General features: G+C 74.2%; 183 protein-coding genes and 3 pseudogenes (1 of these 186 only partly in view). 84 read left to right on the top strand and 102 right to left on the bottom strand.

Features of this window, described 5'->3' with window-relative positions:
- From ACIQUT_RS10255 to ACIQUT_RS10225, 7 genes are all read right to left on the bottom strand, one after another.
- Window positions 1-2,874, bottom strand: partial view of a CDP-glycerol glycerophosphotransferase family protein gene (locus ACIQUT_RS10255; RefSeq protein ID WP_403561421.1) — the 5' portion only. Its footprint begins 711 nt before the window's first position; the window shows 2,874 of its 3,585 coding nt (coding positions 1-2,874); its start codon is at window positions 2,872-2,874; its stop codon lies off the left edge, out of view.
- A gap of 178 nt (window positions 2,875-3,052) precedes the next feature.
- Window positions 3,053-3,427 (bottom strand): hypothetical protein, encoded by a 375-nt coding sequence (locus ACIQUT_RS10250; RefSeq protein WP_385422812.1) that lies wholly within the window; start codon window positions 3,425-3,427, stop codon window positions 3,053-3,055.
- A gap of 92 nt (window positions 3,428-3,519) precedes the next feature.
- Entirely contained in the window at window positions 3,520-3,960 is a 441-nt protein-coding gene (locus tag ACIQUT_RS10245) for a roadblock/LC7 domain-containing protein (protein ID WP_403561674.1), read from the bottom strand.
- Between the two features lie 113 nt (window positions 3,961-4,073).
- Window positions 4,074-4,856 (bottom strand): transcriptional regulator, encoded by a 783-nt coding sequence (locus ACIQUT_RS10240; RefSeq protein ID WP_403561419.1) that lies wholly within the window; start codon window positions 4,854-4,856, stop codon window positions 4,074-4,076.
- Window positions 4,853-5,269 (bottom strand): hypothetical protein, encoded by a 417-nt coding sequence (locus ACIQUT_RS10235; protein ID WP_403561417.1) that lies wholly within the window; start codon window positions 5,267-5,269, stop codon window positions 4,853-4,855. Before ACIQUT_RS10235 ends, ACIQUT_RS10240 begins: the two co-directional genes overlap by 4 nt.
- A gap of 394 nt (window positions 5,270-5,663) precedes the next feature.
- Window positions 5,664-6,278, bottom strand: coding sequence for a DUF6461 domain-containing protein (locus tag ACIQUT_RS10230; protein ID WP_403561415.1), 615 nt, complete (start codon window positions 6,276-6,278; stop codon window positions 5,664-5,666).
- A gap of 55 nt (window positions 6,279-6,333) precedes the next feature.
- Window positions 6,334-6,897 carry a TetR/AcrR family transcriptional regulator gene (locus ACIQUT_RS10225; RefSeq protein WP_403561414.1) on the bottom strand — a complete coding sequence of 188 codons (564 nt, stop codon included), beginning with the start codon at window positions 6,895-6,897 and terminating at the stop codon, window positions 6,334-6,336.
- Between the two features lie 145 nt (window positions 6,898-7,042).
- Between ACIQUT_RS10225 and ACIQUT_RS10220 the strand changes: the two genes are divergently transcribed.
- Window positions 7,043-8,263, top strand: coding sequence for a PucR family transcriptional regulator (locus tag ACIQUT_RS10220; RefSeq protein ID WP_403561412.1), 1,221 nt, complete (start codon window positions 7,043-7,045; stop codon window positions 8,261-8,263).
- Between the two features lie 45 nt (window positions 8,264-8,308).
- Here ACIQUT_RS10220 and ACIQUT_RS10215 read toward each other — a convergent pair whose 3' ends face one another.
- The 4 genes from ACIQUT_RS10215 to ACIQUT_RS10200 form a co-directional block, all read right to left on the bottom strand.
- On the bottom strand, window positions 8,309-10,249 hold the full coding sequence (locus ACIQUT_RS10215) for an APC family permease (protein WP_403561410.1): 1,941 nt from the start codon (window positions 10,247-10,249) through the stop codon (window positions 8,309-8,311).
- Window positions 10,246-11,916 (bottom strand): helix-turn-helix domain-containing protein, encoded by a 1,671-nt coding sequence (locus ACIQUT_RS10210; protein WP_403561408.1) that lies wholly within the window; start codon window positions 11,914-11,916, stop codon window positions 10,246-10,248. The genes ACIQUT_RS10215 and ACIQUT_RS10210 overlap by 4 nt, the downstream gene beginning before the upstream one ends.
- 187 nt (window positions 11,917-12,103) lie before the next feature.
- Complete coding sequence (locus ACIQUT_RS10205; protein ID WP_403561407.1) at window positions 12,104-12,559, bottom strand: (2Fe-2S)-binding protein; 456 nt, start codon at window positions 12,557-12,559, stop codon at window positions 12,104-12,106.
- 23 nt (window positions 12,560-12,582) lie between these two features.
- Window positions 12,583-14,793 carry a molybdopterin cofactor-binding domain-containing protein gene (locus tag ACIQUT_RS10200; protein ID WP_403561405.1) on the bottom strand — a complete coding sequence of 737 codons (2,211 nt, stop codon included), beginning with the start codon at window positions 14,791-14,793 and terminating at the stop codon, window positions 12,583-12,585.
- Between the two features lie 320 nt (window positions 14,794-15,113).
- Here ACIQUT_RS10200 and ACIQUT_RS10195 point away from each other — a divergent pair, with 320 nt between their 5' ends.
- Both ACIQUT_RS10195 and ACIQUT_RS10190 read left to right on the top strand, forming a co-directional pair.
- A complete protein-coding gene (locus ACIQUT_RS10195) occupies window positions 15,114-15,362 on the top strand; it encodes an SCO4226 family nickel-binding protein (RefSeq protein ID WP_403561403.1) in 249 nt (82 codons plus the stop codon).
- Window positions 15,363-15,632: 270 nt separating this feature from the next.
- Window positions 15,633-17,063, top strand: coding sequence for a PP2C family protein-serine/threonine phosphatase (locus tag ACIQUT_RS10190; protein WP_403561401.1), 1,431 nt, complete (start codon window positions 15,633-15,635; stop codon window positions 17,061-17,063).
- A 204-nt stretch (window positions 17,064-17,267) separates the two neighbouring features.
- On the opposite strand, the gene ACIQUT_RS10185 is transcribed toward ACIQUT_RS10190, so the two are convergent.
- Complete coding sequence (locus tag ACIQUT_RS10185; RefSeq protein WP_403561399.1) at window positions 17,268-18,749, bottom strand: hypothetical protein; 1,482 nt, start codon at window positions 18,747-18,749, stop codon at window positions 17,268-17,270.
- Between the two features lie 228 nt (window positions 18,750-18,977).
- Here ACIQUT_RS10185 and ACIQUT_RS10180 point away from each other — a divergent pair, with 228 nt between their 5' ends.
- Both ACIQUT_RS10180 and kstD read left to right on the top strand, forming a co-directional pair.
- A complete protein-coding gene (locus ACIQUT_RS10180) occupies window positions 18,978-20,102 on the top strand; it encodes an aminoglycoside phosphotransferase family protein (protein WP_403561397.1) in 1,125 nt (374 codons plus the stop codon).
- Window positions 20,103-20,288: 186 nt separating this feature from the next.
- Window positions 20,289-22,088 (top strand): 3-oxosteroid 1-dehydrogenase, encoded by a 1,800-nt coding sequence (gene kstD / locus ACIQUT_RS10175; RefSeq protein WP_403561395.1) that lies wholly within the window; start codon window positions 20,289-20,291, stop codon window positions 22,086-22,088.
- A gap of 115 nt (window positions 22,089-22,203) precedes the next feature.
- On the opposite strand, the gene ACIQUT_RS10170 is transcribed toward kstD, so the two are convergent.
- The 7 genes from ACIQUT_RS10170 to ACIQUT_RS10140 form a co-directional block, all read right to left on the bottom strand.
- Window positions 22,204-22,704: a hypothetical protein gene (locus ACIQUT_RS10170; protein ID WP_403561394.1), complete on the bottom strand. Its 501-nt coding sequence runs from the start codon at window positions 22,702-22,704 to the stop codon at window positions 22,204-22,206.
- Window positions 22,705-22,764: 60 nt separating this feature from the next.
- Complete coding sequence (locus ACIQUT_RS10165) at window positions 22,765-23,598, bottom strand: maleylpyruvate isomerase family mycothiol-dependent enzyme (protein ID WP_403561392.1); 834 nt, start codon at window positions 23,596-23,598, stop codon at window positions 22,765-22,767.
- Window positions 23,599-23,836: 238 nt separating this feature from the next.
- Window positions 23,837-24,076, bottom strand: coding sequence for a DUF397 domain-containing protein (locus tag ACIQUT_RS10160; RefSeq protein ID WP_403561390.1), 240 nt, complete (start codon window positions 24,074-24,076; stop codon window positions 23,837-23,839).
- Between the two features lie 154 nt (window positions 24,077-24,230).
- Window positions 24,231-25,397, bottom strand: a complete 1,167-nt coding sequence (locus ACIQUT_RS10155) for a thiolase domain-containing protein (RefSeq protein ID WP_403561389.1) — start codon at window positions 25,395-25,397, stop codon at window positions 24,231-24,233.
- Window positions 25,394-26,467: a thiolase domain-containing protein gene (locus ACIQUT_RS10150; RefSeq protein ID WP_403561387.1), complete on the bottom strand. Its 1,074-nt coding sequence runs from the start codon at window positions 26,465-26,467 to the stop codon at window positions 25,394-25,396. The genes ACIQUT_RS10155 and ACIQUT_RS10150 overlap by 4 nt, the downstream gene beginning before the upstream one ends.
- Window positions 26,464-27,474 carry a Zn-ribbon domain-containing OB-fold protein gene (locus ACIQUT_RS10145; RefSeq protein ID WP_403561385.1) on the bottom strand — a complete coding sequence of 337 codons (1,011 nt, stop codon included), beginning with the start codon at window positions 27,472-27,474 and terminating at the stop codon, window positions 26,464-26,466. Before ACIQUT_RS10145 ends, ACIQUT_RS10150 begins: the two co-directional genes overlap by 4 nt.
- Window positions 27,475-27,599: 125 nt before the next feature.
- Window positions 27,600-28,400, bottom strand: coding sequence for a crotonase/enoyl-CoA hydratase family protein (locus ACIQUT_RS10140; protein WP_403561383.1), 801 nt, complete (start codon window positions 28,398-28,400; stop codon window positions 27,600-27,602).
- 184 nt (window positions 28,401-28,584) lie between these two features.
- Here ACIQUT_RS10140 and ACIQUT_RS10135 point away from each other — a divergent pair, with 184 nt between their 5' ends.
- From ACIQUT_RS10135 to ACIQUT_RS10125, 3 genes are all read left to right on the top strand, one after another.
- Window positions 28,585-30,243 carry an acyl-CoA synthetase gene (locus tag ACIQUT_RS10135; RefSeq protein WP_403561381.1) on the top strand — a complete coding sequence of 553 codons (1,659 nt, stop codon included), beginning with the start codon at window positions 28,585-28,587 and terminating at the stop codon, window positions 30,241-30,243.
- A 119-nt stretch (window positions 30,244-30,362) separates the two neighbouring features.
- Entirely contained in the window at window positions 30,363-31,691 is a 1,329-nt protein-coding gene (gene paaK / locus ACIQUT_RS10130) for a phenylacetate--CoA ligase PaaK (protein ID WP_403561379.1), read from the top strand.
- A 70-nt stretch (window positions 31,692-31,761) separates the two neighbouring features.
- Entirely contained in the window at window positions 31,762-32,583 is an 822-nt protein-coding gene (locus ACIQUT_RS10125) for a YhjD/YihY/BrkB family envelope integrity protein (RefSeq protein ID WP_403561377.1), read from the top strand.
- 36 nt (window positions 32,584-32,619) lie between these two features.
- On the opposite strand, the gene ACIQUT_RS10120 is transcribed toward ACIQUT_RS10125, so the two are convergent.
- The 7 genes and pseudogenes from ACIQUT_RS10120 to ACIQUT_RS10090 all read right to left on the bottom strand — a co-directional run bounded on the left by ACIQUT_RS10120 (window position 32,620) and on the right by ACIQUT_RS10090 (window position 40,168).
- Entirely contained in the window at window positions 32,620-33,063 is a 444-nt protein-coding gene (locus ACIQUT_RS10120; RefSeq protein WP_403561375.1) for a GNAT family N-acetyltransferase, read from the bottom strand.
- A 31-nt stretch (window positions 33,064-33,094) separates the two neighbouring features.
- Window positions 33,095-33,415 (bottom strand): annotated as a pseudogene (locus ACIQUT_RS10115) (acyl-CoA synthetase); the annotation flags it as partial.
- Between the two features lie 163 nt (window positions 33,416-33,578).
- Complete coding sequence (locus tag ACIQUT_RS10110; protein WP_403561373.1) at window positions 33,579-34,748, bottom strand: serine hydrolase domain-containing protein; 1,170 nt, start codon at window positions 34,746-34,748, stop codon at window positions 33,579-33,581.
- Between the two features lie 202 nt (window positions 34,749-34,950).
- Window positions 34,951-36,051 (bottom strand): calcium:proton antiporter, encoded by a 1,101-nt coding sequence (locus ACIQUT_RS10105; RefSeq protein WP_403561371.1) that lies wholly within the window; start codon window positions 36,049-36,051, stop codon window positions 34,951-34,953.
- Between the two features lie 242 nt (window positions 36,052-36,293).
- Window positions 36,294-37,238: a hypothetical protein gene (locus ACIQUT_RS10100; RefSeq protein ID WP_403561369.1), complete on the bottom strand. Its 945-nt coding sequence runs from the start codon at window positions 37,236-37,238 to the stop codon at window positions 36,294-36,296.
- Between the two features lie 189 nt (window positions 37,239-37,427).
- Window positions 37,428-38,990: an acyl-CoA synthetase gene (locus tag ACIQUT_RS10095; protein ID WP_403561672.1), complete on the bottom strand. Its 1,563-nt coding sequence runs from the start codon at window positions 38,988-38,990 to the stop codon at window positions 37,428-37,430.
- Between the two features lie 68 nt (window positions 38,991-39,058).
- The gene (locus ACIQUT_RS10090; RefSeq protein ID WP_403561367.1) at window positions 39,059-40,168 is read right to left on the bottom strand and encodes an NAD(P)H-dependent flavin oxidoreductase; all 1,110 of its coding nucleotides are present in this window, start codon (window positions 40,166-40,168) and stop codon (window positions 39,059-39,061) included.
- Window positions 40,169-40,312: 144 nt separating this feature from the next.
- Between ACIQUT_RS10090 and ACIQUT_RS10085 the strand changes: the two genes are divergently transcribed.
- Window positions 40,313-42,394, top strand: a complete 2,082-nt coding sequence (locus ACIQUT_RS10085; RefSeq protein ID WP_403561365.1) for a serine hydrolase — start codon at window positions 40,313-40,315, stop codon at window positions 42,392-42,394.
- Window positions 42,395-42,480: 86 nt separating this feature from the next.
- On the opposite strand, the gene ACIQUT_RS10080 is transcribed toward ACIQUT_RS10085, so the two are convergent.
- Window positions 42,481-48,327 (bottom strand): TIR domain-containing protein, encoded by a 5,847-nt coding sequence (locus ACIQUT_RS10080; protein ID WP_403561363.1) that lies wholly within the window; start codon window positions 48,325-48,327, stop codon window positions 42,481-42,483.
- A 146-nt stretch (window positions 48,328-48,473) separates the two neighbouring features.
- Here ACIQUT_RS10080 and ACIQUT_RS10075 point away from each other — a divergent pair, with 146 nt between their 5' ends.
- The gene (locus ACIQUT_RS10075) at window positions 48,474-49,661 is read left to right on the top strand and encodes an SLC13 family permease (RefSeq protein ID WP_403561361.1); all 1,188 of its coding nucleotides are present in this window, start codon (window positions 48,474-48,476) and stop codon (window positions 49,659-49,661) included.
- A gap of 19 nt (window positions 49,662-49,680) precedes the next feature.
- Here ACIQUT_RS10075 and ACIQUT_RS10070 read toward each other — a convergent pair whose 3' ends face one another.
- From ACIQUT_RS10070 to ACIQUT_RS10055, 4 genes are all read right to left on the bottom strand, one after another.
- Window positions 49,681-50,520 (bottom strand): inositol monophosphatase family protein, encoded by an 840-nt coding sequence (locus ACIQUT_RS10070; RefSeq protein WP_403561359.1) that lies wholly within the window; start codon window positions 50,518-50,520, stop codon window positions 49,681-49,683.
- Window positions 50,498-51,124 carry a hypothetical protein gene (locus ACIQUT_RS10065; protein ID WP_403561357.1) on the bottom strand — a complete coding sequence of 209 codons (627 nt, stop codon included), beginning with the start codon at window positions 51,122-51,124 and terminating at the stop codon, window positions 50,498-50,500. The genes ACIQUT_RS10070 and ACIQUT_RS10065 overlap by 23 nt, the downstream gene beginning before the upstream one ends.
- A gap of 19 nt (window positions 51,125-51,143) precedes the next feature.
- Window positions 51,144-52,088, bottom strand: coding sequence for a hypothetical protein (locus tag ACIQUT_RS10060; protein ID WP_403561355.1), 945 nt, complete (start codon window positions 52,086-52,088; stop codon window positions 51,144-51,146).
- Window positions 52,089-52,250: 162 nt separating this feature from the next.
- Window positions 52,251-52,628, bottom strand: a complete 378-nt coding sequence (locus ACIQUT_RS10055) for a VOC family protein (protein WP_403561353.1) — start codon at window positions 52,626-52,628, stop codon at window positions 52,251-52,253.
- 153 nt (window positions 52,629-52,781) lie between these two features.
- Between ACIQUT_RS10055 and ACIQUT_RS10050 the strand changes: the two genes are divergently transcribed.
- Complete coding sequence (locus ACIQUT_RS10050; protein WP_403561351.1) at window positions 52,782-53,243, top strand: nitroreductase family deazaflavin-dependent oxidoreductase; 462 nt, start codon at window positions 52,782-52,784, stop codon at window positions 53,241-53,243.
- Window positions 53,244-53,262: 19 nt separating this feature from the next.
- On the opposite strand, the gene ACIQUT_RS10045 is transcribed toward ACIQUT_RS10050, so the two are convergent.
- The 4 genes from ACIQUT_RS10045 to ACIQUT_RS10030 all read right to left on the bottom strand — a co-directional run bounded on the left by ACIQUT_RS10045 (window position 53,263) and on the right by ACIQUT_RS10030 (window position 59,934).
- A complete protein-coding gene (locus tag ACIQUT_RS10045) occupies window positions 53,263-54,918 on the bottom strand; it encodes a phytoene desaturase family protein (protein ID WP_403561349.1) in 1,656 nt (551 codons plus the stop codon).
- Complete coding sequence (locus ACIQUT_RS10040; protein WP_403561347.1) at window positions 54,915-57,059, bottom strand: tetratricopeptide repeat protein; 2,145 nt, start codon at window positions 57,057-57,059, stop codon at window positions 54,915-54,917. The genes ACIQUT_RS10045 and ACIQUT_RS10040 overlap by 4 nt, the downstream gene beginning before the upstream one ends.
- Before the next feature lie 33 nt (window positions 57,060-57,092).
- Complete coding sequence (locus ACIQUT_RS10035) at window positions 57,093-57,977, bottom strand: oxygenase MpaB family protein (protein WP_403561345.1); 885 nt, start codon at window positions 57,975-57,977, stop codon at window positions 57,093-57,095.
- Between the two features lie 175 nt (window positions 57,978-58,152).
- On the bottom strand, window positions 58,153-59,934 hold the full coding sequence (locus tag ACIQUT_RS10030) for a GAF domain-containing protein (RefSeq protein ID WP_403561343.1): 1,782 nt from the start codon (window positions 59,932-59,934) through the stop codon (window positions 58,153-58,155).
- A 304-nt stretch (window positions 59,935-60,238) separates the two neighbouring features.
- Here ACIQUT_RS10030 and ACIQUT_RS10025 point away from each other — a divergent pair, with 304 nt between their 5' ends.
- The 3 genes from ACIQUT_RS10025 (at window position 60,239) to ACIQUT_RS10015 (ending at window position 64,043) form a co-directional block, all read left to right on the top strand.
- Window positions 60,239-60,922 carry an HPP family protein gene (locus tag ACIQUT_RS10025; RefSeq protein WP_403561341.1) on the top strand — a complete coding sequence of 228 codons (684 nt, stop codon included), beginning with the start codon at window positions 60,239-60,241 and terminating at the stop codon, window positions 60,920-60,922.
- Window positions 60,923-61,169: 247 nt separating this feature from the next.
- Window positions 61,170-62,201, top strand: a complete 1,032-nt coding sequence (locus ACIQUT_RS10020) for an Acg family FMN-binding oxidoreductase (RefSeq protein ID WP_403561339.1) — start codon at window positions 61,170-61,172, stop codon at window positions 62,199-62,201.
- A gap of 126 nt (window positions 62,202-62,327) precedes the next feature.
- Entirely contained in the window at window positions 62,328-64,043 is a 1,716-nt protein-coding gene (locus tag ACIQUT_RS10015; RefSeq protein WP_403561337.1) for a GAF domain-containing protein, read from the top strand.
- Here the strand turns inward: ACIQUT_RS10015 and ACIQUT_RS10010 are convergent, their stop codons facing one another.
- Window positions 64,044-64,655: a pyridoxamine 5'-phosphate oxidase family protein gene (locus tag ACIQUT_RS10010; RefSeq protein ID WP_403561335.1), complete on the bottom strand. Its 612-nt coding sequence runs from the start codon at window positions 64,653-64,655 to the stop codon at window positions 64,044-64,046. It abuts the gene before it with no gap.
- Between the two features lie 116 nt (window positions 64,656-64,771).
- Entirely contained in the window at window positions 64,772-65,095 is a 324-nt protein-coding gene (locus tag ACIQUT_RS10005; protein ID WP_403561333.1) for an STAS domain-containing protein, read from the bottom strand.
- Window positions 65,096-65,371: 276 nt separating this feature from the next.
- Here ACIQUT_RS10005 and ACIQUT_RS10000 point away from each other — a divergent pair, with 276 nt between their 5' ends.
- Window positions 65,372-66,076, top strand: coding sequence for a response regulator (locus ACIQUT_RS10000; protein ID WP_403561331.1), 705 nt, complete (start codon window positions 65,372-65,374; stop codon window positions 66,074-66,076).
- 59 nt (window positions 66,077-66,135) lie between these two features.
- On the opposite strand, the gene ACIQUT_RS09995 is transcribed toward ACIQUT_RS10000, so the two are convergent.
- Window positions 66,136-67,035, bottom strand: coding sequence for a universal stress protein (locus ACIQUT_RS09995; protein ID WP_403561329.1), 900 nt, complete (start codon window positions 67,033-67,035; stop codon window positions 66,136-66,138).
- Window positions 67,036-67,356: 321 nt separating this feature from the next.
- Window positions 67,357-67,650: a hypothetical protein gene (locus ACIQUT_RS09990; protein ID WP_403561327.1), complete on the bottom strand. Its 294-nt coding sequence runs from the start codon at window positions 67,648-67,650 to the stop codon at window positions 67,357-67,359.
- Between the two features lie 225 nt (window positions 67,651-67,875).
- Here ACIQUT_RS09990 and ACIQUT_RS09985 point away from each other — a divergent pair, with 225 nt between their 5' ends.
- A complete protein-coding gene (locus ACIQUT_RS09985; RefSeq protein ID WP_403561325.1) occupies window positions 67,876-68,361 on the top strand; it encodes a CBS domain-containing protein in 486 nt (161 codons plus the stop codon).
- A gap of 87 nt (window positions 68,362-68,448) precedes the next feature.
- Here ACIQUT_RS09985 and ACIQUT_RS09980 read toward each other — a convergent pair whose 3' ends face one another.
- The 3 genes from ACIQUT_RS09980 to ACIQUT_RS09970 all read right to left on the bottom strand — a co-directional run bounded on the left by ACIQUT_RS09980 (window position 68,449) and on the right by ACIQUT_RS09970 (window position 71,395).
- Window positions 68,449-69,060, bottom strand: a complete 612-nt coding sequence (locus ACIQUT_RS09980) for a hypothetical protein (protein WP_403561324.1) — start codon at window positions 69,058-69,060, stop codon at window positions 68,449-68,451.
- 206 nt (window positions 69,061-69,266) lie between these two features.
- Window positions 69,267-70,976, bottom strand: coding sequence for a SulP family inorganic anion transporter (locus ACIQUT_RS09975; protein ID WP_403561322.1), 1,710 nt, complete (start codon window positions 70,974-70,976; stop codon window positions 69,267-69,269).
- A 110-nt stretch (window positions 70,977-71,086) separates the two neighbouring features.
- Window positions 71,087-71,395 (bottom strand): SHOCT domain-containing protein, encoded by a 309-nt coding sequence (locus ACIQUT_RS09970; RefSeq protein WP_403561320.1) that lies wholly within the window; start codon window positions 71,393-71,395, stop codon window positions 71,087-71,089.
- 203 nt (window positions 71,396-71,598) lie between these two features.
- Here ACIQUT_RS09970 and ACIQUT_RS09965 point away from each other — a divergent pair, with 203 nt between their 5' ends.
- From ACIQUT_RS09965 to ACIQUT_RS09955, 3 genes are all read left to right on the top strand, one after another.
- On the top strand, window positions 71,599-72,312 hold the full coding sequence (locus ACIQUT_RS09965) for a response regulator (RefSeq protein WP_403561318.1): 714 nt from the start codon (window positions 71,599-71,601) through the stop codon (window positions 72,310-72,312).
- A 217-nt stretch (window positions 72,313-72,529) separates the two neighbouring features.
- Window positions 72,530-73,195: a CBS domain-containing protein gene (locus ACIQUT_RS09960; RefSeq protein WP_403561317.1), complete on the top strand. Its 666-nt coding sequence runs from the start codon at window positions 72,530-72,532 to the stop codon at window positions 73,193-73,195.
- 33 nt (window positions 73,196-73,228) lie between these two features.
- Window positions 73,229-74,146 carry a universal stress protein gene (locus tag ACIQUT_RS09955; protein WP_403561315.1) on the top strand — a complete coding sequence of 306 codons (918 nt, stop codon included), beginning with the start codon at window positions 73,229-73,231 and terminating at the stop codon, window positions 74,144-74,146.
- 24 nt (window positions 74,147-74,170) lie between these two features.
- On the opposite strand, the gene ACIQUT_RS09950 is transcribed toward ACIQUT_RS09955, so the two are convergent.
- The 5 genes from ACIQUT_RS09950 to ACIQUT_RS09930 form a co-directional block, all read right to left on the bottom strand.
- Complete coding sequence (locus ACIQUT_RS09950) at window positions 74,171-74,620, bottom strand: universal stress protein (protein ID WP_403561313.1); 450 nt, start codon at window positions 74,618-74,620, stop codon at window positions 74,171-74,173.
- Window positions 74,621-74,703: 83 nt separating this feature from the next.
- The gene (locus ACIQUT_RS09945; RefSeq protein ID WP_403561311.1) at window positions 74,704-77,160 is read right to left on the bottom strand and encodes a glycoside hydrolase family 65 protein; all 2,457 of its coding nucleotides are present in this window, start codon (window positions 77,158-77,160) and stop codon (window positions 74,704-74,706) included.
- Window positions 77,157-77,924, bottom strand: a complete 768-nt coding sequence (locus tag ACIQUT_RS09940) for an HAD family hydrolase (protein ID WP_403561309.1) — start codon at window positions 77,922-77,924, stop codon at window positions 77,157-77,159. The genes ACIQUT_RS09945 and ACIQUT_RS09940 overlap by 4 nt, the downstream gene beginning before the upstream one ends.
- Window positions 77,924-78,607 (bottom strand): helix-turn-helix domain-containing protein, encoded by a 684-nt coding sequence (locus ACIQUT_RS09935; RefSeq protein ID WP_403561307.1) that lies wholly within the window; start codon window positions 78,605-78,607, stop codon window positions 77,924-77,926. Before ACIQUT_RS09935 ends, ACIQUT_RS09940 begins: the two co-directional genes overlap by 1 nt.
- A gap of 5 nt (window positions 78,608-78,612) precedes the next feature.
- Window positions 78,613-79,695 carry a zinc-dependent alcohol dehydrogenase family protein gene (locus tag ACIQUT_RS09930; protein WP_403561305.1) on the bottom strand — a complete coding sequence of 361 codons (1,083 nt, stop codon included), beginning with the start codon at window positions 79,693-79,695 and terminating at the stop codon, window positions 78,613-78,615.
- 255 nt (window positions 79,696-79,950) lie between these two features.
- Between ACIQUT_RS09930 and ACIQUT_RS09925 the strand changes: the two genes are divergently transcribed.
- The 3 genes from ACIQUT_RS09925 to ACIQUT_RS09915 all read left to right on the top strand — a co-directional run bounded on the left by ACIQUT_RS09925 (window position 79,951) and on the right by ACIQUT_RS09915 (window position 83,087).
- Window positions 79,951-81,405: an MBL fold metallo-hydrolase RNA specificity domain-containing protein gene (locus ACIQUT_RS09925; RefSeq protein WP_403561303.1), complete on the top strand. Its 1,455-nt coding sequence runs from the start codon at window positions 79,951-79,953 to the stop codon at window positions 81,403-81,405.
- A gap of 67 nt (window positions 81,406-81,472) precedes the next feature.
- A complete protein-coding gene (locus ACIQUT_RS09920; protein ID WP_403561301.1) occupies window positions 81,473-82,132 on the top strand; it encodes a CBS domain-containing protein in 660 nt (219 codons plus the stop codon).
- A 43-nt stretch (window positions 82,133-82,175) separates the two neighbouring features.
- A complete protein-coding gene (locus tag ACIQUT_RS09915; RefSeq protein ID WP_403561299.1) occupies window positions 82,176-83,087 on the top strand; it encodes an ADP-ribosylglycohydrolase family protein in 912 nt (303 codons plus the stop codon).
- A gap of 15 nt (window positions 83,088-83,102) precedes the next feature.
- Here the strand turns inward: ACIQUT_RS09915 and ACIQUT_RS09910 are convergent, their stop codons facing one another.
- Entirely contained in the window at window positions 83,103-84,392 is a 1,290-nt protein-coding gene (locus tag ACIQUT_RS09910) for an MFS transporter (RefSeq protein ID WP_403561297.1), read from the bottom strand.
- 50 nt (window positions 84,393-84,442) lie between these two features.
- Between ACIQUT_RS09910 and ACIQUT_RS09905 the strand changes: the two genes are divergently transcribed.
- The 12 genes from ACIQUT_RS09905 to ACIQUT_RS09850 all read left to right on the top strand — a co-directional run bounded on the left by ACIQUT_RS09905 (window position 84,443) and on the right by ACIQUT_RS09850 (window position 111,818).
- Window positions 84,443-86,110: an ACP S-malonyltransferase gene (locus tag ACIQUT_RS09905; protein ID WP_403561295.1), complete on the top strand. Its 1,668-nt coding sequence runs from the start codon at window positions 84,443-84,445 to the stop codon at window positions 86,108-86,110.
- Between the two features lie 130 nt (window positions 86,111-86,240).
- Window positions 86,241-87,140, top strand: a complete 900-nt coding sequence (locus ACIQUT_RS09900) for a 3-hydroxyacyl-CoA dehydrogenase family protein (protein WP_403561293.1) — start codon at window positions 86,241-86,243, stop codon at window positions 87,138-87,140.
- A gap of 10 nt (window positions 87,141-87,150) precedes the next feature.
- Entirely contained in the window at window positions 87,151-87,408 is a 258-nt protein-coding gene (locus ACIQUT_RS09895) for an acyl carrier protein (protein WP_403561292.1), read from the top strand.
- Between the two features lie 17 nt (window positions 87,409-87,425).
- Window positions 87,426-88,571 (top strand): acyl-CoA dehydrogenase family protein, encoded by a 1,146-nt coding sequence (locus tag ACIQUT_RS09890; protein WP_403561290.1) that lies wholly within the window; start codon window positions 87,426-87,428, stop codon window positions 88,569-88,571.
- Window positions 88,571-90,592, top strand: a complete 2,022-nt coding sequence (locus ACIQUT_RS09885) for an amino acid adenylation domain-containing protein (protein WP_403561288.1) — start codon at window positions 88,571-88,573, stop codon at window positions 90,590-90,592. Before ACIQUT_RS09890 ends, ACIQUT_RS09885 begins: the two co-directional genes overlap by 1 nt.
- 12 nt (window positions 90,593-90,604) lie before the next feature.
- Window positions 90,605-91,963, top strand: a complete 1,359-nt coding sequence (locus ACIQUT_RS09880; protein WP_403561286.1) for a class I adenylate-forming enzyme family protein — start codon at window positions 90,605-90,607, stop codon at window positions 91,961-91,963.
- Window positions 91,960-92,706 (top strand): SDR family NAD(P)-dependent oxidoreductase, encoded by a 747-nt coding sequence (locus tag ACIQUT_RS09875; RefSeq protein WP_403561284.1) that lies wholly within the window; start codon window positions 91,960-91,962, stop codon window positions 92,704-92,706. Before ACIQUT_RS09880 ends, ACIQUT_RS09875 begins: the two co-directional genes overlap by 4 nt.
- Window positions 92,707-92,762: 56 nt before the next feature.
- Entirely contained in the window at window positions 92,763-93,122 is a 360-nt protein-coding gene (locus tag ACIQUT_RS09870; protein WP_403561283.1) for an acyl carrier protein, read from the top strand.
- Entirely contained in the window at window positions 93,119-98,605 is a 5,487-nt protein-coding gene (locus ACIQUT_RS09865) for a type I polyketide synthase (RefSeq protein ID WP_403561281.1), read from the top strand. The genes ACIQUT_RS09870 and ACIQUT_RS09865 overlap by 4 nt, the downstream gene beginning before the upstream one ends.
- Before the next feature lie 7 nt (window positions 98,606-98,612).
- Complete coding sequence (locus tag ACIQUT_RS09860; RefSeq protein ID WP_403561279.1) at window positions 98,613-102,008, top strand: amino acid adenylation domain-containing protein; 3,396 nt, start codon at window positions 98,613-98,615, stop codon at window positions 102,006-102,008.
- Window positions 102,001-106,182, top strand: a complete 4,182-nt coding sequence (locus ACIQUT_RS09855) for an SDR family NAD(P)-dependent oxidoreductase (protein ID WP_403561277.1) — start codon at window positions 102,001-102,003, stop codon at window positions 106,180-106,182. Before ACIQUT_RS09860 ends, ACIQUT_RS09855 begins: the two co-directional genes overlap by 8 nt.
- Window positions 106,179-111,818 carry an aminotransferase class III-fold pyridoxal phosphate-dependent enzyme gene (locus ACIQUT_RS09850; RefSeq protein ID WP_403561275.1) on the top strand — a complete coding sequence of 1,880 codons (5,640 nt, stop codon included), beginning with the start codon at window positions 106,179-106,181 and terminating at the stop codon, window positions 111,816-111,818. Before ACIQUT_RS09855 ends, ACIQUT_RS09850 begins: the two co-directional genes overlap by 4 nt.
- Window positions 111,819-111,918: 100 nt before the next feature.
- Here the strand turns inward: ACIQUT_RS09850 and ACIQUT_RS09845 are convergent, their stop codons facing one another.
- The 6 genes from ACIQUT_RS09845 to ACIQUT_RS09820 all read right to left on the bottom strand — a co-directional run bounded on the left by ACIQUT_RS09845 (window position 111,919) and on the right by ACIQUT_RS09820 (window position 123,835).
- Window positions 111,919-113,031 (bottom strand): beta-methylarginine biosynthesis bifunctional aminotransferase, encoded by a 1,113-nt coding sequence (locus tag ACIQUT_RS09845; RefSeq protein WP_403561273.1) that lies wholly within the window; start codon window positions 113,029-113,031, stop codon window positions 111,919-111,921.
- Window positions 113,028-114,041 carry a 2-ketoarginine methyltransferase gene (locus ACIQUT_RS09840; RefSeq protein ID WP_403561271.1) on the bottom strand — a complete coding sequence of 338 codons (1,014 nt, stop codon included), beginning with the start codon at window positions 114,039-114,041 and terminating at the stop codon, window positions 113,028-113,030. Before ACIQUT_RS09840 ends, ACIQUT_RS09845 begins: the two co-directional genes overlap by 4 nt.
- The gene (locus ACIQUT_RS09835) at window positions 114,034-114,336 is read right to left on the bottom strand and encodes a hypothetical protein (RefSeq protein WP_403561270.1); all 303 of its coding nucleotides are present in this window, start codon (window positions 114,334-114,336) and stop codon (window positions 114,034-114,036) included. The genes ACIQUT_RS09840 and ACIQUT_RS09835 overlap by 8 nt, the downstream gene beginning before the upstream one ends.
- Window positions 114,337-114,345: 9 nt before the next feature.
- Complete coding sequence (locus ACIQUT_RS09830) at window positions 114,346-115,881, bottom strand: amino acid adenylation domain-containing protein (protein WP_403561268.1); 1,536 nt, start codon at window positions 115,879-115,881, stop codon at window positions 114,346-114,348.
- A 28-nt stretch (window positions 115,882-115,909) separates the two neighbouring features.
- The gene (locus ACIQUT_RS09825) at window positions 115,910-123,076 is read right to left on the bottom strand and encodes an amino acid adenylation domain-containing protein (RefSeq protein ID WP_403561266.1); all 7,167 of its coding nucleotides are present in this window, start codon (window positions 123,074-123,076) and stop codon (window positions 115,910-115,912) included.
- 213 nt (window positions 123,077-123,289) lie between these two features.
- Window positions 123,290-123,835 carry a recombinase family protein gene (locus tag ACIQUT_RS09820; RefSeq protein ID WP_403561261.1) on the bottom strand — a complete coding sequence of 182 codons (546 nt, stop codon included), beginning with the start codon at window positions 123,833-123,835 and terminating at the stop codon, window positions 123,290-123,292.
- Here ACIQUT_RS09820 and ACIQUT_RS09815 point away from each other — a divergent pair.
- Window positions 123,834-124,066, top strand: a pseudogene (locus ACIQUT_RS09815) (DUF4158 domain-containing protein); the annotation flags it as partial. The gene ACIQUT_RS09820 and the pseudogene ACIQUT_RS09815 sit on opposite strands and share 2 nt — an antisense overlap.
- Here the strand turns inward: ACIQUT_RS09815 and ACIQUT_RS09810 are convergent.
- Genes ACIQUT_RS09810 through ACIQUT_RS09800 form a run of 3 tightly spaced genes read right to left on the bottom strand, consistent with a single transcriptional unit; the run spans window position 124,012 to window position 126,719 of the window.
- A complete protein-coding gene (locus tag ACIQUT_RS09810) occupies window positions 124,012-125,295 on the bottom strand; it encodes a multidrug effflux MFS transporter (RefSeq protein ID WP_403561260.1) in 1,284 nt (427 codons plus the stop codon). The pseudogene ACIQUT_RS09815 and the gene ACIQUT_RS09810 sit on opposite strands and share 55 nt — an antisense overlap.
- Window positions 125,296-125,298: 3 nt before the next feature.
- The gene (locus ACIQUT_RS09805; protein ID WP_403561258.1) at window positions 125,299-125,943 is read right to left on the bottom strand and encodes an NAD(P)-dependent oxidoreductase; all 645 of its coding nucleotides are present in this window, start codon (window positions 125,941-125,943) and stop codon (window positions 125,299-125,301) included.
- A gap of 23 nt (window positions 125,944-125,966) precedes the next feature.
- Window positions 125,967-126,719, bottom strand: a complete 753-nt coding sequence (locus ACIQUT_RS09800; protein WP_403561256.1) for an MBL fold metallo-hydrolase — start codon at window positions 126,717-126,719, stop codon at window positions 125,967-125,969.
- Window positions 126,720-126,800: 81 nt separating this feature from the next.
- Here ACIQUT_RS09800 and ACIQUT_RS09795 point away from each other — a divergent pair, with 81 nt between their 5' ends.
- Both ACIQUT_RS09795 and ACIQUT_RS09790 read left to right on the top strand, forming a co-directional pair.
- Window positions 126,801-127,430, top strand: a complete 630-nt coding sequence (locus ACIQUT_RS09795) for a winged helix-turn-helix transcriptional regulator (RefSeq protein WP_403561254.1) — start codon at window positions 126,801-126,803, stop codon at window positions 127,428-127,430.
- A 319-nt stretch (window positions 127,431-127,749) separates the two neighbouring features.
- Window positions 127,750-128,289: a type IV pilus twitching motility protein PilT gene (locus ACIQUT_RS09790; protein WP_403561252.1), complete on the top strand. Its 540-nt coding sequence runs from the start codon at window positions 127,750-127,752 to the stop codon at window positions 128,287-128,289.
- 140 nt (window positions 128,290-128,429) lie between these two features.
- On the opposite strand, the gene ACIQUT_RS09785 is transcribed toward ACIQUT_RS09790, so the two are convergent.
- Complete coding sequence (locus tag ACIQUT_RS09785; protein ID WP_403561250.1) at window positions 128,430-129,620, bottom strand: acyl-CoA dehydrogenase family protein; 1,191 nt, start codon at window positions 129,618-129,620, stop codon at window positions 128,430-128,432.
- A 124-nt stretch (window positions 129,621-129,744) separates the two neighbouring features.
- Between ACIQUT_RS09785 and ACIQUT_RS09780 the strand changes: the two genes are divergently transcribed.
- Both ACIQUT_RS09780 and ACIQUT_RS09775 read left to right on the top strand, forming a co-directional pair.
- Window positions 129,745-130,242: a hypothetical protein gene (locus ACIQUT_RS09780; RefSeq protein WP_403561248.1), complete on the top strand. Its 498-nt coding sequence runs from the start codon at window positions 129,745-129,747 to the stop codon at window positions 130,240-130,242.
- Between the two features lie 94 nt (window positions 130,243-130,336).
- The gene (locus ACIQUT_RS09775) at window positions 130,337-131,155 is read left to right on the top strand and encodes a hypothetical protein (protein WP_403561246.1); all 819 of its coding nucleotides are present in this window, start codon (window positions 130,337-130,339) and stop codon (window positions 131,153-131,155) included.
- Window positions 131,156-131,234: 79 nt separating this feature from the next.
- Here ACIQUT_RS09775 and ACIQUT_RS09770 read toward each other — a convergent pair whose 3' ends face one another.
- Window positions 131,235-132,080, bottom strand: a complete 846-nt coding sequence (locus ACIQUT_RS09770; RefSeq protein ID WP_403561244.1) for a ketose-bisphosphate aldolase — start codon at window positions 132,078-132,080, stop codon at window positions 131,235-131,237.
- Window positions 132,077-132,988 carry an SIS domain-containing protein gene (locus ACIQUT_RS09765; RefSeq protein WP_403561243.1) on the bottom strand — a complete coding sequence of 304 codons (912 nt, stop codon included), beginning with the start codon at window positions 132,986-132,988 and terminating at the stop codon, window positions 132,077-132,079. The genes ACIQUT_RS09770 and ACIQUT_RS09765 overlap by 4 nt, the downstream gene beginning before the upstream one ends.
- Window positions 132,989-133,203: 215 nt before the next feature.
- Between ACIQUT_RS09765 and ACIQUT_RS09760 the strand changes: the two genes are divergently transcribed.
- Window positions 133,204-133,983: a DeoR/GlpR family DNA-binding transcription regulator gene (locus tag ACIQUT_RS09760; RefSeq protein ID WP_403561241.1), complete on the top strand. Its 780-nt coding sequence runs from the start codon at window positions 133,204-133,206 to the stop codon at window positions 133,981-133,983.
- Window positions 133,984-134,150: 167 nt separating this feature from the next.
- On the opposite strand, the gene ACIQUT_RS09755 is transcribed toward ACIQUT_RS09760, so the two are convergent.
- The 3 genes from ACIQUT_RS09755 to tdh all read right to left on the bottom strand — a co-directional run bounded on the left by ACIQUT_RS09755 (window position 134,151) and on the right by tdh (window position 137,506).
- On the bottom strand, window positions 134,151-135,065 hold the full coding sequence (locus tag ACIQUT_RS09755) for a LysR substrate-binding domain-containing protein (protein WP_403561240.1): 915 nt from the start codon (window positions 135,063-135,065) through the stop codon (window positions 134,151-134,153).
- A gap of 35 nt (window positions 135,066-135,100) precedes the next feature.
- The gene (locus tag ACIQUT_RS09750; protein WP_403561238.1) at window positions 135,101-136,309 is read right to left on the bottom strand and encodes a glycine C-acetyltransferase; all 1,209 of its coding nucleotides are present in this window, start codon (window positions 136,307-136,309) and stop codon (window positions 135,101-135,103) included.
- A gap of 168 nt (window positions 136,310-136,477) precedes the next feature.
- Window positions 136,478-137,506, bottom strand: a complete 1,029-nt coding sequence (tdh, locus tag ACIQUT_RS09745; protein ID WP_403561670.1) for an L-threonine 3-dehydrogenase — start codon at window positions 137,504-137,506, stop codon at window positions 136,478-136,480.
- A 226-nt stretch (window positions 137,507-137,732) separates the two neighbouring features.
- On the opposite strand from tdh, the gene ACIQUT_RS09740 reads away from it, so the two are divergent.
- Entirely contained in the window at window positions 137,733-138,644 is a 912-nt protein-coding gene (locus ACIQUT_RS09740; RefSeq protein WP_403561236.1) for an alpha/beta hydrolase fold domain-containing protein, read from the top strand.
- Between the two features lie 135 nt (window positions 138,645-138,779).
- Here the strand turns inward: ACIQUT_RS09740 and ACIQUT_RS09735 are convergent, their stop codons facing one another.
- The gene (locus tag ACIQUT_RS09735; protein WP_403561235.1) at window positions 138,780-139,505 is read right to left on the bottom strand and encodes a class I SAM-dependent methyltransferase; all 726 of its coding nucleotides are present in this window, start codon (window positions 139,503-139,505) and stop codon (window positions 138,780-138,782) included.
- Window positions 139,506-139,726: 221 nt separating this feature from the next.
- Here ACIQUT_RS09735 and ACIQUT_RS09730 point away from each other — a divergent pair, with 221 nt between their 5' ends.
- Complete coding sequence (locus ACIQUT_RS09730) at window positions 139,727-141,907, top strand: SpoIIE family protein phosphatase (protein ID WP_403561233.1); 2,181 nt, start codon at window positions 139,727-139,729, stop codon at window positions 141,905-141,907.
- A 58-nt stretch (window positions 141,908-141,965) separates the two neighbouring features.
- Here ACIQUT_RS09730 and ACIQUT_RS09725 read toward each other — a convergent pair whose 3' ends face one another.
- Together ACIQUT_RS09725 and ACIQUT_RS09720 are read right to left on the bottom strand one after the other, a co-directional pair.
- Window positions 141,966-143,777 carry a glycoside hydrolase family 15 protein gene (locus ACIQUT_RS09725; RefSeq protein WP_403561231.1) on the bottom strand — a complete coding sequence of 604 codons (1,812 nt, stop codon included), beginning with the start codon at window positions 143,775-143,777 and terminating at the stop codon, window positions 141,966-141,968.
- A 190-nt stretch (window positions 143,778-143,967) separates the two neighbouring features.
- Entirely contained in the window at window positions 143,968-144,519 is a 552-nt protein-coding gene (locus ACIQUT_RS09720; protein ID WP_403561229.1) for a DoxX family protein, read from the bottom strand.
- Window positions 144,520-144,641: 122 nt separating this feature from the next.
- Between ACIQUT_RS09720 and ACIQUT_RS09715 the strand changes: the two genes are divergently transcribed.
- The 3 genes from ACIQUT_RS09715 (at window position 144,642) to ACIQUT_RS09705 (ending at window position 146,835) form a co-directional block, all read left to right on the top strand.
- Window positions 144,642-145,103 carry a MarR family winged helix-turn-helix transcriptional regulator gene (locus tag ACIQUT_RS09715; RefSeq protein ID WP_403561227.1) on the top strand — a complete coding sequence of 154 codons (462 nt, stop codon included), beginning with the start codon at window positions 144,642-144,644 and terminating at the stop codon, window positions 145,101-145,103.
- A gap of 45 nt (window positions 145,104-145,148) precedes the next feature.
- Window positions 145,149-145,472: a YkvA family protein gene (locus ACIQUT_RS09710; protein ID WP_403561225.1), complete on the top strand. Its 324-nt coding sequence runs from the start codon at window positions 145,149-145,151 to the stop codon at window positions 145,470-145,472.
- Between the two features lie 109 nt (window positions 145,473-145,581).
- A complete protein-coding gene (locus ACIQUT_RS09705) occupies window positions 145,582-146,835 on the top strand; it encodes an SUKH-4 family immunity protein (RefSeq protein ID WP_403561223.1) in 1,254 nt (417 codons plus the stop codon).
- A gap of 61 nt (window positions 146,836-146,896) precedes the next feature.
- Here ACIQUT_RS09705 and ACIQUT_RS09700 read toward each other — a convergent pair whose 3' ends face one another.
- Window positions 146,897-147,541, bottom strand: a complete 645-nt coding sequence (locus tag ACIQUT_RS09700) for an alpha-ketoglutarate-dependent dioxygenase AlkB (RefSeq protein ID WP_403561221.1) — start codon at window positions 147,539-147,541, stop codon at window positions 146,897-146,899.
- Between the two features lie 180 nt (window positions 147,542-147,721).
- Between ACIQUT_RS09700 and dhaK the strand changes: the two genes are divergently transcribed.
- From dhaK to ACIQUT_RS09685, 3 genes are all read left to right on the top strand, one after another.
- Complete coding sequence (gene dhaK / locus ACIQUT_RS09695) at window positions 147,722-148,720, top strand: dihydroxyacetone kinase subunit DhaK (protein ID WP_403561219.1); 999 nt, start codon at window positions 147,722-147,724, stop codon at window positions 148,718-148,720.
- 103 nt (window positions 148,721-148,823) lie between these two features.
- Window positions 148,824-149,420 (top strand): dihydroxyacetone kinase subunit DhaL, encoded by a 597-nt coding sequence (dhaL, locus tag ACIQUT_RS09690; RefSeq protein ID WP_403561217.1) that lies wholly within the window; start codon window positions 148,824-148,826, stop codon window positions 149,418-149,420.
- Window positions 149,417-149,821: a PTS-dependent dihydroxyacetone kinase phosphotransferase subunit DhaM gene (locus ACIQUT_RS09685; protein ID WP_403561216.1), complete on the top strand. Its 405-nt coding sequence runs from the start codon at window positions 149,417-149,419 to the stop codon at window positions 149,819-149,821. Before dhaL ends, ACIQUT_RS09685 begins: the two co-directional genes overlap by 4 nt.
- A gap of 124 nt (window positions 149,822-149,945) precedes the next feature.
- On the opposite strand, the gene ACIQUT_RS09680 is transcribed toward ACIQUT_RS09685, so the two are convergent.
- Window positions 149,946-150,329 (bottom strand): RNA-binding S4 domain-containing protein, encoded by a 384-nt coding sequence (locus ACIQUT_RS09680; protein ID WP_403561214.1) that lies wholly within the window; start codon window positions 150,327-150,329, stop codon window positions 149,946-149,948.
- A gap of 134 nt (window positions 150,330-150,463) precedes the next feature.
- Between ACIQUT_RS09680 and ACIQUT_RS09675 the strand changes: the two genes are divergently transcribed.
- From ACIQUT_RS09675 to ACIQUT_RS09665, 3 genes are all read left to right on the top strand, one after another.
- Window positions 150,464-150,859: a molybdopterin-binding protein gene (locus ACIQUT_RS09675; protein ID WP_403561212.1), complete on the top strand. Its 396-nt coding sequence runs from the start codon at window positions 150,464-150,466 to the stop codon at window positions 150,857-150,859.
- A 219-nt stretch (window positions 150,860-151,078) separates the two neighbouring features.
- Window positions 151,079-151,903, top strand: a complete 825-nt coding sequence (modA, locus tag ACIQUT_RS09670) for a molybdate ABC transporter substrate-binding protein (protein ID WP_403561210.1) — start codon at window positions 151,079-151,081, stop codon at window positions 151,901-151,903.
- 225 nt (window positions 151,904-152,128) lie between these two features.
- A complete protein-coding gene (locus tag ACIQUT_RS09665) occupies window positions 152,129-154,147 on the top strand; it encodes an ABC transporter permease (protein WP_403561208.1) in 2,019 nt (672 codons plus the stop codon).
- Between the two features lie 12 nt (window positions 154,148-154,159).
- Here ACIQUT_RS09665 and ACIQUT_RS09660 read toward each other — a convergent pair whose 3' ends face one another.
- The 3 genes from ACIQUT_RS09660 to ACIQUT_RS09650 form a co-directional block, all read right to left on the bottom strand.
- A complete protein-coding gene (locus tag ACIQUT_RS09660; protein WP_403561206.1) occupies window positions 154,160-154,663 on the bottom strand; it encodes an FBP domain-containing protein in 504 nt (167 codons plus the stop codon).
- A gap of 34 nt (window positions 154,664-154,697) precedes the next feature.
- Complete coding sequence (locus ACIQUT_RS09655; RefSeq protein ID WP_403561204.1) at window positions 154,698-157,661, bottom strand: phosphodiester glycosidase family protein; 2,964 nt, start codon at window positions 157,659-157,661, stop codon at window positions 154,698-154,700.
- A 168-nt stretch (window positions 157,662-157,829) separates the two neighbouring features.
- A complete protein-coding gene (locus ACIQUT_RS09650) occupies window positions 157,830-159,911 on the bottom strand; it encodes a SpoIIE family protein phosphatase (RefSeq protein ID WP_403561202.1) in 2,082 nt (693 codons plus the stop codon).
- 62 nt (window positions 159,912-159,973) lie between these two features.
- On the opposite strand from ACIQUT_RS09650, the gene ACIQUT_RS09645 reads away from it, so the two are divergent.
- Window positions 159,974-160,504, top strand: a complete 531-nt coding sequence (locus tag ACIQUT_RS09645; protein WP_403561200.1) for an SRPBCC family protein — start codon at window positions 159,974-159,976, stop codon at window positions 160,502-160,504.
- Between the two features lie 58 nt (window positions 160,505-160,562).
- Here the strand turns inward: ACIQUT_RS09645 and ACIQUT_RS09640 are convergent, their stop codons facing one another.
- A complete protein-coding gene (locus ACIQUT_RS09640; RefSeq protein WP_403561198.1) occupies window positions 160,563-162,056 on the bottom strand; it encodes a DUF6777 domain-containing protein in 1,494 nt (497 codons plus the stop codon).
- Between the two features lie 202 nt (window positions 162,057-162,258).
- On the opposite strand from ACIQUT_RS09640, the gene ACIQUT_RS09635 reads away from it, so the two are divergent.
- A complete protein-coding gene (locus ACIQUT_RS09635; RefSeq protein WP_403561196.1) occupies window positions 162,259-163,548 on the top strand; it encodes a streptophobe family protein in 1,290 nt (429 codons plus the stop codon).
- Between the two features lie 63 nt (window positions 163,549-163,611).
- Here ACIQUT_RS09635 and ACIQUT_RS09630 read toward each other — a convergent pair whose 3' ends face one another.
- The 3 genes from ACIQUT_RS09630 to ACIQUT_RS09620 form a co-directional block, all read right to left on the bottom strand.
- A complete protein-coding gene (locus ACIQUT_RS09630; RefSeq protein WP_403561194.1) occupies window positions 163,612-164,319 on the bottom strand; it encodes a hypothetical protein in 708 nt (235 codons plus the stop codon).
- 11 nt (window positions 164,320-164,330) lie between these two features.
- On the bottom strand, window positions 164,331-166,757 hold the full coding sequence (locus tag ACIQUT_RS09625; RefSeq protein ID WP_403561192.1) for an FHA domain-containing protein: 2,427 nt from the start codon (window positions 166,755-166,757) through the stop codon (window positions 164,331-164,333).
- 118 nt (window positions 166,758-166,875) lie between these two features.
- Complete coding sequence (locus ACIQUT_RS09620; protein ID WP_403561190.1) at window positions 166,876-167,046, bottom strand: hypothetical protein; 171 nt, start codon at window positions 167,044-167,046, stop codon at window positions 166,876-166,878.
- A gap of 18 nt (window positions 167,047-167,064) precedes the next feature.
- Between ACIQUT_RS09620 and ACIQUT_RS09615 the strand changes: the two genes are divergently transcribed.
- From ACIQUT_RS09615 to ACIQUT_RS09595, 5 genes are all read left to right on the top strand, one after another.
- Complete coding sequence (locus tag ACIQUT_RS09615) at window positions 167,065-168,006, top strand: cation diffusion facilitator family transporter (protein ID WP_403561188.1); 942 nt, start codon at window positions 167,065-167,067, stop codon at window positions 168,004-168,006.
- A 75-nt stretch (window positions 168,007-168,081) separates the two neighbouring features.
- Window positions 168,082-168,582, top strand: a complete 501-nt coding sequence (locus ACIQUT_RS09610) for an NUDIX domain-containing protein (RefSeq protein ID WP_403561186.1) — start codon at window positions 168,082-168,084, stop codon at window positions 168,580-168,582.
- Between the two features lie 48 nt (window positions 168,583-168,630).
- Window positions 168,631-169,887, top strand: a complete 1,257-nt coding sequence (locus tag ACIQUT_RS09605) for a Tm-1-like ATP-binding domain-containing protein (RefSeq protein ID WP_403561184.1) — start codon at window positions 168,631-168,633, stop codon at window positions 169,885-169,887.
- Between the two features lie 114 nt (window positions 169,888-170,001).
- On the top strand, window positions 170,002-171,690 hold the full coding sequence (locus tag ACIQUT_RS09600; protein WP_403561182.1) for a serine/threonine-protein kinase: 1,689 nt from the start codon (window positions 170,002-170,004) through the stop codon (window positions 171,688-171,690).
- On the top strand, window positions 171,687-172,259 hold the full coding sequence (locus ACIQUT_RS09595; RefSeq protein ID WP_403561180.1) for a hypothetical protein: 573 nt from the start codon (window positions 171,687-171,689) through the stop codon (window positions 172,257-172,259). The genes ACIQUT_RS09600 and ACIQUT_RS09595 overlap by 4 nt, the downstream gene beginning before the upstream one ends.
- A 78-nt stretch (window positions 172,260-172,337) precedes the next feature.
- On the opposite strand, the gene ACIQUT_RS09590 is transcribed toward ACIQUT_RS09595, so the two are convergent.
- Window positions 172,338-172,655 (bottom strand): DUF6191 domain-containing protein, encoded by a 318-nt coding sequence (locus ACIQUT_RS09590; RefSeq protein ID WP_403561178.1) that lies wholly within the window; start codon window positions 172,653-172,655, stop codon window positions 172,338-172,340.
- A 157-nt stretch (window positions 172,656-172,812) separates the two neighbouring features.
- On the opposite strand from ACIQUT_RS09590, the gene ACIQUT_RS09585 reads away from it, so the two are divergent.
- Together ACIQUT_RS09585 and ACIQUT_RS09580 are read left to right on the top strand one after the other, a co-directional pair.
- On the top strand, window positions 172,813-174,303 hold the full coding sequence (locus tag ACIQUT_RS09585; RefSeq protein ID WP_403561176.1) for a hypothetical protein: 1,491 nt from the start codon (window positions 172,813-172,815) through the stop codon (window positions 174,301-174,303).
- A gap of 135 nt (window positions 174,304-174,438) precedes the next feature.
- A complete protein-coding gene (locus ACIQUT_RS09580; protein ID WP_403561174.1) occupies window positions 174,439-175,209 on the top strand; it encodes a trypsin-like serine peptidase in 771 nt (256 codons plus the stop codon).
- A gap of 144 nt (window positions 175,210-175,353) precedes the next feature.
- On the opposite strand, the pseudogene ACIQUT_RS09575 reads toward ACIQUT_RS09580, so the two are convergent.
- The 4 genes and pseudogenes from ACIQUT_RS09575 to ACIQUT_RS09560 all read right to left on the bottom strand — a co-directional run.
- A pseudogene (locus ACIQUT_RS09575) lies at window positions 175,354-175,824 on the bottom strand (NUDIX hydrolase); the annotation flags it as partial.
- A gap of 49 nt (window positions 175,825-175,873) precedes the next feature.
- Entirely contained in the window at window positions 175,874-177,490 is a 1,617-nt protein-coding gene (lnt, locus tag ACIQUT_RS09570) for an apolipoprotein N-acyltransferase (protein ID WP_403561172.1), read from the bottom strand.
- 150 nt (window positions 177,491-177,640) lie between these two features.
- Window positions 177,641-178,156, bottom strand: a complete 516-nt coding sequence (locus ACIQUT_RS09565; protein WP_403561170.1) for a hypothetical protein — start codon at window positions 178,154-178,156, stop codon at window positions 177,641-177,643.
- A 242-nt stretch (window positions 178,157-178,398) separates the two neighbouring features.
- A complete protein-coding gene (locus ACIQUT_RS09560; protein WP_403561168.1) occupies window positions 178,399-179,538 on the bottom strand; it encodes an FAD-dependent oxidoreductase in 1,140 nt (379 codons plus the stop codon).
- A 79-nt stretch (window positions 179,539-179,617) separates the two neighbouring features.
- Here ACIQUT_RS09560 and ACIQUT_RS09555 point away from each other — a divergent pair, with 79 nt between their 5' ends.
- Together ACIQUT_RS09555 and ACIQUT_RS09550 are read left to right on the top strand one after the other, a co-directional pair.
- The gene (locus ACIQUT_RS09555) at window positions 179,618-180,217 is read left to right on the top strand and encodes a TetR/AcrR family transcriptional regulator (RefSeq protein WP_403561166.1); all 600 of its coding nucleotides are present in this window, start codon (window positions 179,618-179,620) and stop codon (window positions 180,215-180,217) included.
- Between the two features lies 1 nt (window position 180,218).
- On the top strand, window positions 180,219-181,247 hold the full coding sequence (locus ACIQUT_RS09550; RefSeq protein ID WP_403561164.1) for an ADP-ribosylglycohydrolase family protein: 1,029 nt from the start codon (window positions 180,219-180,221) through the stop codon (window positions 181,245-181,247).
- Here the strand turns inward: ACIQUT_RS09550 and ACIQUT_RS09545 are convergent.
- The gene (locus ACIQUT_RS09545) at window positions 181,187-181,990 is read right to left on the bottom strand and encodes a glutamate racemase (protein ID WP_403561162.1); all 804 of its coding nucleotides are present in this window, start codon (window positions 181,988-181,990) and stop codon (window positions 181,187-181,189) included. The genes ACIQUT_RS09550 and ACIQUT_RS09545 overlap by 61 nt on opposite strands.
- A 192-nt stretch (window positions 181,991-182,182) precedes the next feature.
- Between ACIQUT_RS09545 and ACIQUT_RS09540 the strand changes: the two genes are divergently transcribed.
- The 5 genes from ACIQUT_RS09540 to ACIQUT_RS09520 all read left to right on the top strand — a co-directional run bounded on the left by ACIQUT_RS09540 (window position 182,183) and on the right by ACIQUT_RS09520 (window position 188,556).
- Window positions 182,183-183,355, top strand: a complete 1,173-nt coding sequence (locus ACIQUT_RS09540) for a glycosyltransferase (protein ID WP_403561160.1) — start codon at window positions 182,183-182,185, stop codon at window positions 183,353-183,355.
- Window positions 183,356-183,603: 248 nt separating this feature from the next.
- Window positions 183,604-184,134 (top strand): DUF6643 family protein, encoded by a 531-nt coding sequence (locus tag ACIQUT_RS09535; RefSeq protein WP_403561158.1) that lies wholly within the window; start codon window positions 183,604-183,606, stop codon window positions 184,132-184,134.
- 181 nt (window positions 184,135-184,315) lie between these two features.
- Window positions 184,316-185,140, top strand: a complete 825-nt coding sequence (locus ACIQUT_RS09530) for an MOSC domain-containing protein (protein ID WP_403561156.1) — start codon at window positions 184,316-184,318, stop codon at window positions 185,138-185,140.
- A gap of 192 nt (window positions 185,141-185,332) precedes the next feature.
- Entirely contained in the window at window positions 185,333-185,935 is a 603-nt protein-coding gene (locus ACIQUT_RS09525) for a hypothetical protein (protein ID WP_403561154.1), read from the top strand.
- Window positions 185,936-186,081: 146 nt separating this feature from the next.
- Window positions 186,082-188,556, top strand: a complete 2,475-nt coding sequence (locus ACIQUT_RS09520) for a right-handed parallel beta-helix repeat-containing protein (RefSeq protein WP_403561152.1) — start codon at window positions 186,082-186,084, stop codon at window positions 188,554-188,556.
- On the opposite strand, the gene ACIQUT_RS09515 is transcribed toward ACIQUT_RS09520, so the two are convergent.
- Together ACIQUT_RS09515 and ACIQUT_RS09510 are read right to left on the bottom strand one after the other, a co-directional pair.
- Window positions 188,507-191,053, bottom strand: coding sequence for a hypothetical protein (locus ACIQUT_RS09515; protein WP_403561668.1), 2,547 nt, complete (start codon window positions 191,051-191,053; stop codon window positions 188,507-188,509). The genes ACIQUT_RS09520 and ACIQUT_RS09515 overlap by 50 nt on opposite strands.
- A 365-nt stretch (window positions 191,054-191,418) precedes the next feature.
- A complete protein-coding gene (locus tag ACIQUT_RS09510; protein ID WP_403561151.1) occupies window positions 191,419-192,555 on the bottom strand; it encodes a PLP-dependent cysteine synthase family protein in 1,137 nt (378 codons plus the stop codon).
- A gap of 197 nt (window positions 192,556-192,752) precedes the next feature.
- Between ACIQUT_RS09510 and ACIQUT_RS09505 the strand changes: the two genes are divergently transcribed.
- Window positions 192,753-193,463 carry an ATP-binding protein gene (locus tag ACIQUT_RS09505; protein WP_403561149.1) on the top strand — a complete coding sequence of 237 codons (711 nt, stop codon included), beginning with the start codon at window positions 192,753-192,755 and terminating at the stop codon, window positions 193,461-193,463.
- Between the two features lie 182 nt (window positions 193,464-193,645).
- Here the strand turns inward: ACIQUT_RS09505 and ACIQUT_RS09500 are convergent, their stop codons facing one another.
- Both ACIQUT_RS09500 and ACIQUT_RS09495 read right to left on the bottom strand, forming a co-directional pair.
- The gene (locus ACIQUT_RS09500) at window positions 193,646-194,917 is read right to left on the bottom strand and encodes an ROK family protein (RefSeq protein ID WP_403561147.1); all 1,272 of its coding nucleotides are present in this window, start codon (window positions 194,915-194,917) and stop codon (window positions 193,646-193,648) included.
- 98 nt (window positions 194,918-195,015) lie between these two features.
- On the bottom strand, window positions 195,016-195,717 hold the full coding sequence (locus ACIQUT_RS09495) for an alpha-ketoglutarate-dependent dioxygenase AlkB family protein (protein ID WP_403561145.1): 702 nt from the start codon (window positions 195,715-195,717) through the stop codon (window positions 195,016-195,018).
- Between the two features lie 37 nt (window positions 195,718-195,754).
- Here ACIQUT_RS09495 and ACIQUT_RS09490 point away from each other — a divergent pair, with 37 nt between their 5' ends.
- The 3 genes from ACIQUT_RS09490 (at window position 195,755) to ACIQUT_RS09480 (ending at window position 197,478) form a co-directional block, all read left to right on the top strand.
- A complete protein-coding gene (locus tag ACIQUT_RS09490; RefSeq protein ID WP_403561143.1) occupies window positions 195,755-196,495 on the top strand; it encodes a maleylpyruvate isomerase family mycothiol-dependent enzyme in 741 nt (246 codons plus the stop codon).
- Between the two features lie 80 nt (window positions 196,496-196,575).
- Window positions 196,576-196,839, top strand: coding sequence for a DUF6332 family protein (locus tag ACIQUT_RS09485; protein ID WP_403561141.1), 264 nt, complete (start codon window positions 196,576-196,578; stop codon window positions 196,837-196,839).
- Window positions 196,840-196,875: 36 nt separating this feature from the next.
- Window positions 196,876-197,478, top strand: coding sequence for an SMI1/KNR4 family protein (locus tag ACIQUT_RS09480; protein ID WP_403561139.1), 603 nt, complete (start codon window positions 196,876-196,878; stop codon window positions 197,476-197,478).
- Window positions 197,479-197,536: 58 nt separating this feature from the next.
- Here the strand turns inward: ACIQUT_RS09480 and ACIQUT_RS09475 are convergent, their stop codons facing one another.
- The gene (locus tag ACIQUT_RS09475; protein WP_403561137.1) at window positions 197,537-198,235 is read right to left on the bottom strand and encodes a TetR/AcrR family transcriptional regulator; all 699 of its coding nucleotides are present in this window, start codon (window positions 198,233-198,235) and stop codon (window positions 197,537-197,539) included.
- A 130-nt stretch (window positions 198,236-198,365) separates the two neighbouring features.
- On the opposite strand from ACIQUT_RS09475, the gene ACIQUT_RS09470 reads away from it, so the two are divergent.
- Window positions 198,366-198,827, top strand: a complete 462-nt coding sequence (locus tag ACIQUT_RS09470; protein ID WP_403561135.1) for a nitroreductase/quinone reductase family protein — start codon at window positions 198,366-198,368, stop codon at window positions 198,825-198,827.
- Between the two features lie 86 nt (window positions 198,828-198,913).
- On the opposite strand, the gene ACIQUT_RS09465 is transcribed toward ACIQUT_RS09470, so the two are convergent.
- Together ACIQUT_RS09465 and ACIQUT_RS09460 are read right to left on the bottom strand one after the other, a co-directional pair.
- Window positions 198,914-199,225 (bottom strand): hypothetical protein, encoded by a 312-nt coding sequence (locus ACIQUT_RS09465; protein WP_403561133.1) that lies wholly within the window; start codon window positions 199,223-199,225, stop codon window positions 198,914-198,916.
- Window positions 199,226-200,251: 1,026 nt separating this feature from the next.
- Window positions 200,252-201,478, bottom strand: a complete 1,227-nt coding sequence (locus ACIQUT_RS09460) for a geranylgeranyl reductase family protein (RefSeq protein ID WP_403561666.1) — start codon at window positions 201,476-201,478, stop codon at window positions 200,252-200,254.
- 266 nt (window positions 201,479-201,744) lie between these two features.
- Between ACIQUT_RS09460 and ACIQUT_RS09455 the strand changes: the two genes are divergently transcribed.
- The gene (locus ACIQUT_RS09455; RefSeq protein WP_403561132.1) at window positions 201,745-203,109 is read left to right on the top strand and encodes a dipeptidase; all 1,365 of its coding nucleotides are present in this window, start codon (window positions 201,745-201,747) and stop codon (window positions 203,107-203,109) included.
- Between the two features lie 107 nt (window positions 203,110-203,216).
- Complete coding sequence (locus ACIQUT_RS09450; protein WP_403561130.1) at window positions 203,217-203,921, top strand: MBL fold metallo-hydrolase; 705 nt, start codon at window positions 203,217-203,219, stop codon at window positions 203,919-203,921.
- A gap of 229 nt (window positions 203,922-204,150) precedes the next feature.
- Here the strand turns inward: ACIQUT_RS09450 and ACIQUT_RS09445 are convergent, their stop codons facing one another.
- Window positions 204,151-204,459, bottom strand: coding sequence for a hypothetical protein (locus ACIQUT_RS09445; protein ID WP_403561128.1), 309 nt, complete (start codon window positions 204,457-204,459; stop codon window positions 204,151-204,153).
- A gap of 67 nt (window positions 204,460-204,526) precedes the next feature.
- Here ACIQUT_RS09445 and ACIQUT_RS09440 point away from each other — a divergent pair, with 67 nt between their 5' ends.
- Complete coding sequence (locus ACIQUT_RS09440) at window positions 204,527-205,102, top strand: tetratricopeptide repeat protein (RefSeq protein WP_403561126.1); 576 nt, start codon at window positions 204,527-204,529, stop codon at window positions 205,100-205,102.
- 189 nt (window positions 205,103-205,291) lie between these two features.
- Here ACIQUT_RS09440 and ACIQUT_RS09435 read toward each other — a convergent pair whose 3' ends face one another.
- Window positions 205,292-206,332, bottom strand: a complete 1,041-nt coding sequence (locus ACIQUT_RS09435) for an NUDIX domain-containing protein (RefSeq protein WP_403561124.1) — start codon at window positions 206,330-206,332, stop codon at window positions 205,292-205,294.
- A 263-nt stretch (window positions 206,333-206,595) separates the two neighbouring features.
- Between ACIQUT_RS09435 and ACIQUT_RS09430 the strand changes: the two genes are divergently transcribed.
- The gene (locus ACIQUT_RS09430) at window positions 206,596-207,588 is read left to right on the top strand and encodes a LacI family DNA-binding transcriptional regulator (protein ID WP_403561665.1); all 993 of its coding nucleotides are present in this window, start codon (window positions 206,596-206,598) and stop codon (window positions 207,586-207,588) included.
- 3 nt (window positions 207,589-207,591) lie between these two features.
- On the opposite strand, the gene ACIQUT_RS09425 is transcribed toward ACIQUT_RS09430, so the two are convergent.
- Window positions 207,592-207,798 (bottom strand): hypothetical protein, encoded by a 207-nt coding sequence (locus tag ACIQUT_RS09425; RefSeq protein WP_403561122.1) that lies wholly within the window; start codon window positions 207,796-207,798, stop codon window positions 207,592-207,594.
- Between the two features lie 199 nt (window positions 207,799-207,997).
- On the opposite strand from ACIQUT_RS09425, the gene ACIQUT_RS09420 reads away from it, so the two are divergent.
- A complete protein-coding gene (locus ACIQUT_RS09420) occupies window positions 207,998-210,562 on the top strand; it encodes a WD40 repeat domain-containing protein (protein WP_403561120.1) in 2,565 nt (854 codons plus the stop codon).
- Between the two features lie 110 nt (window positions 210,563-210,672).
- Here the strand turns inward: ACIQUT_RS09420 and ACIQUT_RS09415 are convergent, their stop codons facing one another.
- The 5 genes from ACIQUT_RS09415 to ACIQUT_RS09395 all read right to left on the bottom strand — a co-directional run bounded on the left by ACIQUT_RS09415 (window position 210,673) and on the right by ACIQUT_RS09395 (window position 215,467).
- Complete coding sequence (locus ACIQUT_RS09415) at window positions 210,673-211,971, bottom strand: DUF6986 family protein (RefSeq protein WP_403561118.1); 1,299 nt, start codon at window positions 211,969-211,971, stop codon at window positions 210,673-210,675.
- A 229-nt stretch (window positions 211,972-212,200) separates the two neighbouring features.
- A complete protein-coding gene (locus ACIQUT_RS09410; protein WP_403561116.1) occupies window positions 212,201-213,175 on the bottom strand; it encodes an electron transfer flavoprotein subunit alpha/FixB family protein in 975 nt (324 codons plus the stop codon).
- Between the two features lie 62 nt (window positions 213,176-213,237).
- Window positions 213,238-214,023 (bottom strand): electron transfer flavoprotein subunit beta/FixA family protein, encoded by a 786-nt coding sequence (locus tag ACIQUT_RS09405; RefSeq protein WP_403561114.1) that lies wholly within the window; start codon window positions 214,021-214,023, stop codon window positions 213,238-213,240.
- Window positions 214,024-214,226: 203 nt separating this feature from the next.
- Window positions 214,227-214,850, bottom strand: a complete 624-nt coding sequence (locus ACIQUT_RS09400; protein WP_403561112.1) for a flavin reductase family protein — start codon at window positions 214,848-214,850, stop codon at window positions 214,227-214,229.
- A gap of 257 nt (window positions 214,851-215,107) precedes the next feature.
- Complete coding sequence (locus ACIQUT_RS09395; protein WP_403561110.1) at window positions 215,108-215,467, bottom strand: thioredoxin family protein; 360 nt, start codon at window positions 215,465-215,467, stop codon at window positions 215,108-215,110.
- Window positions 215,468-215,729: 262 nt separating this feature from the next.
- Here ACIQUT_RS09395 and ACIQUT_RS09390 point away from each other — a divergent pair, with 262 nt between their 5' ends.
- Complete coding sequence (locus ACIQUT_RS09390; RefSeq protein ID WP_403561108.1) at window positions 215,730-216,452, top strand: lysophospholipid acyltransferase family protein; 723 nt, start codon at window positions 215,730-215,732, stop codon at window positions 216,450-216,452.
- Between the two features lie 129 nt (window positions 216,453-216,581).
- On the opposite strand, the gene ACIQUT_RS09385 is transcribed toward ACIQUT_RS09390, so the two are convergent.
- On the bottom strand, window positions 216,582-217,208 hold the full coding sequence (locus ACIQUT_RS09385) for a CGNR zinc finger domain-containing protein (RefSeq protein WP_403561106.1): 627 nt from the start codon (window positions 217,206-217,208) through the stop codon (window positions 216,582-216,584).
- 126 nt (window positions 217,209-217,334) lie between these two features.
- On the opposite strand from ACIQUT_RS09385, the gene ACIQUT_RS09380 reads away from it, so the two are divergent.
- A complete protein-coding gene (locus tag ACIQUT_RS09380; RefSeq protein WP_403561105.1) occupies window positions 217,335-218,630 on the top strand; it encodes an MFS transporter in 1,296 nt (431 codons plus the stop codon).
- Between the two features lie 134 nt (window positions 218,631-218,764).
- On the opposite strand, the gene ACIQUT_RS09375 is transcribed toward ACIQUT_RS09380, so the two are convergent.
- From ACIQUT_RS09375 to ACIQUT_RS09365, 3 genes are read right to left on the bottom strand one after another with little or no spacing between them, the layout of a single operon-like run.
- Window positions 218,765-219,844, bottom strand: a complete 1,080-nt coding sequence (locus tag ACIQUT_RS09375) for a threonine aldolase family protein (protein WP_403561103.1) — start codon at window positions 219,842-219,844, stop codon at window positions 218,765-218,767.
- Window positions 219,823-220,590 (bottom strand): SDR family NAD(P)-dependent oxidoreductase, encoded by a 768-nt coding sequence (locus ACIQUT_RS09370; RefSeq protein WP_403561101.1) that lies wholly within the window; start codon window positions 220,588-220,590, stop codon window positions 219,823-219,825. Before ACIQUT_RS09370 ends, ACIQUT_RS09375 begins: the two co-directional genes overlap by 22 nt.
- A 26-nt stretch (window positions 220,591-220,616) precedes the next feature.
- Entirely contained in the window at window positions 220,617-222,023 is a 1,407-nt protein-coding gene (locus ACIQUT_RS09365) for a DUF6421 family protein (RefSeq protein ID WP_403561099.1), read from the bottom strand.
- Between the two features lie 383 nt (window positions 222,024-222,406).
- Here ACIQUT_RS09365 and ACIQUT_RS09360 point away from each other — a divergent pair, with 383 nt between their 5' ends.
- Complete coding sequence (locus tag ACIQUT_RS09360; RefSeq protein ID WP_403561097.1) at window positions 222,407-223,099, top strand: glycerophosphodiester phosphodiesterase; 693 nt, start codon at window positions 222,407-222,409, stop codon at window positions 223,097-223,099.
- A 57-nt stretch (window positions 223,100-223,156) separates the two neighbouring features.
- On the opposite strand, the gene ACIQUT_RS09355 is transcribed toward ACIQUT_RS09360, so the two are convergent.
- Window positions 223,157-223,699: a GNAT family N-acetyltransferase gene (locus ACIQUT_RS09355; protein ID WP_403561096.1), complete on the bottom strand. Its 543-nt coding sequence runs from the start codon at window positions 223,697-223,699 to the stop codon at window positions 223,157-223,159.
- Between the two features lie 154 nt (window positions 223,700-223,853).
- Between ACIQUT_RS09355 and ACIQUT_RS09350 the strand changes: the two genes are divergently transcribed.
- The 4 genes from ACIQUT_RS09350 to ACIQUT_RS09335 all read left to right on the top strand — a co-directional run bounded on the left by ACIQUT_RS09350 (window position 223,854) and on the right by ACIQUT_RS09335 (window position 227,005).
- Complete coding sequence (locus tag ACIQUT_RS09350) at window positions 223,854-224,456, top strand: DUF5134 domain-containing protein (RefSeq protein WP_403561094.1); 603 nt, start codon at window positions 223,854-223,856, stop codon at window positions 224,454-224,456.
- Between the two features lie 124 nt (window positions 224,457-224,580).
- The gene (locus tag ACIQUT_RS09345) at window positions 224,581-225,519 is read left to right on the top strand and encodes a M56 family metallopeptidase (RefSeq protein WP_403561092.1); all 939 of its coding nucleotides are present in this window, start codon (window positions 224,581-224,583) and stop codon (window positions 225,517-225,519) included.
- Window positions 225,520-225,622: 103 nt separating this feature from the next.
- A complete protein-coding gene (locus ACIQUT_RS09340; RefSeq protein ID WP_403561090.1) occupies window positions 225,623-226,270 on the top strand; it encodes a phosphatase PAP2 family protein in 648 nt (215 codons plus the stop codon).
- A gap of 102 nt (window positions 226,271-226,372) precedes the next feature.
- Complete coding sequence (locus tag ACIQUT_RS09335) at window positions 226,373-227,005, top strand: TetR/AcrR family transcriptional regulator (RefSeq protein WP_403561088.1); 633 nt, start codon at window positions 226,373-226,375, stop codon at window positions 227,003-227,005.
- A 37-nt stretch (window positions 227,006-227,042) separates the two neighbouring features.
- Here the strand turns inward: ACIQUT_RS09335 and ACIQUT_RS09330 are convergent, their stop codons facing one another.
- A complete protein-coding gene (locus tag ACIQUT_RS09330; protein ID WP_403561086.1) occupies window positions 227,043-228,668 on the bottom strand; it encodes an MFS transporter in 1,626 nt (541 codons plus the stop codon).
- Window positions 228,669-228,713 lie beyond the last annotated feature (45 nt).

Below are 228,713 nucleotides of genomic sequence, written 5' to 3'. Positions count from 1 at the left end.
GGAGGCGAGCAGCGACCACTGGGCGCTGTCGTGCTCCAGGCCGTCCAGGACATCGGGGCTGGTGTAGTAGTCGTGGATGAAGTCGTGGCCGATCTCCTTGATCGGCGTTCCGTGCCAGGTCTGGACGACGACCTGGCCGGCACGGCGCCGGAAGCGGCGCGCCACGCTGTCGTTCAGCACGTAGTAGCGGGCACGGGCCAGGGCGTCCCAGGCCTCGACGCTGTCGTACTCCACGGCGCGGGCGGTCGGCGGGACCTCGGCGCGGCCGTCGCGGACCAGCCAGAGGTGCTCCAGCTTCTCGCCGCGGCGCACCAGTTCCTCGTGGATGGCGCGCGGCGCGTCGCCGGCCGCCTGCCCCTGGAAGGTGTCGTAGACGACGATGTCCTTGAGGGGCAGGGCGCGGCGCGCCGGGTACGTCTCGTCGCGCAGGACGCGCTGGGCGTACCGGGAGCGGTCGTGCGGGGTGAGCATCTCGTCCGCGACGAGCGCCATCCGGTCGTAGAAGCGGGCTTCGATCCGGATCCGGCGGCCGTACACGGTGAGGCCGACGGGGCCGGCCTGGAGGGCGCCGGCGGCGAACTGGACCGGGGCGCCGCGCTCGACGCCGAGCAGGCCCGCGGTGGTGCCGGCCTCGGAGACCGGGCGCAGCGTCGGCCACCAGCGGCCGTGGGGCAGGGTGGCGCGGCCGGCGTAGGACTCGGGCAGGACGGGCTCGAAGACGGCCTCGAACCGGTCGCCGTCACGGGTGAGGGGGTAGCTGAACTCGGTGCCGTACGCGTTGTGGAAGACCAGCTCGTACGGCTCGTCCACGGGTGCGGTGAAGCGGCCGCGCACGGTGAAGGCGCCGTCCTGCGCGGAGACCTCGTCGATCAGCGGCGGGGAGGGCTGCACGGAGAGGGTCAGGTGACCGCTGTTGCCGCGCTTGGCGAAGACGGTGCGGCCGGTGTCGCCGCCGGGCAGCGGGAGGACCAGGCCGGTGAAGCCTCCGCGCTCGTCGTGTACGAGGCGGTGCTCCTTGCCGTCGGTGCCGGTGACGGCCAGGCTCCACGGCTCGGGGGACCACTCGCCGGGCGCGACCTCGGCGTCCGGTACGGCGGCCAGGTCGGCCAGCGGCACGCGCACGGTGAACGGGACCCGGCCGGCGCCGGTGGCCGCGGCGGTCTCCAGGGGGAAGGTGAGGACGGTGCCGCTGGAGACGTGCTCGGCGCGCAGGGTCGCGCCGGAGCCCCCGAGCTCGGCGGCGATCTCGCCGGCGATCTCGACGGAGTCGTCGCCGCCGGGGCGGACGTCGAGGGCGCGGGCCCGGACGACCTCGACCTGGATGGTCAGGGAGCCCTGGGCGTTGGGCACGATGCGGACGTCCGGGGCCACCCAGTGGGCGGGCGGGTTCTGGCCGCTGTCGGCCTCACCGCCCTTGAGGCGGGCGCGGTGGAGGCCGCCGGCGCCGGTGACGGCGATGGAGGTGGTCCATATGCCGTCGCGCCAGGTGCCGCCGGACTGGAAGACGCTCGGGTCGACGACGGCGGTGAAGCCGGCCCAGTCGGCGTGGCGCAGGGCGAGGTGCGCGACGTTCACGGTGGCCATCGGGGAGGCGACCGTGCGGGTGTTCACGACGGTGCGGCGGCGCTTGCCGCCCTCGCGGAAGACCAGCACCTTGCGGGAGGCGAGGCGGTTCTCGGCGCCGAGGTGGCCGGGGACGGCGTAGCCGCGCAGCAGCAGCTTGCCCTCCCTCCAGACGGCCTGCTCCAGGCGGCTGACGACGCGGAGCTCGCGGGAGCCGAGGGTGAGGAGCTTGGCGGGGACCGGCGGACGGCCCTGCAGGAACGGGTAGTCGGCCTGCGGGCGCGCCAGGCCCTTCGCCGGGACGCTGTAGGAGTAGTTGCGCTGGTGGTCCGTGAGGGCGATGAAGTCCTCGACGCGGCCCTCGCTGGCGAGGTACGCCTTGAGCCGGTCGGCGACGGTGAGGCCGGACCAGGGGGCGGTGCCGATCTCGCGGACGAGGCCGCCGACCTCCTTGACGAAGGCGGCGCGGAACTCGGGGCCGCCCTCGCCGACGTACTTGTAGATGAGCGGGAGCTCCTCGCTCAGCACGTTGTGGTCGTAGTCACGCAGGTAGCGGAGGTACTTGGCGCCCTGCTTGCCCTGGAGGGCCTCGCGGACCAGGCGGATGGAGGTGACGCGGTCGATGACGGAGACCGGGTCGGTGGAGCGCTGGGTGATGGAGCGCTCGCCGGTCTCGCGGACGCGCCAGTGGTAGACGCACTCGCTGAGGATGTCGACGCTGGACGCGAAGTAGTGCGCCGGGATGCTGACGGGCGCGTCCTCGTAGAGGATGCCCTCCGGGTACTGGAAGTCGTGCTCGTCCCAGAAGCTGCGGCGGTAGACCTTGTTCCAGGCGGTGCGGTCGGTGACGAGCTCCGGGAACTTGGAGATGTGGGTCTTCAGCCGCGTCTTCGCGAAGGCGGCCCGGTGACCCCAGGACTGCTGCATGCCGACGGAGCGGAAACGCTGGACGTTGCCGCCGGCGAAGTCGGATCCGGTCTCGTCGAGGGCGGCGATCAGGCGCTCGTACGCGTAGTCCGGCATGGTGTCGTCACTGTCGACGAAGGCCAGGTACTCGGTGCCCTCGGTGAGGTGCCGGGCACCCACGTTGCGGGCGGCGCCGAGGCCGGCATTCTGCTGCAGGACGACCCGGAACCGCTTGTCCCGCGCGGCGAAGGCCTTGGCGATGGCGGCGCTGTTGTCCGTGGAACCGTCGTCGACCAGGACACATTCGAAGTCGGCGAAGGTCTGTGCGGCGATGGACTCCAGGCACTCGTCGAGGTAGAGCTCGACGTTGTAGACAGGGACGACGATGCTCAGGCGCGGGGGCATGGGTGGCGGGTTCTCCAGCGAATCAAACTCTTTGGATGATCAGAGGTTGAGAGCATCCTACTCGGTTACAGGATGATAAAGTCCCCCCATCCTGGACATTTGCCATCGTCGACCGGGACGGACGGCAAAGATTTCAGCCGCCCGCCACCTCGGCGTCGATGTTCGACCGAACGTTCGCTCAGACTTCGAGCTCACTCTCGATCTTCTTGAGCTGGTGCCGGGCCATCGCGAGGTTGGCCCGGCCGCGGTCGAGCGCGAGGTAGAGGAAGAAGCCCTTGCTCCCGCGTCCCTTCAGCAGCCGGATCAGGTGGTACTGGCTGCCGAGGGTGATCAGGATGTCCTCGATCTCCTCCTTGAGTCCGAGCATGTCCATGGTGCGGACCTTGGCGCGCACCACGTCGGTGTTGCCCGCCGCGGCCACGCTGAGGTCGAGTTCCTTGCCGCCGCCGATGGTGCCGAGGGCCATGCCGCTGTCGTAGTCGACGAGGGCGGCGCCCAGGGCTCCGTCGATGACGGTGGTGGCTTCCTTGAGTGCGGTCTCCACACTGGCCATGATCCGGTTCCTTCCTTGTGTACGGGTTGCGCACGCGTCTGACGTGCGGTTCGCGGTCGTTCGGTTCTGCGGGTTCGGGTGTCTCGGGCGCCTCAGGCGGACGGGGACGGCGGCAGGGCCGGCGGCAGGGCCGGCCGCGCGGGTCCGCGGCGCCCGAGGACGCCGTCGATCAGCTCGGCGATGCGCAGGCTGGAGCGGCGGGCTTCGAGGTGGAGCCGGCCCACGTTGACGCGGGGCTCCGCGATCAGGGTGAGGACGGCGGCGTCGCCGGCGGCGTAGGTCGCCACGTAGCCGTGCTCGCCGCGGACGAGCAGCTCGCGGAAGCCGCCCTGGCCGGTGCTGTCGCTGAGCCGCTGGGCCACCCCGAGGGCGGCCGCGGTCAGGGCGGCGACGGCCTCGACCTCGATGGCGGCGCTGTCCTGGGCGAGGACCAGGCCGTCGGAGCTTCCCGCGAGGGCGCCGCTGAGCTGGGGGACCCGGGCCCGCAGCCGGCGGAGCTCGGCGAGTATCTCGGCTTCGGCCTCCGCGGGCATCATCGCCGTGCTCATGTCGGATTGCCTCCTTTCGGGCTGCCTCAGTTCGGAGCGGTCGGCGCGCTCGGAGCGGTCTGCGCGCTCGGCGCGCAGTGCCGGTCGCAGCGGGAGCCTCACAGGCTTGCCTCCAGTGCGTCGCGTAACCGGCGGAGCAGCGCCACGTCCGGGGATTGGGTCTGGGTCATCCAGTCGGGCAGGGTCGTCACGACGGGCGCCCGGGTCGGCGGGTGCGGGGTCTCCACGAGGCCCGCGGCCGCGAGGCGCCGCACGTCGAGCAGGGTGTGGAAGGCGGGCCGACCCAGGAACCAGGCCAGGTCCGCGGGGGTCCGGACGCCGTCCGAGTGGGCCAGCAGGAGCCGCTGGCGGGCCGTGACGGTCTGGCCGGGCGCGGCCGCGCGGGGCACCACGGGGGCGGTGTCCAGCTGCGGGTAGGGCCAGACCGCGTCGAGGAGTTCCCGGCGGCGCTGGGTCTCGCGCTCGACCGCGGCGGCCGGGACGGAGCGGACGGAGCCGATCCAGTGGGTGGCCCCGCGGCGGAACCGGGAGGGCCCGCTGCCCGGGGAGAGGGCGAAGAAGGCGGCGTCGAAGATCGCGGCGAGGTGGCAGATCTCCAGTTCGCCGCCGGCGAGGCCCCCGCTGTCCACGAGGAAGCGGGCGACCTGGCCGTGGGCGCCGGCCCGGTCGACGGCCTCGCGCCAGCGCTCCGGGGCGAGGGCGCCGCCGGTGGTGAGCAGGACGTCGAGGCCGGGGGTGGCCGGGCTCTCGGCGTGGACGACGCGGCCGTCCTGCAGGAAGAGCGTGCCGCGGTCGCGGAGCAGGGCGCCGGTGGCGCGCTCGGCGGCGAGTCGGGTGAGGAGGGGGGAGACAGCGGCGGCGGCTGTCGCTAAGGCGGTCATCTGAGTACCAGCCCCTCTGCGAGGGCCCTGAGTCGGTGGCGGGCGAGGGCCAGGTTGCCCTCGGTGCGGTCCAGCCAGAGGTGGAGGAAGACGCTGCTGTCGAAGCTGGTCTCGACGAAGCGGATCACGTGGTAGCCGGCCCGGGTCGTGACGATCACGTCCTCCACGGGCGGGCCGTCGGCTCCGAGGGCGGCGGCCTGGACCATCGCCGACGGGGCGGGCTGGGCGAAGGACTCGTACTCGGCGGCAGCCCTGGCCAGCTCCGCCGTCTCGGCGGCGGTGGTCTCGTGGTCGCCGACGGGCGACTCGCCGGCGGTGCCGAGGGCCAGTCCGCTGCTCCAGTCGACCAGGGCGGCCCCGCGCGCACCGGGCAGGGTCATGGCTTCGAGCAGGCATTCGTCGATCCCGGGCACGCGGGCTCCCCTCCCGACCGGATGTGCGAGGTGACGTCGTACGGCGCGACAGGGTCGTACGGCGCGACAGGGAGGAACCTACTCGCGTTCAGCGGCCCGGAAGGGCCATCTGGCATTTTCCGCGGGAACATGCACGGAAGAGCGCGACACCTTGGCCGGAACCCTTCGACTTCTGATCGGGATTGTTGATCACGGCCCGAACGCCGGGACCGGAGAGCCACGGGGGCGGCGGGGGATTCGAGCGCCCGACGCGAACGCGCATGGCCCGTCCGGGTGACCGCGACCGCCGCCGACCGACCCGACAGCGGTCCCGACTTGCATGTCACAGCACTTGCATGTCACTGCGCACACGCCACCGCACACACATCACTGCGTGTCCGTCACTGCGTGTGCGTCACTGCGTACACGTCACGAATGCCGGGAGCGGGGCGTCCTCGATCAGGCGGCGCGGCAGGGACAGGCCGAAGCGGCGCTCCAGCACCGCGAGGGTGCGCCGGTCCCGGTCGGCGCAGGGCTCGTCCTCGCGCCGGTCGTGGGAGCCGCCGTCGGCGGTGAGGATGCCGGCGGCGACGAGTTCGGGGAGCAGGTAGTCCGGCCGGTGGCCGCCGCGCCAGACCTCCTCGCCGAGGCCGAAGCAGCAGACCACCTCGCCGTCGCGGGCGTACGAGAACAGCTTGGGCGGATGGTCGGGCTGGGGGTCGAGGTGGAGGGCCTCCACCCCGCAGCGGGAGACCTCGGCCAGCCGTTCGGCGCCGGCCGGCACGCCGTGCTCGACGGCGAAGGACCAGCCGCCCCACCGGCCGACCCGGGCCACGCCGTCGCCGTCCACGGTCTCGGCGACCATGCTCCAGGCGTCGGCGGCGCCCAGCGGACCCGGCCGGATGCCGGGCAGCGCGCCCAGGCGCCGGGCGAGCTCCTCGGGGGCGATGCCCCGGGCGAAGGTGAGGCCGGCGTACCAGCCGTCCCAGTCGGCGAGCCACCGTATGGCGCCGCCTCGGTCCCCGGTCATGTCCACGGTCGTTCCTCCGCGCATCGTGCCGGCACTCCCCCGAACGGCACAATAGTCACTGTGCGGGGGATTCCGGGAGGAGTCGCTCGACCATCGAGTCGATGACACCCGCCATCGGATAGGCCTCCAGCATGGTGGGCACGGTCAGGTCGTCCACGATCAGCCCCAGCATCGCGAGGTAGAGCAGCAGTACGCCCTGCCGGTCCCCGGGCAGGCCCGCGTCCAGGTGCCAGGCGATGTTCGCCTCCAGCTCCGCGGCCTGGAACGCGGCCATCTCCGCCTGGAGCTCGGGGCGCCGGATACCTTCCAGGCGCAGCTCCAGCATCGCGATGTGCACGCTGCGCTCGCGCCGCATCCGCTCCAGCAGCAGCATGAGCAGCACCCTGGCGTCCAGTGGTGTGGGCAGGTCTGCCGGGTCGGGGGCGAGCCGCTCCCGGGTGCGGTGCAGGATCTGCCCGAGCAGCTGGGTCCGGTTGGCGAAGTAGTTCGAGGCGGTCCCGGTCGGCACGCCCGCCTCCGCGTCGACCGCCCGCAGGGTCAGGCCGCGCGAGCCCTCGCGCGCCAGGACTTCGATGGCGGCGTCGAGCAGCGCGGTGCGGCGCTCGGGATTGTGGCGCATGGGCGGTTCCTGACGGTGTGTGGGTGTGTGGGTGTGCTGATCACTGCACCGTGGCCACTCCACTCGCAGTGATTCGGACACGCTAGCGGACACGACGGATCCCGGCCCTCCCCACCGGTGCCCCTCACGTGTCACTCTGCCCCCCATGGAGCGGATCATCGAGGAGATTCGAGAGGAACTGTCCCGCCGGGTCGCCGTGACGGCGGACCGGCTCGCCGACCGGACGCTGGCCGAGGACCCCGCGTACGCCGCCCTGCTCGGCCGGGCCGAGCTGCGCGAGCGGATCCACCACAACCTGGCGCAGTCGGTCGAGGGGCTGGTCCGCAGCGCGCGCGGGCTGCCGGTGGAGCTCGGCGACGCCCGGGCCACCGGCACGCTCCGCGCCGAGCAGGGCCTGCCGCTCGCCTCGCTGCTGCACACCTATCGGCGGGGCGGCCGGCTGCTGTGGCACACCCTCACCGAGGCGGTGACCGCGCACGATCCGGCCGCGCTCCCCCGGCTGCTGCCGCTCGCCTCGGTGCTGTGGGACGTGGTGGACCAGTTGACGGACGCGGTGGCCGAGGCGTACCGCCGTACGGAGGCCGCGCGCTTCGACCGCGACCGGGAGCGCCGCGCGTCCCTGCTGGACGCCCTGCTCGACGGCGGGGGCCCGGCGGACGGCCCGGCGGCGTCGGAGGCCGCGGCCCAGCTGGGGCTGCCCGAGCGGGGCCGGTTCGCGGTGGTGGTGATCGGCTCGGGCGGCTCCGGGGGGCGCGGTGCCGAGCCGGCGGCGACGGGGCCGCGGGTGCTGTGGCGGGTCCGCGCCGACGGGGAGACCGGTCTGGTGGAGCTGGGCCGCCATCCGCTGGAGTCCGTACGGGACCTGCTGGCCCCGCTCGGGGTGCGGGCCGGGGTCAGCCCGGTCGTGGAGGCCCCGGGGGATCTGGCGCGGGCCCGGTGGCTGGCCGCGCTCGCGCTGCGCACCGCGCCCGCGTCGGCCGGGCCGCACACGGCGCTGCTGGACGAGCGGCTGCCGATGGCGCTCGTGGCCTCGCAGGCCGAACTGGCGTGCCGGCTGCGGCAGGTGGTGCTCGGCCCGGTGCTGGCGCTGCCCGCGGAGGACTGCCGCGTCCTGCTGACCACGCTGGGCACCTGGCTGGCCTGCCGGGGCTCGACGACGCAGGCCTCGCTGGTGCTGTACTGCCACCGCAACACCGTCTCCAACCGGCTGCGGCGCCTGGAGCACCTCACCGGCCGCTCGCTGTCCGATCCGGCGCACGTGGTGGAGCTGGCCCTGGCCCATGCGGCGGTCCTGCAGCGCACGGACGGCGGCCCCGCCCCCGCGCCGAAGCCCGCCGCCGTGCGGCCGCCCCACCGCCCCGCCTGACCGCCCGGCCGCGCGGGGCGGTGCGGGGCAGGGGCAGGGGGTGGTTCAGGGGCCGGGCCGGGACGCCTGCCGCGGCCGGGCCGAGGCGAGGAGGTAGGGGACGTCGATCACGGCGACGCCCGGGGTGAACAGTAGACGGGCCTTCAGGCGCAGGGCGTTCTGGTTGTGCAGGGGCTGCTCCCACCAGTGGCCCACCACGAACTCGGGGATGACGACGGAGAGCATGTCCGTGCCCTCCGCGGCGGCCAGTTCCTGGACGTGCGCGAGGACCGGCGCGATCACCTCGCGGTACGGGGAGTGCAGGATCTTCAGCGGCACGCCGGGGTCGTGGCGCGCCCATGCCTCGCGCAGCCGGCGGGCCTCGTCCTCGTCGGCGGCGACCGTGACGGCGGTCAGGGTGTCCGGGTGCAGGCCCTGTGCGTAGCCGAGGGCCTGCAGGGTCGGGGCGTGCACGGCGGAGACCAGGACCAGGACGTGGTGGCGGGCGGGCTTGTGCGGCCGGGCTTCCGCGGCGACGGCGACCTGGACGGCGACCCGGTCGTAGTGGCGGCGGACCGCTTTCATGCCGAGGAAGAGCAGCGGCATCGCGATGACGACCAGCCAGGCGCCGTGGGTGAACTTCGTGACGAGGACGATGACCAGGACGAGGCCGGTCAGGGCCGCGCCGACGGCGTTGATGGCGAGCCGCCGGTGGATGTGGACCCGCTGCCGCCGCGGGGTGGCCGGTGAGGCGAGCTCGCGCCGCCAGTGCCGGACCATGCCCGCCTGGGAGAGGGTGAAGGAGACGAAGACGCCGATGATGTAGAGCTGGATGAGGCGGGTCAGCTGGGCGTCGAAGGCGACGATCAGGGCGATCGCGGTGAGCGCGAGCAGGACGATGCCGTTGGAGTAGACGAGCCGGTCGCCGCGGTTGAAGAGCTGGCGGGGCGCGTACCGGTCCCGGGCCAGGATCGAGGCGAGCATGGGGAAGCCGTTGAAGGCGGTGTTGGCAGCGAGGATCAGCACGCCGGCGGTGGCGGCCTGGAGCAGGTAGAAGAGGAGGTGCCAGTCGCCGAAGGTGGCGCGGCCGATCTGGGCGAGCGCGGTGGACATCGGGGTGCCGGGGGGAAGGCCCAGTTCCGTCGGGTCGGCGGCGACGTGGACCCGGTAGGCCATGGCGAGGGCGGTGATCCCGAGGAACATGGTGACCGACAGGGCGCCCATCGCGGCCAGTGTGGTGGCGGCGTTGCGGCTCTTGGGCTTGCGGAAGGCGGGGACGCCGTTGCTGATCGCCTCGACGCCGGTCAGTGCCGTGCAGCCGGAGGCGAAGGCGCGCATCGCGAGGAGGACGACGCCCAGGCCGGTGAAGGTGCCGACGGCGGTGATCGGCAGGTCGGCGGATTCGGCGCGGATGGTGTCGCCGCTCGCGAGCCGGACCGCGGCGACGGCGAACATGAGGTAGATGACGGCGACGAAGCCGTAGGTGGGAACGGCGAAGACCCGCCCGGACTCCCGGACGCCGCGCAGGTTCATCACCGTCAGCAGCACCACGAACCCGACCGAGAGGGCCACTTCGTGGTCGCTGAGGGCGGGGAGCGCCGAGGTGATGGCGTCCACGCCGGAGACCACGGAGACGGCGACGGTCAGCACGTAGTCGACGAGCAGCGCGGCGGCGGCGGTGAGGGCGGCGCCCTGGCCGAGGTTCTCCGAGCTGACGACGTAGGCCCCGCCGCCGCCCGGGTAGGCGTGGCAGGTCTGCCGGTACGAGGCGACGACCACGATGAGGAGGAAGGCGATGGCCGCGGCCGCGTACCAGGCGAGGTGGAGCAGGGCGACACCGCCGAGGGCGAGGATGAGCAGGATCTCCTCGGTGGCGTAGGCCACGGAGGAGAGCGGGTCGCTGCAGAAGATCGGGAGGGCGAGCCGTTTGGGCAGCAGGGTCTCGCCCAGTCGTGCGGTGTCGAGCGGCTCACCCACCAGCACGCGCTTCGGATTGATTCGCCTCATTCAGGCATGATCATGCATTTTTCGAGGCATTTGCCCTCTTTCCGGGGTGGTGTTGGGCCGTGTTCTGCCGGGAGTCCGGCCAGTTCGGCGGCCCGGTCGGCCAGCCACAGGTCGTAGCGGGCACTCGGCGACTGGAGCAGGGAGCGCTGGAGCAGGCCCTCGATCCGGGTGAGCCGCTTGCGGGTGCCGGGCACGGAGATGCCGAGGGCGCCGGCCGTCGCGGCGAGCCGGGCGTCGTGGCGCAGCCAGACCCGTACGGTCTCAAGGGCGCCCGGCGGGGCGTCGGCCCCGGTCAGCGGTGCCAGCTGGGCGCGCGACCAGGCCGCCAGGTGCGGGTGGCGCAGTACGGCGTCCAGGCCGGGCGCGGCTCCGGCCGCGGGCGAGCACCCGGGCGCGGCTCCGGCCGCGGGCGGGTGCCCGGCGGGGGCCGGCGCCGGGGTCCGGGGCGGGCAGGCGCCGCCGGGGGTGAGCCGCAGCGCCAGCGAGAGCGCGGCCTGCTCCGGGAGCCGCGCGAGGTCCATGCCGAGGACGGACTCGACCAGGCGCAGCCGGCCCGCCAGGGTGTTGCGGTGGATCTTCAGCAGCCGGGTCGCGCGCGAGGAGAAGCTCAGCCAGGCGTGGGCGGTGGCCCGCAGCTCCTGCGCGCCCGGGTCCTGGGGCCGCCGGGGCGCGTACGCGTGCAGCGGCGCGAGGAGGGACTCGGCCCAGCCGGTCCCGGCCTCGCGGGCGGCCAGTTCCGGTTCGGGGGCGGGGCCGAAGCGGGCGTGGTGCCCGGCGCGGCCGCGGGCGACGGCCAGCGCGTGGAAGGCCTGGGTGTAGGCGGCCGGGGCCTCCCGCAGCGGCAGCTGCCCGCTGACCCCGACCACGCAGTCCGGGACCGCCGCGACCAGCGCCTCGGCCAGCGGGTCGGGCGCGGCGGAGGGGGCCGGCGGGCCGGTGGGGACGAAGGCGATCAGGTGGCGTGCGTACACCGGGCAGTGCACGATCCACGCCCGGCCGTCCGTCAGGTCCCGGCACACCCGGGTGACCTCGGCCCGCTGCGCCGCCCGGGATTCGACGACGTACATGCGCATCGGGTCGGGCAGGGACGGGGACAGGGTTTCGGCGATCTGGTGGGCAGTGGAGAGCCGGCCGGCCATCAGCAGGTGCAGGACGGCCTCGCGGGCCCGTGCCTCGGCGAGGTCGGCCCGCTCCGCGCGCCGCTCGGCCTCTTCGGCGCGCAGGACGAGCGCCAGCGGCACGGCCGCGTCCGCGAGCAGGGCCGGTGCGGCCGGGTCGTACGGCCGTTCCACCTGGGCGGCCAGGACGCGGCCGCGGCCGAGCGCGAACAGCAGCACGGCGGAGCCGTCGCCGTCCAGGACGGCCGACCGGACGCCACGGGCGGCGAGTTCCGCCGCGCCGCGCCGGGCGGGTTCCGGTGCGGTGCGGGACGCGTCGGGCGCGGCCGCCGTCCCGGGGTCCAGTACGCCGGTCCAGCCGCCGAGCCGGCCTGCGAGCCACTGCAGCAGTGCGGCCGAGCCGCCGGAGTGGGCGAGCCGGTGCACCTTGAGGACGTCCTCGGAGCGTGAGCCGGAGCGGGCGGGTTCGGCTGCCGCGGTCCGGGCGGGAACGGACGGCGGGGTCGGTGCGGGAACGGACGGCGGGGTCGGTGCGGGAGGGGTGGCCAATGCCGGGCTCCGTTCGGTGCGGGTGGCGCCGCCGCATTCAACCACCCGCCGCAGACTGTGCGCTCTGATACCGGTCTCGCCCGGTCACTGTGCGCTGCGGCTCCTGCGAACCGGTCGGCGTCCGCCTAGATTTGGCCGCGAGCGGACGGCCCCGGGAACGACGGGGGTGTCACCGGGGCCCTCTCGCTCACATGCGGGCGGCCGCGCTGCGGATGGCCTCGCGGATGCGGAAGTAGGTGCCGCAGCGGCAGATGTTGGCGATGGCGTCGATGTCGTCGTCCGTGGGCGAGGAGGTGCGCCGGAGCAGGGCGACGGCGGCCATGATCTGGCCGGGCTGGCAGAAGCCGCACTGGGAGACGTCCTGTTCGAGCCAGGCCTCCTGCACAGGGTGCAGTTCGTCGCCGTTCGCCAGTCCTTCGATGGTGGTCACCGACCGGCCCGCGCAGGCCTTGACGGGCACGACGCACGGGCGGACGTCCTCGCCGTCGAGGTGGCTGGTGCAGGCCTTGCAGACGTCCACGCCGCAGCCGTACTTGGGGCCGCGGACACCGAGCATGTCGCGCAGCACCCACAGCAGGGGCAGGTCGTCGGGCGCGTCGACGGTGACGCTCCGCCCGTTGACGGTGAAGGTGTGCAAGGGCACGGCGGGGCTCCTGAACTGCCGGGTCAGCGGGGGTAGGGGGTGAAGTCGACGTCGAAGTCGAGCGGGAAGCTGCGGGGGGTTTTCCCGGTGGCCCGGGCCCAGGCGTTGGCGATGGCGCCCACGGCGGCGGGCACGCCGAGCTCGCCGGCGCCGCCGGGCTCGTCCCCGGTCGCCGGCATCACGATGACGCGCACGTCGCGCGGGGTGTCGCGCTGCCGGGCCCAGTGGAACTGGCTGTAACTGCCTTCCAGCGGAAGCCCCTTGTCCAGGTGCAGTCCGGCCCGCAGGGTGGTCGAGACGGCGTCGGTGAGCCCGCCGATCATCTGGGCCTCCAGGCCGCGCGGGTTGACGGGCAGGCCCACGTCGACCGCGATGACGGCCTTGGTGACCCGGACGTGCTCCGGGTCGCGCGCGTCGATCTCGACGAGGCAGGCCGTACGGGACTTGTACTCCTCGTGGAAGGCGATGCCCTGGGCGCAGCCCGCGGGCATCGGCCGGCCCCACTGCCCTTCCGTGGCCGCCGTGTCGAGGACCGCGCGCTGGGCGTCGGCCTTGAGGAAGGTGCGGCGGAACCGGTACGGGTCCCGCCCGGTCCGCGCGGCGAGTTCGTCGACGACGATCTCCTCGGCGCCGCGGGTGTTGGCGGAGTACACCGAGCGCCAGGAGCCGGTCGGGATGCCGGTGGGCACCTCGGTGAGGGTCTGGGTGGTGAGGCCGAAGTGGTAGGGGGACTTCACGGTGGTGTGGAACAGGGTCTGCGCCAGGGTGGCGTTGCCGATGCCGGACGGGAGGCTCGCGGCGGTGGCGGTGACGATCTCGCCGAGGCCGTGCCGGAAGTCGGTCTCGGCGGCGGCGACCCGGTGCTGGAAGCCGAGGACCTCGCCGAGTGCGTACGTGGCGCGGATGCGGTGGTGGGTGGCGGGGCGCATCCGGCCGTGCCGGGTGTCGTCGACGCGGGTCCACATGAGGCGGACGGGCCGGCGGCAGGCCTTCGAGACGCGGGCGGCCTCCAGGGCGGCGTCGGAGAAGAGGCGCCGGCCGAAGGAGCCGCCGGCCTGGACGACGTGGACGGTGACCCTGCCGACCGGCAGGCCCAGTTCGGCGGCGATGGTCTGGCGGGCGACGATCGGGGACTTGAGCCCGGACCAGATCTCGGCGCGGTCGTCACGCACGTCGGCGACGGCGCAGTTGGTCTCCATCGGCGCGTGGCTGACGAAGGCGAAGTCGAACTCGGCGTCCACGTACGGGGTGAGCAGGGGCGGGACCGGCGGCGGGGGGACGGCGGCGCGCAGCTTGGCCCGGACGTCGGCGTCCGAGAGGTGGTCGGCGGGGCCGGGGCCCCAGGAGACCTGGAGGGCGGCCTTGGCGTCGATGGCCTGGCCGAAGGTCTCGGCGACGACGGCGACGCCGGTCGGGATGGTGACCACGTCGAGGACGCCGGGCATGGTGCGGACGGCGGCGAGGTTGGCGACGGAGCGGACGGTGCCGCCGAGGGTCGGCGGGCGGCGCACGACGCAGGGCTTGGCGCCGGGCACGTCGAGGTCGAGGGTGTAGCGCTGGGCGCCGGTGACCATGGCGCGGGCGTCGATGCGGCCGGTGGGCCGGCCGACGAGGGTGTGCTGCCCGGTCTTCTTCGGGGTGGCGCCGAGTACGACGAGGGCCGGGTCGGCGGCGGCAGCGGAGAGGCTGCCGTAGTAGGCGGTGCGGCCGTCGAGGGCGTGTACGGAGCCGTTCGCGGTGGTCAGGGAGGTGGCGGGGAGGTTCCAGCGGCGGGCCGCGGCGGCGACGAGGCGGGCGCGGGCGGTGGCGGCGGTGCGGCGGACCGGCCCGTACAGCGAGCGGATGGAGTTGGAGCTGCCGGTGAGCTGGTTGAACAGCAACTCGGGACGGGCGTCGTCGAGTTCCACGCGGACGGCGGCGAGCGGCGCGTCGAGCTCTTCCGCGACGAGCATGGCCACGGCGGTGGTCAGGCCCTGGCCGACCTCCTCGCGGGGCAGCCGGAAGCGGACGGTCCCGTCGGTTTCGACGGTGAGGACGAGCAGGGCGGCCGTGGGGGCGCCGGCCAGGATGAACAGGTCGCCGAGGTCCACGAGATCGGCCGGGGCGGGCAGGGTCGGGATCACAGCGTGGGCGGGCTGCGGGGCGAGGGCGTCGGCGCCGGCCCGGGTGACGAGGGCGAGGGTGGGCGCCGCGACCAGGTGGGTGAGGAAGGAGCGGCGGCTACGCCCGGTCATGTCGCTGTCCCCCGATGCTGCGGGCCCGTTCGCACGGCCTCTACCGTCACTTCCGGCTGGTTACCGCCACGTAGGGTAGCGGCCGTCCCACGGGGTGGGAAGCGGAACGACGGGGGGAGCACGCGGGAGGGGGTCCTTCGTTCGGGGGGTGCCCCGTCGGGGCGCGGCAGGGCGCCGCGTACGAGTCCCGGCGCCCGAACGGGCCGTCCCTCGACCGTGCGCTCGACCGCCGGCGCCCCGGCAGGACTGTTTCCGGCCACGGGCGGACGATGGAGGGAGAGAACCCCACAGGAAGAGAACCCCACAGGAGGTGTGTGGCGATGGCGAAGTTCATGGACGTCCACCACGACATGAAGGGCATCACGCGGGAGCAGCTGCTGGCCGCCCACAATGCCGACCTGGCGATCGAGAAGGACGAGCGCGTGCACTTCGAGCGCGCCTGGGCCGACCCGAAGTCGGGCACGGTGTACTGCCTGTCCGAGGCACCCTCGGCCGAGGCGGTCCAGCGGATCCACGAGCGCAGCGGCCACCCGGCCAGTGAGATCCACCCGGTTCCGCTCATGGTGTGACGGCCGGGATCACCCCGGGACGCACGCGGACGGGGGCGATGACGGGCCGACCCGAGATCGCCGGCCGGAACCCCGACGGGTACCGCGAACGGAATCATGACCGGAATCGTTCGCACGGCCAGGAGACCGGCCGCGAGGCCCTTGGCATATGCCGGAAGCAAGACCTTGGCGGATGTTGCCAAACGCCTTACAGGTTCTTGCGGCCTGTGCCAGAGTCGTCGTAGGCCCACCCTTCATACCTGGCCGCGTCGCGCCTGTATCGGAGTCCCCATGCCGTCCCACCTGTTCGCGGACCGTCCCGCGCAGCCGCCCGAGCCCGGGTCGGTGGACGCACTGATCTCGCAGGCCCGGCGGCTGCGCGGCGGTGTGGACGCCGTGCGCCGCGACACCGTCGTCGATGACGACGACGTCCAGGGCCGCTGGCAGCGGGCGCTGTGCGACCTCGCCGTGCACCACCTCGACGACCTGCGCGAGCAGCTGGACCAGCTCAAGGAGGGGCTGCCGCCCGCCCCCGCCCTCCAGGAGCTTCCGGAAGCGGGGCCGGAGGCCGACGCCGGCACCGCCCCGCAGACCCGCGTCGGCAGCGCCGAGTGGAACCTGCTGACCGACGAGGTCGCCTGGTCCGAGGAGCTGTTCCAGATCTTCGGCCGCTCCCCCGAGGCGGGCCCGCTCCCCCTCGACGAGCTGGGGTCCACCCTGTTCTCCGAGGACCAGCCGCTGCTGACCGCGATGGTGACGGCCTGCCTGGTCGACGGCAAGCCGATCGACGGGGAGTTCCGCATCGTCCGGTCCGACGGCCGGGTCCGTACCCTGCACATGAGAGGCGAGCCGGTGCTCGACTCCGACGGCTGCACCGCCTCCATGTGGGCCGTGCTCCGGGACGTGAGTGAGCTGCGCCGAAGCCAGCGCGCCGTCCGCGAGTCCCGTGACTCGCTGCAGCGCCGGCGGGAGATCGCGCAGACCGAACACCGGCTGGCGGTCGAGCTGCAGGAAGCCGTGCTCCCCCCGTGGCGCGGCTCCCTGCGGTTCCCGCACGGCAACACCGGCGCGCTCGACGTCGCCGCGCACTACCTCCCGTCCACGGGCATCACCCCGATCGGTGGCGACTGGTACGACGCCCTCGAACTGGCCGACGGCTGCTCGCTGCTGACCGTGGGGGACCTGACCGGCCACGGGGTGACGGCCACGTCCGGCATGGCGATGATGCTCGGCGCGCTGCGCGGCATGGCCATGGCCGGAATCGAGCCGGGCCCGCTGATGGGCTGGCTCAACCAACTGCTGGAGGCCTCCGCGCAGCCCGCGCTCGGGTCAGCCGTCTGCTGCCGCTACGACCCCGCCCGCCGGACGCTCTCCTGGGCCCAGTCCGGGCACCCGGCCCCGCTCCTGTTCCGCGGCGGCGCCGGCCGCGCCCTGGTCCCGCCGGAGGGCGTGCTCCTGGGCGCGACCTCCGGGGCGGCGTACGGGCAGGCCGAGGAGCGGCTGGAGGCCGGTGACGTCCTGGTCCTGCACACGGACGGACTCGCCTCCGGCGGCACCGGCGCGGTCCGGCCGGACGACGGCACCGAGCGGCTGCTGGCACTGGCACCGCGGATCACTGCGGCACGGTCGGCGCAGGACTGTCTGCGGATGGTGGTGGAAGAGTTCGGCGAGAGCGACCGCGAGGACGACGCCTGTGTCCTCGTCGCGCGGGTCGCGGACTGACGGACCGCAGACGACCGTGGGACGTCGCGGCCGCGCCGAACGGCGCGGCCTTCCCCGTCTTCGCGGGCCTGTGGAGGCGAACGGGGATGCGGAAGCGGAACCGGATGCACATACGGATGCGTATGCGGATGCGTATGCAGGGGTGGATGCGGCTGCTGGTTCCGGTGCGGGCGGGGATGCGGATGCGGTGGGCCGGCTCAAGGTCTAGACGGTCTGCTGCACGGGGCTGTTGGGCAGGGCGAACTTGATCTCGGCCCGCAGGTCCTCGATGCGCGCGTAGCCCGCGTACTCGGCCGTGAGCCGGTACATCTCGCGCAGCCGGTCCCACGTCCGGTGCGAGGAGGTCTCGTTCATGGAGACCAGGGCCAGCCGCGCGTACCGGTCGGCCTGTTCCGGGTCGTCGGCGAGGAAACAGGCGGAGGCCATCGAGATGTAGTCGAAGATCTGCGAGCGCTGGTGGCCGCCGGGCCGCAGCCGCAGCGCCTCCTTGGCGTGCTGCTGGGCGATGGGGGCGGCGGCGGGGTCGTGGTCGGCGAGGGTGCGGTAGGCCAGGGCCTGCATGCCGTGCAGGTCCGCCTCGTCGAAGTGCTGCATCCACGAGGGCGGGGGCACGTCGCCCTTGTCCGACACGAACAGCTCCTCGGCCTCGCCGAGCGTGCGGCGCATGGCCTGGCCCTTGCCCAGGGCGGCCTGCGCCCAGGCCTCGATGGTGTGCAGCATGGCGCGGGTGCGCGGCAGGGTCTGTTCGCCGGAACCGGACTGTGCCAGCTTCATCAGGTCCAGGGCCTCGTTGGGGCGGCCCAGGTGGACCATCTGGCGGGCGGCGCGGGACAGCGCCTCCCCGGCGCGCGGCCGGTCGCCGCCCTCGCGGGCCGCGTGCGCGGCGATGACGAAGTACTTCTGCGCGGTGGGTTCGAGGCCGACGTCGTGGGACATCCAGCCCGCCAGGACCGCCAGGTTGGCCGCCACCCCCCACAGCCGCCGCTGGAGGTGGTCGGGGTGGTGGTAGGCCAGCATGCCGCCGACCTCGTTCAACTGCCCGACCACGGCCTTGCGCTGCAGGCCCCCGCCTCTGGAGGCGTCCCAGGCGCGGAAGACCTCCACGGAGCGCTCCAGGGCCTCGATCTCCTCGGAGCCGATGGGGGCGGCCTCGTAGCGGTCGAAGGCGACCGGATCGGCCTGGAAGGATTCGCCGAAGCGCTGTGTGTTCTTGACGGCGCGCGGGTCGGTGTGGAGCCAGTCGTACATGGCGTTGGTGAGGGCGGAGCCGGCGGTGAGCGCCACTCCCGCGCCCATCAGACCGCGACGGTTGAGCATGAGGTCCATTCCCGTGAATTCGGTGAGGACCGCGGCTGTGCGTTCGGGCGCCCAGGGCATGCCGTCGGGGTTCTCCTGCACCCCGTCCGGCTGCCGTTTGGAGGTGCGCCGCTGCCGTACGAACCCGAGGTCCTCGATGGTCACGACACGACCGAGCCGCTCGGTGAACAGGGCCGCCAGTACGGTGGGCACCGGTTCGCGGGGGGTCTCCCCCATGTCGATCCAGCGCCGCACGCGCGAGGTGTCGGTGGCCAGCTGGTGGTGGCCCATGGCCGCCGCCTGCCGGTTGACCATCCTCGCCAGCTCACCCTTCGACCAGCCGGCCAGGCCGAACAGGTCGCTCAGTCGGGTGTTTGGTCCTTTGCTCACGTCAAGCCCCCAGGTTCTCGGCTGATTTGACACTAGCCCTCCGTCAGGTGCCCCACGACTATTCGCCAGGCTTCGCCAGGGCACGCTTCGTGGTCCGCCACCCGTCGCCCGGTGTCAGGTAGGAATGCGCCTCCCCGACCCGGTCACCGGCGGAACTCCCCAGGGTGAAGTACGGGATCGGCGGGGCGGCGTACGCAACTCGTCGGCGCACGAAGGGAACCGCAAGCCATGTACGCAGCAACGTCCTCCGTGTCCGCGCCGGTCCGGCCGCACCGCACGCTCCAGGCGGGCGGCGGCTCGTATCTCGACCCCGGCCGTCCCGCGGCACCGGTGCCGGGCGTCCTCCGGGCACGGCGCATGCCGGGGGCCGCCGCGCAGCCTCCCAGCGGAAGAATCGACCTGTCCGGGCCGCAGGGTGCGCAGCTGCGCACCGCGCTCGCCTCGGTGCAGCGGATCTGTCCGGAGTTCGCGCCGGTGCAGGTGCTGCGGCGCAGCGGCCGGTCGGTCCTGCTGGTCGGGACGACGGGCCGGGCGACGGCCGTGGCGAAGGTTTTACTGGACCACTCGCCGGAATGGCGGGAGCGGTACCGGCACGAAATAGCGTCGTACCGGGCGTTCGTCCGACACCGCCCGCCGGTCCGGGTGCCGCGGCTGATCGCCGCGGACCCCGAGAACTGCACGCTGGTGGTCGAGCGGATGGCGGGCCGGGTCGCGGCATTGCAGCGGCACCCCGTGGAGGCCCCGCCGCGGGCCGACCTGCGGATCGCGCTGGGAGCGGTGTGCCGGGTGAACCAGTGGCGGCCGCCGACGGAGCTGTTCGGGGACCCGCTGAACTACCCGCAGCGGATCGCGCGGTACCACGAGCTGGGGCTGCTCACCGACCGGGACCTGGGTGACCTGCAGAAGCTGCTGCACGGCCTCAAACTGGCGGGCGTGCAGCGGCAGTTCAACCACGGCGACGCGCTCCTGTCGAACCTGCTGCTGTCCCCCGCCGGGCCGGTGCTGCTCGACTGGGAGCACGCGGGCTGGTACCTGCCCGGCTACGACCTGGCCACGCTGTGGACGGTCCTGGGCGACGCCCCGGCCGCGCGCAGCCAGATCAGCCGGCTCGCGCAGGCGGCCGGACCGGCCGCGCGGGACGCCTTCCTGGTCAACCTGATGCTGGTGCTGACCCGGGAGATCCGGATGTCCGAGACGGCGGTCCAGCGGTCGATGGCGGCGGCCGCCCCGGCGCAGCCCCTGCCGGCGGGCGCCCTGTCCTCCGGCGAGGAGCAGCGGCTGCTGCTGCGCCGCCTGCACGACGACTGCGGCATGGCCCGCAGGGCGGTACGCGCGGCGGTCGGGACCCGCTGACCCCGGGCGGTCCCGCACCCCGTACGAAAATCCCGTGGCGCACACAACCGGTGTGCGTACCACGGGATTTCGTGCGTCCGGGCTCGCGCGTGGCTTGACTTCCCGTGCTCCCGCGCACAGTTTTCTGATACGGCATCAGGTTCGGTGTCCCCGTGTCCCGTGTCCCTCTCCTGCTGGAGCCTGCCCATGACTGCGAGCGCCTCCCCCTCCCCCGCCCCGGTTTCCCGGACGCGGCCCTCCCGCCGGTCGGTCCTCGCCGGAGCCGGGGCCGGGGTCGCGGCCGCCGTGCTGCCGGCCGCCGCGGCCCGGGCCGACGGCTCCGGCCAGGGGGCTCCGCCGGTCGAGTACGACGTCGTGGTGGTCGGCTCCGGGGCCGCCGGGATGACCGCGGCGCTCACGGCCGCCCGGCGGGGCCTGAGCGTGCTCGTGGTCGAGAAGGCGCCCGTGTTCGGCGGCTCGGCGGCCCGGTCCGGGGCTGGGATCTGGCTGCCGAACAACTCGGTGATCCTGGGCGCCGGCGTGCCCGACACGCCGGAGAAGGCGGCGGCGTACCTGGCCGCGGTGGTCGGGCCGGAGGTGCCGGCGGACCGGCAGGCGGCGTTCCTGGCGCACGGACCGCGGATGCTGGACTTCGTCATGGCCAACAGCCCGCTGCGGTTCCGGTACATGGACGGGTACAGCGACTACTACCCGAACCTCCCGGGCGGGCTGCCGAACGGCCGTTCCATCGAGCCCGACCAGCTCGACGGCAACGTGCTGGGCACCGAACTCGCCCGGCTGAACCCGGCGTACCTGCCGGTCCCGGCCGGGATGGTGGTGTTCAGCCAGGACTACAAGTGGCTGACCCTCGCCGCCGTCAACGCCAGGGGGACGGCGGTGTCCGCCGCATGCCTGGCGCGCGGCACGGCGGCGGCGCTGCGCGGGGAGAAACCGCTGACCATGGGCCAGGCCCTGGCGGCCGGGCTGCGGGCCGGCCTGCTGACGGCGGGGGTTCCGGTGTGGCTCGGCAGCCCGCTGGTGGACCTGGTGCAGGAGGGCGGGGCGGTCACGGGCGTCGTGGTGGAGAGGGAGGGCGTACGGGGTGTGGTGCGCGCCCGCAAGGGGGTCGTGATCGGCTCGGGCGGCTTCGAGCACAACGCGCAGATGCGGGCGCAGTACCAGCAGCAGCCGATCGGCACGCAGTGGTCGGTGGGCGCCAGGGAGAACACCGGCGACGGCATCCGGGCCGGCGAGCGGGCCGGGGCTGCCCTGGCGCTGATGGAGGACGCCTGGTGGGGGCCGACGGTCCCGCTGCCGGGGGAGCCGTACTTCTGCCTGGCCGAGCGCACCCTTCCCGGCGGGCTGATCGTGAACGGGGCGGGCGTCCGCTTCGTCAACGAGGCGGCCCCGTACAGCGACGTGGTGCACGTGATGTACGAGAAGGACCGGGGCGCGCCCGGCTCCCACATCCCCGCCTGGCTGATCGTGGATCAGAACTACCGCAACAGGTACCTGTTCAAGGACGTCCTGCCGGCGATGCCGCTCCCGGAGTCCTGGTACGGGGCGGGCGCGGTCCGGAAGGCCTGGACGTGGGACGCGCTCGCCGGGCGGATCGGGGTGCCGGCGGCGGCGCTGCGGGCGACGCTCAACCGGTTCAACGCGCAGGCATGGAACGGGTCCGACGGCGACTTCCACCGCGGGGACACGGCGTACGACCACTACTACACGGACCCCGGCGTGTACCCGAACTCCTGCCTGGCGCCGGTGTGGGTGCCGCCGTTCTACGCCTTCCGGATCGTGCCGGGCGACCTCGGGACCAAGGGCGGCATCGTCACGGACGCGCGGGCCCGGGCGCTGCGGCCGGACGGCTCGGTGATCCGGGGTCTGTGGGCGGCGGGCAACGCGAGCGCGGCGGTGATGGGGCACAGCTACGCGGGCGCGGGATCGACGATCGGCCCCGCGATGGCCTTCGGCTACATCGCGGCGAACGACATCGCGGACGCCTGAGCGCTCCGCGGGAGGTGCCGCGGTGGTCCGGCGGCCGTCTGCGGCCCGGTTGAGGCTGCTCGCGCAGTTCCCCGCGCCCCTTCGGGGCGCTCCCGCACCGCCGCCGGCCCCGCCGTCAGCCCTGCTGGAAGAGCTCGGCGGGGAGCGGCTTGAGCAGGGCGTACAGGTCGTCGCTGATGGGCCGGTCCCAGCTGGCGATGGTGACCAGCACGTTGTCGCTGCGGTCGAACTGGACGCAGCTGATCCGGCCCTCGGAGAGCTTGACCTTCCGGACGATGAGGAGGTTGTCGCCCTGCATCACGGGGCAGTCCTCGATCCCGGTGACATGGACGTCCTCGTCGTTCTCCAGGGCGTCGAGGAGCTGGGCCACCTCGAAGGGGACCTGGCCCTCGCCGAGGTCCCGGGCCGGGGAGCCCTCGGGCAGGTTGCCGATGATCATTGCGGGGCCGCGTCCGCCGAACAGGTCGTAGCGGAGAAAGACGCCCTGGCAGCTGCCGTCGGGCGCGGGGAGCAGCCCGGCCCCGAGATTGCCCGGCCAGTCCCCCGGGTCCATGGCCAGGACGTCGAAGTCCGGGCCGGCGGGTGTGGCGGCGCGGTTGCGGCGGAGGAAGGACATGCGGCCATGGTACGTGGCCGGTCGCGGTTTCCGGATCCCGGGGCGGGCAGTGGCGGGCTCCTACAGGGGCGGGACGAGGGTGAACCAGCGCGCGAGGAGCTCTTCGTCTCCGGTGACCGCCAGATCGTCCGCCGGGATCCGCCGCCAGAGGAAGAGCATGAGGTCGGAGGCGGTGCCGGCGGCCTCGACGTGCGCCGGGCCGGTGGCGTCGCGCTCCACCCGGACGAGGTCCCCGGAGAACGTCACCGTCCAGGATCCGGGACCGTCCGTACGGCGGAACCGGTAGCACTCCCCCGCGCCGGGCGGGGCGGCGGCCACGGCGCGCCGGAAGGGGGCCATGACCTCGAAGGTCTGCGGGACGGCGTCGGCCGCCACGGCCGCGTCGACGGGGCCGGGGGTTCCGGTGGCGCCCTCCGCGTCCCAGCGGTGGATCGCGAGCTCGATGGTCTGCATCCGGAGCCAGAACCCGCTGGTGTGCCCGCTGCGGTCGGCGGACCAGGTCCACACGGGCTCCTCGGGTCCCAGCTCGTGGAAGAAGTCCGCCAGCTGCCGCGCGCCCTGCCCGAACCAGTCCGTCACCTCCGGCGGCAGCGGCCCGCGGTTCGGCGCCCGCTCCGGGAGCGGCCAGGCGGCCCGGGCCGCCGGGTCCTCGGGGAGCCCGAAGAGGGAGGGGTCGGTGGGGTCGGGCGGCTCGGTGAGGCGGTCGCGCAGGATGCGTCCGACGAAGCGGTGGACGACGCCCAGATGGCCGAGGAGGTCGGAGGCCGACCAGCCGGGGCAGGAGGGCACGAGGGGCAGGGGGCCGTCGCCGGCTTCGGCGACGGCGCGGCCGATGGCCTTCTCGAAGGCCAGGGTTTCGTTGCGGAGGTGGGACAGGCGCTCGCTGTGGTCCATGCGGCGACTCTGCCCGTCGCACGGGCGTGCGTACCGGATTGCGCTGCGGGCGTACGCGGACGTAGGCGTACGTAGGCGGACGTAGGCGTACGTAGGCGTACGTAGGCGTACGTCCGCGGTCGTGCACGGTCGTGCGTGGTTGCGCGCCCCCCGGCTGCCTGCGTCCGGGCGCGCCGAAGCCGCCGGGCGTTGCGGATGCACGGTCCGGCGGCGTCGGCGGATTGCCGGGGTGGTCGGGTCAGGTGAGGTCGAACTCGCCGCCCCGGGCGCCGAGGACGAACCGGCGCCACTCGTCCGGCGCAAAGATCAGCGACGGGCTCTCGGGGCGCTCGCTGTTGCGCATCGCGATGAAGCCCTCGACGAAGGCGATCTGGACGTCGCCCGCTCCCCGGCTGCTGGACTGCCAGTCCGCCTGGGTGAGGTCCAGGTCGGGCTTGCCCCAGCCGGAGGACGGCTGCGAAATGATGGTGTCTGCCACGTGCGTGCTCCTCCCGGTACGTCGTCCGGGGCCAGGGTAGCCATCGCGGCGCGTGTCGCACAGGCCACGGTGCGTCACTTGCGACCGGTACGTCGCGGGGCGCGGCCTGTTCCCGGTGCCTGTTCCTGTCCCGAGCCCGGCCGGCAGGCGGCGGTCAGGAGTCCGGGGCTGCGGATCCCACGAGCCACATCGCGAAGAACTGCGCCCCGCCGCCGTACGCGTGTCCCAGCGCCCGCCGGGCTCCGGGCACCTGGTGCTCCCCGGCCCGGCCGCGGACCTGCAGGGCCGCCTCGGCGAAGCGGATCATGCCGGAGGCGCCGATCGGGTTGGTGGACAGGACGCCCCCGGAGGGGTTCACGGGGAGGTCCCCGTCGAGCTCGGTCACCCCTGCCTCGGTGAGCTTCCAGCCCTCGCCCTCCTGCGCGAAGCCCAGGTTCTCCAGCCACATCGGCTCGTACCAGGAAAAGGGCACGTACATCTCCACGGCGTCGATCTCGCGGCGCGGGTCGGTGATGCCCGCCTGCCGGTACACGTCGGCCGCGCAGTCCTTGCCCGCCTGCGGCGACACGAAGTCCTTCCCGGCGAAGAGGGTCGGCTCGCTGCGCATCGCGCCGCCGTGCAGCCAGGCGGGCGGGTGCGGGGAACGGGCCGCGCCCGCCCGGTCGGTGAGGACCATGGCGCAGGCGCCGTCCGAGGAGGGGCAGGTCTCGGAGTAGCGGATCGGGTCCCACAGCATGGGTGAGGCCTGGACCTTCTCCAGGGTGATGCCGTGCTCGTGGAGGTGTGCGTACGGGTTCTTCAGCGCATTGCGGCGGTCTTTGTAGGCGACGAGCGAGCCGACGGTGTCGGGCGCGCCGGTGCGCCGCATGTACGCGCGCACGTGCGGGGCGAAGAAGCCGCCCGCGCCGGCCAGCAGCGGCTGCTGGAAGGGGACGGGCAGCGAAAGGCCCCACATGGCGTTGGATTCGGACTGCTTCTCGAAGGCCAGGGTGAGCACGGTGCGGTGGACGCGGGCGGCGACCAGGTTGGCGGCGACCAGGGCCGTGGACCCGCCGACCGAGCCGGCGGTGTGGACGCGCAGCATGGGTTTGCCGGTGGCGCCGAGGGCGTCCGCGAGGTACAGCTCGGGCATCATCACGCCCTCGAAGAAGTCGGGGGCCTTGCCGATGACGACCGCGTCGATGTCCGCCCAGGCCAGTCCGGCGTCGGCGAGGGCGCGGACCGCGGCCTCGCGGACGAGGCCGGCGAGGGACACGTCGCGGCGGGCGGCGACGTGCTTGGTCTGGCCGATGCCGACGACGGCCACGGGCTCCTTGCTCATGTGCGGTCCCCTTCCAGGACGGCGACCAGGTTCTGCTGCAGGCAGGGGCCGGAGGTGGCGTGGGCGACGGCCCGGTCGGACTCGCCCCGGTGGATCCGGGCGGCGGCCTCGCCGATCCGGATCAGGCCGGCGGCCATGAGCGGGTTGGCGGCGAGCGCCCCGCCCGAGGGGTTGACGGCCACGGCGCCGTCGTCGCCGATGCCGAGGGCCTTGCGCAGGACGACTTCCTGGGAGGAGAAGGGGGCGTGCAGTTCGGCCGTGTCCACGGGGCTGTCGAAGAAGCCGGCGTGCCGGGCCGCGGTCCGGGTGGACGGGGAGTCGGTCAGGTCGCGCAGGCCCAGGCCGTGGGCCTCGATGCGGTGGTCGATGCCGGTGATCCAGGCCGGGCGGGCGCACAGCCGCCGCGCGGTGTCGCCGGCGGCCAGCACGACCGCGGCCGCGCCGTCGCCGATGGGCGGGCAGTCGCCCGTGCGCAGGGGGCGCACCTGGTAGTCGCCCTGCGGGACGGGGCCGCGGAGCTGGGCGTGCGGGTTGGCCGCGGCTGCGGCGCGGCTGCGGGCGCCGATGGCGGCGAGGGCGGGTTCGTCGGTCTCGCCCGCGTCGATCAGTGCCTGGGCCTGGAGGGCGGCCAGGGCCACCGCGTCGGGCCACAGGGGTGCCAGGTAGTAGGGGTCGAGCTGCCGGGTCAGGACGTCGCGCACCGGGCCCGGGGAGGACTTGCCGTACGCGTACACGAGCGCGGTGTCGGCCTCGCCGGTCTGGATCTCGACCCAGGCCTCGTACAGCGCCCAGGCGCCGTCCATCTCGACGTGCGACTCGGAGATCGGCGGCCAGGCGCCCACGCCGTCGAGGGTCATGGTGAACGAGAAGGCCCGGCCGGCGAGGTAGTCGGAGGAGCCGGAGCAGGTGAAGCCGATGTCGCCGGTGCGCAGCCCGGTCTGCCGGAGCACCTCGTGCAGGACCGGCATGACCATCTCGACTTCGCTCAGCTCGTCGGTGCGGCGCAGGTGGTCGCTCTGCGCGAAGCCGACGACCGCGACCTCTCGCGCGTACCGGGTCCCGTCGGTCACAACAGCTCCTTGTAGGTGTCGTACTCGGCGTCCGGCTCGCCCGTGGGGCGGTAGTGGTCGGGGTAGCGGCCGCCTTCGGTCCACACGGGCTCGACGCGCAGGCCCATGCGGACCTGGTCGTAGGGGATGCCGCCGATCCGGCCGTGCAGGGCGAGGTCGGCGCCGTCGAGGGCGATGTGCGCGTAGACGTACGGCACTTCGATGTCGAGATTCGCCGTGTGCGCAGCCTTGATGTTGACGATGCAGAAGGTGGTGACCGTGCCGCGCGGGCCGGCCTCGACGCGGTCGGTGGTGGCGACCCCGCAGGTGGGGCAGGCGCCGCGGGGCGGGACGTACACCTTGTGGCAGGAGGGGCAGCGTTCGCCGACGGTGCGGTGCTCGGCGAGGGCTCCGAGGTACGCGGTCTGGGCGCGGCCGGGGCTGTAGGTGTAGTCGAGGCGGGCGGGGGCGGTGATGCCGGTGACGGGTTCGGCGAAGACCCCGTCGTGCGGGGTGGCGGTCGTGGTTCCGGTCCCGGGGCCGTCCGCGGGCTCGTCGGGCTCATCGGGCTCATCGGGCTCGCAGGGCTCGAAGCAGGAGATGTCGGTGATGGAGCCGGTGCGTTCGGCGGCCCAGCGGATGCGGACCCGCATGCCGGTGCGGACGGCGTCCGGGCCGGGCGCGTCGAGGGCGTGCAGCAGGGCGGTGCCGGCCCCGTCGAGGCGGACCAGTACCCAGGCGAAGGGGGTGCCGAGGGGCTGGTTCGGGCGGGGGTGGCCGTTCCAGGCGAAGGTGGTGACGGTGCCGGTGGGGGCGACCTGGACGAGTTCGCGCAGTTCCTCGGCGGTGGCGGGGTCGTACTCGACGGGCGGGACCATCACCGAGCCGTCGGAGGTCTTCACGCCGAGGACGACGCGCTCGCGCAGCCCGGTGAGGAAGGCGCTCTGCACGGGTCCGAGGGACCGGGTGAAGGGGAACTCGACGACGAGGGGCGCGCGCAGCACCTCGGGCGGGGACGCGGCGTTCATGGCTGCTCTCCCAGTTCTCCGGGTCGGATGGGATGGATGCGGCGGCGCCCCGCAGGGGCGCGGGGAACTGCGCGGCCGGCCCCCCGCCGGCCCGCGGTGTCACGGCCGGGCTCCCCGCGGAGCGCTCAGGCGCGGCGGTAGACAGGGGGGCGTTTCTCGGCGAAGGCGCGGGCGCCCTCCTTGGCGTCGGCGGTGTCGAAGACCGGCCATCCGCGGGCGAGTTCGGCGGCGAGTCCCGCGGTCTCGTCCAGTGCGGCGGTCTCGTACACCGAGGCCTTGACGGCCTCGACGGCGAGGGGTCCGCAGGCGTTGATCTGCCCGGCGATCTCCAGGGCCTTGTCCAGGGCCGTTCCGGTGGGGACGACGTGGCCGACGAGCCCGATCCGGGCGGCCTCCTCGGCGGAGTAGGGCCGGCCGGTCAGGAGCATCTCCAGGGCGTGGGTGCGGGGGATCTGGCGGGGCAGCCGTACGGTCGAGCCGCCGATCGGGAACAGGCCCCGCCGGACCTCGAAGAGTCCGAAGGTGGCGCCGGCGCCCGCGACGCGGATGTCGGTGCCCTGGAGGATCTCGGTGCCGCCGGCCACGCAGTGGCCCTCGACGGCGGCGATGACGGGCTTGCGCGGCCGGTGGTGGCGCAGCATCGCCTTCCAGTGCAGGTCGGGGTCGGCCTTGAGGCGGTCGCGGTACCGGTCGCCGGCCATGCCCTTTCCCGCGAGCGCCTTGAGGTCCATCCCGGCGCAGAAGTCGCCTCCGGCGCCGGTGAGGACGATCGAGCGGACGGTGTCGTCGGCGTCGGCCTCCAGCCAGCCGTCGTGGAGGCCGACCAGCAGGGGCAGCGAGAGCGCGTTCTTCGCCTCGGGGCGGTTCATCGTGAGCACCAGCGTGGCGCCGTGCCGTTCGACGGTGAGGTGTTCGGTACCGACCATTGCCGTCCTCCCTCTCAAGACCTAGAACAGGTTGCAGGAGCGTGGGGTGCAGTTCAAGGGTTTTCTGACACTCAGTCAGTTTTCTTGTCCGCGCCCTTCCCAGTTGCCGGGGGCGGCGCTGTAATGACCGCCGGGCGGTCCGGCCGGGCGTCCGCCAAGGGAGCTTCGGGGGTCAGGAGGAGCGGTGGAGTACAACCTTGCCGACCTGTTCGAATCGGTCGTGGACGCGGTCCCGTCGGACCGCGAGGCCCTGGTGTACGTGGACCACCCGGGGACCGGTGCCGAGCGCCGCCTCACGTACGCGCAGCTGGACGCGGCGGCCAACCGCATCGCCCACCACCTGCGGGACAGCGGGCTGAAGGCCGGCGAGCACGTGGGCCTGCACCTCTACAACGGGGTCGAGTACCTCCAGACCGTCCTGGCCTGCCTGAAGGCCCGCCTGGTGCCGGTGAACGTCAACTACCGGTACGTGGAGGAGGAGCTGGTCTACCTCTACGGCGACGCCGACCTCGCCGCCCTCGTCTTCGAGGGGGAGTTCACGGCGCGGGTGGCGGCCGCCCTGCCGCGCACGCCGAAGCTGCGCCATCTGATCCGGGTCGGGGAGGCGCCCGGGGATGCGCCGGAGCCGGCCGTCGCCCCGGTCGCGTTCGCGGACGCCGAGGCGGCCGGCTCGCCGGCCCGCGGCTTCCCGCCCCGCTCCCCCGACGACCTGTTCATCATCTACACGGGCGGCACGACCGGCATGCCGAAGGGCGTCATGTGGCGGGCGGAGGACCTGTTCTTCGCGGGCCTGTTCGGCGGGGAGCCGTCGGGCGAGCCGGTGAAGCGGCCGGAGGAGCTGGCGGAGCGGGTCGCGGCGCGCGGCGCCGGACTCACCTTCTTCCCCGCTCCGCCGCTGATGCACGGCACGTCGACGCTGACCTCGTTCATCGCCTTCAACTACGGCCAGCGGGTGGTCATCCACCGCAAGTACGTCCCCGAGGAGGTGCTGCGGACGATCGAGAAGGAGCAGGTGTCGAGCGTGTCCCTGGTGGGCGACGCGATGCTGCGGCCGCTCATCGACGCGCTGAAGGGCCCCCTGAAGGGGACCGACCTGTCCTCGCTGTTCAGCGTGTCCTCGTCCGGGGCGATCATGTCGGACTCGGTCCGCGCCGAGTTCCTCCGGCTCGTCCCGAACGTGCTGCTGCTGAACAACTTCGGCTCCTCGGAGTCCGGGTCCAACGGCCGGGCCGCCGACGACGCGGGCCCGGAGCGGGGCTTCCGGCTCGTCGTCAACGACCGTACGCAGGTGGTGGATCCGGTGACGCACGAGCCGGTGCCGCCGGGCGTGCCGGGGCGGCTGGCGCAGCGCGGCCACGTACCGCTCGGCTACTACAACGACCCGGTGAAGACCGCCGAGACCTTCTTCCGGAAGGGCGACGAGCGGTGGGTGCTGCTCGGGGACATGGCCACCGTGGACGGCGAGGGCATCGTCACCGTCCTGGGGCGCGGCTCGCAGTGCATCAACACGGGCGGCGAGAAGGTGTACCCGGAGGAGGTCGAGCAGGCGCTCAAGGCCCACCCCGACGTGTACGACGCCCTGGTCGCCGGAGTGCCGGACGCGCAGTGGGGCAGCCATGTCGCAGCCGTGGTCCAGCTGCGCGCGGGCGCGCCGGAGCCGACGCTGGACGAGATCCAGAGCCACTGCCGGACCAGGCTGGCGGGCTACAAGATCCCGCGCCAGCTGGTCGTCGCGCCGGCCGTGCAGCGGTCGCCGAGCGGGAAGGCGGACTACCGGTGGGCGAAGTCGGTGGCGGCGGAAGCCGACGCGGCCGCCCGCCGGGACCGGCCGCCGACCGACTGACGGGCATCGGAGCACGCCGTCACGCGATCACTCGTTCGAGTCATTGATTTCGGCCGCCCGCCTCGGGCAATGTACCGAATGATCGGTCGGCTGTTCGGCTCACGACGGGGTGAAGGCACATGACGCAGTACGAGGACGTCCGGGACGCCGGCGAGCGGCTCGGCCGCGACGAGCTGGCCGCACTGCAACTGACCCGGCTGCGGGAGACCCTGGCCCGCGCCTACGAGCGGGTGCCCTTCTACCGGCAGGCCTTCGACAAGGCCGGGGTGCATCCGGACGACTGCCGGTCCCTCGCCGATCTCGCCCTCTTCCCCTTCACCGCGAAGACGGACCTGCGCGACCAGTACCCCTTCGGCATGTTCGCCGTGCCCCGCACGGAGGTGCGCCGCCTCCACGCCTCCAGCGGCACCACCGGCCGCCCCACCGTGGTCGGCTACACGGACGGGGACCTGGACACCTGGGCGTCGGTCGTCGCCCGCTCGATCCGGGCGGCGGGCGGCCGCCCGGGCCAGATCGTGCACATCGCGTACGGGTACGGCCTGTTCACCGGAGGCCTGGGCGCGCACTACGGGGCGGAGCGGCTGGGCTGTACGGTCGTGCCCGCCTCCGGCGGCATGACGGACCGCCAGGTGCGGCTGATCCAGGACTTCCGGCCGGAGGTCATCATGGTGACGCCCTCGTACATGCTGACCCTGCTCGACGAGATGGAGCGGCAGGGCATCGACCCGCGCAGCACGTCCCTGCGGACCGGGATCTTCGGTGCGGAGCCGTGGACGGAGGGGATGCGCCGGGAGATCGAGGAGCGGCTCGGCATCGACGCGGTGGACATCTACGGCCTGTCCGAGGTGATCGGCCCGGGTGTCGCGCAGGAGTTCGCCACCCACAAGGACGGCCTGCACATCTGGGAGGACCACTTCTACCCGGAGGTGGTGGACCCGGTGACCGGCGAGGTGCTGCCGGACGGCGAGCCCGGGGAGCTGGTGTTCACCTCCCTCACGAAGGAGGCCATGCCGGTGGTCCGCTACCGGACCCGGGACCTGACGCGGCTGCTGCCGGGGACCGCCCGGCCGGCGTTCCGGCGCATGGAGAAGATCACCGGGCGCTGCGACGACATGCTGATCCTGCGCGGGGTGAACCTGTACCCGACCCAGATCGAGGAGATCCTGCTCGCGACGCCCGGGCTGGCCCCGCACTTCCAGCTGCGGCTGACCCGCGAGGGCCGGATGGACGCGCTGACGGTACGGGTGGAGGCCCGCCCGGATACGGACGCCGCCCGGCGGGAGTCCGCGGCCGCGGCCGTGGTGCGGGCGGTCAAGGAGGGCATCGGGATCACCGTCGCGGTCGAGGTCGTCGCCCCGGAGACACTGGAGCGCTCCGTGGGGAAGCTCAAGCGGCTCGTCGACCTGCGCGGCAGCGGGGAACGGGGGAACACGCGTCCGGGCGGCTGACACGCCCGATCGGCCGCACTTCGGTCCGGCCTCCGAGAGCCGCCGGGCCCGTGCGGGTAGTGCATGAGGCGTGACCGCCAAGCTCCGCCACCTCCACGACCGGCTCCTGGCCTCCCCGGCCGGGCTCGCCTGGAGCCGGGGGCGCGAGATGGAGCTGATGCACCGGGCCATGGGCTTCGCCGCCCTCGGGTTCCTGACCCTGGTGCCGCTGCTGGTCGTGGTGGCGGCCGCCGCGCCCGGCAGCGGCTCGAACTTCGGCCGCTGGCTCGGCCAGGCGCTCGGGGTCACGGCGTCCTCCCGGGCCCGGATCGAGATGCTGTTCGCGTCGGCCGACCTGGCGCTGGAGCGGACGACCGCCTTCGGCCTCGCGGCCCTGGCGGTGTTCGGCCTCACCTTCGGGTCGGCCGTGCAGACCGGGTACGAGAAGGTCTGGGACCTGCCCACCGCCCGGTGGCACACCATGTGGCGGCACGTCATCTGGCTCGCCCTGCTGGTGTGCTACCTGGCGCTGCTCGTCGGGATCCCCGCCCCGTCGGACGACGTGCTGGGCAACCTCCTCGTCGGCACCGGGGACGTCATCGGCACCTGCGTGTTCTTCTGGGGGTCCCAGCGCCTGCTGCTCGGGGGCCGGGTCCGCTGGCGGGCCCTGCTGCCCGGGGCGGTGGCGACCGGCCTGGGCCTGCTCGGCCTGCGCGTCTTCTCCCAGCTGGTGTTCTCGCCGCTGATCGCCTCCAACGCCGTGACGTACGGGCCGTTCGGCACCCTGCTGGTCGTCCAGTCCTGGCTCGTCGGCGTCGGCTTCGTCGTCTACGGGGGCGCACTCGTGGGCCGCCTGGTCCACGAGCACCTCACCCTGCGCCGGCTGCACCACTCGGGCCTGCTCCCCGACTGACCGGCCCCGCCTGCACGGCCCCGCCCGGGCCGCCCGTCAGGCGAGCCGCAGGTCGACGTACGGCACGGTGTCGCCGGGCAGCAGGTAGCGCTCCACCTCGACGAACCCCCGGGCCAGGGCGAACCGCAGCCCGTCCTCGTTCGACTCCAGGACCACCGTCTCGACGGCGTCCGCGCCGAGCCGTCGCGCCTCCGCGAGGGCGTGCCCGTACAGCTGCGTGCCGAGCCCCTGCCGCCGGTGCCCGGGGAGCACCCGTGCGATGACCGTCGCCGGCCCGTCCTCGGCCGGCGGGCGCACCGTCGAGCAGCCGACGAGGGTGTCACCGCGGTAGGCGACGTCCAGGAGGTGGCGCCCGGCCCGCTCGCGCACCTCGTCGGGCGACAGCGGATCCGTGGGGATGATCAGGTTGTGGACGTGCCGCCAGTGCCGCAGCAGGTCCTCACTGCCGCCGTCCACGCGTTCGATACGAAGATCGCTCATCGCCCCAGGGAACGGCCCGCGGCAGCCCGTGTCAACGGTCGGCCGCCCGGCCGAACCGGTCGCGGAGCTCGCGCTTGAGGATCCTGCCGCTGGCGTTGCGCGGCAGGGCGTCGACGAACTGCACCCGCTTCGGGGCCTTGAAGTGGGCCAGCCGCTCCCGCGCGTCCGCCGGCAGCTCCGCCTCCGCCACCTCCCCGCGCGGCACCACCACGGCCGTGACCGCCTCGATCCGGCGTGCGTCGGGCAGCCCCCCGACGGCCGCCTCGGCCACCGCCGGGTGCGTGGAGAGCACGTCCTCGACCTGCCGGGAGGCGACCAGCACCCCGCCCGAGTTGACCCGATCCCGGTACCGGACGGCCTCCCGCCCCGGAAACCGCCGCGCGCTGTCGTGCACCACACCGTCGACCGTGTTGTCCCGCACTGCCGTCATGCCGCGACCCTCGTCCCCCCGCGCACCCCCGTCAACCACCGCGAGACCGAACGGGCTGCCGCCCGCGAGCCCCCGCCAGGCCGTGTCAGCCGCACAGGGCAGCCGCCTGCACGTCCACCGCCCCGGGGCCGAGCGGGACGGGCAGCTCGTGCTTCAGGTGCGCCCCGAGGTCGAAGACGTTCGCGGCGAGGACGAGCTGGCGCGCGCCGTCCGCGGTGGTGAGGGCGAAACTGGTGAAACCGGGTCCGGCTCCGTCGGACCCCCACGCCTCGACCGACCTGGCGCCCGGCCCCGAGCCGCAGGGCACTGTCCTGCGCTGCACGCCGAGTCCGTACGCCGAGTCCTCGGAGATCTCCACCGTGGTCAGCAGTTCGCGCTGCTGGGCGGGGCGCAGCAGCGACCCGGAGAACAGGGCCCGGTGGAAGCGGGCCAGGTCGTCGACGGTGGAGACCATGGCACCGGCGGTCCAGTCGTACGACGGGCTGAACCGGGTCACGTCCCGTCCCTTGAGGTCGTAGCCGTGCAGATGAGGGCCGTGAACGGCAGGATCGGTCACCGGAAAGTAGGTGTTCTCGAGGCCGAGGGGGTCGAGGATCCGGCGGCGGATCTCGGCAGGTGCGCTGCGGCGCGTGACGGCCTCGATCACCAGACCGGCAAGCAGGTAGTTGGTGTTCGAGTACGACCAGACCCTGTCGGGCCCACGTGGTGTCGGCTCGTGGCGGACGGCACGGGCGATCACCTCCCGCGGGGTGTAGACGTGGCCCCACTCGTGGTCGTCCAGGTAGGGGGAGAAGAACTCGGGCTCGGTGGTCGGGTCGTAGATCCCCGAGGTGTGATTGAGCAGCTGCCGGATGGTGATGGCCCTGCCGTCGTTGCCGTTTCCCCTGACGACGCCGGGCAGCCAGCGCTCCACGCTGTCGTCGAGCGAGAGCCGTCCCTCTCCCTCCAGTTGCAGGAGCACCGTCGACACGAACGCCTTGGTGTTGCTGGCGATCCGGAACCGGTGGTCCGGCCGGGCTCGCTCGCCGCTCGCCTTGTTCGCGAGCCCGGCCGCCGTACGCAACTCCCGCTCTCCGTGTCTGGCGTAGGCCACGGCACCGGGGAATCCGTCCGCGACCATCTGCTCCAGGGCCTCCGTGACTCCGGCGGGCGGTGAGGCCGGCGTCCGCTCCGCCGCAGCCGCCGGGAGGATTCCCGACACCGCGACCGTGCACATCGCCGCCAGCAGCGCGGCAGCCCGTATCCCTGATGTCACCGTTCTCGGCCCTTCCCCTGTCGCCCGTCCTGTCCGGGCCCAGCGTGCAGGGCCGCCGGGCCCGTCGCCCATCCGGCTGGTACCCGGGTCGGTGCGGGGGTTGTCCCCACCCGTGGCCCTCCTGCCCCTTGGCGCCCGCCGCGGCCGAGGCCGCGGCCGCGCGGCAGCCTCACGGGCTCACGGGCTCACGGGCTTGCGGGCCTCACGGGCTCACGGCGAGGAAGAGGTAGGCCGCCAGGACGACCAGGTGGACGCCGCCCTGGAGCAGGGTGGCGCGGCCCAGTACGACGGTGAGCGTGCCGACCGCGACGGTCAGGGCGAGCAGCACCATGTGGACCGGTCCGAGGCCCAGCAGCAGCGGGCCCGACAGCCACAGGGAGGCGAGGGCGATGGCCGGGATGGTCAGGCCGATGCTGGCGAGGGCGGAGCCGTACGCGAGGTTGAGGCTGGTCTGGACGCGGTCGCGGCTCGCGGCGCGGACGGCGGCGAGCGTCTCGGGCAGCAGGACGAGCAGGGCGATGACGACGCCGACGACGGCCTGCGGCAGACCGGCCTCCGCCACGGCCGACTCGATGGTCGGCGACACGGACTTGGCGTTGCCGACGACGGCGACGAGGGAGACGAGCAGCAGTCCGAGGCTGATCAGGGCGGCGCGGGCGGTCGGGGGCGCGGCGTGGCGGTCGTCGCCCCGGTCCGTGCCGGTGACGACGGGCAGGAAGTAGTCCCGGTGGCGGATGGTCTGCACGGAGACGAACAGCCCGTAGAGGGCGAGCGAGGCGCAGGCGGCGAAGGTGAGCTGGGCCGTGGAGAACTCCGGGCCGGGTTTGCTGGTGGTGAACGTCGGCAGGACCAGGCTGAGGGTGGCGAGGGTCGCCACGCTGGCCAGGGCGGCGCCGGAGCCCTCGGCGTTGAAGACGGCGACGCGGTTGCGCAGCGCGCCGACGAGCAGGGACAGGCCGACGATGCCGTTGCAGGTGATCATGACGGCGGCGAAGACGGTGTCGCGGGCGAGGGAGGCGGTTTTGGGGCCGCCGTCGACCATCAGGGTGACGATGAGGGCCACTTCGATGACGGTGACGGCCACCGCGAGGACGAGGGAGCCGAACGGCTCGCCCACCCGGTGGGCGACGACCTCGGCGTGGTGCACGGCCGCCAGCACCGCGCCGGCAAGGCACAGCGCGACGATCGCCACCGCGAATCCCGGCAGGTCCCGCCCCCAGCCGAGCACGAGCGCGAGGAGCGAGACGAGCGGGACCAGGACGGTCCACGCGGCGGCGGGGAGCCTGAGTACGGCGCGTCTCATGCCCCCACGCTGCCACGACCCGTGATCCGCCGCGCGACCGGCGGTGCGGGCCGGGGGGGGGGGGGGGGGCGGCGGGGGGGGCGGGGGGGCCCCCCCCCCCCCCGCGGGCCCCCCCGCCCCCCCCCCCCCCCCGGCCCGCCCCCCGGCCCCCCCCCCCCCCCCCCCCCCCGCGCCGGGGGGGGGGGGCGGGGCCCCCCCCGGGGGGGGGGGCCCCCCCCCCCCCCGCCGCAACCGTGGAAGGACTACCAGAAGATGACGGCGTACCCGTCGCCGCTGCCGATCGACGTACCGCCCCTGCCGCCCGACGTGGTGCCGGCGCCACCGCCACCGGCACCGATCCCGCCGGTGCTGGCGTCGCCGGGCAGGCCGACGATGCCGTCCACGGCTTCACCGCCGCTGTTGCCGGGCCCGCCCGGGTCCCCGGTTCGGGTCACGCCGCCGGTGCGGCAGGTGGCGGTGCCGCCGGTGCCGGGCGTGCCGTCCGCTCCGTCGACGGTGGTCCCGCCACCGCCGCCGCCACCGCCGCCACCGCCGCCGGCGGTGACCAGGACGTCGCCCTTGGGCGAGGCCAGGGTGGTGGCACTGCCCGCGGTGCCCGGGTTGCCGGCGGCGCCCGGGCCTCCGCCCGTGCCGCCGGCACCGCCGGTACCGCCCGTGCCGCCGTCGCCGACGACGACCACGTACGACTGCCCCGGCTTCACCGGGACGGCGCACCACGCGAGGCCGCCGCCACCGCCGCCGCCACCGGTGCCGCCGGAACCGATGTTGCGGCCGCTGCCGCCGCCACCGCCGCCGCCACCGCCGCCGCCGGCGCCCCAGGCCTGGATGAACACCGAGGTCACGCCCGGCGGGGGCACGAAGGTCCCGTCGTTGGTGTACTCCTGCACTCCGTGGTGCGGGAGCTTCTGCTTCTTCTTCTGGTCCTGCTTCGGCTTCTGCTTCGGCTCGTCGGCCCCCGACGGCGGGCCGTCCTCCAGGCGGAGGTCTTCGGACCGGGAGGGATCGTCGTGGCCCGGCGGCGGCTCCAGCAGGTTCCTGGCGGAGGCGGCCGCGCGGGCCGCGGGGTCTCCGGCCGCCTGGGCCAGCGGGGACATGACCAGCAGTTGGCCTGTGACGGCCGCCGCCGTGAGGGCCGCGACGCCCAGGGCCCGTTGCCGGGAGCGGCGGGAGGTGGTACTCGCGTTCATGACTTCCTAACCTCCCTGGCCCGCAGGGCGGCCCGAGGAGTGCGGTGAGAGTGGCACGAGATGCGGACGCGCAGGTCCGCCGCGCCATCTCACCGTCGCCCGCGCGCAGCCCGCCGCAGGCCCCGCCGCCCGATACTCCTGTCGGCCCTCGATGTTGCGCCGGTCAGACCACTCGGTCGGACCGAGCGGTCAGACCGCCCGGTCGCGGCCCTCCCAGTACGGGTCGCGCAGCCGCCGCTTGTACAGCTTGCCGTTGGGGTCGCGGGGCATCTCCGCGATGAAGTCGATCGTCCTGGGCCGCTTGTAGCCGGCCAGCAGGCCCGCGCAGTGCGCCAGGATCCCGGCGGCGAGCTCCTCCCCCGGCTCGTGTCCGTCGGCCGGCTCGACGACCGCCTTGACCTCCTCGCCCCAGTCGGCGTGCGGGATGCCGAAGACGGCGGCGTCGGCGACCGCCGGATGGGTGAGGAGCGCGGCCTCGATCTCGGCGGGGTAGATGTTGACCCCGCCCGAGATGATCATGTCGATCTTGCGGTCGCGGAGGAAGAGGTAGCCCTCCTCGTCCAGCAGCCCGAGGTCGCCGACCGTGAAGAAGTCGCCGATGCGGTTCTTCCGCGTCTTGCCCTCGTCCTTGTGGTAGCTGAAGCCGCCGGTCTTCATCTTCATGTAGACGGTGCCGACCTCCCCGGCCGGCAGCCGGTTGCCGTCGTCGTCGAAGACGGCGAGCTCGCTGATCGGCCAGGCCCGGCCGACCGTCCCCGGCTTCTTCAGCCAGTCCTCGGCGGTGGCGAAGGCGCCGCCGCCCTCGCTGGCCGCGTAGTACTCCTCCACGCACTGCCCCCACCAGGCGATCATCGCCCGTTTGACGTGTTCGGGGCAGGGGGCGGCGCCGTGGATGGCGTGCCGCAGGGAGCCGACGTCGTACGCCGACCGGGTCGCCTCCGGAAGTGCGAGCAGGCGGTGGAACTGGGTGGGGACCATGTGGGTGTGGGTGCAGTGGTGGGCTTGGATCAGCCGCAGCATCTCCTGCGGCGTCCACTTGTCCATCAGCACCAGCGGGTGGCCGATGTGCAGCGAGGCACCGGCGAACTGCAGGACCGCCGTGTGGTAGAGCGGCGAGCAGACCAGGTGCACGTTGCCGTCGAACGGGCGGATGCCGAAGATGCCGAGGAAGCCGCCGAGGTGTGTCTCCTCGGGGGTCTTGCCGGGCAGCGGGCGGCGGATGCCGCGGGGGCGGCCGGTGGTGCCGGAGGTGTAGTTCATGACCCAGCCGAGGGTGCGCCCCTCGGGGGGTGTGCCGGGCCGGCCGTCGAGGAGTCCGCCGTACGGGCGGAAGCCGGGTACGGTGCCGACGGCGTAGCGGTGGGTCCCGGGGAGGGCGGCCTCGTCGGCCGCCGCGGTGGCGGCGTCGGCGAAGCGCTCGTGGGCGATGAGGACCTTGGCGCCGGAGTCGGCGACGATCCAGGCGATCTCGGGGCCGACGAGGTGGTGGTTGACGGGGACGAGGTAGAAGCCGGCCTGGGTGGCGGCGAGGTAGGCGGTGAGGAACTCGACGCCGTTGGGCAGGACCACGGCGAACGCGTCGCCCCGCTCCAGTCCGGCGGCGCGCAGGCCGTGGACGAGCCGGTTGGCGTCGGCGTGCAGCCGGCCTGCCGTCCACTCCTCGCCCTGCGGGGTGACCAGGACGACCCGCTGCGGGTCGGCGGCGGCCTGGGCCCAGAACCCGCCCGCGGGCTGCCGCCCGGCGCCGTTCACACTCCCGCTCCCGTTCGCGTTCCCGTTCCCGTTCGTGCCCGTCACGCTGCTCACGTGGGTCACCCCTCTCACACGGCTCGGCCGGCGATGCGGTTGATGCGGTCGACGGCCTTCTCGAAGCCGCGGGTGAGGTCGTCGAAGACGGCCTGGACGCTGCGCTCGGTGTTCATGCGGCCGACGATCTGGCCGACGGGGGTGCCGAGCAGCGGCTGGACCTCGTACTTCTGGATCCGGGAGAGCGCCTCGGCGACCAGCAGGCCCTGGAGGGGCATGGGCAGGGCGCCGGGGCCGTCCGGGTCGTCCCAGGCGTCGGTCCACTCGGTGCGCAGCTGGCGGGCGGGTTTGCCGGTGAGGGCGCGGGAACGGACGGTGTCGCCGGAGCCGGCGGCGAGGAGCTTCCCGGTGAGCGCGCGGGAGTGCAGGTCGGCCTCGGTGGTGGTCAGCCAGAGGGAGCCGAGCCAGACGCCCTGCGCGCCGAGGGCGAGTCCGGCGGCGATCTGCTCGCCGCTGCCGATGCCTCCGGCGGCGAGGACGGGGAGCGGGGCGACGGCCTCGGCGATCTCGGGGACGAGCACCATGGTGGCGATCTCGCCGGTGTGGCCGCCGGCCTCGTACCCTTGGGCGACGACGATGTCGATGCCGGCGTCGGCGTGCCGTCGGGCGTGCTTGGCGCTGCCGGCGAGGGCGGCGACGAGGACGCCGCGGTCGTGGGCGCGGGCGATGACGTCGGGGGGTGGGGAACCCAGGGCGTTCGCGAGGAGTTTGACGGGGTAGTCGAAGGCCACGTCGAGCTGGGCGCGGGCGACCTGCTCCATCCAGCCGGTGATCCGCCAGCCGGAGGCCTCGCCCTCGGGGAGCTCGGGGACGTGGTGCTTGGCGAGGGTGTCGCGGACGAAGTCGCGGTGCCCGGCCGGGATCATCGCCTCGATCTCGGCCTCGCCGATGCCGTCGACGGCCTTCTTGGCGGGCATGACGACGTCGAGGCCGTAGGGCTTGCCGTCGGTGTGCGCCTGCATCCAGTCGAGGTCGCGCCGCAGGTCGTCGGGGGCGGTGTAGCGGACCGCGCCGAGCACGCCGAAGCCGCCGGCGCGGGTGATGGCTGCGGCGACCGCGGGGAAGGGTGTGAAGCCGAAGAGGGCGTGCTCGACTCCCAGTCTCGTGCTCAGCTCCGTCTGCATGGGCGGCAGCATGCCGCAGCCCGGCGGCCGAGGGAAGGGGTTTTCTGATGGAGCGTCAGATTCTTTGACGGGTGGTCGGTGCGGGGCGTGCACCGCAGGCGGGCAGATACTTCGAGAGCCGATCGGGCGGACAGGAGGCCCACCATGGAGGCACGCACGGGGGACGGCACGGCGCACCGCGACCGGGCCGCGGAAGCACCCCCCGACCACGCCCGGGCTGCGGCCCGAAGCCACCCCGCGGGGCCCGGCGGCCCCGCCGACCACCCCCCGCAAGCCGGAACTCCGGCCCCGGCCGCCCGGGGCCCGCACACCGGAGCGCCCGGCCCGGGAGCCCGGCCCGGGAGCGCCGCCCCGGAAGCCGACACGGCCGGCGGCGGGCAGCACGACGACGAGGGCAGCGGGCAGCATCGTGACGGTGCGGGTGCCGGGGTCGGCGCCGGCGCCCGTGTCGGGTTGAGCCGGCGGAGGCTCGGGGGGCGGTTGCTGGCGCTGGGCGGGGTGCTGCTGCTGCACGGGGCGCTGCCCGGGGCCGCGGGGGCCGCGGGCAACCCGGCCGAGCGGCGGGCGCTCCAGGGGCTGCGCCTGCGGTACGGGTCAGCGCGCCAGGCCGGGCTGCTGGAGCGGCACCTGGAGCAGGTGGCGGAGGAGGCCCGGCGGTTCCTCGGCCCCTCCCCCCTGCACCCCTACTACGCCGGGGCGGTGGTCCTCGCCGGCCGCGGCCGGACCATCGCCCTGCACCGGGCGATGGGCTGCGCCGTGCGGTACGAGGACTACGACGGCCGGACCGACCTCGCCCGGGAGTTCCCGGCGGCGCAGCGCATCGCGATGGCGGAGGACACCGTCTTCGACCTGGCGTCGCTGACCAAGCTGTTCACCTCGCTGCTCGCAGTGCAGCAGATGGAGCGCGGCCGGCTGGAGCTGGAGGCTCCGGTGGACCGGTACCTGCCGGAGTTCACCGGCGGCGGCAAGGAGCTGATCACGGTCCGGCAGCTGCTCACGCACACCTCGGGGCTGCGTTCGTGGGCGCCGTTCTACAAGGAGCCCACCCGCGCGGGGCAGTTGCGGCTGCTGTGGTCCGTGCGCCCGCAGGAGCCGCCCGGGACGGTGTACCGCTACTCGGACCTCAACCTCATCACGCTCCAGCTGCTCCTGGAACGGATCACCGGTCACACTCTGGATCTCCTGCTCCAGGACGAGATCACCGCTCCGCTCGGGATGCACCGCACGCGTTACAACCCGCCGCTCTCCTGGCGGCGCGTCACGGCCGCCACCGAGGTCCAGCGCCCGCCCTGGTCCGGCCTCGACCGCGGACTGGTCTGGGGCCGGGTCCACGACGAGAACGCGCACGCCCTCGGCGGCGTCGCCGGCCACGCCGGCATCTTCGGCACGGCCTGGGACCTCGCCGTCCTCGCCCGCACCCTCCTCGACGGCGGGATCTACGCCGGCAAGCGCATCCTGCGCCCCGCCTCCGTCGAACTGCTCTTCACCGACTTCAACACCGCGTTCCCCGGCGACGACCACGGCCTCGGCTTCGAGCTCTACCAGCACTGGTACATGGGCGCGATGGCCACCCCGCACTCCGCCGGCCACACCGGCTTCACCGGCACCTCCCTCGTCCTGGACCCCTCCACCGACTCCTTCCTCGTCCTGCTCGGCAACTCCGTGCACCCCGTCCGCACCTGGCGGGCCGGCAGTGCCCCGCGGGTCGCGGTCGGCAACCGCTTCGCCCGCGCCGTCCCGGTCCGGACCCGGCACGGCGGCGCGGCCTGGTTCTCCGGCATGGAGCCCGGCGCCTCCGGCACCCTGACGCTGCCCCCGCTCACCCCGGCCACCGCCGAGGCCCGGCTGCGCTGCGCCGTGTGGTGGGACACCGTGCCCGGCGAGGGCGCCTTCCACCTGGAGGCCTCGGCGGACGGCACGGTCTGGGAGCCGCTGCCGTTCAGCACGGTCCGCAGCACGGGCGGCTCCCCCGAGCAGTGGCCGCAGGGCCGGGCCGACGGCTGGTCGGGCCGCATCTGGCACCGCCTGGAGGCCCCGCTCACCGCCTGGGCGGGCCGCCCGGTGCACCTGCGCTTCCGGCACGCCGCGACCGGCCGCTACGTGGGGCGGGGGGTGTACGTGGACGTCGTGCGGGTGGCGGAACGGGCCCGGCTGCTGTTCTCGGAGGACCGCCCGGCCGACGCCTCCACCGTCCGCGCGGTCGGCTGGACCCGCTCGGCCGACTAGCGCGGGTGCGGCGCCCCCGGCCCCCGGGGGCGCCGCCGCACCGGATCACGCTGCGGGCAGACCCGGCCCCCGCCCCGGACACCCGCTCACAGCTCCTCGCCCAGCGGAAGCCGCCGGATGCTCGGCAGGTACTCGTCGAGTTCTCCCGGGGTGAACCGGGACATGCCGACCACGTGCCAGAACTCGCCGGCCACATCGCCCTCGTACTTGTACCCGCCCGACGGGGTCAGCGTCGCCCAGCCGCCCGCCAGCCCCATCAGGGTCGCGCGCAGCGACGGCGCTCCCCCGCCCGCCGCCGGGAGGTTCCACAGCCGCACCGTGCCGTCCTCGGCGCCGCTGGCGAGGGTGGTGCCGTCCGGGGAGAAGGCGAGCGAGAGCACCCGGCCGGTGTGGCCGACGAGGTCGGCGACGTGCTCGCCGGTCCCGGCGTCCCACAGGCAGACGCTGCGGTCGTCGCCCGAGGCGGCCAGCAGCGGCCGGGCCGGGTGGGCGGCCACGGCCCACAGCCGGCCCCCGCGCCCGCGCAGGCGCAGGGCCGGCTGCCCGTCCCGCCAGACGATGACGGTGCCGTCCCAGCTCGCGCTCGCCAGCCAGCCGCCGTCCCCCTGCCCGTACGCGACGCCGTACACGCGGTCCGCGTGCCCGGCGCCGCCGCTCCCCCCGAGTTCCGCCGTGAGCCGGCCGCTCCTGGCGTCCCACACGCGGACGAAGCTGTCGTCGCAGCCGGTGGCCAGGGTGTCGCCGTCCGAGCGGAAGGCGATCGAGCGGACCCGGCCCCGGTGCGCGTCCAGGGTGGAGACGGGGGAGCCGGTGGGGCGGAACCAGACCCGGACGGAGTCGTCGTCGTTGGCGGTGGCGAGGAGGGTGCCGTCGGCGTTGAAGGCCTCCGCCCAGACGTGCTCGGTCTCGGCGTCGAGCTCGCGCATGTAGGTGCCGCCCGCCGGGTCCCACAGATAGACGTCGCCGTCGTTGCTGGCCGTGGCCAGGAGGGGTTCGACGGGGCTGAACGCCGCCGAGACCAGCCGGTCGCCGCGCCCGAGGAGCTCCTGGGTGCGCCGTCCGGTGCGGGTCTCCCACAGCCGTACGACGCCGTCGTTGCCGGCGGTCGCCAGCTGCGCGCCGTCCGCGCTGAAGGCGACCCCGCTGATCCGGCGGCCGTGGCCGCGCAGGATGCGCTTGCCCTGGCCGGTGGCGGCGTCCCAGATCTGCGCGCCGCCGTCGTTGCCGACGGTGAGCAGCTGGCTGTCGCCGGGCCGGAAGGCGCAGGCCCAGGCGGTGCCGCGGTGCTCGGTGGGCTGCTGGGGGTGAAGGGCGACCGTGTACCCGTGCGGGCGGGCGGTGACCGTCCACAGGCGGACCGTGCCGTTGCTGTCGCAGGCGGCGAGGAGCCTGCCGTCGTCGCCGAACAGCACCTGGTAGAGGGCGCCGGTGCTGCGTTCGAGGGTTCCGGCGGGGGTGCCGACGACGGGGTCCCACAGCCGCACCTGGCCGTCGGTGTCGCCGCTGGCGAGGAGGTTTCCGTCGGGGTGGAAGTCGAGGACGTACACGCGGCCGGTGTGTCCGGTGAACTCGTGCAGCAGCCGCGCGTCGGCCGTGCGCCAGACCCGGACCGTGCCGCCCTGCCCGGCCGCGCCCCGGTCGGCGGTGGCGAAGAGGGTGCCGTCGGGGCTGAACCGGGCGCGGTAGACGGCCCCCTGGTGGCCGTCGATCTCCCGGACGCAGCGGCCGGTGGCGAGGTCCCAGAGGCGTACCCGGGCGTTGGCGTCGCCGGTGAGCAGGATGCCGCCGGGGCCGTAGACGGCGGTGTAGACGGGGGCGGTGTGGCCGGGCAGCCGGTGCACGGGCGCGCCGGTGGCCACGTCCCAGACGGTGACGAGGCCTTCGCTGTCGCCGGTGGCGAGGAGGGTGCCGTCGGGGTCGAGGGAGAGCGGCCACACCCCGTCGGGGTGGATGTCCAGGCGGTGGCGGCAGGCTCCGGTCACCGGGTCCCAGAGCCGGACGACGCCGTCGGATCCGCCGGTGGCGATGACGTTCGCGCGGAACTTCACGGCGTACACGCGGCCTTCGTGGCCCTGGAGGGTGCGCACCGCGCGGCCGTCGTCGCCGCCGCAGACCAGGATGGAGCCGTCCTCGCTGCCGACGGCGAGGAGTTCCCCGTCGGGGCTGTACGCGATGGGTTCGGGGAGGCGGCTGGTGCGGACGCCGAAGCCGTACGGGACGCCGACCGCCGAGGGGCGCAGGCCCGCGTCGACGGGCATGCCGGGGGCGATCGCGGCGGTTCCGAGTTCGGGGACGGCCCGTACGTCGTCGTCCATGGTGACGTCGATGAGCGCGGCCCGGTGCCAGCGGCTGCCGGCCAGCCGGGCGCCCCGCAGGTCGGCGCGGGTGAGCCGGGCCCGGCTGAGGTTGGCGCCGGTCAGGTCGGCCCGGCTCAGGTCGGCGCGGTCGAGGCGGGCTCCGGCGAGCAGGGTGCCCTGCAGCAGTGCGCCGGACAGGTTGGCGCCGATCAGCCGGGCGTCGGTCAGGTCGGCGTCGGTGAGGTCGACGCCGGAGAAGTCGCGGTGCGAGAGGTCCTCGCCGGCCAGCCGGGCGCCGCGCAGGTCGGCGTTGGCGGGCACCCGGAGGCGGTCGCTGATCCGGACGGCGTTGGCGCGGGCGGCGTCGCTGACTCCGCGTCCGGGTGAGTCGAGGACCTCGCGGACCCAGCGGGCGCACTGCTCGTGGTCGGCGAGGTCGCAGAAGAACTCGACGGCGAGCTGGCTGAGGGGGCGGGCGGAGAGCAGGGCGTGCTGCCCGCGGGCGAGCTGGCGTGCGGCCTCGCGGGCCACCAGCCATTCGATGACGGATCCGTGGATGAACTGGAAGACGCCGTCGTCGCTGCGGACGAGCAGGCTGCCCGCGCCGACGGCCTGGGCGCGCTCGGCGGGGGTGAGCGGGGATTCGGTGAGTTCGCTGAGGGTGGCGGCCACGGTTTCGGTGAGCTCGTCCAGCCGGAGGGCGGTGCGGCCGGTCTCCCACAGGCGCCAGGCCAGTGCGGTGACCGCGGCCCACAGCTCGGCGAGGGTGAGTCCGGGCGGGGCGCCCGGCCCGCCCTGGCCGCGCGCCTCCTCGTACTCCAGCCAGGCGGTGAACACGTCCTCGTACAGGCGGGCCGGGCTGAGCGCGCGGCCGGCTCCGGCGACGGCCCTGAGCTGGTCCTGGCTGAGGCCGGCGACGAAGGAGAGCAGCCGGGGGTTGCGGCAGAGCATCAGCAGGTCGGGGATGTTCCGCAGGAGCCGGTAGCGGTGGTCGGCGGCGTGCTCGTCGCCGTAGCTGCGGCCGAGGTAGGAGCGGATCTGTGCCGGGGTGAAGCCCTCGACGGACAGGATGCGGCGCTGGGGCAGCAGTCCGACGCGTTCGCCGAGGGCGGTGAGGACCTGGGCGTGCGATTTGAAGTGCTGGGTGCGGCTGCTGACGACGATCTTGGCGCTGTCGACGGCGGCGTCGAGGAGGACCTGGAGGTGGTCGGCGGCGCGGTCGTAGCTGACGCGGTGGACGAGTTCGTCGAAGCCGTCGAAGAGGAGGACGACACGGCCTTGGGCGAGCATGTAGCGCAGTGCCCGCAGGTCGATGGTGTCGACGTCGTGGCCGGCGAGGTGGGCGGCGACCAGGCCTTCGAGGCTGTGGGCCCGGTCGAGGGTGTTGAGCGGGATGAGCAGCGGGGTCAGGTGCGGGAGCTGTTCGGCGATGCGGCGGGCCAGTTCCCGCAGGGCGAAGGTCTTGCCGTGTCCGAAGTCGCCGAGGAGCAGGACGAACCGGCCGTGGTCGGATTCGAGGAGTTCCAGCAGCTCCTCGACGAGGCCGTCGCGTTCCTGGCCGTCGGGCCGGTCGGCGTCGCGGTAGCGCTGGGGGAGGTAGAGGGAGGGCGGGTACTGCTCGCTGGCGACGAGCCGGGCGGTCTGGGCGGCGACGTAGCCGCGCAGGTCGAGCAGGCCCTGGAACTCGATGAAGCTGCGCACCCGGACCCGTACGCCGTGGCTGGCCGCGCGCTGGCGCAGGGCGCCGCTCGGCGCCTCGCCCCCGTAGACGAGGACGGCCTCGGAGCCGGGGTCGGTGGCGTGGACCTGGGAGATGAACCGGTCGACTTCGTCGTCGGCGGGGGTGCCCGGGTGGACGGCTATGCGCTGCTGCCGGACGACTCCGTCGTCGGATTCCTGCCAGGTGGCCATGATCTGCACCATGTCGCCGGGTTCGCGGCGCGGTACGTCGCGCAGGCGCACGCCTTCCCTGCGGACCCGGCAGACCTCCTTGACGCGCTCGGCGAGGGAGGCGGCCGGGTCGTCGAGGGGGGCCCGGCCCCGGTTGCGCTCGACGTGGATGACGGCGGGGAGTTCGGGGACGGGGAAGACGCGGCGGGTCTGCCGCCATTCGGCGGGGAAGTGCTCGCCGGCGCCGGTGATCCGGTCGTCCCAGCGGGTGGCGCCGTCGGCGGTGACCTGGAGCAGCTGGAACCGGGCGGGGGCGGCGGAGCCGTACAGCGGCAGCCCGCCGGCGGGGCCGGCGAGCTGGGCGCGGCCGGGCTCGGCGGTGGTGGTGCGGGGGCCGCCGGTCGGGCCGTGCAGCAGCAGGTGCAGTCGGGGCGCGGCGAGCCGGGCGAGGGTGTCGGCGTCCTTGAGCCCGCCGGGGCCGCCGACGGCGTCCCCGGGGCGGCGGCCGTCGGTGAGGGGGTGGCGGAGGGCGCCGATGCGGAGCCAGCCCTCTTCCTCGTACGTGCGCATGGCCTCGGCGAACCAGGCGGCCTGGTCGCGGCCGATGAACCCGTACTGCTCCTCGGGGCGGTGGCTGTAGGCGATGGTGGAGTTGAAGCCGGCGACGACGGTGCTCAGTTCGGGGACGGGGAAGAGGGTCCAGGGCTGGTCGCTGTCGAAGACGGTGTCGAGGCCCTGGTAGAGGCCGCGGAAGAGCCGGGTGTAGTGGCGCCATTTCGGCCAGTACGGCGGCTGCGGGGCGACCTCGTCGGCCTCGCAGGTGTGGAAGTAGGCCTGGGAGGCGGCCTGGTTCACGTCCTGCGCGCCGGGCACCACCATCACCCGCTGGGGGGACAGGTCGAGCTGGGAGCGCAGGGCGGTGAGGAAGCTGAGGGCCTGGTCGCATTCGCGGGGGCTGCCGGACGCGGTGAGGTCCCCGGTGACGACCATCAGGTCGGGGGCGGGTGCTCCGGCGTCCCTGAGCATGATGAGGTCGCCGCGGATCTGCCGGCTGAGCGAGTCGGGCTCGCGGCCGCGCCCGAAGTCGGGCCCGGCCAGGTGCAGGACGGTGACGGCGTCCCGGGCGCTGCCGCCGGCCGGGGAGGCCTGCGGGTAGAGGGGTGCCCTGGCCGGGCGGCGGCGCCCGGGCCAGCCGGGGCCGGCGAGCGCGCTCGGCTGCGGCCGGGCCGGGTTGGGCTGCTCCGGGCGGCGGGCGGGGGCGGACGGGCCGCCCGGGTAGCCGGGCCGGCGGCCGGGGCGGGCGTGCCCGTCGACGGCCTGCTCGACCCTGGTGAGCAGCAGGGAGCGGGCGGCGTCGGGGTCGGCGACGCCGACGAGGTCGACGTAGGTGATGGTGGCGAGGAGCCCTTCTATGGGCATCTCGTCCACGCGCACGGTGAGCAGGCGCCGCTCGGGCGACTCGGGCGAGGCCCGGAGGGCGGCCTGCCATTCCATGCGGCCGTAGGTGGAGCGCTCGTAGTGGCGGGACAGGACGGCGACGACCGCCACGGACTCGCTGACCCCGCGGTCCATGAAGTCGATGAAGTTGGTTCCCGGCACGAAGTCCCAGGCCTGGACGACCGTCCGGTAGCCGGCCTCCTCCAGGGTCCAGGCGATCCAGGCGGCCCATGGTTCGTCTGCCGGCGAGTAGCTGATGAAGAAGTCGAACTCTCTTGCGGGAGCGCCGAATTGCCCGTCCGTCATCATGGATCCATGGTAGGGCCGGGCGGCCGCGATCGACCTTGTTCCGGCAAGGAGGCCCGAGCGCCCGCCGACGGCCGCCGGGGCCGTCTGTCCTGATCCGCGCACGGCCTTCTGACGGTCCGGCGCGTGTGTGTGCGAGTCTGTTCGCCGTGTCTTTCCTCAGGCGTCTCCATGGACTCGACTGGCTGGCGGGCGGGCTGCTCGCGCTCGGCGTGCTCTGCGTTGCGACGGGCCTCCTGCCCACCGGCCCGGCCGGGAACGTGGTCGAGCGCATCGGCCCGCTGCTGGTGTTCCTCGCCACGGTCATCGTCCTCGCCGAACTGACGGGCAAGGCGGAGGTGTTCGACGTGGTCGCCACCTGGGTGGCGCGCGCGGGCCGGGGGAACTACCCCCTCCTGTTCGGGCTGTGCGTGGCGTTCGCGTCCCTCACCACCATCACCCTCAACCTGGACACCACGGCGGTGCTGCTGACCCCGGTGATGCTGGCGCTCGCGACCCGGGTGGGCATCGCGTCCGTGCCGCTGGCGATGACCACGGTCTGGCTGGCGAACACGGCGAGCCTGCTGCTGCCCGTGTCGAACCTGACGAACCTGCTGGCCGCGGACCGGGTGGCGCTGGCCCCGTCGGAGATGGCCGCCGCCATGTGGGCGCCGCAGCTGGCCGCCATAACGGTCACGATGGCCTGCCTGTGGGGCTTCTACTGGCGCCTGGGCGCCCGCGGCGAGCTCCGCTACGAGCCGCCTTCGCCGCCGAGTCCGGCGGACCGGGTCCTGTTCCGGGTGTGCGCGGTGGCGTGCACCGGGTTCCTGCTGGCCATCCTCGCCGACGTGCCGCTGTGGGCGGCGTCGCTCACCGCCGCGCTGGTGGTGGTGGCGGCCTTCGCGGTGCGCAGCCGGGACACGCTCCGCCTGTCCCTGATCCCCTGGCGGCTCCTCGTCCTCGTACCGGGCATGTTCCTGGTCGTGGAGACGGCCAGCACGCACGGGCTGCAGGAGATACTGGCGACGGCGATCGGCTCCGACAACGGCCCCATGGGGATGCTGCGGTCCGCCGCGGTCGGCGCCGGCTTCTCCAACATACTGAACAACCTGCCGGCCTACATGGCGGGCGAGGCCGCGATCCCCGAGGCCAACCACCAGCAGCTGCTGGCCCAGCTGATCGGCGTCAACGTGGGCCCGGTGGTCACGCCGTGGGCCTCGCTGGCCACCCTGCTGTGGTTCGAGCGGTGCCGCTGGCACGGCACGCGGATCGACCTGGGCCGCTTCCTCGGTACGGGGCTGGTGCTGGCGGTGTCGGGCACGCTGGCGGCCACGGTGGCCCTGGCGGCCACCGCGTAGGCCCGCACGGTGCAGCGGGTCAGCCGGACGTCCGCTCCACCGCGGCCCCCACCTCCCGCAGCAGGTACGCGAGGGTCCCGCCGCGCGCGGCCACGAAGCTGCGCCCGGTGTCGTCCCCGGCGAAGCCGGGCCGGAACTCCGCCCCGGACAGCGTGCGCAGGTCGACGCCCGCCTCGGCCGCGAGCAGCGCCCCGGTCGGCAGGTCGACGCCCTCGGCGCGGTAGCCGACGAAGGCGTCGATCGTGCCGCGCGCCAGCAGGCTCCAGCCGAGCAGGGGCGCCCACAGCTGCAGGACGCGCCGGCAGCCCAGTTCGAGCGCCCCGCGCAGTGCCGTGGCGGTGGCGTCGCCGCGGCCCACGGCGTACCCCTGGGTCCAGGCGACGACGGGCCCGGGGCGCGGGAGGATGGGGCGGGGGCCGGGCAGTGCCCCGGACGGCCCGTGCGCCCCGTGCCCCCTGACCGCGTGCCAGGTCTCCCCGGTGACCGGTTCGTGGACGACGCCCACGACGGGGGTGCTGCCGAGGCACAGGCCGATGCCCACCACGAACGCGGGCAGTCCGATCGCGACGTTGTTGCTGCCGTCCAGCGGGTCGACCAGCCAGGTGCGTTCGCCGGCGTCCCCGAGGAGCCCGGCCTCCTCGGACAGGATCCGGTCGTGCGGGAAGTGGTGCTGGATGCGGCCGAGGACGATTTCCTCGGCGGCGAGGTCGAGGTCGACCTGTACGTCGCCGCTGTCGCCCTTGGTCCGCAGGCACCGCGCCGTGCCGAAGCGGCTGCGCAGCAGGCCGCCCGCCTCCTCCGCCGCGGCGACGGCGACCTGCCGTTCGTGGTCGAAGTCAGGCAGCCCGCTGTTCGGCATGGATCCTCCTGAGGACGGCGTGGACGCTGCGCACGGTCAGTTCGGTGTCGCACAGCCGGCGGGTCGTACGGCGGGCGCGGCCGTCGACCGGCCCGAGCGAGAGGTCGGCCTGTCCGGGTACGGACAGGCCGTGGACCAGGGTGGCCGCGGGTTCCGGTCCCGCCAGGGCGGTGGCGTGGAACTCGCCCGCGGCCAGGGTGTACGTCTCGCCCCGGGAGGTGATGTGGGCGGGGCCGAGCTCGCCGCGCACGAGGAGCGGGGTGGGGCGGATCTCGTCGACGCCGTCGCTGCCGCTGTGCACCTCGAACACGCGGTGGGTGGCGTCCTGTTCCCCTTCGCCGACCGCCCGCACGCGTACGGGACGGTTCGCCACCCGCCCGTACAGCACGCGGCTGCGCAGTTCCCAGCTGTGGGCGTGCAGGGGGGACGCGCCCGGCTCGGCGCGGTCGCCCGCCTCGAAGAGGTGCACGCAGATGCCGCGGGGATCCTCTCTGAGCAGGGGGAGGCAGAGGAATCCGAGGGGGTGGCGAACCGCCCGTAACTGCCTTTCCCCGGAGGCGATCTCCTCCAGGGTGGCGAGTGTCCTTTCGAGCTCGTGGTCCATGGGGGCGCGCCGGAGCGCCTCACCTCCTGTAGGGGTCCTCCGCGTGCAGGGCCTTCTCGATGATCTTGCCGATGTCGCTGTCGGTGAAGACGCGCGGGAGCGGGAGCCGCAGTTCGTCGAAGAGGGTGCGCACCTCGTCGACGGTGGGCTCCTGGCCGAGCGGCGACGCGACGCGCAGGTCGAGCGCCGTGGCCTGCTCCCGGCTCTGGTGCAGCTCGGTGACGTAGTAGTCGTAGAGCGGCTGCCCCCGCTCCACGAGCAGGTTGACCCTGGACTGGTCGTCCTGGGTGATGACGAGGCAGGTTTCGGACAGGTCGAAGCGCAGGGTGGGCACGGCGGCCGAGAGGTGCACGCTGATCTCCAGCGTGGTCAGCTGCCGCTGGTACCAGCAGGCGGCGAGGACCGTCGCGTACGACTCCCGGCGGACCCGGTCGGTGGTCCACGGCTCGTCGCCGCGGCGCTGTCCGCCGAACATCTGCCGGAACCGGGCGTACGCGGCGCAGGCCCGCTCGTCGGCCGGGTTGACGATGTCGATCTTCACGTTGAGCTGGGACCGCTGCTCCTTGGCCGCGGCCACGCACAGGGGCAGGGTGACCGCCCGCAGGTAGGTCCCGGTGCCGCCCTTGAAGTACCAGAGGTTGGTGCGCTGGCGGGCCTTGCGCAGCGCCTCGCCGACCTCGTTGCCGGAGAGCGAGCGCACCATGGCGAGGTCCTCCAGGGCCCGCCGGGTGCCGAGCATCGCGTCCTGGATGGCGGCGGGCCGGCGTACGCGCTCCACGATCGACCCGGTCGCGAGCAGGCCGAGGACGACCAGGGTGGCCCCGGAGGAGACGTCGTCGCTGACGACGTCACCGAAGATCTCCAGGAACCCGACGCCCATGGCGACGCACAGGGCGACCACGACGTCGGCGTTGCGGAGCACCCAGGCCACGAAGCGTTCCAGCCGCCCGACTCGTGCTGCCATGCACGCCTCCTCCCCCGTCGGCTGTTCCGATGGTAGGAGATGCCGCGGTGGCGCCACCAGAGCAACTTCGCGTCGCGCAGGGGGCGCACGGCATGCGTGGGGCGGCGCGGCGCGGCGCCGGAGGGGTCGGTGCGGGCGGTCAGCGCCCGGGTCCGGGTCGGTTCAGTGGCGCACCAGGCAGAACGGGTGGCCCGCCGGGTCCGCGCAGACGCGCCAGTCGTCGGTGCCGGGGCGGGCGTCGAGGAGGGTCGCCCCGGCGGCGAGCACCTGTTCCTGGGCCCGGTCCAGGTCGGGGACGCCGAAGTCCAGGTGGAACTGCTGGGGGTGTGCGGGGTCGGGCCAGCGCGGCGGCCGGTGGTCGGCCACCCGCTGGAAGGCGAGGACGGTCCCGGCCGGGGTGTGCAGCGTCGCCCAGTCCTCGTCGAGCGACCACCGCGGGTCGGGCCGGTTGACCGTGCCGCCCAGCACGGACCGGTAGAACCCGGCGAGGGCGAGCGGATCGGGGCAGTCCAGCACCACGCACTGCAGTTCGGCGATCATGCCGCGATCCTAGGGGGCCGGGGCGTCGGTCGCCGCGTCGGGCGTCCGGCGTACGACGGCGGCAGTGCCCGTCGCGGCATAAGACCGCCCCCGCCGCCGTTGACGCCTGTGTCGATCCATGGCCGCACCCGCAGCGAAGGCAGGCAGGACCTCATGACGAGCACGGACATCGACTGGGACAACCCGAAGGACCCCCGGCCGGGCTGGCAGCTCGACCACGTCAGGCAGTACGTCGAGTCGAACGGGGCCGAGGGCCAGTTCTGGCGGGGCACCCAGACGCTCCTCCTCACCACCCTCGGCCGGGTTTCCGGCCACCCGGTGCGCACCCCGCTCATCTACGGCGAGGCCGACGGCGACTACCTCGTCGTCGCGTCCCGGGGCGGCTCCGCCGAACACCCGCTCTGGTACCGGAACCTGGTCGCCCACCCCGAGGTGCGCATCCAGGTCGGCCCGAAGATCATGCAGGGCAGGGCCCGTACGGCCACGCCCGAGGAGCGCGCCGCGTACTGGCCGGTCATGGTCGGGCACTGGCCCGCGTACGAGGACTACCAGGCGGCCACCGAGCGCGAGATCCCGATCGTCGTCATCGAACCGGCGGACTCTCCCGCGCGATAGCGGCGGCACACCCCGCGGCTCAGCGCCCCAGCGCCGCCATCGCGGCGTTGTGGCCGGGGATGCCGCTCACACCGCCGCCGCGCACGGCGCCGGCCCCGCACAGCAGGACGCCCGGGTACGGGGTCTCCACACCCCACCGGCCCGCTCCGGGGCCGGCGCCCGCGGCCCCGTCGCCGCCCTGGTGGGGCCAGGACAGCTCCCGGTGGAAGATGTTCCCGCCGGGCAGGCGCAGTTCGCGCTCCAGGTCGAGCGGGGTCTTGGCCTCGATGCAGGGCCGGCCGTCCGCGTCGAAGGCGAGGCAGTCGGTGATCGGCTCGGCGAGGTGTGCGTCGAGCTGGGCGAGGGTGGCGGTCAGCAGCACTTCCCGGGTGCCCTGGTTGTCCTTCTCGAACAGCCGCGCCGGCGTGTGCAGGCCGAACAGCGTCAGCGTCTGGTAGCCCTGCTCCACCAGCTCCGGGCCGAGGATCGTCGGGTCGGTCAGCGAATGGCAGTAGATCTCCGAGGGCGGTACGGAGGGCAGCTCGCCGGCCGCGGCCTCGGCGTGGGCCCGCGCCAGCTCGGCGTACCCCTCGGCGATGTGGAAGGTGCCGCCGAAGGCCTCGCGGGGGTCGACGGAGGCGTCCCGGAGCCGGGGCAGCCGCCGCAGCAGCATGTTCACCTTCAGCTGGGCGCCCTCGGCGGGCGGCGACGGCGGCTCCTGGCCGAGGAGTTCGGCCAGCGCCCGCGGGGAGGCGTTGACCAGCACCGTGCGCGCGGCGACCCGCCCCTCGCCGGTCGCCGTGCGGAAGACCACCTCGGCGGGTTGGGTCCCGGTGCCGTCCGTGTCGATGCGCAGGACCTCGTGCCCGGTCGCGATGTGCGCCCCGGCGGCCCGTGCGGCCCCGGCCAGCGCATCGGTGAGGGCGCCCATGCCGCCGACGGGGACGTCCCAGTCGCCCGTGCCGCCGCCGATGACGTGGTAGAGGAAGCAGCGGTTCTGGGCGAGGGAGGGGTCGTGGGCGTCCGCGAAGGTGCCGATGAGGCCGTCGGTGAGGACCACGCCCCGTACCAGGTCGTCCGCGAAGCGCTCCTCGACCGCCCGCCCGAGGGGCTCCTCGAACAGCATCCGCCAGGCCGCTTCGTCGCCGATCCGGTCCCGCAGCTCCGCCCGGGTGGGCAGCGGCTCGGTCAGGGTGGGGAAGACCTTCCCGGCGACCTGCCGGACCGTCCCGTAGAAGGCCCGCCAGCTGTCGTACTCCCGCTCCGAGCCGGTCAGCCGCGCGAAGGACTCCCGGGTGCGGGCCTCGTCGGCACCGACGAGCAGCCCGCCGTGGCGGCCGCCGCGCTCGACGGGGGTGTACGAGGACACCGCGCGCCGGCGGACCGCGAAGTCCAGCCCCAGATCGCGCACGATCTTCGCCGGGAGCAGCGAGACGAGGTAGGAGTAGCGCGACAGGCGGGCGTCGACGCCCGCGAAGGGGCGGGTGGAGACCGCGGCCCCGCCGGTGTGGCCGAGCCGTTCGAGGACCAGCACCGAACGGCCCGCCCGGGCCAGGTACGCGGCGGCGACCAGGCCGTTGTGCCCGCCGCCCACGATCACGGCGTCGTACACGTCCCGGCGGAGACCACCGCCGCCGTCGTCGCCGCCCCTGCCGCTGCCGCCGTCGCCGTGTACGTCCCGCCCGAAGGTCGTCATGGCTCTTGGTAGCACACCTGGGCGAGCCGCTCCAGACAGTGGGCCTCGTCGGCGTGGGCCGCGACCGTCTCCGGGTGGCCGTCGCCGAGGGAGCGCTCGCGGACGCCGGAGATCTCCCGGTAGAGGGGCAGCGCCTCGTCCCAGCGGCCCAGCCGGCCGAGGCCGACGGCGAGCTCGCGCAGGCTGACCAGGGTGTCGGGGTGTTCGGCGCCGAGCGTCCGCGCCCGGGCCCCGGCCACCTGCCGGGCCTCGTCGACCGCCTCCTCCCAGCGGTCGAGCCGGCCCAGGTTGACGCCGAGGGCGTGCCGGGCGCGGAGCGTCTCCGGGTCGGCGGCGCCGTACGCCCGGGTGCGGTCGCGGACCAGGCCCCGGAACAGGTCCAGGGCCTGGGCGACGCGTGCGGTGCGGGCGAGCGCGATGCCGACCTCGTAGCGGGCGGCGAGGGTGTCGGGATGGTCGCGGCCGATCACCCGTTCCCGGGCGGCGGCCACCTCGTGGAAGCCTTGGAGGGCCTCCTCCCAGCGTTCGAGGCGGCCCAGCGCGTACGCCGCCTCGTACCGGGTCAGCAGTGTGTCCGGGTGCTCGGCGCCGAGGACGACGGCCCGGTCGGCGGCCGTCTCGGCGGCGGCGTGGTGCGCCTCGGTGTGCCGGCCCAGCGCTCCGAGGGCGCAGGCCAGGTTGTGCCGGCAGTGCAGGGTGTCCCGGTGGAGCGGGCCCATGCTGCGCTCGCGGCCGACGAGCACCGCCCGGTACACGTCGAACGCCTCCTGGTGGCGGCCCAGCCGGCCCAGCTCGTACGCCGCCTCCTGGCGCGCGGCCAGGGTGTCGGGGTGGTCCGCGCCGAGGAGCCGGGTGCGGCCGTGGGCGACGGCCTCGTACGTGGCCAGCGCCTCCTCGGGGCGGCCGGCCCGGCTGAGGGCGAAGGCCCGGGCGTGGCCGACGGCGAGCGCGGCCGCGGAGCCGGTGTCGGAGTCGAAGCCGTCGGCACCGAGCGCGTCGAGCCCCGTGCCGATGCCGATGCCCGTGGCGGTGCCCGCGCCCGAGCCGTCGAAGAAGGTGCCGCGCGGCACCCCGTACGGTGCGGTGAGCCGCGGGTCCTCCGAGGCGGCCGGGCGCAGGATCCGCTGCCCGCCGCTCGTGCGCGCCGCCGTCCAGGAGCCGGTCAGCACGGCCCATTCGCCGCTCGCCGGGCGGGCGTCGATGCCGGCCTTGCGGCCCGCGCTCATGCCCTGCGCCCAGGCGGGCAGCGGCGGGGCCTGGCCGGGCGACGGCATGCCGGCGCGGAGGCGGTCCTCCACGAGCCGGCGGTGCAGGTCGCGGGCGTCGCCGGGCCGGTCGTCGGGGCACTTGGCCAGCAGTTCCAGCACGACCCGCTCGAAGTACTCGGGCAGCTCCGGGCGGTGCCGCCGCGGCGGCACGGGCACGTTGTCCCGGTGTCCGACCAGCACCGACCAGGAGTCGCCGAGGTCGAACGGCGGGGCCCCGGTCGCGATCTCGTACAGGACGCAGCCGAGGGAGTACAGGTCGCTGCGGTGGTCGAGCTCGCCGCCGGCGATCTGCTCGGGCGACATGTAGTGCGGGGTGCCCATGGCCATGCCGCCGCCGGTGAGCTTGGCGGTGAACCCGATGTCGTGGGCGAGGCGGGCGATGCCGAAGTCGCAGATCTTCACCGTGCCGTCGGTGAGCCGCATGATGTTGGCGGGCTTGAGGTCGCGGTGCACGACGCCCTGGGCGTGCGTGTACCCGAGGGCGGCGGCCAGCTGCTCGGCGATGTCGACGACCACGTCCACAGGGAGCGGGCTCGTCTGGTTCTCCTCCATGAGCTGGCTGAGGTTGCGGCCGTCGAGGAGCTCCATGACCAGGTAGAGCGGGCCCCCGGCGGCGCTGTCGTCGCCGAAGTCGTGGATGACGGTGACCCCGCGGTGCTGGAGGGAGGCGGCGACGCGGGCCTCGCGGCGGAAGCGCTCGCGAAGGACCTGGATGAAGTGGTTGTCCCGTTCTGCACCGAGCGGTTTGAGACATTTGACCGCGACGTGCCGACCGAGCGACTCGTCCCGGGCGCGCCACACTTCGCCCATGCCGCCGCGCCCGATCAGATCGAGTGACCGGTACCGGCCCTGGATCAGTCTGGACTCCGCCATGTCTTAAAGCCGCCCCCGTTGTCGTGCTACGTCCTACGCCCTCCCCGGCCGGTCAAGTATGGCCGCTGATGTACGCAGTGTGTACGCCGAGGGACGGCTCCCGGGGCCCGTGCGCCGCATCGCGTTCAAGATGTGACCTGGAGGAAGCTGCCATCGCAGACCTGCGGGAATGCTGCGCAGCAGGGTACCGGTGAGGCGCAGGCGCCGGGTCACGGTCCGCGGGGGCGGCGCGGGCCTGCCGTACAGCCGGTGCGCGTGGCCGGGGAGGGTCCCGTACGCAAGCGCGGCGAGCGGGCCCCACAGCAGTTTTCGGCCAGGGCGGAGGACGGCGGGGACGGGCGGACCGCGCAGGAAGTCGTCCACGGCGCGGGCGTCCGCCCCGGCGGCGAGCACCGGCCGGACCTGCTCGAAGTACGCGGCAAGCCCGCGCGTGTCGGCGGGGACGGCATCCGGATCCAGGCCGACGAGGCGGGCGCTCACCCGGTTCTCGTCGACGTAGCGGTCGGCCTGGGCGGGGGTCAGGGGGACCCCGGATCGGCGCAGGACGTGCAGGAAGCTGTCGATCTGGGCGCAGTGCACCCACAGCAGCAGCTCGGGGTCGTCGACGCGGAACCGCTCGCCGGTGGCGGGGTCGGTGGCGGACAGTGACCGGTGGATCCGGCGGACCCGGGCCCCGGCCGCCTCGGCGGCCGCGGTGGTGCCGTAGGTGACGGTGCCGACGAAGTCGGCGGTGCGCAGCAGCCGCCCCCAGGCGTCGTTGCGGAAGTCGGAATTGGCCAGAACGGCGCGCACGGCGCGCGGGTGCAGGGCCTGGAGCCAGAGGGCGCGCACCCCGGCGATCCACATGACCGGATCGCCGTGGCACTGCCAGGTGACGGACGCGGGCCCGTAGAGCCCCGGATCGGCGCCGCCGCTCATCCTTGCCTCCCTGATGCCCTGGAGCCCGGTGGATGCCCTGGAGCCCGGTGTGCGGATACGACACCCGGCCGCGTCGAGCGTGCCACCCCGGGACCGCCGCCCGCCACGGTGCGTCTCCGCGGTGCGTCTCCCCGCCGACCCGGGCTCCGGTCCGAGGCGTCCGACGAGCCGGGGGTCAGGGGGGCGGGAGGGGGATCTGCCAGTGGAGGCGGGTGCCGGGGTGGTCGGGGCGGGTGGCGACCGCCATGTGGCCGCCGAGCCGCTCGGCTCGTTCGGCGAGGTTGCGCAGCCCGCTGCCGCGGCCCCGGCCCTGCCCGCCCGGTTCCTCCGGCAGGCCGACCCCGTCGTCGGCGACCGTGACGGTGAGGACCCCGCCGGCCAGGGCGACCGAGACCTCCGCCGCCGTGGCCCGGGCGTGCCGGGCGACGTTGGTCAGGGCCTCCCCGACGACCGCGAGGACCTCCCGGGCCACGCCCGCCGGCACATCGGTGTCGATGAGCCCCTCCATGCGCAGCGCGGGGGTGAAGCCGAGGACCCGCGCGGCCTCGTCCACGGCCGTGACCAGGCCCAGCCGCAGCTTCCGCGGTGCGCCGGGCCCGGCCCGCCCGCCGGATCCCGCGCCCGCGGTGCGGGCCTCGCCCTCGCGGAGGCCGAAGATCGTCGCCCGGATGATCTTGATGGTGGCGTCGAGGTCGTCCACGGCCCGCGCCAGCCGCTCGGAGGCCTCCGGGTGGTCGACGAACCGCTGGGCGCTCTGCAGGGTCATGCCGGTGGCGAAGAGCCGCTGGATCGCCAGGTCGTGCAGGTCGCGGGCGATGCGGTCGTGGTCCTCCAGCAGGCTCAGCTGCTCGGCGTCCCGGCGCCGGCCGGCGAGTTCCAGGGCGAGGGCCGTCTGCCCGGCGAACCCGGGCAGCCCGGCGACCTCGGCGGCGGCGAAGCCGGGGCGGCCGCGGAGCCGGGCCAGGGTGAGGACGCCGCTGAGTTTCTCCTCCGTGCCGACGGTGACGGCGACGGCCGGGCCGAAGCCCTCCCAGTGCTCCGGCCGCACGGTGATGCGCCCGTCCGTCCCGGCGTCCGCGAACCCGACCAGGCCCTCCCCGGCCAGTGCGGCCGCCGCGAGGGTGCCGGCGGTGTCCGGCAGGACGGTCCCGCGGTGCACCTCGGCGCCCTCCCCCAGGGCGAGCGAGCCGCGCAGCTCCCCCGCGGGGCCGAGGAGGTAGAAGACGCCCAGGTCGGCGCCGGTGATGTCCTTGGCCCGCGCCAGCATGCCCGCGAGGACCTCGTCCTCGGGGGCCCCGGACAGCAGGCCGCTGGTGATGTCGGAGCCGGCCTCCAGCCAGCGTTCGCGCAGCCGGACCTCCTCGAAGAGGCGGGCGTTCTCGATGGCGATGCCGGCCGCCACGGCCAGCGTGGACAGCACGGCCTCGTCCTCCGCGTCGAACTCGGCCCCGCCCCGCTTCTCGGTGATGTACAGGTTCCCGAAGACCTCCTCGCGGACCCGGATGGGGACCCCGAGGAAGGAGTGCATCGCCGGGTGGTGGGGCGGGAAGCCGTACGAGGCGGGGTGCTCGGACAGCTCGGACAGCCGCAGCGGCCGGGGGTGCCGGATGAGCTCGCCGAGGATGCCGTGGCCGGAGGGCAGGGCCCCGATGCGGGCGCGCAGCTCGTCGCTGACCCCGACGGGGAGGAACTCGGCGAGCCGCCGGTCGCTCCCGATCACGCCGAGGGCCCCGTACTCGGCGTCGACGAGGACGACGGCGGCCTCCACGATCCCGCGCAGCACCTGCGGCAGGTCCAGCTCGCGGCCGACCGACATCACGGCTTCCAGGAGCCCGTGCAGCCGGTCCCGGGTCCCCCTGACCTCGTCGATGCGGGACTGGAGCTCGTCGAGCAGTTCGTCCAGCCGCAGCCCCGGAATCCTGCTCCGGGGGGCGGTCGGGCCGTCCGCGCCGCCCATGGACCACCTCCAGCCGCCGGCTCCGGCGGGAAGGGCACCGGCTCCTTCACCGTAGCCCGCCCCGGGGGCCCTTTCCCGTCCGCGCGCGCGTCCGTTCGCCCGGCCGGGGCCCGTCCCTCCGTCCCTTCGCCCGGCAGGGCCCGTCCGGCGGGGGCGGCCGCGGGAGGGCCCGCCCGGGCCCGGAAGGGGACCGTTCGGCCCTCGATCGCGCTGCGCGCCCACCGGATCGTGGGCTGCGTACCCCCGCGTCCGGCAGCCGGGCGCGGGACGGCAGGAGTAGGCAGGGAAGGGCAGGAGGGGCATCGTGAGACAGATCAAGGTTGCGGACCTGATGACCGACGAGGTCGTCTGCGCGGCTCCCGGCACGGCCTTCGGGCACATCGTGCAGCTCCTGGAGGAGCACGGCATCAGCGGGCTCCCGGTCCTCGACGACGAGGACCGCGTCCTCGGGGTCGTCTCCCGGACGGACCTGCTCGCACACCTCCCGCCGGAAGCGCGCACCCCCGGGAAGGCGGGCGGGGCCCCCAAGGAGGCGGGCGGGGCCCCCGGAGAGGCGGCCGGGCCGGCCACCGCGGCCGAGGTGATGTCCGTGCCCGCGGTGACGGTCCGCGCGGACGAGCCCGCGGCCGGCGCCGCCCGGCTGATGGCCCGCTGCGGGGTGGACCGGCTGCCCGTCGTGGACGTGGAGGACCGCCTCGTCGGCATCGTCACCCGCCGGGACCTGCTGCACCTGTTCCTGCGGCCGGACGCGGAGATCCGGCGCCGCGTCGTCACGGAGGTGCTGGACGCCGCCCTGGGCCTGCCGTCGGGGGCCGTCGACGTCCACGTCGTGCACGGGGTCGTCGCCCTGGAGGGCCACGTGGAGCGGCAGAGCCAGCTGACGGTGCTGCGGGGCCTGGTCGAACGCCTCGACGGGGTCGTGTCGGTCGTCTCGCACGTCACGGCGCTCGTCGACGACACCGGCAGCCGCAGCGCCATGGCGTGGTGAGCCGCACGGCAAAGGGCGGAAAGAGCCCGCCCGCTTCTCGCGGAACCCGATTGTGTGGTGCACGGCACGAGGCCGCTTCTCCGCATCCTCAGTATTGGGCTCTCTCCGCACTCTCATTGCAGCACTACCGGGCCCGGTGCGCCAGGGCCGACCGGCCCCCGGTGGGGCCGCTCGGCCCATCGCGCGGGCGCGGGCGCGCGGGGGAACCTGGATACAGCGCACCACCCGACACGACAGGAGCAGTCCCGTGACCGCACCACTGATCGGCTCCGCAGAAGCCGCCCTGTTCGTCGGCGACGCCGTCACCGCGCCCTCGATGCACAACGCGCAGCCCTGGAGGTTCGTCCTCCGCCGGGCCACCGGGACCATCGAGCTGTACGGGGATCCCCGCCGGGCCATGCACCGGGCGGACCCGGACCACCGCGCCCTCCACCTCGGCTGCGCCGCAGCCCTGTTCAACCTGCGCGTCTCCGCCGCCCACCACGGCCGGCAGGCCGACGTACGGCTGCTGCCGGACGACGCCGACCCCTGGCTGCTGGCCGAGGTCGGGTTCACCGACCCCGTCGGCGACGACCAGGACCTGGCCGTGCTGTACCCCGCGCTGCGCAGGCGCCGTACGAGCCGCTTCCCCTTCGGTGACGAGCCGGTCCCGGACGCGCTGCTGGACGGGCTGCGGGCGGCCGCCCTGCTGGAGGGCTGCCGCCTGGACGTGCCGGATCCCTGGCACGTCGACACCCTGCTCGGGCTGGTCCGCGACGCGGAGCAGCGCGAGGAGATCCAGCCGGGGGTGCGGGCCGAGACGGCCGCCTGGACGTACGACACCGCCGAGACCGCGACCGCGGGCGCCGGCGCCGGTACGGGTGCCGATACGAGCGGGAGGCCGCGCCGCGACGGCATCCCGGCCGCCGCCTTCGGCCCGCGCAGCACGGGCGGGGCCGCGACCGTGCGGGACTTCGGCCGGACCAGGCCCGTGGCCGGCCGCGACCGGGCCGCCTTCGAGGAGCACCCGCAGCTGGTCCTGCTCTCCACGGCCGGGGACACGCCCGCCGACTGGCTGCGGGCCGGGCAGGCGCTGGAGCGGATCCTGCTGCAGGCCACCGCCGACGGCCTGGCCACGTCCATGACCTCCCAGCCCCTGGAATGGCCCGAACTGCGGTGGCCGGCCCGGAACCCGGTCACGGGCACGGGCCACATCCAGATGGTCGTCCGGCTGGGCTACGGCCCGCAGGGCCCGGGCACGCCCCGCCGGGCGGTCGCGGAGGTCCTGCACGTCCTGTGACACCGGTGTCCCCCGCCTCTGCTCCGTGACGGGAGTTCGGCCTTCCGTATCCGTGTGCTCCCGATAGGCTTTGCGCCGGTTGAGTGCAAGGAGAGCCGGTTCATGGTGGGGGATTCACTGTCCCAGATGCCGAAGATGCGTCTGGACGAGTTGCTCGACGAGCTCCAGGGGCGGATCGACGCCGCCCGCGGCACGCGCGACCGCGTGCACAGCCTCCTGGAGGCCGTCGTGTCGGTGGGGCGGGAGCTGGAGCTCTCCCAGGTCCTGCGCCGCATCGTGGAGGCCGCCGCGCTGCTCGTCGACGCCGAGTACGGCGCCCTCGGGGTCATCGGGCCGGACGGCAGGACGCTCTCGCAGTTCCTGACCGTCGGCCTGTCCGACGAGGAGATCGCCCGGATCGGGCCGCTGCCGTCCGGCCACGGCCTGCTGGGCGAGGTGATCCGGCACCCGGAGCCGCTGCGGCTGGCCGATCTCGGCAAGCACCCGTCCTCGCACGGCTTCCCCGCCCACCACCCGCCGATGCGCACGTTCCTGGGCGTGCCCATCCGGGTGCGGGAGGAGGTGTTCGGGAACCTCTACCTCACCGACAAGCGGGGCGGCCAGGATTTCGACACGGAGGACGAGTCGGTCATCACCACCCTGTCGGTGGCCGCCGGTGTCGCCATCGACAACGCCCGCCTGTACGAGGGCTCCCAGCGCCAGCAGCACTGGCTGCGGGCCAATGCCGAGATCACGGGGAGCCTGCTGTCCGGGAGTTCGCGCACCGAGGTGCTCCAGCTCATCGCGCGCCGGGCGCAGGACATCACCGGCGCGCAGGCCGCGGAGATCGCCACCGCGCTGCCCGGGGCGGACGGCCTGCTGGTGGAGGTGGCCACCGGCGCCGGGGCCGAGGCCCGGCAGGGGCTGGTCCTGCCCCTGGCGGGGACGATGGTGGGGGCCGCGCACACCGAGGGCGCCCCGGTGTCGAGCCCGCGGGCCGCCACCGACCGGCGGTTCGACGCGGACTCGGCGCCGGCCGGCGCCGAGGGCCCGGCGGTGGCGGTGCCCCTGGGCACGGGCGGCACACCGACGCGGGGCGTGCTGTTCCTCGCCCGGGCCGCGGGCGATCCCGTGTTCAGCGACGGCGAGCTCGAACCTCTGCTGGCCTTCGCCGGGCAGGCGGCGCTCGGCCTGGAACTGGCGGACCGGCGGCGGGACGCCGAGCAGATCGCCCTGCTGGAGGAGCGCGACCGCATCGCCCGCGATCTCCACGACCTGGCCATCCAGCGGCTGTTCGCCACCGGGATGACCCTGCAGAGCGCGGCCCGCCTGGTGGAGCACGGCGGGGCCGCGCAGCGGCTCGGCCGGGCCGTGGACGACCTCGACGAAACCATCAAGATCATCCGGTCGACCATCTTCGGGCTGCGCACCAAGGACCGGGACGGTGCGGGCGGTGCGGGGCTGCGCGCCCGCGCGGCGCGGGCGGTCGGCGAGGCCGCGACCCTGCTCGGGCACCCGCCGCGGCTGAGCATGGAGGGCCTGCTCGATACCGACGTGCCCGACGACGTGGCCGACCACGTCGTGGCCGTGCTCGGGGAACTGCTCAGCAACGCGGCCCGGCACGCGCACGCCGGCCGGGTCGGGGTGTCGCTCAAGGCGGGCGGCGGCGAGGTCGTGCTGACCGTGTCGGACGACGGGGTGGGCATCCCCGAGCAGGGCCGCCGCAGCGGTCTGGCCAACCTGGACGAGCGGGCCCGCAGCGTCGGCGGCACGTTCCTGATCGAATCGCCGGACGAAGGCGGCAGCCGGCTCGTGTGGCGGGCCCCGCTGCACCAGGACGCGGCCTCGGCGGAGCTCGCCTGATCAGCCGGCCCCGGCACACGGGGCCGCGCCGGGCTCCGCGACCACACGGAATCCCGCGACCGCCCGGGATGGCGCGGCCGCCCGGGATGGCGCGGCCGCCCGGGATGGCGCGGCCGCACGGGGTTCCGCTCCCGGGGGCGGCTCCGGCGCGTCCGCGCCCGGCTCCGGGGCCGCGGCGCGCTCCAGCCGGAAGCCGGTGACCAGGTCCGGCCGGATGCGGACGACGCGGCAGGGCTCCTGGCCGAGCACCCAGGGCCGCAGCCGGTCCTCGTACGCGGCCGCCTGGACGGGGTCGGTCACCGGGCGTGCGTAGCCGGTGACCACGACGCTCCAGCCGAGGCGGGTGCGGGTGTCGATGTCGTCCGTCTCGTACGCGACGACGACGCCCTCGCCGTCGGAGGACACCGCCAGCGCGGCGAGCGCGCCGCCGTCGTGCACCCGCAGGACGATGTCCTCGCCGTCCAGGAGGTGGTTCACGGGGCGTACCGCGGGGAGCGCGTGCCGGGTGAAGACGACCCGCCCCAGGGGGACCGTCCCGAGCAGGCGCAGGGCCTCGCCGCGGGGCAGGGGCCGCATGCGGCGTGCGCCCTCCCCGTCCACTTCGTGTTCCATGATGTGCACCTGTGGTCCGAAGGAGATCGATTTGCTGCGTACTGTGCTCTTGTGTGAACCAGCAGCGTCCCCCGGACCGTGGGCGCCGCACCAGGGCCGAACGGTCCTCTCCGGGTTCACCACCAGCCGCAGTGCAGCTCGCGGTCCGCACCGACCACCCGCAGCGACTTGGCCAGCAGCGGCGACACGCCCTGGAGCAGGAGCCGCGCCCCGGTGCGCGCGCACCGCCGGTGCAGGCGCAGGAACATGTCGATGCCCGAGGTGTCGCAGAACGCGAGCCCGGACAGGTCCAGCACCACGTCCCCGCCGCCGTCGGCGACCCGCGCGAGTCTCGGCTCGACGGCCGCGACCGTGTGCACGTCCAGCTCGCCCACGACGGCGACGCCCGCCCCGTACTCGTCCTGTACGACCGTCCTGAGCGCGATCATCGTCCTGCCCATGTGTCCCTCTCCCCTCCTGCGTCACCGTGTCCGGCCGAGCCCGTTCCGGGCACGGCGGTCCGGCCGCCCCCATCCCATCAGCCGCACAGCCGGAGGCATAAGGTCCGCATGCCCCGTACCGAGGGCCGAAGGTCCCGATGTCCGTGGTTCCGGTGACGGACCGGCCCGTACCGCGCTAAGGGAAGGGCCGATCGGCCCCTGTCGTGCGGTCCTCCGGCGGGGGAGGATGCGTATGCGCGCGTACGTCCGGTACCCGCCCGAACGAGGAGCAGAAGAATGACCGACAGCGGTGCCCCCCACCCGGCAGCGGAGCCGATCAGCGTCTTCCTCCTCGACGACCACGAGGTCGTCCGCCGCGGCGTGCACGACCTGCTGGAGGCCGAGCCGGACATCCGCGTGGTGGGCGAGGCCTCCACGGCGGAGCAGGCGCTCGTCCGGGTCCCGGCGCTGCGCCCGCGGGTGGCGGTGCTCGACGTACGGCTCCAGGACGGCGACGGCGTCACCGTCTGCCGCGAGCTGCGCTCCCGGATGCCGGACCTGGCCTGCCTGATGCTCACCTCGTTCGACGACGAGGAGGCGCTGCTCGACGCCATCATGGCCGGCGCCTCCGGCTACGTCCTCAAGCAGATCAGCGGGACCGACCTGGTCACCGCGGTCCGCACGGTGGCCTCAGGCAAGTCGATGCTCGACCCGGGCGCCACGGCCCGGGTGATGGCCCGGATGCGGGGCGAGGTACCGCAGGAGGAGCAGGTTCCGGGCCTGCCGGGGTTCACGGACCGGGAGAAGGAGATCCTGGTGCTGGTCAGCGAGGGCCTGACGAACCGCGAGATCGGCAAGCGGCTCTACCTCGCCGAGAAGACGGTGAAGAACATCGTCTCGCGCCTGTTCATCAAGCTCGGCGTCGACCGGCGCGTCCAGGCCGCCGTGATCGCCAGCCACACCCTCGTCCCGTCCAACCGCCAGCCGGGCCGCCCCGCCTGAGGGCCGCGGCGGCGGGCGGCGGGCGGCTGGTGCAGGCCCGCCGCCCGCCGTCCGCGCGTTCAGGACTGCGGCACCACGGCCACGGGGCACCGCGCGTGGTGCAGGACCGCGTGGGCCGCCGAACCGATCCTGCTGCCGACGGGCCCCTTGCGCGTACGCCGGCCCACGACCAGCAGCGACGCGGAACCCTCCGCCGCCGACAGCAGCACCTGCCCGGCGCTGCCCAGTTCGACGTGCTCCACCACGGGCACCTCGGGGTACTTCTCGCGCCACGGCTCCAGCGCCCGGCGCAGCGCCGCCTGCTCGTACTGCACGAGCCCGCCGTCCTGGTCGGAGATCCACATCGAGCCGGGGCTGTACGCGTAGATCGACGGCAGGTCCCAGGCACGCACCGCCCGTACGGCGGCCCCGCGCGCGGCGGCCGCCTCGAACGCGAAGCCCAGGACGTCGTGGCTGTCCTCGGGGTAGCCGTACTGGCCGACGACGACCTCGCCCGGCCGGCTGCCTTCCCCGGCGTCCCGTCCGGCGTCCGGCTGTTCGGCGTCGGCCGCGCGCACGGACACCACCGGGCAGGCGGCCTCGCCGATGACCTGCTGCCCGTACGAGCCCAGCAGGAACCCGAGGACCGGGCCGTGGCCCCGGGTGCCCAGGGCCAGCAGCTCCGCCTGCTCCGCCTCCCGCAGCAGGGCGGGCACCGGCGCGTCCGACACGACCTCGGTGACGATGCCCAGCTCCGGATGGCGCGCGGCGACCTCGTCGGCCGCGGCGTGCAGCACGGCGTCGGCGCGGCGGGCCTCCTCCTCCCGGTCCTGGGCCATCGGCAGTGCCACCGGCTGCCACAGCCAGGCGTGGACCAGGCGCAGGCCCAGACCCCGCCGGACCGCCTCGTCCGCCGCCCACCGCGCGGCGGCCCGGCTCTCCGGGGATCCGTCCACTCCGACGGCGATGACAGGTGTCACGGCTCTGCCCTCCATACTGCTCGGCTGCATACTGCTCGGCTGTGCTCTCCGGGGGGCGGCACGTCGGCCCCCCGATTCCACTCTGGCGGGCCGCCCCCCGCCCGCCGAAGGGCCGACCGGCCCTCACCCCGGGCCGGTCGGCACCCTCCGGCCCGGGCGGCACCGGCCGGGACCGGGCGAGCAGGCGCAACCGGGCCGCGACCCGGTCACGCAGCGGCGGCCGCGGGCACCGCGGCAGACCCCCGGGCGGGCGGCGGGGCGCACCCGCCCGGGCAGTGGGTCGGCCGGCAGGGGGTCCGCACGGGTGACGGGGCGGCCCGCTCAGGCCACGGGGGTCGTCGGCCACGGGGTGAAGGGGACCGCCCCGCCGCTGCGCACGGCCTCCACCGCGCTCTGGTGCACCGCCCGGCTGGCCTCGGAGCTCGGGCAGACCACGGGGCTGCCCGCCAGGGCGTACCACTCGGACGCGCCCGCGTACTGCACCGCGATGTGCGCCCGCTCCTGCTCCCACGTGGTGTGCACCGTCAGTTCACCTGTGAGGGTGCCGGCTGCGTCGGTGAGCACGCCGCCCGGGCCGGCGTACACCCCGGGAGTGGTCCATTCTGCGGATGCCATGTCAGATCACCTCGGAACGGGACTGGACTGGACTGAACTGGACTGAATCGGACTGGGCCGGACTGCGTATCGGTGTCGATTCCCTGGATCCCATGCTGCGGCAGGCACGGACGGACGGCACAGGGCCATGCGGCCCCCGAGCAGGCCTGCTGGGCCCTGCTCCGGCCCGGTCCCGCCCCGCGCGCGGGGGTTTCCGCAGGGGCACTGCCCGGAAGGATCCGGACCATGAGGGTCTCCGCATCGAAGGCGTCCGCATCACGAGTGTCCGCGGCGAAGGTGTCCGCGTCCATGTCGGCGCCCGCGGTGGCCGTTCCCGCCGTGACGCCGATCCGCGAGGTCGCCCGGCGGATGGACGGCCACGGCGTCGGCTCCGTCGTCGTGACCGAGGACGGGGAGCTGTGCGGCATCGTCACCGACCGGGACCTCGCCGTGCGCGTCGTGGCCGCGGGCGCCGACCCGGACGGGGCGGTCCGGACGGTGATGTCCTCCCCCGTCGTCACCGTGGACGCCGGGGACGACATCCACACGGCGTACCGGATCTTCCGGAACACCGGTGTGCGGCGCCTTCCCGTACTGGACGGGGTCCGGGTGGTGGGCGTGCTGACGGTGGACGACCTGCTGATGGACGTCTTCCAGCGGGTGGCGGACCTGCTGGGGCCGGTCGCCTGGAGCGTCCTCGCGGAGCCTCCGGGCCCGCCGGACACCGCGTAGCCCAGCCGCGCAGCACCGTACCCACCCCGCCGCGCAGCCCCGCACGGCCCCCGCCGCGCAGCCCCGCCGCGCGTCCGCCGTCAGTCGTCAGTCGTCGTCCGCGCCCTGCTCCGGGCGGGCGCGCCCGGACCAGTACGGCTCGACGCGCGCCCAGTCCCGCTCCCACTGCCGCAGACTGCCCGCCTCGATCCGGCGCAGCCGTACGGTGACCAGCCCGCCGGCGCTCAGGACGACCGCCGCGAGGGTGCCGGCGGCCGCGGCGATCGCGTCGAGGGTGATCGCGTCCGCGGTGCGCGGCGGCTTGAGGGACACGTCTCCCGCGTCGTCCACCCATATGGCGACGGCCTTCCCGGCCGGCGTGCGGGGCGGAACGGGGACGGGCCCGGTGTGCACGCGGGAGCCCGGATACCGCCAGGTGGCCTGCGCCGAGGCCGCGGGCACACCGGCGGTCCGGGCTGCCTCCGGCCCCGCCGGCTCGGCCACGGTGGTGGCCGTGACCCGGTGCAGGAGACGGGCCCGGGCCTCGGCGGCGCGCTCGCCGGCGGCGTGCACGGCCATGCCGGTGCCGATCGCGCAGACCACCGCGAGCACACAGGCCAGCGCGAAGACGGCGTGCCAGCGGGCGCGGGCACGGTCGGCCCCCCGCCGCAGCGGGTTCGCCCCCGTACCGGCGCCCCGGCCGGGCGTCCGGCAGGACATCGCGCACCTCCGGGGTCATCCCCTCTCCCCCACTGTCCTCCGCTGCCGCTCCCCAAGCCATGCAGCGGCGACCTGGGCGGGGTCCGGCGACGGAGAAGGGCACGCGCCGCAGCCGGCCGGGGCACCCCCGGCCGCGGCCACCGCGCCTCCCCTCGGGAGGACATCGTCCGCTGCCCGGCAGCGAAGCGGAAGGGGGCGGGCCGGTCTCACGCGGGGTCGGCCGGGGCGCCGTCCGTGTCTCCCCGCCAGGTGCGGTAGGCGGCGACGGCGGTGGGGAGGGTGGCGAAGATGCGGTCCTCGCCGACGGACGCCGTGAGGCCGTAGGCGTCGAGGGGGTCGCGGAGGTCCTGTTTGACGCGGGCGAGGGCGAAGACGATGCCGCGGTCGGTGAGCTCGGCGCGCAGGGCCTCGACCGCGTCGAGGGCGGTGATGTCGACCTCGACGTTGGCCTCGGTGTTCAGGACGAACCAGCGGACGGATTCGTCCTGCGCGTCGACGGCGGCCAGGGCGCGGCGGCGGAAGTCGTCGGCGTTGGCGAAGAAGAGCGGGGAGTCGTAGCGGTAGACGAGGAGGCCGGGGACGGTGCGGGCGGTCGGGTAGTCGTCGATGTCGTGCATGCCGGCCAGGCCGGGGACGATGCCCTGGACGGCGTCGTGCGGGCGGGCGACCCGGGTGAGCAGTTCGGCGACGGACAGGGCCACGGCGACGAGGACGCCGTACAGGATGCCGAGGGCGAGGACGCCGAGGGTGCATCCGACGGCGAGGAGGAGTTCGCGGCGGCGGAAGGCGGCGAGCCGGCGGAACTCGCCGGCCTCGACCAGGCGCAGGGCGGCGTACACGACGATGGCGCCGAGGGCGGCCGACGGGGTGTGGGCGAGCAGGGGGCCGAGGAAGAGCAGAACACAGACGACGCAGGCGGCGCCGGCGAGGGAGTACACCTGGGTGCGGGCACCGGCGGAGTCCGCGAGGGCGGTGCGGCTGGCGCTGCTGCTGACGGGGAAGCCCTGCAGGACGCCGGCGCCGAGGTTGGCCGCGCCGAGGGCGAGCAGCTCGCGGTCCGCGTCCAGGGGCTGCGGGTCGTCGCGGCGGGCGAAGGCGCGCGCGGTGAGGACGACGTCCGAGTAGCCGACGAGGAGCACTCCGAGGGCGGGCAGGACCAGGTCGGGGTAGTCGGACGGGCGGGGCAGGGCGAAGCCGGGCAGCCCGGTGGGGACGGCGCCGATGACGTCGATGCCGTACCGGGAGTCGAGGCCGAAGCCGGCCACCACGGCCGTGGAGAGGGCGAGGACGACGAGCGGTCCGGGCACGGCGCGCCCCAGCAGGGGCAGGGTGAACAGCAGGGCCAGGCATCCTGCGGCCAGGACGGCCGTGGGCCGGTGCACGTCGCCGAGGTCGCGGAGGAACGAGAACAGCTGCGGGAAGAACCCGGACCCGCTGCCGCTGACCCCGGTGAGCTTGGGCAGCTGGTCCACGATCATGATGCAGGCGACGCCGGCCATGTAGCCGACGAGCACGGGGTGGGAGAGCAGGTCCGCGAGGAAGCCGAGCCGGACGGCCCAGGCGACCGTGCAGAGCAGGCCGACCACGACCGCGAGGGCCGCCGCGAGCACCGCGTACCGCGCGGGGTCACCGCCCGCGAGCGGGGCGACGGCCACGGCGGTCATGAGGGCCGTGGTCGACTCCGGTCCGACGGACAGCAGCCGGGAGGACCCGGCCAGGGTGTAGAGCACCATGGCCGGAAGGACCGCCCACAGGCCGGTGACCGGCGGCAGGCCGGCCACCCCGGCGTAGGCCATGACCTGGGGCACGAGATAGGCGGCGACCGTGACCCCCGCCAGGAGGTCACCGCGCAGCCATGCCTTCCGGTAGCCGCGGAAGACGGGCGGAAGCACAGCGATCCGTCGCCGCTGCGGCATGGCACCTCCGGGACTCCCTGCGGGCGTGTGCCGGACCATCGTGCCGTGCGAGCGGGCACGGGTGGGTGAAGCGCGCGAGCGCGGCCCGGCCGCTGCCCGCTACCGGCAGCTCACGGGGGCGCGGGCCCCGCGGCATGGCCGCGCAGTACGGCGAGCCGCCGCGCGTACTCCTCGTCGTCGATCTCGCCCTTGGCGTACCGCTCCGCGAGGAGCGTCTCGGCCCCCTCCGCGGAGGCGGTGCCGGAAGCGGTGCGCGGAGCGGGCGCCGCGGGCGCGGCCGCACCCTCCGCGGCCGCACGGTCCCGCTTGAAGCTGCGGGCCACGAAAACGGCAGCTGCGATGATCAGGGCCCAGAAGACGAGCGTCGTGAGGGACATGGCGAACCAGCCCCAAGGACCCATGTGACCGTTCCAGTACATGTCATACCTGCCGGGTCGACGGGTTGGGCGGCGGGAACCCGGCCGCCTGCTGCCAGGATCCCCGGCCGGGCGGCACCGGGCATGAGTCGATCGGGCCACAGCGGGGACCACAGGGCCCATGGCCGCCCTTCCTGAGACAATTCCGGTGGAAGAGCACGGCGCAGACCGAACCAGGGGGGACACAGACCGAACCGGGGGCGATCATGTCCGACGATCCGGCCACCTCCGCCGGGGCACCGATCAAGGTGTTCCTCCTCGACGACCACGAGGTCGTCCGGCGCGGGCTGCGCGACCTCCTCGACTCCGAGCCGGACATCACCGTCGTGGGTGAGGCGGGCACGGCCGAGCAGGCGCTGGTCCGCGGCCCGGCGCTGCGCCCGGACGTCGCCGTGCTCGACGTACGGCTGCCCGACGGCGACGGCATCGGGGTCTGCCGGGAGCTGCGGTCGCGCATGCCGGGGCTGGCCTGCCTGATGCTGACGTCGTTCGACGACGAGGACGCCCTGCTGGACGCGATCATGGCGGGGGCCGCCGGTTACGTGCTGAAGCAGGTCAAGGGCTCCGACCTGGTGGCCGCCGTGCGGACGGTCGCCACCGGCCAGTCCATGCTGGACCCGGCCACGACCGCCCGCCTGATGCACTCCCTGCGCGACCCGGAGCCGGCCGCGGAACCGGAGGACCCGCGCCTGGCCGCGCTGTCGGAGCGGGAGCGGGCCGTCCTGGAACTCATCGGCGACGGCCTGACCAACCGGCAGATCGCCAAGCGGCTGTACCTGTCCGAGAAGACGGTCAAGAACCACATCTCCCGGCTCCTGGGCAAGCTCGGGGTCGAGCGCCGGGTCCAGGCGGCCGTGATCGCCGCACAGGTCCACGACCACCACCACGGTCACGAGCACGAGCACGGCCGCGGCGGCTGACCGCCCGGACGGCTCACACCGGTACGGCATCGGCGCCGAGGCCGGTGGAGGGCCGCCCGGTCCCCGGACGGGACCGTTCGGCCCTCGATCCCCCCGCCGCTCCGGCGGATGGTGAATGGCACACGCACCGGAGATCAGCCGCGCGCCCACATCGTCACGTCATGTCACGTCACGGGCACGGGCACGGGGCACGGGCACGGCGGAACAGGAGGGCCTCATGAACCGGATCAAGGTTGCGGACCTGATGACCGACGAGGTCGTCTCCGTGACGCCCGGCACCGCTTTCAAGGACATCGCGAAGCTGCTCGCCCAGTACGACATCAGCGGGGTACCCGTCCTGGACGACGAGGACCGCGTGGTGGGCGTCGTCTCGCAGACCGACGTGCTGGCGCACGCCGCACCCGACCCGCACGCTCCCCGGCAGGACCGGGACCGGGCACGGCCGCCCACGGCCGGCGGGATCATGACGGCCCCCGCGGTCACCGTCCACGCCGAGGCGACCGCCGCCGACGCCGCCCGGCTGATGACGCGCCGCGGCATCGAACGGCTGCCCGTCGTGGACGTGGAGGACCGGCTCGTCGGCATCGTCACCCGCAGGGACCTGCTCCGCATGTTCCTGCGTCCGGACGCCGAGGTGCGCCGGCGTGTCCGGGACGTCCTCGGATACGTTCTGGGCGGGGCGGCCGACGACGTCGACGTCCGCGTGGTGGACGGCATCGTGACCCTGGACGGGTCCGTGCCGCTCCGCAGCCGGCTGGACGTGCTCCTCGGCCTCGTCGAACGGCTCGACGGGGTCGTGGCCGTGGCCGTGCACGTCACGGCCCGCACCGACGACGGGGCGGGCACGCACGCCGGCCGCTCCCGTCACCCGATGCCGTGGTGACGCGCGGCCGACCGCATGGAGGAAATCGCCGTCATGAAGAACCACGTGGCAGTCGGAGTCGACGGTTCCGCGGAGAGCCGGGCGGCGGCACGCTGGGCCGCGCAGGAGGCCGTACTGCGGGGCGTGCCGTTGCGGCTCGTCCATGCCGTCGACTGGCCCCTGGACCCGGTGCTCCCCGGCCTGGGCCGCCAGGACGTCGACCGCTGGGCGGACCGGGCACTGGCCGAGACGGCGCAGGAACTCCGGCAGCGCCATCCGCAGCTCGACGTCACGGCCCGCTGCCCCACGGCCCAGCCGGCGGCCGCCCTGGCCGCCGAGGCCGCCGACGCGGGCCTGCTGGTGCTGGGGTCACGGGGCCTGGGCGGGCTGGTCGGCTTCGTCGTCGGCTCGGTGGCGATGTCGACCGTGGTCGCGACCGACGCGCCGGTGGTCCTCGTCCGCAGCGCCGGCACCCACGCTGACGACACCGCCGACGCCGCCGACGGCGAAGCGGACGCCGTCGGCGGGCCGGGAAGCGGCTCGGCCGCCGCCGGGATCGCCGTGGGGGTGGACGTACACGAGGCGTGCGACCGGGTTCTCGCCTTCGCCTTCGAGGAGGCGGCCCGGCGCGGCTGCCCGCTGCAGGCCGTGCACGGCTGGAAGCTGCCGCCCGCGTACGCGTACGCCCCCTTCGCCGACCCGGACGTCGAGCGGGAGATCGGCCGGAGCGCCTCGAACCTGCTGGACGACATGCTCGCGCCCTGGCGGCAGAGGTTCCCCGAAGTGAGCGTCACCTGCACGGTGTTCAGGGGCTCTGCGGGTGAGCTGCTGGTCCGGGCGAGCCGGAGTGCGGCTCTGGTCGTGGTGGGACGCCACCGCCGCCGCTCACCCCTCGGCGCGCGCCTGGGCCCGGTCGCCCACGCGGTCCTGCACCATGCCGCCGCCCCGGTCGCCGTCATCGCCCACGACTGAACGGGGGCTCAGTCGACGGGGGGCTCAGTCGACGGGTACGTCCGGGCGGACGATGGTCACCGGGCACGGGGCGTGGAGCGCCACCTGCTGGCTCACCGAACCGAGCAGGGCCCGGCGGAAACCGCCGCGGCCGCGGCTGCCCACGACCAGCACCTCGGCCCCCTCGGCCTCGGCCACCAGGACCTCGGCCGGATGGCCGTGCACCAGGCGCTCGTGGACCAGGGAGGCGCCGTCCTCGCCGAGCACGGTGCGGACCTCCTCGACCAGGGACCGCTCGGCCTCCTCCTCGTCGAACGTGGCGTCCACCGCCGGAGCCGACCACGACGCGCTGCCGGGGACCTCCCACGCCGTGACCGCCACGACGTTGCCGCCGACGAGGCCGGCGTACCGCACCGCCCAGCGCAGCGCGGCCTGGGAGGAGGGCGATCCGTCGACGCCCACCACGATCCGCGGAGTCCCGTTCTGCGTGTCCATGCCTGCACCCCTTCCGGCGCTCTCCCTCCAGCGTGTACGAGGCGCGTACGCACCGCCACGCGAGGGGGCCGGGCGCGGGAACCTCAGCCGGCGGGCAGGCGGAACCACCGCTCCCGGCCCGCCGCGACCCGCTCCCGCCGGCCGCCGGGCAGGACGAGGGGCACCGGGCCGAGGGGCGACGGCGGGACGCGGATGCCCAGTCGGCCCGGCCGGAAGCTGATGCGGATGTCCCGGTGGCCGAGGTACGAGAGGGAGAACGCGGAGCCGGGGATCCCGGAGAGCGGCACCGGGTCGATGTGGAGCCCGTCGGGGCCGGGTTCGAGCCCGGTGATGCCGCGTTCGACGAGGTCGAGGGTGCCGGCCATGGCGCCGAGGTGGATGCCCTCGCCGGTGGTGCCGCCCTGGATGTCGGTGATGTCGCCGATCAGGGCTTCCCGGCAGTACCGCCACGCCTCGGGGCCCTGCTGCCGGGCGAGGACCCAGCCGTGGACGAGGCTGCTGAGCGTCGAGCCGTGGCAGGTCCGCCGCAGGTAGTACGCCACTGTCCGCGCCCACAGCCCGTCGTCGAGGGTGTAGCCCAGTCGGGTGAACAGCCGGGCGAGTTCCGCGGGCCGGAAGAGGTGGCCGAGCATGAGGGTGTCGGCCTGTTTGGACGCCTGGTAGCGGTTGGGGGTGTCCCCTTCGGCCTCCAGGATGCGGTCGAGGCGGCGGATGTCGCCGTAGCGGGCGCGGTACGTGTCCCAGTCGAGCTCGGCGAGGTCGCCGTAGCCGTGGAACTGGCTGATCACATCGCGGTGGAAGGGCACGTACATGCGGCGCGAGACCTCCTCCCAGGCTGCGAGGCCGTCCGCGTCGAGGCGGAGCTGTGCGAGGAGCTCGGCGCGGCGGGCGGCGGGGAGTTCCCCGTACAGGTCGAGGGCGCGGGCGAGCACCCAGGCCGCGGTGACGTTGGTGTACGCGTTGTCGTCGATGCCGGGGGCGGCGGCGTCCGGGTAGGCGTCGTGGTATTCGTCGGGGCCGACGACGCCGCGGATCCGGTAGCGGCCGAGGCCGGCGTCCCAGGTGGCGGTGCCGACCCAGAAGCGGGCGATGTGCAGGAGGAGTTCGGCGCCGGGTCCGTGCATGAAGCCGGTGTCGCCGGTGGCGAGGCCGTACTGCCACGCGTTCCAGGCGATGGCCGAGCCGACGTGGTGCTGGAGGCGGGAGTGGTCGGGGAGCCAGCGGCCGGAGCAGGGGTTGAGGTGCAGCCGCTGCGTCTCCTCGGCGCCGGAACTGCCGCTCTGCCAGGGGAACATCGCCCCCTCGGCACCGGCGCGGCGCGCCGACTCGCGGGCGGCGGGGAGCCGTCGGTGGCGGTACATCAGGAGGGCGCGGGCCGTCTCGGGGAAGTGCAGGGCGAGGTAGGGGAGGACGAACAGCTCGTCCCAGAAGACGTGGCCGCGGTACGCCTCCCCGTGCAGCCCGCGGGCGGGGACGCCGGCGTCGAGCCCGGCGGTGTGCGGCGAGAGGGTCTGCAGGACGTGGAAGGCGTGCAGGCGCAGGATCCTGCCGGTCTCGCCCTCCACTCTCAGCTCCCCCTCGCTCCAGATCCGCTGCCAGGCCGCCCGGTGGGACGCCAGCAGGGTCGGAAAGTCCGGGGCGTGCTCGGCGTGCTCGATGCCGCTGCGTACGGGATCGGCGAGGGGGCGGTCGAGCGAGGTGAACAGGGCGGCCGTCTTGACGACGACGACCGGCCGCCCGCGCCGGATCGGCACGACGGACGTCCGGGTCGCCGCGGTGGCGGTGGCGCCGGCCCTGCACTCGCGGTGCACGGCCGCCAGGGGCCGCAGGGAGGTCCGTACGGCGAGCCCGATCCGGATGTCCGAGTCGGAGGTGCTGCAGGACAGCCAGGCGGTGCCTTCCGCCTCCACCCCCGCCCGGTGCGCGACGAGATGCCGTCCGGCCAGGGCGCGGTAGCGGTCCACGCCCGTGTTGGAGACGTCCCCGTCGAGCACGGCGGCGACCTCGATCCGGCCGCTCCAGCCGTAGGCGCGGAAGACGGTGCGCTGCGCGGCCAGGTGGGGGTCGCCCATGTGGACGAGGCGGGTGTGGGTGACGCCGAGGCGGCGGCCCTCGGCGTCGTGGAAGAGCATGTGGCGGGTGAGCGTTCCGGTGCGCAGGTCGAGCGAGACGCGGTGGTGGCGCAGGGTCGGGTGGTCCGGGGTGAGCCAGTCTCCCGGCTGTGCGGCGCCGGGCTGGACGGCGCCCGGCTGTGCGGCGTCGGGCTGTGCGGCGTCGGGCAGGCAGCGGTAGCGCAGGGCGGTCCAGTCCGGCAGCCGGACCATGTCCTCGTTGGAGACCGTGCGTCCGGCGACGGCGGAGGTGAGGCGGTTGTAGCAGCCGGCGAGGTAGGTGGCCGGGTAGTGGACGGCGTCGGCGGTGCTCTCGGGGGCCGATCCGCGGGTGGCGAAGCGGCCGTTGCCGAGGGTGCACAGGGACTCGGCCAGCCGCTCCGTCTCGGGGTCGTACGCCGCGTACTCCCAGCTCCAGGAGGCGGTCACGGCCGGTCGCCCCCGAGGGCGGCGAGGGCGGCGGGCAGCCCGCCGAGGCCGGGCAGGACGAGGTGGGCGCCGTGCGCGCGCAGGGCGTCCGCGGTGCGCGGGTCACCGTCGCGGTCGATTCCCACGACGAGGCGGAAGCCGCCGCGGCGTCCCGCGTCGACGCCGACGAGCGCGTCCTCCACCACGGCGGTGTGCCCGGGGCCGGTGCCGAGCCGGTCGGCCGCCTCCAGGAAGAGGGCGGGGGCGGGCTTGCCGGGAAGGGCCAGCGCGTCCGCGTCCGTCCCGTCCACCAGGGCGGTGAAGAAGCCGGCCAGGCCTGCGGACGCGAGGAGGGAGCGGGCGTGCCGCGAGGCCGAGGCGGCCGCGCAGCCGACCCGCATCTCCCGGAGGCGCAGCAGCGCCGGCCGGACGTCATCGAAGACCTCCACGCCTCCGGCCCGCACCATCGCGGAGAAGATCTGCTCCTTGCGGGCGGCGACCGCGTGCACGCTGCCGCACCCCGGCCGGTCCTCGGGGGTTCCGCCGGGGAGGTCGATGCGGCGCGCCGCGAGGAAGGCCCGTACGCCGTCGAGCCGGGACCGGCCGTCCACCAGCTCCCGGTAGTCGCGGACGGCGTCGAAGGGGCGCGGCCGTTCACCGGTGTCCGGGTGCCGCCATGCGGCGAGGCACCCGTCGAAGGTCTCCTTCCAGGCGGCCGCGTGGCGGGCCGCCGTGGCCAGGAGCACCCCGTCCGTGTCGAAGACGACCGCGCGGACGGCGCCCATCAGCCGTGCACCACGCGGCGGCCGGTGAGCCGGACGGGGGTGAGCTTCATCCAGTGGGTGCGCTCGCCGCCGGCCCACGGGTGGGCCCGGGCTTCGGCGCTCAGGTGCCGGAGTTCGCCGGCGTCGGTGACGGCCGCGAGTTCGCCGACGGCGAGGACGCTCCAGCCTTCGGAGGTCACGTCGTCGATGCGGTCGATCTCGAAGGCGGCCTCGGTTCCCGCCGCTGTGGCGACGACGGCGTGCGCGTGCGTGCGGAAGGCGATGCCGGTCCCCGTGACCAGGTAGTTGACGGGGAGGACGGACGGGCCGTCGGGGGTGAAGACGGCGATGCGGCCCACGCCGTGCGTGCCCAGCAGTCGCCGGCACGCGGCCTCGTCCAGCTGCACGAGCGAGGTGTCGCGCCGGGCGGCGGCCCGGCCGGGGACCCGGTCGGCGCTCGCGCCGGTCAGGTCGTCGACCGTGACGCCGAGGGCGTCGGCGACGCGGACGAGGGTGCCGATGGACGGCGAGGCCGCGTGCTCCTCCAGGTAGGCGATGTAGTTGGCGTCCGCTCCGCACTGCCGGCCGAGTTCCGCGCGGCTCAGGCCGAGGGACTCGCGGCGGGCCGCGAGGCGGCGGCCCAGGTCGGTGCGTCCGCCCGTACCGCCGGACGGCTGGGAGGTGGTGCGAGGGCTGCTCTTCACGGTGATCACTGCTCCTCGGGCGGCACGGGCACGGCGAGCGTGTCGTGCTGCGGTCCGCCGAGCACGACCTTGAGGGCGCCGGTGTCGGCGGCGCGGGAGAAGACGTCGTACGCCTCTTCCATCTGGTCCAGCTCGAAGCGGTGGGTGACCAGCGCCGCCCCGGGCAGCCGGCCCGCGGCCGCCATGCGCAGCAGCATGGGGGTCGAGTAGGTGTCGACGAGACCGGTGGTGAGGGTGACGTCCTTGATCCACAGGTCTTCGAGGTGGAGCGTCGCGGGTTTGCCGTGGACGCCGATGTTGGCGACCCGGCCGCCGGGACGGACCATGCGGGTGCACAGCTCGAACGCCTCCGGCACGCCGACGGCCTCGATGACCACATCCGCCCCGAGCCCCTCGGTCAGGTCCTCCACCAGCCGCTCGGGCTCCTCCCCCGCGCTCGCGGTGGCATCGGCGCCGAGCTCGCGGGCCGCTGCCAGCCGGGAGGCGGCGAGGTCGACGGCGATGGTCCGGAACGGGCTGTACAGCCCGGCGGTCGCGATGGCCGCCAGGCCGATGGGGCCGGCGCCGACCACGACCACCGTGTCGCCGGGGCGCACGTTGCCGTTGAGGACGCCCACCTCGTACGAGGTCGGGAAGATGTCCGCGAGCAGGACCGCCTCGTGGCTCGCCAGGGTGTGGGGCAGCGGGTGGACGGAGAGGTCGGCGAAGGGAACGCGCACGTACTCGGCCTGGGTGCCGTCGACGGTGTGGCCCAGGACCCAGCCGCCGCCCCCGCGGCACTGGCCGTAGCGGGCCTCGCGGCAGAAGCGGCAGCGGCCGCAGGCGGAGATGCAGGAGATCAGGACGCGGTCGCCGGGGCGGACGGTGCGGACGTCGCCGCCGGTCTCGACGACGGTGCCGACGGCCTCGTGGCCCAGGATCCGGCCCGGGGTCACGTCGGGTACGTCGCCCTTGATGATGTGCAGGTCGGTGCCGCAGATGGTGACGGCGTCGACCCGTACGATCGCGTCGGCGGCGTCCTTGATCGAAGGGTCCGGGACGTCCTGCCAGGAGGTCTGTCCGGGCCCGTGGAAGACGAGAGCCTTCATGGCGGGGCCTTCTCTCTCTGTGTGCGGTGCCTGGGTGCCATGCCGGGGTGCGGTGCCGGGGCGCGGTGGCAGGTGCCGTGCCCGGTGTGCGGTGCGGGGTGGCGTGCGGAAGGGTCACTGCCAGGCTGTGCCCGCGCCCTTCCGCCCCGCTTGGGCCGGTCGGCCCCGGGCGGGGACCGGTCGGGCCCCTGCCGGCGGGCCCTGCCGGTGCGATGGTGGAGGCACGGGATCCGTTCCGAAAGGAGGGCTGCCGCCATGTCCCGGTCAGCCGTGTCCCGGTCAGCCCCGTCCGCCGCTTCCGCCGCTTCCGCCGCGCCGGCCCGGCCGGCCCTGCTGTCCTTCCTCGGCGGTGTGCGGACGGTCACCGGCAGCAAGTTCCTCGTCGAGAGCGACCACGCCCGGATCCTCGTCGACTGCGGGCTCTTCCAGGGTGTCGCGGACCTGCGCCGCCGCAACTGGGCCAAGCTGTCCTGCGACGCCGCCGACATCCACGCCGTCGTCGTCACCCACGCCCACCTGGACCACTGCGGCTACCTGCCGCGCCTGGTCCGGCACGGCTTCCGCGGCCCCGTCCTGGCCAGCGCCGCCACCGCCCGCCTCGCCGAGATCGTGCTCCGCGACAGCGCCCGCCTGCAGATGGAGGCCGCCGAGCACGCCAACCGGCACGGCTGGTCCAAGCACCGGCCGGCCAAGCCGCTCTACGACGATGACGACGTCGACCACACGGTGAAGTTCTTCGACCCGGTCCCCGTCGGCAGCGAGGTCGAGATCACGGCCGGAACGAGGCTCGTGCTCCACCACGGCGGCCACATCCTCGGCTCCGCCTGGGCCCACCTGACCCTGGAGGACGGCCACACCCTCGCCGTCAGCGGCGACCTGGGCCGGCCCGGCCACCCGCTGCTCCTGCCTCCCGAGCCCTTCTCCGGCGCCGACGTCCTGCTCATGGAGTCGACGTACGGCAACCGCCGCCACGACGACGAGCGCGCACGGCACGCCTTCGCCACGGCGATCACCCGCGCGCTGTCCCGTGGCGGCACGGTCGTCATCCCGGCCTTCGCCCTCGACCGCACCGAGGTCGTCCTGCACGAACTCGCCGCCCTCCGCGGCGACGGCACCCTCCCCCGCCACGTGCCGGTCTACGTCGACAGCCCCATGGCCCTGGCCGCCCTCGACGTCTACCGCGACGCCGTACGGGCCCGCTCCCCCGAGCTGCGGCCCGAGATCACCGCCCGGGGCGAGGCCGCGCTCAGCCCGGAGCCCTTCCTGGCCGCCCGTACCGTCCAGGAGTCGATCGACATCAACCACACCACCGGCCCGGCGGTCATCGTCTCCTCCGCCGGCATGGCGACCGGCGGCCGCGTCCTGCACCACCTGCACCGGATCCTGCCCGACCCGCGCAACGCCGTCGTGATCGTCGGCTTCGCCGCCGAGGGGACCCGCGCCCGGGACCTGGTGGACGGGGCGCGCACGCTGAAGATGTTCGGCGAGTACGTCCCCGTCCGCGCCGAGGTCGCCGACGTCCCGCACTTCTCGGCGCACGCCGACGCCGCCCAGATCATCGACTGGCTGCGCGCCGCCCCGGCCCCGCGCACCACCTACCTCGTCCACGGCGAGGAGGCCGCCGCCGAGACGCTCCGGGACCGGATCGAGGACGAGCTGGGCTGGACGGCCGTCGTACCCAGATCCGGCGAGGCCGTCCTGGTCCGCTGAGCCCGCACGCAGAACTCCGCTGAGCCCGCACGCAGAACACGGCCGCCACGCACACCGAGGAACCGCCATGACCTCCACCCCGACCCCGTACACCGTCGCCGACGTCATGACGACCAAGGTCATCGCCGTCACCCCCGCCACCGGCTTCAAGGACATCGTCGCCGCGATGGACCGGTGGAAGGTGTCCGCCCTCCCCGTCATCGAGGGCGAGGCCCGCGTCGTCGGCGTGGTCTCCGAGGCCGACCTCCTGCACAAGGAGGAGTTCCACGAGCACAATCCCGGCCTCGTCGACCGGATGCGCCACCTCGGCGACGCAGCCAAGGCCGGCTCCACCCGTGCCGAGGACCTGATGACCAGCCCGGCCGTCACGGTCCGCCCCGACGCCACCCTCCCCGAAGCGGCCCGCCTCATGGCCGGCCGGCACGTCAAGCGGCTCCCCGTCGTCGACGCCGACGGCACCCTCAGGGGCATCGTCAGCCGCGCCGACCTCCTGAAAGTCTTCCTCCGCTCCGACGAGGACCTGACCGCCGAGATCCGCCGGACCGTCGTCGACCGCCTGTTCCCGCTCTCCCGTGCAGCCGTCGAGGTGTCGGTGTCCCACGGCATCGCCACCCTGACCGGCCGGGTGGAGGACCGGGACCTGATCCCCCTGGCCGAGCGCCTCACCCACTCCGTCGAGGGCGTCATCGACGTCCACTGCCGCCTGGAGGCCCCCTCCGCCCCCTGACCCCGGAGTGCCGGGGGCGCCGTCGCTTTGTGATACTGCTCCGATGATCAACCTGCCTGCCGCTGCGCTGGATTCGCTGTCCGGGCTCGCCTTCGGCGATGCCTTCGGTGACCGCTGGTTCGGCATCCTGCGCCGCGAAGGCCCGGCAGCCCTGGAGGCACGGACCCCGCCCCCGGAGCCGCTCTGGCGGTGGAGCGACGACACCGCCCAGGCACTCGTCCTCGTCCGGGAACTCGCCGAGGGCGGCGGCACCGTCGACCGGGACCGCCTCGCCCTGCGCCTCGCCGAGGCCTACGCCGACGACACGCACCGCGGCTACGGAGCCTCGATGCACGACGTGCTCCGCCGGATCGGCGCGGGCGAGCCCTGGCGGGAGGTGGTCGCCGGGCAGTTCGGCGGCCAGGGCTCCTGGGGCAACGGCGCGGCCATGCGCGTCGCCCCGCTCGGCGCCTGGCACGCCGCCGACCTCGACGCCGTCGCCGAGCAGGCCGCCGCGCAGAGCACGGTCTCGCACCACCACCCGGAGGCGGTCACCGCGGCGGTGGCGGTGGCCCTCGCCGCGGCGCTGGCAACGCGCAGCCGGGGCGGGACCGCGCCGGCGCGAGCGGACTTCCTCCGGGCGGTCGCCGCACGGCTCCCCGACAGCGACGTCCGGTCGGGCGTGCGGATCGCGGCCCGGATGCCGGCACGCACCTCGGTCCGGCACGCCGCGGAGGTCCTGGGCTCCGGCTACCGGATGTCCGGGCCCGACACCGTCCCCTACGCCCTCTGGTGCGCGGCGGGACACCTCGACGACCTGCACGAGGGCCTGTGGTTCACCGTCGCCGGGCGCGGCGACATCGACACCACCTGCGCCATCGCGGGCGGGGTGATCGCCGCCCGCACGGGCGTCGCCGCCCTCCCGCCCGCCTGGCACGCGGCCCGTGAACCGCTGCCCCCGGTCGGGCCGCGGTAAGAGCTCGTCCCGGGGTCATTCCGCCCGAACGGGTTCCGGCAGGGTGCGGATCCCGGGGGTGAGGATGACCAGGAGCTGGGGGAGGATGAACCCGATCGCGCAGATCCACAGTGTCTGCCGCGCCCCGATCACGCCGACGAGCGCACCGCCCAGGACCGCTCCGATCGGCGTCGCTCCCCACATGAGGAAGCGCATGGTGGCGTTGACCCGGCCGTGGAGGTGCTGCGGCAGTACCGCGAGGCGGTAGCTGAACTGGGCCACGTTGAACACGCTGCTGAACAGCTCGAAGACGCCGGCGCCCAGGACGAAGAAGGCCATCGCCCAGCCGGTGCCGGTGAAGGGGATCACCGCGATCGCGGGAATCGCCAGCACCGAGCTCCACCACATGGTGCGGCCGGTGCCGATCTTCTCCACCACCCGGGCGGCCGCCATCGCTCCGAGCGTTCCGCCGACGGCCACCCCGATCAGCAGCAGGCCGTAGACACCCGGGGAGATGCCCAGGTCGCGAATCATGAACACGATACTGATGGCGCTCCATGCGCCGAAGAACAGCATGGTGAGGGCGCCGTTCGCGGCAGTCAGCCGGACGATCTTGTTGCCGGCAACGCAGCGCAGCCCCTCGGCGATCTGCACCCGCAACTTCTCGTGCCCGGTCGCCTCGGGCTTCTCCTCCGAGGCGCGGATCCTCCCGAGCAGCAGACCGGAGACCAGATAGCTGATGCCGTCGACGAGGATCGCCACGGGCGCGGTGAGCGCCTGCACCAGCAGACCGCCCAGGCCGGGGCCGCCGAGTTTGGCGACCTGGTAGACGGTCTCCAGCGCCCCCGCACCGCGCGTCATCTGCTCTCCGGACACCACCGTCGGCAGATAACTCATATGAGCGACGTCGAAGAAGACGGTCCCGATACCGATAATGGCCGCCACGCAGAACAGGTGCCCCAGCGTGAGCGCATCGAATGCCCAGGCGAGCGGGACGGAAAGCAGTGCCGCGCCGCGCACCAGATCGCTTGCCACCTGAATGGGGCGACGCCGCATACGGTCGACCCACACGCCCACAGGCAGCCCGAGGACCACGAACGCCATCATTTCGACGGCATTCAGCAAGCCGATCTGGAAGGGATTCGCGTCGAGCGTCACGAGGGCTGCGACCGGCAGGGCGACGAGGGTGACCTGGGTGCCGACCTGGCTGACGGTGTCGGCACCCATCAGCAGAAGAAAGTCCCGGTTCCGGGAAAGGCGGTCAGAGGTTTTTTCGTCAACCTCTTCGGGTGCGGCGGAGGCGGTTTGCAGGTTGCGATCGGCCATGAATCCTAAACCCTGCCAGTGCACGGGCTCCGAAGTCAACCTCGATTCAAATGCACCGAAGCGAAGTTGGCCGGAATGCTGTGGCCACCGACGGCATACCGGCCGAAGCGTCACCCTCATGTGGCACCGTGGGCCAGGTTGCCACCCCCGCGGCCGACCCGGCAACCCTGCCGTGGGGTCAACTTCCCGCCATCCACTGCGCGTTGAGACCCGCCCTGCCCTTGCCGGCGCTCCCGCGCGACACACCGATCCCCACCCGAACAGCCTGCGCGGCCCACCGCCGGAGCGCCCCGCTCCCCGTATCGACCGCCCTCACAAAACGCCCATCACGGCATTATCCGTATGTTCCGCACGAGATCCTTTGCACCTTGCCTCCCCATCGGCGCTATGGCATATTCGTTCGATGCCAGGCCCGGAAAAGCTGCCCCCTTGTCCGTGTCACCAAGGGTTCGGTTTCACGGGAACCACCAGACGGCAACAAACGGGGGCCGGGAGTGGCCAGTTCACCTCCGACGATTGCAGCCATATTTCCGGGCGTCGGAGCCCAGTACACCGGAATGGGTTCTGCTCTCAGAGATCGCCACAAGATCTACCGGGACACGCTCGACGAGGCGTGTGACTTATTGGGCGCCGACTGGGCCGATGTCATCTACAATCCCGCACAGAAATCCGCTCTGAAACGTCAGGAAGAAAGCCAGCTGGCAGTGCTGGTGACCGGCGTGGCCATGTTCCGGGTATTCGAAGAGGACACGGGCGTCCCCGTCTCGTTCTGCGCCGGACACAGCCTCGGGGAATACACGGCACTGTGCTGCGCCGGGGCTCTGACGCTTTCCGACGCCATCCGGCTGGTGCGCAGGCGCGCCCGACTCATCCGCCGGGCGTCGGACGCCCTCCACGGCACCATGATGTGGGTCGTCCACCTCGACCCCGACGTCGTAGGCGCCGCCTGCGCCGCCGCCCGCGAGGAAGGCTGCCAGGTCTACGTCTCCGCGTACGACGCACCACGCCAGGTCGCCATCTCCGGGGACACCGACGACGTCACCACGGTGGCGAGAGAACTGGAGGCACGCGGGGCACTGGTCTATCCGCTGCGCCTGGAGGGGCCCTACCACAGTCCGCTGATGCGTTCCGCAGCGGACGGAATGGCGGACCTGCTCACCGAGATCCCCGTGAGGGCACCGGCCGTTCCGGTCCTTTCCGGCGTCCGCGGTCAGCACCACCAAGGCGGTGCCCAGAGCGCCGAACTGCTGGCCCGGCAGCTCGTCGAACCGGTGCGCTGGCTGGACGTCCAGCACGCGCTCGTCGGCGAGAACGTGTGCCAGGCGGTGGAGTTCGGCCCGGGTACGGTGCTGACCTTCCTGGCCGAGAAGACCTCCCCGTCCCTCCGTGTCGTGCCGTTCGACGGTTTCACCGGAGAGGGAGAGCTCTCGGCCGCCATGTTCCTGGCCGAGGAGCAGTACCCGGAGGTCATCGACCGTTGTCTGCGCACAGCGGTCAGCACGCGCACCCTCCTCGCCGGCGTTCCCTCGCGTCACGAGGCCGTGGTGGCGCGGTACCGCGAGCTGGAGAGCCTCCGTGAGCGCCCCGTGCCGGCCGGCGGGGACATCGACCAGGCGCTCGGCATTCTCGATGCGCTGCTGGAGTCCAAGGGGTTGCGGGAGGACGAACGCGCCGTCGCGCGCAACCGCGTCCTCGCAGGACGGCTCTGGCCGCGCTGACGCGTCCGTCCACCACCGCACCACGGCGCACCGGCCGCGCACCGGCCGGTCCACCACCACAGGCAGACGAGGACAGGGGGCAACAGTGGCGCTGCATGGCCGCGCATCGTGTCGTGAGGGGGGGCGGGACGTGACTGAGATCAAGCGCACCATCGGCGTGCTCGGGGCCGGCGCCATCGGCAGCACCGTCTGCGCCGACCTCGTCCTGCACGGCTTCCGCGTCGTGCTCGTGGACATCGACGACACCGCGCTCGACCGGGCCCGGGACGTCGTCGTGCAGGCCGCGCGCTTCGGTCCGATGCTGCGCCCGGCCCTTCCCCGCACGGACCCCGACGACGCCCTCGCGGCCGTGGTGTCCTCCGGCGACCTGTCGGACCTGCGCACCTGCGAGTTCGTCGTGGAGAACGTCAGCGAGCGCTGGGAGGTCAAAGAGCAGGTCTACCGCTCCCTCGACCGGCTGCTGCCGCCCGGCGTGGGCATCGGAGTGAACACCTCCAGCATCGGCATCGGCCGGCTCGCCGCGACGACCGGCCGCCCCGACCTGGTCGTCGGGGTCCACTTCATGAACCCGTCCTACCTCAAGGACACGGTGGAGGTCATGCAGGGTGCGGACACCTCCGAAGCGTGCATGGCCTACGTCCACGGCCTCCTCGGCGACCTCGGCAAGCAAGCCGTGGTCGTCGGCGACTTCCCCGGCTTCGTCAGCAACCGCATCTCCCATCTGTTCTTCAACGAGGCCGCCCGCCTGATCGAGGACGAAGGGCTTGATCCCGCTGTCGTCGACACCATCTTCAAGAAGTGCTTCGGGCACCGGATGGGCCCGCTCGAAACGGTCGACCTCATCGGGGTCGACACCGTCACCCTGACCCTCGACAGCCTCTACGACAGCTACAAGGACCCCCGTTTCCAGGCCAGCGGCCTCCTGCGCTCCCTGATGGCGGACGGCCGTCTCGGGAGGAAGACCGGCGCGGGGTTCTACGACTACGGCGGTTCGCCGGACGGCTCCACGGACACGAGGACGAAAGCATGAGGACGCAAGCATGACGACGTCGGTTCGCGATGAAATAGATCAGATCGTGCTGGACTTCCTGGCCCGGCACGACCCGGGGCCCGCACCGGACCGGGACGAGGACATGTTCGAGACCGGGCGGGTCAACTCGCTGTTCGTGATCCAGCTCATCGGCTTCCTGGAGAACACGTTCGAGGTGAAGGTCGGAGTGGACGACCTCGATCTGGCGAACTTCGCCACGGTGAACAAGGTGGTCGACTTCGTGCTGCAGAAGAAATCCCACGGCTGAAGGGCGACAGGCCCACCATGGTGGAACATCTGCTGACTGCCGACGAAGCGGCGCACCACGCCGCCCTCCTCAAGGACCTGGACCGGTGGCGCGGTGAACCCGCCCACTGGGATCGGGCAGGCCGCCTTCCCGAACCGGTGATCCGCTGGTGCCGGGAGCAGCGGCTGACCGGTGCCGCCCTGCCCGCCGAGCTGGGAGGGGGCGGCTGGGACGCCGTCCGGACGGGGCTGCTGTACGAGGCGATGGGCCGCGTCAGCGCCTCCTTGGCCTCGCTGGTGAACGTGCACGACATGGCCGCTCAGGTCGTGGTGCGCTGGGGCACCGAAGAACAACGGCGCGACGTCCTGCCCCCGTTGGCGAACGGCAGTCGGCTGGCGGCCATCGCGATGACCGAGCCGCAGGCAGGCAGCGATCTTTCGGGGATCGAGACGAACCTGGAGGAACGCGACGGCCGGCTGCTCCTCAACGGCTGCAAGGTCTTCATCACCTTCGGCCAACAGGCCGACGTCTTCCTGGTGTTCGCCCAGCGCGCGGGCCAGTCCATCGCCTGCCTGGTCGACCGGGACCAGCCCGGCCTCACCGTCACACCGATGGGCGAGATGCTCGGCCTGCGCGCGGCGGCCCTCGGCCGGCTGGAGTTCCGGGACTGCGAGATCAGCCCGTCCGCCGTGGTCGGGCGGGACGGCTTCGGTCTCGCCGTCCTGGTGCCCCTCGCACTGGAGCACGGCCGGCACGCCGTGGCCTGGATGGCCGCGGGCATGCTCCACGAGGTGTTCCTCGCGGCGTCCGAGTACGCGCTGGAGCGCCGCGCCTTCGGCCGGGCGCTCATCGAGCACGGCCAGGTCCAGTCCCTGATCACCCGCATGGGCACCGATCTGGAGGCCACCCGGCATCTGTGCCTCGCCGCGTCTCGGGCGCTGGACTCCGGCGACTCCGCCGCCACCGACCGGGTGCTCACCGCCAAGTACTTCGCCTGTCGCGTCCTCGAAGAGCACTCCGCACAGGCCGTCCAACTGCTGGCCGCCCAAGGGGCCCTCGAATCCGGGGTCACCGCACGCGTCTACCGGGACGCCAAGGTCCTGAACATCCTGGAGGGCACCACGCAGATCCTGGAGCGCATGCTGGCTCCCCGCCTCGCGAGCGCGGCCCGGCGGAGGAGCTGATGGCGACCGCCCGAGCCGATCTCGAAGAGAAGGCCCCTGATGGCCCGGACGTGCCGGCCGGATCCGGCATGGAGCGCGCCCTGGTGCTGGCCACGGCCGCGGTGGCCGTGCACTACACCGACACGGACCGGACCAGCCGCTTCGAGGCCTTCCACACCGCGTACGAGGTCACCGTCGAGCCGGACGAGCCGATGAGCGCGCTCGCCGGCCGGATCACCGCCGCCGCACCCCCCGAGCAGGCGTCCGCGGACGCTCAGCCATGCGTGTTCCGGCTCGCTCTGGAGGCGGACCACGTAAGGGTGGACCACCCCGATCCGGTGACGGCCGATGCGACCGCGCGCATCTGGGCGACCCTGCTGGCGCACACCGGGCGCGACGCCTCCCGTCCCGTGGCCGGCTACCCGGTTCTCCGGGAACAGGACCGCGAGGGCGTGCTGGTGCGCTTCAACGCAACGGCCAGGGACTTCCCGGCCGACACAACGCTGCACCAGTTCCTGCGCAGCCAGGCCCGGCGGTCCCCGGAGGCGATCGCCGTCAGCTCGGACGCGGGGGCGTTGACCTACCGCGAGCTGGACGAGCGCACCGACGCCCTGGCCGCTCGCCTGACGGCCGAACTGCCCGCCGCATGCCGGGTCGTGGGAGTGCTGGCCCGGCGGTCCACGGAGCTGCCGGTCGCCCTCTTCGCCGTACTCAAGGCCGGGCGGGCCTATCTGCCGCTCGACCCGCACGCGCCCGAAATGCGCCACCGGCAGCTCGTGGCGCACAGCGGCGCCGGCGTCGTGCTCAGCGCCGTGGACACCCCCGTCGACTTCGGCGTGCCCCTGTGGGACCTGCGGGATCCGGTGCACTTCTCGGCGCCGGCCGGGCCGCTGCCCGAAACCACCCCGCACGACCTCGCCTACGTGATCTACACATCCGGGTCCACCGGCACGCCCAAAGGCGTCATGGTGTCGCACCGGTCGGTGGTGAACCGGCTGGCCTGGATGCAGCGGCGCTATCCCCTCGGCCCCGGCGACACCCTGCTGCAGAAGACACCGGCGATCTTCGACGTCTCGGTGTGGGAGCTGTTCTGGTGGGCCCTCACGGGCAGCCGGATGCATCTGCTCGCTCCCGGCATGGAACGGTTCCCGATGGCGGTCGTGGAGACCGCCGAGCGTGAGGGCGTCACCGCCCTGCACTTCGTGCCGTCCATGCTCGCCGCGTTCCTGGCCCATCTGCGGTCCACCGGCGACGCGGCGCGGCTGCACGCGCTGCGCTGGCTCTTCTCCAGCGGCGAGAGCCTGACCGGTGCCTCGGTCGCCGAGTTCGGGGAGCTGTTCCAGGGCAAGGGCACCCTCGTCAACCTCTACGGCCCGACGGAAGCGACCGTGGACGTCACCAGCCACGACTGCCCCCGGCAGCCGGAGCGGGGCCGCGTGCCCATCGGATCCCCCATCGACAACGTCCGCTGCTATGTGCTGCGCTACGGCAACGCCCTGCCCGTCGGCGCGTTCGGCAGCCTGCACCTGGCGGGTGAGTGCGTCGCCCGCGGCTACCTCGGCGACCCGGTGCTGACCGCGCGCAGCTTCGTCCCGGAGTACGGCGACGACAACGACAACGACAACGGCGACGGCGACGGCGACGGCGACGGCCGGATGTACGACACCGGGGACATCGTCCGCTGGCTGCCCTCCGGCGAGCTGGACTTCCTCGGTCGACGGGACACCCAGGTCAAGATCCGCGGCATCAGGATCGACGTCACCGAGATCGAGGACGCCCTCCACCACGTGCCCGGCGTGCGGGAATGCGCGGTCACGGTGCACCACGCCGGAACGGTCCTGGCGACGCTGCGGGCCGCTGTGACCGGGGAGGGGCTGACCCGCGAGGTCCTGCGCGACCACCTGGCCCGCCGGCTGCCGCCCTACCTGGTACCCACCGGCTACGACCTGTTCACGGAGCTGCCGCGCACCGGCAGCGGAAAGATCGACCGCCGGCTCCTGGCCGATGCCGCCCATGTGCGGGCGCACCGGATCGGGCTGTAGGGAGGCGAGACGATGCACTGGCTGCTGACACGACTGGCCCGGTTCGGCGACCGGCAGGCCTTGTGCGGGCACGGCGGTACGGCGACGTACGCGCAGCTCGTCGCCCGGACCGAGGAGTGGCGTACCCGGCTCGATCGGATGGGGGTGGCCCCGACCGAGGCAGTGGCCGTCATCGGTGACACCACCGCGGGCCGGGTCGCGCTGTTCCTGGCGCTGGCGGTGCGCGGCAACACCGTGGTGCCGCTCGCGCCCACCGACCCGCCCGCCGCCCGGCGGGCCTCCCGGCTGGCCACGGCCCACGTCACCCGGGTCGTGGAGTTCGCCTCGCCGGACGGGTGGACCGTCGAGGAGGCCACGGCGCCCGACGCGCCCCTGCCCGCGAAACTGGCGGAACTGCGCGCGTCGGGCGACTCGGGGCTGGTGCTCTTCTCGTCCGGCTCCACCGGCGAGGCGAAGGCCGCTCTGCTGTCCCTGGACAGGCTGCTGGCCCGGTTCCGGGACGGCGGCGGCCGGGCACTGCGCACCGTCCAGTTCATGGGCCTGGACCACATCGGCGGGATCAACACGCTGGTGCACGTCCTCACCACCGGCGGCACGGTGATCAGCGAACCCCGGCGCAGCCCCGAGCACACCTGCCGTGCCGTCGAACGGCATCGGGCCCAACTGCTGCCCACCACGCCGTCCTTCCTGACCATGCTGCTGGTGTCGGGAGCGCACCGGAAGTTCGACCTGTCGTCGCTGGAGCTGATCACCTACGGCACCGAGCCGATGCGGGAGGTCACGCTCGCGCATCTGGCCGAGGAGTTCCCGGCCGTGCGCCTGAAGCAGACGTACGGCCTGACGGAGACCGGCATCCTGCCGACCCGGTCCCCCTCCCCCGGCTCGCTGCGCATGGACGTGGGCGGCAAGGGCTTCGCCACGCGGATCGTCGACGGGGTTCTGTGGATCAAGTCGCCGACCGCGATGCTCGGTTACCTCAACGCCCCGGACCCGTTCGACGCCGACGGCTGGCTGAACACCGGCGACGCCGTGGAGATGCACGAGGACGGCACCCTCCGGGTGATCGGCCGTGCATCGAGGCTGATCAACGTCGGGGGCGAGAAGGTCCATCCCACCGAGGTGGAGAACGTGCTGCTCGGCGCCGACAACGTCAAGGACGCGGTGGTCGAGGGCCGGCCGAACCCGGTGACCGGGCAGATCGTCGTGGCCACCGTGGTGCTGCTGGCCCCGGAGGACCGCGGAGACCTCGGGCGGCGGCTGCGCGCGGTGTGCGCGGCACGGCTCGCCCCTTACAAGGTCCCGGCCTTCTTCCGTATGGCGGACGGAGCCCTGTACAGCGACCGGTTCAAGCGCCGAGGAGGCATCGCATGACGACGACCGCGGACAACCGGCCGGTGGCTGTGGTCAGCGGCGGCAGTCGAGGGCTGGGTTTCGCACTGGTGAGGGACTTGATCGGCCGCGGCTACCGGGTGGCGACCTTCAGCCGCTCCGAGTCCGACGGCCTCGCGGACCTGCGGAAGACCGTCGGCGACGACACCCTGATGTGGTCCGCCGTCGACGGCGCGGACGCGGCGGCCGTCGAGGAGTTCGCCCGCGATGTCATCCGGGCCCACCGCCGTGTGGACGTGCTGGTCAACAATGCCGGTGTCGGCCTCGAAGGGCTGCTCACCCTCACCGCACCGTCGGCCATCGAGAACGCCCTGCACGTCGATCTGGCGCTGCCCCTGCTGCTCACCCGCACCTGCCTCAAGCCGATGCTCGCCAGGCGCAGCGGTGTCGTGGTCAACATCTCGTCGATCAACGCGCTGCGCGGCCAGACCGGGGTGGCGGTCTACAGCGCGGCGAAGTCCGCGCTGGACGGCTTCACCCGGAGCCTCGCCAAGGAGGTGGGGCCTGCCGGGGTGCGGGTGGTGAGCGTCGCTCCGGGCTACTTCGACAGCGAGATGACCGCCGGCATGAGCGAGGACCAGCGTCGTCGGATCGTACGCCGCACCCCGCTGGCCCGGCTCGGCACCGTCGAGGACGTGCTCGGCCTCGTCGGATTCCTCATCTCACCCGCCGCGGGCTTCATCACCGGTCAGATCATCGCCGTGGACGGCGGCTACACCTGCTGAGCACCGGCCGAGGCCGGCCGAGCCGAGACCAGACGGGACAGAGGGAGTTGGAGCCAGTGGACAGGCACAAGGTGATCAAGGCCACCGTGCTGGAGATCGTCAACGAGGTGGGCGGCCCCTGCGACCGGGTGGACGAGTCCCAGCTGCTCGTCGACCAGCTGGGGCTTTCCTCCCTGCACCTGGCACGCATCGTCGCGGTCCTCGAACTGGAACTGGGCGTCGATCCGTTCTCCGAGCAGGTGTCGATCACCAGCGTGCGCACGGTGGGCGACCTGATGCGTGTCTACGACCAGGGAGGGGACTCCCCGGGCGCCGAGGAGGATCAGCAGGCCGACGCGGAGGCGACGGCGGACCGGCGGCGCGCGGTGGCCCGGGGCAACCGCGCCGCCCGGCTCGGCGCACGGACCGACTCGTGACCGGTCAGGACTCGCCTCCCCCCGAGCAGCAGGTCGCCGTCGTCGGCATGGCCGGCCGCTTCCCCGGCGCACCGGACATCGATGCGTACTGGCGGATGGTCGCCGAGGGCCGCACGGCGATACGCGGCCTCAGCGACGCGGAGCTGCGCCGCAGCGGTGTCGACGAGGCGTGGATCAGCCACCGCGACTACGTCAAGACCGCCGCGGTCCTGGACGACACCGACCGGTTCGACGCCCCGTTCTTCGACATGTCCCCCCGGGAAGCGGCCGCTACGGACCCGCAGCACCGGCTGTTCCTGCAGACGTGCTGGCACGCGCTGGAGCACGCCGGGCTGTTGACGCCGACCGGAGCGCCCTCCCACGTCGGGGTGTTCGCCGGATCGGGTGGCGTGATGGCCGGCTACCTGCCGGAGGTCCTCGGCTCGGGCGGCAGACTGCCCGACCCCACCGCCTCCATCGAGCATCTCGGCGTGGACAAGGACTTCCTGGCCACCCGGGTGGCGTACAAGCTGAATCTCACCGGGCCCGCGCTCACCGTGCAGACGGCCTGCTCGACCTCGATGGTCGCGGTGCACCTCGCCTGCCAGAGCCTGCTGAACGGTGAGTGCTCCGTGGCGCTGGCCGGCGGGGTGACCGTCCGCGTGCCCACCGCGGCCGGCTACTTCCACCGCGAGGGCGGAATCCTGTCGCCGAACGGGCGATGCCTGCCGTTCGACGAGAACGCGAACGGCACACTGTTCGGCAGCGGCGTGGGGGCCGTCGTGCTCAAGCCGCTGGAGGACGCGCTGCGCGACGGGGACACCGTCTACGCCACGATCCTGGGCACGGCCGTCAACAACGACGGCGGCGGAAAGGCGAGTTACGGCGCGGCGAGCCTGACCGGCCAACTGGGCGCCATGCGGCAGGCCCTGGCCGTGTCCGGGATCGACCCCGCGACCATCGGCTACGTGGAGGCGCACGGCACGAGCGTTCCCATGGGCGACCCGGTCGAGATCGCGGCCCTCGGCCGGGCCTTGGGCCGCGACACGTCCCGCGCCCTCGGGTCGGTCAAGGCACTGGTGGGTCATCTCGAAGCGGCCGCGGGCGTGGCCGGACTCGTCAAGTCCGTCCTCGCACTGCACCACGGCGTCATCCCGCCCAGCCCCTACTTCACCGCACCCAACCCCACACTCCGGTTGAACCAGGCGGGGTTGTTCGTCAACCGCGAACCGCTGGAGTGGACGGGGTCACCCCGCCGCGCGGCCGTCAACAGCCTCGGCATCGGCGGCACCAACGCCTTCGCCATCCTCCAGCAAGCCCCTCGTCCCGCCCGCCCGGACGACACCAAAACCCGGCCGCAGCCCAGCCGCGAGCCGCTCACGCTGTCGGCCAAGACCGCCGAAGGCCTGCGCGGGCTGGCCCGCGCCTGGGCCGACCGGCTCCGCACGCCCGGCGCCGACCTGCGCGACCTCGCCCACACCAGCCAGGTCGGGCGCCGCCGGTTCGCGCACCGGCTCAGCGTCACCGCCGACTCGGCCGGATCGGCGGCCGACCGGCTCGATTCCTGGCTGGCCGGCGGCCACGCGCCCCTGCACCGGGACGAGGCCCCGACGAGCAGCCCCACGATCGCCTTCCTCTACTCCGGGCAGGGTTCCCAGTACCCGGAGATGACACTCGGGCTGTACCGGGAGAACCCGCTCTTCCGGGCGGCGGTCGACCGGCACGCGCCCGACTTCGCAGCACTGACCGGCGTCGATCCGCTCACAGTGCTCGGGGACGCGGAACTGCTGGCGCGGGCGGAGCTGCTCCAGCCGGTGTTCTTCCTGGCCCAGGTGGCCCTGGCGGAGTTGTGGGGCCACCTGGGCATACGCCCCGAGGCGGTCATCGGCCACAGCCTGGGCGAATACGCGGCGGCGTGCGCGGCCGGGGTGCTCGACGTGGCGGACGCCCTGAGCCTGGTGGCCAGGCGAGGCGAGAGCGTCGCGCGCCTCCCGGTCACGGGGCGCATGATCGCGGTCGGCGGCGCGGACATCGCCGCGGTGGAACGGCTCGTCGCCGCGTACGGCGGGCCGGTGGCCGTCGCCGCGTACAACGCCCCGGACCGGGTGACGGTCTCCGGCAGCGCCTCGGCGGTCTCCGCGCTGGAGCACGCGTTCGCGTCGCGCGGCTGGCCGACCACGCCCCTGGACACCACGCACGCCTTCCACTCGCCCCTCATGGAACCGGCGACCGAGGAACTGCGGGCAGCGGCGCGGGGTGTCCCCCACGCTTCCGCGCGGCTCCCCTTCGTCACCAATGTCACCGGTGCCGCGGCGGGCGCGGACGAGATCGGGCCGGATTACTGGGCGACGCAGCTGACCGCGCCGGTGCGTTTCGCGGACGGCGTCTCTTCCCTGCTCGACAGCGGCGTGACCCATTTCGTGGAGATCGGCCCGTCCGGGACCCTGGCCGCGCTCGGACGCCTGCAGTCCGCGGGCCGTCCCGGCGTCTGGCTGCCGAGTCTGGCCCGGAAGCAGCCGGACACGGCCTCCCTGCTGACGGCCATGACCCGGCTGGAGGCGGACGGGGCCCGGATCGACTGGCCGGCCTACTTCCGGCCGTACGGCCGCGGCAGGGTGGCCGCGCCGCTGTACCCCTTCGCCCGGCACCGCTACTGGGCGGACGGCCGGGCCGGGTCCGCCGGGCCCGGCCGGACGGCCGCTCCGGCCACCGCGTCCTGCGACGTGCCGGCCCTGCGCCGACTGGCGCTGCCGCAGTCGGCGGAGCAGCGCTTCGAGACCCCGGTGAGTACGGCGGCACTGCGCTCCCTGAACGATCACGTGATCACGGACCGGCCGGTGGTGCCGGGTGCGTACCACACCGCGTGCATGCTGGAGGCCGCCACGGACGCCGCCGGGGCGGTCGTGGAGGACCTGGTGTTCCCGCGCGCCCTGCTGCCGGGCGCCGGGGAGCACACCCTGCAGATCGTCGTCGGCCCGGCCGCCGACGGCTGGTCCTCCGCCCGCGTGCTCGGCCTCGACGCGCACGGCACCCCGTACGACGACGACTCCTGGCAGGTGCACGGCGAGGGCCGCATCCGTGCCCTCGACGTGGACGGCCCGCACCCGGCCGGAGCCCGGGCCGTACGGCCGGACCGCCGGCACCGGCCGCACGACGTCGACCGGCTCTACTCCGATCTGCGGGAGGCCGGCTACCGCTTCGGTCCCGCCTTCCGGTGGATCGAGCGGCTGAGCGTGCTCGACGAGGAGACCCTCGGCGACGTCACGCTGACGGCACCGACCGCCAGGGAGCGGACCATGGCCCTGCTGGATTCCTGCATCCAGACGGCCATCGCCGCGGCGGCGGTGCGCGAGCCCTTCCACGGGCGGGTGCTGCTCCCCTTCCGGATCGCGCACGCCGCCTTCCACACGCTCGGCGGCGCCCGCGACACCGGTCGGGTACGCGTCGTGTCGCGCGTCCTGGACCGGCACAGGATGATCGCGGACGTCCGGCTGGAGGACGGGGACGGCCACCCGCTGCTCGACCTCACCGGCCTGGAACTGCGGTTCCTCGACCGCTCCCGGCTGACGGGCAGGGAACCGGAGAGCCTCGTGTACGCGGACGGCTGGGAGGAGTGCCCGGCACCGGCTCCCGGGCGCCTCGACGGCAGCCGGTGGATCGTCCTCGGGGACGGGCACGGCTACTGGAAGCGGCTGGCGGCCGGGGTGCGCGCGCGGGGCGGGCACTGCACCGTCGTCGAAGCGGGCACCGAGTTCGTACGGCACGACGACGAACACTGCACACTCGACCCCGCCGACCCGGACCAACTGGACCGGCTGTTCCGGGAGACCGCAGGCCCGGCACACCTCGTCCACTGCCTCGCGCTGGGCAGCACCCGGTACGACGGGGCCGGGACCCGAACCGTGTGCGGCAGCGTCCCGGCCGTCGTGCAGGCCGCGGAACGCGCCGGCCGGCAGCCGGCGACCGTCACGCTGGTCACCTGCGGTGCCGTTCCCGTCCATGACCCGGGCGAGGTGCGCGACCCCCACCCGGCGATGCTGTGGGGCCTAGGGCGCACCCTGGCCCTGGAACTGCCGGAACTCGACGTCGCCCTGTGCGACGTCGACCCGGGCGACCCCGTCGCGTCCCTCGACCTGCTCGCCGCCGCCCTCGCGGCACCCGCCCTGCCGGGCGAGTCCGCCGTCCGTCAGGGCCGGCTGTACCGCGGCGCCCTGCGCCGCGAGGCCGCGTCCGGCCGGGGCGCGGGCCGGCTGAGCGGCCGGGGGTGCCATCTGGTCACCGGAGGCCTGGGAGCACTCGGGCTGCGCACCGCGGCCTGGCTCGCCGGGCGCGGCGCACGGCATGTCGTCCTCGCCTCGCGCCACGCACCCGGGCCCGAGGCCCGGTCCGCCGTCGCGGAGTTGGAGGCCTCGGGCCTGGACGTCACCGTCGTCAGCCTGGACGTGACCGACGAGGCGGCGGTCGACGACCTGGTGGCCCGCGCCGAGAAGGAGTGGGGCGGTCTGCGGAGCGTGGTGCACGCCGCCGGGATCATCGACGACGCGGTCGTCTCCCGGCTGGACTGGGAGTCCTTCGCCCGGGTCACGGCCCCCAAGGTGGCCGGGGCCTGGAACCTGCACCGCGCGACCCTCGACTGCGCGATGGAGGAGTTCATCCTCTTCTCGTCCACGGCCGCCCTGCTGGGCTCGCGGGGGCAGGCCCACTACGCGGCGGGCAACGCCTTCCTCGACGGATTCGCGCACTACCGCAGGGCTCTGCGCCTTCCGGCCCTCAGCGTCGACTGGGGCCCGTGGAGCATCGGGATGGCGGACCGCCTCGACCCGCAGCTCCAAGGGCGCCTGACAGCGGCCGGTTTCACGCTCCTCGACCCGGAGTCCGCCTTCGAGGCGCTGGAGCAGGCGCTGGCCGGGGGGCACCGGCAGGTCGGCGTCTTCCGGGTCGACTGGGACCGCTACCAGGACCGGCACCCGCGGGGGCGGTCCCTGCGGGCACGCCCCCGGCCTGCCGAGCCGCCCGTCGACGACGCGGGCCCGAAGCTGCGCCACGCCTGGGCGCTCGCGTCCGCGGAGCAGCGCGAGGGCCGCGTCACGAGCTATCTGCGCACCATGCTCGCCGCCCGTCTCGGTATCTCCCCCGAGGCGATCCACCCTGATGTGTCGCTGACGGCGCTCGGCCTGGACTCGCTGCTCGCCGTCGAGGTCCGCGGCCAGATCCGCCGCGATCTGGACGTCGACCTGCCCCTCACCGGGCTGCTCGACGCGGACGCCTTCCGGAACCTGGCGGACGCCCTGCTCGACCGGCTGGACCACGGCGCCGCCGGGGGGACCCCGCAGGCCTCGCCGGCCGCCGCGTCACCACCTCCGGCCGGCAGCGGCCTGCCGGTGGGCAGGGCCCTGTCGCCCTCGGAGGCCGAGCGCCTCCTGTCCTCCCTGGACACCCTCGGCGAGGCGGAGATCCAGGCGCTCGCGGAGTTGCTGGCAGAACGAGGAGCCGAGGAAGAGTGAAAACGGCATGACCGACCACGCCACGCGCCGACGCCTCCAGGAGATGCTCCGGCGCCGTGCGAGCGAGGCCCGCACCGAGGTCCCGCTCTCGTACGGCCAGCACTCACTGCTGTTGCTCCACCACATGGAGCCGGAGAGCCCCGCGTACAACGTGGGGTTCGCCGCGCGCTTCACCGGCGGGTTCGACGCGGACGCCCTGCACGGCGCCGTGCGCTCGCTGGTCACCCGGCACGAGATGCTGCGCACCACGTTCCGGGGGTGGGACGTCTCGGCCCGGCAGGTCGTCCACGGATGGCTGGAGCCCGGCTTCGAGCGTGTCGAGGCCCTGGAGTGGACCGAGGAGCAGGTGCACGAGCGGGTGCACGCGGATTACCGCAGGCCCCTGGACATCATGGCCGGGCCGCCGTTCCGGACCCATGTGTACGACGTCGCACCGGCTGAGGCCGTGGTGCTGCTGGTGCTGCACCATGTGGTCGTCGACTTCCACTCCCTGGGCACCCTCGTGCAGGAGCTCGGCGAGCTGTACGCCGGCGAGGTCCGGCAGCAGCCGGTGACCCTGCCCGCGCGAAACGTGGGCTACGCCGACTTCGTCCGCTACCAGCAGGACCTGCTGGCCGACGAGCGGGGTGCCAGGGCGCGCGCCTACTGGCACGAGCGGCTCGGAGGAGACCTTCCGGTCGGTGAGTGGCCCGCGTTCCGGATCGACCCGGAGCAGTCGGAGGGCGGTGCGTCGGCCGACTTCGAGCTTCCGGCCGGGTTGGCCCGGGAGGTGTTCTCCTTCGCCAAGGCGGAGAAGGTCACCCCGTACGTCCTGCTGCTGACGGTCTACCAATCGCTGATCGGCCGTTACACGGACAGCGACGAGGTGCTGATCGGCACTCCGGTGGCGGGCCGCACCGACCCGGCCTTCGACGCGTGTGTCGGCTACTTCGTCGACCCGTCGGTGCTGCGCGCCGATTTCGCCGCGGCGCCGTCCTTCCGCGAGGCGCTGCGGGACACCCGGCGCCGGGTCGCCGAGGCCCTGGAGTACCAGGACTACCCGTTCGAGTTGCTGGTCAGGGAACTGGTGCCGCGCCGGGTGGCGGACCGCAACCCGGTCTTCCAGACCATGTTCATCTACCAGAAGCCGCAGCGGTTCCCCGAACTCGCCTCGCTGTACACGGGAGTCCCCCACGCGACGCCGGTCCTCTGGGGAGGACTGACGCTGCTCCCCTTCCGACTGGCGCAGCAGGAGAACCAGCTCGATCTCATCCTGGAGATCGTCCAGGATGCGGAGCGGCTGCTGGGGGTCGTCAAGTACCGCAAGGCCGTGTTCTCCGAGGCCGCGGCGCACCGCGCGGTGGCGCACTTCGAGCGCCTGCTGCGCGGCGCCATGGCGGCTCCCGACCGGCCGATGACCGAGCTGCCGCTGGTCGCGGACGCCGACGAGGCGCTTCCGCGGCGCCTGCCCCCGGTCTCCGCCGACGCCTCCGACAGCCTGGTGCGCCGCTTCGAGCGGACCGCCGCACGGCGCGCCGAGCACGTGGCCCTGCGGTACGCCGGCCGCGAGCTCACGTATCGGGAGCTCGACGAACGCGCGGACGGCTGGGCGGCCCGGCTGCGTGCGGCGGGCGTGCGCCGCGGCGAGCGGGTCGCGGTGCTCATGGAACCCTGCGAGGACCTCGTCGTGGCGCTCCTCGCCGTGCTGAAGGCCGGGGCCGCGTACGTCTCTCTCGATTCCCGTCATCCGGAAGCCCGGTGGGGGACGTTGCTGGCCGACTGCCGGGCCCGGATCGTCCTCACCCGCACTCCCTTCGCCAGGACGTTGAAAGGCCTCGGGGCGCGGCCGCTGTGCATGGACGGTGCGGACCTTCCCGCCGGGCGGGCGGCCGACGGGCGGGCAGCTGCCGGACCGGTCGACGCCCGGGATCTGGCGTACACCGTCTACACCTCGGGCTCGACGGGCGTGCCGAAGGGCATCGACGTCCTTCACGGCAATGTGCTCAGCCTGATGGACGCGGCCGCCGAACTCGTGCCGCCGGACGAGGAGGCCGTGTGGACGATCTTCCACTCGACCGCCTTCGACCTGTCGGTGTGGGAGCTGTGGGCGCCGCTGCTGTCCGGGGCCTGTCTGGTGGTCGTGCCGGGAGAGACCGCCACGTCGCCCGACCTCTTCCACGATCTGCTGCTGGCGGAGCGCGTCACCCATCTGACCCTGACGCCGTCCGGTCTGCACGGCCTCGCCGCCGTACTGCGGGAGCGCGGTGCCGGCGACCTGCCGCTGGAGCACGTCTTCTCCTGCGGGGAACAACTCCCGGCGCCCCTGGCCCGCGACGTCCTCGACTGGTGCGGCTCCCTGTGGAACCTGTACGGGCCCGCCGAGACGACCGTCTTCGTGACGGCGCAGCGCGTCCGTCCCGAGGACTGCACCGGCTCGGGTGTCCCGGTCGGGCTGCCCCTGGCCAACGCCCGGGTGCACGTCCTGGACCGGCACGGCCAGGTCGTCCCGCCGGAGATCCCGGGCGTGCTCCACATCAGTGGCCCCGCCGTCGCCCGGGGCTATCTCCACCGGCCCGAGCTGGACGGGGAGCATTTCGTCCCGAGCCCGTTCGGGGCCGAGGGGGAGCGCATGTACCGCACCGGGGACCTGGCCCGGGTCACGCCGGACGGCCGCGTCGAGATCCTGGGGCGCATCGACCACCAGGTGAAGGTCAACGGTTTCCGGGTCGAGTTGGAGGAGGTCGAAGCCCAGCTGGACGGCCTGCCGGAGGTCGCCCGGGCGGCCGCCCTCGTCGCGGGCAGCGCGGCGGACGACCGGCGTCTCGTCGCCTGCGTCGTGCCGGCACCCGGATCGGCGCCCGCCGAAGCGGACCTGCGCGCCGAACTCCGGTCCCGGCTGCCCCCGTACATGGTGCCCGCGTCCGTCCTCCTGGTCGACGCACTGCCCCTGACCGGAAACCGGAAGGTCGACCGGGCAGCCCTCGCCGCGCGCGTGGCCGAGGCCGCCGCCACGGCGGAAGGACGACCCGCCACGACGGCGGCAGACGGCCCCGAGCACACCGTGGCCGGCATCTGGCAGCAGGTGCTGCACCGGCAGGGCGTCGGAGCCCACGACAACTTCTTCGACCTCGGCGGCAATTCCATGCTGCTGCTCCAGGTGCACCGCCGGCTGGCGGAGGCCTTCCCGGACCGGCCCCTCTCCGTGAACGAACTGTTCCGCTTCACCACCGTCGCCGACCTGGCCCGGCGGCTCGGCACCCCGGCGGGGAGCAGCGGCGACCGGGCCGAGGACGAGACCGCGGACAGGGGCAGGCGTCGGGCCTCCAAGCGGCGCGAACGGGTACCGGGGCAGGCGCGCGCCCATGCACGGCGCCGCGGCCCCGACCGGCGTACATCGCAACCATCGAAGGACGGGGATGACTGACCATTACTCGGAGGACCACGAGCCGCAACCGAGTGACATAGCGGTGATCGGCATGGCCGGCCGGTTCCCGGGCGCACCGGACCTCACCCGGTTCTGGCAGCGGCTCAGGGCCGGCCACGACCTGCGCACCTTCCACACCGACGAAGAGCTGGCCAGGGCGGGTACGCCGGAGCACCTGGTGGCCGACCCGCGGTTCGTCAAGGTGTCGGCCGCACTGCCCGACGCCTACGTCTTCGACCACGAGTTCTTCGGCTTCACCCGCCGCGAGGGCGAACTCCTCGACCCGCAGCAGCGGCTCATGCTGGAGACGGCCTGGGAGCTGCTGGAGACCATCGGGTACGCGGGCGAACCGGGCGACGAGGCCATCGGGGTCTTCGCCGGGGCCACCATGAACACGTATCTCACCAACGTCGTGGCCCGGGCGTGCGACCTGCTGTCGTACGACGGCACCGAGATCATGCTCACCAACGACAAGGACTACCTGCCGACCCGTGTCTCGTACAAGCTGGGCCTCAAGGGTCCGAGCGTCAATGTGCAGACCGCCTGCTCCACGTCGCTCGTGGCCGTGCACCTCGCCGTGCAGAGCCTGCTGACGGGCGAGTCCGACATCGCGCTGGCGGGCGGGGTCTCCGTGGTGGCCAACCCGTACCCCGGCTACCTGCACCAGGACGGGATGATGATGTCGCCGGACGGGCGCTGCCGGCCGTTCGACGCCGCCGCGGCCGGCACCACTTTCGGCGACGGTGTCGGCATGGTGGCGCTGAAGCGGCTCGCCGAGGCGGTCGAGGACGGCGACCGGGTCCTGGCCGTGGTCAAGGGATCGGCGGTGAACAACGACGGCTCCGACAAGATCGGTTACACCGCGCCGAGCATCACCGGCCAACGGGCCGCCATCACCGAGGCGCATGCCGTCGCGGGTGTGGACGGCTCCGGCATCGGCTACGTCGAGGCCCACGGCACCGCGACCGCGCTCGGCGACCCCATCGAGTTCACCGCGCTGCGCGAGGCGTTCGAGCTCGGTGGTGACCGCCGCTCGCCCTGCGTTCTCGGGTCCGTCAAGGCCAACGTCGGGCACCTGGCTGCCGCCGCGGGCATCGCCGGGTTCATCAAGACCGTGCTCGCCCTCCAGCACCGGGAGATCCCCGGACACCCCTCCTTCGAGCGCCCGCACCCGTCGATGGACCTCGCAGGCAGTGGCTTCGCCGTCAACACGCTGCCGATGGCCTGGCCTCGCGGGGACACGCCGCGCAGGGCCGGAGTGAGCTCCTTCGGCGTCGGCGGCACCAACGCCCACGTGGTGCTGGAAGAGGCCCCCGCCCGGCCGCCGGCCCCGTCGAGCGGGGACTGGCAGCTGCTGGCGGTGAGCGCTCGCACCGAGGACACGCTGCGGGAACAGACCATCGGGATCGCCGACGCCCTCACCGCCCCGGACGCGCCGGACCTCGCGGACGCCGCGTACACCCTGCGGGTGGGCCGCCGGTCCTTCGCCCACCGCCGTGCGGTCGTGGCCGCCGACGCCCGACAGGCCGCGGCAGCACTGCGAGCCCCGGCCTCCTCGGCTCCCGCGGCACCGGGGCAGGTGTCACTGCTGCTCGGTGAGGCGGCGCCCGGCGACTTCCAGGACCTCACCGCGCGGCTCCCCGAGGTCCGGGAGGCGCTTCGGCGCTCCCGGAAGCGGCTCGCCCCGCCCGCCGGGCAGCCCGAACTCCCGGACTTCGTCGCCCACCACGCCCTCGCGACGTTGTGGACCCGTTCGGGTGTGGAGCCGCGCGCGGTCGGCGGCCAGGGTGCCATGGAACTCCTCGCGGGCTGCCTGGCCCACGTCCTGGAACCGTCCGAAGCGCTGGCACTGCTGGCCTGGCGGGCCGGACTGGCCCCGGACGCGCCCCGCCTCACCCTGCGGCCCCCGCGGATCCCGGTCCTCTCCGCCGTGACCGGCACGGCGCTCGACGAGTCCCGGGCCCTCGACCCCCGTCACTGGACCGAGGACATCTGGCAGGGCGACCGGCTCGCCGAGGCGTTTGCCGGGCCGGCGGACACCGGTCGCGTCCTCGTCGTGGGCCGGGCTCCCGCCGCGCTGCGGAACGACCCGCGGCTGCTGACGGCCGAAGCGCCGCCCGTCGCGGAGGACGGCGGCCCGGACCCGAGGCCGGCGACAGCACGGCTCCTCCAGGTCGCCGGACAGCTCTGGGAAGCGGGAACGCCCGTGGACTGGACCGGCTGGCACGGCGCGCAGCGGCGTCGCCGGGTCGCGCTGCCCACGCACCCCCTCCACGGCCGGGAGCTGCGGTTGCGGCCGCCGTCGGACCGCGGATCCCACGGCAGGAGCCGCAACCCGGCCGACTGGATCCACGCCGAGACCTGGCAGCGGATCGGCCCCGCGCCTGCGGCGCCTGCGCTGACCGGGCACTGGCTGGTGTTCGGCGACCGCGCCGGTACCGGGGACTCCCTGGCATCCGCGCTGCGCACCCGGGGGGCGAGCGTCACCGTCGTACGCCAGGGCGACGGCTTCCGTCGGACGGACGCGGAATCCTTCACCCTCGACCCGGCCGACCCCGCCGGGTACGGCGCCCTGATCGACGCGCTCCGGTCCGAAGGCCCTCCCCCGGACCGGATCGTGCACCTGTGGACCCTGGACACCGACCCGGCCGCCCCGCTGGACGCCGACGAGGTCGAGCCCTCCCTGGAGCGTGGTCTGTTCAGCGTCCTCGACCTGGCCGGGAACCTCGCCCGGGTCCCGGCCGCCGGTCCGATCCGTATCGTCGCCGTCACCCGGGGGCTGCACGACGTGTCGGGCGGCGAGCCGGTCTCCCCGGCCTCGGGCATGGTCGACGCCGCCTGCACCGTCATCCGGCAGGAGTCCGCCGGCATCCGCTGCCGGACGGTGGACCTCGGCCCCGACGACGTACCGGCGGACACCCTCGTGGCCGAGCTGCTCGCCGACGACGAGCCGTCCGTGGCCCTGCGCAACTCCCATCGCTGGACACCCGGTTTCGCACCCGTGCCCGCCACCCGGCTGAGCGGTCCCGGACGACTCGTCCCCGGCGGGGTCTACCTCATCACCGGCGGCCTGGGAAGGATCGGGCTGACCCTGGCCGAGCAGCTGGCCAGGAGCACCGGCGCGCGGCTCGTCCTCGTCGGCCGCTCGGCGTTCCCCGCTCCCGAGGCGTACGACCCCTGGATCGCCGAGCACGGCCACCGGGACCCGGTCAGCCGTGCCATCGAACGCATCCGTGCCATCGAACAGCTCGGTGGTGAGGTGCTGGTCGGGACCGCGGACGTCACCGACGCCGACGCCATGTCCGCGCTCGTCGACACCGCGCAGCACCGCTTCGGGCGCATCAACGGCTGGTTCCACGCGGCCGGGCTGCCGACGGACCAGGTCGTGCGCTGGATCGACGGCACCGACCGGGCCGGATGGCGGGAGGTCCTCGCTCCGAAGGTCACCGGCGCGATGGTGCTCCGGAAGGTCTTCGCGGACCGGCCCGTCGACTTCGGCTGCATGGTCTCCTCCCTGTCCTCCGTCGTCGGCGGCGTCGGCTACGCCGGGTACGCCGCCGCCAACCGGTTCCTCGACGCCCTGGCCCAGCGTGACAGCCGCACGCTGAGCGTGGCCTGGGAGGGCTGGGCCTTCCCCGAGTCCGCCGCACCCGCCGGCGACCACCGCTCCCAGGCCTGGCAGGAGGTCCGGCAGCTGGCCCTGACCCCCGAGGAAGGCGCCGAGGTCTTCGACCTGGCCCTGCGCTGCATCTCCCACAACCGGCTGGCGGTGTCCACCAGCGATCTGGAACACCGGATCCGGCGCTGGACCCGGCCCTCGGCCGCGGCGCGGAGCGCCCCGCAGAACCGTCCCCCACGGCACGGCACAGGCGCAGACCTGCGACGCACCCTGGCCACGCTGTGGTCCGAAGTACTGCGCACCGAGGTCGACCGCTTCGACCAGAGCCTGTTCGACATGGGCGGCGACTCCCTGCTCGCCGTACAGCTCGCCCGGCGGATCACGGACGAGCTCCGGACGCCCCTGACCACCACCGACCTGTTGGAGAACCCGACGATCGACCATCTCGCGGCGCACCTGGAGCAGGGTGCGCCGGCTGACCAGGGGATGTCCACGCAACGCGCGGCACGGCGGGCTCGTGGCCGCAGCACTCGCCGAAGGGGCTCGGACGGATGAACAAGGAATCGAGCATCGCCGTCGTCGGAATGGCGGGGCGCTTCCCCGGCAGCGACACCCTGGACAGCTTCTGGGCCGCCCTGGACGAGGGCCGGGAGGCCGTACGGGACTACACGGAACTGGAACTGCGGCGGACCGGCGTGGACCCGGCGCTCCTCTCCGACGCCGACTACGTGAGGCGCGGCGCCCACCTGCGGAACATCGACCGGTTCGACGCGTCCTTCTTCGGCTACACGGGCCGGGAAGCCGAACTCATGGACCCGCAGCAGCGGATCTTCCTGGAGCTCTGCCATGAGGCGCTGGAGGGCGCCGGACACGGACCGGGGACCTTCGACGGGGCCATCGGCGTGTACGCGGGCACCCGCCGCAGCGGATACGGCGATCTGCTGAACCGTCCCGAATACGACAACGTCACCGACGAGTTCATCAAGGCCAGCAACGAGCCGGACGCCCTCGCCACCAAGATCGCCTACAAGCTCGGCTGCACCGGGCCCGCCTTCACCGTCCAGACCTACTGCTCCAGCTCGCTCGTCGCCGTCCACCTGGCCTGCCGGCAACTGCTCGACGGCGAGTGCGACATCGCACTGGCGGGCGGCGTCGCCCTGCGCATCCCGCAACACACCGGGTATCTGTGGCGGCCCGGGGGCACCCGCTCGCAGGACGGCCGCTGCCGCCCCTTCGACGCCTCCGCCAATGGGCTGATCTTCGGCGACGGCGCGGGCGTCGTCGTGCTGCGCCCCCTGGAGGACGCCGAGGCCGACGGCGACCCGATCCTCGCGGTGATCCGCGGCTCGGCCCTCACCAACGACGGGGCACAGCGCGCCGGCTACGCCGCTCCCGGTGTCGCCGGACAGGCGCGGGCCGTACGCGAGGCACTCGAAGCCGCGGAGGTCGACCCGGCCGAGGTGTCGTACGTGGAGGCGCACGGCGCCGGGACCCCGCTGGGCGACAGCATCGAGATCAAGGCGCTGACCCAGGCCTTCGGCGGCGAACGGCACGGGTACTGTGCGATCGGTTCCGTGAAGGCCAACGTCGGGCACCTCGACGCGGCGGCCGGCATCACCGGACTGGTCAAGACCGTCCTCGCCCTTCGCCACCGGCGGATCCCGGCCAGTCTCAACTTCCACGTGCCCCATCCGGAGATCGATCTCATCGGCTCTCCCTTCTATGTCAGCGCCGAGTCCGGCGACTGGGACCCGCCGTCCGGCCGGCGCATCGCGGGGGTCAGCTCGCTCGGCATCGGCGGCACCAACGCCCATGTGGTCCTGGAGGAGGCCGCCGACGTCCCGAACGAGCCCTCCGCGGCGCGGCGGCACCTGATCGTGCTGTCCGCCAAGAGCCGGGAGGCGCTCGACGTGGCGACCACGGAGCTGCGCCGGCACCTGGAGGAGCACCCGGACCTGAACCCGGCCGATGTGGCCTACACGCTCCAGCGCGGGCGGCAGGCGCACCGCTACCGGCGCGTGCTGATCGCCGGTGACTGCGCCGAGGCGGCGCGGAGCCTGCGGCGGGCCGCGTACCGCGACGGCGACGCCATGACGGGAGACGCGCCGCGGCTGTCCGGTGACGCCCTGCAGGACCTGGGCAGCCGCTGGCTCGCCGGAGAGGCCGTCGACTGGAGCGAGCTCTATCCGGGAGAGCGTCGGCGGCGCCTGCCGCTGCCGACGCATCCGATGCTGCGCAAGCGCCACTGGCCCGCCGAGACCCCGGCGAGCGAGGACCGGGGCGTGCAGGAAGTCGGTGACGCCGGTGGCGCCACCGTGGCCGATGCGGTCGAGGCCACGTCATCCCCGTCCATCGAAGAAGTGAAGAGCGAGGCACCGTACGTGGATCCCATCCTGCCGGAACTCATCGCCATCGTCGCGGAGCGGTTCAAGATCGCTCCGGAGGACCTCGACCCGGATGTGCCCTTCCTCGAACTGGGCGGGGACTCGATGCTGCTGCTCAGCGTGCTGCCGGTGCTGGAGGACCGCTACGGGTGCAGGCTCTCGCTGCGGCAGTTCTTCTCGGAGTTCCGGACCCTGACCGAACTCGCGGGCCATCTGCGGGTCAACGCGCCGGCCGAGCGTCTGGCAGGGCCGGCGCCGACGGAGCCGACGGGCGGCGTCGACACTCCGGTCACCGGGCCGGTCACCGGGCCGGTCGCAGGGCCGCCGGTCGCCGGGCCGGTCTCCCACCCGGTCGCCGCTCCCGCAGTGCCGGTGGCACCCGCCCCGTTCGCCACCGCGCCGACCTCGGTCGGCGCCCCGGCCGACCGGGATCCGGCTTCGCCGTCGCCGCTGGAGCGCCTCGCGATGGAGCAGCTGCGTGTGATGCAACGCCAGCTGGAGCTGATGGGAGGCCAGGCCGCTGCCGGTCCCGCGCCCGCTGCCGTCGCCGGCACCGCTTCCCCGGCGAGCGCCGCCGAGAGCGGGCCCCGGCCGGCCCCGGCGCTCCCCGCATCCGGGCAGGCAGCGTCCTCCGCCCCGGACAGGCCGCAGGTGCCACTCGCTCCCGGCAAGCGGGCCGCCGCGGCCGCTCCGGCCGAGTCCGCCCGTCGGGCCCGCTACCTGGAGACCCTGGTCAAGCGGTACGGCGACCGCACGCGCCGCTCCAAGGAGTTCGCCCAGCGCTTCCGGCCGATGGTGTCCGACAGCCGGTCCACCATCGGCTTCCGGCCCTCCACCAAGGAGCTGCTCTACCCGCTGGCGGCCGAGCGCGGACGCGGAGGCCGGCTGTGGGACGTCGACGGCAACGAGTACGTCGACCTCACCATGGGCTTCGGCGTCCACCTGCTGGGCCACAACCCACCGCTCGTCATGGACGCGCTGCGGGAGCACACGGAACGGGGCTTCGTCCTCGGCCCCCGCACGGAGCTGGTCGAGGACGTCGCGGCGGGCATCCTGGAACTCACCGGGATGGACCGGGTCGCCTTCGTGAACACCGGCAGCGAGGCCGTGATCACCGCGCTGCGGCTGGCACGGGCGGCAACCGGACGCGACAAGGTCGTCCTGTTCTCCACGGGCTACCACGGGCACTCCGACGGGGTGCTCGCCGCACCTCGCTACGACAACGGCCGCCTCCGCTCCCAGCCCATCGCGGCCGGGATCTCGCCCAGCGCGGTGGAGAGCGTCTACGTCCTGGAGTTCGGCTCCGCCGAGGCGCTGGACTTCATCCACAAGCACGGTTCGGAGCTCGCCGCGGTCGTCACGGAGCCGGTGACCACCCGTCACCCCGGCGAGCAGGATCCGGCGTTCCTGCACCGGCTGCGGGAGATCACCACGGCCCACGGCATCAAGCTGATGTTCGACGAGATGGTGACCGGCTTCCGCTGCCATCCGGGCGGCGTGCAGGGGCTGCTCGGCATCGAGGCCGACATCGTGACGTACGGAAAGGTCATCGGCGGCGGCATGCCGCTGGGAGTGGTCGCCGGGCGCGGCGGGGTGATGGACGCGATCGACGGCGGCGTCTGGAACTTCGGCGACGACACGTATCCGGCGGTGGAGTCCACCTTCTTCGGCGGCACCTTCAACCAGCACCCGCTGTCCATGGTCGCCTCCAAGGCCGTACTGGATCACCTGCGTGCCGAAGGCCCCGGTCTCCAGGAGGGGTTGGACCGCAAGACGGAGCGGTTCGTCGACCAGCTGAACGAGGACCTGCGGGAGCTGGAGGCGCCCATCGAGATCCGGCGGTTCTCCTCCCTGTTCCGGTTCGAGCACGACGTGAACGTGGACCTCTTCTACTACAACCTCATCGACCGCGGCGTCTTCATGTGGGAGTGGCGCAACTGCTTCCTGTCCACGGCGCACGAGCAGGCCGATCTGGACCATGTGCGCGAGGCCGTGAACGACTCGATCCGCGAGATGCGGGACAACGGCGTGCTGGGCAGGGCGAGCGGCGCCGCCTCGGGCCGCGGCACCGCACCGGCCACGACCGGCGCGGCCGCGACCGCCGCCGCCACGACCGGCGCGGCCGCGACCGCCGCCCCGGCACCCCGGGCCGGCCTGGCCCAGAAGCAGCTGTGGGCCCTGGCACAGATCGGGGACGCGGGATCCCTCGCCTATGCCCTGTCGACGTCGCTGTGGCTGGAGGGGCCGCTCGACCCGGCCGCGCTGCGCACCGCCGTCACGGGCCTGGTGGCCCGGCACGAGTCGCTGCGGACCACCTTCAGCGCCGACGGCGAGACGCTGATCGTCCACGACCCGGGCCGGTCGACATGGGACGAGGTCCTCACCGAGCGGGTCTGTGAGGACGAGCAGGACCTGACCGGGATGCTCGAAAGCGAGGCGGACCGGCCGTTCGACCTCGAACACGGCCCGGCCTTCCGCGTCTCGTTGATCCGCACCGGCGCGCAGCGGCACCTCCTGCTCCTGATGGTGCACCATGCCGTTGCCGACGGCTGGTCCACGGTCACGATCCTGCGCGACCTCTTCGCGCTGTACAACGCGGCCGCCACCGGGAGCGCCGCCGATCTGCCGCCCGCCGTCCAGTTCCGCTCCTTCCTCGGCTGGCAGGAAGACTTCCGCGCCGGGGACGAGGCCGCCCGTCAACGCGACCACTGGCACGCGGTGCTGGCCGGTGCCCCGGAACTGGCCCTGCCGACGACGAAGGCGACGGGCACCCCTCCGTACCGGGCCTCCCGGCACAGCGTGGCCGTCGACCGTGAGCTGGCCGACCGGCTCCGCTCGGCGGCCGCCGACGCGGGCGTGACGGTCTTCGCCTACCTGGTGTCCGCGTGGGCGGCGACGCTCCACCGGCTCACCGGACAGAGCGACGTGGTGCTGCCGGTCGCCGCGGCCCGTCGGCCCCCGCAGTTCGACGAGGTGGTCGGCTACTGCACCAACGTGCTGCCGCTGCGGCTGCGGCCGGCCGGGGACCGCACCGTCGCCCAACTCCTCGGCGACGTGCAGGAGGCGCTGCTCGATGCGCTGGAGCACCAGAACCACCCCTTCTCGGACCTGGTCGCCGAGCTCGGCGGGACGGGCGGTGAGCTGCGCAGCAACCTGCTCGGCACCTCGATCGCCTTCGACCGCGAGCTGGCCCCGCCGGCCCTGCACGCGGTGCGCGTCACGGAGGCCGAGGCACTGCCGATCCGGTACACGGCCTACGCTGTCGCGGTCAACGTCCTGGAGACGGCCGAGGGGCACCGGTTCGACTTCGACATCGCCGAGGAGCTGTTCGCGGCGGAGCTGACCGAGCGGCTGCCGCACCACTACCTGACCCTGTTGCGCGCCATGCTGGACGACGCCGGGCAGCGCCTGGACGCGCTGGACGGTCTGACGGAGCACGACCGGGCCCGACTCCTGTCGTACGGCGAGGGACCGGACGCCGCGGAAACGTCCGGCGGCCCCGTCCACGGGCTCCTCGCGGCCCAGGCGGCTGCCGCGGCCGGCGGGGAGGCATCGGATTCCACGGGGACGGCGCAGCAGGGCAGGGTGGCGCAGGTCGTTCTGAAGCACGTGCGCGAGCTGCTCGGTCTCGAAGAGGTGGGCCTGGACGACGACTTCTTCGCGGTGGGCGGCAACTCCATCTCCGCGGTGCACTTGGCTCAGCGGTTCCGTGAGGAGGTCGACGTCGAGCGGCCCGTGCGCATGGTGTTCGAGAACCGTCCGCTGCGGGCTCTCGTCGAGGCGCTGGACGCGCGCACGTCCGACTGAGCGGTCGGGCGCAGGACGACGGCGGTCGGGCTCCCCCGTGCGGGGGCCCGACCGCCGTCGTGTCGGCCTGCCTGCCTGCCGGCCTGCCGGCCGCGCCGGGTCAGCCGGGGGCCGCGGAACGGCGCAGCCGCTCGCTCACGGCGGAGACGGTCTCCAGGGACCTGGTGAGGAAGGAGGGGTCGGCACCGGAAGGAATGCGCATGTGGCGGGAGTCCGCGGGATGGTAGTTGGCGCCCGTGGTGACGACGAGCCGGTGCTCGGACATCAGCGCGTCCGCCAGCACCTCCGTGTCCGGCACCCCGGGATCCACCCACACATGCGTACCGCCCTGCGGCGGGGAGATCCGCATGCCGTTCGTCCGCGCCCAGTCCAGCACCAGCCGGTGGCCCGTCCGCACCCGATCCGTCAGCGACCGGTTGCCCAGTTTGCACAGCTGGGCGGCCTGGTTCTGGGCCCGTGTCGACACGGCGATGCGTTCCCATTCCATCCGTGCGGTGAGCTGGACGACCTCCCGCGGATCGGCGGTGACCCAGCCGACGCGCAGCCCGGGGGCGCCGTAGTTCTTGGAGAAACTGTTCAGACCGTAGATGCCGCGCCAGTCCTCGACCAGCGCCAGCGGTGCGGCGAGGGCTGCGGGGTCCTGTACGAAGGAGTCGTAGACCAGGTCGAGCACCAGGGTGAAGCCGAGGTGGCGCTGGGCGGCGAGCAGGGCGCGTGCCGCTGCCTCATCGAGGCAGGCACCGGTCGGGTTGTGCGGGGAGTTGACGTAGAGCAGGTCTTCGGGGCCGAGGCCGAGTGCGGTCCATGAGCGCTGCTCGATGAGGGTCGGCCAGTCCAGCACGTGCAGGCCGAGCCCGACGGACCGCAGCAGATCGGCGACGCTCAGCAGCACCGGTCCGGTGCACACCGCGCGCCGCACCCCGCTTCGGAGGAGGTGGCGGGCGACGAGCCCGAGCCCGTCGAAGGCGCCGTTGGTCACGAGCAGCGACTCTGCGCCCACGTCGACGCCCTGCTCCCGCTGCCTCAGGCGCAGCGCTTCCAGGAGCTCGTCCGTGCCCTGGCTGGGGGCGTATTGCCGGTCCAGTTCCCAGTCGGCCGCTTGCAGGCCGGGCGGTGCGGGCCAGACGGGAACGTTCTCGGCGAGTATCTCCCACGGCTCCTCCGGCGAGGCCGCGACCGTCGCGAGCCGTCGTCCCAGCGGCGTCAGGCTCACCGCGCGGCGCCTTCCTGCCGGGTCAGCAGGTATCCGACCTCCAGGCCGGTGGAGTCCACGCGCGGGTCGACCACGCGCCGGGACACCATCCGGGCGCCGGCCTCGTCGAACAGGTCCTGCCAGAACCGTTCGGTCTCCAGCCTCTGCTCGGTGAGGACGTGCAGGAGGTAGTACGGGTTGTAGTAGGCCAGGCCGAGGCCGTGTCGCATCACCTGCGGGTCGGCGGGGCGGTGGTCCACCTCGACGACGGCGAGGTGGCCGCTTCGGCGGAGGGCCCCGCGGACCAGTTCCACCACCGCGCCCCGGCCTTCCTGCTCCAGGACCTCCTGGAGCAGGAAGGCCGCGAGGCAGAGCTGCTGCGCGTCCGGTTCCGCGTCCGGGTCCGCGCTGCGGCGGACGTAGTCGGTGGCGCCCGAGCGGACGAAGCGCACTCCTTCGGCCGCCGACTCCTCCGGGGCGTACGGGTCGACCCCGATGCCCGTGACGGTGCCGGAGTCGCCGACCAGGCCGGTGAGGAAGGTTCCGTCGCCGCAGCCGAGGTCCACGATGGAGGCCGGCGCCGCCGGCAGGTCGGACATGAGCTCGCGGACGAGCGGCAGCGCGTCGTACGCGCTCATGCCGCAGCTGCCGATGCCCACGAGCCTGCCGTCGCGGGTCGCGTAGCCCTTGCCCCGCAGGACGTCCGTGACCTGCTGGAACGTTTCCGCGTAGCCGCCGACGAGCAGCTCGTACCATGGCCGGTACGGACCGAGAGCGCGCCCCTTCTCCGTCAGGGCCACCGTGTCGCCGCTCAGCGTCACATAGTTCTCGTTGGCGAGGTACCGCAGGAATCCGCTGGTTCGCGCAGCGTCGAACTCCAGGAGCGCGGCCACTTCACGGACCGACTGCGGACCGCCCTCGATGCGTTCGTACAGGCCGCTGCTGAACAGGTGGTAGATGCCCTGCGCCAGTGCGAAACCACGGACGGGCTGCAGTGCGTCGATGAGCCGGAGCTCGAATCCCTCATCCATTGTGCCATTCCTCATCCGGTGAACTGTCGGCCATGGGTTGGAAGTCGATACGGACGATTTCGAGATCGCAGGTGTGGTGCAGCAGTTTCCGGAAGCGGTCGGCACGCTGCTCGGATCGCGTGCTGACGCGGATGAACGGGCGGCTCTGGCCCTGCCAGTCGAGAACGCGGGAATCCGCCGCGGCGACGAACACGCAGTCCTCGCGGAACTCTTCTCCCGCGAGGAGTTCGCGCACCCGTTTCTCCAGCGCGTCCCGTTCCTCGCGCCGCATGCCGAAGAACTCTAGCGTCGGCACATATCCTCCCTAATCCCCCGTGGGGGCTTGTCCATGCGTGCCGCTCTTTTCCAGCAGCGTTCGCGCCTGCCGCCGATCGGCCTTGCCGTTCACCGTGTTCGGCAGTTCCGCCAGCCACAGGACCCGGTCCGGAACCATGTATGCGGGAAGTCGCGCCCTCAGTCGGTCGCGAGCGGCCGCCGCGTCCCCCGGGCAGCCGTCCGTGGTCGTGCACACGCAGCCCAGGGTCTCCGCTCCGGCCAGGGTGAACGTGGTGGCGATGGCGCCGGACACGCCGGGCAGATCCAGCAGCGCCGATTCCACCTCGCCCAGCTCGATGCGGTAGCCCCGCACCTTCACCTGGTCGTCCTTGCGTCCGGCGTGCGACAAGACGCCGCCGGCGTCCCGGCGTACCAGGTCACCGGTGCGGTAGTAGACCGATCCGTGCTCGGCGACGAAGCGCTCCCCGGTGAGTTCGGGCCGGTTCAGATAGCCCCTGGTCACCTGCGGTCCGGCGAGCAGCAGTTCGCCCGCGTCGGTCTCCCGGCCCAGCTCGTCCACGATCCGTGCGCTGAAGCCCGGCAGCGTCCGGCCGATGACCGACCGGGTGTGCGTGACGTCGTCCGCCGTGATCCGGTGGAAGGTGGTGTGCACCGTGGTCTCGGTGATGCCGTACATGTTGACCAGCGCGGGCCGGTCGAGGCCGTGCGCCCGGATCCACGGCTCCAGGGCCGGAGGGTGCAGCCGCTCGCCCCCGAACACCACGTAGCGCAGCGCATGTGCGTCCGGCTCCTGCGCCAGCACGGGAGCCAGGACGCCGAACGCCGTGGGGGTCTGATTGAGGACGGTGATGGCTTCCAGGCGGATCAGATGGGCGCACTCCTCCGGATCCAGCAGCCGCATCCGGTCGGGTACGTACAGCGCACCGCCGTGCAGGAGGGCTCCCCACATCTCCCAGACGGAGAAGTCGAAGGCGATGCCGTGATACAGCAGCCAACGGTCGTCCGGCCCGAAGTCGAAGAGCGAGCCGGTGGCCTCGAAGAGGGCGAGCACGTTGGCGTGGCTGACCGCGGTCCCCTTGGGGCGGCCGGTGGTGCCGGAGGTGTAGATGACGTAGGCCGTGTCTTCGGGCACGCCCGCCGCGGAACCCCCGTCCAGGGTGCGCAGCCGGGTCGTCGCGGTCAGGGCGAGGCCGTCCCCGGGCGCCTCGGCGTCCTCGATCAGGGCGGCCGGGCGGGCGTCCGCCAGGATGAGCGCCTCCCGTTCGGGGACGGCCGGTTCGTTCAGCGGCAGGTACGAGGCTCCGGCGGCGAGGATGCCCAGGAGTACGACGACCAGCTCGGCACGTGCCGCCATGCGCACCGCGACGGTGGTACCGGGGCCCGCCCCCTGGCGGCGCAGCACGTCCGCGATCTCCCCGGCCCGCTCGGCCAGCTGCCGATAGGTCAACCGCTCCTTCTCGTCGGCCAACGCCAGGGCCCCCGGCGCGGCCCGCGCGACGGCGGCGAACGCCCGGGAGAGCGACGGAGGGGATGCCGCGGCCGATGTGCCCGCCGAACCTGTCATGTGTGCAGCTCTCGTTCCGTTGTCGCGATCAGTTGGGTCGGTCCGCGGCCGGGCCGAGCAGGGGCCCCAGGTGGCCGGCGATCCGGCGCAGCGGCACCCGAGCGGTCATCTCGACGTGAGGGGCGTCGATCCCGTACGTCGTGATGTCGCCCACGACGTACGGGCGTGCGGAAGCCGGCGCATCCGTGTCCCGTTCCGTCCGCTCCGCGCTGCGGTCCGCCTCGGCGGTGAACAGGTGGACGCTCCCGCCGAAGACACGGGGCCGGTGCTCGCCGAGCAGGCGTACGGTGTGCAGATAGGTGTCGATCACCCGGCCGACGGCGGCCTCGCTCAGCGACGCCAGCGGCCCGTCGGGCCGGCGCGCCCAGGCACCGATCTCCTTCCGGCCTCCGCCCCCGCCCCCGTCCTGACGGCCCAGTTCCTCGGCGAAGTGCCGCAGGAGCGTCTCCTCGTCGTGGGCCTGCTGCGGCGGGGGCGTCAGGTACGAGTCGAGCAGGGCGAGCAGCGGGACGGTCTCGCCCTGCTCCTGCAGGCGCACGGCCAGTTCGTGGGCCAGTACGCCGCCGAGCGACCAGCCGAGCAGCCGGTAGGGGCCGCTGCCTTGCACGGAGCGGATGGCTTTGAGGTACTGCTCCGCCAACTCGTCGACCGAATTGGGCAGTTCGCCCGCTGCACGCAGTCCCGGTGCCTGGAGGCCGAAGACGGGCTGGTCGGAGTCGAGGTGTTCGAGGAGCCCGGCGTAGGCCCAGCTCAACCCCGACGCGGGCGCCACACAGAACAGCGGCGGCCGTGAGCCGGCCGTGCGCAGCGGCAGCAGCATGTCCAGCGAGTCGTCCTCCCCGCCGCCGGTGAGGCGGGTGGCGAGGGTGGCGGGGGTGGGTGCTTCGAACAGGGTGCGCAGGGGGATGGGGGTGCCGAGCGCGTTGTGGATCCGGCCGGTGAGCCGGGTGGCCAGCAGCGAATGCCCGCCCAGATGGAAGAAGTTGTCGTCGGGCCCCACACGCGGCCGACCGAGCACCTCCGCGAACAGACCGCACAGGATGTGCTCGTGCGGCGTACGCGGCGCCCGCTGCCCCGCGACCACCGCCACCGGCGCGGGAAGACCCTTGCGGTCCAGCTTGCCGTTCACCGTCAACGGCATCGCATCCAGCACGACCACACTCGCCGGCACCATGTACGACGGCAGACTCCCCGCAACGAACCCGCGCACCTCATCGGACTGCACCCGCCCACCGGGCTCCGCCACCACATAGGCAACCAGCTGCGGATTCCCCGGCACATGCTCATGCACGACCACCGCCGCCTGCGCCACACCCGGATGGCGCGACAGCACCACCTCGACCTCACCCGGCTCGATCCGGTACCCGCGGATCTTCACCTGATCGTCCACGCGGCCCCAGAACTCCAGCTGACCGTCACCACGCAACCGCCCGCGATCGCCCGTACGGTACATCCGCTCCCCCGGAGCACCGTACGGGCAGGGCACGAAGCGTTCCGCGGTCAGCTCCGGCCGGTTGCGGTATCCCCGGGCGAGCCCCGCTCCCGCGAGGTACAGGTCGCCCGTCACGCCCGGCGGTACGAGGCGCAGGTTCTCGTCGAGGACGAGCACCCGGGTGTGCGGAATGGGTGTCCCGATGGGCACGGGACCGGGGGCCACGGGGTCCTCGGGGGCGATGCGGTAGGTGACGCAGCCGACGGTGGCCTCCGTCGGGCCGTACTCGTTGACGATCGCCACTTCGGGGTTCCGGTCCCGCCAGCGTGCGAGCTGCTCCCCGGTAAGGGCCTCGCCGCCGATGACGATCTCCTGTGTGGGGGAGCGCAGTTCGCCGGGGGCGTCCAGGAATTCCAGGTGCCTCGGGGTGGCCTTGCCGAAGGAGGCGCCGTCGGGATAGGCGCCGTCGGGGCGGGCGCCCGGCGGCGGCACCAGGATGTGGCCGCCGCAGACGAGGGGGCCGAGCAGTGTCGTGACGGTGAGGTCGAAGGCGACCGAGGAGTGCAGGACCGCGCTGCCGGCGAGGCTGGGGTAGGCGTGGCGGCACCAGGCCAGATAGGCGGCCAGTTGAGCGTGCTCGATCTGTACGCCCTTGGGCCGGCCGGTGGAGCCGGACGTGTGGATGACATAGGCGAGGTGGTGCGGCTGCCCCGGCACGGGCCGCCCCGGGGCCGCCTCCGTGCCCGCCGGGTCGTGTGCGCCGTCCGAGGGCGCGGACCAGTCGACTTCGTCGACGAGCAGGTGCGGTGTGCCGGTGTGCGGCAGCCGATCGAGGGTCGCGCGGTCGGTCAGGAGGCAGGTCGGCCCGGCGTCGCCCAGCACGTAGGCGATGCGCTCGGCGGGGTAATCGGGGTCGACGGGCAGATACGCCGCCCCGGACATCAGTACCGCGAGCACGGCGACGACCAGGTCGGCGGAGCGGGGCAGGGCGAGTGCCACGATCTCTTCCGGGCCCGCGCCGAGCGCTTCGAGCCGGTGAGCCAGGTGCCGGGCCCGCGATGCGAGAGCGGCGTAGTCCAGGGTCGTGTCCCCGAAGGTGACGGCCGGAGCGTGCGGGGTCTCTGCGGCCTGCCGGACGAACAGCCGGGTGGCGGTCAGGGACGGGTCGAGCGGGTAGGGCGCTGTGGGTTCGGCGAGTAACCGCTCCCTTTCCTCCGGGCGGAGGACGTCGATCGCCGCCACGGGACGGGCCGGGTCGGCGGCGACCGCCTCCAGCAGTCGCTCCAGTCGGGCCGTCATGTCCCGCGCGGTGCGCTCCTCGAACAGGTCGGCCGCATACCCCAGGGTTCCGTGGATGCCGGCCGGGCTGCCGTCGCTCTCCGTGGTCTCGGTGAGGTCCAGCTGAAGGTCGAACTTCGCGACACCGGTCTCCGGGGTCTGCTGGGTGACCGTCAGCCCGGGCAGCTCCAGCGCGTCGAGGGCGTCCTGGGTGCCTGCCTCGCTGGTGAACACCACCATGACCTGGAACAGGGGGTGGCGGGAGAGGGCGCGTTCGGGGTTGAGCCGGTCGACGAGCTGCTCGAAGGGCAGGTCCTGGTGCTGGTGTGCCTGGAGATGAGTCTCCCGGACGCGGGTGACCAGCTCGTCGAAGGTGACGTCGCCGGTCAGATCGGTGCGCAGGACCAGGGTGTTCACGAAGAAGCCGACGAGGTCGTCCAGGGTGTCGTCGGTGCGGCCGGCGATGGGGGAGCCGATGGGTATGTCGACGCCGGCTCCGAGCCGGGAGAGCAGCGCGGCGAACCCGGCCTGGAGCACCATGAACAGGGTCGCGTTGTGCCTGCCGGCCAGCACCGCCAGCTGTGCGTGCAGTTCGGGCGGGATCCGGAAGGCGATCTCACCGCCCCGGTGACTGGGCCGGGCCGGGCGCGGGTGGTCGAAGGGCAGCTCCAGCCGGTCGGGCAGCCCTTCGAGTGCCGTGGACCAGTAGTCCAGTTGGCGGCTGTACAGGCTGTCCGGGTCGCCGCTGTCCCCCAGCAGTCCGCGCTGCCACAGCGTGTAGTCGGCGTAGGTCACCGGCAGCGGAGCCCGGGAGGGCGCGTTTCCCGACAGGCGGGCGCGGTAGGCGTCGGCGAGGTCTCGGGCGAGCGGGCCCATGGACCAGCCGTCCGCGGCGATGTGGTGCAGCACCAGCAGCAGGAAGTGGTCCGTCGGGGACACCTGGAACAGATGGGTCCGCAGGGGCGGATCCACGGTGAGGTCGAATCCCTGTCGGGCGGCATCGGCTACGACGGCGGGGAGTTCGGCCTCGGTGGTGCGCACCGCGGCGGGTGCCGGGCAGGCGGCTTCGGCGGACAGGACCACCTGGTGGGGGGTGCCTTCCGTGGCGGGGAGGACCGTGCGCAGGGTTGCGTGCCGTTCCACCAGGTCGCGCAGGGCCGCGGCGAGCGCTGCGCCGTCCAGCTCCCCGGTCAGGCGCAGCGCGACCGGGATGTTGTAGGTAGGGCTGGGGCCTTCGAGCCGGTTGAGGAACCACAGGCGCTGCTGCGCGTACGACAGGGGCCGGTCCTGCGACGACCGATCGACGGGCACCAACGCGGGTCGGCCCGGTCCCTCGTGGCGCAGGAGGCGGGTGGCGAGGGTGGCGGGGGTGGGTGCCTCGAACAGGGTGCGCAGGGGGATGGGGGTGCCGAGCGCGCTGTGGATCCGGCCGGTGAGCCGCGTCGCCAGCAGCGAATGCCCGCCCAGATGGAAGAAGTTGTCGTCGGGCCCCACACGCGGCCGACCGAGCACCGCCGCGAACAGACCGCACAGGATGTGCTCGTGCGGCGTACGCGGCGCCCGCTGCCCCGCGACCACCGCCACCGGCGCGGGAAGACCCTTGCGGTCCAGCTTGCCGTTCACCGTCAACGGCATCGCGTCCAACACAATCACACTCGCCGGCACCATGTACGACGGCAGACTCCCCGCCAGGAACCCGCGCACCTCATCCGACTCCACCCGCCCACCGGCCCCCGCCACCACATAGGCCACCAACTGCGGATCCCCCGGAACGTACTCATGCACCACCACCGCCGCCTGCGCCACACCCGGATGACGCGACAACACCACCTCGACCTCACCCGGCTCGATCCGGTACCCGCGGATCTTCACCTGATTGTCCACCCGGCCCCAGAACTCCAGCTGACCGTCACCACGCAACCGCCCGCGATCGCCCGTACGGTACATCCGCTCCCCCGGAGCGCCGGCGAAGGGATCGGGTACGAAGCGGTCGGCGGTCAGTTCCGTGCTGGTGTATCCCCGTGCGACCCCGGAGCCGCCGAGGTGGATCTCGCCCACGAAGGTCGGGGGCAGCAGCCGCTGTCGGCCGTCGAGGACGTACATGCGGGTGCCCCCGGTGGCGCGCCCGGCGACGGGGTGCGGTGCGTCCCGCACGTGGACGGCCGTCGACTCGATCGTGCACTCGGTGGCCCCGTACACGTTGAAGGCGTGGAGTCCGGGCGCCGAGCGGAGTGCCTGCCACAGCCGCTCCGAACAGCTTTCGCCGCCGAAGACGACCAGCCGCGGCGGATGCGGCCGCTCCAGCAGGCCGTGGTCGACCAGTGCCTCCAGCTGGCTGGTCGAGCAGTCCAGGATCTGGATGGCGGTGTCGGCGTCGTCGGCACGGGCCACGAGCCGGGGCAGGTCCTGCCGCTCCTCCTCGTCGATCATCAGCAGGCGGTGGCCGAACACCAGCATGCCCAAGGCCTGGTTGATGAAGACGTCGAAGCTCACCGAGGCGAGCCCGGCCACGTTCAGGGGGGTGTCGGGCGGCAGCTGCCCGTACATCGCGGCGAGATGGCTCGTGGCGTGGGTGACCAGGCCGCCGTGCTCGACCAGCACGCCCTTGGGCCGGCCGGTGGAGCCCGAGGTGAACACGACGTAGGCCAGGGCGTCGGGGCGCGGCATCGGCAAGCGGTCCGTCGCGGCACCTTGCGCCGCCGCCCCGGCCTCGTCGAGCCCGGTGACGGTGACGCAGGGCGGAGCGCCCTCGGGTGCCGCGGTGTCGGTCACCAGGAGGGCGGCGCGCGAGTCGGAGAGCAGGATGCGCTGGCGTTCCTCGGGCTGGGTGGGTTCCAGCAGGACGAAGGCCCCGCCGGCCCGCCAGACAGCCAGCATCATGGCGACCAGTGAGGCCGAGCGCGGGAGCCGGATGCCCACGACCACATCGCCGGACACGCCGTGCGCCGACAGTGCCCGGGCCCATCGCGCGGCCGTTGCGTGGACGTGCGCGAAGGTCAGCTGCTCGGTGCCGCACCGGATCGCCTCACGGTCCGGGTGTGCTCGTGCCGTTGCCTCGAACAGCTCCCACACCGTGGCGGGTCCCTCCGGGTCCGCTGCCCCGGCGGCGGGTCCTCGGCCGAGCCCGAGGACCTCCTCCCGCTCGCGTGCGGAGAGCAGTTCGACGTCCCCGATGGGCGCGCCGGGTTCGCGGCACAGGTGCCGCAGGAGGGTTTCGTAGGTGGCGGCGAACCGCTCCATGGACGGGCGCGAGAACCGCGCGGTGCTGTAGGTGATCTCGCCCGTGGTGTGGGGGCCGCGCCGGAGACCGAGCGTCAGGTCGAAATGGCTGACGTCGAGTTCGAGCGGGACCTCGGTGACGTCCAGGTCCTGGAGCGCCCAGGTGGCGGCCAGGTCGGAGGTGTCGTACACCAGGCTCACCCGGAACAGCGGGTTGCGCCCCGACTCGCGGTCGGGCCGTACCGCGTCGACGACGGCGTCGAAGGGCACGTCCTGGAATTCCAGGGCGTCGTACACGGCGTCGCCGGTCCGGGACAGCACCTCTTCGAAGGACAGGTCCGGGGTGACGGTGCAGCGCAGGACCACGGTGTTGGAGAAGAAGCCGATGACCCCGTAGGACTCGGGGCCGGGCCGTCCGGCGACGGGGAGGCCGACGACCAGGTCGGTCATTCCCGTCCAGCGTTGCAGCAGTACCAGGTAGGCGGCGAGGAAGCCCGCGAAGGCGCCGGCTCCGCGCCGGTCGCACAGGTCTTCCAGGGCCTGGACGGCCTCCGTGTCGAGGGACAGCTCGACACGGTCCCCGACGGTGGCGTCGGCCCCGTCCGCGGACCCGTCCTCGGGCAGCGCGGGCGGCTCGACCGCCTCCAACTGCCGCTTCCAATAGGCCAGCCCATCGGCGTATCCAGGCTGTGTCCCGCGGTCCGCGCAGTGGTCGGCGTACTGAGGAGCGGGCGCGGCATCGAGAAAGACCAACGGATCGGCGTACGCCTGCTCCAGATCCCGTGCGAACACGGTCGAGGACACCTCATCCATGACGATGTGGTGGAAGACGAAGGCCACCAGGTGTTCGTTCGGGCCCGACTCGATCACGTGGCAGCGCCACAGGGGCCCCGAGTCGAGGGAGAACGGCACCCCGGCAAGACGGAGCAGCTCGGACCGTGCCCGCCTGTCGCGCTCGGCGTGCGTGGCACCCGCGGCGCTCGCCGCCTCGACCCGCACCCGGTCGAACGCTTCGATGCCGTGCACCCGCTGGACCACGTCGCCGTCCCGTTCCTCGAACGTGGTGCGCAGCGACTCGTGCCGCCACTGCAGCGCGCCCAGGGCCGCGTCCAACCGTCCGATGTCCAGCCCTCCCCGGACGGACAGCGCACCGGCGACGTGGTACACGGCGCTCTCCGGGTCCAGCGACCACAGAAAGAAGAGCCTGCGCTGCGCCGGTGAAGCCGGGGTCACTCGTCCACCCATATGCGCAGCGGGGTCAGTCATCCGCGAAGTCTCCCTCGACACTCAGTTCGATCAGACGGACTCCAGCTAGATTGGACGGAACGACCACTCGGACGCAAGCAACTCACGTGAACTGGTGGCCCGTTGGGGCATTTGCCACTCACCCGTGCCGGCGGCTTCGACGGCGTTCACGACGCCGGGACCAGACCCGCCACAGAACGAGACGCCCTTCCGCGATCAGCAGTCACACGCGGGTCAGCGGCGGACGCGTGTGACGAGGACCGATGGATGACACAGAGCAGAGCTCCTGACCAGGAGTAATGCCAACTGGTCCCAGTCGTGGAAACCCCACTCGAGGAGGTCTTGTTGGCACATGGGTACACAGCGGGCACAAAGCTCGGCGGCGTCGCGGCCGAGTCGCTTCATCTCGTAGACGGTGAACAGCACGCCGCAGTGCGGGGCGTGCGCCTTGATCTCGCGCGCGAGAGTCAGGGCGGCCTCGAACTGCGGCCGGACCGGGACACGGCTGCTGATCTTCTCGGAGAAGACCTTGTCCCGGGGGATGCCGTACGCGGCCAGCGCGTCCAGCTGCGACTGGAGTTCCTGGGTGAGGTGGCTGCACCGCGCGTACCCGATGCGGATGTCGGCGCCCGGGGCACCGGTCTGCGGGTGTGAGTAGTTGAGGTACAGGAAATCCCGGCGAGAACGACCATGGTCGTCTAGTACACGTGATCGGCCTGGTGCGGCGGTTCGGGGGAAGATCCTCGATCGCTGCCGGGGTATGGCTACCGCCCGCCGCATGCCGGTGGAATTCTTGACTGATGATCAGGCCGAGGCGTACGGGCGTTCACCGCGGGGCCCACGCGCCCGGAGCTGGAGCGGTTCTTCTTCCTCGACGATGACGACCGCGACCTGATCGCTCTGCGTCGTGCGGACGTACATCGCCTGGGCATGGCCTTGCAGATCTGTACGGTCCGCTACATCGGCCGGTTCCTGGGTGAGGACCCGCTCGCGGTGCCGTGGGAGGCCGTGCGCGGTCGCCGGTGCTCGGCAGGTCCTTGGCGAGCCGGCCTGCGAGTGCGCTCACCGGGCATCGACCGGGTGAGGACGCCGAGTGTGAGCAGAGCGAGCGCCGGCAGCACGGCGACGATGATTCCCATCGGCAAGGCGTCGGTGGCGCCACCCGCGCCGGCCAGCGGAGCAAGTGCCCCGCCGATCATGAACTGGCTGAAGCCGAGCAGGGCGGCGGCCGACCCGGCGTGTCCGCCGTGGTCGGCCAGGGCCTGGGCCGCGGCGTTCGGCATGACGAGGCCCACGCTGGAGACCAGGACGAACAGGCCGATCAGGAGCGCGGGCAGGGGTGCCCGTGTCAGCACCGCGCCCAGGACCGTGGTGCCACCGGCTGTCGCGCCCAGCAGACCGGCGAGCAGCAGCACGCGGGCGCCGGCCCGGGCCACCAGCCGGCCGCTGATCTGGGCGGCCGCAATGAGTCCGGCGGCGTTGACGGCGAACACGGCGCTGTACTGCTGCGGTGACAGGCCGTGGATTTCCTGCAGGACGAACGGCGAGCCGGAGATGTAGGCGAACATCGCCGCGAAGACCAGGCCGTTGGCCAGGACGTACCCGGTGAAGAACCGGTCGCTGAGCAGCTGCCCGGCGACAGTCAGCAGCGGCTGGCGTGACGCGGAGGACCGGGTCTCCGGCAGTCCTGCGGCGGAGACCGCCAGCATCACGGCTCCGAGTACGGCCAGGGCCACGAAGATCCCCGGCCAGGCCGTGACGCGCAGTAGCTGGCCGCCGAGGACCGGCGCGAACACCGGCGCCAGGCCGGTGATCAAGGTCAGTGCGGAGAAGAGACGTGCGGTGCGGGTTCCGGAGGTGCGGTCGCGGACCATGGCGTTGGCGATGACGATGCCGAACGCCCCGCCGATGCCCTGGACCAGGCGTAGACCGACGAAGGTCCGGACGTCGGGCGCCACCGCGCAGAGCGCGCTGGCGATCGTGTAGAGGGCGAGGCCCGCCAGCAACGGACGCCGCCGGCCGTAGGTGTCGCTCAGCGGCCCGGCGATCAGCTGCCCGATGGCCAGCCCGGCCAGGCAGGCGGTGATGGTGAGCTGGGTGGCCGCGGCGCTTGCGCGCAGGTCGCCAGCGAGGTCCGGCAGTCCGGGCAGGTAGCCGTCGATGGACAGTGGTCCCAGGGCCACGAGCGCTGCGAGCAGGATGATGAATCGGGTTTGCCGGCCGGCGGCGTCGTTGCTCATGGCTCAGTACGCCACGGTGATGCGGCGGCGGATCGCGGTGCCGCTCTCGATCGTGTCGGCCAAGGCGATCGCGTAGTCGGCGTACGAGATGCGGCTGTTGCCGTCGTCGTCGGTGAGCAGGGTGTCCCCGGCGCTGCGGTAGGCCCCGGTCCGCTCGCCCGCTCCGATGACTGCAGCGGGCGACACGTACGTCCAGTCGAGGTCGTGCACGCCGCGGTAGAGGTCGAGCGCTTCGGACTGGGCCTCGGCGTTGGCCTTCCACAGCGCGGGGAAGTCCGGGTCGTCCATGACCCGGGCGCCGGTCGGCGTGCGTAGGCTACCGGCACCGCCGATGGTGACCAGGCGGGTGACACCGGCTCGGCGGAGTCCGTCGATCAGCGCACGGGCGGCACCGACGATCGTGGCGCGGTCGCTTTCCTGGCCGATTCGGGGGCCGACGGCCGAGAGCACGGCGTCGTGGGAGGCGGCGAGGCCGGCGACCGCGGCGGCGTCGGTGACGTCACCGGTGGTCACGGTCAGGGCCTTGTGCTTGAGTCCGTCGATGTGGCCGGCTCGGGTGACCGCGGTGACGGTGTGGCCGCGACGCAGTAGTTCCTCGGTGGCGGGCCGGCCGATGTTGCCGCTGGCACCGAACAGGACGATCTTCATGTGTTGCTCCTTGTTTCTGATGGTCAGAGGACGGGCTGGCCGTCGGCGATGATGGCCGCGGTGATGCCGCGCTCGTCGGCGGCGTGCTGGAAGCGCTGCTCGATGTCGGGTTGTTCGGTGTAGAACGGCGGGTTGTGGAACAGGCCGTAGTGCATGGCGCAGACGGTGCCGGCGCCGAGTGCGACGGCGGCCTCGACGCCCTGCTCGGGGGTCATGGTCGCCGGGACGTTGGCCGCGTAGCCCTCGAAGTGGGCGATGACGCCGTTGACCGGGACGAACGCGACGTCGAACGGGCCGTGGTCGCGGGCGATCTGCCACCAGCTGCCGTGCCACTGGGTGTCGCCGCAGTGGATGACCCGCCGGCCGGCGCCTTCGACGACCCAGGCGACCTGGTCACAGTCGTTGCCGCGCCAGTCCAGCGAGGTCACCGGGGTGACGGTCAGCTCTCCGATGCGGCGTGACTGGCCCAGGTCCTGGGCGACGGGGGTGATGCCCGCCTCGTGCAGCGCCGCCGCGCTGGGAGTGTGGCAGCCGATCGTGCCGGTGGCCGCGATCCGGGCGATCAGGTCGTGGTCGTAGTGGTCGGGGTGCAGGTGGGTGATGAGGGCGTGGGTGCCGGGCGGGGTATCGACCGGGTCGACCGGCCGGTGCGGCGGCCCCATCACCGGCGCCAGCGGAGCGACGTTCTCGAGCGGGTCGATCAGCAGGCGGGTGTCGCCGAGACGGATCTCGACGCCGGCCCAGGCCAGCCGACGCACGGAAAGGGTGGGGGTCATGGGCAGCGACGCTAGACCGACGTTGTTGAGAAAGTCAACAAGAGAGTTTTGAATCTCAACACCACGATGTAGGGTGGTGGCATGCGCACCTACGGGCAGTACTGCGGCATCGCGAAAGCACTGGACACCGTCGGCGACCGATGGACCCTGCTGATCGTCCGCGAACTGCTCGCCCTGGGTCCTTGCCGGCACACCGACCTGCGCAACGGGCTGCCCGGGATCGCCAGCAACCTGCTGGTCGACCGGCTCCGCGCACTCGAGGAAGCCGGCCTGATCCACCGCGAGACCGCCCCGCCGCCGGTGGCCACCACCCTGTTCTCCCTCACCGAGCGTGGCCGCGAGCTCGAGCCGGTGCTGCAGGAACTGAGCCGGTGGGGCGTGCCGCTGTTGCGTGAGCCGGGCGGCAACGACACCTTCCGCACCCACTGGCTGGACATGCCCGCCCGGGCACTGACCGACCACCGCCCCGACCAGCCGGCAATCGCCCTGCAACTGCACGCCGACGGCAACGAAGACCTGGTCATCGAAGTCAAGGACGGCTCGGTACACACACACGCCGGCCGGGTCGACCACCCCACCGCGTCACTGACCGGACCGCCGCACCTGCTGGCCGCCACCCTGCTCGGCGACCTCGATCTGAGCGCCGCAGTACAGCAAGGCCTGCGGCTCAGCGGCGAACGCGAGGCAGTAATGCGCATCCTGCCCCGCTGATCGACCGGCCGCTCGCGGGCCCGCGATCTCAAGCTCTACCGAGTCTGCGCCGGTCTCAAAAACGGTCGTTTCCGAGAGCGTTGGAGGGGAGGACCTGCCGCTGATGCCCCCGTCGCGGTGGCTCGCCTGGAGAGCGGAACGGGGCCACGGCGGGAGGACAGCCCAGACGCCCGTCCGCGGCCCGGGCGGCGCGGTGGCTGCCCGGGCTTCGCACGCCGCGTCCATGTCCCGCCACCCGGTGCTGATCACCATGTTTCCCGGCGGGGTGCACGCGCCAGCAGCTATGTTCGCAATCTTGGACGGCGGATGCCGCGCGTGGGTGGACACAGGGAGCAGGCGCACCGTCCGCCCGCCGGGCGGCCGCTCGGCCCTGCGCGAGGATCCCGGCGTCCTCCTCCTCGGCGAGATGCGCGACCCGGAGAGCATCGCCGCGGCCCTGACCATCGCCGAGACCGGGCACCTGGTGTTCGCCACCCTCCACACCAACGACACGTCGCAGACGCTGGACCGCATCGTCGACGTGTTCCCGGCCGAGCAACAGCCCCAGATCCGGCTGCAACTGGCGCACACCCTGGTCGGCGTCCTCAACCAGACACTCATCCCCCGGACCGGCGGGGGCCGGGTGGCCGCCTTCGAGGTACTGGTGGGCACCTCGGCCATCCGCAACCTGATCCGCGAGGGCAAGACCCGCCAGCTCCGCAACATGATCGCGACCGGCCACCGCGACGGCATGCAGACACTCGAGACCGGCATCAACGCCCTCGTCGCGGCAGGCACCATCGCCTACGAGGAGGCCGTGCTCCACACGGCCCACCCGCAGGACATCCAGCCGCCCCGTGTCCCGGTCGGCCATCCCTGACCGCCCTACGGACAGCGTCTCGAAGGGGCAGCCACCAGGGTCCCTCCCGGACAGCCCGTACCGCCCAACGCGCGTTCGCACGCATGTCCATTGACAACAACACTTGTTAAGTGCCAACTATCGCCGGGAGTCACAGCGGGTCAGCGGCGGACGCGGGGCATGCCCAGGCCGATCCAGGAGATGATCTCGCGCTGGATCTCGTTGTTGCCGCCGCCGAAGGTGAAGATGACCGCGCTGCGGTAGCCGCGTTCCAGTTCGCCGTGCAGGACGGCGCCCGCCGAGCCGTCCTTGAGGGGGCCGGCCGCGGCGACCACCTCCATCAGCCAGGCGTACGCGTCCCGGCGCGCCTCGGAGCCGTACACCTTGACGGCGGAGGCGTCCTGCGGGGTGAGGGTGCCGTTCTGGACCGCGCTCACCATCTGCCAGTTCAGCAGCTTCATCGCGTCGAGCCGGGCGTGGGTGCGGGCGAGGCGGCCGCGGACCCAGGAGAGGTCGATGACCCGGCGCCCGTCCGCGAGTTTGGTCGCGGCCGCCCAGCGCTGGACGTCGTGCAGCGCCCGGATCGCCATGGTGCCGTGGGCGGCGAGGGTGACCCGTTCGTGGTTGAGCTGGTTGGTGATCAGGCGCCAGCCCTTGTTCTCCTGCCCGACGCGGCGGCCGGCCGGGACGCGGATGTTCTCGTAGTGGCTGGCCGTGGTGTCGTGGGAGGCGAGGGTGTTGATGAGCGTGCACGAGTAGCCGGGGTCGTCCGTCGGCACGAGGAGCATGGTGATGCCCTTGTGCGCGGGGGCGTCCGGGTCGGTGCGGACGGCGAGCCACACCCAGTCGGCGGTGTCCCCGTTGGTGGTCCAGATCTTCTGGCCGTTGACGACGTAGGTGCCGGTCTCCTCGTCGCCCTCGCGGACGGCCCGGCACTTGAGGGCGGCGAGGTCGGTGCCGGCGTCCGGCTCGCTGTAGCCGATGGCGAAGTCGATCTCGCCGGAGAGGATCCTGGGCAGGAAGTACGCCTTCTGCTCGTCGGTGCCGAACTGCATGAGCGTGGGCCCGACCGTGTTGAGGGCCATCAGCGGCAGCGGGACGACGGCCTGCGCGGCCTCGTCGAAGAAGATGAACTGGTCCATGGCCGACATGCCGCGCCCGCCGTACTCCTCGGGCCAGCCCACCCCGAGCCAGCCGTCCGCCCCGAGCCGGCGGATGGTCTGCCGGTAGAAGCGCTTCTGGGCGGCGGGGTCCGCGTAGCGGCCGTGGACGTCCTGCGGGACCAGCTCGGCGAAGTAGGCGCGCAGCTCGCTGCGCAACTGCTGCTGCTCAGGCGTGTATTCGAGGTGCACGGCCCCTCCGGGTGTTCTGCTGTCGGGTGGTGCGGCACGGCCGGCCGGGCGGCGGGCCGACCGGCGGGGGCAGAGTAGAACCTGTTTCAAGAATCCGGAAGGGCCCGTGCCCTAGGGTCTGGCCATGGACGCACAGAAGGTGATCGCGGACAGCGAGATCGCGGTCGAGTTCGACGGGCTGCGGGGCTATTACGACGAGACCAAGGAGGTCCCGTTCAGGCTGCGGCGGCGCACGGCCGACGGCGCCTGGCTCTACGAGATCGGCAGTCCGGTGGCCGCCGTACCGCAGCTGGCCGGGATCGCCCGCGAGGAAGACGTACGGGAGTTCGCCCAGGGCATCCTCGACACCATCGAACGGTGGGCCGGGGAACCGGACTTCCTCCTGTGGAGCGACGGCTACGCGCAAGTGCAGGCCACGGTCGGATACGGCCACGAGCTGTACTTCATGGTGGAGGCCTTCTTCAATGCCCGGCAGGACCGCGTGGGCACCTCCCCCGACGGGGAGCCGCTCTACTCCAACCCCTTCGGAGGTGCACACGTGCACCTCGGCGAGATCCAGCCGGACTGCCCCGAGCCCCTGGTCGCCTTCGCCCAGGCCGTGCTCGCCGCGCTGAACGCCTGACAGGCAGGACCGCCCTGGCCGACAATGACAGGTCGGTCGGGTCGGGGCGCACATCCGGAGGGCTCAGGGCATGGGGATGGGCAGGGGGATGGGGATGGACAGGGGCGATGACACGGGCAGGGACGAGGCGTGGCGGCGCGAGTTCGCCGCGCGGGACCGGATGCCGGAGCCGCGGGGTGCGGACCGGCTGCCCGGACAACGGCCGCAGGACGGCCGGGCCGCCGCCCGGGCCGCCGCCCGGGCCGAGCAGCCCGAAGGACTGACCCAGATCCACGAGCCCGGGCCGCTGCCCGTCGCCCCGGACCTGCCCGACCGGGAGGTCTGCTGGGAGCGGCTGCCGGCCGACGTCCGGGGCAAGACCCTGGAGAAGGCCGGCACGGTCCTGCTGTGGTGGGCCCACCTCACCGAGGACGGCGACCCCTTCGCGGTGGTGCTGGGCGACCGCGGGCTCTGCCGGGTCCAGCCGACACCGGCCGCGGGGCGGGCCCGGGACTTCCGGGGCGAGCGAGTCCGGCTGGAGCCCGGGACGCTGCGGAGCCGGCCCTTCGGCGGGGGGACGGCAGCAGCCGCAGCGGCGGGGAGTCCCGCCGCACCCGGCCGGCCCGGGGCACGGGTGGAACGGCTCCGCCTGGACCCCGCCGAAGCCCAGGACGTCCTCGGCCACTTCCCGCTGGACGTACAGGACTTCCTCCAGCGCCCGTTCCTCGCCGGCAACCGGTCCGTCCGGGCCGACTGGTACTACCTCGAGAGCGTCGAGCCGGACCAGACCGCACTGTTCCTCGTCATGTGCCTCACCGACGACCGCCACGTCACGGCCGTCGAAGCCCGGCGGACCCTGGCCCCGGGCGCCACCCCGGACCGGGCCCGCTGGCACGGCATCACCTGCCACCAGGCCCGGCTGGTACCACGCTGAGCGGCGCGGGTGGCTGATCCTCGTCCGCGCTTCAGCACCTCAGCGCCTCACCGTGTCAGCGTGTCAGCGTGTCAGCGTGTCAGCGTGTCAGCGTCAACGCGCCGATCATTGCCGTCGCCGTCGCCGCCATCGCCGTACGGGCCGCCGTCAGGTACGGGCGCGGGTCCGCCGGGGTGAGGTGGGCGCGGATGGCCTCGGTCATGGCCAGGTTCAGCGCCGTACCGATGTTGACCTTGCGGATGCCGCCCGCCACGGCGGCCGCGAGCTCCGTGTCCGGCAGCCCCGAGGAGCCGTGCAGCACCAGCGGCACGCCCACCGCCTTGGCCAGCCGGGCGAGCAGCCCGTGGTCCAGGGCGGCGGTGCGGCTGGTCATCGCATGGGTGCTGCCGACCGCCACCGCGAGGGCGTCCACCCCGGAGTCGGCCACGAACCGGCGGGCCTCGTCCGGATCGGTACGGGCCCCGGGGGCGTGCGGATCGAGCGGCGCCTCACCGTTCTTCCCGCCCACCTCCCCCAACTCGGCCTCCACCCAGAGCCCGTTGGCGTGCGCCCAGTCGGCGGCCGAGCGGGTCGCCTCCAGGTTCGCGGCGTACGGCAGCTGCGCGGCGTCGAACATCACCGAGCTGAAGCCGGCGTCCACGGCCTGCCGGAGCAGGTCGGGGCTCTTGACGTGGTCGAGGTGCAGGCCGACCGGGACCGCGGCGGCCTCCGCGCACGCGGCGGCGGCACGCGAGATCGGCAGCAGCGCCCCGCCGCGGAACTTCACCGCGTTCTCGCTCAGCTGGAGGATGACGGGCACGCCCGCCTGCTCCGCGCCGGCGACGACGGCCTCGGCGTGCTCCAGCGTGATGATGTTGAACGCGGCGACGGCCCGCCCGGCGGAGGCAGCCTCCACGACGAGCCCACCGGCGGCGGCCAGGCTCATCGGACCGCCCCCTCGCCCGCGGTGAGGATCACCGAACGGGTGAGGTTCCTCGGCCGGTCCGGATCCAGCTCCCGGTGGGCGGCGGCGGCGAGGGCCAGCCGGTGGACCCGTACCAGCTCGGCGAGCGGGTCGAGCCGCCCGCCCGCCACCCACTCGCCCCCGGCTGCGCGCACCTGCTCGGGGAGCCCGTCGGGGGCCTCGCCCAGGCACCAGGTGACGGTGCCCGGGCCGGCGATGCTGATGGGGCCGTGCCGGTACTCCATCGCCGGGTAGGACTCGGCCCAGGACAGCGACGCCTCGCGCATCTTGAGCGCCGCCTCGTGTGCCAGGCCCACGGTCCAGCCGCGGCCGAGGAAGGTGAACTGGCGTTCGTTCGGGAGGTGTTCGGGCAGCGGCTCGGCCAGGGCGGTCCGCGCGTCGGCCACCGCTGCGGGGGTGTGTCGGCCGACGTGGGCGCGGAGGAGGGTCAGGGCGGTCGTCGCGAAGCGGGTCTGCACGACGGACTGCTCGTCCGCGAAGTCCAGGACCACCAGCTCGTCGGCGAGCCCCATCACCGGAGTCGCCGGATCCCCGACCACCGCGGTCGTCGGCACACCGGCGTCCCGCAGCCCGGCCAGCAGGTCCAGCACCTCGGTGGTCGTGCCGGACCGGGTCAGGGCGACGACCCTGTCGTAGCGGCGGTGCAAGGGGAACTCCGAGGCGGGAAACGCGTCCGTCTCCCCCGCGCCGGCCTCCTCGCGCAGCACGGCGGCCGCCTGCGCCATGTAGTACGAGGTCCCGCACCCGACGATCGCCGTACGCTCCCCCGGCCGCGGAAGCACCGCCCCCCGGGCCGGGGCCAGTTCGGCTGCCCGCTCCCAGCACTCGGGCTGTGTGCCCAACTCGTACGCGACGTGGCTCTGGCTCATGACGGCTCCCTGGCCCGGCTTGTGCACTCGCTCGCTTCATTGCGGTTTGCTGCAAGGTATCGGGCACTTTCGCGCAACTTCAAGCATCTCCGGGGTGATCGCGTGGGCTAGTGTCGGGGGAAGGGAGAGGTACGGAGCTGTCCGATACGGCTGAGGAACGGCTGAGGAACGGCTGCCGGCACGGGGAGAGCGGAGGGGCGTACGCCATGGGGGCCATGACCCGTAAGGAGCGCTGGCAGACACTGCTGGACCTGCTCGTGGAGCGGGGCGAGGTCGAGGTCGAGCCGACGGCGGAAGCCCTCGGCGTCTCCGCTGCGACGATCCGCCGCGACCTCGACCGACTGGCCGAACAGCAACTGCTGGTCCGGACCCGCGGAGGGGCGGTCGTACACGGGGTCTCGTACGAACTCCCGCTGCGCTACCGCACCTCCCGCCGGGCCGCCGAGAAACACCGCATCAGCGAGGCGGTGGCCGCCCTGGTCACACCGGGCGAGGTCATCGGCCTGACCGGCGGCACCACGACCACGGAGGTGGCCCGGGCCCTGGCGGGCCGCCCGGACCTGGCGTCGGGCTCGCCGGCGCTGACGGTGGTGACCAACGCCCTCAACATCGCGGGAGAGCTCGTCATCAGACCGCAGTTCAAAATCGTCCTGACGGGCGGGGTCGCCCGCTCCCAGTCGTACGAGCTGACCGGCCCGCTGGCCCAGCAGGTACTGGGCCAGCTCACGGTGGACACCGCGATCGTCGGTGTCGACGCCTTCGACCCGGCCGACGGCGCGGCGACCCGGCACGAGGACGAGGCCGCGATGAACCGCCTCCTGTGCGAGCGCGCCCGCCGCGTGATCGTCGCGGCCGACTCCAGCAAACTCGGAACCCGCGCCTTCGCCCGCATCTGCCCACCGGAATCGGTCCACACCCTGGTCACGGACACAGGCCTCCCGGACACGGAGGCGCAAGCCTTCGAGGCGGCGGGGGTGGGGGTGGTACGGGTGTGAGGGGGCTGGAGGCGAGGGCGGAGGCGAGCGCGAGCGCGGGGACGGGGCGGAAACGGAAACGGGAACGGGAACAGGGGCGGGAACGGGGCTTCGTGCGGCTGGGCATCCCGCTGCCCGCTCCCCGCTCCCCGCATACCGCCCGCCGCCCCGCCACCACCCGTCGGCCCCTAATGCGCCGGCAATCGCTCCGCCTCCCGGGACAGCGCCGCCAGGACCGGGGCGATCAGGGGGTGGGATTCGGCGCCGCGGCGGGTTGCGGCGAAGACGCGGCGGGTTGCCGCCGGGCCGGCGACCGGGCGGACCTGGACTTCCTTGAGGTCCATGCCCCGCAGCGCCGAACGCGGGACCAGGGCCACCCCCACGCCCGCGCCCACCAGCGCCGTGACGGCCCGGAAGTCGTCGGACGAGTGCCGGAACCGGGGCTGGAACCCGGCCAGCTCGCACGCCAGCAGGGTCACGTCGTGGCAGGGGTTCCCGGGGTACTGCCCCACCCAGTCCGAGCCGGAGAGGTCGGCCAGGGCCACCTCGGGCAGGTCGGCCAGGGGGTGCCCTGAAGGGAGTACCGCGTCGAAGGGTTCGGCGTACAGCGGCAGGACGGACAGGCGGCCGTCGTCGGCGCCCGGGGCGCCCCGGTACTCGACGGCCAGCGCGAGATCGGCTTCGCCGTCGAGGAGCATGGGCAGGCTTTCGTCGCCCTCCGCGTCCCGGACCCGCAGCCGGATGCCCGGGTGCTCGCGGGCGAGGCCGGCGATCGCGGGGGCGAGCACTTCGGCGATGCCCGTCGCGAAGGCGGCGACGGTGACCTCGCCGGCGGTCCCTCCGGCGTAGGCGGCGAGTTCGGCTTCGGCGCGCTCCAGCTGGGCCAGGACCTCGTGGGCGTGCCCGAGCAGGATCTCGCCGGCGGCGGTCAGCCGGACGCCGCGCCCGCTGCGGGTGAGGAGTGTGTGCCCGGTCTCCTGTTCCAGCGCCGCGAGCTGCTGGGAGACGGCGGAGGGGGTGAGGTACAGGGCTGCGGCCGCGGCGGTCACCGTTCGGTGGTCCGCCACGGCTCGCAGGATGCGCAGCCGGCGGGGGTCGATCACCCCTCCATGATGTCAGCCCTGGTCAGCGCGTGATGTCAGCCCTGGTCGGCGGTGAGCGCCGCGCGAGCGTCGACGAAGGCGGCGACGGCGCGTTCGACGTCGGCCGTGGAGTGCGCGGCCGAGAGCTGTACGCGGATCCGGGCCGCGCCCATGGGCACGACCGGGTACGAGAAGCCGATCACGTACACGCCGCGTTCGAGGAGCAGCTCGGCCATGCGGCCCGCCTCGGCGGCGTCGCCGATCATCACGGGGGCGATGGCGTGGTCGCCGGGGAGGATCTCGAAGCCGGCCTCGGTCATCTTCGTGCGGAAGAGGGCGGTGTTGGCGGCGAGGCGCTCGCGCAGGTCGCCCGCCGACTCCAGCAGGTCGAGGACCTTGAGGGAGGCGGCCGCGATGACCGGGGCGAGGGAGTTCGAGAAGAGGTACGGGCGCGAACGCTGGCGCAGCAGCTCGACGATCTCGGCGCGGGCGGCGACGTAGCCGCCGGACGCGCCGCCGAGGGCCTTGCCGAGGGTGCCGGTGATGATGTCGACGCGGTCCATGACGCCGTGGAGCTCGGGGGTGCCGCGGCCGCCGGGGCCGACGAAGCCGACGGCGTGGGAGTCGTCGACCATGACCATGGCGTCGTAGCGGTCGGCGAGGTCGCAGATCTCGGTCAGGGGGGCGACGTAGCCGTCCATGGAGAAGACGCCGTCGGTGACGATCAGCTTGCGGCGGGCGCCGCCCTCGGTGGCCTCCTTCAGGCGCGCTTCCAGCTCGGCCATGTCGCGGTTGGCGTAGCGGAAGCGGCGGGCCTTGGAGAGGCGGATGCCGTCGATGATCGAGGCGTGGTTGAGGGCGTCGGAGATGACCGCGTCCTCGGCGCCGAGGATGGTTTCGAAGACGCCGCCGTTGGCGTCGAAGCAGGAGGAGTAGAGGATCGTGTCCTCCTGGCCGAGGAAGGAGGACAGGCGCGCCTCCAGCTCCTTGTGCACCTCCTGCGTGCCGCAGATGAAGCGGACGGAGGCCATGCCGTAGCCCCAGCGGTCGAGGGCGTCCTTGGCGGCGGCGATGACCTCGGGGTGGTCGGCGAGGCCGAGGTAGTTGTTGGCGCAGAAGTTGAGGACCTCGCCGGGGGTGCCGCCGGCGGTCACGGCGACGGCCGCGCTCTGCGGGGTGCCGATGACGCGCTCGGGCTTGTGAAGGCCGGCGGAGCGGATCTCGTCGAGGGTGGCGCGAAGGTCGTCGCGGACGGTCTCGAACATGCTGCGGTGCTCTCTTTCTCCTCGCGCGGCGGAGGGAGACGAAGAAGGGGGCCGGGCCCCGCGGAGGGGGGAGGGTGGGCGGGGCCCGGCCGGAGGGTGGTGGTCTGCGGGGCGGGGACTACGGGGTGAGGCGCTCGCCCGGACGGCCCGGACGACCCGTCCGGTCCGTTACGCCGTCCAGTCCAGGATGATCTTGCCGCTGCGGGCCGTGGCCGCCTCGTCGAAGGCGGCCTCGAAGTCGCGGTGCGAGTAGCGGCCGGTGATGACCGGGCTGAGGTCGAGCCCGCCCTCCAGCAGCACCGTCATCGCGTACCAGGTCTCGAACATCTCGCGGCCGTAGATGCCCTTGATCGTGATCATCGAGGTGACGACCTTCGCCCAGTCGACCGGGAACTCCTGCGCGGGCAGGCCGAGCATGGCGATCTTGCCGCCGTGCGTCATGTTGTCGATCATGTCGCGCATCGCCTCGGGGCGGCCGGACATCTCCAGGCCGACGTCGAAGCCCTCGCGCAGCCCCAGCCGGGCCTGCGCGTCGGCGATCGTCGCGTTCGAGACGTCGAGCGCGAGGGTGGCGCCCGCCTTGCGGGCGATCTCCAGGCGCTCCGGGCTGACGTCGGTGATGACGACGTTGCGCGCGCCGGCGTGCCGGGCGACGGCCGCCGCCATGATGCCGATCGGGCCCGCGCCCGTGATCAGGACGTCCTCGCCGACCAGGGGGAAGGACAGGGCGGTGTGGACGGCGTTGCCGAACGGGTCGAAGATCGCAGCGACGTCCAGGTCCACGGTGGTGCGGTGCACCCACACGTTCTGCGCGGGCAGGACGACGTACTCGGCGAAGGCGCCGTCGCGCCCGACGCCGAGGCCGACGGTGCTGCGGCACAGGTGGCGGCGGCCGGCCAGGCAGTTGCGGCACTTGCCGCAGACGAGGTGGCCCTCGCCGCTGACGAGCGCGCCGATCTCGATGTCCTGGACGTCGCCGCCGACCGCGGCGACCTCGCCCACGAACTCGTGGCCGAGGACGAGCGGGGTCTTGACGGCGCCCTGCGCCCAGCCGTCCCAGGAGCGGATGTGCAGGTCGGTGCCGCAGATGCCGGTGCGCAGCACCTTGATCAGCACGTCGCCGGCACCGTACTCCGGCTCCGGTACGTCCATCAGCCACAGACCGGGTTCGGCTTTGTGCTTGACGAGCGCCTTCATGGTGTGGCTCCAGGCATGTGCAGAGGACACCGCAACCACAGTGACTGGTGCGGCGAGTTGATGGGACCAATCTGCCGACCGGGCGGTGATCGGTCCATCGAGGATTTCTTAAGCGGGCCGACAGCCCAGCTTCACGAGCCGGGCTTCACGCCTATGCTCCTTCCGTACAGGGCTGTGGCCTGGGCATGGGCCGTCAGTCGGGGCAGGGAACGGGGAGGTGCCGAGCGTGCCGAGTCTGCGCAGCAGGGCGCTGTCGGTCGCGCTGATCGCGGCGGGGCGGCGAAGACGGTTCGCGAGCGCGGAGGCGGTGCACGCGCGGGTGGCCGAGTCGGCCCGCCGGCCGGCGTCGCACCTGCCGCCGCGGTCGCTGGGGCGCGTCGCGGAGGTGTCGCGCACCTTCGTGGGGGCGTGGCCGGTGTACGACGTGTCGCCGCGCGGGGCGGAGCCGACGGCACGGGTGCTGTACGTGCACGGTGGCGGCTACATCCACGAGCTGGTCCGGCCGCACTGGGCGATGATCCGGACGCTGGTGACGCAGGCGCAGGCCCGGGTGGTCGTGCCGGCGTACATACTCGCGCCGCGGGGCACCGCGGACCGGACGGTCCCGGTGGCCGCGGACCTCCTCAGCGGCCTGATCGAGAGCGGCGGCGACGGCGGCACGGTGCTCATCGGGGATTCCGCCGGCGCCGGGCTGGCGCTGGCCGCCGCGCAGCGGCTGCGCGACCGTACGGGGGCCCAGCCGTCCCGGATCGTGCTGATCTCGCCCTGGCTGGACCTGACCATGAGCCACCCGGACCAGGCGGCCCTGGAGGCCGACGACCCGGTGCTGGCACGGCCGGGCCTGCTGGAGGCCGGCCGGCTGTACGCGGGCACCCTGGCGGCGGACGACCCGCGGGTGAGCCCGCTGCGGGGCTCGTTCGGGGGGCTCGCGCCGCTGACGGTGTTCACGGGCACCCGGGACGTCCTGAGTCCCGACAGCAGGGAGCTGCTGCGCCGGGCACGGGACGCGGGCGCGGAGGTGGAGTTCCACGAGGAGCCGGGGCTGCCGCACGTGTACCCGCTGCTCCCCGTGCCGGAGGGGCGGGCCGCCCGGGACCGGATCGTGGAGCTGATCAGGGCGGCGGCGACGGAGGAGTGACCTCCGGCGCCCGCGTCGGACCGCCTCGCGTCGGACCGTTTCGCGTCGGGTCGCCTCGCGTCGGACCGTTTCGCGTCAGGCCGCCTCGCGTCGGACCGTTTCATGTCAGGCCGCCTCGCGTCAGACCGTTTCATGTCAGGCCGTGCAGGTCATCAGGGAGCTGATGGGCCAGGCCCGGTATCCGGTCCAGTAGGCCTCGTCGCGCGCGGCGTCCGCGGGCGGGGTGCGGTTGGGCTGCCAGGCGACGGTGCTGAAGCCCGCCTCGACGGCCGCTTCCGCGAAGTCGGAGTGCGCCCATTCCCGGTAGTCGAAGTCGATCGCGGGTTCGGTGAGGAGCTGTGCCTTCAGCAGCGGTGCGTCGCCCTCCGGTAGGCGCCCGACGATCCGGACGCCGTACGGCGACCAGTCGACGTGCGGGTACGCGCCGGCGTTGAGGACGATGGCCAGCAGGCGGCCGCCTTCGCGCAGGTTGGTGCGGATGGAGCGGAACATGGCGTGCAGCGAGTACCGGTCGGGCGCGTGGTTGAACAGGTGCACGGCGGTGGCGAGGTCGAAGGGGCCCATCTGCGGCAGTTCGGCGGCGTTGGCGACGACGTACTCGATGGCGGCGGTGTCGTGGGTGCGGGCCAGGCGGATCATTTCCTCGGAGATGTCGACGCCGACGGTGCGGCGGGCGCCGCCGCGGGCCAGCAGCCGGGTGTTGTGGCCGTAGCCGCAGGCCAGGTCGAGGGTGTCGAGTCCGTGGACCCCGCCGAGCGCGTCGAGCGCCCCGAGCAGGGTGTGGGTGTCGGCCGCCGAGAACGCCGCCGTGGTCTTGGACTCCACGAAGCGTTCGCCGATGGTGTCGTACTGGAACCGCATGGTCTGCCTTCCGGGGCCGGGTGGGACGCGCGTGCGTATCGTTCCCCGGGGCGCGGCGGGCGCCTGCCCGGACGCGGGCCTCTCCCCCGGACGGGTCGGCGTTCGGGTCAGTGCGTACGATGTCCGGGCTGCGCGGGCTCGGGCTCCGCGAGCGGCGGGCTCGGCCGGTACGGGCTCCGCGGGCGCGGCGGGTACGGGCGCGGAGGTGGCCCGGCGCCGGGATGCAGCTCCGCGCTTGCCGGGGGCATGCTGGCTGTGTGACGGCGAGACCGGACAGCGGCCCCGCCCGCGACGCCACGGCCCGGGTTCTGGTACGGGCGGCGGGCGAGGGTGTGCAGGCCGTCGGCGGGTTCGCGGGCGGGATCTACCTGCGCTCGGGGACCACGGGGCTGCTGTTGCTGGCCGTGCTGACGGGGCTGCCGGGGTCGCTGTACCGGCCGTGGTGGCGGATGCACGTGAACCGCCCGTTCCCGGTGGCCGAGGCCTACCGCAGCGGCCGGTCCGTCCACCTGCCGGACGCGGATGCGGCCATGCGGCGCTTCCCGCAGCTGATGGCCGGGCTGCCGTTCCCGTTCGGGTCGCTGTACGAGCCGGTGGGCGTCGGCCCGGATCGGTTCGGGGTGCTGTTCGTGCTGCGGCCCGCGACGCCGGGGATCGGCGTGGGGTCCGCCGAGGGGAAGCGGCTCCAGGCGGTCGCGGAGGGGCTGGCCGCGGAGCTCGCGGAGCTGGAGGCGGCCGGGGAGCCGGTGTCCTGGTGCGGCGATCCGGTGATGGTTCCCTCGCCCGGGCGTGCGCACGGCGCCCGGGAGGCCCTGGACCGGCTCACGCAGGCGGTGGTGTCCGTGGACCGCGGGGGCAGGATCCGGCACGTCAACGCGGCCGCGTGCCGGCTCGGCATGGGCGGGCCGGAGCTGCGCGGGCGGGTGCTGTGGGAGGCGGTGCCGTGGCTCGGGCATCCCGCGTACGAGGACCACTTCCGGGAGGTGTTCATGTCCGGGGGCGCGGTGCGCTTCGCGGCCCGGCGGGGCCGGCAGGCGTCCGGGGAGTGGGTGTCGGTGGACCTGTACCCCGCCGACGACGGGGTGACCGTGGTGATCGGCACGGCTGCCGAGCAGCCCGCGTCCGCGCCCGAATCGGCCGTCCGGCCGGGCCCGGGGCCGGCCTCCGCCGCGGACCGGGCCCCGGCGCTGTACCGGCCGGTGGCGCTGGCGATCGCGCTGACGGAGGCGATGACGGCCCGGCAGGTGTCGGCGGTGGTCACGCAGGAGCTGCTGCCCGCCTTCGGCGGCCGCCAGCTGGCGATCTACCTGCTGAGTGAGCGGCACCTGTACCTGGCGTGGGAGACGGGCTTCCCGCAGGGCTTCCTCGACCGCTTCGACGGGGTGGGGCTCGACGTCCGGCTGCCGGGCGTGGAGACCCTGACCACGGGGCGGCCGATGTTCTTCGAGTCGATGGAGCACCTGGCGGCCGCGTATCCGGGGATCCCGCTGGACGCGCACGTCGGGGCGCGCGCGTTCCTGCCGCTGATCGCCTCGGGCCGGCCGGTGGGCTCGTGCATCCTCGGCTTCGACGTGCCGCGCGGGTTCAGCCCGGAGGAGCGTACGGTGCTGACGGCACTGGCGGGGCTGATCGCGCAGGCCCTGGAGCGGGCGCAGCGGTACGACTCGGAGGCGGCGCTGGCGCGCGGGCTGCAGTCGGCGCTGCTGCCGCACCGGCTGCCGGTCCGGGAGAACGTGGTGACGGTGGGCCGCTATCTGCCGGGCACGGTCGGCATGGACGTGGGCGGCGACTGGTACGACGTGATCGAGACGGGTACGGGCCTGCTGGCCCTGGTCATCGGGGACGTGCAGGGGCACGGGGTGGCGGCCGCGGCCACCATGGGCCAGCTGCGCAGCGCGGTACGGGCGTTCGCGCTCAGCGGGAACGCCCCGCAGGACGTGGTGGCCGGCACCAACCGGCTGCTGATCGACCTGGACCCGGGGCAGTTCGCGAGCTGCTGCTACGTGGCCCTCGACGCGGACTCGGGCCGTGCGCTGGCGGTGCGGGCGGGGCATCCGCAGCCGCTGCTGCGCCGTCCCGACGGGCGGACCGAGGTGCTGGACCTGCCGGGCGGGGTGGTGCTGGGCGTCGATGCGGACGCGGTGTATCCGGTGACGCAGCTGCGGCTGGAGGAGGGGGCGGTGCTCGCCCTGTACACGGACGGGCTGGTGGAGAAGCCGGGCACGGACTTCGACGTCGGGGTGGACCGGCTGCGGTCGGCGCTGGCGGCGGCCCGGCCGTCCCCGCTGGCGGAGACGGCGGACCGGCTGGTGGCGGAGGCGGGGGGCAGTGTCGAGCGGCCGGACGACATCGCCCTGCTGCTCGCCGCGCGTACGGCCGGGAACGGGGCGGCGGCCGAGTGACGGCGGCGCGACCGCACGGCGTGACGTGACGGCGTGGCGGCCGGCGTTGTCCTGCCCGTCACCTGGGGCGTGCGGGGTGTCCCCCGTCGAAGCCCAGGGTGAGGGCGGTGTTCACCAGGCCGATGTGGCTGAAGGCCTGCGGGAAGTTGCCGAGCTGGCGGCCGGCGGCGGGGTCGTACTCCTCGGCGAGCAGTCCGACGTCGTTGCGGACGGTCAGCAGCCGCTCGAACAGCTCCCGGGCCTCCTTCTCGCGGCCGGTCATGTGCAGGGCGTCGGCGAGCCAGAACGAGCAGGCGAGGAAGGCCCCCTCAGCGCCGGGCATCCCGTCCACGGACGGGCCTTCGGTGCTGTAGCGGCGGACCAGGCCGCTGCTGCCGAGTCCGGCGTGGACCGCGTCGACGGTGCCGATCACGCGCGGGTCGTCGGGGGGCAGGAAGCCGACCCTGGGGATGAGCAGGGTGGCCGCGTCCAGTTCGCGGGAGCCGTAGTACTGGGTGAAGGTGTTGCGGTCGGGGTCGTAGCCCTTCTCGCAGACGTCGGCGTGGACGGCGTCCCGCATGGCCCGGAAGCGCTCCATGTCGCCGTGCTGCGAGGGGTCGCCCTCCAGGGTGCGTACGGCCCGGTCGGCGGCGACCCACGCCATCACCTTGGAGTGGACGAAGTGGCGGCGGGGGCCGCGCACCTCCCACAGGCCCTCGTCGGGCCGCTGCCAGTTCTGCTCCAGGAAGTCGAGGAGGGCGAGCTGGATCCGCCAGCCGTGCCGTTCGGCGGGCAGGCCGGCCGAGCGGGCCAGGAACAGGCTGTCGAGGACCTCCCCGTACACGTCGAGCTGGAGCTGGTCGACGGCCGCGTTGCCGACCCGGACGGGGGCGGATCCGGCGTAGCCGCGCAGCCAGGGCAGTTCCGCCTCGGGGATCCGCCGCTCGCCGCCGATGCCGTACATGATCTGCAGGTCGGCGGGGTCGCCGGCGATGGCGCGCAGCAGCCACTCCCGCCAGGCGCGGGCCTCGTCGAGGAAGCCGGTGGAGAGGAGGGAGCCGAGGGTGAGGGTGGCGTCGCGCAGCCAGCAGAAGCGGTAGTCCCAGTTGCGGACGCCGCCGATCTCCTCGGGGAGGGAGGTGGTGGCGGCCGCGGCGATGCCGCCTGTGGGGGCGTAGGTGAGGGCTTTGAGGGTGACGAGGGAGCGGGTCACCGCCTCCCGGTAGGGGCCTTCGTAACGGCACTGGTCGGACCAGTCCCGCCAGTCGGCCACAGTCTGCTCCAGGGCTTCGTGCGGGTCGATGAGCTCGGGGCGCGGGTGGTGGGAGGGGTGCCAGGTGAGGACGAAGGCGACGCGTTCGCCGGGGGCGACGGTGAACTCGGAGCGGGTGCTCTTGGCCTGGCCCCAGGTGCGCACGGGCGGTTCGCTGCGGAACCACGCGGAGTCGGGTCCGGCGACGGCGACGCGCTCGTTGCCGCCGCAGCGGCGGACCCAGGGGACGACGTGCCCGTAGTCGAAGCGCAGACGCAGGGTGCTGCGCATGGTGACGCGGCCGGAGACGCCCTCGACGATCCGCATCAGGTCGGGGGCGGCGTCGCGCTGCGGCATGAAGTCGATGACCTTGACGGAGCCGCCGTCGCCGGTGTCCCAGTGGCTCTCCAGGACGAGGGTGCCGTCGACGTACGCGCGGCGGGTGCACTGCCCGTCCTCGGCGGCGTCGGCCGGGGCGATGCGCCAGTGGCCGTTCTCCCGGTCGCCGAGAAGGGCGGCGAAGCAGGCGGCCGAGTCGAAGCGCGGCAGGCACAGCCAGTCGACGGACCCGTCGCGGCCGACGAGCCCGCAGGTCATCAGGTCGCCGATGAGGGCGTAGTCCTCGATGCGTTGCGTCATTTGAGCGCTTTTCCCCCGGATGTGCCGGTCCAATCAGCGCCGAGGCGGACCGCCGCCCCTTCTGCCGCCGCGGGCCGCCGCAACCACGCCCGGACCGAGCGCCGAGCCGACCGGTCGCCGAGCCGGTCGGGACGGGCCGGCCGCGGGACGGGCCGGCCGCGGCAGCGGCGGCCCGCCCGGCCGGAGCGGGCTACTTGCGGATGAGGAGCGTGACGACCGCGAGGACGACGCCCAGGGCGACGGCGAGGGCGCCGTGGGCGAGGCGGTGGCTGCGCAGCACGGGCAGCATGCGGTCGGCGGCGTACCGGCCGGGGCCGGTGAGGGCGAGGGCGGCGGCGCCGGCGACCAGGAGGATCTCGTACTCGATGCCCCCGTTCTGGGCGAAGAACGAGCCGGTGCCGTGCACGGCGATCGCGTTGATCATGGTGCCGACGACGGCGGCGCCGGCGAGCGGGGTGAGCAGGCCGACGGCGAGGCCGAGGCCGCCCAGGGTCTCGGTCAGGCCCGCGACGACGGCCATGGCGTCGCCGGCCGGGTAGCCGCTGGCGGTGAAGAACTTCCCGGTGCCGCCGATCCCGCCGCCCCCGAACCAGCCGAAGAGCTTCTGGCTGCCGTGCGCGGCCATGGTGAGGCCGAGGACGATGCGCAGGAGCAGCAGGCCGGCGTCGTGTGCGGGGGTGGAGAGGGCGAGGGGGGCGGCGGCGGCCTGCGGCTTCGTCGCGGTGACGGAGGGGCTGGTCATGGGGGGATCCTTCCGGTCGGGCTGCCCTCGGCGGAGAGGGAGTGGTCCAAGTAGTTCAAATTCGAACGTGACCGACCCTAAACCATTGATTCAAATTGGAACAACCCGTGTAGGCTGGGCGCATGGCTGAGACGAGATGGCTGGACGATCGGGAGATGCGCGCCTGGAGGGCTTTCCTGGCCGCATCGGCCCTGGTGAACCGGCATCTCGACCAGCAGCTCAAGGACGACTCGGGGCTCTCGCACCCGCAGTACGAGATCCTCGTGCGGCTCGCCGCGGCCCCGGACCGGGAGCTGCGGATGACGGAACTCGCCAATGGCCTGATCAATTCGAAGAGCGGGCTGACCTACCAGGTCACCCAGCTGGAGAAGGCCGGACTGGTCCGGCGCCGCAGCTGCCCCTCCGACGTGCGCGGCGTCTTCGCCGTCCTCACGGACGCCGGCAGCGCCCGCCTGGAGGAGGCCGCCCCGGGGCACGTGGCCGCGGTCCGGGAGGTGCTCATCGACCTCCTCACCCCCGAGCAGCTCGACGCGATCGCCGAAGGCCTGGGCGAGGTCGGCGGCCGCCTGCGCACGCAGGGCTGAGGCCCCCGAGGGGACAGGGCCCGGAGGAAGGGGTATAGAGGGGGCATGGACGCTTCGGTCTGGCTGGTGGTCGTCGCGGTGCTCGCCCTCGGGCTGGCGGCCGCGGCCGCCGTGCTGCTCGTACGGGTCTTCAGGACGCGGCGCCTGCTGCTCGACGCGGGGATCCCGCTGCGCGACAAGGCGCTGTTCTGGCTCGCCGTCGTCTACACCGTCTCGCCGGTGGACCTGGTCCCGGACCCGGTGTACCTGGACGACATCGGCGTGCTGCTGCTCGCCCTGCGCTCATTGCAGGCGGCGGCGTCCGCGGTACGGTCCGGCAGCCCGGCGGCGGTACGGTCCGGCGGTACGGCGGGGGCGAAGGAGGCCTGAGCCCGGCGGGGCGCGGTCCGGCGGGCGCGTCCGGGGGATCGGCCGGCGGGGGATCGGCCGGCGGGGATCGGCCGGGTCGGCTGTCGGAAGCCGGTGGCACGATGTCCGCATGCCCCATGACGATCTTGATGCTCTGTTCGCCTCCCCCGCCGCCCTCCTGGAGGCCGGCCCCGCCCGCCTGACGGACCTGCCCGACGCCGGCGGCGGCGGGGTGGGCCGCGAGGTCTTCGCCCAGGCCTCCGCCGCCCTCGGCGACGCCGAGGTGTCGCGGGCCGAGTTCGCCTCGTGGCTGCACTTCGCGGCGAAGGTGCTGGGCCGCGAGTCCTACGCCGGGCAGGTCGCCGCGGCCGAGCCGGGCATGCCCTGGCGGACCGTGTGGGCCTGGTGGCGGCCGCTCGGGGCCTACCGGGCCGCACCGAACCTCTGCGGGGACGGGTGCGTCGAGATCTGGGACGGGCCCGACGGCCGGGTCCTGCTGAAGGTCCGGTCCCTGTGGACCGCGGAGCACTGGCTCGACCCGGCCACGGGCGAGCGGTGCCCGGCCCCTGCCGACGGGGAGTTCACCGAGCGGCTGGAGGAGGCCGAGGAGGACGGCCCGTTCCGCTCCGACCCGGACGACGAGGAGTGGGAGCTGTACCGCCCCGAAACCTGGGAGGATCCCGTGCCGCTGGGCGGGGGCCGCTGCCTGCTGTACGAGGAGCGCGGGATCGTCGTCCTGGAACGGAATCCCGCCGCGGCGGCCGACTTCCCCGGCGACGGCGCCGAGCTCGCCGGCCGGGGCTCGGCGGAGCCCTGGTTCGACGGCCCGGTGGCCGGCGCGCTGCCGCTGGACACGGCCCGCCTGGCGGCCGCGTTCGGCGCGGACCACGTCGTCCGCACCCCGCAGGACCGGCAGCCCGCGGCCCTCACCCACGGGCCGACGCGGGAGCTGATCGCCGCGGTGGGCCTGCCGGCGTGGTGGGCCTGCGGGTCGGCCACGTTCTCCCTCGCGTGGACCGAGGACGGGGCGAAGGAGCCGGAGCCCGACGCCGACGGCCTGCTGCACCTGGGCACCGTCGAGGTCGGGTACGGGTTCACCCGCGTGCTGGTCGATCCGGGGACGGGCGCGGTCTCTGCGGTCAGCGAGGACGGCGGGCCGTTCCCCTTCGCCCGGAACACCGAGACCTTCGTCCGGCTGCTGGAGACCGTGTACCGGTTCGCGGGGGCGTTCTGGAGCCCGCACCCGGCGGAGGACGTCCACGCCGACTTCGAACGCGAGGTCGAGGCCCTCGAACCGGGCGCGCTGGACACCGACACCCCGTGCGGGGAGGCCTGGGAGCACGTCTTCGCGGGCGTCACCGAGCTGGACGTGTGGGGCTTCTGAGGCCGCCGCCCGGACCGGAGCCCCGGCCGGCACTCCGGCGGGGGCCGGCCGGGGTCCTTCCTCAGCGCACGCCCCGGGGGCGGAACTGGATGCTGATGCGCGGGCCCACGACCCGGGTCGACTTGGGCACCGCGTGCTCCATCGTCCGCTGGCAGGAGCCGCCCATCACGACGAGGTCGCCGTGCCCGAGCGGCAGCCGCAGGAGCGTGGGGCCGCCGCCGCGCGGGCGGAACGCCAGGTCGCGCGGGTCGCCGACGGAGACGATCGCGACCATGGTGTCCTCGGTGGCGGAGCGGCCGATACGGTCGCCGTGCCAGGCGACGCTGTCCCGTCCGTCGCGGTAGAGGCACAGCCCGGCGGTGGTGAAGGGCTCGCCGAGTTCGGCGGCGTAGTGCCGGGTCAGAACGTCACGGGCCGCGGTGAGCACCGGGTCCGGGAGTGGCTCCCCCTCCTCGTAGAAGGCGAGCAGGCGCGGCACGTCGACCTCGCGCTCGTACATCTGCCGGCGCTCGGCCCGCCAGGGCACGCACGCGGCGAGCCGCTCGAAGAGGGTGTCGGCGCCGGAGAGCCAGCCGGGCAGGTGGTCGACCCACGCCCCGGCCCCGAGCGGGGTGCGCTGCAGGCCCCGGAGGGGGCCGAGGCGGATCTCGTCGCCCTGGTCGAAGAGGGAGCCCTGGAGTGCGGGGAGGCCCTGGATCGTGCGCATGGGACCACCCTAGCGCTCCACTCGAACATATGCTCGACCGATGAGCCGCGGGTCCGGCCGCCGACGTCACCCGTCGTGCCCGTTCGGTGACGATGTGGCGGTCCGGGCGCATAGGCTCGCCTCCGGCCCGACCTGCTCCACCACTCCACCATTCCGCCACTCCTATACCGGGGAGACGCCATGAGGATGCTGATCAACAGTCCCGAGACCGTCGTCGCCGACGCCCTGCGCGGCATGGCGGCCGCCCATCCCGAGCTGGACGTCGATGTGGAGCGGCGCGTTGTCGTACGGCGCGACGCGCGCGAGGGGGGCCGGGTCGGGCTGGTGTCGGGCGGGGGCTCCGGGCACGAGCCGCTGCACGGCGGCTTCGTCGGGTACGGGATGCTGTCGGCCGCGTGCCCCGGGGAGGTCTTCACATCGCCGGTGCCCGACCAGATGCTGCGGGCGGCCACCGCCGTGCACGCCGGGCAGGGGGTGCTGTTCGTCGTCAAGAACTACACCGGGGACGTGCTGAACTTCGAGATGGCCGCCGAGCTCGCCGAGGAGGAGGGCCTGCGGATCGAGCGGGTGCTGGTCAACGACGACGTCGCCGTCACCGGGAGCCCGGCGGAGCGGCGGGGCACGGGCGCCACCCTGTTCGTCGAGAAGATCGCCGGGGCGGCCGCAGAGGAGGGCGCCCCGCTGGAGCGGGTCGCGGCGCTCGCCCGGCAGGTGGCCGAGTCCTCGCGGAGCTTCGGGGTGGCGCTCAGCGCGTGCACGACACCGGCGAAGGGCAGTCCGACGTTCGAGCTCCCGGACGGGGAGCTGGAGCTGGGCATCGGCATCCACGGCGAGCCGGGCCGCGAACGGCGGCCGATGATGCCGGCGCGGGAGATCGCGCGGGTCGCGGTGGACGCCGTACTGGCGGAGCCGGCGGAGGCAGGGCCGGCCGACGGGCCGGTGCTCCTGCTCGTCAACGGGATGGGGGCGACGCCGCTCCTGGAGCTGTACGGGTTCCACGCGGAGGTGGCCGCGGTGCTGGCGGAGCGGGGGGTGCCGGTGGCGCGGGCCCTGGTCGGAAACTACGTCACCTCCCTGGACATGGCCGGGTGTTCGGTGACGCTGTGCCGGGCGGACGAGGAGCTGCTGCGGCTGTGGGACGCGCCCGTGCAGACCGCGGCGCTGCGCTGGGGCCGCTGACCGCGGGGTGGCCGGGACCGGCCCGCGGGGTATGGGGTGTGGGGTGTGCCGCGTGCCGTGTGACGTGTGACGTATGCGGCAAGTCGAGGCGAGGAGAACCGGGTTGCGTGACGCAGACTTCTTCCGGCGCTGGATGGCGGCCACCGCGGCGGTGGTGGAGCAGGAGGCGGACCGGCTGACCGAGCTCGACTCCCCCATCGGGGACGCCGACCACGGTGCCAACATGCTGCGCGGGTTCACCGCCGTACGGGAGGTGCTGGAGGCGGAGGGGCCCGGGACACCCGGGGCGGTGCTCCAACTGGCCGGCCGGACCCTGATCTCCACGGTCGGCGGGGCTTCCGGCCCGCTGTACGGGACGCTGCTGCGGCGGACCGGCAAAGAGCTCGGGGAGGCCGCCGAGGTCTCCGACGACACCCTGCGCAAGGCGCTGTACGCGGGCGTCGGCGCGGTGGCGCAGCTGGGCGGTTCCGCGCCGGGCGACAAGACGATGCTGGACGCGCTGGTCCCCGGGGTGGCGGCGCTGAGCACCTCGTACCGTGCGGCCGGGGACGCGGCGCAGGACGGCGCGCAGGCCACGGTGCCGATGCTGGCCCGCAAGGGCCGGGCCCGCTACCTCGGCGAGCGGAGCATCGGCCACCAGGACCCGGGGGCGACCTCGGCCGCACTGCTGCTCGGGGCCCTCGCGGAGGTGGCCGGATGACCGCGGAGATGGTGGGCATCGTGCTGGTGTCGCACAGCGCCCGGGTCGCGGAATCCGTGGCGGAGCTGGCGGCGGGCCTGGCCGCGGGCGGGCCCGTGGCCCCGGTCGCCGCGGCCGGCGGCACCGCGGCCGGCGGGCTCGGCACGAGCGCGGAGCGGATCACCGCGGCCGTACGGGAGGTGGACCGCGGGGCGGGGGTTGCACTGCTCGCAGACCTGGGCAGCGCGGTGCTGACGGTGAAGGCACTGCTGGCCGAGGAGGAACTGCCGCCGGGAACCCGGCTGGTGGATGCGCCGTTCGTGGAGGGGGCGGTGGCGGCGGTGGTCGCCGCGTCGGCGGGCGCACCCCTGGACGCCGTGGCCCTGGCCGCCTCGGAGGCCTACACCTACCGCAAGACCTGACCCGCCCGAACCACGCGGGCCCCCGCGCGCACCTGCAGGTCCACGCGCCGGCCCGGCGCCCGAGGCGACCGGGCCGCCGCGGGGCGGGCGGGTGGCCGGGCGGGTGGCCGGGCCGGCCGGAGCGCTAGCGGCCGCGGAGGGTGTTGAGCTCGCGGCGGTCGCGCTTCGTGGGGCGGCCCGTGCCGCGGTCGCGGATGCCGACGACGGCGGCTTCGACGGCAGTGGGGACCGGCGGGCTGTTGTCGATGAAGCACTCGGCGGCCACCGGAGGGCCCACCCGCTTCGTCACCGGCCGCTTGACCACCACCACGCGCTCCCGCCCCGCGTGGAACAGCCGCACCTCGTCGCCCGCCTTCACCGACTGGGCCGGCTTCGCGCGTTCCCCGTTGACCTTGACGTGTCCCGCGCGGCAGGCCGTCGCCGCGATCGAGCGGGTCTTGGTCAGGCGGACCGACCAGATCCAGGCGTCCACCCGTGCGGTTCCCGTTTCGGTTGTTTCAGCTGCCATGCCCCGACTCTAGCGATCCGTCGGCCCGGACGCGGTGCACATTTCGGCGGAACAGCCAATCGAACAAGCACCTGCCATGGAGATCATCCGAAGAGAATTGCAAATGCGCGCCACCTGCGCCTACCTTGTCGCACATGCAGTCCTACACCATCGGCCAGGCGGCGCGCCTGCTGGGCGTCAGCCCGGACACCGCCCGCCGCTGGGCCGACGCCGGCCGGGTCGCGACCCATCGCGACGAGGCCGGCCGGCGGCTGATCGACGGCCGCGACCTGGCCGCGTTCTCCGTCGAGGTCGGCCAGGGGCCCCACACCGAGGACGACGATCCGTACACCTCGGCCCGCAACGCCTTCCCGGGCATCGTCACCGCCGTGACGCTCGGCGACGTGTCCGCCCAGGTCGAGATCCAGGCGGGCCCGCACCGGCTGGTCTCCCTCCTCACCCGCGAGGCCGTCGAGGAGCTCGGGCTGGAGGTCGGCATGCGGGCCACCGCCCGCGTGAAGTCGACCAGCGTGCACATCGACCGCGGCTGACCGGGCCGCCGCTCCCGTACCCGCCGGCCCCGTACCCGCCGGCCCCCGCCCGCCGCCCTCACCCCGCACCGCACCGCACCGTCCCGTTCCGTCCCCTTCGCCGTTCACCCTTCGCCGCTCGTCTCGCACCACCGCCCGCTCCGCCGTCACCGGCGCGGGTCGCCACCCCCGTGCAGCCGGCCACCGTACGGCCGCCGACCCGACCGAGGAGCACCAGCCATGTCCCTCCCCGTGAACCGCCGCAGCGCCGTGGCCGCGGCCTTCGCCGCAGCCCTGCTCGTCCCCGCCCTGTCGGCCTGCGGCAGCAGCGACCAGAAGGCCGGCGACGCCGGGTCCGGTGCGAGCGCCTCCGCCTCGTCCGGCGCCGCACCGAAGGCCGCCAACCTCACCGTCCTCGCCGCGTCCTCGCTCACCGACGTGTTCAAGACCGCGGGCGCCGCGTACGAGAAGGCCCACCCCGGCACGAAGATCACGTTCTCCTTCGCGGGCTCCCAGGAGCTCGCCGCCCAGGTCAAGCAGGGCTCCCCCGCGGACGCACTCGTGACCGCCGACACCAAGACCATGGACGGCCTGAAGGGCGAGACCGGCGAGCCGGCGGTCATCGCCAAGAACCGCCTGGTCATCGCGACCGGCAAGGGCAACCCGTTCAAGATCGCCGCGCTCAAGGACCTGGCCGACAGCAAGATCAAGGTGGTGCTCGCCGCGCCCGAGGTCCCGGTCGGCCGCTACAGCAAGCAGATCCTCGACGCCCAGAAGATCGAGGTGAAGCCGGTCTCCCAGGAGCCGAACGTCCGCGCCGTGCTGAGCAAGGTCGAGCTCGGCGAGGCCGACGCCGGCCTGGTCTACAAGACCGACTCCGCCAAGTCCGCGGACAAGGTCGCGACCGTCGAGATCCCCGACGAGCAGAACGCCGTGGCCTCGTACCCGGCCGCCACGCTCAAGCAGTCCAAGAACACCGAGGCCGCGGCCGCCTTCGTCGCCTGGCTGAGCAGCCCCGAGGCCCAGAAGATCCTCCAGGAGGCGGGCTTCCAGAAGGCTGCCTGAGCCGGCATCCGCGCCGGTCGTCAGACGCCGCACGTCAGACGTCGGGTGCCGAACGTGCGGGAGGGACTGCCTGAACCGGGGGGGACAGGCAGTCCCTCCCGCGCGTCCGGCGGCCGGCACCCCCCGGCGCCCCCTGCCCCGCGCTCCCGCCCCGCTCCCCCGTCCGGCTCTCCCCTCTCGGGCGCCTCGCGGCCCCGTCCCCGTACGCTTCAGCCAGGAACCCGCATGAGCAGACACCGCACCCGCACCCGGCCCCCCGTCGCCCTGGCGCTGCCCGCGCTCGTCGCCGTCGCCTTCCTGCTGCTCCCGCTCGTCGGGATCCTCGTCCGCACCGAGTGGAGCGACCTCGGCACGCACCTCACCAGCCCCGGTGTGGTCGAGGCCCTGCGGCTCTCGCTCGTCGTGTCGTTCTGGGCCCTCGGCCTCTCCCTGCTCCTCGGGGTGCCCCTCGCCTGGCTGCTGGCCCGCATCGAGTTCAAGGGCAAGGCGTTCGTCCGCTCGCTGGTGCTGCTGCCGATGGTGCTCCCGCCGACGGTGGGCGGTGTGGCGCTGCTGCTGGGCTTCGGGCGGCGCGGGCTGCTCGGGCCGTGGCTGGAGGGCACCTTCGGGATCACGCTGCCGTTCCACACCTCCGGTGCCGTCCTGGCGGCGACCTTCGTGGCGATGCCGTTCCTCGTGATCAGCCTGGAGGGCGCCCTCGGCGGCCTGAAGCGGAGCTACGAGGACACCGCCGCCTCGCTCGGCGCCTCACCGGTGCGGGTGTTCTTCACCGTGACGATGCCGATGGTGGGTCCCGGCCTGGTGGCCGGCGCCGCCCTCACCTGGGCGCGGGCGCTGGGCGAGTTCGGCGCGACCATCACCTTCGCGGGGAACCTGCCCGGCACCACCCAGACCCTGCCCCTGCAGGTCTACCTGCTGCTGCAGGACAGCCCGGAGGCCGCGACCTCCGTCTCTCTGCTGCTCCTGGCGATCGCCATGGCCGTACTGATCGCCCTGCGCGGCCGCTGGACCGGCGCCCCCGCCGCCCGCGAGGCCGCCGCGGCCCGGCCGGCGGAGGCCGAGGAGGCCCCTGCGGCCCCGCCCCTGCCGGCCCGGCCCGGCGGGGGCCCGCTCGCCCCGGCCCCGGGCGCGGCCCCGGGCGCGGCACCGGGCGCGGCACCGGACGAGGCCGGGGCCGAGGGTGCCGGGAGCGGCCCGCCCGGCGGGGGCCGCTGGCCCCTGCACGCCACGGTCACCGGCTTCAACGAGCTCACCCTCGACGCCCCGCCCGGCACCACCATCGCCGTCGTCGGCGAGAACGGCGCCGGCAAGACCACCCTGCTCCGCGCCCTGCTGGGCCTCACCCCGCGCGCCCACGCCGAGCTCCGGCTCGGCGACGCCGACGTCACCGCGCTGCCCCCGCACCGGCGACAGGTGGCCTGGGTCCCGCAGGACGGCGCCCTCTTCCCTCACCTCAGCGCGCTCGCCAACACGGCGTACGGGCTGCGGGCGCGCCGGGTGCCGCGGGCCGAGGCCCGCCGCGAGGCCCGGCTGTGGCTGGACCGGCTCGGCGTCGGCCACCTCGCCCACCGCAAGCCGGGCCAGCTCTCCGGCGGGCAGGCCCAGCGGGTCGCGCTGGCCCGGGCGCTTGCCGCCCGGCCCCGTCTGCTGCTGCTCGACGAGCCGCTGGCCTCCCTCGACCAGGCCACCCGGGCCCACGTCCGGCACATGCTGCGCACGCACCTGGCCGGCTTCGGCGGCGTCTGCCTGATCGTCACGCACGATCCGGTCGAGGCGGTGTCGCTGGCCGACCGGGTGCTCGTCCTCGCCGACGGCCGGGCCCTGCAGGACGCGCCGCCCGCCGAGGTGACCCGCCATCCGCGGTCCCCGTGGGTCGCCAGGATGCTGGGCCGCAACGCCTGGCCGGGCACCGCGTCCGCCGAGGGGCTCGTCCTGCCGGACGGGGGCCGGCTGGTGGTGGCCGAGACGCTGCCGGAGGGCACCGAAGCCCTCGCGATCATCGGCCCGGAGGCGGTGTCCGTGCACCGCGACCGGCCGGGCGGCAGCCCCCGCAACGTGTGGCCGGGCACCGTACGGGAGATCACCTCGGTCGGCAGCCGGCTGCGCCTGCTGGTGGACTCGGCCGCGGTACCGGACCTGGTCGCCGAGATCACCCCCGAGGCGGCCGCCGAACTGGGCCTGGCCGACGGCTCGCCGGTGTGGACGAGCGTGAAGGCCACCGAGGTGACGCTGGTCCGGCTGTGAGGGCCGCGCCCGTCAGCCGGTGACCTTCGCGGTGAGGGCGTCGAGGTTGTCCATGGCCCGCCCGACGCGCTCGTCCGCGGTGAGCGTCTCCTCGTGGCGCCCGCCCCGCAGCTTCGGCCGGCGCTTGCCCCGCATGTAGAGGGAGCAGGCGAGGTCCGCGCAGATGTAGAAGCCGACGCTGTTGCCGTCGCGGCCGCGCGCCCCGGCGAGCGGGGCGACGAGCAGGGAGACGCCGGAGGCGGCGTGCCCGGTCAGGCATATCTGGCAGACGCTGGACTTCAGGGCGCTGGTGCGGTTCGTGCCCGGGACGCGAAGGCTGATGCCGAGGGCGGACCCGTCGGCCGTGGGGCGTACGAGGTGGGCGCGCAGCGGGGCGCCCGGGTCGATCCAGCCGAGGAAGTCGAGGTCCTCCCAGGGGAGTGCGTCGAAGTCCGGCGGGAGCTTCAGCCGGGCCGCCTCGCCCTTGGTGCAGTTCACGAAGGACGAGCGGATCTGCTTCTCGGTCAGTGGTTCCATGGGACGCAACGCTACGTGGCGGTACGCCGCGGGTTCATCCCGTTTTCTCCCGGACCGAGAGCCAGTCCCCGGCGGCGGAGGCGTCCGCCCCGACGAGGACGCGGCTGTCCGCTGCGGCGGGCACCGCGACCTCGGGCACGCCCTCGGAACGGCCGACCGCGAAGGCGGGGGCGCCGACGGTGATGAGCGCGGCGTGCTTGCCGCTGGTGCGCCGGAACTCGGCGAGCAGGCGCTCCCACAGGGCCGCCTCCTTCCGGTCGACGGTCTGCGGTGCGTGGCGCTGTACGACGGCCAGCGCGCCGGTGTCCGGCTCCTCGGCGGCGGCCGCCAGGGCGGTGCGCAGGGCGCGCAGCCGGGTCAGGCCGCCTCCGGCCAGAGTGCGGCGGGCGGTGTCGAGGGTGAGGAAGCGGACGCCGCGGTGGACAAAGGGGGCGCGGGGGGCTCCGGTGAGGACGAAGTCGGCGCGCAGGCCCCCCGCGTCCGCGCCCGTGTCCGCGTCCGCGGCGGTGCGCGCCGGGGTCGGGGCGGCGGGGGCGACGGCGAACCGCCAGGGCCGGGCCCGGACCGCGGCCTCGCCGGCCAGGATCGGGTCCCGGACGGCAGCCGGCTCCGCGGCCCGACCGGTGGGCGGGGTCCGGGCGCCGAGCGTGTCCAGGAGCAGCCGGGCCGGGCGGGCCGCCGCAACGGCGGAGAGCCGGGTGAGGGTGAGCGGGGGCTGCGCCGTCACGGGCAGCGGCAGTGTCACCTCCCGCCAGCCGGTCCAGTCGACGGCGGGCCCGGGCACGCTGACGGCGGCTCCGTCGGCGTCGGTCAACTCCACGCTCGGCCGGGCCCCGGAGCCGTCCCCGCCGACCCAGAGCGTCAGCGACCGGGCGAGCTCCGGGACGGGCAACGGCCGCGGCGGGGCGGCGGACCCGCGGTCGGCCGGCCCGGACAACGCCAGCGCCAGCCCGCGCCCCCGGTGTCCGTCGGCTGCCGGGGCCGCGCCGGGCCCGGTCCAGGCCGCGGCGTCATCGAGGCCGGTCAGGGGCAGGTTGGCCAGTCCGACGCCGAGGGCGATTTCGACGGCAGCCGGGACGCCGGCGGGCGCCGGCCCCGCGACGCCACGAAGAGAGCCGGGCCCCGGCCCTCCGGGACCCGCCCCGGCAGGACCCACGCCGGCAGGGCTGGCCGCGGCGGGATCCACGCCGGCAGAGCCTGCTCCGGCGGGACTCCGCCCGCCGGGACGCGGGCCGGCAGGGGCGTGTCCGTCGGGGCGGGATCGGGCGGAGCCTGGTGCGGGGCCGGCCGGGGTGGGTGGGCGGAGGGTGGCGCGGAGGGTGCCCGTGGCTCGGGCGGTGAGGGCGGTGACCGTGAAGCCGCCCCGGCCGTCGTCCTTGACGCGCCACTGCGACCGGTCGAACTGCAGGGCCACGTCCCGCGGTTCGACCACCGCGGACGCTCCGTCCACGTCCCGGCCGAGCAGCCGGAACCCGGCGCTCTCCCCCCGTTCGGCGAGGCCGATGCGGGTGCGGGTGGGCCGGATCCGGGTGAGCGGGCCGAGGACCTCCAGGCGCAGTTCCCCCTGCGCCTCCGCGCGCCGGGCGTGCACCGTGGCGCGGCCGGGGCGCGCGGCCGCCCGGAACACCCCGGCGGGGCCGATCGTGCCGTTCCCCGCGGCGGACCAGGCCGGTTCGCCCGCGGCCGGGCCGAGCGCGGCGTCGTACCCGGTGGCGGTCAGGGTCCGGGTCAGGCCGGGGAAGACCCGGGTGAGGGCGGGGTCCTCGGTGGTGCCGCCGGCGGGTTCGACGCGGTAGCCGACGGGTCGGCCGGAGCCCGTCGGGGCCGTGAGGACGAGGCCGTTGGCGACCGGGCGCGGGAATCCGTCCGACGGGGTGTTCTCCAGGGTCGGGGCCGTCGCCCCGGCCCGTGCGGCGAGGAGGGTCGAGGAGCCTCCGCCGTCGAGGTTCAGGGCCTCGTACGCGCCGTTGCGGTGCATCAGCCGGCCGAGCCCGGTCAGGGTGAGGCCGCCGCTGTCGCGCCGGCGGCCGTCCACGGTGACGATCCGCATCTGCCGCCCGTCGCGCGAGAATCCGACTGCGGTGCGCGGGGCGGCGGTGTTGTTCGCCTTGCCGTCGTGGTTCTGCGGGGTTCCGGCCACGACGAGGGGCTCCCGCCCTCCGACGGCCGTCACCGGGGCGGGCCCGGCCTTCGGCAGCGGGCGGGCGGTCACGGCCACGGCGTCGCCGGGGCGCAGGGCTGCGAGTTCCGAGACGGCGGCGGTGCCGGTGGCGGTGAGCAGGGTGGTTCCGGGGTCGGGGCGGTCGGGCCGTCGGCGCCGCTCGGGGCGCTCGGCGTGCCGTGCCCGTACGGAGGCGTCGGCCGTGACCCGGCCGTCCCGTACGGCCACGACCGCGCCGACGACGGGCAGCGCGGCCCCGGGCCAGTCGGCGGTGTACGCGGCGAAGCCGTCGGCGGACGGCCGGGCCGCGTTGTAGCCGGCCAGCGGGCGCACCGCGCCGCCGGGGAGGGTGATGCGGCCGTCGAGGCCGATGCGCTGGATCCGGCCGGAGGCGTCGGCGCCGAAGGCCACGGCCCGGGCGGGGCCGGGCCCGGGGCCCGCGGAGTGCAGGAGCCGGCCCGCGGCGATGCCGGGGCCGAGGGGGGCGCCCGTGCCGCGGGCGTCGAAGAAGTCGCCGTTCACGGCGGCGACGACGCGCCGCCCGGGCCCGGCAGGGTGCGCGGCGGCGGCCTTCGCGACGGTGGCCGCGCCGCGCCCGCCGAGGTACTCGGCCCGCACACCGCCACCGCCACCGCCTGCGCCTGCGCCGAGTTCGACGACGAGTTCGTCGATCCGCAGCCAGCGGTCGGCCTCCAGCCGGTCGTAGGACTCCAGCCGGATCCCGGGGGCGACCTGGCGGACGGCCCGCGCGATCTCGATCCCGTCCTCGGCCACGGCACCGGCGGCCCGGGCAGGACCGGCGCCGCAGGCGAGGGCGGAGACGACGAGAACGGTCACCAACGAGGTCACCAACGAACGGACGGCGTTCGGCACGCAGGCAGCATCACCCGGCCCGCCCCCGCCACGGCCCGAACCCCCGGCCCCACCCGGGAGTCCACCCGTCCGGCCCCGCCCCGCCACCCGCCCCGCCACCCGCCGCTGCCGCGGCCGCCATGACAGCAGCGGTCACGGAGCCGGCGGGGGCTCCGGGACGATGAACTCGCACCATACGCATTTGCCGCCGCCCCGCGGTTCCACGCCCCACTCCCGGGCCAGGCGTTCCACCAGGAGCAGGCCGCGGCCCGAGACCGCCCAGTCCCCGGCTTCCCGCCGGTGCGGCAGGGCGCTGCTGGAGTCCTCCACCTCGACGCGGATCCGGCCTTCCGCGGTCATGCGGAGGCTGACGTGGCCGCCGCCGTCGGTGTGCACGAGGGCGTTGGTCATGAGCTCGTCCGCCGCCAGCTCGATCTCGTCCGTCAGCTCCTCCGCCCCCCAGGCGGCCACGGCCGCCCGGATCAGGTGGCGGGCGGTCGCCGGACCTTCGGAGTCGCCGGGGGCGAGCCGCAGCCGCATGGGGCCGCCGCCGCGCGGGGTGGGGGTGCCGCGGCGGCGGAGCAGGAGCAGGGCCATATCGTCCCGGCCGCCCTGGTCACCGCGGAGGTCGCACAGGGTGTCGGCGAGTTCCTCCACGTCGACCGGCCCGGCGCAGACCGCCTCCATGAGGGCGCGCATGCCCTCCTCGCGGTTCTTGGTGCCGGGTTGTTCCAGCAGGCCGTCCGTGCACAGGACGAGGGTGTCGCCGGGGTGCAGTTCGAGGCTGGTGACGGGGTAGCCCGTGCCGCCGGGGCCGGCCGACGGCCGTGTGTTCGGCGGCAGTCCGAGCGGGGCTCCGCCGGCCATCGGGACGGGGTGGCAGGTGCCGTCGCCGCGCCGTACGACGGGGTCGTGGTGGCCGGCGCGGACGAGCTGCAGCATGCCGGTGCCGAGGTCCATCTCGGCGTACGTGCAGGCGGCGAGGCGGTCGGTGGCGAGGTCGCGGAGGAAGGCGGAGGCGCGGGCCATGGCCGTGCCGGGGGTGTGGCCCTCGGCGGCGTAGGCCCGCAGGACGATCCGCAGCTGGCCCATGATCACGGCCGCGTCCGTGTCGTGCCCCTGGACGTCCCCGATCATGACGCCGACCCGGCCGTCGCCGAGCGGGACCACGTCGTACCAGTCGCCGCCGATCTTCTGCCCGGCCCGTGCGGCCCGGTAGCGCACGGCGATCCGCGTGCCGGGCACGTCCGGGATCCGGCGCGGCAGCATGGCCCGCTGGAGGCCCTCCGCCAGGTCGTGCTCCTGCTCGAAGAGGATGGCCCGCTGGAGGCTCTGGGCGATGCCGCTGCCCAGCGCGACGAGCACGTTGCGCTCCTCGTCGGTGAAGTCGCCGTCCCGCTCGTACAGCAGGCCGAGTGCGCCGATGGCCCGGCCCTGCGCGATCAGCGGCAGGTAGACCCCGCTGTGCACGGTCAGCGGCTCGATGTACTGCCACAGGTCGGGGTAGCGGACGCGGAAGTCGTCGCGCGAGTCGATGAACACCGGCTGGAGGTTCCGTACGGCCTCGCTCATCGGGAACTGCGCGTCGGTGCGGGTGTACTCGAGCTCCGGTACGTGCGTGCCCAGCCGCCCCTCGGCGACCAGGTGGATGCGGCCGCCGTCGACGATGCCGAGCATCACGCTGACGGCGCCGAGGTGGCCGAGGGCCTCCGGGTCCTTCAGGACGTCCGTCACGTCGTTGACGGTGCGGGCGTGGGCCAGGATGGCGGTGGTGCGCTCGACGACGCCGGTCATCCGGCGCCGGCCCTCGGCCCGCTCCCCGCCCGCGCCGGGGTCGCCGGGGTCGTGGGCGGCATCGCGGAGGATCCCGATGATCCGGTACGGGCGGCCGGCCTGGTTGCGCAGGATGTGGCCCTGGATGTGGGCCCACGCCCGGGATCCGTCGCGGCGGCGGATGCGCACGTACGCCCCGTAGTGGCTGCGCCCGTCCTTGAGTGCCTGGGCCACGCGGGCGTCGAGCCGAGCCTCCTCGGGCGGGGCCATGCGCCTGCGGAGCCCGGCGGGGGTGCCGCTGAACTCGTCCGGGCGCAGGTCGAGCACTCCGAGAGCGGTGGAGTCCAGGTACATCCGTCCACTGTCGAGGTCCCAGTCGAAGGTGCCCATGTGGTTGAGCGCGAGACTCATGTCCGGTTGCGCGGGCCAGTCGACCTCGGGGCTCGTTCCCCTTTCGGCCATGCAGCCAGGGTCTCACCAAACGGCGCCGGGCGCGGGTGCGGCACGGGCGGGACAATCCGGATATGGGTGAGCCTCGGGTCGTGGTGCAGCGGGAGATGGCGGCCCCCGTCGAACGGGTGTGGCGGGCGCTGACGGATCTGGAGTCGATGCCCGGCGTGGTGTCCGGCGTGGACGCGGTGGAGGTGCTCACGCCCGGCCCGTTCCGGGTCGGCACGCGCTGGCGCGAGACCCGGCGGATGTTCGGCAGGCAGGCCACCGAGGAGATGTACGTGACGGTGTGCGACGCGCCGGAACGCTACGTCGCCGAGGCCGACCACGCGGGCATGCACTACGTGTCGGAGTTCCGGCTCGACGCACGGGCCCCGGGGCGGACGGCCGTGACCATGACGTTCTCGGCGGCTCCGGTGGCTCCGGCGGCGCGCGGGAAGCGGCCGGGCCTGTTCATGCGGCTGCTGAACCGGCTGGGGACGAAGGCCGTGGCCAAGGCCGTGATGAAGGACCTGTCGGACGTGGCGGCGTCGGTCGAACGGGACGAGCCGGACGAGCGGGAAGCGGGGCCGGGGGCGGCGGGGCCGCCGCCCCCGGCCGGCTGAGCGCGGACGTGGCGCACCGGCGCGGTACGCACGCGCCGGCGCGCCCGCCGACCGGCGGTCACGGGGGCGACGCGGCCGGCGAGGGGACCACCGGGGCCACGGAGGGGACGACCTGAGGCGGGGACGGGGCGACGGGAGGCGGGGTGGGGGCCACCGGGGGCGGGGGCGACGGGCTGGCCGCCGGTGCGGGCTTGCTCGGGGCGGGGGTCGGTTCGGGCGTGGCGGGCGGGGACGTGGCGCCCGCGGGACTGCCGGTGTCCTCGGGCGTGGTGGTGTCCTTGGGGGTGCCGGTGTCCTTGGGGGTGCCGGTGTCGGTGGGCCTGCCCGTGTCCTTGGGGGTGCCCGTGTCGGTGGGCTTGCCGGTGCCGGTCGGGGTGCCCTTACCCGTGGGGGTGCCCTTCGGGGTGCCGGTCGGGGTGCCCGTGGGGGTGCCGGTCGGCGTTCCGGTGCGTGCGGGGCTCAGGGAGGCCTCCGGTGTCGCGGGAGGCGTGGGAGGCAGCGGCGGAGGCGGGACGGGCCGGTCCCGGTCCGCGGGTCCCCTCGGGTGGCCGGGTCCCCGCTCGTACCAGCGTCCGGTGCGCTGGTCGTAGATGGTGACCTTGTCGATGGGCTTGGTCGCCGGCTGGACCACCACCACGTTCTGCGGCCGGTACGCCGCCCACGGCGCGCCCTGGCGCGTCGAACCGGCCCGCAGCGGCACCGGCTCGCCCAGCGGGTTCCCGCAGGCGCAGCGCACCCGGGGCACGCCGCGGCCGTCCACGAGGACGGCGGTGCCGGCCTGGAGCACGGCCTGGTAGGGCACCGGGCGGCCGTCCCGGTAGCCGTGGTTGGTGACCCGGGTGTCGTTGCGCAGGGTCACCGAGGTGAGCGAGCGCAGGTAGCCGGGCACGGCCGACGGCTCGATGCCGAGCACCTCGGCGAACGCCCGGTTCCTGTCCGGCTCGGCGGCCAGCAGCCGGACCTGCTTCTCGATGTCGCAGCTGGCGACGTTCCGGGTGCCGCCGTACAGGGTCGGGGTCGAACCGGTGACCGCCCGCGCGGTGATCGGGCCCGTGACGGTGGCCCGGGGCGGAGGCGGCGGCGTGGTCGCGGCCGGCGGCGCGGGCTCGGTGACCGTGGACGCGGTGTACGGGTCCTGGCCGTGGGCCGCGGTGGACTCCAGGAACAGCTCGCCGCCCGCCTGGGGCGGGCCCGAGGGGCGGGTCAGCACCACGGCGAGCGCCACCACGGCGGCCACGGCCACCGCGGCGGTGACCAGCCGGGGTATGGACCGCCACCAGGGAGCGGGGGGTTCGCCGCGGCCGGGCGGGGGCGCGGGCGGCTCACCGCCCCCGGAGCCGTCCCCTGAGCCGCCGCCGGAACCGTCCCAGCGCCCTCCGCCGCCCGGTCCGCCACCGCCGGTTCCGCCGGCTCCCGTCCCGCCGGCCCCGGTTCCGGCCGGGGTGTCGATCACGGTGGGCGGGCCCTCGCGGCCCCGCGGGTCCGCGAGCGGGCCTGCGGGAGGTCCTGTGGGGCGCTCTGACGGCGGTGTGCCGGACGGCTGTGTGGTCACGGGCGTTCCCTGTCCCAGGCGGAGGGGACGCGGGCTCGGTCCCCGGGTCGGCGTTCCACGCTCCCCTTCCTCGTCTCCTCGCTCCTCGCGTCGTCGCTCGTCGCTCGTCGTCAGGACATTTCCTGATTTCGGTCACTCCTGCGGACCATTGTGTGCGGTCTCCCGGTGGTGCCCGCAAGCCGGGGCTGCCTACGGTGGCGCTGTGAGCCGTACGTCCCGGGGTCCCCTGCGGGCTTGGCGCGACGCCCTCGCCGCGGTCGTGGCGGGGTTCGCCGCGATGGCCGCGGTGTCCGCCGCCGGCCTGGCGTGTGCGGGCGCCGCGGACCTGCCCGGCGGGGCGTACCCGCGCGTGGTGGCGGCCGTCGTGGTGCTGGCGGCCGGCGGGTCCGTCGAGGTGACCGGCGGGGCCGGCTTCCTGGCCGACGCCGACGCGAGCCTGTCCGTGCTCCCCCTCTCCGTGAGCCTGGCCGGGGCCCTCGCGGCCGGCTCGCTCTTCCTGCACCCCCTGCACAACCGGGCGGTGGCCCGGCCGCGCGAGCTCCTCGCCCACGCCGTCCCGCTGGTCCTGCTGTGGCTGCTCGCCCTGACCGGCACCGCGCTCCTGGCCCGGCAGTCGTTCGCCGTCTCCACCGGCGACTCCCCGATCGGGGACCTCGCCGAGATCTTCGACGCGGCCCCGACGGTCGGCTTCCGGGCCGCCGTGCCCGCGACCCTCTTCTTCGGACTGCTGTGGATCCTGGGCCTGTTGCTGGTGGCGCTGCTGGTCTCGCGCCGGGCTCCGCTCCCGGCCCGGCTCGTCCGCTTCCACACGGCGGTGCGGCCCGCCGCCTTCGCCACCGTGGCCCTGCTCCTCGCGTACGTCGCCCTGGGTGTCGTGGTCGGCCTGGTCGTGGCCGCCACGCGCGGCCACGCCGACCGGACCGTCGCCGTGATGCTGCTCGGCCTGCCGAACCTCGCCTGGCTCGCGCTCACGCTGGGCTTCGGCGGGGCCTGGGACGGCCGGGTCGAGGGGCCGTTCGGCCTGCCCGTGCCGCAGGTGCTGGACGCGGTGCTGCGCGCGTCCGGGTCGGGAGCCTCCGCGGACACCTCCTCGGTCGACGTGGCCGCCCTCGCCGAACACGAGGCCTGGGTGTGGTGGCTGGTGCCGCTCGCCGCCGTCATGCTGCTCGGCACGGGCTTCCTGACCGCCGTACGCTCCCCCGCGCACGTCCGGCCCGGGCAGCACGCCCTCCACCTGGGGGCCGCCTTCGGGCTCGCCGTCCTGGCGGTGTGTCTGCTGGTCTCGATGGAGGCCCGGTTCGGCCTGTCCCTGCTGGGCCTCGGCGACGTGTCCGGGCTCGGCGGCACGGTCGAGCTGCGCGCGGTGCTGTGGCGTACCGTCGGCCTCGCGCTGCTCTGGGGGGCGCTCGCCGGCTTCCTCGGCGGCCTGCTGGCCCGTCCCGTCCACCGCCGGGGGCTCGTCGAACCGCCGTCCGCGGCCACGGGCCGCTGACCGCCGGCGGCCGGTGACCACCGCGGGCCCGTGCCCTCCCCGTCCGTCAGCCCGTCTCGTCCGTCAGCCCGTCTCGTCCGCCGGGGGGATGACCCGCGTCGGGTCGAGATCGGGGTCGTGGGGGGTCCCGCCCGCTGCCCCGGCCGCGGCATCCTCCCGTACGCCGCCCGCCGCGGCCCCGCCTTCGCCGCCGCCCGGTCCGGCCTCCGCATCCTGGGCGGCATCCGCGCCCGCGCCTGCGCCTGCGCCTGCGCGTGCGTTCGGTTCGCCGGCGGCCGCGTACGGCGCCAGGCGGCTCCCGTCGCCGTACATCCAGTGCCCGGTGGACTCGTCGTACAGCCAGACGGCCTCCCCGTCGACCACCACCCCGGCCCGCATGCCCTTGGTCCCGCTGCGGAACCCCTCGCCGTCCAGCCGTCCCGCGGCCAGTTCCTCGACCGCGCGCCGGTAGCGGTCCAGGACGCCCGCGCTGCGCGCGATCAGCGGGCGCGGGTCGTCGGTGCGGGCCGTCGGCTGCCCGCCGGTCGGCGGCGGCTGCGGTACGGAGACCAGCAGGCGGCCGTCCACCCAGGCGGACCAGCCGTTGGCGCAGAGGATCTCCCCCCACTCCCCGCGCCGGGAGAGCAGCTGGACGGGGAGGAAGGCGTCCAGGGACGCGGTGGGCCGGGAGACGTCGGGCGTCTCCCAGGCGGGCAGTCCGTCCTGGGGCACCACATGGGTGGGCCGGAAGCCGGCGACGGCTCCGTAGTCCTGGGGGATGGGGCTGGCCATGGCGCCTGCCGCTACTTCCGCATGATCGCGGGCTCGTGGCGGCGCAGCAGCCGCACGACCAGGACGCCGAACAGCACGGACAGGGCGGCCAGCATGCCGAGGTCGAGCAGCCACACGTCGGCGCGGTGGGCGAAGAGCGGGTCGTCGGCGAGGTCGCCGGGGACGATCGCGCCGAGGTCGATGGTGCCGGCCATGGCGCCGAGGGCCCAGCGCGAGGGGACCAGCCAGGCGAGCTGGCCGATCACGGGGACGCCGTCGAGCTTGAGCAGGGCGCCGCAGAAGACGACCTGGACGATGGCGAGGAGGACCAGCAGCGGCATGGTGACCTCCTCCTTCCTGACCAGGGCGGAGACCAGCAGGCCGAGCATCATCGCGGTGAAGGACAGCAGCGCGACGGCGAGGGTGATCTCGGCGAGCGGCGGCAGCAGGACCCCTTGCCCGCCGGGGGCGTTGGTGTCGACGCCGTACAGCCCGACGAGGGTCAGGACCACGGCCTGGGCGACGGTGACGGCGCCGAGCACCAGCACCTTGGACATCAGGTAGGCGGATCTGGACAGGCCGACGGCCCGTTCGCGCCGGTAGATGACGCGCTCCTTGACGAGTTCGCGTACGGCGTTGGCGGCGCCGGTGAGGACTCCGCCGACGCAGAGGATCAGCAGGGCGTTGATCGCGGTCTCCCGGGTGAGGGAGCTGCCGGCCAGGGCGCGGGCCATGGCGCCCATCACGAACGGCAGCGCGATCATGATGACGAGGAAGGTGCGGTCGGCGCTGAGCGCGGCGGCGTAGCGGCGCATCAGGATGGCCAGCTGGGCGCCCCAGCTCTGGGCCTTGGGCGGGGCGGCGGCGAAGCCTGCCGGCAGCTCGGCGGTGTCGTGCACTCCGGCGCCGGGCCGGTGGGCGGGGCTCTGCACGTAGCGGTGGTGGTGGGCGGAGGCGCGGTACTCGCCCGCCCAGTCGCGGCCGCGCTGCGTCTCGAACGCCTCGAACGCCTCGGGCCACTGGTCGAAGCCGAAGAAGGCGAGGGTGTCCTGCGGGGGCCCGTAGTAGGCGATGCGTCCGCCGGGGGCGAGGACGAGCAGCCGGTCGCAGACGTCGAGGCTGAGCACGCTGTGCGTGACGACGATGACCGTGCGGCCGTCGTCGGCGAGGCCGCGCAGCATGTGCATCACGGAGCGGTCCATGCCGGGGTCGAGGCCGGAGGTGGGTTCGTCGAGGAAGAGCAGCGAGGGCTTGGTCAGCAGTTCCAGGGCCACGGAGACGCGTTTGCGCTGGCCTCCGGAGAGGCTGTGGATGGGCTGGTCGGCGCGCTGGTGCAGGCCGAGCTCGTCGATGACCTCGTCGACGCGGGCCTGGCGTTCCGCCGGGGCGGTGTCCTGCGGGAAGCGCAGTCCGGCGGCGTAGGTGAGGGCGCGGCGGACGGTGAGCTGGGTGTGGAGGATGTCGTCCTGGGGGACGAGGCCGATGCGGCTGCGCAGTTCGGCGTAGTCGTGGTAGAGGTCGCGGCCGTCGTAGAGGACGGTGCCCCGGTCGGCGGGGCGCAGGCCGGTGAGGGCGCCGAGGAGGGTGGACTTGCCGGCGCCGCTGGGTCCGACGACGGCGAGCAGGCAGCGGGCGCCGACCGGGAAGGAGACCTCGTCGAGGAGGGTCTTGCGGCCGCGGTCGACGGCCACGGAGAGGTCCTGGACGTCGAGGGAGACCTCGCCGGTGTCGACGTACTCCTGGAGGCGGTCGCCGACGAGGCAGAGCGCGGTGTGGCCGATGCCGATGATGTCGCCCTCGGCGACGGGGGCGACGCTGACGCGGGCGCCGTTGAGGTAGGTGCCGTTGTGGCTGCCGAGGTCGGCGATCTCGTGGGTGCCGTCGGCGAGGGCCCGGAGTTCGGCGTGCCGGCGGGAGACGACCAGGTCCTGGATGACGAGGTCGTTGTCCTGGTCGCGGCCGATCCGTACGACCGCGCGCGGGGGCAGCGGGTGGACGCCGGCCGGTTCGCGGAAGGTGCTGGTCAGGGACGGTTCGGAGACGGAGTCGGGCCGCCGGGCGGCCTGCGCGGGGGGCGGGGGCACCGGCGGCGGGAACGCCGGAAGGTGCGCGGTCGGCGGGTCCGGTGTCGCGGGCGGGGTGCGGCCGAGGACGCGGACGCGGGGTCCGTCGAGGGCGTTGCCGAAGCGGAGCTCACTGCCGGCGCCGATGTTCCGTTCGTGGATGCGGTGGCCGTCCGCCCAGGTGCCGTTGGTGCTGTTCGCGTCCGCGACGGTCCAGTGGTCGCCGTCTGTGCGCAGGACCGCGTGGTGCCAGGAGACCCGGGCGTCTGCGAGGCAGACGTCGCAGAGCGGGTCGCGGCCGACGTGGTAGGTCCGGCCCGGGAGCATCGTGGTGGAGCCCGTGTCGGTCTCCAGGACGAGCTCGGGCGCGGTCGGCACACCGGGGCGCTGGACCATGGGCCGATTGTGACACGGCCCGAACCTGGCGGCATAACCGCAGGTCAGCGCGGCGTTATGGGTAATGACAACGGTCCCCGTTGCAGCCTTTGCCCATTGCTTCACAGTGCGCTTCACTTCACGCGTCGGAACCGAACAGACGGGGGACGCCATGGGCGTGCACGACCACGATCACGATCATGCGGGGCGGGGCCGGGACGGCGACCACGCCCATGCATCCGGCCACGACCGCGTCCGCGGGCAGAGCGGCCACGACCACGGGCAGGGCCACGACCACGGGCACGGGCATGCCGGGCACAGCCACGGCGTGTCCGCGGACGCCGACCGGCGCTGGCTGGCCATCGCGCTCGGCCTGATCGGCGCGTTCATGGCGATCGAGGTGGTCGTCGGCATCATCGCGCAGTCGCTGGCCCTGATCTCCGACGCCGCGCACATGCTGACGGACGCCGTCTCGATCGTCCTCGCGCTGATCGCGATGCGGCTCGCGGCCCGCCCGGCACGCGGTGGCTACACCTTCGGCCTCAAGCGTGCGGAGATACTGTCCGCCCAGGCCAACGGGCTCACCCTGCTGCTGCTCGCGGTCTGGCTGGCGTACGAGGCGGTCCAGCGGCTGATCGACCCGCCGCCGGTGGCGGGCGGGCTGGTCCTGGTCACGGCGCTCGCGGGCATCGCCGTGAACGTGGCGGCGGCTTGGTGCATCTCCAGGGCGAACCGCTCCTCGCTCGCCGTCGAGGGGGCCTACCAGCACGTCCTGAACGACCTGTTCGCCTTCATCGGCACCGCCGTCTCCGGTCTGATCGTGCTGACCACCGGCTTCGTACAGGCCGACGCGATCGCCACGCTCGTGGTGGTGGCACTGATGGTGAAGGCGGGCTACGGGCTGGTCCGCGAGTCCGGCCGGATCTTCCTGGAGGCCGCCCCGGCGCACATGGACCCGAACGCGGTCGGCGACCGGCTGGTCGCGCACCCCCCGGTGACCGAGGTCCACGACCTGCACATCTGGACCATCACCTCGGGCCAGGCGGCGCTGTCGGCACACGTGCTCGTCGAGCCGGCCGGCGACTGCCACGCCGTGCGCCGGGACCTGGAGCGGCTGCTCGCGAAGGAGTACGCGATCACACACACCACGCTGCAGGTGGACCACGCGCAGGAGGCCCTGCTCACGGTCGGCCGCGCGGGCGACCCGGCCGGCGCGCACTGCGCGGACGCCCACGGCCCCGTGCACAGGGAGGGCCCGCACGACCACTGAGGTGCGGGCACCGGCGCCGCACGGGCACTGGTGTGCGGCCCGTTGCCGGCCGTCCGGCGGGGCATACATGCGGCCATGACGAACAAGCGAAGCGCCGGGCTGCTCCTCTTCCGCGAGGCGGCCGGGCCGGGAGCCGCCGGCCCTGCGGCCGCCGGGCCGGGGGTCGAGGTGCTCCTCGGGCACATGGGCGGCCCGTACTGGGCGAACCGGGACGACGGCGGCTGGGCGATCCCCAAGGGGGAGTACGAGGAGGACGAGGCCCCGCTGGACGCGGCCCGGCGGGAGTTCACCGAGGAGATCGGGCTGCCCCCGCCGGAGGGCCCGTACCTGCCGCTGGGCGAGGCCCGGATGCCCGGCGGGAAGCAGGTGGTGATCTGGGCCGTGCGGGCGGACCTCGACCCGGCGCTGATGGTGCCCGGGACCTTCACCCTGGAGTGGCCGCCCCACTCGGGCCGCGTGCAGGAGTTCCCGGAGCTGGACCGGGTCGGCTGGTTCGCGCCGGAGGCTGCCCGGGCCAAGCTGATCAGCTCTCAAGTGACCTTCCTGGACCGGCTGTTCGGGTTACTGGAAGGTTGACTTGACCTCGGCTTGCCAGCAAACCCCACCCGAGCGGACATTGCACTCATGACGAGCGTCGTGCTGGTGGGAACCCTGGACACCAAGGGTGTCGAGTACGGCTGGCTGCGCGAGGGGCTGCGGCGCGCCGGCATCGAAGTGGTCATGGTCGACACGGGCGTCATGGGCGAGCCCCGCGTGCCCGCCGACGTGCCGCGCGCCGAGGTGGCCCGGGCGGCGGGGGCCGACCTGGCCGGGCTGCGGGCGGCCGCCGACCGGGGTGCGGCCGTGACGACGATGGCCAGAGGCGCGGAGGCGACCCTGTTGCGCCTGCACGCCGAGGGCCGGCTGCACGCGGTGCTCGCCATCGGCGGCAGCGGAGGCACCTCCATCGCCACCCGGGCGATGCGCGCACTGCCGCTGGGCGTACCGAAGGTGATGGTCTCCTCCATGGCGTCCGGGGACGTGTCCCCGTACGTCGGATCCTCGGACATCACGATGATGTACAGCGTGGTGGACATAGCGGGGCTCAACACCATCTCGGAGCCGGTCCTGGCGAACGCCGTGGCGGCCGTCGCCGGCATGGCCCGGGCCCGCGAGCGGGCCGGCCCGGCCCTGCGCCGCCCGGCCCCGCTGGGCTCCGGCTCCCGCCCGCTGGTCGCGGCGAGCATGGCGGGCGTGACCACGACCGGTGTGGACGCGGCCCGGGAGCGGCTGACCGCACTCGGCTACGAGGTCCTGGTCTTCCACGTCAGCGGCACCGGGGGCCGCACCCTGGAGACCCTCGCCGGGCAGGGCGTGTTCGCGGGCGTCCTCGACCTCACCCTCAGCGAGATCGCGGACGACCTGTGCGGCGGCATCCTGACCGCCGGCCCCGACCGGCTCACCGCGGCCGGCCGGGCCGGAATCCCCCAGGTCGTCAGCCTCGGGGCGCTGGACATGGTCAAGTTCGGGCCGTTGGAATCCCTTCCCGAGCGGGCGCGGTACCGGCGGGTCCGCGTGCACAACCCGTCCATCACGGTGATCCGCACGACCGAGGCGGAGTGCGCGGAGCTCGGCCGCCGGGTCGCGGCCAAGCTCCGCACGGCGACCGGCCCGACCGAGGTCTGCGTCCCGCTGCAGGGCCTGTCCACCCTGGGTGCGCCGGGCGGCCCGTACCACGACCCGGCCGCGGACCGGGCCCTGTTCTCGGCGCTGCGGGAGGGGCTGCGGGGCAGCGCCGCCGCCGTCCGCGACTACGACACCCACATCAACGACCCGGCCTTCGGGCGGGCGGCCGCCGACCGGCTGCACGCCGTGATCCGGGCGGGGCGGGCCGCAGCCTGAGGCCCCCGGCCGGATTGGGAACCGGCATCGGCGGAAACCGTGTCCCTGGGGACGGCCGATCGCGCCGCGACCGGGCCTCAGGGCACGGCGACGCCGGCGGACAGGGGGCAGACGATGACGAACGGCTGGACGGTGCCCGGCTACGCGCACGTCCGGGAACTCGGATCCGGCGCCAGCGGACTGGTGGTCCTCGCCGTCCACGAGGCGACCGGCACGCCCGTCGCGGTGAAGTACCTCGCCGACCGGATGCGCCAGGACCCGGCGTTCGCCGCCGGGTTCCGGGCGGAGGCCCGGCTGCTCGGCGGGCTGGACTCCCCGTACGTGGTCCGGCTGTACGAGTACGTGGAGGCGCCCGGCGGGGCCGCCATCGTGATGGAGCTGGTCGACGGGATCTCGCTGCGCGCCGTGCTCAAGCAGTCCGGGCAGACCGATCCCGAGGCGGCGCTCGTCGTGCTGAAGGGGTCGCTGCTCGGGCTGGCGGCGGCGCACCGGGCGGGCGTCGTCCACCGCGACTACAAGCCGGAGAACGTGCTGGTCACGGCGGACGGCTTGTCCAAGCTGGTGGACTTCGGGATCGCGGTGCGCCGCGACACGACCCCGGGGGTCGCCGGCACTCCGGCGTACATGGCGCCCGAGCAGTGGCAGGGCCGGCCGGCCACGCCCGCGGCCGACGTGTACGCGGCGACGGCCACCTTCTTCGAGTGCCTGACCGGGCACAAGCCGTTCCCCGGGCAGAACCTCGGGGAGCTCGCGGTCCAGCACGTCGAGGCGCCCGTACCGGAGGGCGAGGCCCCCGAGCCGGTCCGCCCGCTGATCCGGCGGGGCATGGCCAAGGCTCCCGAGCAGCGGCCGGAGAACGCCGAGGCGTTCGTCGCGGAGCTGGAGCGGGCCGCGCTGGCCGGGTACGGGCCGGGGTGGGAGGAGCGCGGCCAGCGCAAGCTGGCGGCGCTGGCCGCGTTGTTACCCCTGCTGTTCCCCTCCGCGGGCGGCCCGGCCTCCGGGGCCACGGCGGTGGCGACGACCTCGCTGGGGCGGGGCTCCGGCTGGGCGCCCGGGCGTCGGGGCACGATCGCGGCGGGCGCGGCGCTGGTGCTGGGCGTGGTGGCCGGACTGACGGCGAGCGCGTCGGGGGGCGAGCCCGGCGGCGCCGGCGCGGTCAGGTCCTTCGCCACGTCGAGCCCCGCACCGCCGGGATCGGCCTCCGGCCCGCCAAGCCCGTCGCCGACCACTCCGGAATCCCCGTCCCCCTCGCCCTCGCCCTCCCCCTCGCCCTCGCTGTCGCCATCGCCATCGCCGTTGCCGTCGGCGTCCCCGAGCCCGACCCCGACCCCGACGCGTTCCACGCGACCGAGCCCGACCCCGGGGCCGAGCCGCTCGGTGACGGTGCCCCCGGCGAAAACGACTCCGCCGCAGCCCACTCCCCCGACGAAACCGCCGACGTCGCCGCCCACCCCGGCCCCCGCCCCGGTCGTGTCCGCGGTCGAGGTGAGCCTGTCCCAGACCGGCGACGCGACGGGCCGGGCCGACATCGCGATCAAGGCTTCCGGCACGGGCAAGGTGAAGGTCACCGTGCGGTGGTACACCGGCGACGACGAGGACCCGTTCTCCGAGCCCGACGGCACGACGGAGTACGACTACACCGTGGGCTCGGGGACGGTGGCGGCCCTGGCGGCGAACGCCCCGCTGACGCACACCTTCCACGGCGGGGGCTGCGGCTGGGGCGTCCGGGTCACGACGTCCCCCGCCGCCGGCACGGGCCCGGCAACCGACAGCCTGCTCACGAGGAGGTGCCACCCCGCATGAGCGACGACGAGTACAGCGCAACCGTGCTCGGCAGCCACTGGATCAGCGGGCCGCCGCAGCCGCAGGACGCCGCCCCGGACCGGGTCGAGGGCTCGGTGATGCGGTTCGGACCGGGGGTGACGGCGGCCGTGCCGGCCCCGTTCCCGGTGGTGGTCCCGCCGCGGCGGCGCAGCCGCGAATGGCGCCGCTACACCCTCGCCGGAGCCGTGCTCCTCGCCGTGCTGGCCTACCTGGCGTGGCAGCGGTTCGGGCCGGGGCTGGAGGTGCGGGGCCTGGCCGTGGGGACCGCGACCGGGGAGAACCCCGGCTGCGGCGCCACCGCCGACGTGGTGGCAGTCGTACGGACCAACGGGCGCCCGGGGACGGTGACGTACCGGTGGATCCGCAGCGACGGAACCCACTCGGAGCAGCTCACGGAACAGGTGCCCCGGGGCCGGGACGAGGCCCGGCTGCACCTGCTGTGGACCTTCCGCGGCCAGGGCACCTACCCGGCCACCGCCGAGATCCAGGTCCTCTCCCCCGCCCGGCGCACGGCGACGACCCGGTTCACGTACCACTGCGCCGGCTGAGCCGCGTTCGGGACCAGGGCCCCGATCCCCTCACCCCGCGCCGAGCCGCACCGTGCGCGTGCTGCTCGGAGGCACGCGCTACGAGGCGGGCCGGGGCAGGCGGATGACGGCGTGGCCGGTGTCGAGGTCGACCCGGGAGCGGGGTGGGGCGCCGTCCTCCTCGTCGTCGCGCATCACGAGGGCGCTCTGCCGCTCCTTCAGCTCGTTCTGCTTGCCCGGCGAGAACGATGCGTGCAACTGCTCGAAGCCGGTGGCGGAGACCTGGCCCTGACGGCCGTTCCACCGCCAGGGCAGCAGGCCGGCCCGGCCCGCGCGCACCAGCGCCAGGTCGAGGAAGGCCATGGCGGTGAGGATCAGGGCCAGCCCCGGCAGGGTCATGAAGAGGACGAACGCCATGGCACGACCGTAGCCGACCCGCCTATGGCGCCCAAGGGGCGGCCAGTGGCGGGCGTTCTCGCCCGGCGGTGCACAACTGCGGGTCGGGGGAGCGTCCGTGCCGTCCATAGACTGGGGTCTTCCGCCCGAGGTGCCCAGCGAGGATCCGATCCGTTCCATGACTTCCGACATCACCGCAGGCCGCCGGCGGATCCTCGTGTGGCTCATACCGGTCCTGTGGACGCTGGGGTTCGGGCTGTGGGGGCTGTCCCGGCAGGACAGCGTGTGGCGTGACGAGGCGGCGACCTGGCAGGTGGCGGCGGGGCGCTCGGCCGGCGAGATCTGGCGGATGCTCGGGAACGTGGACGCCGTGCACGGGCTGTACTACCTGCTGATGCACGGCCTCTTCGAGGTGTTCGGGGCGAGCACGGCGACGCTGCGGCTGCCGTCGGTGCTGGCGGTCGCGGGCGCCGCGGCGTGCACGGCGCTGATCGCCCGGCGGCTGGCCGGGTTCTGGGCGGGGCTGGGCGGCGGGCTGGCGCTGCCGCTGCTGCCGGCCGTGCAGTTCTATCTGCAGGAGGGCCGGCCGTACGCGCTGGTCGCGGCCGGGGTCGCGGTGTCGACGCTGCTGCTGGTGTCCCTGCTGTCGGACGGGGCGGACGGGCACAGCGGGCGCGGCGGGCGCGGCGGGCAGAGGCGGCGCGTGTGGCCGCGCTGGACGGCGTACGGGCTGACCGTGCTGGTGTGCGCGCTGCTGAACTGGCTGTCGCTGCTGGTCCTGCCCGCGCACGCCGCGACGCTGTGGTGGGCGGGCGCGGGGCGCGGGCTGCTCGGGCGCTGGGCGGCCGCCGCGGCGGGGGCGGTGGCGGGGGCGCTGCCGCTGGTCCTGTTCAGCCGGGGCCAGTCCGATCAGGTGTCGTGGATTCCGCCGCTGACCTGGCACATGATGATCGGCCCGGGGATCCTGCTGGCGGTCGGCGGGCTGGGGGCGTGGCTGGACCGGCCGCGGGCGGGCCGGCTGTCGGCGGCGGCGGTGGGCCTGCCGCTGCTGGCGGTGCCGCAGCTGGCGCTGATCGGGATCTCGCTGGCACAGCCCCTGTTCCTGGACCGGTACGTGCTGTTCAGCATGGTCGGCCTCGCGCTGCTGATCGGTGCCGCGCTGGGCGCCGCCGTGCGGGCTGCCGCGCCCCGGTTCCCGCGGGCGGTGCGGCTGCTGGTGCCGGGCGTGGTCGGGGTCGCGGTGGTGGCGCTGCTGCCGGTGGCGCTGGCGAAGCGGGCTCCGGCGAGCCGGGTCGACGACGTGCTGGCGGTGTCCGGCGAGGTGGCCCGGCTGAAGCGGCCGGGGGACGCGGTGCTGTTCGTGCCGGCAGCCCGCCGGGACACGGCACTGGTCTCCCCCGGCGCCTTCGCGGGGCTGGCGGACGTCGCCCTGGAGCGGGATCCGGTCGCCTCGGCGACGCTCAAGGGCGAGGAGGCGGAGCCGGCGCGGATCCGGGCGGAGCTGCTGCGGCAGCGCCGGGTGCTGCTGGTCACGGACTCGGCGAAGGTGGCCAAACCGTCGGGCGCGGCGCGGGACGCTGCGAAGGCGGCCGTGCTGAAGGAGCACTTCCGGGTGGTGGAGGACCGGCAGGTCCGGGGCCGCCGGGTGACGGTGTACGAGCGCCGTTAGCGCGGCCGCCGGGCGGCGCGTGCGGGGTTCGGGGCGCGGGCGGCGGGGCCCGGGCCGGGATTCACAGCGGATTCATATGGAATAACGGGCTCCGGTCATAGTTTCGGCGGGGAGGCTCGGAACATGATCCAGCGCATGCGCGTGCATCTCCGACCGGCCCGCCGCTCCGCCGTCCGCCGGACCTCCCGGACGCTTGCGGCGCTGGCCGCGATGGCCACCCTGCTGAGTCTGAACGTGCCGGACGCCGGCGCGGTCCCGCCGCTGGGCGTGACGGCGCGGGCGATGCCCGACGCGGCGGCGGCCCGGGTCGGGCCGCTGTTCGCCCGGGGCCTCGGCGGGGGCCACTTCTGCACCGCCGCCGTGGTCCGCAGCGAAGGCCGCGATGTGATAGCCACGGCCGCGCACTGCATGGGCGACCCGCAGAACACGGTCTTCGCACCGGGCTACCGCGACGGCAGGGCCCCGTACGGGCTGTGGCGGCTCACCGGCGTGTTCGTGGCGCCGGACTGGACGGGCGGCGAGGACCCGGACGCCGACCTGGCCTTCGCCACGGTGGTCCCGGTGGACGGCGGGCACGGCAGGTCCGTCGAGGACGCGGTGGGCGGGTTCCCGGTGGCCGCCGGACAGCCGGACGACGCTGCGGTGACGGTCATCGGCTACCCGAGCACCGAGGACGCCCCGCTGAGGTGCGGGAACACCACCGCCCTGTACTCCGGGACCCAGCGCCGCATCGACTGCCCCGACCTCGGCGGCGGCACGAGCGGCAGCCCGTGGCTGGTGGACGGGGCCGTGGCCGGGGTGCTCGGCGGCCACGAGGGCGGGGGCACGGATCCGGACGTCTCGTACAGCGCGGTGATGGGCGACCGGGCAGTGGAGCTGTACCGGGAGGCGGCCGACGCGGACTGAGCCGCGGGCCGGGACCGGGGGGCCTGTCCAGGGCCGGGGGCGGTGCGGTTACTCCGGGATGCCCTCCGGCACCCATGCCGGGGCGCCGCCCCGCCGGTCCGCCGGGATCTCCGCCGGCCCGGCCGGGACCTCCTCGGGGAGGTCGCCGGCGGGTGCGAACCAGGTCGGCTCGTCGCCCAGGGCCCGGCGGACGCGGTTCAGGCCGAACCGGTCCAGCGGGGGCAGCGCGTCGGGCGCGAACCAGGCCACTTCCAGCGATTCCTCGTCATTGGCGCGTGCCTCCCCGCCGGTGGCCCGGCAGCGGAAGGTGATGTCCTGGAACTGGCAGACGTCGCCGTTGGGGTAGGTGACGGGCTCCAGCATCTCGACCAGCACCACGCGCTCCGGGACGCACCGCACGGCCGTCTCCTCGTACACCTCGCGCACGGCGGTGTCGGCGGGCTGCTCGCCCGGCTCCGCGATCCCGCCGACGACGGCCCACCGGCCGGTGTCGGAGCGCCGCCCGAGCAGCACGTGGCCGCGGTCGTCGACGACGATCGCGGTCACGGCGGGCAGCAGGAGCAGCCGGTTCCCGGCGTGGGCTCGGATCTCGCGGATGTACTCAGGTGTGGTCATGCCCCGACCTTACGAGGCCGGCCTCGCGGGGCCGGCGCCGCCGCACCGCTCAGGCGGCGCTGCGGCGGGCGCGGACGCGGCGTGCGAGGACCCAGCCGAAACCGCCGGCGGCCAGCGCGAGCAGCGCGTACTCGGGCAGCGGGCCGAGGCGGGTGGCGGGGGTCTCGGTGGAGCGCAGCGGGATCTCGGCGACGAGGGCGTCCGCGGTGAACATCTCGGTCTGCTGCACGACCTTGCCGTCGGGGCGGATGACGGCGCTGACGCCGCTGGTGACGGGGACGAGGACGGTGCGGCTGTGCTCGACGGCGCGGACCCGGTCCATGGCGAGCTGCTGGTAGGTCATCTGGGTCCGGCCGAAGGTGGCGTTGTTGCTCGGTACGGCGATGACCTGGGCGCCGGCTCGGACGGTGGAGCGGACGGCGTCGTCGAAGGCGGCCTCGTAGCAGGTGACCATGCCGATGCCGCTGCCCGCCATGTCGAAGACGCCCGGCTCCTTGCCGGGGCCGAAGTCGCGCTGCACGCGGTCCACGTCGGCGCTGAAGATCCGGACGACGGACCGCATGGGGATGCGCTCGCCGAAGGGCTGGATCTTGCGCTTGTCGTAGGTGTGGGTGGGGCCCTTGGCCGGGTCCCAGAGGATCATCGTGTTGCGCAGCGGGCCGGTTTCGGGGGCCAGTACGGAGCCGATCGCGACGGGCACGCCGATGGCCTTGACCGCGTTGTCGATGACCCGGTGGGCGTCGGGCTGGGTGAACGGGTCGATGTCGGAGGAGTTCTCCGGCCAGACCACGAAGTCGGGCCGGGGGGCGCGGCCGGCCCGGACGTCTTCGGCGAGCTGGATCGTGCGCTTGGCGTGGTTGTCGAGGACAGCGCGGCGCTGGGCGTTGAAGTCGAACCCGGCGCGCGGCACGTTGCCCTGGACCACGGCGGCCGTGGCGGTGCCGTCCTCGGCGGCGTCGGAGACCAGCGGGCGGGCGGCCAGGGCCGTGCCGACGGGAGCGGCAACGGCGAGGGCGGCGAGCGCGGCGACACCGCGGCGGGGGTGGCGGAGGGCGGTGCGCAGGGCTTCGTACAGGCCGAATCCGCACAGGGCGATGCCGAAGGAGAGCAGCGGGGTGCCGCCGAGGGCGGCGATCGGCAGGAAGATCCCGTCGGCCTGCCCGAAGGCGAGCTTGCCCCAGGGGAAGCCGCCGAAGGGGGCGCGGGCGCGCAGGGCCTCGCCGGCGGTCCACGCGGCGGCCCCCCACAGCGGCCAGGCGGGGAGCCGGCTGACGAGGGAGATGCCGAGGGTGGCGACGCCGATGAGGAGGGCTTCGAGGGTGGCGAGGGCGATCCACGGGACCGGGCCGACCCCCTCGCTGGTCCAGACGAGCAGCGGCAGCAGGAAGCCCAGCCCGTGCAGGACGCCCAGGCCGAAGCCGGCGCGGGCGCGGCGGCCGTGGAGGCAGCCGGCGAGCACGGCGAGGGCGACGGGGGCCAGCCACCACAGGGGGCGGGGCGGGAAGCTGAGGTAGAGCAGCACGCCGGAGGCGGCGGCGAGGGCCGCGCGGACGGCAGCGGCGGCCTTCCGCCGGTGCGGGCGGCCGCCCGCGGGCGCGGCGGCTTCGGCTCCGGCGACGGCTTCCGCTCCGGTGGCGCGGGGCTCTTCGGTGACACTGCTGCTCATCTGGCGGAGTGTACGTGGCCGGGCCGGGGAGGCGCCGGTCGGCTGCGGTTCGGCAGCGCCCCGAAGGGGCGCGGGGAACTGCGCGACCAGCCACTACGGGCCCGCATCCGATCGCCGGCCCATCACGGCACCTCCCGCGGAGCGCTCGGCTCAGCCGGCCAGGGCGCGCAGGTGGGTGCGGATGACACGGACGGCGTTCTCGGCGTCGTCGACGGTGACGGTGAACACCTTGCCGTCCCCGAGGTGGAGGGCGAGGCCCTCGCCGCGGCGGACGATGATGGCGGTGCCCTTCTCGGGGCGCCAGCGGTGGCCCCAGCCGCCCCACTGCTGCGGGGTGATGTGCGGGAGGTACTCGGCGGAGGTGACCTCCGCGAGGCGGACCCTGCGGCGGGGCAGCCCGATGTGGCCGCAGCGCACCTCGATGGCCTCTGCGTCGATGGTGACGGCGACCTGCACGAAGGCGAGGGTGCCGTAGAGGATCAGGACGCCGACGGCGAGGCAGCCGACGATCGCCATCAGCAGGGGCACGATGCCCGAGCTCCACGGGGCGTCGACGGCCAGCTCGATGCCGAGGGCCAGCGCGGCGGCGCCGGCCGCGGCCAGTACCCATTGCGCGCGGTTGGTTGCCCGGCCCGTCCAGAGCGGACCAGGAGGGTGACCCGTCATGAGTAGCAGCGTACTCACGTTCCGCATGTGCGCCACCGCCTCTCGCCCGCGTCCCGCCGCGCCACGTCCGCGTCTCGTCCGCGCCTCGTATGTGTCCCGCCCGCGCCTGTCCGCGTCCCGGCTGCTCTGCGCCGCATCTGTCCGCGGTGGCCGCGGGCAAACCCGGGGCGGCCGGCGGATCGGCCCGGGTCTGTCCGCGGTGGCCGCGGGCAAACCCGGGGCGGCCGGCGGATCGGCCCGTCTCAGCCGGGCAGGAGGCCGACGAGCGCGTCCCGCAGGGCCGGGCGGCGTGCCGTCATGAAGCGGTGCAGGCTCCGCGAGGCGAGGGCGACGCGCTGGGCGGCCCGGCGGCGTTCCCCGTCGTAGGCGCGCAGGGCGGCGGGCAGCCCGGTCCGGCCGTGGGCGGCGACCGCCCGGGTGAGGGCCTCGGCGTCGAGCAGGGCGGTGCAGGCGCCCTGGCCCAGGTTGGGGGTCATGGCGTGGGCCGCGTCGCCGACCAGGGCGGTGCGGCGGCCGTCGGTGAAGGCGGGCAGCGCCGGGTGGAGGTGGCGCATCTCGTACCGGATCCAGGTCGCCGGGTCAGTGCCGGCGAGGACGCGGGGGACGGGGTCGTGCCAGTCGGCGAAGGCGGCGCGCAGTTCGTCGGCGGTGGTGGCGCCGGGGACGGTGGCGTACCAGTTGGTGTGTCCGGGCTCGACGGGGGTCATGCCGAAGAAGCGGCCCGCGCCCCAGGTCTCGCCGTACACGCCGGTCTCGAAGCCGGCGATGCCGATCCAGGCGACCGTGCCGAGGGTGCGCACGGTGCTGCGGGTGCCGAAGCGGGCGGTGCGGACGGCGCTGTGGATGCCGTCGGCGCCGACGACGAGGTCGGCGTCGATCCCCGCGGGGTCGGTCAGCCGCTGCCCGTACGCGATCGGGGTGCCGCCGAGCCGGTCGAGCGCGTCGAGCAGGGCGTCGATCAGGCGCGGGCGGGAGACGAGCAGCTCGGGGCGGCCCGCCTTGCGCTCGATCCGGTCGAGCGGGAGGGCGGCCAGCACCGTCCCGTCGGGCCGGCGGATCTTCGCGTCGCGGTACGGGACCGCGCGTGCCCGCAGGGCCTCGCCGAGGCCGAGCCGGTCCAGGGCCGCCTGGGCGGTGGGGTGGATGCCGAAGGCCGTTCCGTAGCGCTCCGGGGCGGTGCGGCGTTCCAGGACGGTCACCGACCAGCCGGCGCGGCGGAGTCCGATGGCGGTGGCGAGCCCGCCGACGCCAGCTCCGACGACGACCGCGGTGCCGGTGGTGCCGGTGGTGCCCGGGGTGGCAGTCGTGGTGCCGGTGCTGCCGGCAGGGCTTGTGGCGCTGGTGGTGCGTGTGGCGCTGGTGGTGCGGTGTGCGTCGTGCATGACGTGTTCCCCCTCGCTCCCTGCCACCACATCCGTGGTACTACATCTGTGGTACCACGGATGTGGTTAAGCTGCCAAGGTGAATCAGGACCGGAGGGACCGACTGCGCGACGCGGCCACGGCAGTGCTGGCGGAGGCGGGCGGGCGCGGGCTGACACACCGCGCCGTCGACGCCGAGGCCGGCGTGCCCCAGGGCACCGCCAAGAACTACTTCCCGACCCGCGACGCCCTGCTCCGGGCGGTGGCCGAACGCTGCGTCGAGCAGTACCGGGCGCTGGCGGCCGCCCTCGCCGGGCCGGGCCCGGGCCCCGCCGACCGTGCCGGGCTGGCGGCCGTGCTCGCCGCACTGCTCCGCGACGTGGCCGGGCCGGGGCGGCCGCGCGTCCTGGCCTACCTGGAGCTGCAGACGGAGGCGGCGCGCCGGCCGTGGCTGGCCGCACTGCTGGACCCGGTCGGCGCGGCGGACTTCGCGGCGCACCGGCAGCTGCTCGGCGCGGCCGGGCTCCCGGACGGCCCCGCACAGGCCCGCGCCCTCACCCTCGCGATGCACGGGGCGGTGTGGCACCTGCTGGCGGGGGCACCGGACACGCTGGCCGCGGCCGGGCTCGACGACCTGGACGCCTTCGCGAGGGATGTGCTGGCCGGCGTATGCCCCGAACCATCGGGGGAGGAACAGTGACATGACCGACCCATTCAGCCCAATGGAACGTATCGACCGGATCGACCGGATCGACCGCGCTGTCGGGGCCGTGCTCGGCTCGGCCGTGGGCGATGCCCTCGGCGCGCCCTACGAGTTCGGGCCCGCGGGCGAACTGAGCGCGCGCGGCGCGGAGATGCGCGGGGGCGGCGGCTGGGATCCGGGAGAGGCGACCGACGACACGCAGATGGCCGTGCTCGTCGGCGAGTCCCTGCTGGAGCGCGGCGGCCTCGAACTCCCCGACGTCTTCGAGCGGTTCCGGCGCTGGGCGGCGGCCGGTCCGAAGGACATCGGACTGCAGACCGAGTCCGTGCTGACCAGCGGGGAGCCGTGGGACCTGGCCGCGGCGCTGCACTTCCAGGTGAACGCGCGGGCCGCCGGCAACGGTTCCCTCATGCGGGCGTCGGCGTCCGCGGTGTACTTCGCCGCCGAGGGGCGGGAGGCGACCATGGCCGCGGCCCGGCGGATCGCGGCGCTGACCCACGGCGACCCGGCGGCGTGGGAGGGCACCGCCGTCCTGCACGAGCTCGTACGGGTCGGCCTGGCCGGCGCCGATCCGCTGGCCGGCATCCCGGACGCGCTCGCGGCGGTGGACCCGGAGCAGCGCGAGCGGTACGCCCGGGTCCTCGCCCCGGACTGGCACCCGGACCTGGCCACCGAGTTCAACGGCGCGGTGTGGCCCTGCCTGGGCTCGGCGGTGTGGGCGCTGCGGACCACGGGCGGCTTCGCGGAGGCCGTCCGGGCGGCCGTGGACCTGGGCGGGGACACCGACACGGTCGCCGCGGTCACGGGCACGCTGGCCGGGGTCCGCTACGGCCGGGCGGCGATCCCGGCGGAGTGGACGGCCCCGCTGCACGTGCCGCTGCCCGGCTCCGGGGGCCGCGTGCTCGACGCGGACGGCCTGTGCGCCCTGGCCCGCCGTCTGGCGGCGGGGGCGGACGGGCAGGTGGCTCAGCTCCGGACGGGCCCGAGGGCCGCGCCCTCCCCGACCAGCAGCCGGCCCTCGGCGTAACCGAGCGCGGGGGCAGGCAGCGCGCCCTCGTCCCCGCTGAGCAGCACGGTCAGCCCGCCGGTGGCGGGCAGCCCGGGCTCCGGGACGGCGCCGATGCGGCGCAGCGCCTGGAGGGCGACGGCTTCGGCGGAACCGTGGAAGGCGAACGCGGTCCCGCCGGTCCGCTCGGCGAGGGCGGCCCGGATGGGCGCCTCGACGAGCTCGTAGTGCGTGCACCCGAGCACGACGTCGGTGACGTCGGCCGGGGTCAACGCGGCGGCGGCCGCGACGGCGGCTTCGATGGCCGCCTCGTCCGCCGCCTCGACGGCGTCGGCGAGCCCCGGGCAGGGCACCTCGGTGACGCGCGCCCCGGTGGCGAAGTCGCGGATGAGCCCGCGCTGGTAGGGGCTGCCGGTGGTGGCGGGGGTGGCCCAGATCGCCACGCGCCCCCCGGCGGCCGCGGCGGGCTTGATCGCGGGCACGGTGCCGATCACGGGGATCGCGGGCTCCAGCTCCGCCCGGATGGCGGGCAGGGCGTGGACGGTGGCGGTGTTGCAGGCGATGATCAGCGCGTCCGGGCGGAGCGCGGCGGCGGCACGGGCGACACCGAGCGCACGCCCGGTGAGGTCCTCGGGGGTACGCGGCCCCCAGGGCATGCCGACGGGGTCGGAGGACAGGACCAGGTCGACGTCCGGCCGCAGCCGTCGCATCGCGGCGGCAGCCGCGAGGAGGCCGATTCCGGAGTCCATGAGCGCGATCTTCACCTGGTCACCTTAATCGACGGACCCCCTTCCCCACCCCCGACAAGCCCCCGCCTGTGCCCCGCACCACACCCCTCCCGACCGCACCGCGACGGCCCGCGGCACGCCCCGCCCCGCCCCGGCGGCACCGGGCAGCGGGGGCGCGGGCGGGCCGGGGTGCGGGACAGGGGGCTTCGGGTTCGGCACACTGCCCGCATGGGCCTTCTCGGTGCCGCGTGCGCCTCCCTCGCCGCCTGGATCTGGCTGACGCTCGCCCAGGGCATGTTCTGGCGGACCGACGTGCGCCTCCCCCCGCGCACCGCCCCCGCCCGCTGGCCGTCCGTCGCCATCGTCGTCCCGGCCCGCGACGAGGCCGAGGTGCTCCCCCGCAGCCTCCCCTCCCTCCTCGCCCAGGACTATCCCGGCGAGGCCGAGGTGATCCTGGTCGACGACGGCAGTACGGACGGCACGGCCGCGCTCGCCCGCCGCCTGGCCCGCGCCCAGCCCGGGCTGCCGCTGACCGTGGTCTCCCCCGGCGAGCCGGAGCCCGGCTGGACCGGGAAGCTGTGGGCGCTGCGCCATGGCATCGCGTTCGCCCGGACCGCCCGCGATGCCGCCGAGCCCGAGTACCTCCTGCTCACCGACGCCGACATCGCACACGAACCGGACAGTCTGCGCGAACTGGTCGCGGCCGCGACCTCCGCCGGCCTCGACCTGGTCTCGCAGATGGCCCGGCTGCGGGTCGCCGGCTTCTGGGAGCGGCTCGTCGTGCCGGCGTTCGTGTACTTCTTCGCCCAGCTCTACCCCTTCCGCCGGATCAACCGCCCCGCCGCCCGGACCGCGGCCGCGGCCGGCGGCTGCGTCCTGCTGCACACCGGGGCGGCGGTCCGGGCCGGGGTTCCGGATGCGATCCGCCAGGCCGTCATCGACGACGTCTCCCTCGCCCGGGCCGTCCGGGACTCCGGCGGCAGGATCTGGCTGGGACTCGCGGAGCGGGTGGACAGCGTGCGCCCGTACCCGGCCCTGGCGGACCTGTGGCAGATGGTCTCGCGCAGCGCGTACGCCCAACTGCGGCACCGGCCGCTGCTGCTGGCGGGGACGGTGGCCGGGCTCGTCCTGGTGTACCTCGTCCCCCCGGCCGCCCTCTTCGCCGGGCTCGCCGCCGGACGGCCCGCCACCGCCTGGGCCGGCGGCCTCGCCTGGCTGCTGATGGCCGGAACGTACCTGCCGATGCTGCGCTACTACCGGCAGCCGGCCGTGCTCGCGCCGCTGCTTCCGCTCACGGCACTCCTGTACCTGCTGATGACGGTGGATTCGGCCGTGCAGCACTACCGGGGGCGCGGCGCGGCCTGGAAGGGCCGCACCTACGCCCGTCCGACCGATGCCTGAAACGGGCGAATTGCCGCCTCATCCCGCTGTCATCCCAGGTCACTCCGTCGTGACGCTGCGTCAGCGGCAAGTCGGTGCAACACCCAACCGTCAAGCACGAGTAGGGGCAAGAAGGTACGCAAGTGGCGAATCGTGCACGTGACCGTGGAGTGAATGGTGTGGCGCTGACCTGCGAAGATGCAGGTCAGCGGGGCATTCGTCACACCTCGCTATGGACCCGGTGAAGTCGTGGGCTTAACTTAGGTCCCATGACCTCCCCCCGCTCCACTTATGGCGGCGGTTACTACTCCGCGCCCTCCTTCCCGGACACTCCCATCTACGACTCGCTCGTGGCGGAACGTGGCACTCCGCAGATCGCCCCGATCCGTGTTCCGGCCGCCTACGATTCGCCGAGCTCCGGCTATTCGAGCGGTGGGTACCTGCCGGCCCTCGCCTCCGCGCTGCCCGCGCTTCCGGCCGCGCTGCCCCCGGCACCGATGCCTCCGCAGCAGCAGCCCCAGCAGTCCGGCGGGTACGGGTACCCGTATCCGGGCCAGGGCGCGCCCTCCCCGGGCCCGGTGCCGCTGCAGAACGCGCCCGCGCCGTACATCCCGCAGCAGCAGCCGGTCGCTGCCCGCGCGGGGTACATGCAGCAGGCGCAGCCGCCCCGCCCGGTCGCCGCGGGCACCGGGTACGAGGCGATGCGCCCGGCGGCGCCGCGTCCGATGCAGGTGGCTCCGGCCGCGGGCCCCTCGTACGAGGACCCGTACGGGCGTCCGTACCAGGGGCGCGCCTACTGACGCACGCGCGGCACGCGTGCGAGCGCTCCGCCGTGGGCGCCGCACGCCCGCCGACACGCCGCCGGGCGGCCCCGGGCGGTCCCGGTCCCGGTCCCGGTCCTGACCGGCCCGGGTCACCGGCCCGCGCCCGGCCCGCCGATACCCGGTAGGGCGGCGGAGGGGCGCCTGGCAGGATGCCCCCATGGCGAACTTGCATGTCCAGACGCTCCACGTCCATCCCGTCAAGTCGGTGGCGGGGACAGCTCCCGACGAGGTGGCCGTGGAGCCCTGGGGCCTGTCCGCGGACCGGCGCTGGGCCCTGGTCGACTCCCAGGGCAAGGTCATCACCCAGCGCGAGCAGCCGCGCCTCGCGCTGGCCTCGGCGCGTCCGCTGGAGGGAGGCGGCGTCGCGCTGTCGGCGCCCGGCATGCCCGACCTGGCCGTCGACGTCCCCGAGCCGGGGCCGCTGGAGCCGGTCGCGCTGTTCGGCAAGAAGGTCGAGACGGTCGTCGCGGCGCACGCCGCCGCCGACTGGGCCGGCACGTACCTCGGGATTCCGGTTCGGCTGGTGCACCTGGACGACCCGGCCGTACGGCGTCCGGTCGACCCCGACTACGCACTGCCCGGCGAGACGGTGAGCCTCGCCGACGGCTACCCGGTGCTTCTCACCACCCTGGCGTCGCTGGACGCGCTCAACTCGCTGATCGCCCAGGGGGACCATCCCGAGGAGGGTCCGCTGCCGATGAACCGGTTCCGACCCAATGTGGTGGTCGCCGGGGCCGAGGCCTGGGCGGAGGACGGGTGGCGGCGCATCGCGATCGGCGACGCGGTCTTCCGCGGGGCGCGGGAGTGCGGGCGGTGCATCGTGACCACGACCGACCAGGGCACTGCGGAGCGCGGCAAGGAGCCGCTGAAGTCGCTGGCCCGGCACCGGCGGATCGGCAAGTCGCTGGCGTTCGGGCGGATGCTGGTGCCGGTGCGGACGGGCACCGTGCGCGTCGGCGACGAGGTCCGCGTCCTGGAGTGACCCGCCAGGGATCCCCATGACCCGCCCGGGTTCCCATGCCCCGACCCGGGTTCCCCGCGACTCCCCGGAATGACACCTTCGGGGGGCTCTTGCGCATCCCTGGAACCAACAGCCGCACAAAGGCCGTTGGACCATCCGGAACGTGCCTGCAGGCAGACGGAGGCAAGGGGGTGCCGGACCGTGTGGGCAGCAATGGGTGTGTGGCGTTGGCGGCGCAATCCGCTGTGCCGGCCGACCGATCTCTTCGAGGCATGGGCGGCGTTCGCCGCGCTGGTGTGCGTCCTGCTGGTGGCCCCGGCCATCGGCTGCGTGACGGGCTTCCGCGTGGACGGCACGCTGCAGCGGGCCGCGCGCGAACAGCGGCAGGAGCGGTACCTCGTCCCGGCGGTGGTGGTCGGGCCGGCCGCCGCCGAGGCGCCCGAGGGCCCGGGCGGCGAGCCGGCTCCGCAGCGGCAGGCCCCGCAGCGGACGCGGATCGTGGCGGCCTGGACCGCGCCGGACGGAAGCAGCCACCAGGGGACGGTTCCGGCGGCCGAGGAACCGCCGCGGGCCGGCGACCGGTTCCGGATATGGGCCGACCTGCGCGGGCGGCTCGTGACCCGTCCGCTCGACCCCGGATCCGCCGGCGCACACGCGGCGCTCGCGGGCCTGGCCGCCGCCGTGGGCGCCGCGGCACTGGCGGAAACCGCGCGCCGGCTCGTCGTGCGCAGGCTCATACACCGGCGGTACCTGTGCCTCGACCGGGCCTGGGCAGCGGCGGGACCGGACTGGGGCCGGGCGGGCGCAGGCAGTTGACCTGGCCTCCCATCGGCTCCGCGCGCGCTACGGTGGACCGGCCGGAGCGGTTGCCGTCAGCTGCTGCGGGCGGCTCCGGCAGGTCTGCCGGACCGGCCGGTCCGGCAGGGCGAGGACGAGAACGAGGGCGGGGGCACGACAGCACCATGGCACAGGGCACGGTCCAGCTGACGCACGGCGGGTCTTCGCGGTGGCGGCGCCGCTCCGGGGAGTATCCGACGCTGGCCGCCGCGCTCGCCGCCGCGGGCGACGGGGACGTACTGACCCTCGCTCCCGGCACCTACCGGGAGAACCTGGTGCTGCAGCACGCCGTCACCCTGCGCGGGCCCGAGGGCGCGCCGGGGTCGGTGCGGATCGCCCCGCCGGACGGGGTGGCGCTCACCCTGCGCGCCTCGGCCGTGGTCCAGGACCTGCACGTGGAGGGCCAGGACCGGGCGACTCCCGCCCTGCTCGTCGAGACGGGCACCCCGGAGCTGGCCGGCCTGCGGGTGAGCACCCGCTCGGCAGCCGGGATCGAGGTGCGCGGCGGGGCCCGGCCGCTGGTGCGCCGGTGCACGGTGGAGAACCCGACCGGCATCGGGATCGCCGTCCTGGACGGCGGTGGCGGGGTGTTCGAGGAGTGCGAGGTGGTCTCCGCCGGCCAGGCGGGGGTCTCCGTCCGCGGGGGCGGGCATCCGCGGCTGGAGCGGTGCCGGATCCACCACGCCGCGGGCGCCGGCATCGCCGTCACCGGGGAGGGCTCGGGGCTGGAGGCGCTGGGCTGCGAGGTGTACGAGATCAAGGGGACCGGCGTGCAGATCGCCGCCCGTGCGGCGGCCCGCCTCACCGACTGCACGGTGCACCGCACCACGGCCGACGGGGTCACCCTCGACACGGACGCCGTCCTCGACCTCTCCGGCTGCGACATCCACGACATCCCCGAGAACGCGGTGGACCTGCGGGCCCGTTCGGTGCTCACCCTCGCCCGCACCACCGTGCGCCGCTTCGGCCGCAACGGGCTGTCGGTGTGGGATCCGGGCACCCGGGTCGAGGCCGAGGCCTGCGAGATCCACGACAGCACGGGCGACTATCCCGCGGTGTGGATCAGCGACGGGGCCACCGTCTCGCTCACCGGCTGCCGGCTGCACGACGTGCCCGACGCCGTGTTCGTACTGGACCGGGGCTCCCGGGCGGACGTGGTCGACAGCGACCTGTTCCAGGTGCGCAACACGGCCGTGTCGGTGAGCGACGGCGCGACCGCCCACGTCGAGGACTGCCGGATCCGGGAGGCGGGCACCGGTGCCTGGTTCCGCGACCACGGCAGCGGCGGCACCCTGACCGACTGCACGATCGACACCGCCCAGACCGGGGTGATCGTCACCAAGGGAGCCGATCCCTCGGTCCGGCGGTGCACGGTCACCGCCCCGGCCGAGGCCGGGTTCTACGTGTCGGCCGGCGGCCGCGGAAGCTTCGACTCCTGCCGGGTGACCGGCAGCTCCGGCTTCGGCTTCCACATCCTCGACGGCTGCCGGGCCACCCTGACCCGCTGCCGCACCGAGCGCTGCGCGCGCGGCGGCTACGAGTTCGCCGAGGACGGCCCGGTCGCCGAGGGCTGCACCTCCGACGAGTCCGCGGTCCGGCCCTCCGTCCGGCCGGCCCCCGGCGGCGCGCCCGCCGGGGAGCGCCCGGGCGTCCGTACGCTCACCGGGCAGCGCAGCGGAGCGGAGCCGGCGCAGGCGGGTCCGGCCGCGGCAGCACCGGCGGGGCCGGCGTCCGGGGCGGCCCGCCCGGCGGACGGGGCCGACCGGAGTGCGTCGGCACCGCGCGGGTCGGCGGAGGTGCTGGAGCGGCTCGAAGCGCTGGTCGGCCTGGAGAGCGTCAAGCGTGAGGTCCGCGCGCTCACCGACATGATCGAGGTGGGGCGGCGGCGGCAGCAGGCCGGCCTGAAGGCGGCGTCGGTCCGCCGCCATCTGGTCTTCACCGGCTCCCCCGGCACCGGCAAGACCACCGTGGCCCGGCTCTACGGGGAGATCCTCGCCTCGCTCGGCGTCCTGGAGCGCGGCCACCTGGTCGAGGTGTCGCGCGTGGACCTGGTCGGGGAGCACATCGGATCGACGGCGATCCGCACGCAGGAGGCGTTCGAACGGGCCCGTGGCGGGGTGCTGTTCATCGACGAGGCGTACGCGCTGGCACCCGAGGACTCGGGCCGGGACTTCGGGCGCGAGGCGATCGACACCCTCGTGAAGCTGATGGAGGACCACCGGGACGCGGTCGTGGTGATCGTCGCCGGGTACACGGAGGAGATGGACCGCTTCCTCACCGTCAACCCGGGGGTGGCGTCCCGTTTCTCGCGGACCATCACCTTCGGCGACTACGGGCCCGGGGAACTGCTGCGGATCGTGGAGCAGCAGGCGGAGGAGCACGAGTACCGGCTCGGCGAGGGCACGGCCGAGGCGCTGCTGGCGTACTTCACGGAGCTGCCGAAGGGTCCGGCGTTCGGCAACGGCCGGACCGCGCGGCAGACGTTCGAGGCGATGGTCGAGCGGCACGCGGGGCGGGTGGCGCAGCTGGCGGATGCGGGGACGGACGAGCTCACCCTGCTGTTTCCGGAGGATCTGCCGGCGCTGCCGGCTCCCTGCTGACCCTCGGCGCCGGCACATCGGGCCCCCCGGCCCGGGGGTCCGGGGCGGCGTCCGGCGGCTCGGGGGCGACCGGCTCGCCCGGGGCCTTCCGGAGGTCCGGGCGGGGCGGGCCGGCCAGGCGGGCGAGCAGGGCGTCGCGTTCGGCCGCGAAGGCGGGGTCGGACGGGTAGTCGAAGTGGCCCAGGACGGGCGCGGGCAGCGGGTGCCGGGTGCTGCGCCCGTAGGCGAGCGGGTCGGCGAGCGGCCCCCGGTCCACGTCCCCGGCGGGGTCCGCGGCGACCGGGCCGCCGATCGGGTCGGTGGCCCGCCACAGGTTGCGCCAGCAGTCGACCTGCCGGTGCAGGGCCGTGAGGGGTCCGGGGCCGAAGTAGGCCGGGAACCAGCGCCCGTAGAGCCGGCGCAGCGGGGACCCGTACGTGAGGAGGGCGACGCGGCGGCGGGCGTGCGGCGTGAGCTGCCAGACGGCGGCGGCCGCGAGGACGCTGCCCTGGGAATGGCCGGAGATCACCAGGCGGCCGCCGGTGCGGCCGGTCCAGGCGGTCATGCGCCAGGTCAGGTCGGGCACGGCCCGCTCGGCGTAGCAGGGCGGGGCGAAGGGGTGGGCGGCGCGCGGCCAGAAGGTGCCGACGTCCCACAGCACGCCGATGGTGCGGCGGGCGGCGGGATCCCGGTAGGCGCGGCGGCCCCAGGTGACGAAGAGGAGGAAACCGAAGCCGATCAGCCAGGAGCCGGCGTCCTGGGCGGCGCGGGCGGCGGTTTCCAGGAACGGGTGGCCGCCGCGGGCGGCTTCGCCCGGGACCTGTCCGCTCAGCCATGCCCCGGCGAGGGCGCCCGCCCCGAGCAGCAGGGTGACCCCGGAGACGGCGGCGACGAACCAGGGCGCGGAGTCGGTGAGCGCGGCGGCGGCCCGGGCTCCGGCGATGCGGCGGCTGCGGTCCGTGTCGGGGGTCTCCCCCGGGTACTCGGCGGCGACCCGGGCGGCGAGGCGGCGCCGGTGGAGGACGCCGCGCACCGCGAACACGGCGGCGAGCAGTGCCAGTACGAGGAGCAGCGGGGGCAGGACGGCGGCCTGCCAGGACAGCAGCACGGGCGGTACGGGCGGGCCGGCTCCGCCGTCGAGCCGGCCAGCGACCCACTGGGCGACCCCGCCGGACATCACACCGCCGAGCGCACAGCCGAGCATGGCGATGGCGGGCCCGCCGAGGCCGCGGAGGGCGGTCGCCCCGTCGGGGGCGCGCCGGTACAGGCGGGCGGCGACGGCCGCGAGGGCGAGGACGAGGACGCCCTGGCCGAGCATGAGCAGCCCGAACGCGAAGTCGCCGGGCAGCCGGCCGGAGGAGGTCCAGCCGGGGCGTGGCCAGGAGGCGTGGAGCAGCACGGCGGTGAGCAGGGCGAGGGCGGCGCCGGGCAGCAGGGTGACGGCGGCCCGGTCGAGGCGGTGGTCGGGCCGGACCTCGGTACGGCCGCGCCGGCAGACGACCCAGGCGACGGCGGCGGCCCCGGCGGCGAGCAGCAACTCCAGGGCCCAGCCGAGGGCTTCGAGGGCGGGGGTGCCGGCGCGGCGGTCGTAGCGGGCGGCGGGTGCGGCGACGGCGGCGGCGACGGTGAGCAGCCCGGCGGCGGTGTGCGCGGCGCGCAGCCGGGCCACGATCCGCCGCCCGTACCAGAACCCGGGCCGGCCGAGCGCGGGGGCGGCGGGGGCCGGGTCGCCGGCGACGAGGGCGGGGGCGGGGGCGGGGGGAGCCGGGTCGCCGACGGCGGCGGCAGGTGCCCCGGCGCCGGCGGACCCGGGGTCGGGCCCGGGCCCGGGGGCCGGGGCGGCGGCTCCGGCGGCCTCCTGGGGCGGGGTCTGGGACTCGTAGGCGCTCCACGTCCGGTTCGACAGGAACCACAGCAGCCCGGTCAGCGCGGCCGGGACCAGGGCTCCGAGCGCGAGCCGCCGCCCGGGCTGGCCCCACCAGCCGCCGGGCTCCGCGAACCGCAGCCAGGAGCGGGAGGCCGTACAGGCGGCGGTGCCCGCGCACTGCCAGGCGAGCAGGTCGAGGGCGACCTCGCAGGCGGCCGCGATCAGCAGCAGGGTGAGGCTGAGGGCGAGGAGCCGGACGAGCACCCCGTACGCCCGGACCGCGCGCGGCGGTGGCGTGCCGTCGGGTGCGGGCGGTGCGGCGGGCCGGGCCCAGTGGGCGAGGTTGACGACCATGAAGGGCAGGAGCAGCAGCCACAGGGCACGGGAGCCGTTGCCGGAGGTGAGCCGGGACCAGCAGTAGGCCTCGACGACGGGCCGGCCGGCGTACCGCTCGGGGTGGGACTCGGCGTCGGCGTCGGCGGCGCGGCGGAACACGGCGGCGGTCGCGTCACCGGTGACCCGGACGGTACGCGGATCGTCGAGAAGTTCCTCGGGGGAAGCGCCGTGGACTCCGTGGACGCGGAGTTCGAGGGCCGGCGGCCGCGGCGGGGCGAGGAGTTCGAGGGCGAGGGGATGCGGGGGCTGGGGGATGTCCGGCACGGCGGCCTCCGCTCGCGGGACGGGATCAGCGCAGGTCCTGCATCCAGCATCCCGCGCACCGGAGCGCACGCATAGCCCCTGTACGGGCGATCCGCCGACGGACACACCGCGGATGTCTGACGGAATATCAACTGCCCGTTCGGGCGCGGACGCCACCCTTCCGGGCCGGTGTCGCCGGCCCGGCCGACGCCCGGCCGACGCTCGGCCGACGCCCGGCCGACGCGCGGCGGCGCCGGCCGGGCGATCAGGCTGCGGGCGGGGTCCGCTTCCGGGAGACGGTCATGGCGGCCGAGGCCGAGGCCGATGCCGGGCTGCTGCGCCACGCCTCCCGGATCGACGAGACCGACGCCCCGGCGTCAGGCGCCGGGTTCGCGCCAGACTCCGGTCGCCAGCATGTTCTCGATGGTCTCGGCGTACGGGGCGAGGTCCAGGCCCTGCGCGGCGACCCACTCGTCCGAGTAGTACTTGTCGAGGTAGCGGTCGCCCGGGTCGCAGAACAAGGTGACGACGCTGCCCGTGCGTCCCTCCGCCACCATCTCCGAGATGATCTTCAGTGCGCTCCACACACCCGTTCCGGTGGAGCCGCCCGCCTTGCGCCCGAGGGCCTGTTCCAGGGCGCGGCACGCGGCGATGCTCGCCGCGTCCGGCACCTTCATCATCCGGTCGATGGCGCCCGGCACGAAGCTCGGCTCCATCCGCGGCCGCCCGATGCCCTCGATGCGCGAGCCGCAATCGCTGCTCGCGTGCGGGTCGTTGTTGGTCCAGCCGTCGAAGAAGCAGGAGTTCTCCGGGTCCGGGACGCAGACGCGGGTGTCGAACTGCATGTAGTGGACGTAGCGGGCTATGGTCGCCGAGGTGCCGCCGGTGCCGGCGGTCGCCACGATCCACGCGGGCTCCGGGTACCGCTCCAGGCGCAGCTGCTGGTAGATCGACTCGGCGATGTTGTTGTTGCCCCGCCAGTCCGTCGCGCGCTCCGCGTACGTGAACTGGTCCATGTAGTGGCCGCCGGTGCGGGCCGCGAGGTCCGCCGACTCCTCGTACATCTTCATCGGGTCGTCGACGAAGTGGCATTCGCCGCCGTGGAATTCGATCAGCCGGCACTTCTCCCGGCTGGTCGTGCGCGGCATGACCGCGATGAACGGGACGCCGATCAGCTTGGCGAAGTACGCCTCGGAGACGGCCGTCGAGCCGGACGAGGCCTCGATGACGGGGCGGCCGGGGCGGATCCAGCCGTTGCAGAGGGCGTACAGGAACAGCGAGCGCGCGAGGCGGTGCTTCAGGGAGCCGGTCGGGTGCGTGGACTCGTCCTTGAGGTAGAGGTCGATGCCCCATTCCTCGGGGAGCGGGAAGCGCAGGAGATGGGTGTCGGCGGAGCGGTTCGCATCCGCCTGCACCTTGCGGACGGCTTCTTTCAGCCAGGCGCGGTAGTCCGCGTCGCTGTGGTCGACGTCAATCGTCGTAGCCGTCGTACCGGAGGTACGGGTGGTGCTCATGCGGCTTGCTCCTTCGTGCGTTCCTTGCCCCCTGCTTTCGCAATGTACCTCTCTCACCTGCGCAAACAGTCACTTTGGGTATCTATGCGGATCGCTTTCGATCGCGTTCGGTTGCGTCCACCGGCACCGTGGGTGACCCTGGTGGGGGATTACCGAGGGTGCAGCACCCGTAACACTCATGTCGGGGAGTCGCAGCCGTGATCAGTCATTCACGCAGGCACTGCACAGTCGAACTGCAGGCCTTGCCGTCCCGGATCGGCCAGATCCGGAGGATCGTTTCCGCGCAATTGCGCCACTGGCAGCTGGATCCACTCATAGACCGGGCTGCGCTCGGGGTGACGGAGCTGCTCAGCAACGTCCACCGGCACGCGCAGCCGGACAAGAGATGCACGGTCGAGATCGAGCTGCGGCTGGGGCGGCTCACGGTCTCGGTGTACGACAGCGATCCGCGCCTCCCGGTCCGCCGGACGACGTTCGCGACGCCACCGGACGCACCGGATGCACCAGACACACCAGACACACCGAACTCGGCGGTCGCACCGTTCGCACCCGTCGCAGGGGTCGCCCGGCAGTCGGCGCGGGCGCCCGCCGCGCCGCACCTGCAGGCCGGTCCGGACGGACCGGCCCTCCGGGACCTGCTGGACACCCTGGAGACCGGGGGGCGCGGCCTCGCCCTCGTCGAGGCGGTCAGCGAGGCGTGGGGGGCCCGGCCCCAGGAGGACAGCCCGGGCAAGGTGGTGTGGTTCTCGCTCCGCGCCGCCCCCGCGGCCCCGGCCCGCCCGCGGCCCGCGCGCAGCCGTTCCACACCGGTACGGGAGCCCGCCCCGGCCCTGTCCCTCGCCGCAGACGCGGAACCCGCACCGGTCAGCCTGTCCGTGGCCGCCGCCACCGCGATCAGGCCGGGGTAACACCCCCGCCGCCCGGCCCCCTGACACAGTGGCCCGACAGCACCGGCGGCACACGGGACCCAGGGGGCCCAGGGGGCCCAGGGGCGCCCAGGGGGCCGGGGCGACACCGCACGCTGCCCATCCCCACCGGCCCCAACCCGGCACCCCGGCACCCCGGCATCCGGCGCCCGCCCCCGCCTCGGCTAAGCCGCGGCCCCCAGCGCCCCCAGCGGGTCGTCCAGCACCGGCTGCCAGGCCAGCTCCGCCGCCCCCACCAGGCTGTTGTGGTCCAGCGTGCACGGCAGGATCGGCACTCCCCCGCTGCGCCCCCACAGGCTCCGGTCCGCGACCACGGCGCGCAACCGCTCCGGGTCCGCGGAGAGCAGCTCCCGGTGCAGGCCGCCCAGGATGATCCGGTCCGGGTTCAGGATGTTCACCAGGCCCGCGAGGCCCAGGCCGAGCCGGTCGATGAGCTCCTCCGCGGCCGCCCGTACCGCGGGCTCCGCGTACTCCTCGCGCAGCAGGTCGCGGGCCTGCTGCAGCAGCGACACCTCCGGCCCCGGCGTACGGCCCGCCGCCGTCAGGAACGCGAGCGGGTCCGCCTCCACGTCCAGGCAGCCGCGGCCGCCGCAGTGGCAGGCCCGCCCCTCCGGGTTGACGGTGAGGTGGCCGACCTCCAGCGCCAGGCCCGAACTCCCGCTGTGCAGGCGGCCGTCGAGCACGAGCGCCCCGCCCACCCCGCGGTGCCCGGTCGCCACGCACAGCAGGTGCTGGGCGCTGCGTCCCGCGCCGTGCCGGTGCTCGGCCAGCGCGGCGAGGTTGACGTCGTTCCCGGCGAGGGCCGGGCCGTCGATGCCGGCCGCCTTCACGCACTGCTCGAAGATGGCCCGTACGGGAGAGCCGGCCGGCCAGGCCAGGTGCAGCGGGTTGAGCGCCGTGCCGTCCGGCTCGGCGACGGCCGACGGGACCGCGAGCCCGGCGCCGACGCAGCGGCGGCCGGTCTCGGCGAGCAGTGCGGCGCCCGCCCCGACGACCGCGCCCAGCACCTGCGCCGGATCCTCCGACACGGTGATCTTGCCGGGGGCGGTGGCCACGATCCGGCCGCCGAGACCGACGAGGGCGGCACGGAAGCCGTCCGGGTGCACCTGGGCGGCCAGGGCCACGGGGCCGTTCTCGTCGATGGCGAGGCGGTGCGAGGGGCGGCCCTGGGCGCCTCCCGCCCGGCCGGGGCTGGAGTCGACGCGGATCAGCCCGAGCGCCTCCAGCTCGGCCGCGACGGCCCCCGCGGTCGCGCGGGTCACGCCGAGCTCGGCCGTGAGGACCGCGCGGGTCGGGGCCCGGCCGGTGTGGACGAGCTCCAGCGCCGGCCCGAGGGCGCCGCGGCCCCGTTCCAGCCTGGTCTTCGCCGATGCCGCGGATGCGGTGGACGCCGTCGTCACATCCTCCACCCGCCGCGGGGCCCCGTTGCCGTTCATGACAGCGATCCTCGCATGATCCGCGGGCTGCACGGCGCCGCCCGCCGATCACCGATCGGTCTCGGCCACGGGCCGGTCCGCGGCCGGCCCGCGGCCCGTCAGTCCGGGGGCGGCTCCAGCCCGCCGACCCGCAGTGTGATGTTCAGTCGCCCGGTCAGCCCAAGCCAGGGCGGGGAGGTCCCGGGCAGCACCTTCGGCACCCCGTGATAGGCCGCCCTGGCCGGGCCTCCGAAGACGAACAGGTCCCCGCTGCACAGCCGTACGTCCCGGTAGGGCCGGCCCCGCGACTCGGTGGTGCCGAAGCGGAAGACGCACGTGTCGCCGAGGCTGAGGGATACGACCGGCGCCGGGGACTTCTCCTCGGCATCGCGGTGCATGCCCATGTGCGCGTCCCCGCCATAGAAGTTGATCAGCGCGATGTCATAGGCGGCACCCGCCGGAAGCCGGCAGCCGGCACCCGTCCCGCCCCCGCCGCCGTCCCCGTCCCCGTACGCGGCGGCCACCGCCTCCCGTCCCAGCTCGGCCAGCCAGGCGGGCATCGGCTTGACGGGCGCCCCGTCCCCGTCGACGGCGGTGCGGGCGTACCCGTACGGATACCAGTGCAGGCCGAGGCACACCTGGCGGGCGGTCATCGTCCCGCCGCCCGGAGTCCGGACCGTGCGCAGCCCGGCGGGCGGGCGCGCCCACACCCGGCAGGCGGCCAGCAGCTCCCGCTGGCGCTCCGGGCCGAGCCAGTCGGGCACGTGCACCGCGCCGGGGGCGATCTCGGCCCGCTCCCGCGGGAAGAGTTCCCCGTTCATGGCCCCATTGTCCCGGCTCGGCTGGGACACTGCCCGCATGAAGATCACCGAGTACGTCGAGGTCCTGGAGAGGGAAGGCGAGTTGCTCGCCGAGACGGCCGAACGGGCCGGCCTGGACACCATCGTCCCCAGCTGCCCCACCTGGCGCGTCACCGATCTGCTGCGGCACACGGGGGCGGTGCACCGGTGGGCGGCCTCCTTCGTCCAGGACGCGGTCGTGGAGCCGACCCCGATCCCGGACGGGCCCGAGCTCGTCGGCGCCGAGCTGCTGGCCTGGTTCCGGGAGGGGCACGCGGCGCTGGTCCGGACGCTGACCGAGGCCCCGGCCGACGTGCAGTGCTGGACGTTCCTGCCGACGGCCCCGGCGTCGCCGCTGGCGTTCTGGGCGCGGCGGCAGGCACACGAGACGACCGTGCACCGCATGGACGCGGAAGCGGCACTCGGCACGGTCTTCAGCCCGGTGTCCCCGGAGTTCGCGGAGGACGGCGTGGACGAGCTGCTGACCGGCTTCCACGCGCGGCCGCGCAGCCGGGTGCGGACCCAGGAGCCGCGGGTGCTCCGGATCCGGGCCGCCGACACCGGCGCGGTGTGGACCGTGCACCTGTCACAGGAGCCGCCCCGGGCCGTGCTCGGCGACGCGGGCCCGGCGGACTGCGAGGTGACGGGCGAGGCGGCCTGGCTGTACGCGGCCCTGTGGAACCGCCTCCCGCTGACCGGCCCCGAGGTGACGGGCGACGAGACGCTGGCCCGCCTCTGGGTGGAGACGGCCGGCATCTGACACACCCGCGCGACGGCGACGCCGGCGCCACGCCGCAAAAACGCCTTGTCACGATGTGCGACCCGCACAACACTGCACGTATGGGGCAGAGCAGGGGACGGCGTACGCAGGCAGACCGCGACGCGATCACCATCGAGATCGGCTACGCCTTCGTCAGCGCGTGCTTCGCCGCCGCCCTGGTGTTCTGCGCGGTGTACGGACCCGCCCTGGCCTTCGACCTCTCCCCCACCGCCGAGGGCGCCCTGGCGGTGGCGGGCGGGCTGCTGGCCGCGGTGGTGTTCGTACTCCGCGTCACCCACCTCCTGTGGCGCTTCGCCCGCCGCCCGGAAAACGACGGCCGCTAGCCCCTGCCCCTTCGGGTCCGCACGCAGCCCCGGTGGATGATGGCCCCCATGATGGAACCTCCCCGACGGGGCATAGCCCCTGTGGTGCCCCCGGTCGCGACATCGTGGCGCCGCATCGACGCCTGGCTGGCCCGGCACGCACCGAAGGCACTGGCAGAACTGCGGCCCCCGGCTTCTCTGCAGTCCCTTGAGGAAGCGGAGTCACGCTTGGGATTCCCGCTCCCCGTGGACCTCCGCGCATCGCTGCGATGCCACGACGGCGACACCTCCCTGCTGGGTGTGCTCCCCTGCCGGAGGCTGTACTCCGTGTCCGAGATCGTCGAAGTCCGCGAGACGCGGATGCGCCTGTGGGAACCGGACGACCCGGACCAGGCGGAGACCCCTTGGTGGGGCACGAAGTGGGTCCCCGTCTCCGGAGGTCACGGAAACGAGCACTTCATCGATGCCGGGGAAGGGATGTGGCAGAACCACCTCGGTGACGCCGCTCACGATGACCAGGCGTACTTCCTGGGCTGGCCCAGCCTGGGCTCATGGCTCCACGAGGTGGCGGAGACCATGGAACACCACGACCAGTCCTGGTTCGGAGCGGTGACCGCCCCCAAGGTCGACAGCAGCGGAGACGTCGACTGGTGGGACTAGGACTGCCCTCGGCGACCTGCGCGCCCGGACGGGGACGGCGGCCGGGCGGCTGCCGGCGTCACGCGGCAGGCAGCCCCACCCCGTGGGCCAGCTGCCCCGCCGCATGCGCGAAGAAGGCATCGCGGTCCTCGACGACCCGGTTGAACTGGCCGAACAGCTCGAAGGAGACCAGCCCGGCCAGCTGCGCCCACGCCGCGACCAGGGCGGCCGTGACCTCCGGCGGCAGCCCGTCCGCGAAGTCCGCGGTCATCCGCAGGGCCTCCGGCCGCAGGGCGGCGGGCAGCGGCGGCAGCGCGAGCCCGCGCCCCTCGAAAGCGGTGCGGAGAACACCGATGAACACATTGCCGACCCGCGCGGCCGGCCCGACGGTGTCCATGGGGGCGCTGTAGCCGGGGACCGGTGAGCCGTAGATGAGGGCGTACTCGTGCGGGTGCCCGAGCGCCCACCCGCGGAAGGCCAGGCAAGCGGCGATCCAGCGCACGCGGGGCGGGTCGCCGGCGGCGACGGCGCGGGCATCGGCCTCCTCGACCGCCGCGCCCACGCTGTCGTACGCGTCGACGATGAGCGCGGTGAGCAGGTCGTCGCGGCTGGGGAAGTAGCGGTAGAGGGCCGAGGAGACCATGCCCAGCTCGCGGGCGACGGCCCGCAGCGACAGCTTGGCGGCACCCTCGGCCGCGAGCATGCGCCGGGCCTCGTCCTTGATGGCGGCGGTGACCTCGATACGGGCCCGCTCCCGGGCCCCGCGCACGGTAGTCATGGCGGCCAGTGTGCCACACAACGAGATCACCGCCCCAAAGTGAGAGCACCGCTCTTGCTTTGCCGCGCCAATCGGGTGCACACTGCTCTCAAGCGAGAGCACCGCTCTCTCATTGCCGTCGGAGGCGACCATGTCCACGCCCACCACCCCGTACTACGTGAAAGCCGGCCCCTTCGCCGCCCGCTTCAACTCCCTGATGGGCAAGCTGGCCCGCGTCGGCATCAGCCTGGCCGGCACCGCCGAAATGTCGGTCCGCGGCCGCACGTCCGGCCGGATGCAGCGGATCCCGGTCAACCCGCACACGTACGAGGGCGAGCAGTACCTGGTGTCGGCGCGCGGCCACTCCCAGTGGGTCCGCAACATGCGGGTGGCGGGCGGCGGCGAGCTGCGCGTGGGCCGCAAGGTCCGCACGTTCACGGTCACCGAACTCACGGACCCGGCGGAGAAGGCCCGTGTGCTGCGCGCCTACCTGAAGCGGTGGGGCTGGGAGGTCGACGCCTTCTTCAAGGGCGTCGACGCGGACTCCCCCGAGGCAGACCTCCAGGCAGCATCGGCCGACCACCCCGTCTTCCGCCTCACCCTGTCCCCCTGAAAGCCGCCCCACACCGACTCCCCCAGGCCCCCACCGCCACATCCGCGAGCAGGAAGCCGATTCGATGCCCGAGGTCCGGAGCTCCTTCAGGTGGCCGGGTTCGCGGCAGGGCACCCGGAGACGTTCGAGTAGTACTCGTTGCCCTCCCTGTCGCAGATGTGGAAACAGTGACCGTTGGCCCACACCGTGACCGAATCAGGCCGGTGTTCGACCTCGAACGGCTCGTCCTCGTACGAGGTCCCGGACCAATCACGCCCTCCCGCAGGCGCGTGGGTGACGACGACGCACATCCCCTTCGGCGGAATCTCGTGGATGTCCGCCCAGGGCTCCACGGTCAGATCCAGCGGCTCCTCGCCGTCGTTGTGGACCACCAGCCGCGCGGCCCTCACTACGCCCACCCCAGCACCATCCCCTCTGCCCTTGCGTCGTCACGCATGCGACTGCACCCGTGCGGGAACACGGCACGATCCTCACACGGGTGGCCACCCGACACCGAGCCGGGTGCGGTCACGGCTCTGCCCCGTCCTGGCGGCGTCGGCCGCCCACCCTGCGGGCGACGGCACCGACTTGGCGGACGCGACCCCAGACGTCCCGAAACCGGGCGGCGGCCAGACCAGCCGCGCGGGCCGGCCGGGCATCGCCGAGACCCGGCATGGCCACGGTCCTCCCAGGCCCGCCCTTGTGCGGCGCGGGCGCGCGGGTACTGCGGCTGAGCAGGAGTGGCGCGGGCGAGCCTGGTCGCCGTGGGCGCCCTGCGGTGGGGCGGGCGTTATGGTCGGACTGGTGCCCGGGCGGCCGAGACAGGCCGGATGCCACGACCCGCGATCGGCGGGCGTGCCCGAACCCGGACCGCGCAGCCAGGCCGACCAACCGGGCCCTCGCCCACAGAAGCCGACCGGACGGAACCTCAGCAGGCGCCGGCAAGACACAGGCCGACCCCACGGAAGCCAACCGGCCCGGCTCCAGAGACCATCAGGACGGGCCCCACACGGCCGCCAGGCCAGCCCCGGAAGACCCCCAAGGCCCCGGAAAGGGCGGGTCTCACAGAAGCCGACCGGGCGGGGCCCGCAGAGGCCGACGCCGGGCCGGCCCGCAGAGGCCCGGGTCGGACCCCGCCCCGGCCAGCGGGTCTGGGCAAGCCCCCGGCTCCCATCGGCCGGGCCGGCCCCCTGGCAGTCAACGGGCCAGGGCGGGCTCACAGAGCGCGACGGGGCCGGGCCCAGCGATCAACGGGCCGGGCGGGGCCCAAACCCGCCGACGGGGCCGGGCAGGGCCGGGCCCGACCGACCGACACTGCCGGGCGGGGCTCCAACCGGCCACCGAGGGCCGAGCAGGACACCGACCAGCCGGAACCGGACCAGGACCCAACCGACCACCGGGACCAGACCGGACCCCAGCCGGCAGCCACCGGGCCCCGGCAGGTGTCAGCGGGGCGGCTGCTGGGGCGGGGCCGGGCGGGAGGTCCTGTTGTCCAGGGTGTGGAGGGCCTTGCGGGCCAGCGGGTACGTCCGGACGAGGTCGGCCAGCGTCGTCGCGCCCCGCGTGATCCGGGCGAAGGCGCGCCACGCCGGGCGGAAGCCCGTGATCGCGGCGTGCAGCAGCCCCGGCTTCGCCTCGAAGAGGGTCATCATCCGCTTGCCGACGGCCATCTCCACGCCCAGCCCGGCCTTGATGGCGAAGGCGTAGTTCAGGGCCTGCCGCCGCGCGTCCACCGCGTCCTGCGCCTCGGCGATCTTCACCGCCCATTCCCCGGCCAGCCGGCCCGAGCGCAGCGCGTACGAGATGCCCTCCCGGGTCCACGGCTCCAGGAGCCCGGCCGCGTCGCCCGCGACCAGCACCCGCCCCCGCGACAGCGGCGAATCCGGCTTGCGGCAGCGCGTCAGGTGTCCGGAGGACACGGATGGCTCGAAGCCGGCCAGCCCCAGGCGGGCGATGAAGTCCTCCAGGTACCGCTTGGTGGCGGCGCCTTCGCCCTTCGCCGAGATGACCCCGACCGTGAGCGTGTCGCCCTTGGGGAAGACCCAGCCGTAACTGCCGGGCAGCGGACCCCAGTCGATGAGGACGCGGCCCTTCCAGTCCTCGGCCACGGTCGCCGGTACCGGGATCTCCGCCTCCAGGCCGAGGTCCACCTGGTCCATCTCGACGCCGACGTGCGCGCCGATCCGGCTGGCGCTGCCGTCGGCCCCGACCACCGCACGGGCCAGGACCGTCTCGCCGTCCGCGAGGACCACGGCGACGGTGCGCCGGTCGGGCACGGCCGCCCCGTGCTGCTCGACGCGGGCGACGGCGGTGCCCGTACGCACGGTCGCCCCCGCCTTCTCCGCCTCGGCGACCAGCCCGGCGTCGAACTCGGGCCGGTTGACGAGCCCGAACAGCATGTGCCTGGACCGGCGCGTGCGGGTCATCCTGCCGTTCAGGGTGAACGTGACCGCGTGGATCCGGTCCTCCAGCGGCAGCTGGAAGCCGGGCGGCAGCGCGTCGCGCGACGGGCCGATGATCCCGCCGCCGCACGTCTTGTACCGGGGTAGCTCCGCCTTCTCCAGCAGGAGCACCCGCCGCCCCGCGCTCGCCGCCGCACGGGCCGCGGAAGCGCCGGCCGGGCCGGCACCGACCACGACCACGTCCCACACCTCGCCGGTCCCCCCGACCATGTCCCCCGCCCCCTCGGCGGCTTGCCCTGCTGCGTCGCGTACGTCGTCGTCGCTGCTCACGATGTGCTGCTGCTCCTGATCATGGTTGCTCCGATGCCGGGGAAATCCTACGGCGCGTGTCCGGCCCGTTCTGCTGTGCGAGGATCGGACTGCCTTGCGCCGTGCCCGGCCGCCGTACCCGGACGACCGGATCCGGCACACGCCCACCAGGCGGATGCCGGCAGGCGTACACGTCACACAACGTCTCACCCAGGAGGAGCGTGCCCATGTCCCAGAATCCGATCGCCGAGACCATTGCCTCGCTGATGCCCCGCGCCAAGCAGGAGCTGACGGAGCTGGTGGCCTTCCAGTCGGTGGCGGACTGGGCGCAGTTCCCCCGCAGCGAGAGCGAGGGAGCGGCGAACTGGGTGGCCGACGCGCTGCGTGCCGAGGGCTTCCGGGACGTGGCCCTGCTCGACACCCCCGACGGCACCCAGTCGGTGTACGGATTCCTGCCCGGCCCCGAGGACGCGCCCACGGTCCTCCTCTACGCGCACTACGACGTGCAGCCCCCGCTGGACGACGACGCCTGGATCTCCCCGGCGTTCGAGCTGACCGAGCGGAACGGCCGCTGGTACGGCCGCGGCGCCGCGGACTGCAAGGGCGGCTTCATCATGCACCTGCTGGCGCTGCGCGCCCTGAAGGCCAACGGCGGCGTCCCGGTGAGCGTGAAGGTGATCGTCGAGGGCTCGGAGGAGCAGGGCACGGGCGGCCTGCAGCAGTACGCGGAGGCGAACCCGGAGCTGCTGACCGCCGACACCATCGTCATCGGCGACGCGGGCAACTTCCGTCCCGGGCTGCCGACCGTCACGGCGACCCTGCGCGGCATGTGCATGCTCAAGGTGAAGATCGACACGCTGGGCGGCAACCTGCACTCCGGTATGTTCGGCGGCGTCGCCCCCGACGCCCTGGCCGCGCTGATCCGCCTGCTGGACTCGCTGCGCGCCGCGGACGGCTCGACGACCGTCGACGGCCTGGCCACGGACGCGGTGTGGGAGGGCCTGCAGTACCCGGAGGAGGACTTCCGGGCCGACGCGAAGGTCCTCGACGGGGTCGAGCTGATCGGCGAAGGGACCATCGCGGACCGCCTGTGGGCCCGCCCGGCCGTCACCGTGCTCGGCATCGACTGCCCGCCGGTGGTCGGCGCCACCCCGTCGGTGCACGCGAGCGCAGCCGCACTGATCAGCCTGCGCGTGCCGCCGGGCGTGGACACCGCCGAGGCCGTCAAGCTCCTCGAAGCCCACCTGATCGCGCACACCCCGTGGCAGGCGCAGCTCGAACTGGAGCTGGTCGGCCAGGGCCAGCCCTTCCAGGCGGACACGACCAGCCCGGCGTACGCCTCGATGGCCGCCGCCCTGCAGGTCGCCTACCCGGGCCAGGAAATGCAGGTCAGCGGCATGGGCGGCTCGATCCCCCTGTGCAACACGCTGACGTCCCTCTACCCGGACGCGGAAATGCTCCTGATCGGCCTGAGCGAGCCGGAGGCGCAGATCCACGCGGTCAACGAGAGCGTCTCCCCCGAGGAGCTGGAGCGCCTCTCCGTCGCCGAGGCCCACTTCCTCGTCAACTACGCCGCCTCCAAGCGCGCCTGACCCCGCGTAGGCGGCCCGGCCCCGGCCGGGCCGCCTACGCCACGGGCGAACTCCGCTCCAGGTGAAAGGGCGTTCCGCCCCACCCGCCACAGCCGTACGTTCGAAGCATGGATCTTGTCGAGATACTGCCCGAACAACTCCACATGCTCCGCTTCCCGATCGGCCAGGCCTACCTCTGGCGGGACACCAACAACTCCCTCACCCTCATCGACGCAGGCCACGTCACCTCAACGCCCTCCATCGAGCAGGCGATCCGCTCCCTGGGCCACACCCCGGACCAACTGGACCGGATCGTCCTGACCCACTGCCACCGCGACCACATCGGCGCAGCGGACGAGCTCGCAGGCCGCTGGGGCGCACACGTCCTCGCCCACCGCCTGGAGGCACCGGTCATCCGGGGCGAGCAGCCCGTCCCGGACCCGGTACTCCTCGACTGGGAGATCCCGCTCTACGAGCACGGCCTGACGGTCCCCGAGGCACCGCCGACACGAGTCGACGTCGAAGTGCAGGACGGCGACGTCCTCCCGTTCGGCGACGGCGCGGCGGTCGTCCACTCCCCCGGCCACACCCCCGGCAGCATCGGCATCCACCTCCCCCGCCACGGCGTGCTGTTCACGGGCGACTGCATCGCCGGCGTCGGCCAGGTCATGCTCGGCGTGTTCAACGTGGACCGCGAGCAGGCCCAGGCGTCCTTCCGCCGCCTGGCGGCATTGGCCCCGACGGTGGCCTGCTTCGGCCACGGAGACCCCCTGGCCAAGGACACGGCGTCCGTCCTCCAAGCCGCAGCCACGCCCGAGCCGCCCCTCCCCTGACCGCGGCAACCCCCGGCCGCAGCACGCCCCTGCCGAAGGGTCGGCTCCGGCGACGACGTCGTCCGGCCGTCCGCGCACAGCACCGCGTCGGTGAGCTCGAAGAGTGCGTCAGCCCGGGTCGTGAGGAGAACACCCGGTCAGGACCATGTGGGTCGGGGACGGCCTCGGATGCCGCCGCCGGTGAACGGGAGGCACCCGAGGCGTGAGGGCTCTGGCCCCCGGTCATCCTTCAGATTCGATACCACTTGCTCCAGCGACCGGCCCAGCGGTTGCGCTCCCACCAGTTGCCGTCGTCGCCGAGGATGTGCAGCATCGGTTGCCACGAGTTGTTGTTGACGACCTTGATGGAGCTTCGAGCGATTCCCTGCGTGGAGCGCCACTTGCTCCATCCGGAACCGTTGTCGGCGCGCTCCCACACGGCCCAGTCCGTGCCGACGATGAACTGCTCGACGTGTTCCGGTACGCCGCCGACGCCGCGCGCGCCCTGGACAGCCGACCCGAAGAGGCGACACACCTCAACCACCTCGCCGGGGCCCACAGCTTCTGCGCCCACAACCCACTGCCGCCCTCGAAACCGCCACCGCCGCCCTGGCCGTGGCCCGCGCGTGCGGCGACCTGCTCCAGACCGGCTGGGCACTGGGATACAGCGCCGGCGCACTGCGCCGGCTCGGACGCACGGACGAGGCCATCGCCCGGCTCCGCGAATCCGCCGCCTGCCACCGCGACAACGCCTCCCCCACGGCCGACTCGCCGAGCCGGCCAGCCTCAACACCCTGGGCGAGGCCCTGCGCCGGCACGGCGACATATCCCGGGCACTCGACCACCACCGGCGCGGCCTGGAGATCTGCCAGGCGGGCCGTCTCGGGCTGCCTCCCGATCTGCTCGCGCTCTACCAGGCCATCACCCTGCGCCACCTCGGCAGGGACTACGCCGCCCTCGACCAGTGGCACCAGGCCGAAACACCACTGCGCCAGGCCCTGGCACTCTTCGAGGAATCCGACGCACCGGCGCTGAGCGGACCCACCCAGCTCGAACTGGGACGCGCACTGCGCCACCTCGACCGCCGGGACGAAGCCCGCACCGCCGTGAGGGCCGCCCTCCACACCCTCACCACACACCACCATCCCCGCCAGGCCGAAGCCAGTGCCCAACTCCGCACCATCGACAACTCACGCCACTGACACACCCGCCTGGGCCGGGACCACCTCGACAACCCCACCACCGCCCTGACCACGCGGCATCGCACCGCGTCAGCGACGCGACGACGCAGGAGGAGCGCCCTTGGGGGCCGGCCCGCCCGGGAAGGGCAACGGGCGGCCGGAAAACCCCGGCCGCGCCACACCCTCGGCCCGGGGCTCGGGCCCGGGCCCCTACCCCACCGGCCTCCCCGACTCCAAATACAACGCCCGCCCCCGCTCCCGAGCCCGCAGCGCCCACCTCAGCCGCTCGTACCGCACCGGCGGCAGCAGCTCCGCGGCCTCCGCTTCCGTGACGAACCGCCAGGCCCGCAGCTCAGGCCCCGGAAGCCGCAGTCGGGCCTTGGCCTCGGCGTCCAGCCGGCCCCCGTCGAAGAGCAGCCGGAGCCCGCCGTACGCGGGGCGCACGGGCGGTTCCCAGTCCACGACCAGCAGCCCGGGCAATCCGTCCAACTCGATGCCGAGTTCCTCGGCGACCTCCCGCACCCCGGCCTGCGCCGGTGCCTCGCCCGCCTCGACGACCCCGCCCGGGAACTCCCACCCCGCCTTGTACGTCGGATCCACCAGCAGCACCCGGTCCTCACCGTCGAACAGCAGCACCCCGGCCGCCACGGTCTCCCGTGTCGGCTCCGGGGTCTGCACGATGTCGCAGACCCCGGCCGCCTCCGTGCGCACGGCCTCGGCGATCCGTTCCGCCGTCTCCCGCACGCTCAGCCCGCCGTTGTCGATGACGTACGCATCGGCGGCGAGCCAGCTGCCCAGTGCCTGCCGGTAGGCCGGAATGTGGTCGTACGACCACTGCCGCACCCGCAGGTCCGCCTCCTCCGGTTCCCCCGGCTCCTGACGGGTCGCGATCCGCTCCCGCAGGATCGTTTCCTCCGGCGCCAGCAGTACGTGCCGCACCGGGATCCGCCGCGCCGCCAGCCCGCCGAACATCTCGTCCCGGTACTCCTGCCGCAGCAGCGTCATCGGTACGACGAGCACCCCACCCACCTCGGCGAGCATCGCGGCGGCCGTGTCGACCACCAGGCGCCGCCAGCTCGGCAGGTCCTGGTAGTCGCTCACCTCCTCCAGCCGCTTGCGCGGCAGCAGCCTGCGCAGCGCGTCGCCGACGAGCTCAGGGTCGTACAGGGTGCTGTCCGGCAGGATGCCGGTCAGTTCACGGGCCGTGCTGGTCTTCCCGGCGCCGAATGTGCCGTTGATCCAGACAATCACGTCTATCCCTCTCCCCACGGCTCGTCCGAAGCCTCCTGTGGCTTGCCCCGATCACCCTGCCACGGAAACCCGCGCACCGGCGCAGTGCTTATCCTCAGGACCACGGCGCCACCCCCACGCGCCCGTTGCACACCGCCCCGACCCAAGCCCCCACCCGTCAACCCCCAATTCCCAACCCAAGCCCCCCACCCAGCCCGGAGGGATCCCGTCCCGTGCCACAGAGCCGCCGCCCGCCCGAGTCCCGCTACGGCCGCCGGCCGACCATGAAGGACGTGGCGGCCCGCGCCGGGGTGGGCCTGAAGACGGTGTCCCGGGTCGTCAACGGGGAGCCGGGGGTCACCCCCGAGACGGTCAGCCGGGTCCAGGAGGCCATCGAGGCGCTCGGCTTCCGCCGCAACGACAGCGCGCGCGTGCTCCGCAAGGGCCGCACCGCCACCGTCGGACTGGTCCTGGAAGACCTCGCCGACCCGTTCTACGGGCCGCTGAACCGGGCCGTGGAGGAGGTGGCCCGATCGCACGGGGCGCTGCTCGTCAACGGGTCGAGCGCGGAGGACCCGGACCGGGAGCGGGAGTTGGCGCTGGCCCTGTGCGCGCGGCGCGTGGACGGCCTGATCGTGATCCCGGCCGGTGACGACCACCGCTATCTGGAGCCGGAGATCCGGGCCGGCGTGGCCACCGTCTTCGTGGACCGACCGCCGGGCCGCATCGAAGCGGACGTCGTGCTCTCGGCAGGCTTCGCCGGCGCCCGCGAGGGCGTGGCCCACCTGATCAGGGCCGGCCACCGCCGGATCGGGTTCATCGGCGACCGCCCGCACATCCACACGGCGGCGGAGCGCCTGCGCGGCTACCGGGCGGCCATGGCGGACGCAGGCCTGCCGGTGGCGCCGTCCTGGGTCTCACTCGGCCCGACGGCCCCGCGAACCGTGGTGGCGGCAGCCCGAGCGATGCTGACGGGCGCCGACCCGATCACGGCGCTCTTCGCGGGGAACAACCGCGTGACGGTGACGGCGGTACGCGTCCTGGCCGAACACCGGAACCCGCACCCCGTGGCACTGGTCGGCTTCGACGACTTCGAGCTGGCCGACCTGCTGCGTCCCGGGGTGACGGTGGTGGCGCAGGACGCGGCGGCCCTGGGCCGGGTGGCCGCGGACCGCCTGTTCCAGCGTCTGGCGGGCGCCGCGCTCCCCCCGGCCCGTATCGAGCTGCCGACCCGCCTCATCCCGCGCGGCTCGGGGGAACTCCGGCCGCCCGCCTGACGGTCACCGGATCAGCCCGTGCAACACGGGCACGGCCGCTCCGGCGGCGCCGAGCCCCGCGAGTACGGCGAGGGCGGCGGGCACACCGCCGAGGTGGCTGAGCCCGCCGACGACACACCCGATGACGAGGGCGGTCAGCAGGACGACGGCCGCGTGCAGCGACAGGAAGGGCCGGTCGTGGTCGCCGGTCTGGTTCGGTGAAGTGGTCATGGCTCGATTCCACCCCCGCCGAGGCGGCCGCCGGGCAGCGGCGGAACGAAGTGCTCCGATCCGGATCGCAGCCGAACTCCCCTGAACGGAACGGGTGTTCCACGGAACACGGACCGCGTTCCGCGGCGTTCCGAAAAGTTCAGGACCGTTCCGCGGAGCATGCCCTAGCCTGGTCGGCCACACGGGGTCGAGGGGGGACATGGAGTCACAGCGACACGACGCGTTCGAGGCGGGACTCGCGGCCCTCGCGGGTGATCTGACGCGCTTACGGATCGAGCGCGGCAGGCCCTCGTACCGCGACCTGGTGGCCCGCGCCGAGGCGTCCCGCACCGGGATCCGGCTGTCGGTCGCCACGCAGAGCGACGCGTTCAACGGGAAGCGGCTCGTCCGCGCCGACACGCTCATGGGACTCGTGCGGATGCTGTACGCGTACGACGAGTACGGCCGCGAAACCACGATCCCCTCGCACACGGCTCCCGAACTGGCCGACTGGCGCCGCCGCTGGCAGGAACTGGCCGCCCTTCAACCCACCGCCCAGCCCCGCTGGACCCCACCGGCCCCTTCCGAGACGCCCGCCGGGCATCCGGAACCCCCGGACCAACCCGGCAGGCCGCCCGGACCCGCCGAAGCCCCCGAGCGGCACGAACCCCACGACGCACCACCGCCGGAGCAGCAGCCGGCACCGCACCCCGACCCGAATCCGAACCCAAGCCCGGAACCGAACCCTCACCCAGTCCCGGAACCGAACCCCGAACCGAACCCGGAACGGAACCCGGACCCGGCCAAGGACCCAACCCCCTCCCCCTACACCCTGCGGCACCGCCTCAGCCGGGACTCGGCTCCGGCCTCGGCCGTGGTGTTCTCCCCCGACGGGCGGCTCCTGGCTTCGGGGGGACCCGACGCGGTCCGGCTGTGGGACACCGCCACCGGCCGGCCCACCACCGCCCCGCTCACCGCGCGGCCCCCGCTCGCCTTCACCCCGGAGGGCCTGCTGATCTCCGCGGGCCGGAACCCGCAGGCGCTCCTCTGGCTCGACCCGGCCACCGGCAGCGCGTGCCGGCCGCCCCTGAGCATCTACGTGACGGGGGTCGCCGACATCAGCTGCGCCCCCACGGACAGCACAGCCGCCACCGTCGAGTACGACGGGACGGTCCGCCTGTGCAGTCCCGACGCCGGACGCCGCCCGGTCACCCTCGCGCACAGCCGGCAGGAGGACCCCATCCGGTGCGTGGCGTTCGTCCGCGACGGCCGCGTCCTGGCCGCCACCGTGCGCGGCCGCGTCAAGGACCTGTTCTCCAACGAGGACCTGCCCCGCGCGGTGCTGGCCCCCGGATCCGGGGCACCCGAGGCATTCGCCTTCTCCCCCGACGGGGGCCTCCTCGCCCTCGGCTACCGCGACGGCCGGATCACCCTGTGGGAGACGGCCGAAGGCCGCGACGGGCCGCCCCTGACCGGCCACGCCGACGCCGTCTTCGCGCTCGCCTTCTCGCCCGACGGCCGACTGCTCGCCACCGGCTCCCGGGACACGACCGTACGGCTCTGGGACACCGCCACGGGCCGGCCCGTGGGGCCACCGCTCACAGGCCACACCACCGGGGTCGAGGACATCGCCTTCTCCCCCGACGGCCGGCTCCTCGCCACCGCGTCCGACGACGGGGCCCTCCTGTACGAGCGCTCAGCCGCACGCACCACCGCACCCCACGCCACACCCCACACCGCACCGCACCCCACACCCGCCACCCCACCCAGCACCGCACCCAGCACTCCGCCCCGCACCGCACCCCTGGCAGCCAAGGCGCTGGCGGCCGCGCTGGGCGAGCGGCGCACGATCCGGCTGCCTCCCGTCCAGGCAAGCGGCTGCGGCCTCCTCCGCGTCGCGTTCTCGCCCGACGGCGCCATCCTCGCGACGACGTCCGCGGAAGGCGCACTGCGCCTGTGGGACCCGGTCACCCGGGCTCCCCGCGGGCCGTCGGCGGCCGACCCGCCGTCCGCGCCCCGTTGCCTGGCGTTCTCGCCCGACGGTGCGCACCTGGCGACCGAATCCCCCGACGGAGCCGTCTGCCTGCGCGATCCCGAGACCGGTGCGGTCCGGCAGCAGTGGCCGGCCGATCCCACCCGGGCATCGCGTCAGATCGTGTTCTCCCCGGACGGCCTCTTGCTGGCGGCGGTGAGCGAGGACGGCTCGGTGCACCTGCGCCGCGTATCCGACGGCCTGCCCGTCAGCAGGGCGCTGCACGGCCCGTTCGCCCGCTTCGACCGCTTCGACCCGGCCGACCCGACCGACGACACGGTCACCGCGATCGCGTTCTCGCCGGACGGACGCATACTGGCCGCGGCCGACGCCGAGGAGGGGACCCGGCTCTGGCGGACCGGCACCCGCCACCTGCTGGGCGGACCCTACGCGGGGCACCGTGCGGTGGCGTTCTCGCCCGACGGGCAGATCCTGGCCACAGCCTCCGGGGGCACCACGGTACGGCTGTGGGACCTCGACGGCGGCTCCCGGCCCGCCAGGGTGCTGACCAGCCAGGTCTCGCAGCCCGGCGACCTGGCGTTCGCCCCGGACGGCACTCTGCTCGCCGCCGCCGGGCACGACGGCGTCGTCCTCCTGTGGGACCCGGCGACCGGGCAGCGCGTCGACTCCGCGCTGACGGGCCATGACGGACCCGTGCACGGCCTCGCCTTCTCCCCGGACGGCAGCATCCTCGCCACCGCCGGCGCGGACGGCGTGCTGCACCTGTGGGCCGTCGGCCCGCTGCGCACATGAACGCCGCGGGCCCGGCCGGAGTCCCCCTCAGCCGGCGGCCCGCACCACACCCGCACCACACCCGCGTCAGATCCCCCGGGCCCCGGCCGCGAGCCGGGACGCCGGACCCCTCAGGCCGTGGCCGTCAGCGTCGCCGATCGGCGCGGGATCGCGAAGGCGTCGAGTTCGGCGCGGGTGAGACCGGTCAGGGCGGTGACCTCGTCGGCGCCGACGGCCCCGCAGTCCAGGCCGCGGACGAGGTAGCCGGCCAGGGCCTTCGCGGTGGCGGGCTCGTCCATCACATCCCCCTCGATCTTGGCGACGTACGCCTTCAGTCGCGCGGCCGCCGCTTCGAGGCCCTCGCGGTAGAAGGCGAACACGGCCGCGTACCGGGTCGGCAGGTGACCGGGGTGCATGTCCCAGCCCTGGTAGTAGGCGCGGGCCAGGGCGCGGCGGGTGAGGCCGTAGTGCAGCTTCCACGCCTCGTGGACCTGCTCGGTGGTGCCGACCGGCTTGACGTTGGTCGAGCCGTCGGACACGCGTACGCCGGTCCCCGCGGCCGCGACCTGCATGATCGCCTTGGCGTGGTCGGCGGCCGGGTGGTCGCTGGACTGGTGGGCGGCGGACACGCCGACGCAGGCGCTGTAGTCGAAGGTGCCGTAGTGCAGGCCGGTCGCGCGGCCCTTGGCGGCTTCGATCATCCGGGCCACGGTGGCGGTGCCGTCGGAGGCGAGGATGGCCTGGCTGGTCTCGATCTGGATCTCGAAGCCGATGCGGCCGGGGCGCAGGCCGCGGGCGGACTCGAAGGCCTCCAGCAGCTTGACGAAGGCGCCGACCTGCTCGGCGTAGGTGACCTTGGGGAGGGTCAGGACGAGGCCTTCGGGCAGGCCGCCGTGTTCCAGGAGCCCGGACAGGAAGATGTCGGTGGTGCGGATGCCGCGGTCGCGGACGTTGGCCTCCATGCACTTCATCCGGATGCCCATGTACGGGGCGTTGGTGCCGTTGGAGAAGGCCTCGGAGACGAGCCGGGCGGCGCGGGCGGCGGCCTGGTCCTCCTCCTCGTCGGAGCGGACCCCGAAGCCGTCCTCGAAGTCGATGCGCAGGTCCTCGACGGGCTCGCGCTGCAGCTTGGCGCGGACCCGCTCGTAGACGGGGCCGGCGAGCTCGTCGCCGATGCCGAGGACCCCGGCGAAGGCGGCGGCGTCGGGGGCGTGCTCGTCGAGGGCGGCGAGGGCCTGGTCGCCCCAGGTGCGGATGGTGTCCGCGGCGAAGACGTCACCGGGTACGTAGACGGTGTGGACGGGCTGGCGGGTGCCGGGGTCGCCCGGGTAGTGGCGGGCGAGTTCCGCGTCCACCGGGGCGAGGGAGGCGCTGATGCCCTCGCTGACCGTGCCTGCGAGGCTCGTCGCCACCTTCTCCTGCTGACCCATGCCCACACTCTCCTCTTTCCGCTTCACGGAATCGCAGATCCGCATGGCAGAATTTAGCCACGGGGTTCCGCTTCGTCAATGGTCCCGCCGACCGGCCGCGGCAACGACTCGCCACCGCACTCGACAGCAGTTCGCCGGCACACCCGGACGACTCGCCACCACATCCGGAAACGGCTCGGGGCCGTGCGGTGAGAACACCACACGGCCCCGGGACGGAGAGAAGCGCAGGTCAGCCCTTGCGCGCCTGGATCTCCTGGGTCAGCTGCGGGACGACCTCGAAGAGGTCGCCCACGACGCCGTAGTCGACGAGCTCGAAGATCGGGGCCTCGGCGTCCTTGTTGATGGCCACGATGGTCTTCGAGGTCTGCATGCCGGCCCGGTGCTGGATCGCGCCGGAGATACCGGTGGCGATGTACAGCTGCGGGGAGACCGACTTGCCGGTCTGGCCGACCTGGTTGGTGTGCGGGTACCAGCCGGCGTCGACGGCGGCGCGCGAGGCACCGACGGCCGCACCGAGGGAGTCGGCCAGCGCCTCGATGATGCCGAAGTTCTCGGCGCCGTTGACGCCGCGGCCGCCGGAGACCACGATCGCGGCCTCGGTCAGCTCGGGGCGGCCGGTCGACTCGCGCGGGGTGCGCGAGGTGACCTTGGTGCCGGTGGCCAGGGCGCCGAAGGTGACGGCGAGCGCCTCGACGGCGCCGGCGGCCGGGGCGGCCTCGACCGCAGCCGAGTTCGGCTTGACGGTGATGACCGGGGTGCCCTTGGAGACACGGGACTTGGTGGTGAAGGACGCGGCGAACGCGGACTGCGTCGCGACCGGGCCCTCGTCACCGGCCTCCAGGTCGACGGCGTCGGTGATGATGCCGGAGCCGATGCGGACGGCGAGGCGGGCCGCGATCTCCTTGCCCTCGGCGGAGGACGGGACGAGCACGGCGGCCAGGGAGCCCGCGGCGGACACGGCCTCGTAGGCGGCCTGCAGCGCGTCGACCTTCGGTACGACGAGGTACTCGGCGAACTCGGGGGCGTCGGCGGTGAGGACCTTGACCGCACCGTGCTCGGCGAGCACGGCGGCGGTGTTCTCGGCACCGGCGCCGAGGGCGACGGCGACGGGCTCGCCGATGCGGCGGGCCAGGGTCAGCAGCTCGAGGGTGGGCTTGCGGACGGCGCCGTCCACGTGGTCGACGTAGACGAGGACTTCAGCCATGGGGATGCTCCTGCGAATGCGAAGTAGTCAGGGGGCGATGTGGAAAGTGCTGGCTGAAGCTCTTAGATGAACTTCTGGCCGGCCAGGAACTCGGCCAGCTGCTTGCCGCCCTCGCCCTCGTCCTTGACGATCGTGCCGGCGGTGCGCGCCGGACGCTGCGCCGCGGAGTCCACCGCGGTCCAGGCGCCCTCCAGGCCGACCTCCTCCGCCTCGAGGTCGAGGTCGGACAGGTCCCAGGACGCCACCGGCTTCTTCTTGGCCGCCATGATGCCCTTGAAGGACGGGTAGCGGGCCTCGCCCGACTGGTCCGTCACGGAGACGACCGCCGGGAGGGAGGCCTCGAGCTGCTCGCTCGCGGTGTCGCCGTCACGGCGGCCCGTGACGGTGCCGTCCTCGACGCTGACCTCGGAGAGCAGGGTGACCTGCGGGACGCCCAGGCGCTCGGCCAGCAGGGCCGGGAGGACGCCCATGGTGCCGTCGGTCGACGCCATGCCCGTGATGACCAGGTCATAGCCGGCCTTCTCGACGGCCTTGGCCAGCACCAGGGAGGTGCCGATCACGTCGGTGCCGTGCAGGTCGTCGTCCTCGACGTGGATGGCCTTGTCGGCACCCATGGACAGCGCCTTGCGCAGGGCGTCCTTGGCGTCCTCCGGGCCCACCGTCAGGACGGTGATCTCGGCGTCGTCGGCGTCCTCGGCGATCTGCAGCGCCTGCTCGACGGCGTACTCGTCGAGCTCCGACAGCAGACCGTCGACGTCGTCGCGGTCCACCGTCAGGTCATCGGCGAAGTGCCGGTCGCCGGTGGCGTCGGGCACGTACTTCACACAGACAACGATCCTCAGGCTCACGCCGGCTCTCCTACCGCATCGTCTTGTTTCTGATACCGCCTTATGCAGGCAGCATAGGCGCCTTGTCGGGCGGATCCCGATCGGGGCGGCCCGCGCTCCGATCAGAATGTTACTCGCCAGTACACCGTGGGTCTCCCCTGGAGGCAAGGCCGCTGAACTGTGATCTGTCCAACGCCGCCCCAACCCGCCCCAGCAGGGACGAATCAGTCACGCAACGCGTTGAAGCGCCCCTGGTGGTACAGCAGCGGACGCCCCTGTCCCACAGGGTCCCCGACCACAGCCTCCGCGATGACCACCCGGTGCTCGCCGGCCGGCACCCGCGCCACCACCCGGCACACCAGCCACGCCAGTACACCGTCCAGCAGCGGCACCCCGTGCGGGCCCCTCGACCAGCCGGTGCCCGGACCGAAACGGTCCGCTCCGCTACGGGCGAACAGGCCCGCCAGCTCCCGCTGGTGCTCGCCCAGTATGTGCACGCCGAGGTGGTCGCAGTCGCGCAGGGCGGGCCAGCTGGAGGAGCCGGTACCGGTGGTGAACGAGAGCAGCGGCGGTTCGGCGGAGACCGAGTTGAGCGAGGTCGCGGTGAAGCCGACCGGCCGGTCGCCGTCCGCGGCAGTGATCACGGCGACGCCCGCGGCGTGCTGCCGGAAGACCGAGCGCAGCAGCTCGGGCGAGCCGGGCAGGGCGGACGCGAACGGATCGGCCGGGCCGGACTGTACGGGCAGACCGGACTGCGAAGGCAGACCGGACTCCGGCGGCAGACCGGACCGCAGGGACGCAGTGGCAAGGGGGGCGGGCTGGGCCGTGGGGGCCGTCGGGGCCGTCATCAGGAGGCCTTCCTTCTGCTCTGCCGCAGGGCAGCGGCGGGCACGAGCGCGTCGGACATCAGGTCAGGGCGGGGTCGTTCAGTGAGCCTGACAGCGCGCACTCGCGTGACGGACGAGGTCCACATGGACGCGCCCGAACAGCAGAAGTTCGTACCTCATGCGGTCAGCCTGGCGATCTCTGCTGTACACAGTCAAGCGGGGGCGGGAAGATGCGAGGCGCGTCACGCTGCGTGCGGGCGCATGCACCGGCGCACCGGTCACATCGCGGCGCCCAGCGCGGCGATCACATCGGCCTTGCGCGGCATCCCCACAGCGCGCCGGACGATCCGGCCGCCCGCGTCCAGGACGAGCACCGTCGGGGTCTTCTCGATGCCCAGGGCGCGCACCAGGTCGAGGTTCCGCTCGGCGTCGATCTCGATGTGGGCGACCCCGTCGACCAAGCCCGCCACCTCGGCCAGGATCCGCCGGGTGGCCCGGCAGGGCTGGCAGAAGGCGGTGGAGAACTGCACCAGGCTCGCCCGCTCCCCCGGCTCGGCACCCAGCCGTGCGGCATCCAGCCGCCCGGCACCGGCCCCCTGTCCCGCCGCGTCCCCGTGCACTCCCGCTCCCGTCGCCATCACCGTCACCGCCACCGCCGCCGTCAGCGGCTGACACGGTGTCCCGCATCATTGAAGTACGTTCGTACGGCGATCCGAGCGCCTGCGGCGCGCATCGCATTCCCCGGCCGGTTCCCCGCGTGACGAGAATCTCCCCGGGGACGGGCGTCTGGGCTGGCCAGCACGGCTCGAATACGGCACGATCCGCAGTGGCCGCGTACCTACGCAGCCGTAACTTACGGCCGGGAGAACCTCCCCAGGCAGAAAGCGGGGTCTCCCCCTCATGGCTGAGCTCGTCTACCCCCCGGTGATCGGCGCCGCGCACGCGCTGTTCCGGGCGCTGGACATCCGGATCGACATGAAGGGCGCCGAGAACATCCCGCGCCAGGGCGGAGCGGTCCTGGTGTCGAACCACATCGGCTACCTCGACTTCATCTTCGCCGGCCTGACCGCCCGGCCGCAGAAGCGCCTGGTGCGGTTCATGGCGAAGGAGTCGGTGTTCCGCCACAAGGTGTCGGGCCCGCTGATGCGCGCGATGAAGCACATCCCGGTGGATCGGGCACAGGGTGAGACCGCCTACCGGCACGCCCTCGACTCGCTGCGCGCCGGCGAGATCATCGGGGTGTTCCCGGAGGCGACGATCTCCCAGTCCTTCGCGCTGAAGAGCTTCAAGTCGGGTGCGGCGCGGATGGCGCAGGAGGCCGGGGTCCCGCTGATCCCGGTGGCCCTGTGGGGCACGCAGCGGCTGTGGACCAAGGGCAAGCCGCGCGACTTCAAGCGCAGCCACATCCCGGTGACCCTGCGGGTGGGCGAGCCGATCGAGGCACCGGCCGACCAGTACGCCGGGGCGATCACGCGGCGGCTGCGGGAGCGGGTGCAGGAGCTGCTGGAGGCCGCTCAGCATGCCTACCCGGTGGACCGGAAGGACGCCGAGGGCGCCTGGTGGCAGCCGGCGCACCTGGGCGGCTCGGCGCCGACGCCGGCCCAGGTCAAGGAAGCGGGCTGATCCGGTACCACCGGGTCGGGTGAACTCTCGGGCCCGTGCGGCCCCGCCCCCGCGGCGGAACCGCACGGGCTTTCGCATGCCGTCCGGCGGCCGCTACCGCCCGCTACCGCCCGGCGCCGGACGGCCCACCTACCCGGCCGCCCCCGCCTGCCCAGCCGCCCCCGCCGCCCCCACCGCCTCCGCGCCGGCAGCCTCCGCCGCCCCGGCCTCCGCGCGCTTGCGCCGGCGGTGGGCGGCGACGCGTTCGCGCGTGGCGCACGTACCGGAGCAGTAGCGGCGGGTGCTGCCGGGGCCGCCGCCCAGGAAGAGCCGGCCGCAGCCGGCCGCGGCGCAGGCGCCCCAGGCGATCCGGCCGTGCTCGGTGAGCAGCTGGGCGAGGGCCAGGGCGCCGGAGGCCAGGAACCACTCGCCCCAGCCGGCCTCGTCGCCCCGGTCCACATGGAGGTGCCAGGGGTGGCCGTCGTGCCGGGTCAGGCGGGGCCGGGTGGCGTACTGCGCGAAGAGGGCGTTGAGGGCTTCCGCGGCGCGGTCCTCGTCCGGCTCCGCGAGGAGGTCCGCCATCCGGCGGGCGGCGGTGCGCAGGTCGGCGGCGGCGGCCTCGGTGAAGGCGTCGGGCGTGAGGTCGGCGGGGTTCTCCCCGTGCCGGGCGAGCAGTGCGGTGAGGCCGGTTCGCGGGAGGTCGGGGTCGGCGCGGACCGCCTCGGCGAGGTCGAGGAGCCGCCCAGCGGCCGAGAAGCCCTGCGTCGAGTCGGTCACGCCCTGCCCCTTTCGCCCTACGCGCTGTCGCCGCAAGAACTTTCGCCGTACACGCTTTCGCCGTACACCCGCATCACGTAACGTCTTGTGCGGCTATGACGTTACACGACCGGGGGAGGGTCCGGGATGGGCGGGTTCGGGCGGTACTTGGCGGCGGCGGTGGCCGCGCGCTTCGCCTCGGAGGGCATGAGTCTGGCGGTGGTCCTGCTCGCCCTGGAGCGCACCGGGAGCGCCGCGTACGGGGCGTTCGTGCTGACGGCGTGGCTGGCCCCGCACGTCCTGGCGGCTCCGCTCGCCGGTGCGGCCGCGGGCAGGGTCCGGCGGCCGCGGCTCTTCCACGTCGGCGCGCTGGCGGGGTTCACGTCCGCGGTGGCGGCGCTGGCGGTGCTGCTGGGCCGGGCGCCGCTGCCGGTGGTGCTCGCGGCGGCGGTGCTCGGCGGGAGCTGCGGGCCGATGGTGACGGGCGGGATGTCCAGCCTGGTCGCCGGGCTGGTGCCGGCTGGAGCCCGGCGCGACCGGGCGTACGGCTGGGACGCGAGCACCTACAACGCCGCGGCGGTGACGGCTCCGGCGGTGGTCGGCCTGGTCGCGGCGGCGGGGTCGGCGGCGCCCGCGACGGCGGTGCTGGCGCTGGGCGGCGCGGTCGCGGCGGCGCTGGTCGCGACGCTCCCCTTCGACGGGGCGGCGGCGGCTTCGCCGGCCGAGTCCGGACGGACCCGGTCAGCCGCTCCGGCGGCGGCCCCGCCGTCCGGCGCCGGAGGCTCCGGGGCGGGGCTCGGGAGCGGGCTGGCGGCCCTGTGGCGGATCCGGGAACTGCGGGCGATCACGGCGGCGACGACGCTGGCCTTCATGGGCCTCGGCTCCCTCACCACCACCTCGGTGCTGCTGGCCGGGCGGCTCGGCAGTCCGGGGGCCGGGGGTGTGCTGATGACGGCGTTCGCCCTGGGGGCGCTGGGGGGCTCGCTGACGTTGGGCCGGCTCGCGGGGGTGGAGCCGGGGCGGCTGGCGCGCTGGGCGATGGCGGGCACGGGGGTGGCGCTCGGGGCGGCCGCGTTCTCCCCGTCCGTGGCGGTGGGGGCGGTGCTGTTCGCCGTGGCGGGGGTGTGCGACGGGCCGCTGCTGACGGCCACGCTGCGGATCCGGGCGGACCACGCCCCCGACGCGGTGCGGACGCAGGTGTTCACGCTGGGGGCGGGGCTCAAGCTGACCGCGGCCTCGGTCGGCGCCGCCCTCGTGGGGCTGGCCGCCGGCGCACCGCCGCAGCTGCTGCTGTCGGGGGTCGCGGTACTGGTCCTGGCGTCGGCGCTGCTGCACCTGCTGGTGTCGCCGCGCGGTGCCGGCGCGGGCGCGGCCGCGGCTACAGGGCTTCCGGCAGGTTCCGCCACGGCTGCGGCCGGCCGGCGGAGTCCCGGAGCGCCGTGAGCGCGGCCGGGATGCCGCGGGCGCGCAGCAGGGCGATCGGCTGCATGATCCGGAGCACAGGTATACCCCCGACCGCGGTTCATTGAACTTGCGGTCGGGGGTACATCTATTCAGTTGGGCGGGGGCTGGACCGGCTAGCGGGCCAGCTCCTCCTTCAGCGCCTGGAGGAAGCCGTCGACGTCCTCCTCCGTGGTGTCGAAACCGCACATCCAGCGCACGTGGCCGGCAGCCTCGTCCCAGAAGTAGAAGCGGTAGCGCTTCTGCAGCCGCAGCGACACCTCGTGCGGCAGCTTCGCGAACACCGCGTTCGCCTGGACCGGGTAGAGGATCTCCACCCCGTCGGTCTCGCGCACGCCCGCGGCGAGCCGCTGCGCCATCTCGTTGGCGTGCCGGGCGTTGCGCAGCCACAGGTCCTTGGCGAGCAGCGCCTCCAGCTGGACGGAGACGAAGCGCATCTTCGACGCGAGCTGCATCGACATCTTGCGGATGTGCTTCATCTGCCGGACCGCGTCCGGGTTGACCACGACCACGGCCTCGCCGAACATCATGCCGTTCTTGGTGCCGCCGTACGAGAGCACGTCGACGCCCACCGCGTTGGTGAACGTGCGCATCGGCACGTCGAGGGAGGCCGCGGCGTTGGCTATGCGGGCGCCGTCGAGGTGGACCTTCATGCCGAGCCCGTGGGCGTGCTCGCAGATCGCCCGGATCTCGTCCGGGGTGTAGACCGTGCCCAGCTCGGTGTTCTGGGTGATCGACACGACCTGCGGCATCGCCCGGTGCTCGTCCTCGAAGCCCCAGGCCTCCTGGTCGATGAGCTCGGGGGTGAGCTTGCCGTCCGGGGTGGGGACGGCCAGCAGCTTGAGGCCGGCCATCCGCTCCGGTGCGCCGCCCTCGTCCACGTTGATGTGGGCGGTCTTGGCGCAGATCACGGCGCCCCAGCGGTCGGTCATGGCCTGGAGGGCCGTGACGTTCGCGCCGGTGCCGTTGAAGACCGGGAAGGCCTCCGCGTACGGACCGAAGTGGCTGCGGATGATCCTCTGCAGGTGCTCGGTGTACTCGTCCTCGCCGTAGGCGACCTGGTGGCCGCCGTTGGCCAGGGCAAGGGCCTCCAGGATCTCCGGGTGGACCCCTGCGTAGTTGTCGCTCGCGAAACCGCGTACCGCCGGATCGTGGTGGCGGCGGGCATCGGTCTTCACGGTTGCGGAGTGAGCCACAGACGCTGTCCGTTCACATCGATGGCGGGCCGCTCCCACACGCCGGCGATGGCCTCGGCCAGCTCCTTGACGTCGGTGAAGCCCGCGAACTTCGCATTGGGGCGCTCCGCGCGCATCGCGTCGTGCACCAGTGCCTTGATCACCAGGATCGCAGCTGCGGCGCCCGGGCCCTCCTCGCCCCCCGCCTTGCGGAAGGAGTCGGCCATGGCGAGCGTCCACGCCTCGGCGGCCGCCTTGCCGGCGTTGTACGCGGCGTTGTTCGCGACGGGCTTGTGCGCGCCGGACTGGCTGACCAGGACGTAGCGGCCCCGGTCGCTGCGCAGCAGGCCGTCGTGGAAGGCGATCGACGTGTGCTGGACGGTGCGGATCAGGAGCTTCTCCAGGAAGTCCCAGTCGCCCAGGTCGGTCTCCGTGAACGAGGTGCTGCCGCGCCAGCCGCCGACGAGGTGGACGAGGCCGTCCACGCGGCCGAACTCCTTCTCGGTCCGCGCGGCCCATTCCTTGGTCGCGTCGAGGTCGAGCAGGTCCACGGTGTCACCGGTGACGGTGGCGCCGCCGTGGGCGTAGCGCGCCGCGTCCACGGCCTCGGCCAGGCGCGCCGGGTCGGCGTCGGACGCCACGACCACGGCACCGGCCTCGGCGAGGCGGAGCAGGGCCGCCCGCCCGGCGGGGCCGCCGGCGCCGGCCACGGCGACGACGGCGCCCTTCAGGCTGCCCGTGTTCCCGGTCTCGTTTCCGCTGTTCATCTGTGCAGCCTCCAGTGGGCGAGTGCTCACGCGGCGGCCCGCTCGGCCGTGTCGGAGTTCAGGGCGGTGATGCCCTTGGTCGAGGCGATCACGGTCTTGAGCTTCTTGGCGAGCGCCTCAAAGAACATGCTGAGCGGAAACTCGTCCGGAAGCACGTCGTCCACGAGCTTGCGCGGCGGCTGCGTCAGGTCCAGGGCGTCGGGGCCCTTCGCCCACGTGGAGCCCGGGTGCGGGGCGAGGTAGGTGGAGACCAGCTCGTAGGCCTTGAACCAGTGCACGAGCTTCGGGCGGTCGATGCCGTCGCGGTACAGCTTCTCGATCTCGGCGCACAGCTGGTTGGTGACCTGCGGGGCGCGCATCCAGTCGATCTTCAGCTTGTTGTCCGTCCAGCGCACGACGTCGTGCTTGTGGAGGTACGCGAAGAGGAGCTGGCCGCCGAGGCCGTCGTAGTTGCGGTTGCGGTCGCCGGACACCGGGAAGCGGAACATCCGGTCGAAGAGGACGGCGTACTGCACGTCACGGCCGTGCTCGTTGCCCTCCGACTCCAGCTTCACGGCCTCCTTGAAGGCGGTGAGGTCGCAGCGCAGCTCCTCCAGGCCGTACATCCAGAACGGCTGGCGCTGCTTGATCATGAAGGGGTCGAACGGCAGGTCGCCGTGGCTGTGGGTGCGGTCGTGGACCATGTCCCACAGGACGAAGGCCTTCTCGCAGCGCTCCTGGTCCTCGACCATGCGGGCGATGTCCTCGGGCAGCTCAAGGCCGAGGATGTCGACGGCGGCCTCGGTGACCTTGCGGTAGCGGGCGGCCTCGCGGTCGCAGAAGATGCCGCCCCAGGTGAAGCGCTCGGGGGCCTCGCGGACGGCGATGGTCTCCGGGAAGAGCACGGCGGAATGGGTGTCGTAGCCCGGGGTGAAGTCCTCGAAGGTGATGCCGAGGAACAGCGGGTTGTCGTACCGGGTGCGCTCCAGCTCGGAGAGCCACTCGGGCCACACCATCTTCAGGACGACGGCCTCGAAGTTGCGGTCCAGGTTGCCGTTCTGCGTGTACATGGGGAAGACGACGAGGTGCTGGAGGCCGTCGGCGCGCTCGGCGGCCGGGTGGAAGGCCATCAGCGAGTCGAGGAAGTCCGGCACGCGGAAGCCCTCGGCGACCCACTTGCGCAGGTCGGCGACGAGCGCCTTGTGGTAGTCGGTGGCGTGCGGCAGGAGCGGCGAGAGCTGCTCGACCGCTGCGGCCACGCGCTCGACGGCGGCCTCGACCTGCTCGGGGGCGGGCGCGCCCTCGGCCTCGAAGTCGATCGAACCGTCCTTGGACTGCCAGGGGCGGATCTCCTCCACGGCGGCCTTGAGCTCGGGCCACGCCGGGTGGTCGACCACCCGCGCATCGGCGGTTATCGCGGCCCCGCCGGTACCCGGCACAAGAGTTTCCGTCATGTCACTTCCTCCACAGGAGAACCTCACGTAATGACAGCGTATGCATGTGAGGGTGTCCCGCTCAAGGGGTTGCCCAGGAAATTATGCGGCTGTACCCCTATCGAGACCGCAATTCTTCCCGCCGTCCACCGTTCGGGCGAGCGCATCGCCGTCTTGTCAAGGCCCTGGAGGCACGCCCACGCACGGGTGAGGCGGCACGGGGCCGCACGCCGGGCAGCGGGGCGCGGGCCCCGGCGGGAACCGGCCACCGGGCGGATCCGGGCCGCTGCACGGGCGGTCTCATCGCGACCGGGGCGCACTAGCATGCGTCCTCACCGCGCGCGGCCGGGCCAGGGACGCCGCGACCGCGCCGGGGAGCCGCCGTCGACGGAAGCGAGAGAACCTTGACTTTCCTCACCATCGGTCATCGCGGGGTCATGGGTGTCGAGCCGGAGAACACCTTGCGGTCGTTCGTCCGCGCGGAACGCACCGGCATGGACGCCATCGCACTGGACCTGCGCCTGAGCAAGGACGGTGTGCTCGTCGTCCTGCACGACGCCGAGGTCGACCGGACCACCGACGGCTCGGGCGCCGTCGCCGATCTGACCTTGGACGAGCTGCGCGGGCTGGACGCCGGGCAGGGCGAGCGCGTCCCGGTCTTCGAGGAGGTCCTGGACGCCGTACGGACCCGGCTGCAGGTGTCGGTGCAGGACCGGCCCGCGGCGGCGGCGCTGGCGGAGCTGGTGGTGGGCCGCGACCTGACCGCGCGGGTGGAGGTGGCCTCGTCCCACGACGCCGTGCTCGCCGAGGCGGCCCGGCTGGCCCCGGGCGTGCGGACCGTCCTCCGCTCCGACCTGCGCGGGGGCGCGGCCGCGGACATCGTGGACCGGGCGCTGGCCGCGGGGGTGCGGGCGCTCGCCCTGGACCTGCGGCGGCTCACCCTGGAGACGGTGGAGGCCGCGCACCGCGCGGGGCTGCCGGTGACGGGCTGGACGGCCAACACCCTGGAGCACCTGCGGCTCGCGCGGGCGCTCGAACTGGACGGGGTGGCCACCGACTTCCCCGAGATCCGCAGCACGGGCCGGTTCACGGCCTGACGGCCGGACCGGGCCCGGTCCGGCAACGGCCGGGGCGACACCGAGGGCGGACCGCTCCTACAGCGCCTTGACCAGGAGTTCGAAGGCCAGGTCGTCGCGGAGCGGGACGCCGAAGCGCTCGTCGCCGTAGGGGAAGGGGCTCAGCTCGCCGGTGCGGCGGTAGCCGCGGCGCTCGTAGTAGGCGATGAGCTCCTCCCGGACGTGCACCACCGTCATCCGCATCTCCCGGACGCCCCACGCCTCCCGGGCCCGGCGCTCCGCCTCGGCGAGGACCTCCTTGCCGAGGCCGGCGCCCTGCAGCCCGGGGCGGACGGCGAACATGCCGAAGTACGCGTGGTCGCCGCGGTGTTCGAGCTGGCAGCAGGCGACGAGCTCGCCCGCACGCTCGACGACGAGCAGGACGCTGTCGGGGGTCCGGATGACGGCGCGCACCCCCTCCGGGTCGGTGCGCTGCCCCTCCAGGAAGTCGGCCTCCGTGGTCCAGCCGGCCCGGCTGGCGTCCCCGCGGTACGCCGACTCGACGAGCTCCACGAGGGCCGGCACGTCCGCCTCGACGGCATTGCGGAATTCGAGTGCGGCGGGCTGGGCGACGGTCGACATCGGGGCTCCGTTCTGCTGTGTGCTCAGCGGCATATGACATGCCCGGTGCTGCACGGACAGCCTAACGCGCCGCCGCGTGCGGGCCCGTGGGCCGGGGCATCTGTTCACCGTGACGCCGTCGAACCGGGGGGTTCCCGCCGTGCACGGTCCCGCGATGTCCTCATGGTCCGCTCCCGCCGCCGTCCCCGGCTGGCTGCTCGTCGTGCTGTGCGCGGTGAGCGGCGCGTACTGCCTGGGGCGCGCGCGCAGAGCGGGCCGGCGGGCGCGCGGCGCGGCGGCGGGCGAGGCGCTGATGGGCCTCGGGACGGCGGTGATGGCCGCGCCGCCGGGCATCGGGCCGTGGGGGCCGCAGGTGCTGCTGGCGGTCTTCTGCGGGGCCGCGCTGCACGCGCTGTGGCTGCTGCGGGACGGGCTGCACCACGCGCACCACCTGGTCGGCTCGCTGGCGATGGCGTACATGGCGCTGACGATGGCCTCGGACCACGGGGCCGGGACGGAGGCGGGGGCGGGGGTGGGGGTGGGGGCCTGGGCGGGCCGGCCGCTCGTCACCGCGGCGCTCCTCGTCTACTTCGCGGGGTACGTCCTGCTGGGCGGGGCGCGGCTGGTGGCGGCTCCACAGGCCGGCGGAGCGGGTGGCGCCGCGGGCGGGGCCGCGGCAGCGGGCGCGGACGCGTTGGCGGCGGGGTCGGCGGAGCTGGCGCGGGCGTGCCGACTCGCCATGGGGATCGGGATGTTGGCGATGCTGCTCGGAATGTGACCGGTCGTCGGAAGGCTCCGGGAGGGTCGGTCGGCGTCCTGGGCGGCGCCGGGAAGCGTGTCCTGCGTCACCAATGGCCCGCGTCCGTACCGGCAGGTAGTCCGACGCTCATAGGCTGGCGGACATGATGGTCCCCGCCGTTCTCCTGTTGCTCGGCGCCGTGACCGCGGTGCTCGCCCCCCGGCTGCTGGCCAGGGCCGAATGGCCCGAGCGTGAGCCCGTCGTCGCATTGTGGGTGTGGCAGTGCGCGGTGGGTGCGGTCCTGCTGTGTTTCGCCCTGTCGATGCTGCTCAGTGCGGCCGCCGCCTGGCACGCCGTACGGGGCCGGCTCTTCGCGGCCGCCCCGCACGGGGTGGTCGACGCGTACGCCCTGGGCCCGGCGGGCGGCCCGTGGGCCGTCGGCACCGCGCTGCTGCTGGCGGGCGGCGGGCTGTGGACCGGGCTCCGGCTGGCCCGCGAGGTGCTGCGGGCCCGGGCCGGACGGCGGGCGCGGGGCGCCGAACTGCTGGTGCGGGCACCCCTGCTGCCCGGGGAGGATCCGGCCGGGGCGCGGCTCGTCGTCCTGGAGGGGCCGCGGCCCGAGGCGTGGTGGCTGCCGGGTGCGGCGCCGCAGCTGGTGGTGACCACGGCTGCGCTCGGGCGGCTGAAGGGCAGCCAGCTGGACGCCGTGCTGGCGCACGAGCAGGGGCACGCGGCGGCCCGCCACGACTGGCTGCTGCACTGCTCGCGGGCGCTGGCCGGGGGGTTCCCCCAGGTGCCGGTGTTCGCGGCGTTCGAGGCGGAGATCGTCCGGCTCGTCGAACTGGCCGCGGACGACGTGGCCTCGCGCCGCTACGGGCGGCTGACGATCGCCCTCGCGCTGGTCGGGCTCAACGAGGACCGGGGGGTCTTCGGCCCCTCCCCCGCACCGGAGCCGCACGTCCCGGAGCGGGTGCGGCGGCTGCTGACGGCGCCGCCCCGGATGTCGCCGGGCCGCCGGCTGCGGCTGACGGCGCTGGCCACGCTGGTGCCGGCGGTGCCGCTGCTGGTGGCGTTCGTACCCGGGCTGAGCGCGCTCGCCTGAACGCGGGCCGGGGCACGGTAAGGGCACGGCGACGGGGCGGCCCGGGGCGCGCCTGCGGTGCCCGGCGCCTGTCGTATACCGGGAGGGTGCAAGGATCTTCCGCATGCGGAGCGGTCGTGTGTGGCAGGTCGGAATCGGCTGCGCCGTGCTCGCGGCCCTGCTGACGTTGCTGGTCGCGGCCCGGTGGCAGCCGCTCCTGCGCCTGGACGCACTGGTCGCGCGGGACCTGCACGCGAGCGCCGTCACCAGCCCCGGCACCACGCAGCTCATGCGGGTGCTCAGCGACTGGGTGTGGGACCCCTGGACGATGCGTCTCCTGGCGGCGGCGGCCTGCGTATGGCTGTGGCGCGGGGGCGACCGGGAGCGCGCCGTGCGGGTCGCGGCGGTCGCGGTGGCCGCCGCGGTGGTGTCGCAGGGGATGAAGGCGGTCGTGGGCCGGGACCGGCCGCTGTGGCCGGACCCGGTGGACGCGGCGCACTTCGCGGCCTTCCCCTCCGGGCACGCCATGACGGCGGCCGCGGTGTGCGGGATGCTGCTGTGGCTGCTGCCCCCGTCCGCTCCGAAGGCGTGGGCGCGGGGGGCGTGGGTGCTGGCCGCCGTCTCGGTGCTCGGGGTCGGCTTCACCCGGGTCTACCTGGGTGTGCACTGGCCGTCCGACGTGCTGGCGGGCTGGCTGCTGGGCGTGGCCCTGGCGGCTGCGGCGATCCTCTGGCCGGGGCGGCGGAATCGGCCGAAAGCCGCCGCGCGCTGAGATGCGGGCGTGACTGCCCTGCGCGATCCCCCGCGTCGCGCAGAGCAGCGTTCCCGGCGCGCTGAGTATATTGGCTGGAAGCCAGTCAACGCAGGAGTAAGCATGTCCCCGCGCAGCGCATCGGTCAATGAAGAATTGCGGAGACGTTCCCGGGAGCGGCTGCTCCAGGCCACGGTCGAACTCGTGGCCGAGCGCGGGTACGAGGCCACGACCCTCGGCGACATCGCCGACCGCGCGGGCACGGCCCGCGGCCTGGTCTCCTACTACTTTCCCGGCAAGCGGCAGCTGCTGCAGTCGGCGGTGCACCGGCTGATGCACCTCACCCTGGAGGCCGCCCTGGAGCGGGAGCCGCGCACCGCCGACGGCCGCGAGCGGCTCGCCCGCGCCATCGACGCGGTGCTGGGGCTGGCGCGGGACGAGCCGCTGCTGATGCGGACGCACATGGCGGGCATCCTGCAGGCCGAGGGGTTCGTGCAGTGTCCGGACCAGCAGCGGCTCGCGGCGCTCCTGCGGGACACCGTGGTGCGGTACGGCTCGGCGGACGTGGACACCGACTACCCGCTGCTGCGGGCGCTGCTGATGGGTGCGGTGGTGGCGGTCCTGCTGCCGGGTGCGCCGATGCCGTCGGCGCGGCTGCGGGCCGAGCTGTTCCAGCGGTACGGGCTGGACTGGGAGCTGGGCGTCCCGCCGGAGGGCGGCCCGCCGGAGGGCGCAGTCCGCCTCGTGCAGGCGTGAGCCCGCCGCCCGGGCGGGCGCGTCCGCTTCCGCCCGGCTACTGCTGAGCCGGGGCCGGGGTGCCGGGCCGGCGGGTGGGGATCCGCGGGGTGAAGAAGAGGGCGAGGACGGTCGTGAGGCCGAGGACGGCGAGCGCGGCCCGCAGTCCGTCGAGCCGGGCGGCGGTGTTCGCGTCCATGGCGGCCCGGGCGACCTCGGGGCTGGTGCCGGCTTCGGCCAGGGCGCTCTCCAACTGGGCGTCGGACAGGAAGGGCGCACCGCTGTCGAGCTGGACGACCGCCTGGGCCGCGACCTGGTCCGGGACCGCCGGGTTCTCCTGGATGGCGGTGAGGAACGAGGTCGTGAGTGCGGCGATCATGATCGCTCCGGCGAGCGCCGTGCCGAGCGAGGAGCCGAGGTTGGTGACGGCGTTCTGCACCCCGCCGACCTCGGCGCTCTGCTCGTCCGGCACGGCGGAGACGGTGATCGCGCCGAGCTGGGACGCGAGCGCCCCCACTCCGAGCCCGATCAGCAGCAGCGGCACGGTCACCACCTCCGCGCCCGCGTCCTCGTCGAGCGCGAAGAGGAGCACCACCGCGCCGGCCAGCAGGGCCAGGAGTCCCAGGCTGACCACGCGCCGCGGCGAGACCCGCGGGAGCAGCCGGGGGATCAGGGCCGCCGCGGCGAGCAGGGACAGCGAGAGCGGCAGGAGCCGCACGCCGGTCGCGAGGGCGGACAGGCCGAGGGCGACGGACAGGTAGAGCGGTACGACGAAGAACACGCCCATCTGGATGAAGTACTGGAAGAAGAACATCGTCAGGCCCCCGGTGAGCTGCCGGTTCTCCAGCAGGTCGGGGTTGAGGAGCGGGTCCCGGCCGTGTTCGGCGACGCGGGCTTCCCAGTGGAGGAAGAGCCGGACGAGCAGCAGGCCGGCCAGCATGAGCCAGGCGGCGAGGGAGATGCCGAGCCAGGAGGGCGCGTCGGGCTTGGGGGCGAACCAGCCCCATGCGCTGGACCGCAGGACGCCGTAGACGAAGGCGCCGAGGCCGAGCGCGGACAGGAGGGCGCCGATGAGGTCGATCCGGGAGCGGGCCTCGGGCGGGGCGTCGGCGAAGCGGCGGGCGAAGACGAGGATGACGATCACGAGGACGACCTCGCCGGCGAAGACCCAGCGCCAGGAGAAGTACGTGGTCGCAAGTCCGCCGATGAGCGGTCCGACGGCGATCGCGATGGCGCCGGCGGCGGCGACGAGCCCGTAGGCGGCGGGGCGGCGCTCGGGGGCGAAGTTGCCCGCGACCAGTGCGACGATCGCGGGCAGGATCAGCGCGGCTCCGATGCCTTCGAGGAGCGACCAGCCCAGCAGGAGCACGGTGATGTTGGGTGCGAGCGACGTCGTCAGGGATCCGCAGCCGTAGATGGCGCAGCCGGTCATGAAGGCCCGCTTGCGGCCGATGAGCACGCCGATCTTGCCGCCGGGGATCATGCACATGGCCATGACCAGGGTGTAGGCGGTGATCGCCCCCTGGATCCCGGTCACGGTGGTGCCCACGTCCTCAGCCACCGACGCGATCGAGACGTTCATGACCGAGCTGTCCAGCGCCATCAGAAACTGCCCGGAGGCGAAGGTCAGCAGCAGGACTCCCGGCTTCGCCGCCCTTCCGGGGACCTCGGTGCTGGATGCCATGGGCGCATCCTGCCCGCAGGCCACCGGGGCGGGCCCTTCGACCCG

This window comes from Streptomyces sp. NPDC090445, from assembly GCF_044769385.1.
Classification (GTDB): Bacteria; Actinomycetota; Actinomycetes; order Streptomycetales; family Streptomycetaceae; genus Streptomyces.
The sequence above is the reverse complement of the archived record's forward strand: the minus strand, read 5'-3'. Positions and strand labels throughout refer to the sequence as shown.

Bases quoted from the DNA above. Each gene is read 5' to 3' on its own strand.
- ACIQUT_RS10250 (WP_385422812.1), bottom strand. From the start codon at position 3,427: ATGGCCAGTGTGGAGACCGCACTCAAGGAAGCCACCACCGTCATCGAC.
- ACIQUT_RS10245 (WP_403561674.1), bottom strand. From the start codon at position 3,960: ATGCCCGCGGAGGCCGAAGCCGAGATACTCGCCGAGCTCCGCCGGCTG.
- ACIQUT_RS10240 (WP_403561419.1), bottom strand. From the start codon at position 4,856: ATGACCGCCTTAGCGACAGCCGCCGCCGCTGTCTCCCCCCTCCTCACC.
- ACIQUT_RS10230 (WP_403561415.1), bottom strand. From the start codon at position 6,278: ATGACCGGGGACCGAGGCGGCGCCATACGGTGGCTCGCCGACTGGGAC.
- ACIQUT_RS10225 (WP_403561414.1), bottom strand. From the start codon at position 6,897: ATGCGCCACAATCCCGAGCGCCGCACCGCGCTGCTCGACGCCGCCATC.
- ACIQUT_RS10220 (WP_403561412.1), top strand. From the start codon at position 7,043: ATGGAGCGGATCATCGAGGAGATTCGAGAGGAACTGTCCCGCCGGGTC.
- ACIQUT_RS10215 (WP_403561410.1), bottom strand. From the start codon at position 10,249: ATGAGGCGAATCAATCCGAAGCGCGTGCTGGTGGGTGAGCCGCTCGAC.
- ACIQUT_RS10200 (WP_403561405.1), bottom strand. From the start codon at position 14,793: ATGACCGGGCGTAGCCGCCGCTCCTTCCTCACCCACCTGGTCGCGGCG.
- ACIQUT_RS10195 (WP_403561403.1), top strand. From the start codon at position 15,114: ATGGCGAAGTTCATGGACGTCCACCACGACATGAAGGGCATCACGCGG.
- ACIQUT_RS10190 (WP_403561401.1), top strand. From the start codon at position 15,633: ATGCCGTCCCACCTGTTCGCGGACCGTCCCGCGCAGCCGCCCGAGCCC.
- ACIQUT_RS10180 (WP_403561397.1), top strand. From the start codon at position 18,978: ATGTACGCAGCAACGTCCTCCGTGTCCGCGCCGGTCCGGCCGCACCGC.
- kstD (WP_403561395.1), top strand. From the start codon at position 20,289: ATGACTGCGAGCGCCTCCCCCTCCCCCGCCCCGGTTTCCCGGACGCGG.
- ACIQUT_RS10170 (WP_403561394.1), bottom strand. From the start codon at position 22,704: ATGTCCTTCCTCCGCCGCAACCGCGCCGCCACACCCGCCGGCCCGGAC.
- ACIQUT_RS10165 (WP_403561392.1), bottom strand. From the start codon at position 23,598: ATGGACCACAGCGAGCGCCTGTCCCACCTCCGCAACGAAACCCTGGCC.
- ACIQUT_RS10155 (WP_403561389.1), bottom strand. From the start codon at position 25,397: ATGAGCAAGGAGCCCGTGGCCGTCGTCGGCATCGGCCAGACCAAGCAC.
- ACIQUT_RS10145 (WP_403561385.1), bottom strand. From the start codon at position 27,474: ATGAACGCCGCGTCCCCGCCCGAGGTGCTGCGCGCGCCCCTCGTCGTC.
- ACIQUT_RS10140 (WP_403561383.1), bottom strand. From the start codon at position 28,400: ATGGTCGGTACCGAACACCTCACCGTCGAACGGCACGGCGCCACGCTG.
- paaK (WP_403561379.1), top strand. From the start codon at position 30,363: ATGACGCAGTACGAGGACGTCCGGGACGCCGGCGAGCGGCTCGGCCGC.
- ACIQUT_RS10120 (WP_403561375.1), bottom strand. From the start codon at position 33,063: ATGAGCGATCTTCGTATCGAACGCGTGGACGGCGGCAGTGAGGACCTG.
- ACIQUT_RS10105 (WP_403561371.1), bottom strand. From the start codon at position 36,051: ATGAGACGCGCCGTACTCAGGCTCCCCGCCGCCGCGTGGACCGTCCTG.
- ACIQUT_RS10100 (WP_403561369.1), bottom strand. From the start codon at position 37,238: ATGAACGCGAGTACCACCTCCCGCCGCTCCCGGCAACGGGCCCTGGGC.
- ACIQUT_RS10090 (WP_403561367.1), bottom strand. From the start codon at position 40,168: ATGCAGACGGAGCTGAGCACGAGACTGGGAGTCGAGCACGCCCTCTTC.
- ACIQUT_RS10085 (WP_403561365.1), top strand. From the start codon at position 40,313: ATGGAGGCACGCACGGGGGACGGCACGGCGCACCGCGACCGGGCCGCG.
- ACIQUT_RS10080 (WP_403561363.1), bottom strand. From the start codon at position 48,327: ATGATGACGGACGGGCAATTCGGCGCTCCCGCAAGAGAGTTCGACTTC.
- ACIQUT_RS10070 (WP_403561359.1), bottom strand. From the start codon at position 50,520: ATGCCGAACAGCGGGCTGCCTGACTTCGACCACGAACGGCAGGTCGCC.
- ACIQUT_RS10065 (WP_403561357.1), bottom strand. From the start codon at position 51,124: ATGGACCACGAGCTCGAAAGGACACTCGCCACCCTGGAGGAGATCGCC.
- ACIQUT_RS10060 (WP_403561355.1), bottom strand. From the start codon at position 52,088: ATGGCAGCACGAGTCGGGCGGCTGGAACGCTTCGTGGCCTGGGTGCTC.
- ACIQUT_RS10055 (WP_403561353.1), bottom strand. From the start codon at position 52,628: ATGATCGCCGAACTGCAGTGCGTGGTGCTGGACTGCCCCGATCCGCTC.
- ACIQUT_RS10050 (WP_403561351.1), top strand. From the start codon at position 52,782: ATGACGAGCACGGACATCGACTGGGACAACCCGAAGGACCCCCGGCCG.
- ACIQUT_RS10045 (WP_403561349.1), bottom strand. From the start codon at position 54,918: ATGACGACCTTCGGGCGGGACGTACACGGCGACGGCGGCAGCGGCAGG.
- ACIQUT_RS10040 (WP_403561347.1), bottom strand. From the start codon at position 57,059: ATGGCGGAGTCCAGACTGATCCAGGGCCGGTACCGGTCACTCGATCTG.
- ACIQUT_RS10035 (WP_403561345.1), bottom strand. From the start codon at position 57,977: ATGAGCGGCGGCGCCGATCCGGGGCTCTACGGGCCCGCGTCCGTCACC.
- ACIQUT_RS10030 (WP_403561343.1), bottom strand. From the start codon at position 59,934: ATGGGCGGCGCGGACGGCCCGACCGCCCCCCGGAGCAGGATTCCGGGG.
- ACIQUT_RS10015 (WP_403561337.1), top strand. From the start codon at position 62,328: ATGCCGAAGATGCGTCTGGACGAGTTGCTCGACGAGCTCCAGGGGCGG.
- ACIQUT_RS10010 (WP_403561335.1), bottom strand. From the start codon at position 64,655: ATGGAACACGAAGTGGACGGGGAGGGCGCACGCCGCATGCGGCCCCTG.
- ACIQUT_RS10005 (WP_403561333.1), bottom strand. From the start codon at position 65,095: ATGGGCAGGACGATGATCGCGCTCAGGACGGTCGTACAGGACGAGTAC.
- ACIQUT_RS10000 (WP_403561331.1), top strand. From the start codon at position 65,372: ATGACCGACAGCGGTGCCCCCCACCCGGCAGCGGAGCCGATCAGCGTC.
- ACIQUT_RS09990 (WP_403561327.1), bottom strand. From the start codon at position 67,650: ATGGCATCCGCAGAATGGACCACTCCCGGGGTGTACGCCGGCCCGGGC.
- ACIQUT_RS09985 (WP_403561325.1), top strand. From the start codon at position 67,876: ATGAGGGTCTCCGCATCGAAGGCGTCCGCATCACGAGTGTCCGCGGCG.
- ACIQUT_RS09980 (WP_403561324.1), bottom strand. From the start codon at position 69,060: ATGTCCTGCCGGACGCCCGGCCGGGGCGCCGGTACGGGGGCGAACCCG.
- ACIQUT_RS09975 (WP_403561322.1), bottom strand. From the start codon at position 70,976: ATGCCGCAGCGGCGACGGATCGCTGTGCTTCCGCCCGTCTTCCGCGGC.
- ACIQUT_RS09970 (WP_403561320.1), bottom strand. From the start codon at position 71,395: ATGTACTGGAACGGTCACATGGGTCCTTGGGGCTGGTTCGCCATGTCC.
- ACIQUT_RS09965 (WP_403561318.1), top strand. From the start codon at position 71,599: ATGTCCGACGATCCGGCCACCTCCGCCGGGGCACCGATCAAGGTGTTC.
- ACIQUT_RS09960 (WP_403561317.1), top strand. From the start codon at position 72,530: ATGAACCGGATCAAGGTTGCGGACCTGATGACCGACGAGGTCGTCTCC.
- ACIQUT_RS09955 (WP_403561315.1), top strand. From the start codon at position 73,229: ATGAAGAACCACGTGGCAGTCGGAGTCGACGGTTCCGCGGAGAGCCGG.
- ACIQUT_RS09950 (WP_403561313.1), bottom strand. From the start codon at position 74,620: ATGGACACGCAGAACGGGACTCCGCGGATCGTGGTGGGCGTCGACGGA.
- ACIQUT_RS09940 (WP_403561309.1), bottom strand. From the start codon at position 77,924: ATGGGCGCCGTCCGCGCGGTCGTCTTCGACACGGACGGGGTGCTCCTG.
- ACIQUT_RS09930 (WP_403561305.1), bottom strand. From the start codon at position 79,695: ATGAAGGCTCTCGTCTTCCACGGGCCCGGACAGACCTCCTGGCAGGAC.
- ACIQUT_RS09925 (WP_403561303.1), top strand. From the start codon at position 79,951: ATGTCCCGGTCAGCCGTGTCCCGGTCAGCCCCGTCCGCCGCTTCCGCC.
- ACIQUT_RS09920 (WP_403561301.1), top strand. From the start codon at position 81,473: ATGACCTCCACCCCGACCCCGTACACCGTCGCCGACGTCATGACGACC.
- ACIQUT_RS09915 (WP_403561299.1), top strand. From the start codon at position 82,176: ATGATCAACCTGCCTGCCGCTGCGCTGGATTCGCTGTCCGGGCTCGCC.
- ACIQUT_RS09910 (WP_403561297.1), bottom strand. From the start codon at position 84,392: ATGGCCGATCGCAACCTGCAAACCGCCTCCGCCGCACCCGAAGAGGTT.
- ACIQUT_RS09905 (WP_403561295.1), top strand. From the start codon at position 84,443: ATGCACCGAAGCGAAGTTGGCCGGAATGCTGTGGCCACCGACGGCATA.
- ACIQUT_RS09895 (WP_403561292.1), top strand. From the start codon at position 87,151: ATGACGACGTCGGTTCGCGATGAAATAGATCAGATCGTGCTGGACTTC.
- ACIQUT_RS09890 (WP_403561290.1), top strand. From the start codon at position 87,426: ATGGTGGAACATCTGCTGACTGCCGACGAAGCGGCGCACCACGCCGCC.
- ACIQUT_RS09885 (WP_403561288.1), top strand. From the start codon at position 88,571: ATGGCGACCGCCCGAGCCGATCTCGAAGAGAAGGCCCCTGATGGCCCG.
- ACIQUT_RS09880 (WP_403561286.1), top strand. From the start codon at position 90,605: ATGCACTGGCTGCTGACACGACTGGCCCGGTTCGGCGACCGGCAGGCC.
- ACIQUT_RS09875 (WP_403561284.1), top strand. From the start codon at position 91,960: ATGACGACGACCGCGGACAACCGGCCGGTGGCTGTGGTCAGCGGCGGC.
- ACIQUT_RS09860 (WP_403561279.1), top strand. From the start codon at position 98,613: ATGACCGACCACGCCACGCGCCGACGCCTCCAGGAGATGCTCCGGCGC.
- ACIQUT_RS09855 (WP_403561277.1), top strand. From the start codon at position 102,001: ATGACTGACCATTACTCGGAGGACCACGAGCCGCAACCGAGTGACATA.
- ACIQUT_RS09850 (WP_403561275.1), top strand. From the start codon at position 106,179: ATGAACAAGGAATCGAGCATCGCCGTCGTCGGAATGGCGGGGCGCTTC.
- ACIQUT_RS09840 (WP_403561271.1), bottom strand. From the start codon at position 114,041: ATGGATGAGGGATTCGAGCTCCGGCTCATCGACGCACTGCAGCCCGTC.
- ACIQUT_RS09830 (WP_403561268.1), bottom strand. From the start codon at position 115,881: ATGACAGGTTCGGCGGGCACATCGGCCGCGGCATCCCCTCCGTCGCTC.
- ACIQUT_RS09825 (WP_403561266.1), bottom strand. From the start codon at position 123,076: ATGACTGACCCCGCTGCGCATATGGGTGGACGAGTGACCCCGGCTTCA.
- ACIQUT_RS09820 (WP_403561261.1), bottom strand. From the start codon at position 123,835: ATGCGGCGGGCGGTAGCCATACCCCGGCAGCGATCGAGGATCTTCCCC.
- ACIQUT_RS09810 (WP_403561260.1), bottom strand. From the start codon at position 125,295: ATGAGCAACGACGCCGCCGGCCGGCAAACCCGATTCATCATCCTGCTC.
- ACIQUT_RS09805 (WP_403561258.1), bottom strand. From the start codon at position 125,943: ATGAAGATCGTCCTGTTCGGTGCCAGCGGCAACATCGGCCGGCCCGCC.
- ACIQUT_RS09800 (WP_403561256.1), bottom strand. From the start codon at position 126,719: ATGACCCCCACCCTTTCCGTGCGTCGGCTGGCCTGGGCCGGCGTCGAG.
- ACIQUT_RS09795 (WP_403561254.1), top strand. From the start codon at position 126,801: ATGCGCACCTACGGGCAGTACTGCGGCATCGCGAAAGCACTGGACACC.
- ACIQUT_RS09780 (WP_403561248.1), top strand. From the start codon at position 129,745: ATGGACGCACAGAAGGTGATCGCGGACAGCGAGATCGCGGTCGAGTTC.
- ACIQUT_RS09775 (WP_403561246.1), top strand. From the start codon at position 130,337: ATGGACAGGGGCGATGACACGGGCAGGGACGAGGCGTGGCGGCGCGAG.
- ACIQUT_RS09770 (WP_403561244.1), bottom strand. From the start codon at position 132,080: ATGAGCCTGGCCGCCGCCGGTGGGCTCGTCGTGGAGGCTGCCTCCGCC.
- ACIQUT_RS09765 (WP_403561243.1), bottom strand. From the start codon at position 132,988: ATGAGCCAGAGCCACGTCGCGTACGAGTTGGGCACACAGCCCGAGTGC.
- ACIQUT_RS09760 (WP_403561241.1), top strand. From the start codon at position 133,204: ATGACCCGTAAGGAGCGCTGGCAGACACTGCTGGACCTGCTCGTGGAG.
- ACIQUT_RS09750 (WP_403561238.1), bottom strand. From the start codon at position 136,309: ATGTTCGAGACCGTCCGCGACGACCTTCGCGCCACCCTCGACGAGATC.
- tdh (WP_403561670.1), bottom strand. From the start codon at position 137,506: ATGAAGGCGCTCGTCAAGCACAAAGCCGAACCCGGTCTGTGGCTGATG.
- ACIQUT_RS09735 (WP_403561235.1), bottom strand. From the start codon at position 139,505: ATGCGGTTCCAGTACGACACCATCGGCGAACGCTTCGTGGAGTCCAAG.
- ACIQUT_RS09730 (WP_403561233.1), top strand. From the start codon at position 139,727: ATGCAGCTCCGCGCTTGCCGGGGGCATGCTGGCTGTGTGACGGCGAGA.
- ACIQUT_RS09725 (WP_403561231.1), bottom strand. From the start codon at position 143,777: ATGACGCAACGCATCGAGGACTACGCCCTCATCGGCGACCTGATGACC.
- ACIQUT_RS09720 (WP_403561229.1), bottom strand. From the start codon at position 144,519: ATGACCAGCCCCTCCGTCACCGCGACGAAGCCGCAGGCCGCCGCCGCC.
- ACIQUT_RS09715 (WP_403561227.1), top strand. From the start codon at position 144,642: ATGGCTGAGACGAGATGGCTGGACGATCGGGAGATGCGCGCCTGGAGG.
- ACIQUT_RS09710 (WP_403561225.1), top strand. From the start codon at position 145,149: ATGGACGCTTCGGTCTGGCTGGTGGTCGTCGCGGTGCTCGCCCTCGGG.
- ACIQUT_RS09705 (WP_403561223.1), top strand. From the start codon at position 145,582: ATGCCCCATGACGATCTTGATGCTCTGTTCGCCTCCCCCGCCGCCCTC.
- ACIQUT_RS09700 (WP_403561221.1), bottom strand. From the start codon at position 147,541: ATGCGCACGATCCAGGGCCTCCCCGCACTCCAGGGCTCCCTCTTCGAC.
- dhaK (WP_403561219.1), top strand. From the start codon at position 147,722: ATGAGGATGCTGATCAACAGTCCCGAGACCGTCGTCGCCGACGCCCTG.
- ACIQUT_RS09685 (WP_403561216.1), top strand. From the start codon at position 149,417: ATGACCGCGGAGATGGTGGGCATCGTGCTGGTGTCGCACAGCGCCCGG.
- ACIQUT_RS09680 (WP_403561214.1), bottom strand. From the start codon at position 150,329: ATGGCAGCTGAAACAACCGAAACGGGAACCGCACGGGTGGACGCCTGG.
- ACIQUT_RS09675 (WP_403561212.1), top strand. From the start codon at position 150,464: ATGCAGTCCTACACCATCGGCCAGGCGGCGCGCCTGCTGGGCGTCAGC.
- modA (WP_403561210.1), top strand. From the start codon at position 151,079: ATGTCCCTCCCCGTGAACCGCCGCAGCGCCGTGGCCGCGGCCTTCGCC.
- ACIQUT_RS09665 (WP_403561208.1), top strand. From the start codon at position 152,129: ATGAGCAGACACCGCACCCGCACCCGGCCCCCCGTCGCCCTGGCGCTG.
- ACIQUT_RS09660 (WP_403561206.1), bottom strand. From the start codon at position 154,663: ATGGAACCACTGACCGAGAAGCAGATCCGCTCGTCCTTCGTGAACTGC.
- ACIQUT_RS09650 (WP_403561202.1), bottom strand. From the start codon at position 159,911: ATGGCCGAAAGGGGAACGAGCCCCGAGGTCGACTGGCCCGCGCAACCG.
- ACIQUT_RS09645 (WP_403561200.1), top strand. From the start codon at position 159,974: ATGGGTGAGCCTCGGGTCGTGGTGCAGCGGGAGATGGCGGCCCCCGTC.
- ACIQUT_RS09630 (WP_403561194.1), bottom strand. From the start codon at position 164,319: ATGGCCAGCCCCATCCCCCAGGACTACGGAGCCGTCGCCGGCTTCCGG.
- ACIQUT_RS09625 (WP_403561192.1), bottom strand. From the start codon at position 166,757: ATGGTCCAGCGCCCCGGTGTGCCGACCGCGCCCGAGCTCGTCCTGGAG.
- ACIQUT_RS09620 (WP_403561190.1), bottom strand. From the start codon at position 167,046: ATGCCCGTGCCCGTGGTCGTGGCCCTGCCCGTGGTCGTGGCCGCTCTG.
- ACIQUT_RS09610 (WP_403561186.1), top strand. From the start codon at position 168,082: ATGACGAACAAGCGAAGCGCCGGGCTGCTCCTCTTCCGCGAGGCGGCC.
- ACIQUT_RS09605 (WP_403561184.1), top strand. From the start codon at position 168,631: ATGACGAGCGTCGTGCTGGTGGGAACCCTGGACACCAAGGGTGTCGAG.
- ACIQUT_RS09600 (WP_403561182.1), top strand. From the start codon at position 170,002: ATGACGAACGGCTGGACGGTGCCCGGCTACGCGCACGTCCGGGAACTC.
- ACIQUT_RS09595 (WP_403561180.1), top strand. From the start codon at position 171,687: ATGAGCGACGACGAGTACAGCGCAACCGTGCTCGGCAGCCACTGGATC.
- ACIQUT_RS09590 (WP_403561178.1), bottom strand. From the start codon at position 172,655: ATGGCGTTCGTCCTCTTCATGACCCTGCCGGGGCTGGCCCTGATCCTC.
- ACIQUT_RS09585 (WP_403561176.1), top strand. From the start codon at position 172,813: ATGACTTCCGACATCACCGCAGGCCGCCGGCGGATCCTCGTGTGGCTC.
- ACIQUT_RS09580 (WP_403561174.1), top strand. From the start codon at position 174,439: ATGCGCGTGCATCTCCGACCGGCCCGCCGCTCCGCCGTCCGCCGGACC.
- lnt (WP_403561172.1), bottom strand. From the start codon at position 177,490: ATGAGCAGCAGTGTCACCGAAGAGCCCCGCGCCACCGGAGCGGAAGCC.
- ACIQUT_RS09565 (WP_403561170.1), bottom strand. From the start codon at position 178,156: ATGACGGGTCACCCTCCTGGTCCGCTCTGGACGGGCCGGGCAACCAAC.
- ACIQUT_RS09560 (WP_403561168.1), bottom strand. From the start codon at position 179,538: ATGCACGACGCACACCGCACCACCAGCGCCACACGCACCACCAGCGCC.
- ACIQUT_RS09550 (WP_403561164.1), top strand. From the start codon at position 180,219: ATGACCGACCCATTCAGCCCAATGGAACGTATCGACCGGATCGACCGG.
- ACIQUT_RS09540 (WP_403561160.1), top strand. From the start codon at position 182,183: ATGGGCCTTCTCGGTGCCGCGTGCGCCTCCCTCGCCGCCTGGATCTGG.
- ACIQUT_RS09535 (WP_403561158.1), top strand. From the start codon at position 183,604: ATGACCTCCCCCCGCTCCACTTATGGCGGCGGTTACTACTCCGCGCCC.
- ACIQUT_RS09530 (WP_403561156.1), top strand. From the start codon at position 184,316: ATGGCGAACTTGCATGTCCAGACGCTCCACGTCCATCCCGTCAAGTCG.
- ACIQUT_RS09525 (WP_403561154.1), top strand. From the start codon at position 185,333: ATGGGTGTGTGGCGTTGGCGGCGCAATCCGCTGTGCCGGCCGACCGAT.
- ACIQUT_RS09520 (WP_403561152.1), top strand. From the start codon at position 186,082: ATGGCACAGGGCACGGTCCAGCTGACGCACGGCGGGTCTTCGCGGTGG.
- ACIQUT_RS09510 (WP_403561151.1), bottom strand. From the start codon at position 192,555: ATGAGCACCACCCGTACCTCCGGTACGACGGCTACGACGATTGACGTC.
- ACIQUT_RS09500 (WP_403561147.1), bottom strand. From the start codon at position 194,917: ATGAACGGCAACGGGGCCCCGCGGCGGGTGGAGGATGTGACGACGGCG.
- ACIQUT_RS09495 (WP_403561145.1), bottom strand. From the start codon at position 195,717: ATGAACGGGGAACTCTTCCCGCGGGAGCGGGCCGAGATCGCCCCCGGC.
- ACIQUT_RS09490 (WP_403561143.1), top strand. From the start codon at position 195,755: ATGAAGATCACCGAGTACGTCGAGGTCCTGGAGAGGGAAGGCGAGTTG.
- ACIQUT_RS09485 (WP_403561141.1), top strand. From the start codon at position 196,576: ATGGGGCAGAGCAGGGGACGGCGTACGCAGGCAGACCGCGACGCGATC.
- ACIQUT_RS09480 (WP_403561139.1), top strand. From the start codon at position 196,876: ATGATGGCCCCCATGATGGAACCTCCCCGACGGGGCATAGCCCCTGTG.
- ACIQUT_RS09475 (WP_403561137.1), bottom strand. From the start codon at position 198,235: ATGACTACCGTGCGCGGGGCCCGGGAGCGGGCCCGTATCGAGGTCACC.
- ACIQUT_RS09470 (WP_403561135.1), top strand. From the start codon at position 198,366: ATGTCCACGCCCACCACCCCGTACTACGTGAAAGCCGGCCCCTTCGCC.
- ACIQUT_RS09460 (WP_403561666.1), bottom strand. From the start codon at position 201,478: ATGGTCGGGGGGACCGGCGAGGTGTGGGACGTGGTCGTGGTCGGTGCC.
- ACIQUT_RS09455 (WP_403561132.1), top strand. From the start codon at position 201,745: ATGTCCCAGAATCCGATCGCCGAGACCATTGCCTCGCTGATGCCCCGC.
- ACIQUT_RS09450 (WP_403561130.1), top strand. From the start codon at position 203,217: ATGGATCTTGTCGAGATACTGCCCGAACAACTCCACATGCTCCGCTTC.
- ACIQUT_RS09430 (WP_403561665.1), top strand. From the start codon at position 206,596: ATGAAGGACGTGGCGGCCCGCGCCGGGGTGGGCCTGAAGACGGTGTCC.
- ACIQUT_RS09425 (WP_403561122.1), bottom strand. From the start codon at position 207,798: ATGACCACTTCACCGAACCAGACCGGCGACCACGACCGGCCCTTCCTG.
- ACIQUT_RS09420 (WP_403561120.1), top strand. From the start codon at position 207,998: ATGGAGTCACAGCGACACGACGCGTTCGAGGCGGGACTCGCGGCCCTC.
- ACIQUT_RS09415 (WP_403561118.1), bottom strand. From the start codon at position 211,971: ATGGGTCAGCAGGAGAAGGTGGCGACGAGCCTCGCAGGCACGGTCAGC.
- ACIQUT_RS09410 (WP_403561116.1), bottom strand. From the start codon at position 213,175: ATGGCTGAAGTCCTCGTCTACGTCGACCACGTGGACGGCGCCGTCCGC.
- ACIQUT_RS09400 (WP_403561112.1), bottom strand. From the start codon at position 214,850: ATGACGGCCCCGACGGCCCCCACGGCCCAGCCCGCCCCCCTTGCCACT.
- ACIQUT_RS09395 (WP_403561110.1), bottom strand. From the start codon at position 215,467: ATGGCGACGGGAGCGGGAGTGCACGGGGACGCGGCGGGACAGGGGGCC.
- ACIQUT_RS09390 (WP_403561108.1), top strand. From the start codon at position 215,730: ATGGCTGAGCTCGTCTACCCCCCGGTGATCGGCGCCGCGCACGCGCTG.
- ACIQUT_RS09380 (WP_403561105.1), top strand. From the start codon at position 217,335: ATGGGCGGGTTCGGGCGGTACTTGGCGGCGGCGGTGGCCGCGCGCTTC.
- ACIQUT_RS09370 (WP_403561101.1), bottom strand. From the start codon at position 220,590: ATGAACAGCGGAAACGAGACCGGGAACACGGGCAGCCTGAAGGGCGCC.
- ACIQUT_RS09365 (WP_403561099.1), bottom strand. From the start codon at position 222,023: ATGACGGAAACTCTTGTGCCGGGTACCGGCGGGGCCGCGATAACCGCC.
- ACIQUT_RS09355 (WP_403561096.1), bottom strand. From the start codon at position 223,699: ATGTCGACCGTCGCCCAGCCCGCCGCACTCGAATTCCGCAATGCCGTC.
- ACIQUT_RS09350 (WP_403561094.1), top strand. From the start codon at position 223,854: ATGTCCTCATGGTCCGCTCCCGCCGCCGTCCCCGGCTGGCTGCTCGTC.
- ACIQUT_RS09345 (WP_403561092.1), top strand. From the start codon at position 224,581: ATGATGGTCCCCGCCGTTCTCCTGTTGCTCGGCGCCGTGACCGCGGTG.
- ACIQUT_RS09340 (WP_403561090.1), top strand. From the start codon at position 225,623: ATGCGGAGCGGTCGTGTGTGGCAGGTCGGAATCGGCTGCGCCGTGCTC.
- ACIQUT_RS09335 (WP_403561088.1), top strand. From the start codon at position 226,373: ATGTCCCCGCGCAGCGCATCGGTCAATGAAGAATTGCGGAGACGTTCC.
- ACIQUT_RS09330 (WP_403561086.1), bottom strand. From the start codon at position 228,668: ATGGCATCCAGCACCGAGGTCCCCGGAAGGGCGGCGAAGCCGGGAGTC.